The 229,829-nt window shown below is 47.3% G+C and carries 173 protein-coding genes and 3 tRNA genes (1 of these 176 only partly in view); 98 read left to right on the top strand and 78 right to left on the bottom strand.

Going from position 1 to position 229,829, the window contains the following annotated elements; genetic code table 11:
* Nucleotides 1-91: 91 nt before the first annotated feature.
* The 5 genes from IC230_RS25650 to ubiE all read right to left on the bottom strand — a co-directional run bounded on the left by IC230_RS25650 (nucleotide 92) and on the right by ubiE (nucleotide 2,924).
* The gene (locus tag IC230_RS25650; RefSeq protein ID WP_191041917.1) at nucleotides 92-748 is read right to left on the bottom strand and encodes a hypothetical protein; all 657 of its coding nucleotides are present in this window, start codon (nucleotides 746-748) and stop codon (nucleotides 92-94) included.
* Nucleotides 749-1,030: 282 nt separating this feature from the next.
* Nucleotides 1,031-1,103: transfer RNA gene (locus IC230_RS25645), tRNA-Lys, on the bottom strand.
* A 136-nt stretch (nucleotides 1,104-1,239) separates the two neighbouring features.
* Nucleotides 1,240-1,317: transfer RNA gene (locus IC230_RS25640), tRNA-Val, on the bottom strand.
* 126 nt (nucleotides 1,318-1,443) lie between these two features.
* Nucleotides 1,444-2,169 (bottom strand): type IX secretion/gliding motility protein PorT/SprT, encoded by a 726-nt coding sequence (porT, locus tag IC230_RS25635; RefSeq protein ID WP_223860840.1) that lies wholly within the window; start codon nucleotides 2,167-2,169, stop codon nucleotides 1,444-1,446.
* Entirely contained in the window at nucleotides 2,166-2,924 is a 759-nt protein-coding gene (ubiE, locus tag IC230_RS25630) for a bifunctional demethylmenaquinone methyltransferase/2-methoxy-6-polyprenyl-1,4-benzoquinol methylase UbiE (protein ID WP_191041915.1), read from the bottom strand. Before ubiE ends, porT begins: the two co-directional genes overlap by 4 nt.
* Before the next feature lie 193 nt (nucleotides 2,925-3,117).
* On the opposite strand from ubiE, the gene IC230_RS25625 reads away from it, so the two are divergent.
* The 5 genes from IC230_RS25625 to IC230_RS25605 all read left to right on the top strand — a co-directional run bounded on the left by IC230_RS25625 (nucleotide 3,118) and on the right by IC230_RS25605 (nucleotide 10,718).
* Nucleotides 3,118-4,326 (top strand): dipeptidase, encoded by a 1,209-nt coding sequence (locus IC230_RS25625; RefSeq protein ID WP_191041914.1) that lies wholly within the window; start codon nucleotides 3,118-3,120, stop codon nucleotides 4,324-4,326.
* Nucleotides 4,327-4,457: 131 nt separating this feature from the next.
* Complete coding sequence (locus IC230_RS25620; protein ID WP_191041913.1) at nucleotides 4,458-4,889, top strand: ABA4-like family protein; 432 nt, start codon at nucleotides 4,458-4,460, stop codon at nucleotides 4,887-4,889.
* A gap of 22 nt (nucleotides 4,890-4,911) precedes the next feature.
* Nucleotides 4,912-5,688: a hypothetical protein gene (locus IC230_RS25615; RefSeq protein ID WP_191041912.1), complete on the top strand. Its 777-nt coding sequence runs from the start codon at nucleotides 4,912-4,914 to the stop codon at nucleotides 5,686-5,688.
* An 89-nt stretch (nucleotides 5,689-5,777) separates the two neighbouring features.
* The gene (locus IC230_RS25610; protein ID WP_191041911.1) at nucleotides 5,778-7,085 is read left to right on the top strand and encodes a Gfo/Idh/MocA family protein; all 1,308 of its coding nucleotides are present in this window, start codon (nucleotides 5,778-5,780) and stop codon (nucleotides 7,083-7,085) included.
* Between the two features lie 591 nt (nucleotides 7,086-7,676).
* A complete protein-coding gene (locus IC230_RS25605; RefSeq protein WP_191041910.1) occupies nucleotides 7,677-10,718 on the top strand; it encodes a cadherin repeat domain-containing protein in 3,042 nt (1,013 codons plus the stop codon).
* Nucleotides 10,719-10,878: 160 nt separating this feature from the next.
* On the opposite strand, the gene IC230_RS25600 is transcribed toward IC230_RS25605, so the two are convergent.
* Nucleotides 10,879-10,952 (bottom strand) — tRNA-Ile (locus IC230_RS25600).
* Between the two features lie 129 nt (nucleotides 10,953-11,081).
* On the opposite strand from IC230_RS25600, the gene IC230_RS25595 reads away from it, so the two are divergent.
* The 7 genes from IC230_RS25595 to IC230_RS25565 all read left to right on the top strand — a co-directional run bounded on the left by IC230_RS25595 (nucleotide 11,082) and on the right by IC230_RS25565 (nucleotide 20,072).
* Nucleotides 11,082-12,341 carry an HD domain-containing protein gene (locus IC230_RS25595; RefSeq protein WP_191041909.1) on the top strand — a complete coding sequence of 420 codons (1,260 nt, stop codon included), beginning with the start codon at nucleotides 11,082-11,084 and terminating at the stop codon, nucleotides 12,339-12,341.
* A gap of 165 nt (nucleotides 12,342-12,506) precedes the next feature.
* Entirely contained in the window at nucleotides 12,507-13,541 is a 1,035-nt protein-coding gene (lpxD, locus tag IC230_RS25590) for a UDP-3-O-(3-hydroxymyristoyl)glucosamine N-acyltransferase (protein ID WP_191041908.1), read from the top strand.
* A 71-nt stretch (nucleotides 13,542-13,612) separates the two neighbouring features.
* Nucleotides 13,613-15,007, top strand: a complete 1,395-nt coding sequence (locus IC230_RS25585) for a bifunctional UDP-3-O-[3-hydroxymyristoyl] N-acetylglucosamine deacetylase/3-hydroxyacyl-ACP dehydratase (protein ID WP_191041907.1) — start codon at nucleotides 13,613-13,615, stop codon at nucleotides 15,005-15,007.
* A gap of 85 nt (nucleotides 15,008-15,092) precedes the next feature.
* Nucleotides 15,093-15,887 carry an acyl-ACP--UDP-N-acetylglucosamine O-acyltransferase gene (gene lpxA, locus IC230_RS25580; RefSeq protein WP_191041934.1) on the top strand — a complete coding sequence of 265 codons (795 nt, stop codon included), beginning with the start codon at nucleotides 15,093-15,095 and terminating at the stop codon, nucleotides 15,885-15,887.
* A 95-nt stretch (nucleotides 15,888-15,982) separates the two neighbouring features.
* Nucleotides 15,983-16,600 (top strand): ABC transporter ATP-binding protein, encoded by a 618-nt coding sequence (locus IC230_RS25575; RefSeq protein WP_191041906.1) that lies wholly within the window; start codon nucleotides 15,983-15,985, stop codon nucleotides 16,598-16,600.
* A 336-nt stretch (nucleotides 16,601-16,936) separates the two neighbouring features.
* Nucleotides 16,937-18,448 carry a T9SS type A sorting domain-containing protein gene (locus IC230_RS25570; RefSeq protein ID WP_191041905.1) on the top strand — a complete coding sequence of 504 codons (1,512 nt, stop codon included), beginning with the start codon at nucleotides 16,937-16,939 and terminating at the stop codon, nucleotides 18,446-18,448.
* Nucleotides 18,449-18,647: 199 nt separating this feature from the next.
* Nucleotides 18,648-20,072, top strand: a complete 1,425-nt coding sequence (locus tag IC230_RS25565; RefSeq protein ID WP_191041904.1) for a T9SS type A sorting domain-containing protein — start codon at nucleotides 18,648-18,650, stop codon at nucleotides 20,070-20,072.
* Between the two features lie 69 nt (nucleotides 20,073-20,141).
* Here the strand turns inward: IC230_RS25565 and IC230_RS25560 are convergent, their stop codons facing one another.
* From IC230_RS25560 to IC230_RS25535, 6 genes are all read right to left on the bottom strand, one after another.
* Complete coding sequence (locus IC230_RS25560) at nucleotides 20,142-20,474, bottom strand: hypothetical protein (RefSeq protein ID WP_191041903.1); 333 nt, start codon at nucleotides 20,472-20,474, stop codon at nucleotides 20,142-20,144.
* Nucleotides 20,475-20,568: 94 nt separating this feature from the next.
* Nucleotides 20,569-22,128, bottom strand: coding sequence for an aldehyde dehydrogenase (NADP(+)) (locus tag IC230_RS25555; protein WP_191041902.1), 1,560 nt, complete (start codon nucleotides 22,126-22,128; stop codon nucleotides 20,569-20,571).
* Between the two features lie 174 nt (nucleotides 22,129-22,302).
* A complete protein-coding gene (locus tag IC230_RS25550) occupies nucleotides 22,303-24,057 on the bottom strand; it encodes a DUF885 family protein (protein WP_191041901.1) in 1,755 nt (584 codons plus the stop codon).
* Nucleotides 24,058-24,229: 172 nt separating this feature from the next.
* Nucleotides 24,230-25,477, bottom strand: coding sequence for an NAD(P)/FAD-dependent oxidoreductase (locus IC230_RS25545; protein ID WP_191041900.1), 1,248 nt, complete (start codon nucleotides 25,475-25,477; stop codon nucleotides 24,230-24,232).
* 100 nt (nucleotides 25,478-25,577) lie between these two features.
* Nucleotides 25,578-26,582: a 4-hydroxyproline epimerase gene (locus tag IC230_RS25540; protein WP_191041899.1), complete on the bottom strand. Its 1,005-nt coding sequence runs from the start codon at nucleotides 26,580-26,582 to the stop codon at nucleotides 25,578-25,580.
* Between the two features lie 166 nt (nucleotides 26,583-26,748).
* A complete protein-coding gene (locus IC230_RS25535; RefSeq protein WP_191041898.1) occupies nucleotides 26,749-27,657 on the bottom strand; it encodes a dihydrodipicolinate synthase family protein in 909 nt (302 codons plus the stop codon).
* Between the two features lie 147 nt (nucleotides 27,658-27,804).
* Here IC230_RS25535 and IC230_RS25530 point away from each other — a divergent pair, with 147 nt between their 5' ends.
* From IC230_RS25530 to IC230_RS25520, 3 genes are all read left to right on the top strand, one after another.
* Complete coding sequence (locus IC230_RS25530) at nucleotides 27,805-28,671, top strand: helix-turn-helix domain-containing protein (RefSeq protein ID WP_191041897.1); 867 nt, start codon at nucleotides 27,805-27,807, stop codon at nucleotides 28,669-28,671.
* Between the two features lie 226 nt (nucleotides 28,672-28,897).
* Nucleotides 28,898-29,608, top strand: a complete 711-nt coding sequence (locus tag IC230_RS25525) for a MotA/TolQ/ExbB proton channel family protein (protein WP_191041896.1) — start codon at nucleotides 28,898-28,900, stop codon at nucleotides 29,606-29,608.
* Between the two features lie 90 nt (nucleotides 29,609-29,698).
* Nucleotides 29,699-30,091 (top strand): ExbD/TolR family protein, encoded by a 393-nt coding sequence (locus IC230_RS25520; protein ID WP_191041895.1) that lies wholly within the window; start codon nucleotides 29,699-29,701, stop codon nucleotides 30,089-30,091.
* Nucleotides 30,092-30,198: 107 nt separating this feature from the next.
* Here the strand turns inward: IC230_RS25520 and IC230_RS25515 are convergent, their stop codons facing one another.
* Nucleotides 30,199-32,766 carry a TonB-dependent receptor gene (locus IC230_RS25515; protein ID WP_191041894.1) on the bottom strand — a complete coding sequence of 856 codons (2,568 nt, stop codon included), beginning with the start codon at nucleotides 32,764-32,766 and terminating at the stop codon, nucleotides 30,199-30,201.
* Between the two features lie 287 nt (nucleotides 32,767-33,053).
* Between IC230_RS25515 and IC230_RS25510 the strand changes: the two genes are divergently transcribed.
* Together IC230_RS25510 and IC230_RS25505 are read left to right on the top strand one after the other, a co-directional pair.
* A complete protein-coding gene (locus tag IC230_RS25510) occupies nucleotides 33,054-34,634 on the top strand; it encodes an FAD-dependent oxidoreductase (protein WP_191041893.1) in 1,581 nt (526 codons plus the stop codon).
* 102 nt (nucleotides 34,635-34,736) lie between these two features.
* Nucleotides 34,737-35,567 carry a 3'-5' exonuclease gene (locus IC230_RS25505; protein ID WP_191041892.1) on the top strand — a complete coding sequence of 277 codons (831 nt, stop codon included), beginning with the start codon at nucleotides 34,737-34,739 and terminating at the stop codon, nucleotides 35,565-35,567.
* Between the two features lie 8 nt (nucleotides 35,568-35,575).
* Here IC230_RS25505 and IC230_RS25500 read toward each other — a convergent pair whose 3' ends face one another.
* Nucleotides 35,576-36,505, bottom strand: coding sequence for a Kelch repeat-containing protein (locus tag IC230_RS25500; protein ID WP_191041891.1), 930 nt, complete (start codon nucleotides 36,503-36,505; stop codon nucleotides 35,576-35,578).
* 274 nt (nucleotides 36,506-36,779) lie between these two features.
* Between IC230_RS25500 and nuoK the strand changes: the two genes are divergently transcribed.
* From nuoK to purB, 14 genes are all read left to right on the top strand, one after another.
* Nucleotides 36,780-37,124, top strand: coding sequence for an NADH-quinone oxidoreductase subunit NuoK (nuoK, locus tag IC230_RS25495; protein ID WP_191041890.1), 345 nt, complete (start codon nucleotides 36,780-36,782; stop codon nucleotides 37,122-37,124).
* 95 nt (nucleotides 37,125-37,219) lie between these two features.
* Nucleotides 37,220-39,139, top strand: a complete 1,920-nt coding sequence (gene nuoL / locus IC230_RS25490; protein ID WP_191041889.1) for an NADH-quinone oxidoreductase subunit L — start codon at nucleotides 37,220-37,222, stop codon at nucleotides 39,137-39,139.
* Nucleotides 39,140-39,187: 48 nt separating this feature from the next.
* Nucleotides 39,188-40,666: a complex I subunit 4 family protein gene (locus tag IC230_RS25485; protein WP_191041888.1), complete on the top strand. Its 1,479-nt coding sequence runs from the start codon at nucleotides 39,188-39,190 to the stop codon at nucleotides 40,664-40,666.
* Nucleotides 40,667-40,744: 78 nt separating this feature from the next.
* Nucleotides 40,745-42,151: an NADH-quinone oxidoreductase subunit N gene (locus IC230_RS25480; protein WP_191041887.1), complete on the top strand. Its 1,407-nt coding sequence runs from the start codon at nucleotides 40,745-40,747 to the stop codon at nucleotides 42,149-42,151.
* A 145-nt stretch (nucleotides 42,152-42,296) separates the two neighbouring features.
* Nucleotides 42,297-42,791: a GtrA family protein gene (locus tag IC230_RS25475; RefSeq protein WP_317171840.1), complete on the top strand. Its 495-nt coding sequence runs from the start codon at nucleotides 42,297-42,299 to the stop codon at nucleotides 42,789-42,791.
* A gap of 149 nt (nucleotides 42,792-42,940) precedes the next feature.
* Nucleotides 42,941-43,141, top strand: a complete 201-nt coding sequence (locus tag IC230_RS25470; RefSeq protein ID WP_191041886.1) for a hypothetical protein — start codon at nucleotides 42,941-42,943, stop codon at nucleotides 43,139-43,141.
* A gap of 66 nt (nucleotides 43,142-43,207) precedes the next feature.
* A complete protein-coding gene (locus IC230_RS25465) occupies nucleotides 43,208-43,834 on the top strand; it encodes a SprT-like domain-containing protein (RefSeq protein ID WP_223860839.1) in 627 nt (208 codons plus the stop codon).
* An 83-nt stretch (nucleotides 43,835-43,917) separates the two neighbouring features.
* The gene (gene porU / locus IC230_RS25460; RefSeq protein WP_317171839.1) at nucleotides 43,918-47,301 is read left to right on the top strand and encodes a type IX secretion system sortase PorU; all 3,384 of its coding nucleotides are present in this window, start codon (nucleotides 43,918-43,920) and stop codon (nucleotides 47,299-47,301) included.
* 117 nt (nucleotides 47,302-47,418) lie between these two features.
* Nucleotides 47,419-48,615: a type IX secretion system outer membrane channel protein PorV gene (porV, locus tag IC230_RS25455; protein ID WP_191041884.1), complete on the top strand. Its 1,197-nt coding sequence runs from the start codon at nucleotides 47,419-47,421 to the stop codon at nucleotides 48,613-48,615.
* A gap of 92 nt (nucleotides 48,616-48,707) precedes the next feature.
* Complete coding sequence (locus IC230_RS25450; protein ID WP_191041883.1) at nucleotides 48,708-49,988, top strand: M16 family metallopeptidase; 1,281 nt, start codon at nucleotides 48,708-48,710, stop codon at nucleotides 49,986-49,988.
* Between the two features lie 164 nt (nucleotides 49,989-50,152).
* Entirely contained in the window at nucleotides 50,153-50,803 is a 651-nt protein-coding gene (gene plsY / locus IC230_RS25445) for a glycerol-3-phosphate 1-O-acyltransferase PlsY (RefSeq protein ID WP_191041882.1), read from the top strand.
* Between the two features lie 156 nt (nucleotides 50,804-50,959).
* Nucleotides 50,960-52,321, top strand: a complete 1,362-nt coding sequence (locus IC230_RS25440) for a dipeptidase (RefSeq protein ID WP_191041881.1) — start codon at nucleotides 50,960-50,962, stop codon at nucleotides 52,319-52,321.
* 55 nt (nucleotides 52,322-52,376) lie between these two features.
* Nucleotides 52,377-53,771 carry a DUF1207 domain-containing protein gene (locus IC230_RS25435; RefSeq protein WP_191041880.1) on the top strand — a complete coding sequence of 465 codons (1,395 nt, stop codon included), beginning with the start codon at nucleotides 52,377-52,379 and terminating at the stop codon, nucleotides 53,769-53,771.
* 103 nt (nucleotides 53,772-53,874) lie between these two features.
* Nucleotides 53,875-55,215: an adenylosuccinate lyase gene (gene purB / locus IC230_RS25430; protein WP_191041879.1), complete on the top strand. Its 1,341-nt coding sequence runs from the start codon at nucleotides 53,875-53,877 to the stop codon at nucleotides 55,213-55,215.
* 180 nt (nucleotides 55,216-55,395) lie between these two features.
* Here the strand turns inward: purB and proC are convergent, their stop codons facing one another.
* From proC to IC230_RS25395, 7 genes are all read right to left on the bottom strand, one after another.
* Complete coding sequence (proC, locus tag IC230_RS25425; RefSeq protein ID WP_191041878.1) at nucleotides 55,396-56,199, bottom strand: pyrroline-5-carboxylate reductase; 804 nt, start codon at nucleotides 56,197-56,199, stop codon at nucleotides 55,396-55,398.
* A 90-nt stretch (nucleotides 56,200-56,289) separates the two neighbouring features.
* Nucleotides 56,290-57,417 carry a TlpA disulfide reductase family protein gene (locus tag IC230_RS25420; protein WP_191041877.1) on the bottom strand — a complete coding sequence of 376 codons (1,128 nt, stop codon included), beginning with the start codon at nucleotides 57,415-57,417 and terminating at the stop codon, nucleotides 56,290-56,292.
* A gap of 5 nt (nucleotides 57,418-57,422) precedes the next feature.
* Nucleotides 57,423-58,904, bottom strand: a complete 1,482-nt coding sequence (gene gatB / locus IC230_RS25415) for an Asp-tRNA(Asn)/Glu-tRNA(Gln) amidotransferase subunit GatB (RefSeq protein WP_191041876.1) — start codon at nucleotides 58,902-58,904, stop codon at nucleotides 57,423-57,425.
* Nucleotides 58,905-59,000: 96 nt separating this feature from the next.
* A complete protein-coding gene (locus IC230_RS25410; RefSeq protein WP_191041875.1) occupies nucleotides 59,001-59,837 on the bottom strand; it encodes a phytoene/squalene synthase family protein in 837 nt (278 codons plus the stop codon).
* 31 nt (nucleotides 59,838-59,868) lie between these two features.
* Nucleotides 59,869-61,341: a phytoene desaturase family protein gene (locus IC230_RS25405; protein ID WP_191041874.1), complete on the bottom strand. Its 1,473-nt coding sequence runs from the start codon at nucleotides 61,339-61,341 to the stop codon at nucleotides 59,869-59,871.
* Between the two features lie 376 nt (nucleotides 61,342-61,717).
* Nucleotides 61,718-62,233, bottom strand: coding sequence for an RNA polymerase sigma factor (locus tag IC230_RS25400; protein ID WP_111347040.1), 516 nt, complete (start codon nucleotides 62,231-62,233; stop codon nucleotides 61,718-61,720).
* Nucleotides 62,234-62,601: 368 nt separating this feature from the next.
* Nucleotides 62,602-63,570 (bottom strand): KpsF/GutQ family sugar-phosphate isomerase, encoded by a 969-nt coding sequence (locus IC230_RS25395; RefSeq protein ID WP_191041873.1) that lies wholly within the window; start codon nucleotides 63,568-63,570, stop codon nucleotides 62,602-62,604.
* A 106-nt stretch (nucleotides 63,571-63,676) separates the two neighbouring features.
* On the opposite strand from IC230_RS25395, the gene recQ reads away from it, so the two are divergent.
* The 3 genes from recQ (at nucleotide 63,677) to IC230_RS25380 (ending at nucleotide 68,568) form a co-directional block, all read left to right on the top strand.
* On the top strand, nucleotides 63,677-65,887 hold the full coding sequence (gene recQ / locus IC230_RS25390) for a DNA helicase RecQ (RefSeq protein WP_191041872.1): 2,211 nt from the start codon (nucleotides 63,677-63,679) through the stop codon (nucleotides 65,885-65,887).
* A gap of 82 nt (nucleotides 65,888-65,969) precedes the next feature.
* Nucleotides 65,970-67,256 (top strand): phosphoribosylamine--glycine ligase, encoded by a 1,287-nt coding sequence (gene purD / locus IC230_RS25385; protein WP_191041871.1) that lies wholly within the window; start codon nucleotides 65,970-65,972, stop codon nucleotides 67,254-67,256.
* Nucleotides 67,257-67,356: 100 nt separating this feature from the next.
* Nucleotides 67,357-68,568: a PSP1 domain-containing protein gene (locus tag IC230_RS25380; protein WP_223860837.1), complete on the top strand. Its 1,212-nt coding sequence runs from the start codon at nucleotides 67,357-67,359 to the stop codon at nucleotides 68,566-68,568.
* A gap of 67 nt (nucleotides 68,569-68,635) precedes the next feature.
* Here IC230_RS25380 and IC230_RS25375 read toward each other — a convergent pair whose 3' ends face one another.
* The 3 genes from IC230_RS25375 to IC230_RS25365 all read right to left on the bottom strand — a co-directional run bounded on the left by IC230_RS25375 (nucleotide 68,636) and on the right by IC230_RS25365 (nucleotide 71,910).
* Nucleotides 68,636-69,616: a hypothetical protein gene (locus IC230_RS25375; protein ID WP_191041870.1), complete on the bottom strand. Its 981-nt coding sequence runs from the start codon at nucleotides 69,614-69,616 to the stop codon at nucleotides 68,636-68,638.
* 4 nt (nucleotides 69,617-69,620) lie between these two features.
* Nucleotides 69,621-71,486, bottom strand: a complete 1,866-nt coding sequence (locus tag IC230_RS25370) for a M56 family metallopeptidase (RefSeq protein ID WP_191041869.1) — start codon at nucleotides 71,484-71,486, stop codon at nucleotides 69,621-69,623.
* Between the two features lie 64 nt (nucleotides 71,487-71,550).
* Entirely contained in the window at nucleotides 71,551-71,910 is a 360-nt protein-coding gene (locus IC230_RS25365) for a BlaI/MecI/CopY family transcriptional regulator (protein WP_191041868.1), read from the bottom strand.
* A 109-nt stretch (nucleotides 71,911-72,019) separates the two neighbouring features.
* Here IC230_RS25365 and IC230_RS25360 point away from each other — a divergent pair, with 109 nt between their 5' ends.
* The 4 genes from IC230_RS25360 to dnaG all read left to right on the top strand — a co-directional run bounded on the left by IC230_RS25360 (nucleotide 72,020) and on the right by dnaG (nucleotide 77,388).
* Nucleotides 72,020-72,502, top strand: a complete 483-nt coding sequence (locus tag IC230_RS25360) for a gliding motility lipoprotein GldH (RefSeq protein ID WP_191041867.1) — start codon at nucleotides 72,020-72,022, stop codon at nucleotides 72,500-72,502.
* Between the two features lie 33 nt (nucleotides 72,503-72,535).
* On the top strand, nucleotides 72,536-73,174 hold the full coding sequence (locus tag IC230_RS25355) for a phosphatase PAP2 family protein (protein WP_191041866.1): 639 nt from the start codon (nucleotides 72,536-72,538) through the stop codon (nucleotides 73,172-73,174).
* A gap of 115 nt (nucleotides 73,175-73,289) precedes the next feature.
* A complete protein-coding gene (locus IC230_RS25350) occupies nucleotides 73,290-75,182 on the top strand; it encodes an amidophosphoribosyltransferase (RefSeq protein ID WP_191041865.1) in 1,893 nt (630 codons plus the stop codon).
* A gap of 109 nt (nucleotides 75,183-75,291) precedes the next feature.
* Complete coding sequence (gene dnaG, locus IC230_RS25345; RefSeq protein WP_191041864.1) at nucleotides 75,292-77,388, top strand: DNA primase; 2,097 nt, start codon at nucleotides 75,292-75,294, stop codon at nucleotides 77,386-77,388.
* Nucleotides 77,389-77,452: 64 nt separating this feature from the next.
* Here the strand turns inward: dnaG and IC230_RS25340 are convergent, their stop codons facing one another.
* Nucleotides 77,453-77,878, bottom strand: a complete 426-nt coding sequence (locus IC230_RS25340; protein ID WP_223860836.1) for a hypothetical protein — start codon at nucleotides 77,876-77,878, stop codon at nucleotides 77,453-77,455.
* A 187-nt stretch (nucleotides 77,879-78,065) separates the two neighbouring features.
* Here IC230_RS25340 and IC230_RS25335 point away from each other — a divergent pair, with 187 nt between their 5' ends.
* Complete coding sequence (locus IC230_RS25335; protein ID WP_191041863.1) at nucleotides 78,066-78,761, top strand: LuxR C-terminal-related transcriptional regulator; 696 nt, start codon at nucleotides 78,066-78,068, stop codon at nucleotides 78,759-78,761.
* Between the two features lie 7 nt (nucleotides 78,762-78,768).
* Here IC230_RS25335 and IC230_RS25330 read toward each other — a convergent pair whose 3' ends face one another.
* On the bottom strand, nucleotides 78,769-79,782 hold the full coding sequence (locus IC230_RS25330) for a LytTR family DNA-binding domain-containing protein (RefSeq protein WP_191041862.1): 1,014 nt from the start codon (nucleotides 79,780-79,782) through the stop codon (nucleotides 78,769-78,771).
* Between the two features lie 173 nt (nucleotides 79,783-79,955).
* Between IC230_RS25330 and IC230_RS25325 the strand changes: the two genes are divergently transcribed.
* Both IC230_RS25325 and IC230_RS25320 read left to right on the top strand, forming a co-directional pair.
* Complete coding sequence (locus IC230_RS25325; protein WP_191041861.1) at nucleotides 79,956-80,126, top strand: hypothetical protein; 171 nt, start codon at nucleotides 79,956-79,958, stop codon at nucleotides 80,124-80,126.
* A 14-nt stretch (nucleotides 80,127-80,140) separates the two neighbouring features.
* On the top strand, nucleotides 80,141-81,253 hold the full coding sequence (locus tag IC230_RS25320) for a lysophospholipid acyltransferase family protein (RefSeq protein WP_191041860.1): 1,113 nt from the start codon (nucleotides 80,141-80,143) through the stop codon (nucleotides 81,251-81,253).
* Nucleotides 81,254-81,355: 102 nt separating this feature from the next.
* Here IC230_RS25320 and IC230_RS25315 read toward each other — a convergent pair whose 3' ends face one another.
* The 3 genes from IC230_RS25315 to IC230_RS25305 all read right to left on the bottom strand — a co-directional run bounded on the left by IC230_RS25315 (nucleotide 81,356) and on the right by IC230_RS25305 (nucleotide 84,529).
* Nucleotides 81,356-82,918, bottom strand: a complete 1,563-nt coding sequence (locus IC230_RS25315) for an Rne/Rng family ribonuclease (protein ID WP_191041859.1) — start codon at nucleotides 82,916-82,918, stop codon at nucleotides 81,356-81,358.
* A gap of 382 nt (nucleotides 82,919-83,300) precedes the next feature.
* Nucleotides 83,301-84,149 carry a tetratricopeptide repeat protein gene (locus IC230_RS25310; protein ID WP_191041858.1) on the bottom strand — a complete coding sequence of 283 codons (849 nt, stop codon included), beginning with the start codon at nucleotides 84,147-84,149 and terminating at the stop codon, nucleotides 83,301-83,303.
* 77 nt (nucleotides 84,150-84,226) lie between these two features.
* On the bottom strand, nucleotides 84,227-84,529 hold the full coding sequence (locus IC230_RS25305) for an HU family DNA-binding protein (RefSeq protein ID WP_046577075.1): 303 nt from the start codon (nucleotides 84,527-84,529) through the stop codon (nucleotides 84,227-84,229).
* 140 nt (nucleotides 84,530-84,669) lie between these two features.
* Between IC230_RS25305 and mutY the strand changes: the two genes are divergently transcribed.
* The 3 genes from mutY to gldE all read left to right on the top strand — a co-directional run bounded on the left by mutY (nucleotide 84,670) and on the right by gldE (nucleotide 87,754).
* The gene (mutY, locus tag IC230_RS25300) at nucleotides 84,670-85,758 is read left to right on the top strand and encodes an A/G-specific adenine glycosylase (protein ID WP_191041857.1); all 1,089 of its coding nucleotides are present in this window, start codon (nucleotides 84,670-84,672) and stop codon (nucleotides 85,756-85,758) included.
* 73 nt (nucleotides 85,759-85,831) lie between these two features.
* Entirely contained in the window at nucleotides 85,832-86,377 is a 546-nt protein-coding gene (locus IC230_RS25295; protein WP_191041856.1) for a single-stranded DNA-binding protein, read from the top strand.
* A 36-nt stretch (nucleotides 86,378-86,413) separates the two neighbouring features.
* The gene (gene gldE, locus IC230_RS25290) at nucleotides 86,414-87,754 is read left to right on the top strand and encodes a gliding motility-associated protein GldE (RefSeq protein ID WP_191041855.1); all 1,341 of its coding nucleotides are present in this window, start codon (nucleotides 86,414-86,416) and stop codon (nucleotides 87,752-87,754) included.
* 35 nt (nucleotides 87,755-87,789) lie between these two features.
* On the opposite strand, the gene IC230_RS25285 is transcribed toward gldE, so the two are convergent.
* Complete coding sequence (locus IC230_RS25285; protein WP_191041854.1) at nucleotides 87,790-89,715, bottom strand: T9SS type A sorting domain-containing protein; 1,926 nt, start codon at nucleotides 89,713-89,715, stop codon at nucleotides 87,790-87,792.
* Nucleotides 89,716-90,500: 785 nt separating this feature from the next.
* Between IC230_RS25285 and IC230_RS25280 the strand changes: the two genes are divergently transcribed.
* From IC230_RS25280 to IC230_RS25260, 5 genes are all read left to right on the top strand, one after another.
* On the top strand, nucleotides 90,501-90,923 hold the full coding sequence (locus tag IC230_RS25280; RefSeq protein WP_191041853.1) for a response regulator transcription factor: 423 nt from the start codon (nucleotides 90,501-90,503) through the stop codon (nucleotides 90,921-90,923).
* Between the two features lie 147 nt (nucleotides 90,924-91,070).
* Entirely contained in the window at nucleotides 91,071-92,246 is a 1,176-nt protein-coding gene (locus IC230_RS25275) for a sugar transferase (protein WP_191041852.1), read from the top strand.
* A 114-nt stretch (nucleotides 92,247-92,360) separates the two neighbouring features.
* On the top strand, nucleotides 92,361-93,926 hold the full coding sequence (locus IC230_RS25270; RefSeq protein ID WP_191041851.1) for a right-handed parallel beta-helix repeat-containing protein: 1,566 nt from the start codon (nucleotides 92,361-92,363) through the stop codon (nucleotides 93,924-93,926).
* Nucleotides 93,923-94,891 (top strand): glycosyltransferase family 2 protein, encoded by a 969-nt coding sequence (locus IC230_RS25265; RefSeq protein ID WP_317171838.1) that lies wholly within the window; start codon nucleotides 93,923-93,925, stop codon nucleotides 94,889-94,891. Before IC230_RS25270 ends, IC230_RS25265 begins: the two co-directional genes overlap by 4 nt.
* A gap of 59 nt (nucleotides 94,892-94,950) precedes the next feature.
* A complete protein-coding gene (locus IC230_RS25260; protein WP_191041850.1) occupies nucleotides 94,951-96,147 on the top strand; it encodes a glycosyltransferase in 1,197 nt (398 codons plus the stop codon).
* Nucleotides 96,148-96,421: 274 nt separating this feature from the next.
* On the opposite strand, the gene IC230_RS25255 is transcribed toward IC230_RS25260, so the two are convergent.
* Nucleotides 96,422-97,636, bottom strand: coding sequence for a glycosyltransferase family 2 protein (locus IC230_RS25255; protein WP_191041849.1), 1,215 nt, complete (start codon nucleotides 97,634-97,636; stop codon nucleotides 96,422-96,424).
* A 537-nt stretch (nucleotides 97,637-98,173) separates the two neighbouring features.
* On the opposite strand from IC230_RS25255, the gene IC230_RS25250 reads away from it, so the two are divergent.
* The gene (locus tag IC230_RS25250) at nucleotides 98,174-101,020 is read left to right on the top strand and encodes a right-handed parallel beta-helix repeat-containing protein (RefSeq protein WP_191041848.1); all 2,847 of its coding nucleotides are present in this window, start codon (nucleotides 98,174-98,176) and stop codon (nucleotides 101,018-101,020) included.
* A gap of 11 nt (nucleotides 101,021-101,031) precedes the next feature.
* Complete coding sequence (locus tag IC230_RS25245) at nucleotides 101,032-102,249, top strand: glycosyltransferase (RefSeq protein WP_191041847.1); 1,218 nt, start codon at nucleotides 101,032-101,034, stop codon at nucleotides 102,247-102,249.
* Here the strand turns inward: IC230_RS25245 and IC230_RS25240 are convergent.
* From IC230_RS25240 to IC230_RS25230, 3 genes are read right to left on the bottom strand one after another with little or no spacing between them, the layout of a single operon-like run.
* On the bottom strand, nucleotides 102,232-103,269 hold the full coding sequence (locus tag IC230_RS25240; protein WP_191041846.1) for an acyltransferase family protein: 1,038 nt from the start codon (nucleotides 103,267-103,269) through the stop codon (nucleotides 102,232-102,234). The genes IC230_RS25245 and IC230_RS25240 overlap by 18 nt on opposite strands.
* A gap of 18 nt (nucleotides 103,270-103,287) precedes the next feature.
* Nucleotides 103,288-103,902, bottom strand: a complete 615-nt coding sequence (locus IC230_RS25235) for an acyltransferase (protein ID WP_191041845.1) — start codon at nucleotides 103,900-103,902, stop codon at nucleotides 103,288-103,290.
* 14 nt (nucleotides 103,903-103,916) lie between these two features.
* The gene (locus IC230_RS25230) at nucleotides 103,917-105,122 is read right to left on the bottom strand and encodes a glycosyltransferase (protein WP_223860835.1); all 1,206 of its coding nucleotides are present in this window, start codon (nucleotides 105,120-105,122) and stop codon (nucleotides 103,917-103,919) included.
* A 327-nt stretch (nucleotides 105,123-105,449) separates the two neighbouring features.
* Between IC230_RS25230 and IC230_RS25225 the strand changes: the two genes are divergently transcribed.
* The 5 genes from IC230_RS25225 (at nucleotide 105,450) to IC230_RS25205 (ending at nucleotide 112,807) form a co-directional block, all read left to right on the top strand.
* On the top strand, nucleotides 105,450-106,316 hold the full coding sequence (locus tag IC230_RS25225; RefSeq protein WP_191041844.1) for a TolC family protein: 867 nt from the start codon (nucleotides 105,450-105,452) through the stop codon (nucleotides 106,314-106,316).
* A gap of 97 nt (nucleotides 106,317-106,413) precedes the next feature.
* A complete protein-coding gene (locus IC230_RS25220; protein ID WP_191041843.1) occupies nucleotides 106,414-108,597 on the top strand; it encodes a GumC family protein in 2,184 nt (727 codons plus the stop codon).
* Nucleotides 108,598-108,601: 4 nt separating this feature from the next.
* Nucleotides 108,602-109,939 carry a lipopolysaccharide biosynthesis protein gene (locus IC230_RS25215; protein ID WP_191041842.1) on the top strand — a complete coding sequence of 446 codons (1,338 nt, stop codon included), beginning with the start codon at nucleotides 108,602-108,604 and terminating at the stop codon, nucleotides 109,937-109,939.
* Nucleotides 109,936-111,375: an O-antigen ligase family protein gene (locus tag IC230_RS25210; RefSeq protein WP_191041841.1), complete on the top strand. Its 1,440-nt coding sequence runs from the start codon at nucleotides 109,936-109,938 to the stop codon at nucleotides 111,373-111,375. Before IC230_RS25215 ends, IC230_RS25210 begins: the two co-directional genes overlap by 4 nt.
* Before the next feature lie 160 nt (nucleotides 111,376-111,535).
* Nucleotides 111,536-112,807 (top strand): glycosyltransferase, encoded by a 1,272-nt coding sequence (locus tag IC230_RS25205; RefSeq protein ID WP_191041840.1) that lies wholly within the window; start codon nucleotides 111,536-111,538, stop codon nucleotides 112,805-112,807.
* Here the strand turns inward: IC230_RS25205 and IC230_RS25200 are convergent.
* From IC230_RS25200 to IC230_RS25180, 5 genes are all read right to left on the bottom strand, one after another.
* Nucleotides 112,798-113,934, bottom strand: coding sequence for a glycosyltransferase family 4 protein (locus tag IC230_RS25200; protein WP_191041839.1), 1,137 nt, complete (start codon nucleotides 113,932-113,934; stop codon nucleotides 112,798-112,800). The genes IC230_RS25205 and IC230_RS25200 overlap by 10 nt on opposite strands.
* Before the next feature lie 48 nt (nucleotides 113,935-113,982).
* The gene (locus IC230_RS25195; protein WP_191041838.1) at nucleotides 113,983-114,753 is read right to left on the bottom strand and encodes a class I SAM-dependent methyltransferase; all 771 of its coding nucleotides are present in this window, start codon (nucleotides 114,751-114,753) and stop codon (nucleotides 113,983-113,985) included.
* A 247-nt stretch (nucleotides 114,754-115,000) separates the two neighbouring features.
* Entirely contained in the window at nucleotides 115,001-115,798 is a 798-nt protein-coding gene (locus tag IC230_RS25190) for a PKD domain-containing protein (RefSeq protein ID WP_191041837.1), read from the bottom strand.
* A gap of 28 nt (nucleotides 115,799-115,826) precedes the next feature.
* Entirely contained in the window at nucleotides 115,827-118,211 is a 2,385-nt protein-coding gene (locus tag IC230_RS25185; RefSeq protein WP_191041836.1) for a gliding motility-associated C-terminal domain-containing protein, read from the bottom strand.
* Nucleotides 118,212-118,689: 478 nt separating this feature from the next.
* On the bottom strand, nucleotides 118,690-119,799 hold the full coding sequence (locus IC230_RS25180; protein WP_191041835.1) for an LBF_2804 family protein: 1,110 nt from the start codon (nucleotides 119,797-119,799) through the stop codon (nucleotides 118,690-118,692).
* Nucleotides 119,800-119,939: 140 nt separating this feature from the next.
* Here IC230_RS25180 and IC230_RS25175 point away from each other — a divergent pair, with 140 nt between their 5' ends.
* The 3 genes from IC230_RS25175 to IC230_RS25165 all read left to right on the top strand — a co-directional run bounded on the left by IC230_RS25175 (nucleotide 119,940) and on the right by IC230_RS25165 (nucleotide 123,856).
* Nucleotides 119,940-121,052: a DUF3500 domain-containing protein gene (locus tag IC230_RS25175; protein WP_191041834.1), complete on the top strand. Its 1,113-nt coding sequence runs from the start codon at nucleotides 119,940-119,942 to the stop codon at nucleotides 121,050-121,052.
* Nucleotides 121,053-121,136: 84 nt separating this feature from the next.
* Complete coding sequence (locus tag IC230_RS25170; protein WP_191041833.1) at nucleotides 121,137-122,741, top strand: S8 family peptidase; 1,605 nt, start codon at nucleotides 121,137-121,139, stop codon at nucleotides 122,739-122,741.
* A 215-nt stretch (nucleotides 122,742-122,956) separates the two neighbouring features.
* The gene (locus IC230_RS25165; protein ID WP_191041832.1) at nucleotides 122,957-123,856 is read left to right on the top strand and encodes a carboxypeptidase-like regulatory domain-containing protein; all 900 of its coding nucleotides are present in this window, start codon (nucleotides 122,957-122,959) and stop codon (nucleotides 123,854-123,856) included.
* A 555-nt stretch (nucleotides 123,857-124,411) separates the two neighbouring features.
* Here the strand turns inward: IC230_RS25165 and IC230_RS25160 are convergent.
* Complete coding sequence (locus tag IC230_RS25160) at nucleotides 124,412-128,461, bottom strand: S8 family serine peptidase (protein WP_191041831.1); 4,050 nt, start codon at nucleotides 128,459-128,461, stop codon at nucleotides 124,412-124,414.
* Between the two features lie 181 nt (nucleotides 128,462-128,642).
* On the opposite strand from IC230_RS25160, the gene IC230_RS25155 reads away from it, so the two are divergent.
* Nucleotides 128,643-130,106 carry a DUF1800 domain-containing protein gene (locus IC230_RS25155; RefSeq protein ID WP_191041830.1) on the top strand — a complete coding sequence of 488 codons (1,464 nt, stop codon included), beginning with the start codon at nucleotides 128,643-128,645 and terminating at the stop codon, nucleotides 130,104-130,106.
* Nucleotides 130,107-130,204: 98 nt separating this feature from the next.
* Nucleotides 130,205-131,416, top strand: coding sequence for a DUF1501 domain-containing protein (locus IC230_RS25150; RefSeq protein WP_191041829.1), 1,212 nt, complete (start codon nucleotides 130,205-130,207; stop codon nucleotides 131,414-131,416).
* Between the two features lie 3 nt (nucleotides 131,417-131,419).
* On the opposite strand, the gene IC230_RS25145 is transcribed toward IC230_RS25150, so the two are convergent.
* Nucleotides 131,420-132,346 carry an Rpn family recombination-promoting nuclease/putative transposase gene (locus tag IC230_RS25145; RefSeq protein ID WP_191041828.1) on the bottom strand — a complete coding sequence of 309 codons (927 nt, stop codon included), beginning with the start codon at nucleotides 132,344-132,346 and terminating at the stop codon, nucleotides 131,420-131,422.
* 148 nt (nucleotides 132,347-132,494) lie between these two features.
* On the opposite strand from IC230_RS25145, the gene purE reads away from it, so the two are divergent.
* Both purE and IC230_RS25135 read left to right on the top strand, forming a co-directional pair.
* Nucleotides 132,495-132,980 (top strand): 5-(carboxyamino)imidazole ribonucleotide mutase, encoded by a 486-nt coding sequence (gene purE / locus IC230_RS25140; RefSeq protein WP_191041827.1) that lies wholly within the window; start codon nucleotides 132,495-132,497, stop codon nucleotides 132,978-132,980.
* A gap of 76 nt (nucleotides 132,981-133,056) precedes the next feature.
* Complete coding sequence (locus IC230_RS25135; protein WP_191041826.1) at nucleotides 133,057-133,902, top strand: LysM peptidoglycan-binding domain-containing protein; 846 nt, start codon at nucleotides 133,057-133,059, stop codon at nucleotides 133,900-133,902.
* Nucleotides 133,903-134,001: 99 nt separating this feature from the next.
* Here IC230_RS25135 and IC230_RS25130 read toward each other — a convergent pair whose 3' ends face one another.
* Complete coding sequence (locus IC230_RS25130; protein WP_191041825.1) at nucleotides 134,002-134,865, bottom strand: DUF481 domain-containing protein; 864 nt, start codon at nucleotides 134,863-134,865, stop codon at nucleotides 134,002-134,004.
* 95 nt (nucleotides 134,866-134,960) lie between these two features.
* Between IC230_RS25130 and IC230_RS25125 the strand changes: the two genes are divergently transcribed.
* From IC230_RS25125 to IC230_RS25115, 3 genes are all read left to right on the top strand, one after another.
* Nucleotides 134,961-135,926, top strand: coding sequence for a Gfo/Idh/MocA family protein (locus IC230_RS25125; RefSeq protein WP_191041824.1), 966 nt, complete (start codon nucleotides 134,961-134,963; stop codon nucleotides 135,924-135,926).
* A gap of 113 nt (nucleotides 135,927-136,039) precedes the next feature.
* Nucleotides 136,040-137,209, top strand: a complete 1,170-nt coding sequence (locus IC230_RS25120) for an AIR synthase related protein (protein ID WP_191041823.1) — start codon at nucleotides 136,040-136,042, stop codon at nucleotides 137,207-137,209.
* A gap of 65 nt (nucleotides 137,210-137,274) precedes the next feature.
* Nucleotides 137,275-138,555 carry a T9SS type A sorting domain-containing protein gene (locus tag IC230_RS25115; RefSeq protein WP_223860833.1) on the top strand — a complete coding sequence of 427 codons (1,281 nt, stop codon included), beginning with the start codon at nucleotides 137,275-137,277 and terminating at the stop codon, nucleotides 138,553-138,555.
* 229 nt (nucleotides 138,556-138,784) lie between these two features.
* On the opposite strand, the gene IC230_RS25110 is transcribed toward IC230_RS25115, so the two are convergent.
* The 5 genes from IC230_RS25110 to IC230_RS25090 form a co-directional block, all read right to left on the bottom strand.
* Nucleotides 138,785-141,856, bottom strand: a complete 3,072-nt coding sequence (locus IC230_RS25110; RefSeq protein ID WP_191041822.1) for an efflux RND transporter permease subunit — start codon at nucleotides 141,854-141,856, stop codon at nucleotides 138,785-138,787.
* A gap of 63 nt (nucleotides 141,857-141,919) precedes the next feature.
* A complete protein-coding gene (locus IC230_RS25105; RefSeq protein WP_191041821.1) occupies nucleotides 141,920-142,975 on the bottom strand; it encodes an efflux RND transporter periplasmic adaptor subunit in 1,056 nt (351 codons plus the stop codon).
* Between the two features lie 2 nt (nucleotides 142,976-142,977).
* A complete protein-coding gene (locus tag IC230_RS25100) occupies nucleotides 142,978-143,406 on the bottom strand; it encodes a DUF3995 domain-containing protein (protein WP_191041820.1) in 429 nt (142 codons plus the stop codon).
* Between the two features lie 34 nt (nucleotides 143,407-143,440).
* Nucleotides 143,441-144,823 (bottom strand): TolC family protein, encoded by a 1,383-nt coding sequence (locus tag IC230_RS25095; protein WP_191041819.1) that lies wholly within the window; start codon nucleotides 144,821-144,823, stop codon nucleotides 143,441-143,443.
* 47 nt (nucleotides 144,824-144,870) lie between these two features.
* On the bottom strand, nucleotides 144,871-145,488 hold the full coding sequence (locus IC230_RS25090) for a TetR/AcrR family transcriptional regulator (RefSeq protein WP_191041818.1): 618 nt from the start codon (nucleotides 145,486-145,488) through the stop codon (nucleotides 144,871-144,873).
* A gap of 759 nt (nucleotides 145,489-146,247) precedes the next feature.
* Between IC230_RS25090 and IC230_RS25085 the strand changes: the two genes are divergently transcribed.
* The 3 genes from IC230_RS25085 (at nucleotide 146,248) to IC230_RS25075 (ending at nucleotide 148,109) form a co-directional block, all read left to right on the top strand.
* Nucleotides 146,248-146,688 carry a DUF4395 domain-containing protein gene (locus IC230_RS25085; RefSeq protein WP_191041817.1) on the top strand — a complete coding sequence of 147 codons (441 nt, stop codon included), beginning with the start codon at nucleotides 146,248-146,250 and terminating at the stop codon, nucleotides 146,686-146,688.
* A 73-nt stretch (nucleotides 146,689-146,761) separates the two neighbouring features.
* Nucleotides 146,762-147,313 carry a carboxymuconolactone decarboxylase family protein gene (locus IC230_RS25080; protein ID WP_191041816.1) on the top strand — a complete coding sequence of 184 codons (552 nt, stop codon included), beginning with the start codon at nucleotides 146,762-146,764 and terminating at the stop codon, nucleotides 147,311-147,313.
* Nucleotides 147,306-148,109 (top strand): mycofactocin-coupled SDR family oxidoreductase, encoded by an 804-nt coding sequence (locus IC230_RS25075; protein WP_191041815.1) that lies wholly within the window; start codon nucleotides 147,306-147,308, stop codon nucleotides 148,107-148,109. The genes IC230_RS25080 and IC230_RS25075 overlap by 8 nt, the downstream gene beginning before the upstream one ends.
* 5 nt (nucleotides 148,110-148,114) lie before the next feature.
* Here IC230_RS25075 and IC230_RS25070 read toward each other — a convergent pair whose 3' ends face one another.
* The 9 genes from IC230_RS25070 to IC230_RS25030 form a co-directional block, all read right to left on the bottom strand.
* Nucleotides 148,115-149,584: a phytoene desaturase family protein gene (locus tag IC230_RS25070; protein ID WP_191041814.1), complete on the bottom strand. Its 1,470-nt coding sequence runs from the start codon at nucleotides 149,582-149,584 to the stop codon at nucleotides 148,115-148,117.
* 3 nt (nucleotides 149,585-149,587) lie between these two features.
* On the bottom strand, nucleotides 149,588-150,862 hold the full coding sequence (gene soxC, locus IC230_RS25065; protein ID WP_191041813.1) for a sulfite dehydrogenase: 1,275 nt from the start codon (nucleotides 150,860-150,862) through the stop codon (nucleotides 149,588-149,590).
* A gap of 1 nt (nucleotide 150,863) precedes the next feature.
* The gene (locus tag IC230_RS25060) at nucleotides 150,864-151,454 is read right to left on the bottom strand and encodes a c-type cytochrome (RefSeq protein WP_191041812.1); all 591 of its coding nucleotides are present in this window, start codon (nucleotides 151,452-151,454) and stop codon (nucleotides 150,864-150,866) included.
* Nucleotides 151,455-151,470: 16 nt separating this feature from the next.
* A complete protein-coding gene (locus IC230_RS25055; RefSeq protein ID WP_191041811.1) occupies nucleotides 151,471-153,153 on the bottom strand; it encodes a hypothetical protein in 1,683 nt (560 codons plus the stop codon).
* 13 nt (nucleotides 153,154-153,166) lie between these two features.
* On the bottom strand, nucleotides 153,167-154,516 hold the full coding sequence (locus IC230_RS25050; protein WP_317171837.1) for a DoxX family protein: 1,350 nt from the start codon (nucleotides 154,514-154,516) through the stop codon (nucleotides 153,167-153,169).
* Between the two features lie 103 nt (nucleotides 154,517-154,619).
* Nucleotides 154,620-155,507 carry a cyanophycinase gene (locus IC230_RS25045; protein ID WP_191041810.1) on the bottom strand — a complete coding sequence of 296 codons (888 nt, stop codon included), beginning with the start codon at nucleotides 155,505-155,507 and terminating at the stop codon, nucleotides 154,620-154,622.
* 53 nt (nucleotides 155,508-155,560) lie between these two features.
* A complete protein-coding gene (locus IC230_RS25040; protein ID WP_191041809.1) occupies nucleotides 155,561-156,904 on the bottom strand; it encodes a RagB/SusD family nutrient uptake outer membrane protein in 1,344 nt (447 codons plus the stop codon).
* 52 nt (nucleotides 156,905-156,956) lie between these two features.
* Nucleotides 156,957-159,956, bottom strand: coding sequence for a SusC/RagA family TonB-linked outer membrane protein (locus IC230_RS25035; protein ID WP_191041808.1), 3,000 nt, complete (start codon nucleotides 159,954-159,956; stop codon nucleotides 156,957-156,959).
* A gap of 152 nt (nucleotides 159,957-160,108) precedes the next feature.
* On the bottom strand, nucleotides 160,109-160,405 hold the full coding sequence (locus IC230_RS25030) for a hypothetical protein (protein ID WP_191041807.1): 297 nt from the start codon (nucleotides 160,403-160,405) through the stop codon (nucleotides 160,109-160,111).
* Between the two features lie 757 nt (nucleotides 160,406-161,162).
* Between IC230_RS25030 and IC230_RS25025 the strand changes: the two genes are divergently transcribed.
* From IC230_RS25025 to IC230_RS24990, 8 genes are all read left to right on the top strand, one after another.
* Nucleotides 161,163-161,585, top strand: a complete 423-nt coding sequence (locus IC230_RS25025) for an RrF2 family transcriptional regulator (protein ID WP_191041806.1) — start codon at nucleotides 161,163-161,165, stop codon at nucleotides 161,583-161,585.
* A gap of 495 nt (nucleotides 161,586-162,080) precedes the next feature.
* Nucleotides 162,081-165,284 (top strand): SusC/RagA family TonB-linked outer membrane protein, encoded by a 3,204-nt coding sequence (locus IC230_RS25020; RefSeq protein WP_223860832.1) that lies wholly within the window; start codon nucleotides 162,081-162,083, stop codon nucleotides 165,282-165,284.
* A gap of 18 nt (nucleotides 165,285-165,302) precedes the next feature.
* Entirely contained in the window at nucleotides 165,303-166,781 is a 1,479-nt protein-coding gene (locus IC230_RS25015; RefSeq protein ID WP_191041805.1) for a RagB/SusD family nutrient uptake outer membrane protein, read from the top strand.
* Between the two features lie 58 nt (nucleotides 166,782-166,839).
* Complete coding sequence (locus tag IC230_RS25010) at nucleotides 166,840-168,270, top strand: sulfatase family protein (RefSeq protein WP_191041804.1); 1,431 nt, start codon at nucleotides 166,840-166,842, stop codon at nucleotides 168,268-168,270.
* Between the two features lie 21 nt (nucleotides 168,271-168,291).
* A complete protein-coding gene (locus IC230_RS25005) occupies nucleotides 168,292-169,761 on the top strand; it encodes a sulfatase family protein (RefSeq protein ID WP_191041803.1) in 1,470 nt (489 codons plus the stop codon).
* 519 nt (nucleotides 169,762-170,280) lie between these two features.
* Complete coding sequence (locus IC230_RS25000; RefSeq protein ID WP_191041802.1) at nucleotides 170,281-170,901, top strand: thioredoxin family protein; 621 nt, start codon at nucleotides 170,281-170,283, stop codon at nucleotides 170,899-170,901.
* Between the two features lie 113 nt (nucleotides 170,902-171,014).
* On the top strand, nucleotides 171,015-171,563 hold the full coding sequence (locus IC230_RS24995; RefSeq protein ID WP_191041801.1) for a sll1863 family stress response protein: 549 nt from the start codon (nucleotides 171,015-171,017) through the stop codon (nucleotides 171,561-171,563).
* Nucleotides 171,564-171,741: 178 nt separating this feature from the next.
* Nucleotides 171,742-173,856, top strand: coding sequence for a peptidylprolyl isomerase (locus IC230_RS24990; RefSeq protein WP_191041800.1), 2,115 nt, complete (start codon nucleotides 171,742-171,744; stop codon nucleotides 173,854-173,856).
* Nucleotides 173,857-174,019: 163 nt separating this feature from the next.
* Here the strand turns inward: IC230_RS24990 and rdgB are convergent, their stop codons facing one another.
* The 3 genes from rdgB to IC230_RS24975 form a co-directional block, all read right to left on the bottom strand.
* Nucleotides 174,020-174,601 carry an RdgB/HAM1 family non-canonical purine NTP pyrophosphatase gene (gene rdgB / locus IC230_RS24985; RefSeq protein ID WP_191041799.1) on the bottom strand — a complete coding sequence of 194 codons (582 nt, stop codon included), beginning with the start codon at nucleotides 174,599-174,601 and terminating at the stop codon, nucleotides 174,020-174,022.
* 73 nt (nucleotides 174,602-174,674) lie between these two features.
* Nucleotides 174,675-175,595 (bottom strand): FKBP-type peptidyl-prolyl cis-trans isomerase, encoded by a 921-nt coding sequence (locus IC230_RS24980; RefSeq protein ID WP_191041798.1) that lies wholly within the window; start codon nucleotides 175,593-175,595, stop codon nucleotides 174,675-174,677.
* 98 nt (nucleotides 175,596-175,693) lie between these two features.
* The gene (locus IC230_RS24975; protein ID WP_191041797.1) at nucleotides 175,694-176,710 is read right to left on the bottom strand and encodes a DHH family phosphoesterase; all 1,017 of its coding nucleotides are present in this window, start codon (nucleotides 176,708-176,710) and stop codon (nucleotides 175,694-175,696) included.
* A gap of 151 nt (nucleotides 176,711-176,861) precedes the next feature.
* On the opposite strand from IC230_RS24975, the gene IC230_RS24970 reads away from it, so the two are divergent.
* Nucleotides 176,862-177,281 (top strand): nucleoside-diphosphate kinase, encoded by a 420-nt coding sequence (locus tag IC230_RS24970; protein ID WP_191041796.1) that lies wholly within the window; start codon nucleotides 176,862-176,864, stop codon nucleotides 177,279-177,281.
* Nucleotides 177,282-177,323: 42 nt separating this feature from the next.
* On the opposite strand, the gene nth is transcribed toward IC230_RS24970, so the two are convergent.
* From nth to IC230_RS24955, 3 genes are all read right to left on the bottom strand, one after another.
* Nucleotides 177,324-178,007: an endonuclease III gene (gene nth, locus IC230_RS24965; protein ID WP_191041795.1), complete on the bottom strand. Its 684-nt coding sequence runs from the start codon at nucleotides 178,005-178,007 to the stop codon at nucleotides 177,324-177,326.
* Between the two features lie 128 nt (nucleotides 178,008-178,135).
* A complete protein-coding gene (locus IC230_RS24960) occupies nucleotides 178,136-178,387 on the bottom strand; it encodes a hypothetical protein (protein ID WP_191041794.1) in 252 nt (83 codons plus the stop codon).
* Nucleotides 178,362-178,961, bottom strand: coding sequence for an RNA polymerase sigma factor (locus IC230_RS24955; RefSeq protein WP_191041793.1), 600 nt, complete (start codon nucleotides 178,959-178,961; stop codon nucleotides 178,362-178,364). The genes IC230_RS24960 and IC230_RS24955 overlap by 26 nt, the downstream gene beginning before the upstream one ends.
* Before the next feature lie 511 nt (nucleotides 178,962-179,472).
* Here IC230_RS24955 and IC230_RS24950 point away from each other — a divergent pair.
* The gene (locus IC230_RS24950) at nucleotides 179,473-181,674 is read left to right on the top strand and encodes a tetratricopeptide repeat protein (RefSeq protein ID WP_191041792.1); all 2,202 of its coding nucleotides are present in this window, start codon (nucleotides 179,473-179,475) and stop codon (nucleotides 181,672-181,674) included.
* Nucleotides 181,675-181,696: 22 nt separating this feature from the next.
* Here IC230_RS24950 and IC230_RS24945 read toward each other — a convergent pair whose 3' ends face one another.
* On the bottom strand, nucleotides 181,697-182,266 hold the full coding sequence (locus IC230_RS24945; RefSeq protein ID WP_191041791.1) for a hypothetical protein: 570 nt from the start codon (nucleotides 182,264-182,266) through the stop codon (nucleotides 181,697-181,699).
* A 209-nt stretch (nucleotides 182,267-182,475) separates the two neighbouring features.
* Here IC230_RS24945 and lpdA point away from each other — a divergent pair, with 209 nt between their 5' ends.
* Nucleotides 182,476-183,876, top strand: a complete 1,401-nt coding sequence (gene lpdA, locus IC230_RS24940) for a dihydrolipoyl dehydrogenase (RefSeq protein ID WP_191041790.1) — start codon at nucleotides 182,476-182,478, stop codon at nucleotides 183,874-183,876.
* A 139-nt stretch (nucleotides 183,877-184,015) separates the two neighbouring features.
* On the opposite strand, the gene IC230_RS24935 is transcribed toward lpdA, so the two are convergent.
* From IC230_RS24935 to IC230_RS24900, 8 genes are all read right to left on the bottom strand, one after another.
* Complete coding sequence (locus IC230_RS24935; protein WP_191041789.1) at nucleotides 184,016-185,446, bottom strand: M56 family metallopeptidase; 1,431 nt, start codon at nucleotides 185,444-185,446, stop codon at nucleotides 184,016-184,018.
* Complete coding sequence (locus IC230_RS24930) at nucleotides 185,443-187,404, bottom strand: TonB family protein (RefSeq protein WP_191041788.1); 1,962 nt, start codon at nucleotides 187,402-187,404, stop codon at nucleotides 185,443-185,445. The genes IC230_RS24935 and IC230_RS24930 overlap by 4 nt, the downstream gene beginning before the upstream one ends.
* Nucleotides 187,401-187,772, bottom strand: coding sequence for a BlaI/MecI/CopY family transcriptional regulator (locus IC230_RS24925; protein WP_191041787.1), 372 nt, complete (start codon nucleotides 187,770-187,772; stop codon nucleotides 187,401-187,403). The genes IC230_RS24930 and IC230_RS24925 overlap by 4 nt, the downstream gene beginning before the upstream one ends.
* Before the next feature lie 359 nt (nucleotides 187,773-188,131).
* The gene (locus IC230_RS24920) at nucleotides 188,132-188,452 is read right to left on the bottom strand and encodes a hypothetical protein (protein ID WP_223860831.1); all 321 of its coding nucleotides are present in this window, start codon (nucleotides 188,450-188,452) and stop codon (nucleotides 188,132-188,134) included.
* 161 nt (nucleotides 188,453-188,613) lie between these two features.
* The gene (locus IC230_RS24915) at nucleotides 188,614-190,464 is read right to left on the bottom strand and encodes a glycoside hydrolase family 2 protein (protein WP_191041785.1); all 1,851 of its coding nucleotides are present in this window, start codon (nucleotides 190,462-190,464) and stop codon (nucleotides 188,614-188,616) included.
* 143 nt (nucleotides 190,465-190,607) lie between these two features.
* The gene (locus tag IC230_RS24910) at nucleotides 190,608-191,615 is read right to left on the bottom strand and encodes a family 43 glycosylhydrolase (RefSeq protein ID WP_223860830.1); all 1,008 of its coding nucleotides are present in this window, start codon (nucleotides 191,613-191,615) and stop codon (nucleotides 190,608-190,610) included.
* 100 nt (nucleotides 191,616-191,715) lie between these two features.
* Nucleotides 191,716-193,665, bottom strand: coding sequence for a glycoside hydrolase family 2 protein (locus IC230_RS24905; RefSeq protein ID WP_223860829.1), 1,950 nt, complete (start codon nucleotides 193,663-193,665; stop codon nucleotides 191,716-191,718).
* A 122-nt stretch (nucleotides 193,666-193,787) separates the two neighbouring features.
* Nucleotides 193,788-196,304: a glutaminase family protein gene (locus tag IC230_RS24900; RefSeq protein ID WP_191041784.1), complete on the bottom strand. Its 2,517-nt coding sequence runs from the start codon at nucleotides 196,302-196,304 to the stop codon at nucleotides 193,788-193,790.
* A gap of 215 nt (nucleotides 196,305-196,519) precedes the next feature.
* Here IC230_RS24900 and IC230_RS24895 point away from each other — a divergent pair, with 215 nt between their 5' ends.
* From IC230_RS24895 to IC230_RS24835, 13 genes are all read left to right on the top strand, one after another.
* Nucleotides 196,520-197,008 (top strand): helix-turn-helix domain-containing protein, encoded by a 489-nt coding sequence (locus tag IC230_RS24895; protein WP_191041783.1) that lies wholly within the window; start codon nucleotides 196,520-196,522, stop codon nucleotides 197,006-197,008.
* 471 nt (nucleotides 197,009-197,479) lie between these two features.
* Nucleotides 197,480-198,886 (top strand): ferritin-like domain-containing protein, encoded by a 1,407-nt coding sequence (locus tag IC230_RS24890; RefSeq protein ID WP_191041782.1) that lies wholly within the window; start codon nucleotides 197,480-197,482, stop codon nucleotides 198,884-198,886.
* Between the two features lie 39 nt (nucleotides 198,887-198,925).
* Nucleotides 198,926-199,528: a hypothetical protein gene (locus IC230_RS24885; protein WP_191041781.1), complete on the top strand. Its 603-nt coding sequence runs from the start codon at nucleotides 198,926-198,928 to the stop codon at nucleotides 199,526-199,528.
* 9 nt (nucleotides 199,529-199,537) lie between these two features.
* Entirely contained in the window at nucleotides 199,538-200,485 is a 948-nt protein-coding gene (gene bufB, locus IC230_RS24880) for an MNIO family bufferin maturase (RefSeq protein WP_191041780.1), read from the top strand.
* Between the two features lie 27 nt (nucleotides 200,486-200,512).
* Nucleotides 200,513-201,334, top strand: a complete 822-nt coding sequence (locus IC230_RS24875) for an HvfC/BufC N-terminal domain-containing protein (RefSeq protein ID WP_191041779.1) — start codon at nucleotides 200,513-200,515, stop codon at nucleotides 201,332-201,334.
* Nucleotides 201,335-201,661: 327 nt separating this feature from the next.
* Nucleotides 201,662-202,606 (top strand): RraA family protein, encoded by a 945-nt coding sequence (locus IC230_RS24870; protein WP_191041778.1) that lies wholly within the window; start codon nucleotides 201,662-201,664, stop codon nucleotides 202,604-202,606.
* Nucleotides 202,607-202,683: 77 nt separating this feature from the next.
* Nucleotides 202,684-203,961 carry a mandelate racemase/muconate lactonizing enzyme family protein gene (locus IC230_RS24865; RefSeq protein WP_191041777.1) on the top strand — a complete coding sequence of 426 codons (1,278 nt, stop codon included), beginning with the start codon at nucleotides 202,684-202,686 and terminating at the stop codon, nucleotides 203,959-203,961.
* Nucleotides 203,962-204,035: 74 nt separating this feature from the next.
* Nucleotides 204,036-205,373 carry an MFS transporter gene (locus IC230_RS24860; RefSeq protein WP_223860828.1) on the top strand — a complete coding sequence of 446 codons (1,338 nt, stop codon included), beginning with the start codon at nucleotides 204,036-204,038 and terminating at the stop codon, nucleotides 205,371-205,373.
* A 7-nt stretch (nucleotides 205,374-205,380) separates the two neighbouring features.
* Nucleotides 205,381-206,814, top strand: coding sequence for an alpha/beta hydrolase family protein (locus IC230_RS24855; RefSeq protein ID WP_191041776.1), 1,434 nt, complete (start codon nucleotides 205,381-205,383; stop codon nucleotides 206,812-206,814).
* Nucleotides 206,815-206,875: 61 nt separating this feature from the next.
* The gene (gene uxuA / locus IC230_RS24850; RefSeq protein WP_191041775.1) at nucleotides 206,876-208,102 is read left to right on the top strand and encodes a mannonate dehydratase; all 1,227 of its coding nucleotides are present in this window, start codon (nucleotides 206,876-206,878) and stop codon (nucleotides 208,100-208,102) included.
* 94 nt (nucleotides 208,103-208,196) lie between these two features.
* The gene (locus tag IC230_RS24845; RefSeq protein ID WP_191041774.1) at nucleotides 208,197-210,344 is read left to right on the top strand and encodes an alpha-glucuronidase family glycosyl hydrolase; all 2,148 of its coding nucleotides are present in this window, start codon (nucleotides 208,197-208,199) and stop codon (nucleotides 210,342-210,344) included.
* Nucleotides 210,344-211,108, top strand: coding sequence for an SDR family NAD(P)-dependent oxidoreductase (locus IC230_RS24840; protein ID WP_191041773.1), 765 nt, complete (start codon nucleotides 210,344-210,346; stop codon nucleotides 211,106-211,108). Before IC230_RS24845 ends, IC230_RS24840 begins: the two co-directional genes overlap by 1 nt.
* A 104-nt stretch (nucleotides 211,109-211,212) precedes the next feature.
* Complete coding sequence (locus IC230_RS24835; RefSeq protein WP_191041772.1) at nucleotides 211,213-212,457, top strand: alkaline phosphatase family protein; 1,245 nt, start codon at nucleotides 211,213-211,215, stop codon at nucleotides 212,455-212,457.
* A 181-nt stretch (nucleotides 212,458-212,638) separates the two neighbouring features.
* On the opposite strand, the gene IC230_RS24830 is transcribed toward IC230_RS24835, so the two are convergent.
* The 3 genes from IC230_RS24830 to IC230_RS24820 form a co-directional block, all read right to left on the bottom strand.
* Nucleotides 212,639-212,914, bottom strand: a complete 276-nt coding sequence (locus tag IC230_RS24830) for a hypothetical protein (RefSeq protein ID WP_191041771.1) — start codon at nucleotides 212,912-212,914, stop codon at nucleotides 212,639-212,641.
* Nucleotides 212,915-213,004: 90 nt separating this feature from the next.
* On the bottom strand, nucleotides 213,005-213,460 hold the full coding sequence (locus tag IC230_RS24825) for a DUF2147 domain-containing protein (RefSeq protein WP_223860827.1): 456 nt from the start codon (nucleotides 213,458-213,460) through the stop codon (nucleotides 213,005-213,007).
* 270 nt (nucleotides 213,461-213,730) lie between these two features.
* Nucleotides 213,731-214,183, bottom strand: coding sequence for a hypothetical protein (locus IC230_RS24820; protein ID WP_191041770.1), 453 nt, complete (start codon nucleotides 214,181-214,183; stop codon nucleotides 213,731-213,733).
* Nucleotides 214,184-214,317: 134 nt separating this feature from the next.
* Here IC230_RS24820 and IC230_RS24815 point away from each other — a divergent pair, with 134 nt between their 5' ends.
* On the top strand, nucleotides 214,318-214,614 hold the full coding sequence (locus IC230_RS24815) for an SCP2 sterol-binding domain-containing protein (protein ID WP_191041769.1): 297 nt from the start codon (nucleotides 214,318-214,320) through the stop codon (nucleotides 214,612-214,614).
* Between the two features lie 95 nt (nucleotides 214,615-214,709).
* Here IC230_RS24815 and IC230_RS24810 read toward each other — a convergent pair whose 3' ends face one another.
* The 3 genes from IC230_RS24810 to IC230_RS24800 all read right to left on the bottom strand — a co-directional run bounded on the left by IC230_RS24810 (nucleotide 214,710) and on the right by IC230_RS24800 (nucleotide 220,068).
* Nucleotides 214,710-216,122: a SusD/RagB family nutrient-binding outer membrane lipoprotein gene (locus tag IC230_RS24810; RefSeq protein ID WP_191041768.1), complete on the bottom strand. Its 1,413-nt coding sequence runs from the start codon at nucleotides 216,120-216,122 to the stop codon at nucleotides 214,710-214,712.
* A gap of 39 nt (nucleotides 216,123-216,161) precedes the next feature.
* The gene (locus IC230_RS24805; protein WP_191041767.1) at nucleotides 216,162-219,326 is read right to left on the bottom strand and encodes a SusC/RagA family TonB-linked outer membrane protein; all 3,165 of its coding nucleotides are present in this window, start codon (nucleotides 219,324-219,326) and stop codon (nucleotides 216,162-216,164) included.
* 139 nt (nucleotides 219,327-219,465) lie between these two features.
* Nucleotides 219,466-220,068 (bottom strand): peptidylprolyl isomerase, encoded by a 603-nt coding sequence (locus IC230_RS24800; RefSeq protein WP_191041766.1) that lies wholly within the window; start codon nucleotides 220,066-220,068, stop codon nucleotides 219,466-219,468.
* A gap of 386 nt (nucleotides 220,069-220,454) precedes the next feature.
* On the opposite strand from IC230_RS24800, the gene IC230_RS24795 reads away from it, so the two are divergent.
* The 4 genes from IC230_RS24795 to IC230_RS24780 all read left to right on the top strand — a co-directional run bounded on the left by IC230_RS24795 (nucleotide 220,455) and on the right by IC230_RS24780 (nucleotide 229,567).
* Nucleotides 220,455-221,906, top strand: a complete 1,452-nt coding sequence (locus tag IC230_RS24795) for a Gfo/Idh/MocA family protein (protein ID WP_191041765.1) — start codon at nucleotides 220,455-220,457, stop codon at nucleotides 221,904-221,906.
* A 133-nt stretch (nucleotides 221,907-222,039) separates the two neighbouring features.
* Nucleotides 222,040-224,013 (top strand): sensor histidine kinase, encoded by a 1,974-nt coding sequence (locus tag IC230_RS24790; protein ID WP_191041764.1) that lies wholly within the window; start codon nucleotides 222,040-222,042, stop codon nucleotides 224,011-224,013.
* A 327-nt stretch (nucleotides 224,014-224,340) separates the two neighbouring features.
* A complete protein-coding gene (locus IC230_RS34680; protein WP_191041763.1) occupies nucleotides 224,341-227,313 on the top strand; it encodes an alpha-amylase family protein in 2,973 nt (990 codons plus the stop codon).
* Nucleotides 227,314-227,557: 244 nt separating this feature from the next.
* Complete coding sequence (locus tag IC230_RS24780) at nucleotides 227,558-229,567, top strand: sensor histidine kinase (protein ID WP_191041762.1); 2,010 nt, start codon at nucleotides 227,558-227,560, stop codon at nucleotides 229,565-229,567.
* 40 nt (nucleotides 229,568-229,607) lie between these two features.
* Here IC230_RS24780 and IC230_RS24775 read toward each other — a convergent pair whose 3' ends face one another.
* Nucleotides 229,608-229,829 carry the 3' end of a response regulator gene (locus IC230_RS24775; protein ID WP_191041761.1) on the bottom strand. Its footprint extends 417 nt past the window's final position, so 222 of the gene's 639 nt are visible here — the last part of the coding sequence; the start codon falls outside the window, past its right edge; its stop codon occupies nucleotides 229,608-229,610.

Below are 229,829 nucleotides of genomic sequence, written 5' to 3'. Positions count from 1 at the left end.
AAGCAGCGCCCACTTAAATGAGCGCTGCTAAAAAGAAAAACAGTCAATAACCTGTCAACCTATTTTAGGACGAGTCAGGATGGTATCATCGTTAGCCCTGTATTAGCAATTGTGCTAGTGATTGGCCAGCTTGAACTAATTGCGAAGGGACGGATGAATTAGACCACCCTTGGTTAAGATTGTAGCTGACCGTTGAGTTGGTTATACCGTTTAAATCTAGAAATATTCCGTTCGCTGCTGCACGCTGGGTAACCGTACCTGGCTGGCTGGGAGTGGTGGAAAACAATAAGAGCACTTTGTTAACAGGCGCTAGTGATAGGCTAGAATTTGGGTAGGCCTGAGAAGCGCAAATTAGTGCATTAGGCGATTGCTGAATGGGCTGGCCTAACCCACAAGTCAATGGGGAAAACGTGGCATTTTGAATGGTTATCTGGCCTGGCTGGCCCATTGTTACAGTACCGTATCCATTGTTGTTTACCTGAAGCATTTGACCTAGATCCATGTTGTAAGTAGCGCTTGTCTGAACAACTGCGCCATTACTTAGCTGAGAATTAGACGTGAAAGCAGTAAGCCGATCCTGCCAGCTTATAGTGGTAGTAGGAGAATAATGATTATTAGATAGCCATACGAGTGGCTGGACTTGATCATACGCCTGTACTGCTTTGAAGGCATACAAAGTATATCCTTTTGATTGTAATTGATCAATTGTTTGGTTATCTAACGTAATGGTGATACTGTAAGTAGACATAGAAGAGGATGGTTACATGTGTTGTTAACGATTACCAAAGATGATAACCTAATGGGCTTACTGACCGATTAGTATATTTACAAATCATTCCTGGCTTATATCTCATCGTTATTGCTGCCACTTACCGACCGGTTCCACCAGTTTAATGCGGCCAAATCTTGGGTGGTAAGGTGGTAAACTCCTATATAAGGCCTTTACAATTACCAGACAGAAAAAAGGGGTTTTAGCGAGTGAGATCAAAAAGCCACTCACTGGATTGCAGCAAGTGGCTAGAGGGAAAAGTGACCCCGGACGGGCTCGAACCGTCGACCCATTGATTAAGAGTCAATTGCTCTACCAACTGAGCTACGGAGTCAATTTGTGTTTTTGTCCTTGAGGAAAAGAGAAGTAGTGTTGATTTATCTTGATCATTGAAACCGTTTTTGTACACCGAAATGTGCACCAACAAAAAAGAGTTACGATCATTTATGATGTAACTCTTTGATTTTCAATGGTGGGAGTTGACGGGTTCGAACCGCCGACCCTCTGCTTGTAAGGCAGATGCTCTGAACCAGCTGAGCTAAACTCCCTTTATTCCGTTTCGCTGTTGCGTTTGGGAGTGCAAATATAAAAGGCTGTAGAGGCTTTTTGCAAGCTTAAAGGCAAAAAAAAGTAAAGTTTTTTGCAAGTGTCTGATAGCCAGTGGTACGTAATGTCTACTCGAAATTTAGGTATAATGTTACAGAATGTGTTGTCAGCTTATTGATGCCAATGCCTGCCGCATTGTTCGTGGGCCGATAAAGATTGACTAGGCCGTGCGAAAAGCGTAGTTCGGGAGCGAATTTGAAAAACTCAAAAAACTGCTCAAAGCCAACACCATATTCCAGCGCGAAATCTACGTTACCAGTGCTGAGCCGACTCTGGCCCTGAGTTTCGTTTTTCCGCACATTCGTTTCAAAGCTAAAGGTTCCGCCCGCCAGTAAGTACATTCGACTGTTGTTACGTCGTTCGGATTTGTATTTCAGCAGCATTGGAAAGTCAAGCCAGGTTGATTCGCGGGTTTCCGTTTTCGATTCACTGTTTGGATAATCGTACTGTACCTGCCGACTCATAAGGGTGACTGAAGGCGTAAACCGAAAATCGAAGCGGTCGTTTAGAAAAGCGTTGATGACAAAGCCAACCCGAAAATTCCCTTTATTAGGAGAATAGATCCGGTAAGCCGAATCGGCGACTAAAAACGCCGGGCTATGTGTAACGCTAAATCGACTAATGGGAGCGGCGAAGAAAAAGCCGTAATGAATGGTCTTATCGTCATAGCGTTCAAGATGCTTCCGTACGTATTTGTAGGAGGTTTGTGCCTGGCTGTTGGCCTGAACCAGTACGAGCAGCATCAGAGTAGCAAAGCCTGAACGTAGTACGTAGCCAGAAACGCGATTTGTCATAAATGCTTGTGACCTATATAAATTGATGCAACGCCGAAGGTGAGCGGTATCCATTTGGTATTGATAAATCCGGCTGCTTCATAAATTCGCAGGAAGTCGGGACCGTCGGGAAAAGCCTGCACCGATTCGGGTAGATAGCTATAAGCCGATGTGTCCTTACTCACCATGCGTCCAATGAGTGGCAAAATAGTCCGGGAGTAAAAACCGTATAATTGTTTGAACGGAAACTGACGCGGATTCGAGAACTCCAGCACCACACACACACCGCCGGGGCGCGTTACGCGATGCATATCGGTTAGACCTTTGAGCAAATTCTCGAAGTTGCGTACACCAAACGAAACGATGACAGCATCGAATTCATTGTCTGCAAACGGTAATCCTTCTGAATCGCCCGCCCGCATTTCGATAATATGATCGACGCCCCGCTTCTTCATTTTCTCCCGACCGATTGCCAGCATTCCCTCTGAAATGTCGACACCAACGATTTTTTCGGGCTTTAGTGCCAAAGCTTCCAAGGCAAAATCGCCGGTTCCGGTGGCAATGTCTAGGATGGTTTTATGACTAAGCGCAGGGGATTTCGGTCCACCGATGCGGCTGGATCTGAGCTCGCGAATCGCCCGTTTGCGCCATAAAATGTCGATACCACCACTCAGCAAATGGTTTAACAAGTCATACTTAGGCGAAATGTTATCGAACATCTCGGCCACCTGCTCGCGCTTGGAGGTGTTTTTATCTTTGTAGGGAACAACAGCCATAGTAAATGAGAGACTGATAGACTGAGTGAATGGACCAATACTGCTATTCATTCACTCAGTCTATCAGTCTTTATTGTAATTGTAAAGGTAACGCCATAACGGCAGGGTTGAGTTGAAAGTTTGTCATTTCGGTGGGCAATGCGTAGTTTAGTTTCGACGCCGTGTCATTCGACTCTATACAACCTGAGAAACTATGCTACCTTATTTTTTTTCTGCTCTGCTTGGATTAAGTTCATTTTTGTCGCACCTGTCGGGCGGGGATGATCCGGTTGCTAAAAAAGCGCATAAAATTCATCAAAAGGTGTTAACGCTCGATACGCACGCTGATGCACCTATTATGATGCAAAAGCCCGGTTTTGATGTTGGTGCAGCCCATGATACCAAGCGGGATGGCTCTCAAATTGATTTCCCAAGGATGAAGCAAGGGAGTATGGATGCTATGTTTTTTGCCGTATATACGTCGCAGGGCCCACGCACTGATTCTGGCCATGCCGAAGCGAAGCGAAACGCCCTGAACCAATTTGATCTGATTCATAAAGCACTCAAAAAATACCCCAATCTGGCCGAGCTGGCTACGTCTCCCGAGGACGCTTATCGGATAAAGAAAGCAGGGAAGCGGGCCGTTTTTGTCGGTATGGAAAACGGCTACCCAATCGGTAGTGATATAGCGATGCTCAAGACGTATTATGATCTGGGCTGTCGGTACATTACCTTGACGCACTTCGCCAATAACCTGATCGGCGATTCATCAACGGACCCGGATGGGCCCATGTACGGTGGCTTGAGTGAGTTTGGCAAGAAGGTGGTGCCCGAAATGAATCGGCTTGGTATCATGATCGACGTATCGCACGTGGCCGACAGTACGTTCTATGATGCACTCGCTTTATCGAAAGCGCCCGTTATTGCGTCGCATTCCAATTGCCGGGCTCTGTGCGATTTTCCACGTAACATGACTGATGACATGATTCGGGCTATTGCCGCTAAAGGGGGCGTGGTGCAGGTGAATTTTGTGAGTGACTATCTCAAAAAACCATCTGATGCGCACCGAGCAGCCAAAACCAAAATCAGAATGTCGCGGGTGGGTAAAGTGCCTTCGCCTGACATGGAGGCCAAAATTGCGGCCATGAGCGATTCGGTGTCAAAGGTGTATGCGTCGGAGCGGGCCAGTTTGTCTGACATTGCCGATCACATCGATCATATTGTTAAACTAGTGGGTATCGACCATGTTGGCATTGGCTCTGATTTCGATGGGGGCGGGGGCGTCAATGGGCTGGAAGATGTCAGTCAGATTGAAAATTTAACCACCGAACTCGTTCGCCGGAAATACTCCGAAGCCGACATTGCCAAAATCTGGGGTGGTAATCTGCTACGTGTGTTAGGACAGGCGAAGGTTGTCAATTGATAGAAGTAGCGAACACAGAACCACAGGGATCACAGAATAGATAATTGATTGCTATTGACCTATTTACTGCTTTGTGTTCCTTACGGTTCTGTGTCTAAATTCTTCCCGGCTACTTAAACTATCCTTCCTCCATGACTCCTGAAGCTGTTTTTAACCTGGCGAATCTGTTCGTACTACCGCAGTGGTTGTTGATGATTTTTGCCCCGCGCTGGTCTGCTACCAAATGGTTGATAAACTCGTATCTGATTCCAGCGGGCCTCGGTGTGGTTTACAGCATTTATTTGTTTAGCGGAGGCCCTGTCGATTTCGCATCATTTGGTTCGCTGCCCGGCGTGAAGAATTTATTCGCGAACGGAGGTGATGGCGTTATGCTGGCCGGTTGGGTGCACTACCTCGCCTTCGATCTGGTGGCCGGTACGTTTGTTTTACGCGATTCGCAGGAAAAGGCCATTCCCCATTGGTTGATTGTGCTACCGCTGTTTTTTTGCTTTATGCTGGGGCCAGTCGGTTTGCTATTGTACTGGATGATTCGTGTGGTACGTACTCGAAACCTGTCCGCTTAGCTGATTTGAGAATCCTACGACTATGAATGCGTTCTTATCAACACTCAAAAGTCGCAATGCAGTTTTGTACGGATTCGGGCTCATCTCACTGATCGGTGGACTTGTTTGTGTGGTCCTGTCACTGTCAACGACGCAACAGGTGCTGGGCATTAACGCCTTTATTAAGCCCACCAAATTCTTTGTATCCATTTGGATTTTCTGCTGGACAATGGCCTGGTATACCGGTCTGCTCCCGCAACGCCGAAAAGTACGTATCTACAGTTGGGTGGTTGTCGTTGCGATGATCATTGAGTTAGTAATTATCACCGGGCAGGCGGCTCTGGGCAAATTATCACACTTTAATGTTATGTCTTTTGTCGACGCCCGGCTTTTCAACGTCATGGGACTGGCTATCGTCGTAATGACTGTCTGGACGGGCTACATTGGTTATTTATTTTTCAGGCATACGCCCAGCCCAGTTGATTTGACGTATCTGTGGGGCATTCGATTAGGAATTCTGGTGTTTGTCATCTTCGCGTTTGAAGGATTTGTGATGGCCATCCGGCTGAGCCATACGGTAGGAGAACCGGATGGTGGCCCTGGTTTACCCGTCGTTAACTGGAGTACGCGCTACGGCGATCTACGGGTAGCTCATTTCTTTGGTATGCATGCTCTTCAGTTAATTCCCTTATTTAGCTGCTACGTTGCCCGCCGACCACGTCTGGTGATTCTATTGGCTGCTTTTTATGTTCTCTACGTTACGTTCCTGCTGGTACAGGCCTTAGCCAGTAAACCCGTGCTGGCCTACTTGACTACCTGACGGTAAAAAAGAAACGGATTCATCTTTGCTAAAAGACAGGGCCCTGAAATGGCCTCTCAACGTCATAACTGCAAACCGTTCGTTACCCGATGAATCGTTCTGATTTTTTAAAGACATCTGCTCTGGCCGGAGCCACTCTTATCACTGACCCAGTTCAGGTACGGGCTTTTATTACGCGTCAACCGACGCAGAAATATCGCACCGCTTTAGTTGGATCAGGTTGGTGGGGAACCAATATTCTGCGGTGCGCTGTACAGGCCGGTGAATCAAAAATAGTAGCCCTGTGCGACGTTGACACCCGTCAGTTGCAAAAAACCAGCGATGAACTGACTAAACTGACCTCGGATAGGCCTAAACTCTACCGCGACTATCGCGAGATGCTGTCCACCGAAAAGCCGCAAATTGTTATCGTTGCTACGCCCGACCATTGGCACCCGCTCATTGCCATTGCAGCCATGCAGGCGGGAGCACATGTCTACGTGGAAAAACCCATCAGTCATACTATCAACGAAGGGAAGGCGATGGTAAAAACTGCCCGGCAAACCGGACGTATCTGTCAGGTTGGGACGCACCGACGCGTATCTCCCCACAACGTATCGGGGATGGACTTCTTGAAATCCGGGAAAGCGGGCAAAATTGGCATGGCGCGGGCGTTTGTGTATTATGGCGGTGGTGCTGGCCAGCCTACGCCTGATGGCGAAGCTCCCAAAGAAATGGACTGGAACATGTGGTGCGGACCGGCTCCGCTACGTGCCTATAACCCGGCTATGCACCCCCGAGGCTGGCGTAACTTCCTGGACTACGCCAACGGTACGCTCGGTGACTGGGGAATTCACTGGCTGGATCAGATTTTATGGTGGACGGACGAGAAACACCCGCGTAAGATTTACTCTACGGGTGGACGGCCGATACGGAAGGATAGTACGGATGCGCCAGATCATCAGGTTGCTACGTATGAGTTTGAAGGTTTTACGGCGATATGGGAACAACGTGCTTTTGCCGGTAACACCGCCGAGAAAACGCATCCGCAACAGGCCGTGGGCGTTTATTTTTACGGGACCGAAGGCACCTTTCATATGGGCTGGCTCGACGGCTGGACATTCTATCCATCCGATCCGAAAAAGCCTACGATTCATCAGGACGCGCAGCTTAACAAGCCTGACGACCAGAACATCGCCCAACTCTGGGCCAATTTCCTCGATAGTATCAAGACGAATAAACCACCTATTTCCGATATCGAAATTGGCCATCGATCAACGAATATGGCCTTGCTGGGCATGTTGTCTATGAAACTCGGACGTAGCGTTGATTGGGACGGCAGTCAGATTCTGAATGATCCAGAAGCGAATAAACTCCTGAGCCGCGCTTATCGGGGCGAGTGGCAATATCCGACGTAAGGTTGTCTGATGTACTACGTATTGACTTGAATGGGATGAATACCACCGGCTGGGCTGACGTCGATGCGCAGGAATTCCGCTGTGGTTTGCGTAAACAGGTACTGACAAGATGAAACAAAATCCTGTTCCGGTACGTGAAACGTGACAAAAATTCGGGATGAAGGGGTTGGTTTTTAAAAGTCTCAAACACGTTAATCTGTGTCCGATCAATCCTGATCTTCGTTGCAAAACTTGTTATAGGATGACATAGCTCAAGGGTCGGCTTCTTGCTGAATATAGATATGTAGCGAATTAGCAAACTAATTGAGAGCAAGTAACTTCCAATAACCTCGGCCAAAAAACCGAGGTTTTATTTTAGCTTATCAACCGAAACGCACCAGTTAGTATAAATAAAAACATTATAAACAAGAAACAGTAACAAAAATTTGTCACTGTTATACATATTAAACTACTTTATATACATATTTTTCTACTTGTTTATGATTTGTAGCTTCTCTGCAAGTACCTTTATAGAGCACTAGGTTATAGTAAAATAAAACCTGTTAGTGCTAATTATTCATTGATTTCTTACTTCCTCTTTTTATTAAGTTTATGAAACACAGATTTTTACTAGTCATCCTGCTATTAACATTCTTAAGATCCTGGGCTCAGACTACCACCCTGGTGCAGGAAACATTTGATACCGATGGTGAGGGGAGCCGCTACACCAGTAACACCTTCGATTTGCGCCCGCTAGGCTCTGCTGACCCGACTAATGGCAACGGCCTTATCCAGTACTTTGTGCGGGGCACAACCAATCCCTTTCAAAATCCCTATGCCAGTAATTCCTATTCCTTCGGTACCGCTACCAACCTGATCACCTTAGGCAATTTACAGGGAACCGGCTTCTGGGCCTCCGAAGCGGTCTGTGGTACGTCATCTGTTCCCTCAGGAGATAGACGCCCGCCAGGATACGTAACGCTTAAAACGGTCAATAGCACGAATTACAATACGTTAAAGGTTATAGTAGCACTGGCTTCCCCCCGCGGAGCCCCCTGGACAGGAGCGGGTACAAAAGGCGTTCGCAAGACGGATGTCATTCGGATCGATTACTCCTTTAATAACGCGGCCAGTTGGACGACCATCGGTCAGTTCATGGGAGATGAATTTTACGGCGTAGGTCAATCCGGTGACTGGCGTTTGGATGTCAACCTGGATGGTTCGGCCAGCGATGACCGGACTGCCAGTACGCCCTCACCCGCGCTCACTCAGACATTTCAGGATTTTACGTTTGCGATTCCGGTGACAGGTAACTCACTGCTGGTTCGGGTAGTAGTGGAGGCCCGGGGCGGTACGAGCATCGAATTAGCTTTTGACAACATCCGCGTAACGGGTATACTCAGTAATGTTCCCCCACCAACCCTGACGGGTATCGAATCAACAACACTTCGGTATGCAGAAGGGGCAGCCGCTACTCAAATCACCAACACCGTAACGGCCAGCAACCCCTCTGGATCTACGCTGTCGGGGGCGAAAGTAGCAATTAGTAGTGGCTTCGTCATCGGACAGGATGTACTGGCCTTCACCGCTGCCAATGGGATTACCGGCACTTACAATGCCAGCACGGGCCTATTATCCTTAACGGGAACGGCCTCTCCGGCAGCCTACACAAGCGCTCTGCGAAGCGTGACCTACCGCAACAGCAATGCCGCTGATGCTACGGCGGGTACCCGAGCCGTGGATTTTAGTGTGCTCGATGGAACCGCCAGTAGTTCAGCTCAAACACGTCTGATCGAAGTAATTTCATCTCTCAGTGGCCCGGCGAGTCTGCCCTTCACCGAGGATTTCACAACCGATGGGGAAGGGACTCGCTACGGTACGAATCATTTTTATCTCAACGATGGTATCGGTTATGAGCGCACTAATGCTAATCCCAGGGATGTGAATGCAGCCAATACTACGTTCAGTAACATCAGTAACGGGTATTACTTTTTCGGGGAGAATACGTTAAGTCCCTTTAATCCAAGTACGGTAAAAAGTGGCTTCCTCATAACCCAGCCCGTAGATGCCACCAACTATGGCAATATGCATTTTCAAATCCGGCTGGGAGCCAGTCCGGCCAGCGCAGGAGCTATCTGGCAAACCAAGCATTACTTTCGACTGTATTACCGGCTGGGTGGTAGTAGCGGGAGCTGGGTGCTGTTTGGTTCATTCCGGGGAAATACAACTGTTATTAATGGAAACGGCGACTTGCGCCAAGACACGGACTTGACCAATCTGAGCGGTATACCAACGGGTCCGGTCGTGACACCAACGCTGACCAACTTTGACTTTGCGCTACCTGCAGCTGTCAGCGGCAATGTGGTTGATTTCAAGCTGGAACTATCGAATGATGATAGTCGATCCGATTTTGCGTTTGATCTAATTCAGGTGACGGGTGCGGTTAACAATCCACCCACCAATATTACGTTGAGCAATAGCTCCATATCTGAAAATCAACCCACTGGTAGCGTCATCGGCAGCTTTAGTAGCACCGATGCAGATGCGGGGCAATCGTTTAGCTATTCGCTGGTCACGGGCACCGGATCAACGGATAATGCTTCCTTTCAGATCGTGGGTAGTCAATTGCGAACCAATGCGGTGTTAAATTTTGAAACCAAAAGCAGTTACTCCATCCGGGTTCGGACAACGGATAGTGGTAGCCCGGCTCAGAGTTTTGAGAAATTGTTCACCATCAACGTCACCAACATCAATGAGCTGACGGCCAGCATTACAGCCCAGTCTAATGTCAGTTGTAACGGGGGAGCCAATGGAACGGCCAACGTTACCGCATCAGGAGAATCAGCCCCTTTTAGCTATATCTGGCGTAATTTCACCACCAACACGACGCTGGCTCAGACCACATCCGCTGTCACTGGTCTAACAGCCGGAGCCTACAGTGTTACCGTGACGGCTAGCTCCTCAGGCTTCACCGCCACCACCAGCTTTACCATCAGCCAGCCATCAGCTTTTTCGTTGGTTACAGCTCGTACCAATGTAGGCCAGCTAGGGGCCAGTACAGGTACCGCTTCGGTCACCGTCAGTGGGGGCACACCCGCCTACACCTACGACTGGACACCGGGTACGCCCACGGGTGATGGCACCAGTTCGATCAGCAGTCTGAGTGCGGGCACCTATTCGATTAAGGTTACCGATGTTAATGGTTGTACGGCCACCAGCTCGACTACCGTGGGTACTGATCCTGATTTGACGGTGCTACTCTATGCCCGGCCTAATCTTCTGTACGGGAGTTCTCCGATGAGTGTAGTAGTAGATGTGGTGGAGAACAACGGAGTTAACAGCAGTGGACTCATTACGGTTAAAGTGACCAAAGATGCCAAGTTGACCCTCAGCCTGAACGGCAGCCTGACCACTGTGAATGGACGCAGTGTGCAGAATGGGAGCTGGAATTTAAGTAGCGATGCTAGTTATTACATTCTGACCACTAGTCAACCGGTTACAGGCGGCAATAAGCTAAGTTTTGGCCTAACGGGGCAGCTTAGTGCGAGTAATACAACGGGGATGATCAATTGCAGTGCGACGCTGGTGGGAGGCTCGGAGAGCCGCACCAACAACAATATCGACGCGGACAAGATCGAGTATTTTCAGCAATAATCAGCTTGCGTAGCGAACAGACTACTACGTGTCTGCCTGGAAGCCCTGCCCGTAACGGTGGGGTTTTTCCTTGTAGTAGCAAAGCCACCATGTTATACTGTAGTTTCGCTGTACAAAAAAAGCACTTACAAATTTCTTCGTAAGTGCTTGATTATTAATGTGGGCCAGCTAGGGCTCGAACCTAGGACTTACTGATTATGAGTCAGTTACTCTAACCAGCTGAGTTACAAGCCCATCGTTGATTGATTGCTCAGATTCAACGACGCAAAATTACAAATTTTTTGGACACATGCGCACGTAGGATTCGATTTTACAAACATAATCCCTGTTCATCACGTAGTATTGCCTGACTATCTTTGTTCAATGGCATCGTCCAACAAGAAAAAAATCCTAAACGACCCTGTTTACGGGTTTATTACGATCCCGACCGAATTGCTCTTCGATCTGGTCGAGCATCCGTATTTTCAGCGGCTACGACGTATCAAGCAATTAGGTTTGTCGGAGTATGTGTATCCAGGAGCCTTACATACGCGCTTTCATCATGCACTCGGGGCTATGCACCTGATGGGACAGGCCATGCAAACGCTCCAAAGCAAAGGCCACCGGATTAGCGACGCCGAATGCGAAGCCGCTCAGATTGCCATTCTCCTTCATGACATTGGACATGGTCCATTTTCGCACGTATTGGAATGCTGTTTGCTGGACAGTGTGCATCATGAGGTCATTTCGCTCATGCTGATGCACGAGCTGAACCAGCAGTTTAATGGTGGCTTAGCGTTGGCAATACGTATGTTTGAGGGAACGTATGAGCGCCCATTTTTTCACCAACTAATCTCGAGTCAGTTGGATATGGACCGTATGGACTACCTCAACCGAGACGGCTATTATACCGGTGTAGCTGAGGGTGCGATCGGGGCTGAACGAATCATCAAAATGCTCGATCTGGTCGATGATCAACTGGTAGTCGAAGCCAAAGGAATTCTGAGTGTCGAGAATTTCCTGAATGCTCGACGCCTAATGTACTGGCAGGTTTATTTGCACAAAACCTCGATTTGCTGCGAGTCGATGCTCGTTCAAATACTACGTCGGGCACGGTTTCTGATTCGGCAGGGCGACTTTGAGCCCGTTTATGCGCCGGAAACGTTCAAACTTTTTCTTCGCGAAAGTATTACGCTGACTGATTTTCGGACAAATCGAACGTATCTCGATGCGTTTACAAAACTAGATGATTTCGATGTATGGTCGTGTATTAAGCAATGGGCCATCCATCCTGATCCGGTGCTTTCAACGCTCTGTCAAATGCTGCTCGATCGGAAGTTATTTAAGATTATGCTATCCACAGAGCCGTTTGCGGGCGAGTTGCTGCAGGAACTCGAAAATCAATTGCGTCAGACTGGTCTGTCAGACGATGTTCTATCGTATTTCTTAGTCGAAGGGCAGGCAACCAACGCGGCCTATTTACCCTCCGGCGACCGGATCGCGATCAAGCTCAAATCAGGAGATGTGATTGATATTGCTGACGCGTCGGATCTGTCAAATATTCAGGTGCTGACCAATATTGTGCGTCGTTATTACGTCTGTTGGGCCAAGGGTATATCCCTTCGTCAGTTGGTCAGGCTGTAAGTCCTGTTCAATCGATGGCTAACGAATCGAGCCGGTCGAATGATCAATAGGCTGGTTCCGGAAACTATTTCAGGGTGTTTTATCCGAAAAGTGCAATTTGTTAATTACCTTAGCGGCCTGATCGCTCGATAATAGCGATTGTTTTGCGACGGCCGTCATACGTATATGAAGTTTACAGTCAAGCAGATAGCTACACTGCTGGAAGGCGAAGTCGCCGGAAATGATGCACTGGCAATCACCGGATTAGCCAAAATTGAAGAAGGAAAGCCAGGTGATATTTCGTTTCTGTCAAACCTTAAATACGAACCCCATCTGTACACGACGCAGGCATCTGCGGTGATCGTCGATCGGTCTTTTGAGCCCAAGAAGCCGGTCGTTTCTGCTTTAATTTTTGTAGAAAATTCCTACTTGGCTTTTACGCGCCTGCTGGAAGAATACCACAAGCAACTGATCTTTTCGCGGGTCGGTGTTGAACAACCTTCGTACATGGGCGACGGTACTGAGGTTGGCGAACAAAGCTACAGGGGAGCGTTTTCCTATATCGGAAAAAATTGCCAGGTTGGTAAGAATGTCAAGATATACCCACAAGCATACATAGGCAATAACGTTCGTATCGGCGACAATACTATTGTGCATCCCGGTGCCCGCATTCTCGATAATTGTATTATTGGGCAGTACTGTGTAATTCATCCTAATGCCGTGATTGGCAGCGAAGGATTTGGATTTGCTCCACAGTCCGACGGTACGTATAAAACGATTCCGCAACTCGGCAATGTTATCCTGGAAGATTTTGTTAACGTAGGGTCCAATACAACGATCGACTGCGCCACCATGGGGTCGACCATTATTCGGAAAGGAGCCAAGCTGGATAATCTTATTCAGATTGGTCACAACGTCGAAATTGGCAAAAACACGGTCATAGCGGGTCAGACGGGTATATCGGGATCAACCAAAATTGGGGACAATTGTGTCATTGCTGGTCAGGTTGGGTTCGCGGGGCATCTTACCATCGCCAACGGCACCAAAGTAGGGGCACAGTCGGGTGTTGGGAAGAATGTCGATCAGGAAGGTACAGCCATCAATAGTTCACCCGCTTTCGGTTTGAAAGAAAGTATGCGCTCTTTAGCCATTTTCCGGAAACTGCCAGATCTGGAGAATCGGGTAACGAAGTTGGAAAAGAAAAACGAAAAACAGTCGTAAAAAAAGTTGACAGTCAACACATTGGTCGATGTTAGTATGGAAATTGACTGATGGCTATCCACTGACGAATAATGAATACGAAACAACAGACGATTCAGAAGGCCGTTTCGGTATCGGGAGTGGGTTTGCACACAGGCGTATCGGCAACGATGACCTTTCTGCCTGCTCCGACCAATCATGGCTATAAATTCCAGCGCGTCGATCTGCCGGGTCAACCGATCGTAGATGCCGATGTGGATAACGTTGTGGATCTCTCACGAGGCACAACGATCGAGCAGAGTGGTGCACGAATTCACACCGTCGAACATACACTGGCCGCGCTAGTTGGTTTGCAGTTAGACAATATACTGATTCAGCTAGATGGTCCGGAGCCACCAATTATGGACGGTTCTTCCATTCAATTTATCGACGCCCTGCGCGATGCCGGTATTGAGGAGCAAAACGCTACTCGCAACTACTTTGAGGTTAGTGAATACGTTCATTATCGTAATGCTGAAAAAGACATCGAAATGGCGGCTCTGCCCCTGAACGATTACCGGCTTACCGTAATGGTCGATTATAACTCACGGGTGATCAGCAGCCAGCACGCTTCGCTAAACGACATCAGCCAGTTCCCAGACCAGATTGCCAGCAGTCGTACGTTCGTGTTTCTGCACGAACTAGAAACGCTCTATAAACAGAATCTCATCAAAGGGGGCGATCTGACCAATGCCATCGTTATTGTCGATCGCGACGTGAAAGATGGTGAACTAGACTACTTAGCTGATTTGCTTCACAAACCCAAAGTGAGTGTGAACAAAGAAGAAGGTATTCTGAACAACATCAAGCTACATCACTCGAATGAAATGGCGCGTCACAAACTACTCGACGTAGTGGGTGACCTGGCGCTGATTGGTCGGCCGATCAAAGCGCAGATTCTGGCGGCCCGGCCCGGTCATGCAGCTAACGTAGCGTTTGCCAAAAAAATCAAGAAACTTATTCAGAAAAACGCAGCGAATCAGGTTCCTCAATACGATTCGACGCAGCCACCCGTTCTGGATATTAACCGGATTTCGCAATTGTTACCTCACCGCTATCCATTTCAGATGATCGATAAGATCATTGCTTTGGACGAAAACAGCGTTGTCGGTATTAAGAACGTAACAATGAACGAGCCGTTCTTTCCCGGGCATTTTCCTGGAAATCCGGTGATGCCTGGTGTCATGCAACTGGAAGCGATGGCGCAAACGGGTGGTATTCTGGTGCTGAGTACAGTACCTGATCCTGAAAATTACTGGCCATTTCTGGTTGGTATCGAAAACTGTCGGTTTCGGCGCAACGTTTTGCCCGGAGACACCGTAATCTTCAGATGTGAGTTTACGTCGCCCATGAAGCGTGGTATTGTTAAAATGCAGGGCAGGGGCTACGTAAGTAACCAACTGGTGTGCGAAGCTGATATGATTGCCAGTCTGGTAAAGAAAAAATAATGATGAATGATAAAAGATGAATGATCGGCAGCCTCTGGCTCGATTATCATTCACCATTTGTCATTCATCATTTATCATGAAAGAAATGATTCAACCATTAGCTTATATTCACCCCGAAGCAAAAATTGCGCAAAACGTGGTGATTGAGCCGTTTGCCATTATCCATAAAGACGTTGATATTGCCGAAGGAACGTGGATTGGCTCGCATGCGGTTATAAATGAAGGGGCTCGTATCGGGCGTAACTGCAAGATTTATCCAGGAGCTGTTATTTCATCGACACCCCAGGATCTAAAGTTCAACAACGAGTATACCCGAACCTACATTGGAGACAATACAACCATTCGGGAATATGCGACCATTAGCCGGGGAACCGAAGAACATTGGAAAACGGAGATCGGTACAAATTGTCTGATCATGGCTTACGCGCACGTAGCGCACGATTGTCGCATTGGTAATCAGTGTATTATCACCAACAATGTTCAGATGGCGGGCCACGTTCATATGGGCGATTGGGCCATTATTGGCGGATCGAGTTCGGTGTTGCAATTCACACGTATCGGTGCTCATGCCATGATTTCAGGCGGGTCATTAGTGCGCAAAGACGTACCACCGTTTACGAAAGCTGCCCGCGAACCGCTGTCTTATACTGGTATCAATTCGATTGGCTTACGTCGGCGCGGTTTCGAAAATGATAAGATCAATCAGATTCAGGAAATTTATCGCTACATCTACATGCGTGGCTTGAACAATGCCGATGCATTAACGAATATAGAGTTAGAGCTTCCCCCATCAGACGAGCGTGATCAAATCGTGAATTTTATTCGTAGTTCAGAGCGAGGAATTATGCGGGGACCATCGTCTAGTGGTGAAAAAGAATAATACGTATTGTATCATAAAGGCGATCTTGCCTGAATAATGGATAATGGCTTGAAATAAAGATCATTATCCATTATTTATTTTATATGGAGTCATTTATGAAAATAGTTGCTGAACAGATAGGGAAAAAATATCGAAAAGAATGGATTTTTCGACGCGTTAATCTAATCCTTACTGCTGGTACGAGCTATACATTTATCGGTCCGAACGGAAGTGGCAAATCAACTCTTCTACAACTATTAGCTGGAAATTTACCGGCTACCGAAGGTCAACTTGCTTATTCCCGAAATGATACGGTAATAGAGCCAGACAACTGGTTTCAGCAAGTTAGTATTGCCGCTCCTTATCTGGAATTAGTGGAAGAATTGACGCTGGACGAACTCCTGACCTTTCACCAGACCTTCAAGCCGTTCAAAACGAACTTTACGCTGGAAATCATTACCGAGCGCTTGCTGTTAACCCATGCCCGGCACAAAGAGATCAAGTATTTTTCGTCAGGCATGAAGCAACGGGTTAAGCTGGGTCTGGCCTTCTTCTCCGAATCGCCAATCGTCATCCTCGACGAACCTACCTCTAACCTCGATCGCCAGGGCATGAACTGGTATCAGGAACAAGTTCGCCAGCTATCACCGGATCAATTGCTGCTGATCGGTTCTAACCAACCCGAAGAATACAATTTCTGTCCGAACGTGTTCGACGTAATGCAGTGGAAATAATTCACGTCAGCCAATGTGCAGATAGTAAATCATTACGTTGATCTGAAGAAAATTTAAAAACCACAAAGTAAACCGGATCGTGTCCAGTTAGCTTTGTGGTTTTGTCTTTCTATTCTACTGATTTTGCCTAATAAGATAACCCTGAGATAGCTTAGAAAGTTAGTAGAAAATACTGAAAATTGTGTTTTATAAAGTATAGCAATAAGCTTATAATCACATTAATTAGCCTCTTTTGTTTCTTTGTATGAGGTATAATTAATATGTTTATTTTGGGTCATTTAAATTGCTGTATCTTCACAAAAACATTTCATTTAAACCTCACCAACATCATCGCCCATGAAAACATTATTTACCTTTGACCAAGCTATCCTAATATATTGCCGTGTTCTGCTTATTACCCTGTTTGGGCTAGGCGCAACTTTTGCAACAAAGGCGCAATCTCAATGGCAACAAGCCACTTCAAACACAACCCAAACACTTAGTGATGTCGTATACGATAATGGACTATGGGTCGCTGTCGGTGCGAACGGCACTATTGTAACATCCCCCGATGGGGTTACCTGGACTCCTCGTACTTCTAATACTATTCAATCTTTAAGCGCTGCTGGTTTCGGGGCAGGTCAGTGGATTGCTGTTGGTGCTAATCGCACTATCTTAACCTCCTCTGATGGCATTACTTGGACACCCCAATCGTCTACTGTTGCTCAAAACTACTCTGATATTGTTTATGGAGCAGGGGTGTGGGTGGTGACTGGGGATGGGGGCGCAATGACTTCTCCCGACGGAGTTACCTGGACAGCACAAAATGCTAACCCGAGTCAACAAATTAGTCGAGCACTTTATGCTGTCAGTTATGGTGCCGGATTATTTGTTGCAGTTGGCGAAAATAAGAAAATTGTATCCTCTCCGGATGGCATCACTTGGACCGCCCAATTCGCTAATTTAGCCGGGTCAGGAATTTGCGGTTGTTTTTATCCAACGCTGTATGATATAACCTTCGGTGATGGAAAATTTGTGACGATTGGAGGATATGGAGGAGGTGGCGGTGTTGCTTCTTCAACCGATGGTATCAACTGGACAGTTGGAAGTGGAGTTCAGCAATCATCAAATATCGGCTATGGCGCTGGATCGTGGTTATCGTTTAGCTTATATGGAACTATAGAAACTTCAACGAATGGACTTAATTGGTCACTACGTTATCACCCGGATAGACGAGCGTATCTTTATCAAGCAAATTATGGATCAGGGTTGTGGGTAGCTGTTGGTGTACAGGGGCAAATTCAGTATACTACAAATGTGAATGCCCCTTTACCTGTCTCTCTGGTATCATTTACTGGACAATCCGAAGGCACCTCTGCCCACTTAAGTTGGGAGACAGCTTGGGAGAAAGGCGCCAGCCATTTTCTGATTGAACGTAGTCAGGATGCCAAAAGCTTCGAACCCGTTGGTCGGGTAAATGCTCAAGGCAATACAGATAAAAATCAGACGTATAAGTTCTTCGATCCAGTTTTAACCGCTGGTTTATGGTACTACCGGCTGCGGCAAGTGGATTTGGATGGTACGTATGTCTATTCTTCGATCGTCGCTGTACGTATCAGTACTGAACCCTTACCTATGCTGACCCTCTCGCCTAACCCTAGTGCGGGGCCTTTGTTACTGGAGTACAAGGCGGGGATTAGTTCAGTGAGTGTGTACTCGTTGACGGGTGTACTGATCCAAGAGCAACGGTTTGAACAGGCGGTTAATCAATGGAATTGGAACGGTCAGAGTCAGCCACCAGGGGCTTACCTGATTAAAGTGCAGACTCAGGACAGAAATCAGCAAACCTTGCGTTGGGTTAAGCAATAGAAATGTCAAAGTTAGGTAATACAGTGAGTAATTATAAAAATTGTATTTTATGTAAATATGATACTATATAAAATTATTATTATGACTGCCTAAACCAAATAGGTGTTTCCTATTACTTTTAAACATAATCTCTATGCTATCACCACTGTTTACTACTATATCTTCAGTTGCTGTTTGTACTCATTGGTGTAAAAATGGCTTGTTTATAGTTCTACTTTATATAAGTACGCATACGTCTCTTCACGCACAATGGCAAACTGCCATCTCCAACACCACAAACACGCTGATAGATGTCAGCTATGGCGGAGGGCAATGGGTTGCCGTTGGTGTGAATGGCATAATCGTGACTTCGGCAGATGGGATCGACTGGACACCTCGTATGTCAAATACAACAAAAGGACTTTCCAATGCTGCCTACAATGGTAGCCAGTGGATCGTGGTCGGTCAGGAGGGTACGATTCTTTCTTCCACTGATGGGATAACCTGGGCGGCCCAGCAGTCAAATACGACAACCGAACTGACTGGAATTACGTACGGAGATGGACAGTGGCTGGCCGTCGAGTTTGGAAGTGCAACGGTAACTTCTCCTGACGGTATTAACTGGACTCGACATCCTGTAGGGCATTTATTTTATGGTGTTAGTTATGGTCCGAACCAGTACGTAGGTGTTGGTGGTTCATCGATTAAGACTTCAACGAATGGTATTAATTGGCAAGAGGTAAAGAATATAGGATCTCGGGAAAGAGTATATGAAGTTAGTTACGGCAATGGTCAATGGGTTGCTGTGGGATCTCGAGGTATTATATTGAGTTCTTCAGATGGAGTTAACTGGACATATGCATATTTTCGGTACTCTCCTGAATTTTACGATGTAAATTATGGAGATGGGCTGTGGATTGCTATTGGGCCTAATGGTTTTTATGGATCAAGCAATGGAACAAATTGGGGATCAGTATCACAGCCCCAAAGCATAAACGATATTAATGGATATAGTCAGGCCACGGGTATCAGTTACGGTGCTGGCAAATGGGTGGCTATCGGACCTAATGGTAAAATTGCTTATAACTACAGTGTGGCAGCACCTTTACCTGTGTCCTTAGTGTCATTTACTGGACAAAGCGAAGGCACTACAGCTCACCTGAGCTGGGAGACCGCCTGGGAGAAAGGAGCTAGTCACTTTGTAATCGAGCGTAGCCAAAACGCCAAAAGCTTTGAAGCCATTGGGCGGATGGAGGCTAAGGATAATATTAATAAGAACCAGTCATATAATTTCTTTGACTCTGAATTGGCTGCGGGTTTATGGTACTACCGGCTGCGGCAAGTGGATTTGGATGGTACGTATGTCTATTCTTCGATCGTCGCTGTACGTATCAGTACTGAACCCTTACCTATGCTGACCCTCTCGCCTAACCCTAGTGCGGGGCCTTTGTTACTGGAGTACAAGGCGGGGATTAGTTCAGTGAGTGTGTACTCGTTGACGGGTGTACTGATCCAAGAGCAACGTTTTGAACAGGCGGTTAATCAATGGAGTTGGAATGGACAGGACCAGCCATCAGGGGCTTACCTGATTAAAGTGCAGACTCAGGACAGAAATCAGCAAACCTTACGTTGGGTTAAGCAATAGACATAATCAAGGCGGACGGGTGATACCCGTCCGCCTTGATTATGTCTATTGGCTTTTGGCTTTGCTGTTTTACAGAAGAGTGATCAGTATAACTGTGAGGTGAATAACGAAGCTAGTGGCAAAAGCCGGAAAAATATACTTTACAGACATGGCTGACAGAATCGGAATCAGCACTAGCAGAAAGCAAAGCATGCTGGTCAGAAACTGCCAGTCACCACCTTTGAAATAGGCCATTACCAGCAACAGGGTTGGCGACAGCAGACAGCCCTGAATGGCGAGTGCCGTAACGGCCCAGCCAAATCGGTTGAATTCAGCTCTGGCGACGAAATTTTTGTATGACGTCAACCAGTTAGCTGAAGGAGCATTGGTATAAGCGGTGGTTGAATGTGCGAGGGTTGCCATGATCGTTGTGCATTTAATTGATAGCACAAAGTACGTGCTGGCCCTGCACACCCTACCTGACGCAGATCAGTTCACAGCCTGATCTTTCCCCAACTTAGTTCGACCATTTTCCATCAACTAATCGCTGGATACGTAACGGATTCGCTGTTTTCAATTCATCCGGCAATAAGGCATCCGGAAAGTTCTGATAACATACAGGCCGGGCAAATCGCAAAATTGCGTTAGTACCTACGGAGGTTGAGCGTGAATCGGTAGTCGCTGGATATGGCCCTCCGTGTTGCATGGCGTGACTGACTTCCACGCCAGTCGGGAAGCCATTAATTAGCAGCCGTCCTACTTTCTGTTCCAGAATTTCCAATAGATCAGCGTACTCCAGTAATTCGTCCTCAGTGCCGTAAACAGTAGCCGTCAGATGCCCTTCCAGTTCCCGCGCTACAGCTAACAATTGCTCACGACTACCGGCTTCAACCACAACGCTGCTTGGTCCGAAGACTTCTTCCGCAATGTGCGGATTTCCCAGTAGCGCATCGGCTGTAGTCGTTAATAATGTCGGGATTCCGTGAGCAAAGCTTTCAACCGCTGTAGCTTGTGCCAGCACCTGAACCCCTTCTGCCTGACTTAATTTGCCAATACCTTCTGTAAACGCCCGATGAATACCCTGTGTCAGCATAGCAGCAGGTTGACTGGCTGTAACGGCTTTTCCCGCTTCCTGCAAGAATGTATCAGCCTCGGAGGATTGCTGCACGACCGCCAGGCCTGGGTTTGTACAAAACTGACCGACGCCCAACGTAACGGAATTCACATACGCTAGCGCCAGTGCTCCGCCCTTTTCCTGCAAGATTTTTGGTAAAAAGAAAACCGGATTCGTGCTACCCATTTCGGCATAGACGGGAATCGGCTCCGGACGGCGGGCGGCTGCATCAAACAGGGCTTTACCACCCCGTAATGATCCCGTAAATCCGACGGCTTTAATGGACGGATGTTCCACAATGGCCATGCCTACGGCTGTCGTGCGTCCATGTACCAGGGCGAACGTACCAGCGGGTAAACCGCAGGCCGTAACGGCGCGCTGAATAGCCTCACCGACTAACTGCGACGTACCAGGATGGGCCGGATGGGCTTTGACAACTACCGGACAGCCAGCAGCCAGCGCCGAAGCCGTATCGCCACCGGCTACAGAGAATGCCAATGGAAAGTTACTGGCTCCGAAGACGCCAACGGGGCCCAGCGGACGTAGCATTTGCCGTAAATCAGGGCGGGGGAGCGGCTGGCGGTCAGGCAGGGCTGTGTCAATACGGGCGTTAACCCAGGAACCTTCGCGCAGATATTCCGCAAATAAACGGAGTTGTCCGGTAGTACGTCCCCGTTCACCCGTCAGTCGGGCTAGTGGTAAACCTGATTCAGCCTGCGCGCGCGTCAGTAATTCATCGCCCAAGGCTTCAATTTCGGTGGCAATCTGTTCCAAAAATTGGGCTTTCTCTGCACCTGATTTTTTGCGATAGTCGATAAAAGCCTTCGCTGCCAGTTCGCAGGCCTGAGCCACTTCGGCGGTTGTTGCTTCCTCGAAAAAACCGGGTAACGATTCGCCCGTAGCGGGATTAATTCCCTGAAACGATTCGGCAGAAGACGTATTGGTTATGGGTGCGTTCGTCATAACGAATTGAAAATGCTAAAATGAATGGGCAAAAGTAGCTGGATTTTTCGACGTAACGTGGTATCATGGTGGGACGGACGTTTCCGCTTCAGCTTGTAAAGCCGTAAGCTAACCAGCATACCAACTCCATGACTTTACGGGCTGAAGCGGAAACGTCCGTCCGACCGTGATACCTTAACGACCTTTTGAATCGAGCGCGTAAAACCGCCAGTTGGTTTTGAAATCTTTCTCTAGTTTCTGATTGGTAAGAATGGCCCGAATCATTTCTACTGGCATGGCATTCATTTGCATGACCGCGTCGTGAAACTGCTTATGAGTCATTTTACCACTATCGACCAGTTCTTTTTTGAGCGCCAGAAATTGAAAGCCGCCGGTCATGTACGCTAATTGATAGAGCGGAGGATAGCCACCGATGAACGACCGTCGAACTTCACCTTCTGCGTTCGCGCGCTCGTGGCCAACCCGATCAACCAGAAAGTCGATACACTGCTGGGGCGACCATTTACCGAGGTGATAATTGAGCGAGAAAATAATTCGGGCGCAGCGGTGCATTCGCCAGAATAACATACCGACGCGGTCTTCGGGCGACTGCGGGAACCCCTGATCCCATAGCAGCATTTCCCAATAGAGTGCCCAGCCTTCAATCCAGAAGGGCGTATCGAAATGACGGTAAGGCTTGTACCGGTTATTCATAAACATCTGCAAATGATGCCCGGCAATGAGTTCGTGATGCACTGTAGCGCGCGAAAAGTGCGGATTGTTGCCGCGCATGCTCATCAACTTATCGGGATGGGCCATCCCATCGGTCGGGTACGAAATCTGGATCACTTCGCCCCCCAGGAAGAAAGGATTGACCAACTGACGCTCCGGCGACATCATGGTCATACGCCACGTTTCTTCAGCAACGGGCGGAATCGTGATCAGATCTTTCGCTTTCAGAAACGCAACGGATTCATTCAGCAGACGAAGAATCATCTCGGGCTGTTTCCCAACGGGTACGTAGGTATTTTTAACTTTTTCCTGCGCGGCTTTCCAGTTATCGCCAAAACCCATGTCCCGTGATGCTTTCAGCAGTTCGCGGTCGCACCAGGCAAATTCTTTGTTGGCAATCTCGACCAGTTCTTCCGGCGAATATGGAATCATTTCAATCTGCAATTGCCGGAGTAATTCAGTCCGGCCGACAGCTACCCCTGTAATGCCGCTACCATCGTCTTTCACTGGAGCCGCTTCACGCGCTTTTTTTCTGAAGAAAGCACTGTAAGCGGTTAACAGACTATCAGCTTTGGGGTATGGTTTTTCCAGCCACCACGTGAAATTGGGGTCATATGTATTGTAAAAATTGTAAACGCTTTTCAGCGCCTTCTGCAAACCTTGCGCGGTTTCGTCGGCCCGACGGAAGATAGCCGGATCAAGTTTTTCGGCTTTATCGACCTCCTTACGAGCAGCCGCTAGTTGTGGGCCTAAGGTGTTCAGCGTTCCGGCTAGCGCCTGCGCATTAAGTACGTGCCCCCGGCGTCGTAATTTCTCAACGGCATATAAAGAGTCGGCAAAGGGAAACCAGGCTTTAATCTGATCGCGCTCGGCAGCTTCCTGCGCTAGTTTTTGCAAAGTCTCCTGTAAATCCCGTCGAAACAGAATATAATCGACCCGACTGTCGGTATTCATTCGGTTGAAATCCAGCTTTTGTAGCTGTGCCAGATAGTCGTTGCTTAACTTCTGAAAACGTTCCCGGCGTTCCGGCGAGCCATTCACGATGTAAAACCGGCTCAGACTCCCATAATCTGCTTCATACTGTGTGATCAGATGATGGACGTCGCTGCTTTGGGGATTAACACCACTAAGCGGATTTGACTGAGCGAAAACTGCCGATACGTCACTAAGCCGCAAAATAACCCCGAAAATCAATGAGCAGAACGTAGATTTCTTCATAAGAGGCAGGTGTATAAATTGACAAATGTCTAATTATTAACGTATTGTCTTTATTTAGAATGACTGTGTTCTGTGCGACATAGGGTCAACTGTTTATAGAAAGACGCTAACAACTATAAACAGTTGACCCCATCGGAGTCGCATATAGACTACAACTGCCAGAAAGCGGCTATTACGCGAATCGATCAGGCCGGAAGGCGGAAATTTCCATGCTGTCGGCAGGGCCATCTACCAGTTCACTCACTAACTTACCTGTAGCTGGTCCAAGGCTTAAGCCCATCATCCCGTGGCCGGTAGCCAGTACTACGTTGTCATAGCGTTCGGTACGTCCAATATACGGCAGACCATCGGGAGAACAAGGCCGTAAACCCCGCCAAACCGTATCAACAACCGGCATGTCGACGGGAATATCCGGGTAATATTGATTAATTGACTGAACGATTCCCCGCACCCGATTCATGTTTACGGTCATATCGGTACCTGCAACTTCCAGCGTTCCGGCAAAGCGCAGATCGCTTCCCATCGGCGTGGCCGTAGCGCGGGCTTCAAGCATGATGGCCGGTACGCGTATATTATTCGCTACGTTCCGAAGCATAAAACTGTAGCCTTTGCCACCCTGCAACGACAAGCGCAGCTCTAATTGCTGCGCGATTACTGGCGACCAGGCTCCTCCAGCTATCACCACCGTATCGACTGGATAATCGCCCTGCGACGTCTGCACCGACGTAACGCGGGCGCTCGTTTTTCCGAAACCCGTTACGGTATGATTTTCCAAAATCGTGACGCCTTCCTTGCGAAGATACAACACCAGCGAACGGATCAATTCATTTGGATTCAGGTGAGCATCGCCGGGAAACAGGATGCCGCCCCGTACGTCGACGCGTGTATTAGGTTCCAGATCCTGAACCTGTTGCTCCGTTAGTATCTGTGCTTCGATACCGGCGCGGTTGGCTACGTCGGCTTCTTCGACCATTTCGTGTTCAGCCGAAGCGGTTTTGTAGAGCATCAGCAACCCCCGTTCCTGCCACTCGAAGTTCAGATCGCCATTGGCCGCTAAATCCTGATACAACCGTTTGCTTAATAAACTGAGGTCGCGCAGGACTGGAATGGAATACGCTACGTGTTCAGGGGTTGAATGCCGATAAAACAGCCAGCCCCAACGTAGCAAATCGGCGTTCAGGCGCGGTTTGACGTAGAACGGACTGGTCGATTTCAGCATCCAGCGCATCCCTTTGGCAATCATACCGGGTTGCGCCAGCGGAATAATGTGGCTGGGGACAATCATGCCTGCATTCCCGAACGAACAACCATCAGCAATGGGTGCCTGGTCGAACAACGTAACATGGTGGCCTGCTTTGTGTAGGTAATATGCTGAACAAAGCCCAATGATCCCCCCACCTACAATACCAATGTGTGACATCTAAACAATGATTGAAAGAGCGAAAGAGTGAATGAGTGGTGATGGAGCAGTATTTCGGCTAATGTATACGCTCTTTCACTCATTCAGTCTTTCGCTCATTTTATATGACCTGAAATCCGTGTACGTATGGATCGTCTTCGTCCAGAATGATGTGGTTGTAGCCATGAATTTTGGCCCAACCTTCAATACTTGGAATAATGGCAGGCTTTCCGGCCAGTTCAGTTTCGGCTTCGATACGTCCGTTGAAAATCGATCCGATAATGCTCTCGTGCACAAACGTATCGCCGGGCTTCATCCGTCCCTGTGCGTACCACTGCGCCATCCGTGCCGATGTGCCCGTACCGCATGGCGACCGGTCAATAGCCTTATCGCCGTAGAAAACCGCATTTCGAGCCGTAGAGGTTTCCTTAATTGGTTTACCCGTCCAGAGAATATGACTCAGCCCGTTGATCGTCGGATTCTCGGGATGCACGAAGGTATACTGCTCGTTCATATGCTGACGCATGACCCGTGCCCAGCCGATCAGTTGCTCGGCTTTGTAGTGTTCTATACCCGGAAAATTCGGCTGCGGATCAACGATGGCGTAGAAATTGCCCCCGTATGCTACGTCTACCGTTAATGTTCCCAGATCAGGACACTCGACCGTCAGTTGCTCGGCGGCCAGATACGACTTGATATTCGTGATCTTTACCGACGTTACTTTCTTGCCTTCCTGTACATACTCCGCCCGAACCAACCCCGCGGGCACTTCCAGATTCAGTACACCCGGTGTTTTGGGCATGATCAGGTTCTGCTCAATGGCAACTGTCACCGTACCAATGGTTCCGTGACCGCACATCGGCAAACAACCCGAGGTTTCAATGAACAATACGCCCGCATCATTGGCCGGATCAGTGGGTGGATACAGAATACTTCCCGACATCATATCGTGGCCGCGTGGTTCAAACATGAGCCCGGTTCTGATCCAGTCGTAGTCGCGCAGAAAATGCTGACGTTTTTCGCTCATGCTTTCGCCCTGCAAAAACGGAATGCTTCCACCCGTCACAACCCGCACCGGATTACCGCAGGTGTGTGCATCGATGCAGAAAAAATGGAATTCGGCCATTTATAAATTGGTGTTACTACTGTTGGGTTATGGAGCGATTCGAATTTAGTACTGCAGGTAGCGTGGACTTTAGTCCGCGTAGCCGTCAGGCTAAGTTGCAGCTATATTTTTAGCCTAACGGCTACGCGGAATAAAGTCCACGCTACCTATATATACCCTGAATTCATTATGCATTAATCATAGGACGTTTGGCCAGGGCCGTCTCAATTATGTTCAGAACCTGCTCGCGTTCAGCACCGATGAGCGGTAAGCGAGGAGCCCGTACGTATTCGGAACCAAGACCCGTTGCCTGAGCTGCCAGTTTAATATATTGTACTAATTTTGGATGAATATCCAGCTCGAGCAACGGCATGAACCAGCGATAGATTTCCAGTGCTTCAGCCACCTGACCTGCTTTAATTAACTCATAAATAGCAACCGTTTCCTGTGGAAATGCGTCGACCAGACCGCCAACCCAACCATCGCAACCCAGTAACAGCGCTTCCAGCGCTAGCGTATCAACACCACCCAGCAATTTGAATCGGTCGCCAAACGCATTCCGCATTCGCGTTACGTTAGTCAGATCGCGGGTCGATTCTTTAACGGCCTGAATGTTTGGTAGTTCGGCTAACTCCTCGAACATCGCTACGGTGGTCATGATTTTGTAATCATACGGATTATTGTAAATCATGACGGGCAGAGACGTTTCCTGCGCGACGGCTTTGAAGAACGTAACGGTCTCGCGAGCGTCAGCCGGGTAACGCATCGGCGGCAACAACATCAGTCCATCAGCGCCGTTGGTTTCGGCTTCGTGCGCCCGGGCAATGGCCTGTTTGGTCGCCTGCTCCGCAATGTTAACCAGTACGGGAACTTTGCTATCACAAACAGCTAACCCTGATTTCAGGAGGTCAATTTTTTCCTCATTCAACAACGTACTGGCTTCACCAAGCGAACCGCCGATGATAAAACCGTGTACACCAGCCTCAAGCTGAGCGTGTAAGTTTTTTTCGAACAAAGGCAGATCAAGTTGATCGTCGGCCGTAAATGGAGTCAGAAGCGCGGGATAAACGCCTTCCCATGAGACAGAAACGTTCATAGCAGGTATAAAAATTTATAGGAGTACAATCGAATACTCAAATTTCGGCATTGTGGGGCAGAACGGATAGCTGATAATTAGTCGCTTATAATACTATTTTCACTACATTAGCAGTGGGGGTAAATAAATCTCGTCAAATTCATACCAATGAAGCCGCTATTATTTAAAGTTCCGGTAGTTGACGACCGCTCGTTTCGGGTTGAGCAGGATAATCTTCCTCATTTTTATGGGAAATTACATTTTCATCCGGAAATTCAACTGACGCTTATTCAGCAGGGAGAAGGAACGTTGATTGTCGGTGATAAGATTGACCGGTTCCGACGCTACGATATTTTACTGCTGGGCGCAAATATGCCGCATGTACTACGTAGCGATCCCGACTATTTTCAGGCTGATTCGGTCCGTCGCTCGACTTCGGTTTCTATTTTATTTCGTCCCGAACAGTTAGACGCGAGTGTACTGGGTTTGCCCGAAACAAAACATTTAAAACTGCTTTTGCAGGAAGCCCGTCAGGGTGTACGGCTCCGATGTAACGAAGATGATCCATTGGCCAAACATCTGGAAACGCTGCCTGGCCTTCGTCCGTTTGAGCAATTTATGAGTCTGTTACGTGCCCTGGATACGTTAGCAACCAATCCCGATCGGGAAGTATTGTCGATAACGGCCTACGAACAGCCTCGTCGCCCGGACGATCATCGTCGTTTAGAACAGGTATTTTCGTATATATTTCAGCATTATGCCTCACCGGTTTCCTTAGACGATGTAGCCAGCGTAGCGAACCTGACGCCAGGCGCTTTTTGTCGCTTCTTCCGCCAGCATACGCGTAAAACGTTTTCGCATCTGCTCAACGAGGTGCGTATTGAACATGCTTGCCGACATTTGCGGGAGTCTAAACAAACCATCAGTCAGATTGCCTTTGGTTGTGGCTATACCAATCTGTCGAATTTTAATCGCCAGTTTAAGGAGATTACCGGCCTGACACCGGGTGAATACATCCGTAGTTATCATCTGTAGAAATATTGATAGATGAAAGAGAAAAGATGAAAGAGAAAAGACGCAAGAAGAAAACCTATAGGCCGGTCTTTTGTCTAAACTCTTTCTTCTCTTGTCCAATAGACTAATTTTATCTTTCGTTTTCAGGAGGCTTGCTTATCTTTGACAACAATATCCGATGAAACCAGCACGTTTGTTTCAATAACGATTACTGACTAATCCTCATCTATTTACCCGACTCGTTCGTATGCTCTTGCTTCAGGTACCGGCCGTTGATACTTCGGCTGCATCGCTGTCGGCCACGGCGGCTGCTCAACCCCAAAGTCTGCAACTGTTTGATTTAGTAGCGAAAGGCGGTTGGGTCATGATTCCCATCGCGTTTTTGTTCTTTTCTACACTCTATCTGATTTTTGAACGCTTCTTTGTCATCCGCTCTCAAACGAAAGCCGATGCCAACTTTATCGACAACATTCGCGATATGGTGGCGCAGGGAAACATCAAATCGGCGGAGTCATTTGCTAAAAATCAGCGCACCGCCATGGGACGTGTGTTTGAAAAAGCCATCGGCCGTATCGGTTCGCCCATTCGGGAAATCGAAGGTACTGTTGAAACCGTCGGCCAGATTGAATTGTCTCGCCTGGAACGTAACATGGGGTATTTGGGAATTATCGCTGGTATTGCTCCGATGATGGGCTTTATTGGAACGATCTCCGGAATTATCCGGATTTTCTACGACATCTCTCTCTCCGATAATATCAGCGTTGGTATCATTGCTGGGGGGCTATATGAAAAAATGATTACGTCGGGAGCCGGTCTGATTGTGGGCGTTATCGCTTACACAGGCTATCACCTGCTCAACATGATGATCGAGCGATTTACACTGGCGCTCGAAATGAACGCGTTCGAGTTTATCGAAGTCCTTCAAAAGCCAACGGCCGAACCCGCCCGGATGCGGTAAAATAAGTCGATACGGGGCCGCCCGTGCGGTCATTAGTCGTCAGAAATTAGCTACTGATCACTGTTGACTATCTACCAATGACTAACCTTTATGAAACTCAGAAGAAAAAGCAAGTTTGCTGCTGAAGTCGCGACCTCTTCGCTGAACGACATCATGTTTTTCCTGCTGTTGTTCTTCCTGATTATCTCGACCGTAGCAAATCCAAACGTCATCAAGTTGATGTTGCCCAAAGCCGCTTCGACGCAGCAGTTAAGCAAGAAGCAGGTAACACTATCGGTCGATGGCAACAAGCAGTATTTTATTGATAAAAAGCCGGTTGAGCCGGCCAATCTGGAAAACGAACTGAAAACGATCATGGCCGGTATCGCTGAACCAACCGTTGTGGTACGTTTCGACAAAACACTGACCGTACAAGATCTGGTAGACGTACTGCAAACCGGTGCCAAGTTGAATATCAAAATGGTCATGGCAACGTCGAAGTAAACGAACCGATTTTTTGGTACTGAATCGACAATAACGAATATCAAAAAAGCCAATGCATTTAATACATTGGCTTTTTTGATAAAATGGGAAGATTAGTTGAGTATCTATTAAAACCGGAAGTTTAGCTTACCAAACCAATACGCACCATTGATACCCATCTGAACGGGGTCCCAGGCACCACCCGACTCGGTACGATCAGCCCGGTGCATGTCTGGATAAACATTGAAGATGTTCGAACCGCCAATCGACAAGCCCATCTGCGGAGTGAATCGGTAAGAGATTGATAGATCAGTCGTGACTTTAGGCCGGTAGATGTCAATATCATTGGGTTCATACGTCCAGTTAGCCAATTTTACTTCGCCGAAACGAACGAAACGTAGCAGAAACGCCCACTTATTGATGCTGTAATCGAGCGTCAGATTCATTTTGGATGGTGGCGCGGAGGCTCTTACAAAATAATATTCCCGTAAATCGAAATAGCGGTCTTTATAAGGTCTGAGTTTATCGTTCGTATTGACGCTGATCGTATCCAGCGAGTTAAAATTCATGGCTAAAGACGTATTCAGCCGTCCGTTCCCTACCTGCGCCTGGTGCGCCAACACAATGTCGATACCGCGGGTACGCGTTGAAATCGCGTTCGTGAAGAATTGTACCTGGCTTACGTTTAGCTGGTTGAGTTCATTGGCTATTTCAGGCAGATCATTACCAAACTGTCCTGTGAGAACAACCCGATCCTTAATGCGGACGTAATACCCATCGACTGTCAGTGAAAACCCACTACCTAACTGACTGGTGAATCCTAAACTAGCATTCACGGACGTTTCCTGCTTAAGGGGAGGAACGCCCAACGCCTGCGTGACAGCGCCACCGTTTTGTGCGATTTGCACTTGTACGGCCTGACCGCCAACGAAGTTGGTAATCGTTGAGTTGAAATATACCTGCGCCAACGACGGAGCCCGGAAGCCAGTACTCAACGTACCCCGTAGCATAAATGATGGGCTGATTTTCAGGCGACTCGATAACTTACCGTTCAGCGTACTGCCGAAATCGCTGTAATTTTCATAGCGGGCCGCTGCGCCAATCATAAACGCTTTGGTCAGATCAGCTTCTGTATCGATGTATATGCCCAGATTGGTTCGGCTTTTGTCAAGCGCATTACTCGGCTGAAAACCCGGAAAACCTTGCGAACCAGCTTGTTTCGTGACATCATACGCTCTGTAGGACGCTTCTTCTCCCGCAAAAATTTTGTAGTTCTCGTACCGGAATTCCGATCCAAAGGCTACGTTCAATCCTTGCAGGGCATTCTTGTAAAAGCGCGTGAAATGCAGTCCAGTTACGTTCTGCTGCAACTGAAAACCACCGGCATTGAACTCACGGGGTGAAGAAGCCCCCATCGATACGTTAAGTGAATTCTTAACGCCATAATCGAAGCGGTTTGAACCGAAAATATTCCCAAAGTCTACATTCCAGCCGCGCAAAATGGTACGCACACCAGCCGCAAATGTTCCATCAAGGATATTACTGGTAATAATCGGGTCGAACCCATTCGGATAAATGGATGGAATGTTCCGTTCGCTATCAGCCGCGCGAGTCCAGGCGTAGGCATCGCCCTTACGAACGTTAATACCCCCGAATGCGTAAATGTGCGTATTATCTGTAATGGGAAGTTGGGCGTTAGCGTAGAGGGAAGAGTTCGTCACTTTCGGGTCACCGTATTGTCGTCGCTGGAGCGTCGAATCGATGCCGGGCGTGTTGGCCCGGTTGGTATGCTGGCGCTGGTTGTAATCGCCGGTGAGGTTCAGAAACCCATTTTTGCCAATACGCCAGCCATAGTTAGCATTCACATTAAGGTTACCCCCATCAACTTGCTGACTGTCGAACCGATATTTCGCCTGGTAGGCGCCGTAATTGACGTTGGCCGTTAATTGATTGGTATTTGATTTCAACACAATGTTGATCACTCCGGCAATGGCATCGGAGCCATACTGAGCGGCTGCTCCGTCGCGGAGAATTTCGATACGTTCGATCGCTGCCGCCGGAATCGTGTTCAGATCCGTACCCGTATTGCCCCGTCCGCGCGTACCAAACAACGTAACGAGTGAGGACTGGTGTTGCCGTTTGCCATTGATCAGCACCAGCGTCTGATCGGGACCAAGGCCGCGCAACGAGGCTGGGTCTACGTGATCGGCACCATCAGAACCGGTCTGCCGGTTTGAGTTGAACGAAGGAGCCACGAACTGCAGCAGTTGGTTTACGTCCAGCTGACCCGTTTTTGCCGTTACCTGCCGAATATCAATCACATCGATAGGCGCGGGCGAATCCGTAACAGAGCGATTTAGATTACGCGACCCAACCACAACTACCTCACTGAGGCTGGTCTGAGCAGGTTTCAGCGCAAGATTTATCGTCGTCGTTCCGGTAGATTCTACTGTCACTGGCCGATCAACGGACTCGAACCCCAGCGAACTGATACGTAGCGTGTAAGGGCCAGGAGCCAATTTTAGTAAGAAATCGCCTTCGCCGTTCGTCGTGGTACCGAGTTGCTGACCAACAACAACAATGGTGGCACCCGGTAAGGCGCTGTTGTTTGATTCGTCGGTAACACGACCGCGAAGATTCTGTGCAAAGGCAGTTGCCGATAGCAGACAACTGATAAATAAAACTTTTGTATTCATTCAGCAAAAACTAATAGAGATGAAAAATTACGCAACGTGTGGTGAGAAGTATAGGTCTTAGACGCAGAATTAAACGGGCGTTACGTCATCAGCAGCGAAAGCAATAAAGTAAACGGTGCTTTTCGGTTTAGGGAGGACAAAAGTAATGGTTGACAGAGTTACGACCGATAAACAGTCATTAAAAAAACGGAATGTGATGACCTGATCTGTGCTATCTTGACCAAAAGCAGCTGTATCATAAATCAATCTGTGTAGCTACGTAGTTTATAGAGCAAACTTAACCGCTCATGATAGCTGACTACACCGAAGCCCCCGTCTGCCACGTTGATGACCTGGCCGATGGCGAATTAAAAGAAGTCCGTGTCGGTGATACGGATGTATTATTAGCGCGTGCCGACGGACAATTCTATGCGCTCTATCATAAATGTACTCATTATCAGGCGCCGTTAGTAAAAGGCGTACTGAATGGCCATCGGCTTGTTTGTCCCTGGCATAATGCCTGTTTTGACATACGGAACGGCCATCGACTCGAAGCGCCCGCTTTAAACGGTTTGCCTACGTATGAGGTACGTATTGAAAACGATCAGGTCTTTGTGCGGCTGACGACCGATAAAGAAAGTCTGGAAAACCCAATGTCGGCACCAGACGAAGCTAATTCAGAAACCTACGTCATTATTGGAAGTGGAGGAGCCGGAGCGTTTGCCGCCGAAGGTATGCGCGAAGGTGGTTTTACTGGTAAAATACTGATGCTAACCGCTAGTGGCGAAGCGCCTTACGACCGGCCAAACTGTTCAAAAGATTACCTGCAAGGCAAAGCTCCGGATGAGTGGATGCCACTTCGCACCGAGGAATTCTATAAAGATTATGGAATTGAAATCCGCACGGGTCAATACGTAACGTCTCTTGACCCAGCTAACAAACGTATTAGCTTATCTTCTGGAGAAACTGTGCAGTACGATAAAGCAATCGTATGTTCGGGTGGTAAACCAAATCCATTATCAAGTCCGGGCGGAGATCTCAAAGGTGTGTATCCGTTGCGTAGTTTGCATGATAGCCAGACATTGCGCGAACTAGGCAAAAAAGGCAAGCGGGTCGTTATCGTTGGCAGTTCGTTTATTGGTCTGGAGGGGGCGATGAGCCTGCGTAAACTGGGCAGTGAGGTAGACGTAGTGGGTCTTGAGAAAGTGCCTTTCGAGAAAATTCTGGGTGAAAAGATAGGTCGGGTCATACAGAGCTGGCATGAGAAAGAAGGTATCCGGTTTCATCTTGGCCGCAAAGTTGATCGAATCGAAGGCACTGGTTCCGTTCGCGATGTTGTACTTGATAATGGCGAAAAACTGGTGGCCGATTTTGTGTTGCTGGGCTTGGGCGTAAAACCCCGTACTGGTTTTCTGAAAGATATTCCTATTGAGAAAGACGGGGGCGTTAAAACCGATGAACATCTACGTATTGTCGAGGGTCTCTATGCGGCTGGTGATATTGCCCACTATCCTGCAGCAGATGGACCGCAACGTATTGAACACTGGAAAGTAGCTGGTCAACAGGGGCACGTAGCAGGGCTGAATATGGCTGGTAAAGAAGAATCGTATCAGGCCGTGCCATTTTTCTGGAGCAATCAGCAGGGAAAGCGAATCAATTATATTGGGCACACTACCCAGATCGACGATATTATCTACGACGGTGATCCTGAAAAAGACGATAATTTTTTGGCGTACTACATTCAGGATGGGCAAGTTAAAGCTGCTGCCGGACTTAAACGGGATCAGGCTATTATTGCCATAAAAGAGTTGATGCAGGAAGGCCGGATGCTATCGGTTGAGGCTGTTCGGAACGGTATAGATTGGGTCAAAGAACTCAGAAAATCATAGCCCTCCTTTGTTTTAGTTCTGTCATAACCATGAACGATGGCAGAACTAAAGCCAAAACCTGTTTACCTTTGTGGTCGGACCGCGCTAAACTTCGGTTTGGTTATGACGCATCAACTTGTACTTAAGAAACCACTCGCCTTTTTCGATCTTGAAACAACGGGTGTTAATACCGCTAAAGATCGCATTATTGATATCTGTGTCGTTAAGGCTATGCCTAACGGTGAAATCGTTAGTAAAACCCAGCGTGTTCATCCCGGTATGCCCATTCCGCTGGAGTCGAGTATGATCCATGGTATCTATGATGATGATGTTAAAGATGCTCCTCCCTTTAAGTCTGTTGCCCGAACATTGGCACAGTTTATGGAAGGTTGCGATCTGGCGGGTTTTAACAGCAATCGGTTCGATATTCCTCTGTTGGTAGAAGAATTCCTTCGGGCAAACGTTGAGTTCGATATTAAAAATCGGCGTTTGGTCGATGCTCAGCGAATTTTTCACCTGATGGAGCCCCGGAACCTCTCGGCTGCATATAAATTTTACTGCAACAAAGAACTGGTCGGTGCGCACGGCGCTGAAGTTGATACGATTGCTACACTCGAAGTGCTTAACGCGCAGGTACAGCGCTATCGCGGTATGGTTGCTAAAGCGGATAATGGTCAGGATGTCGTGTTCGAGAACAATGTTGACATGCTCCACAGTCTGACCGCCAACACCAACGTCGACCTGGCTGGTCGTATAATCATCAACGATAAAGGAGAAGAGGTTTTTAACTTCGGTAAACACAAAGGATTACTTGTGCTGGACGTATTGAAAAAGGAGCCATCGTTTTACGATTGGATGCTCAAAGGCGAGTTTCCGCTGGATACCAAACGTAGGCTTACTGAAATTCGTCTGCGTATGTTCAGCAACGGATTGGCGGTCAATGGAAAGCGTTGATTGATAAGTTATTTCGTTGAAACACTAACTTCAAAAACGACGGGTATATTCGAAGAATTCTTCCCCGGTATATACAATTTCTGGCCATCTGAGAATAAATTGCCGTAACTGGGTGATCCATCAATTTTAACAGGGTCTTTTGCCCACTCATCTTTGGCAATGTCGTAAATATAGACGGAGCCGCTTTGGAGTAGATACAGATAGTCGCCCAACACCGCCGAAAACGTACTTTCGTAACTGCTGGATACGTCAAAAGGAATGTCTTTGACGGCCGTCCAGGTAGTATTGGCTGTTGAAAAATAAGCCATTTTCCGTACAGCGCCTGTCCCTCCCAGTACATATAACCGATCTTTGTAGGCCGAAATCTGGCTGCGGTTTGTGGCATACAAGTAGTTGGGAGCCGTAAACCATCTATCCTGACTAATGCTATAGTATTTGAAAAGTGTGCTGACTGTACGTCCGCCAACGAAATAAATATTGCCGTTGAAATACCCAACCCCAGCTTCGCCATTGTTATCCTGAGCCGTTGATGGGTAGCTAATAGTCGACCATGTATTGCTGGAAGCTGTGTATTTAGTGGCGTCGTTGGCAATGAAAAAAATGTTGGTTCCGTCAGATACTAGTTTACTACTATAGCCACATCCACAAATGTTAGCCGATTTTGCCAACGCTGACGAAAATGAATTGGAAGCTGTACTATACCGTACAAAAAACTGCGCTTTAGCCGTGTTGGAATAATTACCGAAATAAATAGTATTGCCAACCAGAACAGATTGAATGGGGTAGGCCCCTACATCGTACGTACTTATCGGCACACTCAACTGTTTTGGTGTCAGCACAATGTCGTTGACTGTTTTTTCGGGAGTGGCGGATGAGTCGTCGCTTTTCTTACAGGCAGTTACAACAAGCAGTAAGAAACAGAAATAATAGATTTTCATGAGTCGACTTGGTTGATTGTCAAAGTTTTGGCAGATCAAAAATCCTCATTGAATCTGATAATACGTAGCGTATAATTACTGGATTTTAAGCGGGTAAACCCCTTACGAACGATTCGCGGTACTTTGTCATTCGGAAAATTTACCTGAATTAGTGACCGAGAGGTATGTAGTTTTGCGACTAGGTATTGTATAATCTCTTATGTCATACCAAAACACCTTTCCACCAATACCGAATAATCTTTACCTTTGCGACACGTTTTATTAACCGGCAAGCATGCAACCTACGCAGAACGTCCTCATTCCGGAGGTTATTCAGCAAATACCGCTCACGTATTACCTGATTCTCAGCACCGCCTTATTCGTTATTGGTATTATCGGTGTGCTGACCCGGCGTAACGCCATCATCATTTTTATGTCGATTGAGCTAATGCTCAACGCCGTCAATCTGTTACTCATCGCTTTTTCGTCCTACCGCTCGGATTCTGCCGGGCAGGTGTTCGTCTTTTTCATTATGGCCGTTGCGGCTGCCGAAGTGTCGGTAGGACTGGCTATTATTGTGATGATTTACCGGAATACTCGCTCCATCGACGTAGGATTGCTCAATAAACTGAAATGGTAAAATGAGTCGATAGTTAATAGGTATTCGTCGTTAGTGGCTTTATTTAATCTCCAACGACTATTGACTATTGGCTGACGACTATTGACTATTAACTAATGAAAATAGAATTACTCTGTGCCTTAATTCCGCTCTTGCCGCTGATTGGTTTTCTGATCAATGGGATTGGGTTTCGCCAGGTGCCGAAAGGGCTAGCCGGTACCATCGCGACAGCAACTGTAGTAGCATCCTTTCTTATCTCTATCATTCTATTCAGGAGTTTTACCAGCGCCAGTGAACAGACTGGTCCGCTGGTTGCTACGTTGTTCGACTGGATTAGTGTCGGCGATCTGCACATCAATTTCTCGTTTCAGATTGACCAGTTGTCGCTACTGATGCTGCTGGTTGTAACGGGTGTTGGTTCACTGATTCATTTGTATAGTATTGGCTACATGAGCCATGATGAGGGTTTTGGGAAGTTTATGGCTTTTCTGAACCTGTTTATCTTTTTCATGCTGCTGCTCGTGATGGGTTCTAACTACGTCATTATGTTTATCGGTTGGGAAGGTGTGGGGCTGTGCTCATATCTGCTTATCGGTTTCTGGAACAAGAACGTCAGTTATAATAATGCCGCCCGCAAAGCTTTCGTCATGAACCGCATTGGCGATTTAGGCTTTCTGTTGGGCATATTCATGCTCATCAATACGTTCGGTACGGTCGAGTACATCGACATTTTTAAACAGGCGACGAGTCTGGAGATGGGCGACAAAACCATCTTAGCCATTACGTTATTGTTATTCGTCGGTGCCATGGGTAAATCGGCACAAATCCCACTGTATACCTGGCTTCCGGACGCGATGGCCGGTCCGACACCTGTATCGGCGCTGATTCACGCGGCAACAATGGTAACGGCAGGTATTTACATGGTCGTTCGCTCGAATGTACTATACACGCTGGCTCCTCTAACACTCGAAATTATTGGTGGTATTGCGATTGCTACGGCGCTGCTGGCTGCTTCGATTGGTCTGTTGCAGAACGACATTAAGAAAGTGCTGGCTTACTCAACCGTATCGCAATTGGGCTATATGTTCCTTGGGTTAAGCGCTACAGCGTACACGGCGGGGATGTTCCATGTTATTACCCACGCGTTCTTCAAAGCATTACTCTTTCTAGGCGCTGGTAGCGTTATCCACGCTATGTCTGATGAGCAGGACATTCGAAAAATGGGTGGTTTACGGAAAGCCCTGCCCATTACGTTCATTACGTTCCTGATCGGTACAATTGCTATTTCGGGGTTGCCACCTTTCGCTGGGTTCTTCTCAAAGGACGAAATTCTGGCGCATGTTTTTGAGCACAACAAATTGCTTTGGGCATTGGGCGTTATTGGTTCTGGCCTGACGTCTTTCTACATGTTCCGGTTATTATTCCTGACCTTCTTTGGTGAATTCCGCGGAACAGAAGAACAGCGTCACCATCTGCATGAATCACCGGCTACGATGACGATGCCGTTGGTTGTGTTGGCGATTCTATCGGCTATTGGTGGAGGACTTAACCTGCCGGGTTCGGGCTGGTTAGGTCATTTTATGGCACCTTTGTTTGAAGGGTCACGGCAAGTAAATCCAGAAGCCTTTGCGGAAGCGACCGTTGAGCACAGCACGGAATACATTCTGATGGCTGTTTCGGCAGGTGTTGCGCTACTGTCGCTGATTATTGCTTACGTAATGTATGTGAGCCGGCAGGCAGTTCCAGCGCCTAATGAAGCCGAACGTTCGCTACCAGAACAGGTTATCTATAACAAATACTACGTAGACGAACTCTACGAAACCATCATCGTTCGGCCTATTCGTGGACTAGGTGATGCTTTGTATAGTTTCGGTGAGGGGCTGGTCGATGGGGTAGTGAATGGTGTTGCCTGGCTGGTACGCCAGGGCTCAGCCCAGTTACGACTATTACAAAACGGTTCGATCAGCTTCTACGTTCTGGCAATGGTCGTCAGTATTGTTGTAATTTTTGCGCTACGGTTTTTCATCCGATTATAAGTTGAATACGACTGATTCACAATCCATCGTCGTTCAGAAATTCTATATATGCTTACACTATTCCTGATTCTTTATCCTGTTGTAGCGGCTACGCTGATTTTGCTATTTGGGGGCGAACGGATAAAACAGGCGGCTTTAGTCGCTGCACTGGTCGAATTAGTTTTGGCTGGCTACGCTTTCTTCGAGTTTCATCCAGATGCCAGTTCACAGTTCGGATTCGATTACGCCTGGATTGGTTCGCTGGGAATTCGTCTTAGTGCTGGAATTGACGGTATCAGTGTGTTGCTCGTTTTACTGACAGGGCTGTTGGTTCCGTTTATTGTGCTCTCAACGTTTAACCGGACATATGCACGACCTGCTACGTTCTATGCCTTAATGCTTTACATGCAGGCGGCTCTGATGGGCGTTTTCACGGCTCGCGATGGGTTTCTGTTCTACTTCTTTTTCGAGGCTGCATTGATTCCTATTTACTTTTTAGCAGCCATGTGGGGTGGCGAGAACCGGATTCCTGTTACGTTCAAATTCTTTGTTTATACCATTTTTGGAAGCTTATTTATGCTGGTGGCGCTGGTTTATCTGTATTATCAGACACCAGCCATCAATGGAGCCGCTCATTCATCCGCTATTGCTGACTTCTACAAATTAAAGCTGACACCCGAAGCGCAAAACTGGATTTTCTGGGCGTTTTTTATTGCTTTTGCCATTAAGATGCCCGTGTTTCCATTTCATACATGGCAACCCGATACATATGTTGAATCGCCTACACCAGCAACGATGCTGCTCGCTGGGATTATGCTGAAAATGGGTGTTTATGGGCTGATACGCTTTATTCTGCCTATCGTACCGCTCGGGGTTGAAACCTGGGGAAAAACGGCTATCATTCTTTCCGTTATTGGAATTATTTATGGGTCAATCATCGCCATTCGTCAGCGCGACATGAAGCGTCTGATTGCTTATTCGTCGTTCTCACACGTAGGCTTGATGGCGGCTGGTGTGTTCTCGCAAACCGAAACGGGTATGCAGGGGGCGCTGGTGCAAATGTTGGCTCACGGAATTAACGTAGTGGGTATGTTCTTCGTAGCCGACGTAATTTTCTCCCGAACGAAGACTCGCCAGCTTGACCAACTCGGTGGTATCACGCAGACAACACCCAAATTGACAGTCTATTTTATGATTATGCTGTTAGGCAGCGTAGCATTACCCCTTACAAACGGCTTCGTCGGTGAATTTTTGCTACTGCACGGCGTCTTTACGTACAATCACTATTTGGGATTAGCGGCTGGATTTACAATCATTTTCGGGGCTGTTTATATGCTTCGCATGTTTCAGAAGAGCATGTTCGGACCTACGACATCCCGTACCGAATCGTTTGCTGATCTGACAAGATCAGAGAGCTGGGTATTTATTCCGCTGGTTGTGATGGTGTTCTGGATCGGCATTTATCCTCACACATTCCTGAAAGTAACCGAACCTGCCGTAGCGAATCTGATGAAATACATCGGTACAACGGCTGTATCTATGAAATAAATAGTTGTCAGTCGATAGTGAAAAGTCAATGTCTGATTTTCACTAATGGCTAAGGACTGTTGACTAACCACTAAAGTTATGTTACCCATTGTTCTGTTATCGGTTTTTGGCATTGCACTGTTGTTTCTCGGTTTCCTGAAGTCGAAAACAGTTCTATTGCCTGCTACGTTGCTGTTTTTGGTAGTTACCCTGGCGGCCAACTTCTTAGACTGGAATAAAACGTATCTGTATTTCAACGACATGCTGCGGACTAATAACCTGTCGATGGTTTTCACCGCCATTGTGCTAGGGTCTGCGTTCCTAGTAGTTGCGTTATCAGGTAGTTTTGCGGAAAACGATGAGGCACAACCTGCTGAGTACTATGGCCTCATTCTATTCTCGTTGGTTGGAGCTATCATGATGATTAGCTTCGAGAATTTGATCATGCTTTTTGTGGGCGTCGAGATTTTGTCAGTAGCCATGTATATCCTGACAGGCAGTGATAAACGTAATCTGCGCTCTAACGAAGCTGCGTTGAAATATTTTCTAATGGGTGCTTTCGCAACAGGGATTATGTTGTTTGGAATGGCATTGCTGTACGGTGCAACGGGTTCATTTACCATTGCAGGTATTGGTTCTTATGCCGCTAATCCACAAATGGGACTGTCTCTGCTGCTATACGTTGGTTTGTTAATGCTGTTGATAGGCTTGTTATTTAAAGTCTCAGCGGCTCCGTTCCACTTCTGGACGCCTGATGTTTACGATGGAGCGCCGACTATTTTCACCGCGTTTATGTCGACGGTTGTTAAGACGGCAGGTTTTGCCGCTCTATTCCGATTACTGTCGGTGTCGTTTACGGGTGTTTTTTCATTCTGGTGGACGATTCTGGCGATCATTACGGCTATTACACTGGTTTTAGCCAACGTTACAGCCGTTTACCAAAATAGCTTCAAGCGGATGATGGCTTATTCCAGTATTTCTCATGCGGGCTATTTATTGATTGGTCTGGCCGCGCTGGGTGCCCAGACGAAGCAGGCCATCGTGTTTTATTCCCTGGCTTATTCAGTAGCGACTATTTCAGCTTTTGGCGTGTTGTTGCTGGTTGCTCAACAACGTAGTACACAAACGATTACCAGCGAAGGGGTTATAAATGAAAATTTTGATTCTTTTAACGGGTTGGCTCGACAGAACCCATTCTTGGGTTTTGCCATGACTGTATCAATGTTATCCTTAGCTGGAATACCACTAACTGCTGGTTTCTGGGGCAAGTTTTATATGTTTTCGACGGCGGTCGAGCGGGGGCAGATCTGGTTACTGATCGTAGCGGTGCTTATGTCAGCTGTGGGTATCTATTATTATTTCAGGGTTATTATCGCTATGTATTTTCGGGATGGTGCTACTGAACCAATTCGCGTTACTCCAGTTTATCAATATGTACTATTGGCGGCAACTATCTTAACACTAGGGCTAGGTATTGCACCTGGACTGCTACAAGGTCTATTTTAACGATATATTAACCTATTTTTTTACCGCAGGCTAATTAATAACTCCAGATTTTATACTCATTTGACTCTGAAGTAGTACTTTTGAGAATTCATTTGGTCGATAGTTATATATACACAACTCTTTTCTGCCTGCTAAAACAGTGAACGTGAGCGCCATCGAACAGCCGAAAACTAACAGCTATAAAAGTTTTTTTTCCTTTTTTCTAACGGCTCTGTTTGGTGCCTCAGTAAACTTCTTTAGCCAGATTTTTTTCCGGGAAACTCTTAAATTCGATTATTCTACCAGCGTTTTACTTGGCTATCTAACGGCTACGGTTGTTAGTTTTCTACCAACGAAGCTTTTCGCGTTTTCGGCAAAACAAACAGGTAATACGGGCCGAGAAATGGTCAAGTTTGTTATTATTGCCTTAATTGCTTGGGGCGTTCAGGTAGGGGTAGCTGTAGCTACGCTTGAATGGGTGGCAAATCCTCATTTCCCCGAAGTATCGATGTTCTGGCGCGAAAAAGGGTCGCACGTAGTGGGAATGGGTTTTAGTTTTTTAGCTAATTATTTCGGGCATAAACTACTAACATTCCGCAGTACGGGTGTATACGACCGCATTCTCTCGCGATCATCAAAAGAAGAAGAAAAACAACTTTAAGCAATCAAACAGGTTTTGATTAATACAATCAAGAATAGGACTTTTTTGTTATAATATGTCTTCTTAATAAAATCAGCGTGACGTTATTTTGCATTAAGAGGTGAAAGGTTATATTTGCACCCGAAAATCTAAAATAGCACCCACTAATAATGAAAAAAGTATTCGCTCTACTATTCGTTGGCAGCATGTTAACATTCGCTTCTTGCCAAAGCAAACCTAAAACGGAAGAAACGTCAACTGATTCAACCGCTGTAATCACCACCGATACTACTGTCATGGCTACTGATTCGTCGGCGACGATGATGACGGAAACGGATACCACGATGGTTCCTGATTCAGCAAAAAAATAAGTAAGTCTATTCTTACAAATTGAAAAAGAGCCTTATCTTGTAGAGGGCTCTTTTTTTGTTTTTACGTTGACTAACCTGTTATCAAACTACGTTCCTGAAGCTTCTGTCGTCTATTGCCAACAATTATGGCAGCAATATCAATTCACGTTTCAAGTTGCTAGACCTCGTCGTACTCGTTTAGGCGATTTCCGTGTTCTGCCATACAATCGAACCCAGATTACGGTAAACGCGAATCTGAATCCTTACGCTTTCCTGATTACGTATGTTCACGAAGTGGCGCATGCGGCTGTTCATAGTCAAAATAAATCACTTCGACGGAGTCATATTCGGCCACATGGACCTGTCTGGCAAACCGCTTTTCAACAGCTGATGCAGCCCATATTAAATGAAGATGTCTTCCCAAAGGCCATTCTTCAGCCGTTACGTCAATACCTGCTCAAGCCAGCCGCTACAACTTACGCAAATCCTGCGCTTGTAATGGCTTTGCGTCAAGTTGATCAACCACAGACGACTAATTTGTCTGCGAATCAGGTAATGCTACGTGACGTTTCGGAGGGGAGAGTATTTCAATTTGCTAAAAAGACATTCATTCGGGGTACGCTACGTCGCACTCGCGTCGTTTGTAAAGAAGTCTCATCAGGAAGATCGTACGCAATTCTGGCTCATGCGCTGGTGGAGATTATTATAGAATGAAGAATACAAAATCTAGAATGAAGAATAGGCAAAGGCCGCTCCAGGTAGGCTGGCTCAAATTGACTATACTCGTTATTCTACATTTGGCATTAATTATTCTTCACTATAGTACGCAGGCTCAATCTATACTAAAAAGTGGAGTGTGGCTAAAAATTGGTGTCACCGAATCGGGTGTCTACAGGCTCGATCAAGCGCAGCTGGCGCGAATGAACCCCGCTTTTGCGACGGCTGATCCCAGGAAATTGCGTTTATATGGAAATGGGGGAAGAATCTTGCCGCAGTCCAATGCAATTGCCCGCCCAACGGATCTAACGGAAAACGCCATTCAGGTACTTGGCGAAGCAGACGGTAAGTTTGACGCGGGTGATGCCATTCTTTTTTTCGGCCAAAGTCCACACGCCGTTCGTTATGATTCTACTGCCCGGCGTTTTAGCCATCAGATTAACTTTTATTCTGATACAACTTTTTATTTTCTGACAATTGGTACATCACCAGGATTACGTTTGGCAGAACGTTCAGCAGGTAAATTGCTGGCTTCGCCCACGGTCACTACGTTCGACGATTATCAGTTCCATGAGCAGGATTTGTCGAAGCTGTCGACGGTACGATCGGGTCGAGAGTGGTTTGGTGAGTCTTTTGTTGCTTACGATACCACGAAAATAATCTCATTTGATACGCCGGGTATTGTAGCGAACTCAGCGATTCGATTAACGGCTTCAGTGATGACCGCTGCAACTTCGCCGACACAGTTCCGGCTTCAGGTTAATGATCAACTAGTGGGCACAATGCCTATGTCGACGATTGTGGGTGGGCAAGCCGGAAAGTACGATTATCAGGGGATAAGCCGAACCGATACGTTTCAGACTAGTCTGTCAGCGAGCAGCAGTTCGCTACGATTGGCCTTAACGTTCCGAAAATACGGCCAGACCATAGCGCAGGGCTATCTAAATTATGTAGCCATACAATTCCGTCGTGAACTTCGGCAATATGATAAACCGATCTGGGTTCGTCGGTTACCGGCGGGCCAATATGGCGTTAAACAGGCCAATAGCAGCCTACGTATCTGGGACGTAACGAATCCACTCATTCCGGCTGCTCAGGCCTATGCCCTTTCGGCTTCGCAAGAGGCTGGCTGGCTTTCTTCCAGTTCTGGAGATTATTTCTTATTTACGGACGCAATTACCCTATCGCCTGCATCGCTGGTAACGATCACTAACCAAGATATTCATAGCCAGTCTGTCCCGAATTTAATCATTATAACACCAGCTACCTGGCGCGAGCAGGCGGATCGACTGGCTGCCTACCGGCGTGAACACGATCAGCTATCGGTTCTGGTTGTTACGACCCAGCAGGTATATACCGAATTTGGGTCAGGACAGGCCGATCCAACGGCTATTCGGGATATGGCACGGTATTTTTACCAGAAACAGTCAGATAAATTTCAATATTTACTGCTGTTCGGTGATGCTACGTTCGACTATCGGAACATACTGACGATGACCAGCGCGGCCCAATCAGCCAATATGGTACCCGTTTACGAAAGCCGCGAGTCATTGCATCCCGTTTTAAGTTATTCGTCCGATGATTATTTCGGATTCATGGGGGCCAACGAAGGGGAGTGGCCTGAGTCCATTGCGGGGGATTATAAAATGGCGATCGGAGTCGGACGCTTGCCAGTCAAATCGATTGACGAAGCCCGAACGGTTGTTGACAAACTCATTCGGTATGGATCGAATCAATCGTTAACCGGCGATTGGCAAACGCGGGTCATGCTCGTGGCCGATGATGGTGATCAAAATATTCACCAGAACGATGCGAATCAAATGGCCATGCAAATCGAAAAAGTGGCCCCGGCTTACAGACCCGAGCGAATATTTATGGACGAATATCCGCAGGAAAATACAAGTAACGGACAGAAGGCGCCAGTCGTCAATCAGCTCATCAATCAGGCCGTTGCCGATGGGCGACTGATTATTAATTATAGCGGACATGGTGGTGTTTTGGGCCTGGCCGAAGAGCAAATTGTTACGTTGCAGGATATTCTTTCCTGGAAAAATCAACGCCTTCCTTTATTCGTAACCGCTACCTGTGAGTTTGGTCGCTACGATGACCCAGCTGCTACGTCAGGGGCGGAACTAATTCTGCTAAGCCGAACCGGTGGAGCCGCTGGATTACTGACAACAACCCGTCCTGTATACGCGAATACGAATCTACTTCTGAACGAAGCGTTTTATAATGCCGTCTTCAAACCTATCGATGGAAAGCTGCCTCGCTTGGGAGATGTCATGCGTATCACGAAAAATAACAGTTTAGTTGGGGCCGTTAATCGAAATTTCGCGCTCCTGGGCGATCCATCAATGCAACTAGCCTATCCACAGGCACAGGCAACACTTACTCAGGTAAACGGGAAAGCCGTGACGAGAAATCGCGTTGATACGTTACGTGCGTTGCAGACAGTTGAGTTTAGCGGTGAAATTCGGCAGCCAAACCAGCGACTTGCCGATTTTTCGGGAATGATTAAGATAAGTCTGTACGATAAATCAGTAACCCATACGACCCTTGGCTCAGAAAACGATAGCCCTAAAATGACCTACTCGGCGTTTACGAATCCGATTTTTACTGGACAGGTGCCTGTCCAGCAAGGGCGATTTACGGCAAAGTTCACCATGCCAAAAGATATTAACTATACCGTCGGTCTGGGAAAATTGTATTTGTACGCTGTTCGGTCAGATAGCTCATTAACAGCCATTGGAAGCTCTGATAGCCTAAGAATTGGGGGAAGTATTGTGGTTGATAGTGTTGATAATCAGCCGCCTGTGGTGAAATTTGCTGTTGCAGATGGGACCGCCGATGGAGGAGTTTTACACGTAGCCGGACCAGATGTTACACTTCGTATCAGTTTGAGTGATAACCGAGGTATCAATGTTGCTCGTTCGGGCTTAGGGCATGAACTGACGGCTCAAGTTAATAATCAGGAGGTGATTGTTTTGAACGACTATTACGTTGCTAAGGATAGCGATGGACGACAGGGTGAGGTTCTGTATACGTTTCGCAATATGTTACCAGGAACGTATACCGTTCAGGTGAAAGCGTGGGATATTAACAATAATTCAACCGAGGGGGCGTTGACCTTAGTAGTTTCCGATAGGATAGGACTAGCGATAAAGTCGTTACGAGCCAGTCCAAATCCAGTTGTTACGCAGACCGTATTAACCGCCGAACTAAACCGCTCTGGAGAGCCACTCGACTGGACAGTAGGTATTTATGATCTTAACAGCCGGTTGTTAAATCAGCAGACGGGGCAGTGCACAGACTGTGATGCAACATTTAATATTGGCACTTGGAGTGGCTTAGCCAGCAATGGACAATCGTTACCAAATGGACTTTATATTGTTCGACTTGACATTCGTTCGGCAGCTGACGGCAGCGGGGCAACGGGAACCCAGCGATTAGTATTAATGAAATGATTGACTGATATATACGTTATCCTCTTTTTCTAATCCAACCTTTCATTGTAATTTTGACCGCACAGAACTGTTATTCCTTACTAACACCAGTTTCTGTCATTGACTAACATTCTTTGTATGAAGCTAAATTTTGCTTGCATCCTTCTCACCGTTTGTAGTTTATCTTCACTTTCCTTCGATGTATCTGCCCAATCGACAACAGCGGTAAACGGTCTCACTGGGCAATTAAATATCCCGACCTCATCGGTACCTTTCTTAAACTTCACGCCTGATGCCCGTTCTGGTGCGCTGGGTGAAGCGGGTGTAGCCTTAGGTGATCCTGATGCGAATGCGGTTTTCTGGAATCCATCGAAACTGGTATTTGCCAAACAAAGCTCAGGGGCTTCTGTTTCGTATACGCCCTGGCTGCGCAACCTGATCGGCGACATGTACTATACGTACCTGAGTGGCTATGGAAAAGTTGGCAAGAACTCGGTAGTCTCCGGTTCGTTGATGTATTTCGACTTAGGAACGGTCGATTTTACAACGAACACAGGTGTGGCAGCCGGTACGTTCAATTCACGCGAGTATGCGCTTACAGCTTCCTTTGCGCAGCGTCTTTCCCAAAATTTCTCGCTCGCCGTTGATCTGAAGTATTTGAACTCTAACCTAGCTGCGGGTAGTTCGAACCCTGGCCTCAAACCGGGCTCGACAGCTGCTGCCGACATTAGTTTCTATTATCGGAACGAAGCTCGCGATAATGCCACTGGTCAGGGCTTAGGCTGGGCATTTGGTGGAATGATTTCTAATCTGGGCGGTCGCCTTAACTACGGGGGTACTGAACGTTATTTCATTCCAACAAACCTGCGTTTAGGAACCGGTCTGACGTACTACGTCGATCAGTACAATAAATTCAATTTTGTGCTGGATTTCAACAAGCTAATGGTGCCGACGCCCAACGTTGTGAATGGCGTCAATTTAAACGCAAACAAAGATTATTTTAGCTCCGTGTTTGGTTCGTTTGCTGATGCACCGGGCGGTTTCAGCGAAGAGCTGAAAGAAATTACGATTTCAACAGGTATTGAATATTGGTATAACGATCAGTTTGCTGCCCGTGTTGGTTATTTCAACGAATCGAATCAAAAAGGAGGACGGAAATATTTTACGACAGGTATTGGACTACGTCTCCAGGATCGGTTCGGGGTTGATTTTTCTTATTTACTTCCTGTAAAACAAGGGAATCCATTGTCCGAAACGTTTCGGCTTTCACTCCTGCTTAACTTCAATAAATCCAACCGTATCGCCGACGACGACGTAACGGATGATTCAAACTAATTTAATGAGCGAAATAGCGAAAGAGTGAAAGAGTGAACTGGATAAGCTAGTTTTCTCTTTCACTCTTTCGCTATTTCGCTTTTTTTGCACTTATGTTTCTTGACAGAACTCAGTCTCCCGATTTTCAGGCTATTCAGGAAGTGCGGCTACCGGCCGTACAAACACATTACTTAGATAATGGTATACCGTTACACATGATTGCAGTCGCGCATCAGCCGGTTCTTCGGCTGGAATGCGTTTTCAATGCAGGAGTATGGTATGAACAAGTGCCTGTCACCTCGTTTTTTGCCATGAAGATGCTGGCTGAAGGAACGCGGTCACGCTCATCGACTGAAATCAGCGAATATATTGATCGATACGGTATCTTTCTGGAATTAAACAGTGGACCTGATCGCGCTAGTATAGTTTTCTATTGCCTGACAAAATTTCTGCCGAATGCGCTGCCGTTGCTACGTGAAATGCTGACGGAGCCGACCTTTCCACAGAAAGAACTGGAAGATCTGCGGAACATTACCCTCCAAAACCTGCGCATTAATTACGAGAAGAACGCCTACCTCGCAGGGGTTTTATTCCGCGAAAAACTGTTTGGAACGAATCACCCGTATGGGCGCGGTCAACGCCCTGAATACGTTGCGCAGTTTACCCAATCAGATGTCGTTGATTTCTATAAAAAAGCTATTCTGAATCAACCATTTCAATTAATTCTGGCTGGGCAGGCAACTGAAAATGAGGTGCTACTTATTAATCGTGAGCTGGGACAACTTTCGGTTCAGTCAGATGGCCTAACTCCATCTGTCAATACTACGATTGCTGATGACAACTTGCCCGTATTGGCCGAAAAGCCGGATAGTATACAGTCGTCCATTCGATTGGGTCGACGGTTATTCAATCGATCCCACCCTGATTTTTTTAAGATGCTCGTGACAAACGAAATCCTGGGAGGTTATTTTGGCTCGCGGCTTATGAAAAATATTCGGGAGGAGAAAGGTTTTACGTATGGCATTTCATCGAATATGCCTTCTTTCCGGCGTGACGGTTACTTTTTAATTGGAACCGACGTGAACAAAGAAAACACCCAGCAAACGCTGGACGAAATCCGTAAAGAGATCCAGATTTTACAAACACAGCCAGTGCCAGCAGATGAGTTAGAAACCGTGAAGAATTATATGGCTGGAGAGTTTGTCGGCTCACTGAATACGCCCTTTGAGATTGCTGATCGCTACAAAGTAATTCTCCTGGATGGAATGCCGGAAGATTTTTTGACAACGTACATCCAAAACATTCGGGCGGTTACTCCAACCGATATTATGGAAACAGCTACGTTGTACTTGGCTAATGAGCAATTACGTGAAGTAGTTGTAGGTGGAAAATAAATGAAACTATTTCGGGATTTAATCGAATAATCAAGTTGTTTTATAGAGTAAAAAGATTGGTCGGTTAGTAACAATCGCTTAATTTTGGGGTTACATTCCTTTCACAGGGCCGGTAGGTTTGCTTGGCGGCTTCTTTATCCAGTAACTATCTAGCTGAGTTTTTGATGAATATTTTTCTTATCAGTATCACCACAGTAGTAGCTTATCTGTTAGGATCGATTCCAACGGCTGTTTGGTATGGACAGGCGTTCTTTAACCTTGATATCCGCCAATACGGTAGCGGTAACGCCGGTGCTACCAATACATTTCGGGTGTTAGGCAAACGGGCTGGAACGGTTGTGATGCTGGTAGACGTGTTAAAAGGCTATACGGCGGCAATTTTATCGTCGATCCTTTGGTACATGAATGTCATTACAGAAAATGAAATTCTGACGTTCAAGATTATTTTCGGATTGGTAGCTGTTATGGGTCATTTGTATCCAGTTTTTGCTAATTTTAAAGGAGGAAAAGGAGTTGCTACGTTGCTGGGCATGATGCTGGCGACACATCCTGAAATGGCGGCTGTTTGTATTGGTATTTTTTTACTGGTTGTTATTGCTTCGCAGTACGTATCACTGGGGTCAATTCTGGCTGCGCTGGCTTTCCCCGTCCTGTTACTGTTGCAGATCTTTGGTCAGAAAGAAAATCCATTGCTGATTGGTTTCGGCTTTATTGTCTTCCTTTTAGTAGTATTAACACACCAGAAAAATATCGGTCGGTTACTACGTGGTAAGGAAAATCGAACGATCCTGATCCGATTCCGGAAAAAGCCTTAAACGAATAAACAGCATCTTATGCTAATCGACGCCCCGTCGTTGCGCGAAAAGTGCGTAACTTCGGGGCGAACTTTTTAGAGTCGACAGTTGATCGCCATTAGTCAATAGAATTTAATAGCATCGACTAATACCTGTCGACTATCGACTATTGATTCTATGACTACCTATCTTGAAGCAAACAAGCAACGATTTTTAGATGAGTTGTTTGATCTGTTACGTATCCCATCTGTTTCAGCCGATTCTAAATTTAAAGGCGACGTACGTCGGGCCGCCGAATTTGTCAGAGATAAACTAACGGCAGCTGGTCTGGATAAGGCTCAATTATATGATACGCCGGGCCATCCGGTTGTTTATGCTGAAAAAATTGTAGACCCTGCCAGGCCAACCGTGCTGGTCTACGGTCATTACGACGTACAACCTGCGGATCCATACGAACTCTGGAATACGCCACCCTTTGAGCCAACGATTCGTAACGAACGTATTTACGCTCGGGGCGCCTGTGATGACAAGGGTCAATTTTACATGCATATCAAAGCCATTGAAGCGATGCTGGCTACGGATGGTTTGCCCTGCAACGTTAAGGTAATGATCGAGGGTGAAGAAGAAGTTGGTTCTGATCATCTCGGTACGTTTGTGGTTGAGCACCGGGACATGCTGCAAGCTGATGTGATCTTAATTTCGGATACAAGCATCATCTCGAACGAAACGCCTTCGCTGGAAACAGGTCTGCGCGGCTTATCATACGTAGAGGTTCAGGTGACGGGCGCTAACCGGGACTTACATTCAGGCGTTTACGGAGGGGGTGTGGCCAATCCGATCAATGTGTTGTGCGAAATGATTGCTTCTCTACACGACGAACAAGGCCGTATTACAATTCCTGGCTTTTACGACAACGTAACCGAATTGAGTGATGAAGAACGGGCTGAACTAGCAAAAGCACCATTCGACCTGGAAGAGTATAAACGTGATCTGGCGATAAACGACGTAATGGGCGAAACGGGTTATTCGACCAATGAGCGTACGTCAATTCGGCCTACGCTGGATGTCAATGGAATCTGGGGCGGTTACATAGGCGAAGGCGCAAAAACGGTACTGCCCTCCGTCGCGTCGGCTAAAATCAGTATGCGGCTGGTGCCCGATCAGACTCCCGAAGAGATTACAGAGCGGTTTACCAAACACTTTGTGTCCATTGCACCTGCTGGCGTAACGGTTCAGGTAAAGCCACATCATGGCGGCATGCCCTACGTAACGCCCGTCGATTCGGTTGAGTTTGAAGCTGCCAGTAAAGCGTTTGAAGATGCCTGGGGAAAGAAACCTGTTCCTACACGCGGGGGTGGCAGTATTCCGATCACAGCCTTATTTGAGAAAGAACTCGGAGTCAAATCAATTCTAATGGGCTTTGGCCTGGATAGCGATGCATTGCATTCGCCCAACGAAAGTTACGGTCTATTCAATTTTTATAAGGGTATCGAAACGATTCCTTATTTCTACAAACACTACGCAGCACTTAAACAATAACCCTTTCGCCTTGAGTCAATTGGGCTCGTTTCGTGGGCAATTTTATTATCACTTTATGAGAAAAATGCTGTTCGTTCTTCTGCTAAGTTGTTTGGCAGGAACAGTGGCTTTAGCACAGCAAACGCCAGCTACACGTCCGTTAACACCCGCTGAACAGCGGCAAAAAGAAAAATTAGAACGTGAAATTCAGCGCGAACGTCAGATTCGGGCTGAGTGGGCACAAAAACAGCGGGAATACGAAGCGAAGCAGGCGGAAAAAGAACGTCAGCGACAAGCTAAAAAAGCAGGGAAAAGCCTGGACGTAGCAGAACCGCCTAAAGCTGCGCCTGCCGTTGTCGTTCCAACGCCTACGCCGACTGCTCCAGCGATTAGCCAGCCTACAGAGGCTCCTGCTGTGGTTGCGCCAGCGGAACCTACGCGAAAAGAGCGGAGAGAAAAGCGTAAGAAAGAAGCAAAAGAGACTGTGCCAGCTCCTACTCCGGTCGAAGTGGCTCATCCAGAATCGGATGAAGTAACTCCTGCTCCTAAAGTAGAAAAAGTACAACCTGCGCCTGTTGAAGCTCCTGCAAAAGTTGCAAAGCCTGAACGTCCTGTACGGCAAAAGAAGCCAAAAGTGCGAATGGTTGATTCCGTGCAGGTAATTACCAGCGAACCCGTTGCCATTCAGCCTCGACGCGAATTTTTGCCGAAAGGACACTTATTTGAGCCAATTGTACTGGACCCGCTGGAAGCCCAAACTTATGGAAGCGTTTTGCCAGGCTATTGGACAGAAGGAAAGAAATATGCAGGTAGTATTGTTCCGTTCGCGTTTGGGTTTGCCAAACCGTTTTATCGCCGGACTACCGAAGCGGGTCGTGCTGAAGAATGGGTTCTTGATCTGGCGTCGTTCACGCAGTTTGAGGCTTATTACGATAGCAAAGCTGGTAAGGCTCGTAGACAAATTGTGAATAACGATTATAAAATCAGTATCATCTATAACCTCCGCCGGGGTGACAACAATTATCGTTTCCGGGTCTATCATTTGTCTTCGCACTTAGGCGATGACTATATCTATCGGAATCAAATCACCGCCCCTTCGCCTAATTCGGTTAATTATGAGCTATTGGACGTTACGTATAGCCGAACGGTGAATAACTGGCGCTTGTATGGTGGCGCGGGCATTGTGCTACGTAAGACAGATGAGCGGAAACCGTTGAGTGCGCAGCTTGGAGCATTCTACAAACAACCATCGACCAAAGCCGCTCGATTAGTAGGGGGAGTTGATGTTAAATTCTGGCAACAAACCGATTTCCGGCCGGGTATTCACGGGGGCGTGGGCATTGAACTAGGTCGTACGCAAAATAACCTGACGTTCTTACTGGAAGGGTATTCCGGCTTCCGTCCATATAGCCAGTATGAAGACCAGCAAACATCCTGGATTGGCGTTGGTGTTTATCTGAATCCATTCTGATGCCAGCAATCCATAATTCCTGATAGCCATTAATTTTCGGTCAATTCTTACAACTGACTGAAAACTAATGGCTATTAGGGCCTAATAATGACTCTTAATAACGATGAATTTAACTGCATTAACGGCTATTTCACCTGTTGACGGTCGCTATCGTGCGCAGGTGGAGGTGTTGGCTCCTTATTTTTCTGAATTTGGCCTGATTCACTACCGGGTCCGTATTGAGATTGAGTATTTCATTGCGCTCTGTGAATGGCCAATTCCGCAGTTGGCTGGAGTCGATGCGTCGCAGTTTTCAGTACTACGTTCGCTGTACGAAAACTTTTCGGAAGCAGACGCGCTACGTATCAAGGAGATTGAGAAAACGACAAACCACGATGTTAAGGCAGTTGAATATTTCATCAAGGAAAAACTGAAAGGATCACCCGTTGATCCGTTTCTGGAATTTGTTCACTTCGGTCTGACATCTCAGGATATTAATAATACGGCTATTCCATTATCATTATCCGACGCACTTGATACTGAAGTTACTCCACTCTATCGACAGGTTTTTATGCGCTTGCAGGAGTTGGCTGAGCAATTGAAAGACGTACCGATGCTGGCTCGTACGCATGGGCAACCTGCTTCACCAACCCGCCTAGGGAAAGAATTATTGGTATTCGTCGAACGCATTGAAAAGCAGCTTCATTTACTGACCGACATTCCAACAGCAGCTAAATTTGGTGGGGCAACGGGTAATTTCAACGCTCATGCCGTCGCTTATCCACATGAAGACTGGAAGAAATTCGGTGATAAATTCGTAGAAAGCCTGGGAATGGTACGTAGCCAGTTCACCACTCAGATTGAGCACTACGATATGCTGGCAGCCACCCTCGACGCTTTCAAACGCCTGAATACGATCCTGATTGACCTCGACCGAGATGTTTGGACGTACGTATCGATGAACTACTTCAAACAGAAGCTGAAAGAAGGGGAGGTGGGTTCGTCGGCGATGCCACACAAAGTTAATCCGATTGATTTTGAGAATTCAGAAGGGAATCTGGGTATTGCCAACGCTCTTTTTGAGCACCTGTCTGGCAAATTACCTATTTCCCGTTTGCAAAGAGACCTGACCGATTCGACTGTGTTACGTAGCATAGGCGTTCCGTTCGCTCACTCGGTTATTGCGTTAAAATCGCTGTTGAAAGGCTTGAACAAGCTCGAACTGAATCCCGCGGCTATTCAGGCTGATCTGGAAGCCAATTGGGCCGTTGTGGCTGAAGGTATTCAAACGATTCTACGACGCGAAGGTTATCCACAACCCTACGAAGCGCTGAAAGCATTAACTCGTACCAATCAGAAAATTACAGCTGATACCATTAAGGAGTTCGTTGATGGGTTGAACGTATCAGATAATGTGAAAACAGAACTGCACGCGATTACGCCATTTAGCTATACAGGCCTTTAGAAATGTATCATCTAACTTCCGAGGCTGTTTAGGATTTACAAAAAAGTCAAGAAGTGGGTAGGATTTTGTCATTCCGACGCAGGAGGAATCTTCGGTAGCAGCACATAAAACAGACTCACCCGAAGATTCCTCCTGCGTCGGAATGACAAAATCCCATCAAAAGAAAAATCCTAAACAGGTTCACCCCTTCGATAACTCCGTTGCCCGTTTTTGTGCAGCTTTGATACCTGTAACCAACGTATCTGACAACCCCCCATTTTCGAATTCTCGCAAGGCCGCTTCGGTCGTTCCCCCTTTAGATGCTACGGCTTTAATAAGTTCATCTAACGATTTATCAGCAGTATTGATAAGGTGATACGCGCCGAGCATGGTTTGTTTGACCAATAAAGCGGCTACGGCATCGTCGAAACCCATTTGCTTCCCAGCATCGATCATGGCTTTCACTACGTAATAAAAATAAGCCGGGCCACTGCCGCTTAAGGCTGTTACGGCATCCAGCATGGATTCGTCTTCGAGGAAAATAGACCGGCCTGTAGCATTGATAAGATTTTCAACCCGACGCAGGTTCGTCAAGTCCACTTCTTTAGCGGCCGTAAATCCTGTTATTCCCATGCCCAGCATGGCGGGTGTGTTTGGCATGGCTCTAACCACGAGTGGATGCCCCAGTTTTTCCTGAATCTGGGCAATCGGAATACCCGCCATAATCGATAAAATAACCTGCTTCGGCTGGATGACAGCACGCAGTGATTCATGAACGCTGCTAAAATCCTGCGGTTTTACGGAGAGAATAATCAAATCAGACTCACCAACGTGCGGGCCAATTGTATCGACGACGACGCCTGCTTTTTCTTTTTTTAAGCCCTCTGAGCGATCGGCACTTTTTTCGATTAGGAGTAAGTCGTCTTTTTTTACAAGGTCATACTGCAAAAAAGATTTGGCGAAGGCCATACCCATATTGCCACAGCCTACAATAGCGATTTTCATAGAATGGTGAATTTATCTAACAGAGAGTCAAACCGATAAAAAAAGGTCAGGCTTCAAAGCCTGACCTTACAAAACTACGAAACGTATCTACTATTTCAGTACCTCTTCTAGTTTCTGCTCCAGTGCATCGCCCCGTAAATTTTTGGCGATGATCTTACCGTCTTTATCGAGCAGGAACGTAGCGGGAATAGCCTGAACTCCATATTGCTGAGCCGCTGCCGACTGCCAGAATTTTAAATCTGAAACATGCGTCCAAGTCAGATTATCGTTGCGAATGGCTTTGGTCCAGTTGGCTTTCGCCTGGTCGAGCGAAACGCTATATATAGCAAACCCCTTGTCTTTGAACTTGTTATACATCCGTACTACGTTTGGGTTTTCGGCCCGGCACGGTCCACACCACGATGCCCAGAAATCAAGTAATACGTATTTACCACGTAGTGACGATAAGGGAACCGGCTTACCTGTTGTGTCAGTCAGAGCAATTTCAGGCGCTTGTGCGCCAACAGACACCCCCTTGATACGGGCTACCCGCCCGATCAGCGATTTAGCGTGTGGGCTATTCGGGTTTTCCTTTTCAAAGCGTTGCGCCAACTGATCATATATCTCGAAATCGCTGTCGATGTTGATGAAATTCAAGGCAAACAGGGACGCTAATGAGGTTCCCATTTCGGGTAACATCGTTTTTACTTTATTAACAACATCGGCTTCAGCGGCTGTATATTCCTGCTCAATCTGAGCCATTTTCTTGTTGTCTTTTTTCTCGGTAGCAGCAGCCGCCTGCTTGTTCCAGTTGGCTACTTTAGCTTCCATATCGGTACGGAGCGTATTCAGCTTCTCATAGTACTCCATATTCTTGGAGCCCGTTACAGTTGCCTTTCCTACTTGCCCAGTTTTTTGATCCATGCGAAAACCGTCGGCTACTACGTTTAGTGTTTCGCCACCTTCAACCAGCAAGGCCATTTTCTGTCCGCCCCCTACGTTTAGTACGAGTACGTCACCACCGTCGGGTACTTTACCGGTGAGCTTAAACGTATTATCCGTCCCAATTTTTGTGGAGTCGATTTTGCGCGTTGGCTGGGAGTTCGCTTCTAGATAAACGTAACTACCGGGTGTGGCCTTTTTAACCGTGCCTGTAACCGTAAAAGGTTTAGTCGTTTGAGCGTCAGCCGAGAGGCATACCACTAATAGACCGATGATACTAAAAAATAAGTTTTTCATAGGAATTATAACATCTTCGCTAACAACGCATTCACCAATTTTGGATCGGCCGAGCCTTTCGATTTTTTCATGACTTCGCCGACAAATAGGCCCAGAAGATTCTTCTTCCCTTTTCGGTATTGCTCTACTTTATCGGGCCAGTCTGCCAGTACTTCTTCTACCAACGCTTGCAGCGCGTCCGTATTGCGATTCTGAACTAAACCATATGTCTGAGCCAACTCAGTGGGCGATACGTTGGGATGTTCAACCAGTAAGCTAAACACTTGCTGAGCAGCCGTTTGGCTCACCGTGCCGTTATCAATCAACGTAATGAGTGCCGCTAAACGCTCAGCAGATACCGGGAAATGACGCTCACGTAACGTTTTTTCGTTCAAGTGCCCCTTTATCGGGCCCATAATCCAGTTTGATACAGCCTTATAGTTGGTCGTATGGGAACACACCGATTCAAAATAATCGGCTAACTCTTTCGAATCGGTTAATAGAGCCGCATCATATTCAGGCAGACCGTAGTGATCAGTAAACTTCTGATAAAGAGCTGCCGGAAGCATAGGCATGTGAGCTTGGACATCGGCTAACCATTCGTCCGAAATAACTACGGGCGTTAAATCCGGATCAGGAAAATAGCGGTAATCGTTCATGGTCTCTTTCTCCCGCATAGCATAGCTGAGCCCAGTGTTGGCATCGAATGTACGCGTTTCCTGCGTAATGCGCCCCCCTGATTCCGTTACGTCGACCTGCCGCCGGAATTCACTATCCACCGCTCGCATTACGTTTCGAATTGAGTTCAGGTTTTTCACCTCAACTTTAGTCCCTAAGTGCGTAGCGCCTTTGGGACGAATCGATACGTTTACGTCGCAACGTAACGACCCCTCTTCCATATTACCGTCGCATATATCCAGGTAACGGACCAATCGCCGAACTTCAGTCAGATACTGGCCTGCTTCGTCGGCAGTGCGAATGCAGGGTTCGGTTACCATCTCGATAAGGGGTGTACCGGCCCGGTTGTAATCGAGTTGAGTAGCCCAATCATCCCCATCGTGAATGGATTTTCCGGCATCTTCTTCGAGATGGATATGATGAAGCTGAATCGTTGTCTGGTATGACTGATGCGTTTGCAGATCTTTTACCTTGACTAAAATGCCACCCCCTACGCAAATTGGTCCCTTATCCTGTGATAATTGATACCCTTTAGGGAGATCAGGGTAGAAATAATTTTTACGGGCAAAAACGTTATGGCGGGTAATTTCACTGCCACAGGCCAACCCCATTCGAATAGCGTATTCAACCGCTTTTCGATTCAGTTTAGGGAGCGTACCGGGATGACCTAACGTAATGACACTAATATTTGTATTTGGCTCAGCGCCGAACGCATTTGCATCGGCGGCAAATATTTTGCTATGTGTAAGCAACTGACAGTGGACTTCCAGCCCAATAACGGCTTCATAACGCGCTAACACGTCCGGCGAAAGGGTCGCTTCAGCTACCATATCCTGAATCAAGTGATTTGACCGCAAAGATAGCGAAAAGCCACGGAGGGCTAAGCGTTTGATAACTTACAACTTAAGCTGCTGTTGGAATCTCAGTTAAATATAATTCAACTGGTACTTCACATACGTCTGGGCTAGCAGAGCAATTTTCTGCGGATTAGGGACTCGAACACGCTCATTCTGAATACGAGAAGCTGGTAGGCGTTTAATTTTATTGAACAGCGTCTGATAATATATGTACGCCAGATAAACGCCCATTCGGGCTCCGCGCGGTAGCTTTATAATACCGAGATAAGCTTCATCAAAATCGCTCTGAATATCACTCTCAATATGTTGTTTCGCGTCTCGATTAAAATTATTGAGATCAACGCCAGGAAAATAAGTACGTCCCCGTTCGACGTAATCACTTTTCAGGTCACGCAGAAAGTTTACCTTCTGGAAGGCAGATCCTAGCTTTCGGGCTGGTTCGCGCAGGCGGTCAAATTCATCGCAATTGCCTTCACAGAATACTCGCAGACACATCAGCCCAACTACTTCAGCGGAACCGTATATATAGTCATTATAATTATTGGTATCGTATTCCTGATAGTACAAGTCCATCTCCATACTTTTCAGGAATGCATCAATCAGGTCGTGTTCAATCTTATACTGACGGACTACGATTTGAAAAGATTGTAATACGGGATTTAGACTGATCCCCTCTTCGATGGCCTGATACGTATCGTGCTTGAATCGTTCTAACAGCGTTTTTTTGTCAAATTCATGGAAGGTGTCCACAATTTCATCGGCGTACCGGACAAATCCGTAAATGGCATAAATAGGAAGATGGAATTTACGATCAAGCGTTTTGATGCCTAATGTAAACGACGTACTGTAACGCTCAGTAATTAACTTACTACATTCCAGTGCGGTTTTATCAAACAAAGCCATCATATCGGACAAAGAGGGTAGGTTAAACGGCAAATTAGAAAAATTCTTTCGCAACTTCGTCTGCGACCACCAGACCTGAAATAAGCGAAGGCGGAACTCCTGGTCCTGGAACGGTGAGCTGACCCGTGTAGAACAAGTTGTTTACCCTTTTGTTCTTCAACGACGGTTTCAGCAAGGCTGTCTGTCTAAGCGTGTTAGCTAATCCATAAGCGTTCCCCCGGAAGGCGTTATAATCACGTTTGAAGTCACTATGTGCGTAACTACGTTTGAAAATTATGTAGTTACGGATATCTTCGCCAACATACGCTTCGAGCCGATCCATAAGCAGCTCGAAATAATGGTTACGGGTCGCTTCATCATCAGTGAGGTCGGGCGCAACGGGAATCAGCAGAAATAGATTCTCACAGCCTTCAGGAGCCACGTTAGGATCGGTTTTGGAAGGAGCTGATGCGTAAAATAAGGGCCTGGTTGGCCAGCGAGGGGTTTCATAAATCTCCTGAGCATGCTGCTTAAAATCTTCATCAAAAAATAGGTTATGATGGCGAAGGCGCGGCACTCGCTTGGAAATACCAAGGTAAAACAGCAGCGATGAAGGCGCCATTACGCGTGTGTTCCAGTAATCGTCGCTATAATTACGATAAGAATCGTCTACAAGATTCGTTTCGACGTGGTTGTAATCAGCCCCAGCCACTACTACGTCCGTTTCGTAAATACCGTCGCTTGTTATAACTCGTTGTACTTTATCTTTTAGGATGTCAATTTTCTGGACAGTCTGATTCAATAAAATTTTAACGCCTTTTTCTTCTGCTAGGCTGACCATCGCTTTCACGATCTCATGCATCCCGCCCATTGGATACCAAGTGCCCAATGCCATTTCAGCATAATTCATCAGGCTATACATGGCAGGGGTATTTTCCGGTGTTGCTCCCAAAAAAAGTACAGGAAACTCAATGATTTCGAGCAGACGCGGATTTTTGAAAAATTTACGGGCATGTGTCGCAAATGACTGGAAAACATCTAAGCGCGTTACGTCGTAAAGCAATTTTAGACTAAGAAATTCTGTAATTGATCGGCTGGGTTTCCAGACAAACTTATTCATCCCAACCTCGTACTTATAGGAGGCTTGCTTTAGAAACTCCCGGAGCTTAACCCCGCTCCCAGGTTCAACTTTTTCGAAAAGAATTTCCAAGTTACTAACGCCGGCTGGCAGATCGACGGCTTCGTCTGGACCAAAAATGACACTGTAAGAAGGGTCGAGTCGGACAAGGTTATAATAATCAGACGTCTTTCTCCCAAATCGGGCAAAGTATGTGTCAAATACATCGGGCATCCAGTACCAGCTAGGGCCCATATCGAACGTAAACCCTTTTTCCTGAAAGACCCGTGCCCTGCCTCCGGCCATGTTATTTTTTTCGAGGATCGTTACGTCATATCCTTTGTTGGCAAGACTGGTTGCTGCAGCTAAGCCAGCAAAACCAGCCCCGATAACAACTACGCGTTGGGGCATTAGTAATACGATTAATTATGTAAATGGTAAGTACCTGATGAAGGAATTTGTTTCTCAAACGTACTTGATAAATTTGAGCTTGTTGCATTAGAAAAGCTCAGTGGAGTTAAATATGCCAGGTGAATAGACTTAATTTTCCGCACTATTGCTGACTATAGCTAACTATAGCTAACTATGTAAATAAGTTTAATCGATTCGGTTGAGTGACCTGGTCGGTAGTTAAATAACTGACTAATAGATATATAAAACAAAAAAAGTTGGGCAGAAATCTACCCAACTTTTCGAACCTTCCTCTTTTTTAACCAAAAACTACTCAATCAATATTTGTTAGACGGAAGGTTGATGATAAAGTCTCGTCCGAATCAGAAAAATTTTTTCAGGCGTTGAAATATGCGTAAACCTTTAGTTGGTCTTTCAATTCTTTCCGGGCAATATGGATGCGATTCTTAACCGTTCCTATAGGGATATTTAGTTTTGCAGCAATCTCGTGATACTTGAAACCACGGAAGTGCATCATGAATGGCGTCTTGTATGTATCATCCAGACCGTTGACTGCCCGGTTGATATCATCCTGAGCAAACGACGAATAAGCCAGATTATCCGTGCTGCTTTCTATGGAGTTAATATAATGAAGATTATCAGTCGTGTCGATGAATGTGTTCTTACGTACCATCCGCTGATAATTGGTGATGAACGTATTCTTCATGATCGTATATAACCAAGCTTTGAGGTTTGTTCCATCAGTGTACTTGTCACGATTGGTAAACGCCTTTAGCAACGTGTCCTGTAGGAGGTCATTCGCGTCTTCAACATCTTTCGTCAGACGAAGTGCGAAAGGGCGTAACGATTTGGACACTTTGCCGATATGGTTAGTAAATTCGAGAGCGGTCATGGCTGTTATACGTTTTGCTGTTAAACCTGATTCTGCATTGATTTGTACAAAAAGATGACCAGTCCGCTTAGAAATGTGGCAATAATGCGAATCATGCCTCTAAAATGGTTAATTACAGGCGTTTAGGGCATAGATAATTTGTTCGCTCGTATCTATACGTTGTGCCAGAGATATCGGGGTGTGGAATATTTCCCCCATTATGTGGAATACAAAGTGTGGATTTTGTTTAACGTTTCCCCAAAATGCTTGAACAGAAATAACGATATCCTGTAACGCGTTACGGGCGGATACTAACTTGATACAACCAGCTAGGTGGACAGGCCGTAAAGCTTCACTATGTAAGTTATATGTTATGCAAAAGGCCTGTATTATACCAAGCCTTCCCTTAGTAAGTCATGCAGATGAATAAAGCCTTGTACCCGATCGGCTTCGGCTACGATTAACTGCGTAATATTTCGCTCCTGCATCACTTGTAGCGCTGCCACGGCATACTCATCAGGAGTCACACAAACAGGGGTGGGCGTCATTACGTCTTCAGCACAGAGCTTCCAGAATGAATCATGCTCATAGGCCATGCGCCGGATATCGCCATCGGTTACGATACCCTTTAGCAAACCGGCCTCATCGACTACGGCAGTTGCTCCCAGTCGATTAGCCGAAATTGTGAAGATAACATCTCTTACTGGCGTATCAGGTAATACCTTGGGGCACTGATTATGTGGAAAAATATCCGCTACTTTCAGGTATAGTTTTTTGCCAAGTGTTCCGCCAGGATGATAGCGGGCAAAGTCTTGCCGGGTAAATCCACGAAGTTCTAGTAAACTAACTGCTAATGCATCTCCCAGCGCCAATGCTACAGTCGTGCTTGTTGTAGGAGCTAGGTTTAGCGGATCTGCTTCGTGTTCAGCGTAAGCATGAAGTACATAATCGGCATGTTGGGCCAAATAAGAGTCACGTGTACTAACGAGGGCTACTAATCGAACTCTAGTTCGCTTTAGCAGCGGCAGTAAGACCTTGATTTCAGCGGTATTGCCGCTTTTGGAAATGATTAGTACTACGTCATTTTCCTGAATCATCCCCAAATCCCCATGAATAGCGTCGGCAGCATGCATAAACAAAGCGGGCGTACCGGTCGAGTTCATGGTGGCTACAATTTTTTGCCCGATAAGCGCACTTTTGCCCACACCCGTCACTACTAAGCGACCCGAGGTAGTAAGCAACAATTCGACTGTGGCATCGAATTGTTCGTCTAGTAAATCAATCGCGTTACGGATTGCGTTGGCTTCGGCCAGTAGCACCGAGCGGCCAATGGTCTGAGGATTTTTTATTACTTTCAATGTCAGTTATGATAATCAGGAATGGTTTGCTGTGTATATTCGCTAACTTTATATACAAAGATAGGGCAAGCAAATAGAGTAAAGTAACTTTTGTACGATTTGTAGAATGATGCAGGTTGATCAGTCAGTCCATGCTACCCTCAAAGGGCGACTAAAAGAAATTTTTGGATACGGGCAATTCCGGGGCGAACAAGAAGCCATTATATATAGTATCCTGGCAGGGCGTAACACATTTGTTATCATGCCGACCGGTGCTGGTAAATCATTGTGTTATCAACTGCCTGCCATTGTCAGTGAAGGCACTGCTGTAGTCATTTCTCCGCTGATTGCCCTGATGAAAAATCAGGTTGATCAGCTAAATGCTTTTGGGATTAACGCTCAGTTTTTGAACTCGACGCTTTCCAAAGCTGAAATGACCAAGGTTAAAAAGGATACGTTAAATGGATCGCTTAAGCTTCTTTATATTGCTCCTGAGTCATTGACCAAGGAAGAAAATTTGGATTTTTTAAAGAAAGCCAATATTTCATTTGTTGCTATTGACGAAGCTCACTGTATCTCGGAATGGGGACATGACTTCCGACCGGAGTACCGAAAAATACGGGGTATTGTCGATAACATTGGTAACCTGCCGGTTATTGCTCTTACGGCTACCGCCACGCCCAAAGTACAGCAGGATATTCAGAAAAACCTGCAAATGGAGGATGCCAATCTGTATAAGACGTCGTTCAATCGCAAGAATCTATACTACGAGATAAAGCCTAAAGTAGATGCCAAGAAACAGCTGATCAAATACATAAAGCAGAATAAAGGCAAATCGGGAATTGTCTATTGTTTAAGCCGTAAGACTGTAGAAGAAATTGCCGAGTTACTTAGTGTTAATGACGTAAAAGCGCTGCCCTACCATGCCGGTTTAGATCCACAGACCCGGATGGCTAACCAGGATGCCTTCTTAAATGAAGATGCAGACGTTATATGCGCTACAATTGCCTTTGGTATGGGCATCGACAAGCCAGATGTTCGGTTTGTGATTCACTATGACGCGCCTAAATCACTTGAAGGATATTATCAGGAGACTGGTCGGGCTGGTCGTGATGGATTAGAGGGCAATTGCGTCATGTTCTACAGCTACGACGATATTGTTAAGCTTGAAAAGTTTAATAAAGATAAGCCCGTTACCGAGCGAGATAACGCTAAGCATCTGCTGTCCGAAATGGTATCGTACGCCAATTTGGGTGTTTGCCGCCGTCGGCAGTTGTTAGGTTATTTCGGCGAATTCCTGGATAAAGATTGTGGATTCTGCGATAACTGCATAAAATCGACGGAGAAATTCAAAGTGCAGCACGAAGTGGTCTTGGCGCTACAGACTGTGTTGCAAACGGACCAGCGTTTCGACGTAGCACACTTGGCCGACGTACTGACGGCAACGAATAATCAATACGTAACCAGCTATGAACACGACAGGCTGGCTGTCTATGGAAAAGGACGAGAATTCAATGAAGATTGCAATTATTGGTGTTCGTTAATAAAACAGATTACGCTCTACGGTTATCTTGAAAAAGACGTTGATAATTACGGTATTCTCAAGCTGACGCAGAGGGGCATGAATTATATCGAAGATCCATATCCTATCTCGCTCTCGAAAGATCATGATTACGAACAGCTGGCTACAGATACAAAAGAAGAAGATGACAAGGATTCAGTACCATCAGCAGGTGGAGTTGCCTATGATGAAGAATTGCTTGGGCTGCTGAAAGCCCTGAGAAAGAAGATTGCCAAAGAAAAGAACCTCCCCCCGTACGTTATCTTCCAGGAGACATCTATGGAAGAAATGGCCACGACTTACCCAACCACGCGGGAAGAAATGGCACAGATTAACGGCGTCGGAATGGGCAAGGTGCAAAAATTTGGACGGCCATTCATTGATCTTATTACCAAATACGTCGAAGATAACGAGATAGAAACGGCGAAGGATGTTGTTATTAAATCGACCGTTAATAAATCAAAAGTTAAAATCTTTATCATTCAGCAGATTGACCGTAAAGTCGATTTAGATGAGATTGCCGAATCGAAATCGTTGTCGATGGAAGATCTGATGGAAGAGATTGAACACATCTGTTATTCTGGTACGCGACTCAATCTCGATTACTACATCAATCAGGTAATGGACGAGGATCGCCAGGACGAAATATATGACTACTTCATGCGAGCCGAAAGCGATAATATTGCTGTAGCGATGCGCGAGTTTGGTGGCGATGACTTTACCGAACAAGATTTGCGATTGATGCGCATTAAGTTCTTATCAGAAGTAGCTAATTAAATGATGAGTGATGAACGATGAATGATGACTAGGGTAAACTAATTGTCATTCATCGTTCATCACTCATCATTCATCATTATTTATGAATATACTTATACTGGGGTCGGGTGGACGAGAACATGCATTTGCCTGGAAGTTGTCGCAAAGCCCATTATGTGATACGTTGTATGTAGCGCCGGGTAATGCCGGAACTGCGCTGGTAGCAACGAATCTTCCTATTGCTTATAATGATTTTTCGGCCATCGCTGCCGCCCTTCTGGATAAAAAGATTGACTTACTTATTGTTGGTCCAGAAGAACCCTTAGTGAAGGGAATTGTCGACTATCTACGTCAACAATCTGACTTATCAAACCTACGAATTGTTGGACCAGATGCAAAAGGTGCCCAGTTGGAAGGAAGTAAGGATTTCTCTAAACAATTCATGCTCCGCTACGGTATTCCAACGGCCTCATCAAAAACGTTTACGGCAGATACGCTTACGGAAGGACTCACCTATTTAGGCACACACCCATTGCCAATTGTATTAAAAGCTGACGGACTGGCAGCTGGCAAAGGTGTTATCATTGCTGAAACAGTGACTGACGCCCAAAATGCGCTACGCGAGATGCTCGATGGTCAGAAGTTTGGTGAAGCAGGCAGTAAGGTCGTTGTAGAGCAATTTCTGCGAGGTATCGAATTATCAGTGTTTGTGTTGACTGATGGGGTTAACTATAAAATTTTGCCCGAAGCAAAAGATTACAAACGTATCGGTGAAGCAGATACAGGCCCTAATACGGGAGGGATGGGAGCCGTCTCACCAGTAGTATTTGCCAATAAAGCGTTTTTACAAAAAGTCGAAGATAAAGTTGTGAAACCGACGCTGGCTGGATTGCAGCAGGAAGGCATTCGTTATCAGGGGTTTATCTTTGTTGGATTAATGAAAGTAAATGGGGAGCCTTACGTCATCGAGTATAATGCTCGGATGGGCGACCCCGAAACGGAAGTGGTACTGCCCCGGATCAAAACTGATTTTGCTGAGCTGATGATGGCTACGGCGGATGGCGAATTAGATAAAATGACTATTGAGGTTTCGCCACAAACTGCCGTTACAACCGTATTAGTGTCAGGAGGTTATCCTGGTGAATATGCAACCGGTAAAATCATTTCTGAGCTAGAGCGTTTAGAAGATGTAACCGCGTTCCATGCCGGAACGCTGGAGAAAAATGGTCACGTGTTGACCAATGGTGGGCGGGTACTGGCTATAACAGCTCAGGCCAACTCACTCGAAAATGCTGTCAGGAAATCGCAGGAAGCGGCCCGGACAGTGCAATTTGATGGTAAGCAGTACCGAAAAGACATCGGGGTTGACCTGATCCGGTACGCTGATTAACTGGAGTTATAACGTTAAGTAGTTATAAGGTTATGTAGTTCTCATAGGGTTACCAGCTTTATAATCATTCAACTGTACAACTCTGTAACTATATATATTTATGAGTTGTAAATCCTGTGCAACCGGTGGGTGTGGAACGCAGAGCGGAGCATCCGATGGGCCCGGCGGGGAACCGCAGAAAACGGCAACAAAAGGGTGTGGGAGCGGAGGATGTAGCACCGGCGGTTGCAATAAGTTAAATTCGTTCGACTGGTTGAGTGATATCGCCATGCCGGGCATGAAAAAATACGATGTTGTTGAGGTTAAATTTAAGGGTGGCCGAAAAGAATATTATCGGAATGTTCACCAGCTTGATCTGACTACAGGCGACTACGTAGTTGTTGAGATGCAATCGGGCTTCCATATTGGATCCGTCTCACTACAAGGCGAGTTAGTACGTTTGCAGGTGAAAAAACGGGCCGTTAAAATTACCGACGACACAAAGGTTATTCACCGAATTGCTACGCCAAAAGATCTCGAACGACACGACCAGGCTGTTCTGCGCGATTTGCCTGCACTCTATCGTTCTCGCGAGATTATCCGTGAGTTAAAACTCAACATGAAATTATCCGATGTTGAATTTCAGTCGGATAATACGAAGGCGACCTTTTATTATTCGTCCGAAGAACGCGTTGATTTTCGTGAGCTGATCAAAATGCTGGCCAGCGAGTTCAAAGCGCGGATTGAGATGCGACAGATTAGCCTTCGGCAGGAAGCGGGGCGGCTTGGTGGCATTGGTTCCTGTGGGCGTGAACTTTGCTGTTCTACGTGGCTTACGGATTTTAAAAATATTGCAACCTCAGCTGCCCGGTATCAAAACCTGTCGTTGAATCCAGCGAAATTGTCGGGCCAGTGTGGGCGACTTAAATGCTGTCTGAACTACGAGCTGGATACGTATATGGACGCGCTGCAGGACATTCCGACGATTGAAAAACCGCTGGAAACGCAAAAGGGTAGAGCTTTTCTGCAAAAAACGGACATCTTTCGTAAACTTATGTGGTTCGGTTACAGTGCCGAAAGTACCTGGCATCCTCTTCCGATTCCCCGAGTTTTGCAAATTGTTGAGTTGAACAAAAAAGGGATAATTCCCGAATCGTTTGACGTACTGACGCCCGTAGGTGAAAAAGAGCCTGTTACGGCCGCTGCATTAAATAGCGATCTACAGAAATTAGACGCTAAGTACACCTCGCGCCCAAACAAAAAGAAAAAGAAGAAACCTCGAGGACCGGAAGGTAACGTGTCAAAACCGGCGTCAAGCGGTAAAGCCTCCTAACAAAATAACCCCGATCTAACTGGTCGGGGTTATTTTGTTAGGTAAGAGCAATACTTCGGCAGATCAATTAAAAATCACCTGAATAGAATGGGCTGAAAACGTAGTAAGTGCTATCCCGTTTGGCGCGTTTAGGTTCTGTTTGGATAAACAAGGTAAAGCGGTGTTGTCTGCCCGGACCATCGGCCCACTCTTCAAACGAGCGTTCACGCGTGTAAAGCTTGTCGACTTCCCGGACGTGAACAGACTTAATAGTTTTAGGTTCGACCGGTAATCCATTTATATAGAGGTCAATGTCAGCCGCGTATTCGTCGTAGAGTTTCAGATGATTATCTTTTGTACGCTCCACAAAAGCGAGTTTGTTATGAAAGAAAGTCGCTTCGAGTAACTTGTTCATTGAAAATGTACTCGATTTGCCGAGGGGATAATCAGATACAGCGTTCGCCATCAGATACTGCCTCCACTTCATTCGTATTGGACTGGGTGTTGGTGTTTTATGCGTCGTGCTGATAAATAGGCGATACGTCTCCGGAAATTTATCGGCACCCGGTAGATCATCCCATTTTTGATAAACAAAAAGGTCATCTACCTGATCAAAAGTCAATGCCGATAACGCTTTCGCTGATGCTGTCTGCCCATTAATGAAGATCTTCACCTGTGATTCATATAAATTTTTAAGGGCTAAATGGTTATCCTGGAGCGATAGAATCTGTGGGTACGTACTGCCTGAAATAACAGACACTCGTCGGCCGTTCATCAGTACAGTTTTATCAAACATCAACAAACTTGCTTGTCGAAACCAGGGCATTCCTTCCTGCTCAAGTTCAGCTGCCAGTGAACGTGTTGCATTCGTTATCGGAAAATCGGGGAGTCTAGTAACGGTCCCTTCGTAGTCTGTACTCTTATGCCGACAAGCGAATGCCATTGCACCCATTACCAGCGCCCAAGCTACGTAACGCCACCAGGCAAATGAACCGGAATGCTGTTTATTGATCATCCCGATACGTTGGCGCAATGTCGGTCCACTGAAACGGTTCGTAAAGGAGTACATAATATTAACGGGCTTCAGTAATATAAATCAGCAATGCTGAAGTAAAAGACTCCTTACGAGCAGGATTATACTGCAATTTTTCGACAACTGAATACAGGCGATCCACTTTTATTTCGTTGAGCGCCGTCCGTTCGATGGATTCGTTGTTGACAAATAGTTTAATGTTCCCTAAATCTTCCTTTACCGACAATGTCCCGTCTGCGTTAACAATCAGCCCACTATTATTTTGGGTAGGGTTTTTCTGCATATAGCTCTTCGCATAACTGCGTGCTCCGTTCCCCAAATTTTTAAATTTTTGCTCACCCTCAAGCATTAAATAATCGATTTTATGCGCTGAGATAAACTGGTCGGTTGTCCGTTCTTCTTCGGCTGCAACGGTACGAAGTGCTTCAGGAAATTCCGTTCTGTAATAACGCAGCCCTCCCGTACTCGACGCATTGGCTTTAGGTCCAATACCCACGTATCCGGCAATGGCCGGAATTGGTTTGTTGTCGTTGTCAGTTTCTTCACAATTGGTCATGCCACCCCATTGTCTCTTCACGGTGAAACTAATCCGGTCGATGTAAGCGTATAGGGGATCGTACTTTACCTCGTTCAACTGCATGAGGTTACCATGTTTTTCGAACTCGCGCTTCATGATAGCAAAATCGTCGAACGTAGTTTTGGGCGTAACAATCCAGTACAGGTAATCGCCCTGATAAACCATGTAACGCGACGGACTCACGCGAACAGTATCTGGTTTCACAGAATTCTGTTGCTGATTGCTTTCCTGAATGGGCGTTTTTGATACGTTATCTTTATTATTTTCCTGCAGAGTGGACTCAAATGGGACTAGTTGTTCCGCTTCTTGATTAGTTAGCAAGGGTTCTCTGGTTGGTTCCGCCACTGCAGCAATCGTTTTTATAAGAGGCTGAGATACGTATCGACCCAGTTCATTTACATGTTTTGGGCGAGCAAATGCCGATGCTATTGTTAGAGCCGCAATAAAGAGCACAGGATATTTCAGCCAGGAGGCTTTCGACGACTTCTGTTGGTTAAGCATAGCAATTCGGTATTTAAGTTGCGGCCTACTAAAATGATTCGTGATTGACGACTGACCTGAGGATAAGCTTACTTTCAATAAGTTGTACTGATACGTTATTGGGTCAACTCCTTCGGCCAGTACAGCTCGGTCAGCGTTGAACTCAAGAACCTGGTGAACTAAATGTCGGAACAGATAAACTGCTGGATTAAACCAGAAAAGAATGCAGATCAATTCAGCACCGATCATGTCAAGGCTATGTCGCTCCCGAACATGAACGCGCTCATGCCGGAGAATTTGATCCAATTCATCAGGGGTGTGCTGATCGGGATTCACAACTACCCAACCGAAAAAAGAAAAGGGTGAGGTAACACGTCCGTTTTGTACCAGCGTAAAGTCATTGTACGCTTCATGCACTGACTGCCGGATAAGTTTTCGCAATGAAGCCAACTGGATCGTAAATCGGATCAGCAGTAAAAAAGCAATGACGACGTAAAGCGCGATCAAGCCAATTTGCCAGGACCATATAAATCCTTCCTGCTCGATATGAAAAGCTTTGTAGGTTTTTTTATTGGGAAAGGTAATGGTTACGTCGGCGGAAGGAAGTTGTGGTTTGGGCAATACTCTGGGTACAATGGCTTGTGCTGTCCGCTGCATGGCCCTGCGTACGGGTTGCGGTCGCCAATCTGGTAACTCAAGCAGAGGAAGAATGAACGCACAGGTCAGACCTGCCCATAAAGCCAGCCGATTGGCCCCAAAATAGGTTTCACGCCGGAGCAGGACGTAGTACGCAAGACTCACAACAGCCAACAATCCATTGACTAATACAACGTAGCGTAACGTTTCCATATATGTATCCCGGACTAAGTCCGATTTTATTGCAACCTAAACCGGACTTAGTCCGGGATACCGCTTATTTCTTCTCGATCATAGCCAGAATCTCGCGCAACTCGTCAGCTGAAATCTTCTCATTTTTAGCAAAATAGCTGACCAGATTTTTATAGGAATTATCAAAATAATCGTCAACCACTTTCTTTAGAACAAACCGATTCTGGTACGCTTCCTTGGTTATAATCGGGTAATACTCATGCGTATTGCCATAAGCTTTATGACCCACGTAACCTTTTTCTTCAAGGTTACGAACAATGGTCGAAACGGTATTGTAGTGTAGGGGAGGGTTCGTAAACTGGGGAACCATATCTTTTACATAACCTTGCTCCATCTTCCAGAGCACCTGCATCACTTCTTCTTCCTTGGCTGTTAGCTTTTCCATGAAACAAACTTAAAACTATTTTTATCGTTTGCAAACTATTTATCTCGTTTTTTGCCATTTGAAAAGCCAGGCCCACCGTCGTAGCTTTGTAAATTCTTCTGCGTATAGTATGAAACGATTGGGATGGGTCCTTTGCATGGCGTTACTGGCTTCTGGCTGCGACACAAACGCGGTCTACAAAGAATATACAGACATTGAGGAGGGGAAATGGTACATCAAGAATGCGCCATCGTTCACATTTGACATTACTGATGCCTCTGTACCCTACAACATCTACTACAATCTTCGGAATAGTCTGTCGTATGGTTATTACAACTTGTATCTAACGCGATACTTACGCGATGCCAGCGGTAAGGAACTCGAATCGCGTCTGGACGAATTGATACTGATGGACCCCAAAACCGGCAAACCCAACGGCGACGGGCTCGGTGATTTGTTTGATCACAAATTCCTGATGAAACGTAATTACCGTTTTCCTAAACCTGGCAAATACACCATGCAGATTCGACAGTATATGCGTCAGGATCCCTTGCTCAATATTCTGAGTGTTGGTATTACGGTTGAAAAAGCTGCGCCCTCCGCTGCCAAATGAGTTTTTATCGGAGAAGGTTAATTTCAGTGAATAATGCTGTTTGAGTTACTACGTAAGAACCGGTTCTTTTTTCTACCCTACGTATTGATGTTAGCGGTGGTTGGGGTACTGCAGGTACTTTATACCCAGGAACAGCTAATGCAGTGGATTAATTTTCGTAATGATCCCGTTGCCGACCTGCTTTTTCCTTACATTACGTACCTTGGTGACGGAATCGTTTACGTTCTTTTAGGATTAATTCTTCTGTTTTATAATCGACGAGTTGGCCTGATGGCATTGGCTAGTTTTGCGCTCTCCTCGTTAACATCAGAATTTTTAAAAAAGATAGTTTTCGCTAATTCGCCCCGGCCGCTGAAATTTTTTGAGCATTCGCCCTATAAATACCACATCATTGACGGATTAGACATTCATACTATTAATAGTTTTCCGTCAGGCCACACGACAACCGCCTTTGCCATGTTTAGTCTGCTGGCTTTTCTCAGCAATCGGAAAGAGCGAGGATGGGTTTTACTGGGGCTGGCCACGCTAACGGGCTACTCACGCGTGTACTTATTTCAGCACTTTGTCGAGGATGCTTACGTCGGATCATTAGTGGGAACTATATCAACTGTCATCGTTTATTTACTTATGTACCGATGGGTAAGAAAGAACGAAAATTTAACAGGAAATTAGAAGTGCTTTTGTCTACCTTTGTTTACCCCTCCGCCGAACCATTGCCGACGGGGAGCCGTTACTTCGATAATACTTCATTACTGACTACAACCAACGCGATTCGACCAACTCTCTCATGAGCGACGCCATCAAACATGAGTGCGGCATTGCCTTAATCCGGCTCCGCAAACCGTATCAATATTATATCGATAAATACGGTACGGCTCTCTACGGAGCTAATAAACTTTACCTGCTGATGGAAAAGCAGGTTAACCGCGGCCAGGACGGGGCCGGAATTGCCAACATCAAACTCGACGTACCAGCTGGACATCGTTATATTAGTCGCTACCGCTCGGTCGATCAGCGGCCTGTAACGGATATCTTCGAAAAGGTCAATAAGAAGTTCCGGAAGGCACTAAAGGGAAATAAAGATAAAGCTAAAGATGCCCTCTGGCTCCAGCAGAACGTAGCGTTTACGGGCGAAGTCTGGATGGGACACCTTCGCTACGGTACCCACGGCTCGAACGAAATTGAAAACTGCCATCCCATGCTTCGGCAAAGCAACTGGCGGAGCCGAAATCTGGTTGTAGCGGGAAATTTCAACATGACCAACGTTGAAGAACTGTTCGGTAAACTCGTATCGTTGGGACAGCATCCAAAAGATAAGGTCGATACCGTAACGGTAATGGAAAAAATCGGCCACTTTCTGGACGAAGAAAACCAGCGGGTCTTCGAGCGATTTAAGGGCATATACGAAAATCCCGATTTGTCAGATATTATCGAAGATAATCTCGACATGCAGCGGGTTCTTCATCGTTCCTGCCGTGATTTTGATGGCGGTTACGCCATGGTTGGGATGACCGGATACGGTGCTGCTTTCGTTGCGCGTGATCCGGCTGGAATCCGCCCAGCTTATTACTATGCCGACGACGAAGTGGTAGTGGTTGCTTCCGAAAAACCGGCGATCAAAACGGCCTTTAACGTCGATTACAGCGCTATTCAGGAAGTAAAACCTGGCCACGCGCTCATCATTGATAAATACGGCGAGTACGCAGAGCAACAATTCGTTAAGCCTATTGAGAAGAAATCCTGTAGTTTCGAGCGGATTTACTTTTCACGGGCTACGGATCCCGATATTTACAACGAACGGAAAATGCTCGGGAAGCTGCTGATTCCGCAGATTCTTAAAGAAATTGATTACGATCTTGAGAATACGGTTTTTTCCTATATTCCGAATACAGCTGAAACCGCCTTTTTTGGCATGGTCGAGGGGTTAGAAGACTATTTGGCCAAACAGCGCAAGAAGGCGATTATGGAAGGTATTCTGTTCGAAGAAGAGCTGGACCGAGTGCTTTCGTTCCGCCCACGAATCGAAAAGCTAGTATCCAAAGACGTAAAATTGCGCACGTTCATCACCGACGATACCCAGCGTGACGATATGGTCTCGCATGTGTATGATACTACGTTCGAGGTTATTAAGAAAGGAAAAGACAACGTAGTGGTAGTCGACGATTCCATTGTACGTGGCACTACGCTGGAAAAGAGCATTTTGCGAATGCTTGATCGATTAGGACCAAAAAAAATCATTATTGTTTCATCAGCTCCGCAAATCAGATTTCCTGATTGTTACGGCATCGATATGTCGAAGTTCAAGGAGTTTATTGGATTCCGGGCTGCACTGGAACTGCTTCGTGAACGCGGTCAGGAAGATTTGCTCGATGAAATTTACGCGTTGTGCGTGGCGGCTATTGAATCGGGCAATGCTTCTCAGGAGAACTACGTCAAAGCCCTATTTGACCCCTTTACGCACGAAGAATTATCCAAAAAAGTAGCTCAGATTGTTACGCCCGATGACTTAAACGCACAAGTAGCGGTCGTATATCAAACCGTCGAGAATTTACATAAAGCTTGCCCTAACCACACTGGCGACTGGTATTTTACCGGTAATTATCCGACTCCTGGTGGTAATAACGTTGTGAACAAAGCCTTCGTGAATTTTATGGAGGGAAAATTAGTAAGAGCCTATTAAAATAAGAATTTAAGTAAAAAGAAAAAAAGGAGAAAGGAAGTATTAAACTCCTTTCTCCTTTTTTTCTTTTTACTTAAATTGGTAACAACAAGGTTATAATAATTTAGCAATGCGTATTCCCGAAGAAACCGTTGAACGAATTCGTCAGTCCGTCGATATTCTGGAGGTGATCAACGATTTTGTATCGCTCAAGAAGCGAGGAAGCAACTATATTGCCTGCTGCCCCTTTCACAACGAAAAAACGCCCTCGTTTAACGTTAATCCCGTTCGTCAGATCTATAAGTGTTTTGGATGCGGGAAAGCAGGTGATGCCGTTCGGTTTGTGATGGATATTGAAAACATTGGTTATGGTGAAGCACTACGTTACTTAGCTAAAAAGTACGGCGTTGAGATTGAAGAGCAGGAACAAACGCCAGAAGATCTACTACGTCAGAATGAACGGGAGAGCCTGCTAATCGTTCTGAACTTCGCCAAAACATTTTTTCAGGAAACATTACTCACAACCGATGAAGGCAAAAGCATTGGACTGAGTTATTTTCGGGAACGTGGATTCACAAATCCAACTATCGAAGCATTTGAACTGGGCTATACACTTGATCAATGGGATGCGCTTCTACAAGAAGGATTGCGTCGGGGTTACAATCGCGATTTACTCGAAAAAGCCGGCCTGATCCTGATTAAAGAGGCAGAAGCCGGAGGTAAGCAAAAAGTATTCGACCGGTTCCGGGGGCGTGTCATGTTTCCCATCCATAACGTATCAGGGCGGGTGATCGCTTTTGGTGCACGGATACTGAAGCTTGATAAGAACCAGCCTAAATACCTAAACTCTCCCGAGACATCAGTTTATCATAAAAGTCAGGTCCTTTACGGGATATTCCAGGCAAAACAGGCTATTCGGCAGGAAGACGTTTGTTACCTGACCGAAGGGTACACGGATGTGATTTCCTTACATCAGGCTGGAATTAAGAACGTAGTGGCCTCATCGGGTACATCGCTGACGACTGAACAAATTCGCCTGATTGCTCGCTTTACACCTAACGTAACGATTCTTTACGATGGAGATGCCGCTGGTATCAAAGCCGCTCTGCGTGGTTTAGATATGGTGTTGGAGGAGGGTTTGAACCTAAGACTTCTTCTGCTGCCAAATGGTGAAGATCCGGACAGTTATGTTCATAAAGTTGGCGCTGATGCCTTTAAGGAATACATCCGTAAAAACTCGCAGGATTTTATTGACTTCAAGGCTAGTCAATGGTTGAATGAAGCTGGCGACAATCCACTCAAACGGGCTGAAGGCATTTCTGACGTATGTGCTAGTATCACAAGAATTCCTGACCTCCTTAAGCGACAAACGCTCTCACAACGCGTAGCGCAGGTTTTTCATGTCAGTGAGCAATCGGTTATATCGGAAATAAATCGCTTGCTTAGAAAGCAACAGGATCAGCATAAGAAAGATTCGGAGCGACAACAGCGGTCCACTGATCTGGGACAACGGCAGTCGGCACCAGTAACTATCACGCCAACGCCAGATGAGCCATCGCTAGAGGATATAAATGCTCTTCTAGAGGGCCTAAACATGAGTGCTGACGGATTTGAACCAAGTGTAAGTTCAACAACACCGCCAGCTGTTCAGGATACGTCTACAAAGCTTGTTAGAACCCCTATATCGTATCAGGAAGAAGAATGTGTTCGTCTACTCATGAACTATGGCGCAAGAGAACTGGAGCCAGGTATTACGCTTTGTCAGTACGTATTGAGCGAGTTGCACGAAATTGAGTTCCAGACACAACCCTATAATCTAATTCTGACCATCTTTCGAGAAGCGTATAGTCGTGGCGATATCCTAACCGCCAGTGATTTCCTGAATAGCAAGTCTGGTACTTCGGAACACGCCAATGATATTGATATTCAGAATCAAGCTATTCACTTAACTACCCCCCGTTATGAAATCAGTGGCGGCTGGTTAAAGCATGAAATCTTCGTGCCATCGGAAGAGGAGGTGAGTATTTTGGCTGATGCAGCTTATCGAAACATATTACGGATCAAAAAAATGATGGCTGAACAGCGGATGACAACGTTACAGCAATTACTGCGTGAATCAGCTAATAAATCTCCTGAAGAAGCCGATCAGCTATTGACGGAATTTATGCATTTCAAACGGATAGATATTGAAATTTCAAGCCTGCTGGGTACAGTCATTTCCGGTTGAGCGTTACAAAAAAACCCCAACCATATGGTTGGGGCCTACCTTTATCATTAGGGGAGGGTGAACACTACGCTTGAGCAACCGTTGTGATGCTAATCAGCTCAGCATCGATTTTCCGATTCAACTCATCCAATAGACAAGCATGGGAATGAAGTTGACCGGGTTTAGAAGGTTGTGCTGAACGTTCTGGCCGCTGACCAGACATATCCAGCAAAAGAGTCATGAGTACGTCGGTTGAATATTGACGCAACTCAAGGAGACGACGCAACTGAGTACGATTTGTTGTAGAGTGACGGCGGGCAGTTTTCTGTAAAGAAGTTATCGCTTTATCGAGTTTGGCATAGCGATAATGAAATGCTTCAGTCGCCTTTGCCCACTTCATAATCAGACTTTGTACTTCTTCGGTCGATACATCGTAACCGGATAGTGCTGTTGATTTTTCCTGATTCATCACCCTACGATCAAATACTTGTTTTTGCGATTGAATGATCAAAATAGGCTCAGCTTAAAATCGAAAACAAACCGTTTTGCGTGAAATCACCATTTTCCCGGACGAAATCACCCATAAAGTTTTACCTATTTGAGTGATTTCGTCCGGGAAAATGGTGATTTCATCCTTAAAGTATTACTTAAGCAGTATTGTCGATATTAATTTTAACTCTTAATACGCTTTATAGATCATGAACCAATCCCATAACAATGAGGAGCTCACCAAAAAATTTGCGATCCGACGTCGTGATTTTTCTATTCTCGTTGCTCAATCAGAACTTTTCAACTGTGAAGTATTAAGCCAGTTGTTAAAAGAGCAAGGTTACAATGTTGTAGGTCGTGCCGTGGAAATGGAGGATACGCTCCAGCAGATTAGAGTGAAACGCCCAAAGTGTGTGATTTTGGAATCTGAAATTTCAGGCCAGCGAAGTTTCGAAATTGTTCAGCAGATGCAGGAATCGAATCAGCAGACGAAGTTTATTCTGTATACCCGCAATCCTGACATGCGAATGGTGGTGAGTGCTATGCAGACTGGATTCTTTGGATTCCTTTATGCTACCGATGGACTTGACGAATTGTATCGTTGCTTCCAAACCGTTAGTAACGGAGGCTGTTACTACAGCGATGGTTTTATGAAACTGCTCAAAAATTTTGGTGTAGATGTCATTTCAGATACTACCCGGGATGAGCTGAGCCGATTAACTGATCGTGAACGGGAGGTTTTACGAATGATTGCCAATGGGCACACTGCCAGTGATATTGCTGACCAATTGAGTATCAGCTACCGAACAGCAGTAAACCATAAGGTTCACATAGCTAAAAAATTACGGTTAGAAAGCTGCCGACACCTACCTCGCTACGGCATTTCAGTAAAGAACTATATATGATAAATAGCTACAGGAGAGCAGTATTGGCATGTTCTGGCGTATCGATATAACGTCCTTGTAGCCATTCCCGGAACTCTTGCATTCGAGCTCGGGGAACCACAATGTTGTATTGATCGGGCGTATTAAGTCGAACTATGTATTTCCCGTTTTCCCAATAGGCGTAGTTTAAAACAGCCTGGCGGTTTACAATATAGTCGCGTTTAATACGGAAAAATTGAGTTGGGTCAAGTTCGGCCTCAAGCTCGTTTAATGTTTTGCTGACCAAGTAACGTCCTTTGACTAATTCGGCATAATAGAAGCGATCTTCTATTGTGAAATAATAAGCATCGTTAACAGGAAAGTCTAATTCGCCTAAAGCATTCTTACCTTTCAAATAGGTTAAGTAAGGGGAGGGTGTTGTAGGGGCAGGTTTCGGTGTAAACGTTGCGTATAGGGCCAATGCTTCCTGAGAAGCTCTCGCTGCTTCGGCTTCAGCGAGTTCCTGAGCCTCCCTACGTTGTTTTAAGTAATCTGAAAGAAGTGAAATGTTAAGTGCGATGTAACCAATTAGGAGAACTGGTAAAAAATAAATGAAGTACATCGACCAGGTAAGTGTACCAAAGATGTATTCCTTCTTGTAAACGTCTAACGAATAGTTAGGAAATTTTTCCAATAAGAAACGAATCGTCTGAGTAATAGGGTCGAAGAGCCAGAATGCAAAAACTAACACAGGTAAGAATCGCAATTCGTATCTGCCAATAGAGCGCCAATTATACGTAACAACTTCTATTTTAAACCATTCATGCCAACGATTAATAAGAAATATAATGATGAATAGAGTACAAAATTCTGGAATCAGCATCGCTCGGATTACGTAAGAGGCATAATTCAGCAACCCACCCTGTTGATTCAGATCAGTTAATTTAATTTGAAACCCAATTGACCAGGAAACGGCTTCAATAAATAGGTAAATGCTCAGCAGTATAATCAAGCTGTTCACTGGCCTCCGTAGAAACTCCCTGGTAAGACGAATTTCCTTCATACTCTACTCCTTAATCAAATTAGCAACTAAGATAGTGGTAATATTTAACTAATTCCAACAGGTAATCGTGACTTTTTAGCCATTGAGGCCCTTTAGCAGGGCTCGTAGCTTTGTATCTACTAAACGGCAGGTAAAACGCCATTAATTAAGCTACTAAAATCAATCTAAAAATCATGGAAAAGCAATTCGCTCTCAAACCCGCTACAGCATTAAAAAAAGTTAAAGCATTAGCTGCAAAACATGAGTTATCGACTAAACTAAATTTTTCGATACTTTTAATGTGCTGCGATAATGGACCTATTGTTGATCGTGATCCTCAGGCAACTGCTGTATTTTCACTCTGATTTTTACATGCGCTATGCTAACCACACGACAACTGTATAGACAGGAGTTGGCTCGCTGTCGCCAGCATTTTGATCGGGTAGATTTACAGAGAGAACGGGGTTATCTCATGAAATTTACTACTTTCTCTGCTAATATTGAGAATCTGATGCCTTCAATTCCCCGTCAGCAGCATGAATCGCTGTTTCAGGAGTTACTACTGCAACAGATTTTTACAAAATTTGATCAGCAGTGTCTGACAGCTGGTGATTTAGTTAAATTACGTGGGGAGTATAGTGCTTTAAAAGGCAATAAGCCAAATATATATTGTACATATCATCTGGGATCGTATCGCTTATTGACAAGCGTACTCTTCCGGCAAGGGGTGGATTGCGTACTGCTGGTTGGCAGTAACATGAACCAGGTTCAGGGAGATGGTATGATTGAACATATCGAAGGGTTACGTCAAAAACATGGCTTAACAAACGTATTCCGTGTAGTTGAAACGGGAAGCCCCTCCGCTGGCCTAACGATTCTCCGCGAATTAAAAGCGGGCCGGTCTCTAATTGTGTATGTAGACGGCAGCCCTGAAACAGCGCCTGAACCCGGTGAAGAGCAACAATTTTTGTCAGTACGTTTTGGTAAAAGACGTGTGTTAACACGAAAAGGCGTTGGTTATTTGTCGCATGCGGCTGGTATTCCAATTGTACCGGTGGTAAGCTACCGACAGCCTGATCTGACAAACGTATTGCATTTTTTTAAGCCAATTCGGCCAATTATCCAGAGTGATCGGGATATGTATTGCCGGGAGGTTATGCAGCAGCTTTATGATGCGTTCTGGCCATATTTGGTTAAGTATCCAGAACAGTGGGAGGGGTGGAACTACATTCATTCTTTTTTAGAGCCTGAACTATCAAGAAATGATTTCTTTTCTCATTCTCTCCGTCGGCCTATTTTTAATGAACAACGTTACACGCTATGTGACCTAGAGCAAGCACCTATTCTGTTCGACCGGAGACTTTATCAAACGTATGAAATAACAGAGGATTTGCGTGATCTTCTCTTGAATCTTAACTCGGTTGACTCAGTTGAAGATATTGTTGGAAAGGAAATATTCTCCGAATTGGTAGAAATGGAAGTACTCCATTAGCTAACAGCATCAGGTGGTTTATATATAAGCAGACAGTCCATATCAAGGCCTTGATATGGACTGTCTGCTTGCAAACGGATATAGTAAAATTTTACTATAAACCTATGAGTTATTACTAACTTCTATTTCTTCGCCGGAAAGATGGAAAAACTTAAAGTTAACCATTCCTAAAGAACTATCTTTAACAAGTTTAACCCAAGTTTTATATTTTACGTACCACTGCATCTGCTTCGAATAAATCCCCTTCGTATAGTAGGCATATAGGAATGGATTCATGGCTATTGAAATACCTCGCTCATTTTGCTTAGTCAATATGTAGTCGAGGTTGTTCTCAATTACATCTGTTACCAAAACGCTGGCCTGAATTGTTCCACTGCCCCCACAGGTTGGACATACTTCCCGGGTGACTATATTCATTTCAGGCCTTACTCGCTGGCGAGTAATCTGCATAAGACCAAATTTTGTCAACGGCAGTATCGTAAATTTTGAGCGTTCAGGCTTCATTTCATCGCGCATAATATCTTGCAGAAGTTTTTTGTTCTCTGCTTTTTTCATGTCAATGAAATCAACCACAATGATACCGCCCATATCACGCAGTCGAAGTTGGCGAGCAATTTCTTTGGCCGCTTCCCGATTTACGCTAATGGCTGTAGCTTCCTGATCCTCTTCAGAATTTGACTTATTGCCGCTGTTGACATCGATAACATGCAGCGCTTCAGTATGCTCAATGATCAAATAGCCTCCACCCGGTAAACTTACTGACCGGCCGAACAACGATTTGAGCTGTTTTTCTAAACCTAATGCCTCAAAAACCTTTATTTTACCCGAATAGAGCTTAACAATCTTTTCTTTTTCCGGTGCGATTGTATGAATGAAATCACGAATCTCCTCGAATGATTCCTTTGTATCGACTGTGATACTCTCGAATGACTCATTCAACATATCACGCAGAATCGACGAAGCCCGGTTCATCTCTCCCAATATACGATCACGAGGTTTGGCTTCTGAAAGATTTTTTATTGCCTGATCCCATTTAGCAAGTGAATTCTGCAAATCGCGATCAAGCTCTTCAACATCTTTATCTTGTGCTACAGTGCGCACGATAACACCGAAATTATGCGGTTTCAAAGACGACATCAACCGCATCAAGCGCGACCGTTCGGCACGGTCAGTAATTTTTTTAGAAAGGTTTACGCCATCCGAAAATGGCACGAGAACTAAATAGCGACCCGCAATAGAGATGTCGCAGGAAAGGCGTGGACCTTTGGTGGAGATGGGTTCTTTTACCACCTGAACCAAAATTGGAGCGTTTTTCGTCAGAACCTTATCGATCTTTCCAATTTTTTCGATAACAGGCTCCAATTGCATATCACTAAGTCGTCCGGTTGTGACGCGCTTGGCAATTACGTCTTTAACAAGCTTATTGAGCGAATTGATATTCGGTCCTAAGTCTTGATAGTGCAAAAAACCGTCTTTCTCGTGGCCTACATCTACAAAAGCAGCATTAAGACCTGATGAAAGCTTTTTGACTGTTCCTAAGTAAAGATCGCCAACTGTAAAGCTGCTGTCTAACTCTTCTTCGTGATACTCCAGCAATCTCTTGTTTTGCAAGAGCGCAATCCGATCACCTTTCTGAGTCGAACTGATAACTAATTCATTACTCACAAGATGAATATACGGTTAAGAATGGCTATATAAAAAGAAAAAAGCCACGTTCGGGCTTTACAGACCGGCACGGGGCTTACGAAACGAGTAGACAGTGAGCAGTTAACAGTTGGCAGTTATTAGCGCAAAGTGATAACTGCCAACTGCCCACTGCTTACTATTTCTTCTTGTGCCGGTTTTTTCTGAGCCGTTTCTTCCGTTTGTGCGTGGCAATTTTGTGCCGTTTCCGTTTTTTACCGCAGGGCATGTTGCAATACAGTTTAATAGTTAAAATATATGTCGGCTGACCAACCGGTCAAAGCCCTTAAATCAATGTATAATGAAAACGAATAATGACCTGTTCGGTAAAGACCGCTGTGATACACTATTCATTGTACATTCATCATTTTAATCGCTCTTCATACTCGCGAACAGCGGCCAGAATCTGCGGGTCTTTTTCCTGCTTTTTCACCTGGGCGAGCACTTGCTTCGCTTCAGCTTTTTGACCCGCTTCTGCCAGACTTACCCCCAAATAAAATTGTGCTTTTCGACTTGCTGGATTATTGACCAGAATTTGTCGAAATCGCTCAATAGCCCGCTCATACTGATTTGACCGCATGGATAGCAAGCCTAAATTGAACAAAGCCAACTCATTTGTTGGATCCTGGTGTAACACCTCCCGCAACATCATAATTCCCTGCATTGGCGTATCAGTATTGACATAAGTCATTGCCATGTTGGCTTTAGCCGAAAGCAAATTAGGGTTTTTAGCAAGAGCCTGTTGATAAAACTCGCGCGTTTTCTGACCGAGCGAAGCCGTTTTCTTATCATCGACGGCAAAGGTATAGGCTTCGAAATACTGATCACCTGCACGTAACAGATGCTGCTCTGTTGGTTGAGCTATTGCCAATACCTCTGCATAATGAGCCGCACTATCGTAGCGATTGATGGTACGGAAAAGCGTGATCAACTTCTGGCCAACAGCTTCTCGCTGAGACGAATTAGCGGAGGCTAGTTCAGTCTTTAGGAGTGCTACCTGTTTTTGCTGATCCACCGACAATGGTTTCTCATGCATAGCTGGCGTATCTGCTTCTGCTACGTTGCCATGAGGGGAGTCAGTAGGCCCAGGCGTTTGTGTAGTACGTCCTTCGAGTTGTTTGGTTTCATTCCGCACCACTCCTTTAGGAAGGGTATATAACCCTGCCGTTAGGGCCGCCGCCAGAATAATCACAAACAGCACAGATTTTTTCATAGAAAAGGATCGTCACAATACAAACGCCTGGGCCACGCTACTAAACCCATACATAGCCATTTTAGAGGCAATTACGTTTACTCAGCTGTTACTTTGGCTTTGTCGCTGGTTTTCACTTGTTCAACAAAAACCTTAGCGGGCTTGAAGCTTGGAATGAAGTGCTCGTCGATCACCATTGCCGTGTTTTTCGAGATATTCCGGGCTACTTTCTTGGCTCTTTTCTTATTAATAAAACTGCCGAACCCTCTCACATAAATGTTCTCTCCCTCGGCCAGCGAGTCCTTAACGACTGAAAAGAAAGTTTCCAGTGTGTTTGTTACTTCTGCCTTATCAATTCCGGTCTTATCGGAGATCTCGGCAATTACGTCTGCTTTTGTCACGACTTCTTAAACTTTAACGTTTCCTGTGTTGTTGAAAATTGGGGCCTCAAAAATGGGAGCACAAAGGTAGGGGTTTCCCATAATATATAAAACTCTGTGCTTCCGTTTTTACTGGTAACGACGTTTTTTTTTGTTTTATTTTGAGTTGGCAATCAGACATTAAGCGTACCGAAACTACGTTCGCTCCCGTCCTTGAGCGATGGTATGAGCATCATAAACGCGATTTGCCCTGGCGTCACACGCGCGATCCATATCGTATCTGGCTATCGGAAGTAATTCTTCAACAAACCCGTGTTGTACAGGGCAAACCCTATTATGAACGCTTTGTTGCTGCTTATCCGACCATAGCCGACATGGCTCGTACGGAAGAACGTGAATTACTTAGGCTCTGGCAAGGACTTGGTTATTATTCCCGAGCCCGAAACCTTCATCAGACTGCTCGTTATGTAACTGATCACCTCGAAGGTAAGTTCCCTGCTACGTATCATGACTTGCTGAAAATGAAGGGCATAGGCACATACACGGCGGCTGCCATTGCTGCTTTTGCTTTTGGCGAGCGTGTACCTGTGGTTGATGGGAACGTGTATCGAGTACTAGCACGCGTGTTTGGTATCGAGGAAGATATTACGACGACAACAGCCAAAAAAACGTTCGCAGCTTTGGCAATGCGCCTGATTCAGGCTGCAAATGACCCTGCTACCTACAATCAGGCTATTATGGAGTTTGGCGCTATTCATTGTACGCCCGTTGCTCCGGATTGTCTGTTATGTCCGCTTCAGCAAGAGTGTGTAGCCTATCAAACGGGACGACAGAATCGCTTGCCTGTTAAAGCCAAGAAAGCGCCTGTACGAGATCGTTACTTTTCCTATCTGGTTTTTCGGAATAATGGAAAAATAGCTTTGCGTGAACGAATGAATCGGGATATTTGGCAAAATCTTCACGATTTTTATCTAATCGAAACCGATGAGCCTAAAGTTGAACTGCGGGATTTGCCATTTTCAGATGCAGTCAATTCTGCTGTAGAGATGGGCGTTCTGGCAGAGCCTCAAATTAGCTTAATGCAGCTCTTATCACACCAACGGATTCGGGCCCAATTTTATCTGATAGACCTCCCGAATCAGGCTATTGGAAGTTTGCCCACTGACTTACAATGGTATGCTTTTGAGGAGATTAACCAGTTACCCAAGCCAGTTTTGATCACAAACTATTTGGCAAAAGCGTTTGGTTAAGCTGTTAAATTTTGGTATCTTTATTCTTCTTAAACACACTTACATTTTCATACGAAACCAATAGAACAAGAGTATGGCAAGTCTTAATAAGATGACAATAATCGGTAACTTGGGTGCCGATCCTGAAGTACGGTATCTGGATGGCGGGGCTGTAGTTGCTACGTTTAATGTCGCTACTACCGAAAAGTTTACCAACCGAAATGGTGAAAAAGTAGAGCAAACAGAGTGGTTTCGGGTTGAGTTGTGGAATGAGCAAGCCAAAGTAGCTGAAAAATATTTGAAGAAAGGAAATTCTGTTTATGTCGAAGGTCGACTTCGGACGGAATTATGGACTGATAAAGAAGGCAAAGAACGGACATCGTTACGTGTTCGTGCTAGTACTATGCAATTATTGGGCAGCCCGAATAGTGATCGGCCAGAGGAGGGATATTATGAAGCCCCGCGTCAGCAGGCTGCTCCTGTGCAACCCGCTTCGCAACCTGCGCCTGTGGAACGACCACGCCAGCAGGCAGCTACAGCCCCTGCGGCTCAGGCTGCCCCCGCGCCAGCTACGCGCCGTCGCGAACCGGAGCCCGTACCTTTTGAGAGCAACAGCGGTGATGACGATTTACCGTTTTAATTCGCATGCTCTATTGTTGAACGAGATTTGATGTACATGGACCCTGGTGATCCTCTTCCTCGACAGGTGCTCCCAGCCGTAGATGGCTGGGGCACCTATTTTGATTTATACGGGCCTTACACGGCTTTAATTCTGTTGCTGTTGACATTAGCCGGTTTGGTATCGGCGTCTGAGGCAGCTTTCTTCACTCTTTCGCCCGACGAACGTGCTTATTGCCGTGATAGTAGTCAAACTGGAGAGCAACGTATCGCTAAACTCCTGGAGCGGCCTAAACGATTGCTGGCCTCGCTGGTTATCTTTAACAACTTATTAAATATTGCCATTGTCGTTATTGTTACGTATCTGACCTGGCAATTATCTCAAACTTCATCTGGGCAAGGCTGGATACTGGCTGGCGTAACGTTAGTTGTAACCGTGGCTATTGTTCTCTTCGGCGAAATAATTCCGAAGGTCTATGCAAGTCAAAACAATTTGGCGGTGGCTCGTAAGACTGCCACACTGGCACAACTTGGGTTAGTTATATTTCGACCGCTGGCCGTTTTATTGGTTAATTTAAGTAATCAGGTAGACCGGCGAATTGAGCGACGGGGTTATAAATTGTCGGTCGAAGAGTTAAGCCAGGCCGTTGAACTGACCGGTTCGAGCGCGACGGTTGAGGAAAAGGAAATTCTAAAAGGTATCGTTAATTTTAGTAATCTAAATGTCCGACAAGTCATGCGAGCACGTCTGGATATATCTGCCGTGACTGATGATTTGCCTTTCAGTGAGCTAATAACTCAGATTAATGCTTCGGGATATTCGCGAGTACCTGTCTATAAGGAGTCACTTGACCAGGTAGAGGGTATTTTATATATCAAAGATTTGCTGCCCCATATTCATGAAGATGACTCATTTCGATGGCAGTCGCTTCTGCGTCCGGTATTTTTTGTCCCTGAGAATAAAAAAGTAGATGGTTTGCTCCAGGATTTTCAGAAACGACGCGTTCATATAGCTATTGTCGTTGATGAATATGGGGGAACGCGAGGTCTGGTAACTCTGGAGGATATTATTGAGGAAATTTTTGGGGAGATCAATGATGAATTCGACGACGAAGCGCCCACAGGTTATCGACGCGAAGATGACCAGACAGTGGTCATTGAAGGCAAGATGCTGCTGACAGACGTATGCCGGGTGCTGAATGTTGACGCTACAACCTTCGAGACGGTGCAGGGAGATAGTGAGTCACTTGGCGGCTTGTTACTCGAATTATTTAGCCGATTGCCTCAGGCTGGTGACCAGACGACCTATGCTGGTTTTATGTTCGAGGTGTTATCAGCTGATGACAAACGGATCAATGAAGTACGTATTAAAAAGGTTGAGCCTGCACCCCAGCTATAAATCACCTTCGGTTCTTTCTCAACTGACTCGTAAGCCTAACGTTGAATTAATACCTGTTTTGTGAAGTACTGATCAGCGTTTTGTAATTGTAATTGATAAGAGCCTGTAGCTAAATCGGAAGCTAGGGGAACTGTTGTGGCTTGATTCGATAAGGTCGTAATACGTTGCTGCCAAATAATCTGACCCTTTAGATTAATCAAGGTTAAATTCCATTGACCGCTGCGGGGTAAACTCAGGGTTACAGACGTACCATCGCTCGGATTTGGATAAATAATGGGCTGTGGTAAAGGCTCATTTGCTGATGCAAGCACGAGTTGACTACTAAACTGAACCCGACCGTCGGGCTGCTCTAACCGGATACGGTAACTCGTTTCAGGGCTATTTTTAATGGGATCTACGAAGGAGTATAAGTGACTAAGTTGATTGTCCGTTATAGCAGTCATCGTGCCAATTGATTGATACGTGCCTATACTGTCCCGACGTTCAATGGTAAATCGACTACCAACGGGTTCCTGTGCGGTTAGCCAGTGAATGAAAGTAGTTGTCTCGCTACGTTCAATCTGAACGTCTCTAAAAGGATTAAGCGGAAGGTTAGGGGATACGATTTTAAAAGGAAGGGATAGAGCTCCGGCCAATAGAGGGTTAGTCGCAATTACCCGTAATTGATAATTTCCCTGACTCAGCGTGTCGGATAAATAGACTCGCACAGAAGAGTTTCCTTTGTCGCGTCCAATTTCAGCCACAAATAGCCCTTTTTCAGTCAATAGCTGGACTGCTACGTCGGGTTTATTTGAGAAACCAACGATTTCGTACGGAACGCTGATTGGTGTTCCCGCTGGAATCTCGGACGGCACTAAGCCAGTCTGTATGAACTGTTGTGGTTGGTGCGGTTGCGAGCCTTTAAAGAACTGGTCATTCAAATTCTTTTTCCAGGCATTGGCAAATGCAGATATACCCTGAGCACCGTTAGGAATGTTTTCAAAGTGACCATGCGCCGGTCGGGGCGATTGAATTGAATCGGTATCAGGCCCTTCCCACACATTATTGTTTAGCGTTTTTGCTAACAAAAGCTGCGCCTGTATGATTTCGGGGCTGGGAGTAGGGCCAGCAGGAGTAATGGACGAACGGGCCACAACCCAAGTCATATTACGACCGAAATCGGTTCGGCTGTTATCAATAAGATACTGGATATCCTGTCGATATGTTTCCGTTGGTGTATGTAAGGGTACAGCATCCGATTCGCCATGATGCCATAAGATCGCTCGAATACCGAATTGGCTGTTATAATATTGTAAGGTATTCCGTAGGTTCGAATAGGGCTGTAAGAATGGCCAGATTGTACTGTTGAAAATATTTTTGGCGGGAATGCCTTTCGCGCTATTACTCCAGTTCTCAGCTACGGTAGCCGGAATCGCTACGTTAAAAAAAGCAACGGGTACGTTATAGCGGTCAGCAATATAGTCGCCTAACTCACCCCAGCACCAGGCTGTTTCACCTGTCGGATAAACCAGACTCGAAGCGGTTAATGTCGAAAATGTTGGCGCCGGAAATGGCTTGTCTGATGATTCGAGGGCGTCGTTTTTATTCCAAAAGCGATTCCAGGCATTGAAGACGACTACCCGTTCAGAAGCTCCTTTGGCTCCCAAATTTGGTAAGCCCATTGCATTCGACTGACCGGCTATAACAAACACTTCACCGATTCCTACTGGTACTGACGCGCTGCTTACCGTTTTATCGTCTCGTATGCCACGTACCTCCAGTCGGAACAAGCCCGAAGGAGCAATTATACTCCCTTTAAAAAGTCCATTTTTCGGCTGATCGTGCAAAATTAACCAGTCGGCATCTATCCGGCTTGTTGTAGATGTGGGCACAAGACGTGTTTCTATGCGATCAACAGGAATGGAAAACGTACCGGCAATATAAAGAGAAGCTGTATTGGCCTGGTTGCGTTGTACAACCATGCGTGGAATTGGATACGTTATTGTTAACTGGGCTAAAACAGACTGGCAAATAAAAAAACAGTAACAAAGAATAAGTAAAGTTTTCCTGGATAGAGGCATGCCTGGAATTAGTAATTAACCAATCCTACAAAAATACGTAATTAATTCAAACAGATGGTGTTATGGAACGTAGTATACTAAGTTTTTTTATAAGCCAGTGCCCGATTCTGTCTTAGATAAATAACATTTGGGAGTAATAAGTTACAACCACACATCAGATCTGCTGGAGGTGTTTCGGGTAGAGTTGCCAGTAGCGTTAGTAAACGTAATATGAACTTAAATCATCAGGTGAAATAGCTATGAGCAGCAAACTAGTATCTTATAAAATAGACATTAAACGGTTATTGGCTATCGCTCCATTAGGTCATAGTACATTAATATAAACAAATTGTCATTATTGAAATATATCGAATGAGGCAAAATGTAAAATTTATTTTTAAATAAATCTTTGGTCGTTACTTATTAAATACTATATATTTACAGTATTACTTTTGGGGTAACATAAAATTTACTAATAATGTAAATCAGTAGGTTTATTATTGGATAATATTAGGAATAATAAACTCGATTAAGAATCGATAAACCATTGGTAACTGACGTATGCACTCATAGAATCGTGCCTATACGCCTGCCGGTCCTGACAGACCATTCATCTGTTAGATAAGGTGAGTTTACTTCCATAATCAACGCTTACGAATATACTTAGACTTCTTAATAACATGGTTTAACCTTTTATCACTCCCTATATGAACTCAACTGGATACAACCTACTAATTGTTGATGAAGATCGTTTTGTTGCCAACATTCTTCGTCAAACTTTACAAAATGACTTCACCCTTACGTCTGTTACCAATGGCATTGAAGCTATAAGCTGGCTTGAGAATGGTAATAAAACAGATTTCATCATCACCGAATTGTCGATGGCTCACCTTGATGGTCGTGAGTTGATTCGCATTCTTCGAAGCAGCAATCTGTTCAACCATATTCCGATTATTGTACTTTCTGAGCTTGAGGATAGTAGTACGCGTATCGAATGTCTGGAATATGGTGCTGATGATTACGTAGCCAAGCCGTTTAATCCTATCGAAGTAAAAGCTAAAGCCAGAGCTATACTACGGCGTGTTCAACTACAAACTCAAGCTGCCTATCAGCCACGCTACGTAAGTTAAAAGGCCAGTAAATAACCCGTCCAATTTGTCAGGTATTGTCAGTAAGATCGCGCTGCTGATGCAGGCAGCTATTTGGCTGTTCCTGATAATACCCGACAAATTTTGACCAAAAACGTCTCAATTGTGCTGTAAACCGATTCTATCCTGATGAAAACGTTACCCCTGAACGAGCTCAGGTTACGGGTTATTTACTTAGAGCCTGACCCCGTCGCCAGAACTAATTTCATTTATGCCTTTGGTCAACAGGTATCCATTAGTTCGTTCAAAAACCTCAATGGCGTAGTAGATTGGTTGATGGCTGGCAATGAGGTCGATCTTGTAATTATGAGCGAGCGGCTGGACTGGCTATCGTTTCTGGAAACCGTTCAGGCTAATGCCCATAAGCTTGCCGTTCAGCTCATTCTTATCAGCCCATTGATCACTTCCGAACTATGTCGGCAAGCGTCACGGGTGGGTGTTGTCGATATATTCCCGACCGACTATATTGAAGAAGACATACGGATGCGATTTGATTATTTAATCCGTAAAAAAGCTTACTACAATTCGCATTCGGTCACGCCTGAAACAACGTGGCTCATTCAGACGCCTATCTGGAAGCGGGCTATTGATTTGGTTGCGTCAGTATCCGCACTCACCATTTTGTCGCCCGTAATGGTTGTTGCTACGGTACTGATTCGGCTGGATTCACCCGGCCCAATCCTGTACAAATCCCGACGTGTAGGAGCTGGGTATCGCATTTTTGAGATGTATAAGTTTCGCAGTATGCGTACCGATGCTGATAAGCTTTTATCGAGTCTGTCAGCCCAGAATATTTACAATACAAAGACAGAAGAAATTGATTATCAGTTTGTTTGCGAGGATTGTCAACGGGCTGGAACAGAATGTAAACAGCGTCTTTTTCTAATGGGGAAACCGCTGTGTGAAAAGCAATACATTCGCTCGAAAAAGAAGGCGGCTTTTACAAAATTTCGTGATGATCCGCGGGTGACGCGGCTAGGGCGTTTTCTACGTAACAGCAGCATCGACGAACTGCCGCAATTGATCAATATTCTGAAGGGTGATATGTCGCTGGTGGGTAATCGACCGCTGCCGCTGTATGAAGCCGAAAAGTTGACCAAAACAGGCTATATCCAGCGATTTGCCGCGCCAGCGGGCTTGACCGGACTTTGGCAGGTGATGAAGCGAGCTAAAGGTCAGCCAGTTATGTCGGATCATGAACGTATTCAGCTCGACATTCAATATGCACGAACGCTATCGCTTAAAACGGATTTAATGATCATGTTTAAAACCTTCGTAGCTATCTGGCAGAAAGAGAATGTATGAGCCGGTACCTGCTTCGCTACGTAAGCCACCATTGTCTTCTCTGGAAACACTGAGTAGTAGGCAATCAAAAATAGAGTATAACCCTAAATGATACCTGTAATCAGTTAACGACTTATGCAAGCCTGGCTATATCTTCTTTTTTGGATAAGCACCACGATTGTCTGCGCCCAGGTCAATACGGATTGCCATTGCGACCAGGTGATTACAGCGAGTGGTACGTATAAGTACGATGGGCGGGCAATGCCTAATCAGACGGTGTGCATAAAAGCAGGCAACTACACATACCTGCAGTTCTTTAATTATGTAGGCACTCCGGAAAAGCCGATTCGATTTATCAATTGCGGAGGAAAGGTTGTGCTGGCCAATAGCAAGTCGCCCAGCGGACTGGCTTTTTATGATTGTAAGTTCTTTAAAGCTTCGGGTTCCGGTTCTGATTATGGCATTCGTGTTGACCAGACTGCACCCGGTGGCTTGGGCGTGAGTGTAACGGGCCAAAGTTCTGATTGTGAACTGGAATACATTGAAGTGGCTGGTTCTGATTTTGCCGGTATCATGGTGAAAACCGATCCCACCTGCGACCCCGCTACATGGCAGAATAACCTGGTTATGAAGAATATTAACATTCATCATAACTATATCCACGACGTAGGTGGCGAAGGTTTGTACATTGGCAACTCTTTTTTTAGCACGGGTATAACAAGAACCTGCGATGGAGCGGCAAAGGCGTTGTTCCCACATTTTATTTACGGCTTACAAATTCATCACAACCTGACGGAACGAACCGGTGCTGAAGGAATTCAGTATGGTTGTGCGCCAGATGCGATCGTGCATCATAACGTAGTGCGTAAGACCGGTACGTCGCCCTTTGCCACGTACCAGAATAATGGCATCCAGATTGGCGGTGGGGCTGGTGGACGTTTGTATAGCAATATTGTGAGCGAGGTGCCTGGCACGGGCGTTATTATCATCGGGCATCTGGGCAACACGCTTGTCTATGATAATTTCCTGCTGAAATGTGGCGAAATGGGCCTGTTCTGTGACGACCGGACTGGGTCGCAGGCAGGGGCATCCGTTTCCATTCTGAACAATACGATTATCGATTGTGGGAAGGAAGGGATCAAACTGTATAATGAAATTAACCGGAATACGGTCGCCAATAACGTAATAACTAAGGTCGCCCCTAACCAGAACGGGCGAATTGATTATTTGCTTTTTGGCCAGGGGGCAAAAGCTACCGTCTCAAATAATCGTTTCTCTGCTTCACCCGATTCATTAGGCTTTAGTAATGGCAATTCTGCCGAAAAAGGTTTTATGCTCGCCAAAAACTCTCCGCTGATTGATGCTGGCATCGACGTTGCCGACTTTGATGTCTTATTCGACTTAGCAGGGAATGTCCGTAAGATGGGCCATGCGGTTGACATCGGCGCACACGAATTTATGCCCGAAAACACGCTGATTCTCTTTCCGAATCCCCTGAAAGACGTTTTAACCATTCAGGCGGGGGCAGTTATCAATCGGATCACGATTTACAATGAGCAGGGGGTAGCTTTAGAAGATAACGTCCCCGCAACAGCAGCAGATGTCAGTTCTTTATCGGTGCAGTCACTGAAAGCGGGTGTATATATCGTGAATGTCGAAACGAAAGCGGGCAGAAGCGCCGGGAGGTTTGTGAAATTATGATGAATCTGCGCTACCAACACGAAGAGTCTCCCCAGCAAAGCACGCTGAGCGAAGAGAACGTAATGACTGATAAACCGCTGGTTTCAATCATCACAATTAATTACAATCAAACTGACACTACGTGTGCCTTTCTGGAATCGGCTCGTCACCTGACGTATCCGAACTACGAGATTATTCTGGTAGATAATGCATCTGTTGAGAATCCCTCAAAGCGAATTGCTCAAGGGTATTATTCCAACGTACGACTGATCAGCAATTCAAAAAATCTGGGTTTCACCGGAGGTAACAACGTAGGTATCGCGGCTGCGAAGGGTGATTATCTACTCATTGTCAACAACGACACAGAACTTACTCCCAATCTGCTCGAAAAACTACTGGAACCCTTTCTGGCAGATGATCGGGTCGGCGTTACGTGTCCAAAAATTCGGTATTTTGATCAGCCGGACGTAATCCAGTATGCTGGGTATGGACCGCTAAACAAACTAACCGGCCAGACAGGTGCTGTGGGTACGCACGAAGTGGACCGAGGGCAATATAATCGATCGGGACCAACCTGTTTTGCGCATGGGTGCGCGATGATGGTCAAGCGGGAAGTTGTCGAACGGGTTGGCCGGTTTGCCGAGCGGTTTTTCCTGTATTATGAAGAATTGGATTGGTCGCAGCGCATACAAAAGGCGGGTTATCTGATTTATTATCAGGCTACAGCACTAATTTATCACAAAGAATCCGTGTCTGTCGGGAAAGCCAATCCGCTGAAAGTGTATTACCTGACCCGAAACCGAATTCTGTTCATGAGACGGAATACGAATCCGTTTCAACTGACGGTATTTTATGCCTTTTTCCTGTGCTTCGCTTTACCCAAACATTCCTTGATTTATTCCGTAAAAGGCCAGTTCGCTTACCTAAAAGCTATTTGGAAAGGAACCTGGTGGAACCTGGTTTCGTCCAGTGAATCGCCAGTATAATGACCCTGAAATTTTATGCTTGCTTAATCTTTACCCTACCCTATTGACGCTTTACCAAAATGGAACTAGTGAATTTTTTAGAGCAGATTTCTTACGCATTATTTAGCCTTACGGCGTTTTTCGCGGTCTATTCGCTGATTTTCTCGATAGCTGGTTTATGGACCCGAAAGTCGGTCATCGTTAATGCGCAGAACGTCCAGTTGCCGTTTAAACGCATGGCTGTACTGTTGCCAGCCTACAAAGAAGACGCTGTCATTGTAGATTCTGCCAAACGAGCGTTAATGCAGGCGTATCCACAGCAAGCCTATGAAGTGATTGTCATTGCCGACTCGCTTCAGCCAGATACGCTCCGGCAGCTTTATGAACTGCCAATTCGGGTAATCGAAGTCAGCTTCGACGTATCGACAAAGGCAAAAGCACTGAATGCAGCGTTGTCACAGCTTGAGGGATTTGACGTATCGGTTATTCTGGATGCAGATAACGTAATGAGTGCTAGGTTCTTACATCTGGTGAATATTGCTTTTAATGAAGGCTGGCGAGCCGTGCAGGGCCACCGAATGGCAAAGAACAAAAATACAAGTGTTGCCATTCTGGATGCACTTAGCGAGGAGATTCAGAACCATATTCTTCGCAAAGGCCACCGTTCTTTAGGGCTCTCTTCGGCTCTCATTGGGTCGGGCATGGCTTTCGAGTTTGACCTCTTCCGCGATCTGATGGAGCATATTCATACGACGGGTGGCTTTGATAAAGAACTTGAAATGCGTTTGCTGAAACAACGGATTCGGATCAATTATCTGGAAAAAGCGATTTGCTATGACGAAAAAGTGCAGAATCTGGCTGTGCTTGAACGGCAGCGTTCCCGTTGGATTGCGGCTCAGTTGAAGTATGTGCGGCCTTATCTAAAAACCGCGTTCGGTCAACTATTGAAAGGAAATATTGATTATTTCGACAAATTCATCCAGGTCATTACGCCACCTCGGATGCTGCTGATTGGTGCGATGGGCTTCGGTTTAGTGATTTCACTGCTACTTCAATCGACAGGGTTGTTTTTATTGCTTTCGGGGCAATTACTACTATTGGCAATCGCTTACTACATCGCAACACCTTTAGAATTGAAAAATCAATTAACTTGGCAGGAATTTAGTCAGTTACCTGCCGTTTTTGTGCGTTTTGTACGGTCCTTGAGATGGATGACTCAGGCTGGAAAGCAGTTTATTCATACACCTCACAATACAACTGGGCCGACACCAAACTGAACGTTTGTAATTGAGTAGTTTTGGTTAAAAAGAGGAAGGTTGAAAAGTTGGGTAGGCTTCTGCCCAACTTTTTTGTTTCCAGATTTAGTGTCGTGTCTATCCTGAATAGGCTGAGAATAAACCGTCCTATCAATCAATAGCTTACTTGTTTGCTAACAACGCTTAATGCAAAGCGAATCCAGCGTAACGTAGTGGTGTGATGTCAGGTTCGAAAACCTGACATCACACCACTACGTTACGCTGGATTCAATTCAGTACGAGATAGCTAGTAACGTTAGGCCGCTCGACGTGCTTTTTCCCAGATACCTGTACTGGTGCCTGTACGGAAGCGCAGGTAGCCCAGAATGGCGCACCAGTTCATAAACGTGAAGTAATAAGGGATAAAGAAAATTTTCACTTTGAGCTGTCGACTGGCCAGAATATGGCCCAGAAAAGCGAATAAATAGAAGCCAATCTGGGCGATTAATAGTCCCATATACAGCTTGAATGATAAGGAGTTAGTACTAAGCAGGAAGGCCAAAATACTATTTACCAGCAAAATCAGCGGTAGACAAAAAGGCGTAACGGCCCAACGTAAAACCCGGTGAGAAATGTACTGAAATGAGAGCCAGCCGTACCGAAAAATATTGAGCAATTCGCCAAGGCGGCTGATCGACTGAAAGCCACCGGCCGCAATGCGGACCTTTCGTTTTTTCTCGTCGTCAATAGAAAAGGAGGGTCGTTCGATGGCATATGCTTCGGGTTCGTAAATAACTCGGTAACCCCGCTCTGCGATACGTAGTGAAATCATGAAATCGTCGAGCAGCGTATCTTTTTCAACGGGCTGATATAATTCGGTTCGGATGGCGAACAATTCACCGGCTGCTCCGACTACGCTGTAAAGTTCGGTATCGAGTTTTTTTAGGAAAGACTCGTATTTCCAGTAAAAACCTTCGCCGGAGCCTGCCGCTGACTCATTTGCTAACGTAACAATTCGCTTCTCGCCCGATACAGCTCCAACCTTTGGGTCTGCAAAATGACGGACAATATTTCGGATGGCTTCCGGATTAAGTGCCGTATTGGCGTCAGTAAAAATGGTAACGGGCGTTTCGACGAGCGGCATAGCGAGATTCATAGCCTCAATTTTGCCTTTCCGATCCCTGCCACTCTTAACGTGTAGGCGTGGTTCCTGCTTCTGAGCGTTTTCCAAAAGTTCCGTTGTGCCGTCGGTAGAGCCTTCCGTTACGAAGAGGAAGCGAATATTGTCGATTGGGTAGTCCAGAGCAAGGGAGTTCAGAAGCTTATTCTCAATATACCCCCGTTCATTATAAGCAGGTATAATTAGTGTTACGTTTGGATTGAAGCTCGGATCATTTGGCATAAGTCGGCCTTTGCCCATGAATCTGCGAATCTTGACAAGCAGCCAGATAAATAGCCCATAACCAACGTAGGTATAGAAGACCAGCAGAATTAATACCCAGAAAAGAATTTTTAGCAGGAGAACAGGCATAGATTGGGAGGGTTAACCAGGAGTTTGCTTAGAGCGTAGTACTGTAAATCTGCAATAATATAGGCCGAAAAAACTCAATAACGGGAACATTACCAATCTAGACAGTGATAATGTTTCTAAATTTCTATTGAATAAACAATATATCTTATTTAAGTTAAATATATTTAGAATAAGTTAACATTCATTTTAATTTAATACTATTAGTTTTGTGTGAAGCAGTCGTTTACTCAAAAGTCTCCATATAGCACATTAAATTCCGCTTAAAATTTTGTGAACAGCTAATAATGAGGACTATGCAATATACTTGTCGACCATAAATCTGTTGACTATTTCTGTCGTTACAAACAAATAGTTTAATAATTGACAAGAATTATGAGAGTATGTAAGTAATTTTATAGTTAACTATATTTATTTTCGGTTACATGATTGGTGAGCCTTCTTCAGACCAGTTTTGGATAAATCGAAAACTCTTGAACAGCTGGCACAATCGGTCTTGTAGTAATAAGTCTTATAACGATTCACTCAATCCCCCTACCTATGAAAAACTTAGTCTTTGCTATTGTTCTTTTCATGTATGCGAATCATGGCTTCAGCCAATCTGCCTGTAACTGCGACGTTACCGTTTCTCAAAGCGGCTATTATAACGTAAGCACCATGAATGTTCAGCCTGGTCAAACGATTTGTATTCAGGCCGGTACGTATTCTTCGTTGACGTTTGCCAATCTGCGGGGCTCAGCTTCCCAACCGATCACAGTAAAAAACTGTGGTGGTCTTGTTGTACTGGATGGTTCGGGTAATCCCAGTGGGATCACCTTTTCTAATAGCCAGTATTTTAAGCTTACCGGTACTGGGAATTCACAATATCAATATGGTATTAAAGTCCAGCGGACGAGTTCGGCAGCAGCAGCTATCGGTGCAGCCAGCCTAAGCAGTGATTTCGAAATAGAATACGTCGAAATCGCTGGTGCAGACTATGCAGGCATTGTAGCCAAGACTGATCCCAGCTGCGATCAGGCTACCTGGAAGCAGAACTTTACCATGCGCAATGTGAGTATACACCACAATTATATACATGACATTAACGGGAAAGGAATGATCCTGGGCTACAATGCTGCTAGCTTAACCCGGAGTTGCAGTGGCCAGAACGTTGTTATTTATCCGCACGACATTGTCGGACTGAAAGTGTATCAGAACAAAATAGACAAGGTGGGTGGAGAAGGAATTATATATGCGAGTGCTTCCGACGCTGATATTTATGGTAACCTCATTAAAACGACTGGAACCAAGTCGTCGGCGCCTGGGATTCAGCTGGGAAGCAATGCGGGAGGCCGGGTTTATAATAATCAAATCATAGGACCAACGGGGAATGGCATTGCGGCTTTAGGCTATCTGGGTGGTAATCAGTTTTACAACAATATCGTTGCCAAGTCCAGGCTAAATGGTATTTATATTGCCGATAAGCCGGAAACTATACAAAATTCTACAGTTCTGCTGGCGAACAACACAGTCGTTGAGACTGGCGGGGCTTCGATCAGACTTGACAACACAAAAAGCATTAATACCGTAATCAATAATGCGCTCGTAAAACCCGCAACCAACGTACCACTCAGCCTTCTCCAGAATGTTCGGGTGACGGATCAGAATAACTATAAAGGAAGTAATGCAACTACAGTTCTGTTTGTCGATCCGAACGCCTATGACTATCATCTACTCGCAACCTCTACGCTGGTCAATGGTGGTCAATCGGTAAGTGGTTTGGGTATTCAGACTGATATAGAAGGCAATCCCCGGTCGGCAAATGGCACGCCGGATATAGGTGCTTACGAATATCAGCTTGCACCGGTGGCGGGTTGTAAGGTTACAATCTCACAAAATGGTAATTACAATGCCGCTCAGCTGGGGGTTAATCCGGGCGAGAAAATATGCATCCAGGCCGGTACGTACAATCGGATCGCCATTGCTAATATTACAGGCACGGCAGCCAATCCGGTCACGGTTGTTAACATAGATGGTTTGGTAACGTTTGATGGTACGTCCAATCCTACGGGTCTGGCGTTGAACAACTGCAAATATTTCAAATTGACAGGGAGTGGTGATCCGCAGTATCCGTATGGAATCAAAGTGCAGCAAACAGGCGCTGGCGTTTCGGGGATTACCATTGCCAGCCTAAGTGATTACGTTGAAGTAGAACGGGTAGAGATAGCCGGAGCTGACTTTGCAGGCATCATGATTAAAACGGACCCTACCTGCGATCCTGCTACGTGGCGTCAGAATTTCACCATGCACAATGTAAAGGTCCATCACAATTACATTCATGACGTGAAAGGAGAGGGCCTGTATATCGGCAACACGTTCTACAGCCAGGGCATAACCCGTACTTGCGATGGACAGAGCGTGACTTTATATCCCCACGATATTGTTGGTTTACAGGTTTATCAAAACAGAACCGAGCGGACTGGCGCAGAAGGTATTCAGTATGCGTGTTCTTCCGACGCCGAAGTGCATCATAATACGGTGATCGATACGGGCCTTTCGCCGTTTGCTCTGTATCAAAGTAATGGTATTCAGATTGGTGGTGGTGCTGGTGGCCGATTGTATAATAATATAATCAGAAATTCGAAAGCGGATGGGATTGTTGTTATTGGGCACTTAGGCAATAATAAAATCTTTAATAATTTGATTACCGACTCCGATGAGTACGGGATATTTTGCGACGATCGGACGGGCTCTATTCCAAATACACCGGTTATCATAGCGAATAACACCATTATCCGAACACGTTTGGATGGAATTGCGCTCTTCAACGAGATTAACTACACAACTGTAGTTAATAACGTAATCATGTTCCCCGGTTCTGGATTTTACATTTATGCAAATGAGGGCGTACCATACGCCGATCAGAACAACTTTAAGTCAACTGATTACAACAACAATACGTTTGCAAATATTGGTGCGGGCGATTACCATCCCCGTGCTGGATCGCCCCTGGTCGATGCAGGCAGAGATGTTGGTGGATATGGTGTTACGTTCGATTTAGACGATAATCGGCGACCCGCTAATAATAAGTATGACATTGGCGCTTATGAATATGGTTCGACAGCAAACGCCCGGATGGCCTATGAAGATTACGTGGAACCTACTGTTGCATTGACAGCGTATCCTTCGCCCTGTGTCAATAAATTAACAATTCAGTTAAAAAGTAAACAATTAATTAAAAAAATTGACGTATATGCGTTAAATTCCGAAGCCGTGATGCAGGTAACACCCGAAAAACCAGCATCTATAGTTGAGTTGTCAGTGAGTTCATTAACTGGAGGTATGTATTTGGTTCGCGTTACCGACTCTGATGATCAGCTTATCAGTACTAAGTTTGTTAAGCAGTAATACAGGCTTTTATGAAAGCAGAAAGTATCCTATGCATCGGCCAAACGCCCTGGAAAGGCGATTTTCAGCGGCCAGCGGTTCAGCTTCTTACCGAATTAGCGTTGCACTACAACGTACTCTACGTTGATTATCAATACACGGCCAAAGATGCTGCTATGCATTTTTTGGGTGGCAAGAAGGTGCCCATGCAGAAAATACTGCGGACGTCGGGGGATTTGGAGTCCCTTAGGTTAGCTAATGGCGAGGAGATTCATATCTGGACTCCTCCCGTTATGATGCCGGTTAACTCAATGCCCGAAGGCTTGCATGATACATTTTTGACTGTGAATATCCAGCGTCTGCTCAAGGGCTTGTTACCCGTTATGCAGCAGTTAGGTATTCAGAATCCTATTGTAATCAATGCCTTCCACCCCGTGTATGGCCTAGCACTCATTGGAAAACTCGGCGAAGGGGCAAACATTTATTACTGCTTTGATGAAATTACGGCCGAACCCTGGATGGCCCGGCATGGTACCCGATACGAACCCGAGTACCTTCGGCGGGTCGATGCGGTGGTCACTACGTCCGAAACGTTACGTATCGCTAAAAGTAGATTGCAGCCCAACAGCTATACGGTGAAGAACGGCGCTAATTTCGACCTGTTCCGACAGACGTACGAACTCCGCAAAAGCCGGGATGTAACCCATAAAACCGTAGGCTATCTCGGTACCGCCGATAATCGACTCGACCTGGATTTGATTGAGCATTGCGTTCAACGGATGCCCGAGGTTCGTTTTCAGTTTTTGGGCCCAGTGAATCACCCAAGTCTTGTACCGCGACTTGGGCAGTACCTAAACGTTGAATTCATTAGTCCGAAAGAACCTCACGAATTGCCCGACTATCTGGCGCGCATGCACGTAGGGATGATTCCGTTCGTGCGGAACGAGCATACGTACACGATTTATCCGCTGAAAATCAACGAATATCTGGCGGCTGGTATGCCGGTTGTTTCGACTGAGTTTTCAATGCTGGACGATTTCACGGGTGTTGTTCGGTTAGCCAATACGCCTGAGCAGTTTGCTGAAGGTTTGCAAGCTGCTTTGAACGAAAATGATCCAGATCTGACAAAACGCCGAATCGATATGGCAGAAGCCAATTCATGGGCGCACCGGGCGCAGGAGTTTGAGCAGGTTATAAAGAAAACGCTTAACCGGCGCGTAGGGCAGGAAGCTTTAGCTAGTCTTGAATAAACTCGTGTTCAGCAATCGCTTGATTCCTTGATTGAACAGGAGCGATAGCCCCAGAGCCGCAACAAAAATGAGCGCAATGATAGCTATAGTCAGCCGCTGCTGTGGATAAAATGTCAGATAGATGCTGAGGGGAACCATGTGCATGATATACAGCGAATAGGAAAAAGATTCTACCCAGAGCACGAACGTATTGATTCCAGTTACTACGTTGCCCATACGATACAGGACAACACAGGCGCATACGTAGCCGACAAACGCGAAGTAATCATTGAAGATCTGGCCGGTTTGCCCACCTTTCAGAACCAGACCGGCCGTAATGCTAATACCCAGCATCGCCAGGACCAGGTAGACGTACCACGGGCGTTTCAGCAACGCAGGTAACAACTGGTTTCGGGCTACGATGATCCCCAGGGTAAACTCCCACAGGTACTGCAAAAAAAAGCTGTTCCATACCCGTACACCTGCCTTTCCCAAGTACGTAATGAACAAGCTGTAAGCCAGTGATATAGCGATAGCGAACAGCATCGATCGGACCGAACCAAGCCGTTCAACAAGCCGAATAAGTACGGGGAAAAGCAAATAAAACTGGATGATGGTAGAAATAAACCAGAAATGGCCACCGAAACTGCGTGTGTAGGGTTCGATGAACATTTTGTAGAGTAGCAAATGGCTTAGTAACTCGTTGATTCCGTCAGGGTAAATGTGAAGCCATAGATTCAGGCCGAAGATGAGAACGATGCCTACGTAATAAGGCACCAGCACTTTCACAAACCGTCGTTTAAAAAACGAGCCCCAATCCCTGTAGCGAGATAAACTCAGGCCATAACCCGATAAAAACAGGAAGACGTGTACGCCCGTGCCGCCCAACTGTACGGCTTTAGAAACAAAAAAGGGGAGGGGAGCCAGCCTGAAGTAATGAAAGAGAACAATTGTCAGGATCGAAAAGCCACGGGCGAATTGAATAAATCGATCTCGTTGGATAGTAGGTGGTACGGTAGGCGTAGTGGTATAAGAAACCATAGGCTAGGGAGTAGATAACTATACAGATTTCCAGGTGGCAGATGCTACGTCATACTGTCGGATGACCCGGGCTGGATTGCCAACGACGACTGAATAAGGCGGTACGTCTTTTGTAACGACGCTGCCTCCCCCCACCACCGAATGCTTTCCGATGCGTACACCGGCTGTAATCACTACGTTCGCGCCAATCCAGCACTCGTCTTCGATGATAATCGGACGGGTCGACACCGGCTGGAGATTAATCGGTACATCAATGGCTTCGTAACTATGATTTAAGCCCGACATCACTACGTGTTGCGCAATGATCACATGATTACCGATCTCCACCGGGCCAATGACAACCGAACCGATGCCAACGCGTACGTCATGCCCGATCGTTACGGGGCCAACACCATTGTTGACAACCGCGTAGTCTTCGATGGTTGAGCGATCCCCCAGCGTAAACGGCCGGAACGGCAATACGTCCATCCGCGCAGACGAACAAATGACCGAACGACGATGGCGCTGATGGACCCAGGGATTCACGAAATAATGGACCCATAATCTCGGACGAGCCTGGCCGGCAGGCATAAGCAGCCAGAGTAGCCAGCGTTTGAGTGCCGGTTTATCCTTTAAATAGGTATCAATTGTCATGCGAGAGTCTGAAATTAGTCCTGGTACGTTATCGCCATAGTTTCCTGAATGGCGGAGAGCATGAGAGCGACAGAGTTTTCCCAGGAATGTCCTTTGGCAAACGCCACCCGTTCTGCCGACGTCGACAGATTATTTTTAAGAAGCGCCCGCCCAAGCTGATCGATAAACTCATCAGCTGTACTGGCCAGCAATACATGTTCTTTGAAAATTCCCATGGCGTCTGTTCGAACCGCTACGACTGGTTTGCCCATGGCTAAGTATTCGTCGATCTTACGAGGATAGTTTCCGATCGTTACGTCGTTGATCAACTGGGGATTGATCAGTACGTCCAGATGATGAAGATAAGCCGGGAGTTCGGCGGGACTTTTCAAGCCCAGAAAATAGACATTCGATAAATCGTGGAGCGGACTGGTCCTGAAGGCTTCATCTTCTGGTCCGATCAGGACGAGCTGCCAGTAGGGACAACTGCGAGCCACTTTTTCAAGCAGGGCAAGATCTAGCCGCAGGGATGTCAGCGCACCCGTATAACCAATCCGGGGGGAAGGAATAGCCGCCAGATCGTCCGGGAGCGGGTGAAGCACGTTGGCGTCGAACTGGCTTAACTCACAGCCCTGGCCTACGTAAACGGCATTTGTATTATAGGTCGATGCTAAACCGGTCAGGTACGTAGAATTACCGACTACCAGATCAGCCTTGTGCATCAATTCTGGTTCGAGCCGGAGCCCGTGCCGTTTCCAGAAGGGTACAGCCAGCAGATTGTCTCTGGTATAATAAACGTATATCGCTGGCTTCAGTAGTTCCTTTAGATAGAATCCCCGGAACATGTCGCTATCGTTAATAAAGGCAACCTGATTAAAGTCGAGCTGATCGATGCATTCCTGCACTTCACTGGCAAGAAGCCGGTTGTTCCGCCAATTGAAAAAATCGTAGATTTTTCCATCGGGCAGCCAGTTGATAGACGATAAGGTAGCTGAAGGATAATAGACCCAGAGCGTAGACTGAACCTGTACCAGTCCGGCTGTGCGTGCGGAATGGGTACGCTGTTTCCGCTGACGGAATTTTGTTGCCCAATCCAAGGGAGGACTAATGAATAAGACCCGATGAGTTTGCGCCAATGATAAAGCAATATCCCTGGCATTGGAGCCAATTGGTTTATCCCAGGCTTGCAGGGACATAATAACAAAGTCGTATTGGTCGGGCATATGGTCTTTATAATACATACCTTATGGCTAATCACGGTTTCACCGAAAATTGTACATTACCATGAATTAATGAGTAGAATTTATTAAATAACTTATTCCGGTAATTTGTTTCTAAGTACGTATTAAAAGTTTATTTTATTTGGATATTGTTAATAATAATGATACTTGATGTGATCAAATATAAATAGTTTTTCGTAATTATGCAGAGCAGTACCTATACATGATTACATTTTATACACGAACTCCCTATTGAATTATACTATGTTGTTACGGTGTATAATTATTCAGCGAACCCGTTTGTTGACTCATCTTTTCTCTGCTACGTTCTTATCTACAGCTTTATTAATGGCCCCTGGAATAATTTCTTCGGGGAATGGTCAGGGAGTCCTGCAATCAGGTGCAAAGGCGTCACTTCCCGCTACCAATTCAATTGTTGAGACGCCGTCCGATACGTTTCTGCTCGATTTCAATAAAGATATTGTCGACCAGATCCTGCCTTTCGATAGTCTTTACCAACTGGCCGTCAAGAATTCGCCAGTACTGAAGTTTGAACGGGCTAATGGAGAAGCCGAAAAGGCAAATTATAATTTTTCCAAGATTGTTGTTCTTAAGAATGTCTATCCGTTCCTTAACTATTCAAATGGCACGCAGAGTCTGGCGTCTAACGGTACGCTTGTCAGCGATCTCTCCCAGATCATAAACGGATACCGCTACGGCATAAACGTACAGATTCCTTTCGACGAACTTATTGGCCGAAAAAGCAAGATGCGGCAGGCAGCCGCTACGTATCGGGCCGTGGTCGCCAGACGCGAAATAGAAGAGTTGAATCTTAAGCGGGAGATGATCAAAGTCTATCAGGACATGCTGACGTCTCAGCGGATTCTCAGAGTTCGCTACCGAGATGAGCAAACGTCGGGGATGGCTTTTCAGGTCGCTGAAGTCGAACTCAAACAGGGAAAAATTGAGCCTCGGGAGTTAGCACAGATCAGTAACTTCTACGCCCAGGCCAAAAGCGCAACCGAGTACCAATCGGGCGAATTTCTCAAGCACTTTTATGATTTGCAGGCACTGATCGGCGTACCGATTCAATACCTGCAAATGTCGACTAAGGTAGTTCCTATTTTGCCCCAATCGGAACAGATGCCCGTAAACGTACTGCCGTCTTCATCTAAACCTGAATTGAAGAAGTCCGAATCCAAAAAGAAGCCGTAACGATCGTTATTCAGCTTTACGCTTTATCCAAATTAACCCCCGACGAGCTTATAAATGCCGTACGTGGGTATTGAACCAGCTTTAATCGACTACTTTGATGCTACTACTTCGTCTACTCAAACGTAATGTTCTGTGGCTGCTCTTATTGCCTGCCCTGACTGCCGCTACCGTTTATTATTTTACCCGGAACTTGCCAAAAGTTTATCGCTCGACAGCCACGATTTACACGGGATTAGCTTCTGGATACTCCATTCTATCCGACGAACAGAACAGCTGGGTTAGCCCAGAAGTGGTTAATAATGAGTTCGACAACCTGTTTACCACCATCAACTCGCAGGAAACGATGATGCGGGTAGGTACGCGTCTGCTTTCGCGTCATCTGCAACTGAAAAATTATGATTCACTCATCCTGGGCCGTCAAGGCTATCGGCAACTGGAGCAGATTAAAGCAAAAATAAGTAAGTACGTCGTGAACGGTGAAGACGAGACCGCTACGTATCTGCGACTGGATGGTCTGGCACATGCCAAAGGAATAAACCCTGTGAAAACGCTGCTCCTGCAAGGCGGAACGTACTATTCGGTCGGCAGAATCAAGAATGTAAAGACTGTTCGTAAAAGCGGTAGCGATATGCTGCTGATGGAATACGAGTCCGACGATCCAGCCATTACGCAGGCAACGCTGGCCTTGCTGATCGAAGTGTTTCGGGAGCGTTATGCCAATTTCAAATCGTCGGAGGCTAACTCGGTAGTCAAGTATTATACCGATCGGACACGTAATACGCAAAATTCACTGCAACAGGCTGAGACAAAATTGAAATCGTTTGGTGTCACCAATAAAATTGTTGATTACGGACAGCAGACGATTACAGCGGCCACCTCCAAAGCCGCACTGACGAACGACTATAATCAGGAAATGATGCAGTACCAGGCGGCTAAAGCAGCCATGGCTACGCTGGGAAAGCGAGTGTCGGACCGGTCATCGGCGATTGCTAACAATGAAGCCTTCATCAATAAACGGGAAGAAATTGTCAAAGTACAGACGCAACTGGCCAATGCCCGGTCGTATGGTCAGCCGAAAAGCGTTATTGCCGATCTGGAAACGAAACTGAATCGGTTAACGAGCGACATGAAATCTGTGGCCCTGCAACATTATGAGTTCGGCAACACCACCGAATCGGTTGCCCAGCGAACGCTGGTGGATGAATGGCTTAAAAAAGTGATGACGTATGAAGAGTCGGCAGCCAGACTAGGTGTCTACGAAAAGCAGATCAAGGAGTTGGACAATACAACCAATCAGCTCGCACCGTTAGGCTCGACGCTCAAGCAACTCAATCGCGACGTAGACGTAGCGGAAAAAGAGTATATGGAAAATTTAGCGGAACTGAATAAAGCCCGCGTTCGGCAGAAAAACGCAGAGATGGAAGGGCCTCTATCTGTGTTAGACGAGCCGGATTTTCCAATGGCACCCCTGGCATCAAAACGAAAAATGCTGGTTGGCGCTGGGTTAGCAACGGGTCTGGTGCTTGCCCTGCTGCTGATGCTGGTCCGATACATGCTGGATAACCGCGTTACATCTCCCCAGCATGCAGAAACGCAAACTGGTTTTTTAATGGTAGCGTCCTTTCCAGTGGTTGGTAAGCGTTCTGCCAAAGCGTTGCGGACAGCGCAGGCTATGCTTGAACAACTACGCTCAACCATCGCTATTGAGCTAAAAGCCCAAACGCTTAAACTTCCTTACACGGTTGTTACGTTGGTAAGTAATCGCCCGAAACAAGGAAAATCATGGATTAGTATGCGGCTTGCCGAGCAATACGCTCAGGCTGGTCATACGGTGGCGTATCTGTATCCGCAACTGGCTAAGGATCAACCGGCTGAAGTCCCTAACGTTACGTTCATCTCTTACGCGGTTGGTTCCGACTTTATCGACGTGCCTGATGTTGATACGTTAATGAAGCGAAATGCGAACGTTGATGCCGCTCCGTATGATCTTATCCTGCTGGAATTGCCGAGTTTAATTAATCACGCTATACCCACTCATCTTGTTGGTCAGACGAACGTATCGGTGTTTGTAGTTAACGCCAAAGCAGTCTGGACAAGAGAAGATGCGCAACTGACAGCGCTTTACAAAAGAGCTGCAACGCATTCGGTCATTGCTGTTTTAAATCAGGTCGATCTGAGTATGGTTGCTGTACCACCGGTGTTGGAGCGCGCATTTTCCCCGGCTAGTTCGGCCCCTCAACCGAAGGTAATGCCGTTGCCCGAACCTGTGAAAACTGCCTGACCCGATGAAACGAATCCGCGTTGAACGTATCGTCGGACTATTACGCAAAAACGCTGTCGTATCGCTCCTGGGTAACGGAACCGGCGCTTTTCTGGGGTTGATTACTCTGGCCTTACTGGCCCGCTGGCTTCCGAAAGAAGAATTTGGCAGGTGGACGGTCTTCCTGACTACGTATACACTATTCGAAACGGTGCGGATGGGGCTATTGCTAAATGCGCTCATTCGATACACGGCCGGCATGGTTTCTGAGGAGGAGTTCCGTCGGTGGGTAGGTGCTACGTGGCAGGTGGGTATTGTTTTCACCGCCCTAACGAGTCTGTTATTGATTGGACTCGTTTTCGGTTTCCCGGTTTTAGGTAGGCAAATCAGCGATCCCGAAACGGTGCTATGGTTCGTTGCGGTGGCCATCATTACGTTACCCGCTAATATGTCGACCTGGTTTCTGCACGCCAGATCCCGGTTTTTACCACTGCAGGTGATCCGTATTGCCGTGCCCCTGGTATTTCTCCTGTTATTTAGCTGGGATTGGTTCAACGGCTCATTTACCTACAATGGCTTATTTCGAAATTACTTCATTGCCAACGGAAGCGTTAGTGTGCTCGTACTCCTGGCGGGGTGGAGTCGCTGGGAGGAGATTCGGTTTGGCCTGAAAGAACACCGGCGGCAGTTGATTGCGTTTGGTAAATACAGTATCGGTACGTTGCTGATAGCCAATTTGTTACGTAGCGCTGATATCTTTCTGCTCAGCGCTTTCTTAGGACCAGCAGCCGTTGCGTTTTATGCCATTCCACAGCGATTTATCCAACTGCTGGATACGCCCGTTCGCAGTATTGTCGTGACTGATATTCCGCGGTTAGCGGAATTACACCAGCGGCATCAGCTTTCGTTATTCGTCGAGCATTTTCAGCGAAGCGCGGGTCGATTATGGATGCTGTTGTTACCCGTTTCATTGGCCGGATTCGTGCTGGCGGAACCACTGGTTACACTGCTCGGCGGTACACAATACCGGGATGGTGCCCTGATTCTGCGGCTGTTTATGATTCAGGGGGCTTTGATTCCGCTCGAACGTTATTCCGGCATTGGCCTGGATGCCGTTGGTCAACCCCAGGCTAATCTGGCGAAAGTGCTGATCATGTTGGTTGTAACCATTAGTGGCGATCTCCTGGCGCTTTATCTGTTTCAGTCGGTGGCGGCCGTTGCCTTTATTTCGATCCTAACCTTTTGTGCTGGTCTGTTTTCCGGGTTCTGGTTCATGGGCCGATACGTATCCGTTACGTTAATTGGAACCATCCAGTCGGGCTGGAAAGATTTGTCGGGCCGTTTAAACCGAATTACCTCATGACCGAAGCAATACAACAACTACGACTTTCTTTTGATGCGCGGCTATGGGTATACACCGTTGTCGGAACCGTGCTGGCGCTGATCGCTGGGTTCGTTATTGCCCAATTTGGGATAATGGGCATGGCTGGCCTGATACTAGCCCCAATTGCAGTCGCGTTTATCGTTGCCGCGTTGATGCAGCCACGTATCGGTTTGTTTATCTATCTCCAGATTTGCTTCATTGTCAATGGCTTATTTCGGATTTTGCCGATAACGCTACCCTATGGCATGTTAGCCGATGCGCTCTTGGTGTTAAGCTTGTTGGGGGTTATGATAAACGCCAGGAAAATGGATTGGAAGCAGTTGAAATCACCGATATTCTATCTGATCCTGGGTTGGTTTGTATACACATGCCTGCTTATTTTCAACCCGCTATCCCCGTACACACCCGCCTGGATATTCGCTGTCCGCGCTATTTCGCTCTATTGGGTCCAGGTAACGATGTTAAGCTTACTGCTCATCAAGAGTCGTCAAGACATTGAGCTATTGATTCGATTGTGGTTACTCTGGTCCGTATTAGCAGCTCTGTGGGCGTTTAAACAGCAATACATCGGCCTTACGCCGGGCGAAGTACAGTGGCTGAATTCGGGGGCAGCCAAGACACACATGCTGTTTGGGCATTTGCGGAGCTTCTCGTTCTATTCGGATGCTGGTCAGTTCGGAGCCGAGATGGCGTACGCTACGTTGCTGGCAACGATTCGGCTTCTGGAAGAAAAAGGTTTTTGGACCAAACTGATTTACGCCGTGTTAGCCGCTACGTTGTTCTGGGGGTATGCCGTTTCGGGAACTCGGGGGGCTCTTTCGGTGCTGCTGGTGGGGTTACCCTTGTATGCTGTTTTACGAGGGAATATCTGGCTGCTTGTTGCGGGGGTATTCCTGGCTGGATCGCTCTTCGGTATTCTTAAGTATACGAGTATCGGTGGAGGTAACTATCAGATTCACCGCATGCGAACGGCCCTGGACCCTGAAGACGAATCGTTTCAGGTGCGGTTGGAAAACCAGCGGAAATTAGATGAGTATATGAATGACAAACCCTTCGGCGTAGGGATCGGTACCTCCGGCGACTGGGGCCGTCGTTTTGCGCCGGGTTCATTTCTGGCGGAAACCCCACCCGACAGCTGGCTGGTGAAAATATGGATCGAGACAGGAATCGTTGGGCTAGCCTACTTTATCTTGATTATTCTAAGTGCCTTCGTTGTGGGTTATCGACAGATTTTGCAACTGAAAGATCGTCAGATGAAGATTGCAATGGCTTCGTTCCTGGCAGGATTTCTTGGTATTTGCGTGGCCAGCTACGGAAACCCGATTTTTGGCCAATTCCCAACGAATTCGATTATGTATATCAGTATAGCCGTATTTACAACATGCGTAAGATTTGAAAGAAATACTTCAATTTAGTTTACCGATAAGTAATTTTATTAATTAGGGGTTATTATTAATTAGGTATATTTCATTATTATTGTAGTAGTTAGTACTGATTTATTCAGCAAAGCTTGCTCCCGGTCTGCTGAGTAAATCAGTATTAAAATAACGCTTCATTGTCTGTATCGGGATAGCTATGATCCTAACTTCTATCTACTTTCTTGCTTTCCTGATTTGCAGTTACACGGCCATCAATACCCTATATCTGGCTTTGTTTGCCATTGCGGGTCGTATCGTTCCGTCGAAAGAACCTGCCGAACTTTTACCCGTTACTACGTTCCGACGCATGGCTGTGATGGTGCCAGCTTATCGGGAGGATAGCGTTATTGTGGAGTCTGTTCTGGCTAATCTGGTACAGACATATCCACGTAGTGCCTACGATCTGATTGTTATTGCTGACTCGTTTCAGCCTGCTACGTTGAAAGAGTTAGCTAAACTACCCATTCGGGTTATTGAAGTATCATTTGACGTATCCACTGTGGCGAAAGCTTTACGGGCAGGTATGCAGAAGCTGAGCGCTGATGGCTATGACGTGATCGTTGTGGCAGATGCTGATAATCATATGGCGCCCGATTTTCTGGATCGGGTCAACATGGCGTTCGACGAAGGTTGGCGGGCAGTGCAGGGGCATCGGGTTGCTAAAAATAAAAACACAACGGTAGCCGTTCTGGATGCCATCAGTGAAGAAATTAATAACCATATTTTCAGAAAAGGCCATCGGGCGTTAGGTATTTCTCCGTCCTTCATTGGATCGGGTATGGCGCTGGAATATGGCTTAATGGAGCAGTATATTACCCAAACCAACGATATCGGCGGCTACGACAAAGGCTTGGATATGTATGTCCGGGAGCATGATATAAAAATTGCTTATCTGGAGAATGCACTGATCTACGACGAAAAAGTGCAGACTGGCGTTGTCTTTGAGCATCAGCGCACCCGCTGGATTGAAGCGCATCTGTTTTATCTCGAAAAGTATTTTTTCAAAGGAATAGCTGCCTTTTTTACAGGTCGATTCGACTACGCTGATAAAGCCTTTCAACTTTTCATTCTGCCAAGAATTTTATTGCTGGGCATTTTGTCGATCGGAGTAGGCGTCAGCTTCCTTTTCGATATTTCCTGGCTTTTTCAGGCGATGGGGATTCAGTTAGCCGTTCTCTGTTTTGTGTTGATCCTTTCGATTCCTGGTTACCTCATTAAACTGATCAGCATAAAAGAACTTGTTACGCTCCCGATGCTCTTCCTGCGTTTTACCCGTTCGACATTGAATTTTCGCAAAGCCCGGAACCGATTTCTGCACACGCCCCACGGTATTCAAACAAAACCGCAGGACCTGTCTGATCCTGCGGCTCCTTCATCCATTCCCCCGATAACAGTCGATCCTAAGTTATCGCTTAACAATCATGAATAGCTGTATTCGCGCTTAAGTATGCTCAGGTAAGCATCTTCGATCTGCCGGGCCATTGATGCACCATCATAACGCTCTTTGATCGTTAAATACGCCTGATCCGCCAGCTTTTTCCGGAGTTTGCTATTTACGTGTAATCGTTCAATAGCTTCGGCTAACTGTTGCGGTTGTTGTGGATCGATCAACAACCCGTTAACGCCGTCTTTAACCAATTCTTTAGAACCATCTACGTGCGTAGCAATAACGGCTTTGCCAATAGCCATAGCCTCGATTAAGCCAATTGGCTGGCCTTCCCATAGTGAAGGTAAACAGTAAATATCGCTGGCGTTGAGCACATCAGGAACGTCGAGCCGAAAACCATCGCGTACTACCCGATCCTGTAGCCCATTCTGTTCAATGGCTGCCGCTACGTCCTGATCCAATTCACCCTGACCAATCAGGAGCAAGGTAATGTCCTTGTGACGATCGGCTATTACTTTAAAGGCCTGAATCATTGTAATGGGGTCTTTCTGCAACGTCATACGCGCTAGAAAAAGAACCAGTGTATGATCGGCAGGGATACCATAAGGCGTACGAACGTCGGTAAAATCCTGCTCCCGCTGGAAGCGTTGCGTGTCTATTCCATAAAAAATAATCTTCGATTGAAACCCTTTGATGAGTTGCTGTCCAGTCTTATGATTTGAGTTCGATACGGTAATCGTCAGATCGGCCCAGCGGGTCAGCATTCGTTCGGCTGTAATGCGGGCGTTACGTATCAGAAACGATTGATCGGGGTGAAATGACCAGCCATGCACGGTATAGACAATCGGAATTTTACACTGCTTGGCTGCCCAGACAATGTTCATGTTTGCCCGGGTACCGTGTACGTGAATCAGGTCGATTTGCTCTTCTTCCAGTAAGGATTTGACCTGCCGCCACATCTGAACATTTATCGGACTTTTTCCAGGAATGACGTGCGTCGTGATACCACTGGCCCGAAGTTTATCGACCATGGGACCGGGCGTAAACGAGAGAACAATAGGCTCAAATTGTTCCTTATCCAGAAAGTTCACCAGGTTCAAAACATGACTTTCTCCACCACCAATCTTCCCTTGACGAATGGCCTGAAGTACTCTGATTTTACCGCTCATGATTAGCGTAGATTACTGGTCAGATTACACGATTTTTGAAAAAATAAATTAAGCAGGCTTTTTCCAGGAGGTAAAAAAACCACTCGCCAATTGTTTCGGGATATAATCCGCTACGTGGCAATCTAATTTTTGCAGGATATAGCTTTTTCTTGTGAGAATTGAATATGGGAAAATACGACTAATGAAATTGGAGCTTCCCCAGCGTCGTTGAACAAAACCTGCATTTTCAATTAATTTTCGAAAACTATTTACTGAGAAAAATTGCGTATGCGTTAAGTCTTCATTCGAGCTTTGCAACGTAGTGTTTTTATAGCCCAGCAATCGTTTAAATGCTTCGACAGGTCTGCCTAAATTTTTAGAATGAAGCCACAACATTGGTCGTGTGACAAGTACCTCACGGGGACCCTGACCATTTGGGACAGTTGCTACCAGAATACCACCTGGTTTTAATATTCGATAAATCGATTTGACCAGTTCCCAGGGATGATCTAAATGCTCAAGCACTTCGCTACAAACGACAGCATCGAAATTATCATTGATCGAAAATGAATTGGCATCTGATACGTCAAAACGAACATTGTCAAACGTATTTAATTCTGTCGCATTTTTTATAGATACCGGATCAATATCAATTCCCAGTACCTTGTAACCTAAAGCGCCCAGGGCTAAAGAAATATTACCATTTCCGCACCCAATGTCCAGGATATATGCATCCTTTTTCTTTAAGTCCTTAATTGAGTTGACGATAAAATCAAGTCGCTTAAAATCTTCAGCATCCTGATACGTCGTGTAGTTGCTGTATTCTTTTTCGGAACTCATTGTGAAAGCGGTTAATTAGGTGATTATAGAAACAGGCTGTAGACTTATTTACAGCATAAAATTTGTAAGACAATACCAACGATTGTACCGTCAAATCAGTGATTACAGTCTGATCAAACTACAAATTGCTAGGTTGAGAAAAAGCTTAATTTAATCACGTTGATCTAGATGAATTTAAGGTTACGATTAGATTATTAGGATCTGATTGTCAAAAGATTAGTGCGAGTTAAATGAGTTATACTTACCGCTATTCACCCAGCATTTTTGTAGTACAGGTTCCATTTTTTACGGTAAAAGTGCCTGACCAACTCTGCGTTTTTGATTTAGCGTAATAGCTGTACGTTCCGGCTGGATAGGTTAGCGTTACGTATCCTTCTGCTCCGCACGCAGGCGCAGCCGATTGTGACCGGGTAATGATTCCCCGAAGACCGTTATCGACGTAAATTTCTATATCGGTAGCAACACTCGAATTTACCCAGAACAGGGCCGTACCTGTAGTGACAACATCTGTTATTTCTATACTTTTTGTGATGTCATCGATGCCAATAATATTTTTGGCATATAGCTGCACGGAATGAGTCCCATTGCTTTTAAATGTGATGACTGGACTTGGATCAGTGGAGGCTTGGCCATCGTTAAATATCCACTGATACCGATCCGCATTTGTTGATTTGTTGGTAAACTGAACACGTCCACCTGCGCCAATTGTATAGTCGAAATTGGCAACGGGTCTGGCCTGAACAGCCACGGTCGTTATTTCCACACTTCTGGTAATATCATCGGTACCTGCCCTCCCTTTAGCTATTAACTGTGCTGAATAAATTCCATTACTTTTAAACGTTATAAGTGGATTTGGATCGGTACTGGCTTGTCCATCCGTAAATATCCACTGGTAGCGATCTGCATCCTGAGATTTATTGGTGAACTGAACCCGCCCACCTGTGTCAACAGTAAAATCAAAATCAGCCGTTGGTTTAGGCGTTATTTTAGGCTGACAACCAAGGATTATTGAGCAGAAAAAGAGTAAATAAAACTGTTTTTTCATGAATTTCAGATTGAAAAATAAAACCTGCTTAACGTATCAATAAGACAACTCCGTTTATATTCTGTGCTTGTTTTGGTGTTGGTTTCAGCGTATAGGTGTAAGCGCCATCGGGTAATTTTTGACCGTTGAAAATGCCGTTAAAGGGCTGACTATATCCGCCATTTGTGTAAAAAATAATTTGACCCCACCGATTATAAATGGTTAATTCTGCTTCAGGATAAGCGTCAATTCCTTTTAGCTCCCAAACTTCGTTAACACCATCACCGTTGGGCGTAAACGCATCGGGTATTCCGATTCGCTGTCTCACTACTACGTGTACTGTTGCTTCTGCGCGACATCCTTCGGCATCTTCGATTTGTAGCGTATAGCTGATATCGTTATCCACGCCAGTCGCCTGCGTGATGGGTTGGGTAGGATCAGTGAGATAAGTCGTTGGTTGCCATTGACTGTGTACGGGCTGACTCGTTAGTACAGGACGCAGGTCAACGGTTCCGCCTTTCGATGTGCTGAGTTCAGGGGGTAACGTAACGCTCGGTACTGCGTTGACTGCTACGTATCGACTGGCACTACCGCTCTGACAGGCTGAAACACCTTTCACGGTATAAGTTATCAGGTGCTGTCCGACGCCTGCCTTTGACGGATCGAAGTGGGAATCTGCCGTACCGATACCAGCGAAGACGCCACCTGCTGGATAACCGTTCAGGGAAATCGGCGAACCATTTGTTCCGCAAATCGCCTTTAATGAATCAAGCGTAACATTGATTTTAGTGACCACAGATAAGCTGATAGGCTGGGACGTAGCTGAACATCCTGCTGAGTCACTTACACTGACACTGTACGTACCGGGCTGACGGGCGTAAAAAGTCGCTTTCAGGGCATTCGGAATCACCTGGTTGTTCAGATTCCAGACGTAGGTAATACCCCCGCCCCCTTGCAACGCTACTGAATCGCCCTGACAAAGCGCACTCGCTGATGATGTTATAGTTGCCTGTGGCGGTATACGGATTGATAACGTAACCGTGTCGGTATGCGAAACGCACCCGGCTGGATCTTTAACCAGGGCGGTGTAATGCCCAGGCTGACTCGTCGTAAAAAGGGCCGTTGTCTGGTTGGTTTGTTCCTGCTTGTCCAAATACCAGATGTAAGAATAAGACGTACCAGCGGGTGCTTTTAAGGTCACTTTATCCGTTGGACTGCACAACTTCCCCTCAACGGCAAGCTTGAGAACAGACGTATTACGCTTGATCGTAACTTTTGTCGATCGTTGTGATTGGCTGCATTGATTTTTTAACGACGTCTCGAGCGAGTACTCACCCGGCTCCGTAACGGTTATTGTTGGGCTTGTAGCTCCCGTAATGTTGCTACCGTTGATCTTCCATTGGTAGTGCCAGTCTTTGTTAACTGTTGCCTGTAATTCAGCTGATTTTCCTTCGCATAAGTTAGCCTCCGTTGCGCCAGTTGGCTGGTTCTGAATAGCGATGGAAGCCGTAGGTGGAATGGCTGTTGGACAGTCGGTCACTAAAAATTGATAATCACGCCGGATTTCGCCAATTTTTTCGCCGTTCCGAAACTCCTCAACTCGTATTGCAAAAACGAAAAGTCCGAGTTTCGTCGCTGTTACGGAAAGCTCACCCGTTTGAGGATTGATGGAAAGGGGGGGATTACCTGGGATTGTATTATCTGGACCGTAGCCAGCTATCCATTGCACTTCCGGGTAGGGCGCTGCACGTATGTATGGATTTCCGTTGGCATCCTGAAATCCATAAAGCGGAGTCGTTATTGAATAACGGAGCTGATCGCCGTCGGTGTCAGAAGCATTGAAATTAAAACGAAAGGGTTTGTTAATGCAGATGTATTCACCATCAAGCGTACCGAAAGCAGGGGATGAGTTAGTAACCGCTTTTCCATCTTTAATCAACGGCGGAAATTCCAGATAGTAAACATACCCAGCCCGGTTTGGTCGCTGAATGTTCGTAATGCCACCATTGCGGCAACAGGTTTGATAAGCCAGATAATAACCCGAAGGATCAGTGTATGTATTCGGATTTAGCTGTACATCGCCTTCGTAACGTACCAGACTTATTTTCATTTTTGCCTGAGTGGCACAAGCTTCATTCGCGAAAATGACAGGCGGACGACCATTGATAGTTTGATTATCAATACGTAGCGAATCAATAAGTTGATTATCCTGTTTTCGGTAAATAACAATGAGCGCATTGGCTGCCGCTGGCCAGGCCTGCAATTCATCAAAGCAATAGACCAGTGAAATCCTGAAATGACCTGGCTTATCGCCCAGAGCTTTCATTTCAAGATGCCCACCAACAATATGTGTGGCGCTGGCTAGCAGGGGCAAACACCCCAAAAAGACACACAGGTATAGCTGCCACCTCGCGAATTGGTTTGCGTACGGCATAACAAAGAGAAGCTATTAGGGGTGTGTTAGTTACTAAAACTATATAAAGATAAATATAAGGTTAATTTATCTAAAAAATTTAAACTATTTGTAAGTTAATTTTTCCTTTATATTAATTGTGTATAAAATGCAACTCAACAGTTAAGGATTACGTGTGTGCTTATAGGGCCACAGTTGAATTAGGTATATCGATCCCCCCGGCGCAGGATATCCATTCCAAGTCAGATTAAGGCTTCTTAGATACCAATAAAAGACTTTAGTCCTTTGAAGAAGCTGTTTAGCGTAGTGGAGGCAGGTTCTTAAACCTGCCTAATGCGGTTTCTCAAAACCGAATTGGATGAACCGTTCGGTTTTGAGAAACCGCATTAGGGTCAGATTTGAGAATCTGACCCCACCAAGACGTAGCCTAAATCTGGGAATTGCTAAGTCAAACAGCTTCTAAGAAAACTGGGAAGGAAATGAGAAGGAGTAACTTGTATTATACCCAAAGACCACGACCTTGATTATAATCGTTGCCTAACCGTTGAATTTCACTGGCCGAATACGTCAGAAAACCTTTATTACGTAATTCCCGAAGACGACGTTTTTCAAGCCAGGAAAGCTTGCCATCGACCAACACCCCAAACACAATCAGACGTTCCAGACTTCTACGCACAGCAGGTGGCGCCTGAAGCACATGTTCCGGAAAATTTCCCGTCAGTGGTGAATCAATTCGTAATCCGAAACGATCCATTAGCGTTTCGGTGAGCAGGAAATGGGCGTAATTATATTGGCGCTTCAGAATTGCTACGTATTGAAGTGCTTCGAGAATCAGTGGACGAAATTCGTCGTTTTTACCCCACTCATCGTGTAGTTCATGCACAAACTCGCGAATGGTGGTCGGCGCCATCACCCGAACCTGCGCTTCGTGAAGTACCTGCCACGATGCCCACGCATTCCAGACGGCAAAAATTGGCATACCGGCCAGATCAGTCATCTGACGTAGGGCATACCGGCCAATGAATCGCTTCAGGAAGAACTTTAGTACTAGGTTGCTGAAGACAGCTTTCCCAATATTAATCAGAAAGAATAAACTTAATCCCCAACGGGGCATATTTAGATACGGATCGATACCGAAGCGCAAAATACCCCGATTCGTTTTTTCGAGCGCTGCGTCGGCTAATGCCTGTAAATGTCGATCGTACTGAGCGTCATGAGCGCGCGGAAACTGGCATACCTGCATGATCGCTTTCACACCCCGTAGGTTTAGGGCGAGCAGTAAGTTCACTTCTGCGTAAACCAACAGAATTCCGTATAAAGTTGTAACGATCGGTAGTTCGTACGACTCGCCAAACAGGTCAATTGTGTTACTGGCAAACAAATCTGGCCACAGGTATTGGGGCCAATAAAGAAATAGGACGCCTGCTATACCCAGCAGAGACGCCATGAGTAAGGTTATGATTTTTGTCCGGCGAATTACCCGACTTTCAACAGGATTTAAAACGTATGGCTCGTCGGCAGGGTGAGTTGAATCGAGTGCCTGTCGCAGGTAACGTAATGCTAAGTGATCGAGCGGCCCCATACTATCGTTCGGTGGGCGAGTTGACATATCGTAGTACATTACAGTGCAGCTGTTTACTTAAACTGCCAAACGTCTGTGGTTGTTAGGATCAATTGTATATAATCTTGGATGGTAGGGTAAATTCAGAAGTCTGGGCACTTTCTTTCATGCGAATTAAAGCATTCATCATGAAGCAGTTTCTTTTCTTCTGGCTCCTGGCCGGGCAGGCCCTGGCTCAGGTTGTTTCACCACCTAAAGCACCAGCGGCTCAGCAACGTATCAAAGACGAAATGCTGAATGCCGTCACTGAATTTTTAGGAACCCTTACCCCTGAACAGCGTCAGAAAGCCACTTACCCATTTGAGGATACCGAACGGTTTAACTGGCATTTCGTGCCGAGGGAACGTAAAGGCTTACCGCTGAAACAGATGACGCCTGATCAGCGCCGGGCTGCGATGGCGATGCTCAAAACAGGACTGAGTGACCAGGGCTATGAGAAAGCGACGTCCATTATCGATATGGAAAACGTGCTGCGCGTGATTGATAATCGTCCACCAAACGATACGTATCGGGATCCCGAAAATTATTCGTTCACCGTATTTGGTAGTCCGGACGATAAAAAACCGTGGAGCTGGCGTATTGAGGGCCATCATTTATCCCTTCAGTTCTTATCATTGACGGGCCAGGTGCTGGCGCAGACGCCAACCTTTTTCGGCAGTAATCCGGGAATACTCGAATATGATACGAAGATGGCTGATAAACGCATGGGTGACGCACGGGTCAACGATCTTCCGCAGAAAGGTCGGCAAATCCTGAAACAGGAAACCGAGCGAGCTTTTGCATTGCTGAAAACGCTCGATGCGGATCAGCGGAAAAAGGCAATCATCGCTCCTGTAGCGTATCCCGAAATTCTTACCAGCAATAAACGTACTGCCTCTCTGGAGCGAATGGATGGACTAATGCTATCCGAGATGAAAGCCGATCAGCGAAAGTTGTTTCTGGATCTGCTGCAATCCTATCTAACAAACTACCGCATCACGTTGGCTAAACAGCAGATGGTGAAGTTAGAAAAGGCGGGATTGGATAGTTTGCGGTTTGCCTGGGCGGGCGATCTAACGCCAGAGCTTGGTGAAGGGAAAGGCTGGTATTATCGAATTCATGGCCCCACGATTCTGATTGAATACGATAATACGCAGACAAATGCCAATCATATTCACACCGTCGTGCGGGATTTAACCAATGACTGGGGCGAAGATTTATTGCGCGCACATTATCAGAATACTACGCATAACAAACCCTGAGCCATTCGTTTACCGTTTAACATTTTTTAAGCTGAAAATAAGACGAGTTTGCCGTAATTTGTGGGGATTTTTTGTTCTTAATTCATGAAGAAACTCCTCATAAGCGCATCGGTTTGTCTGTTTTCAGTGACCGCACAGGCGCAAACTACACAGTGGCATCTGCTCGATAAAACCGATAGCACCGCTGGAATCAGCGTGGAGCGCACCTATCGCGAACTCCTCAAAGATCGTAAACCTACCCCCGTTGTTGTGGCTGTCATTGACGGCGGCATCGATACGACGCACGAAGACCTTCGTCGGGTTCTTTGGGTCAATCCAAAAGAGATTGCCGGAAATGGAAAAGACGACGATAAGAATGGGTACGTGGACGATATTCACGGCTGGAATTTTATTGGTGGTAAAGACGGGCGTAACGTAACCCATGAATCCTCCGAAGCCACCCGTATCTACGTTGATTTAAAACCAAAATACGAAGGCAAAGACCGGAAAGCATTGAAACCTGAGCAGCAGAAAGAGTATGACCTGTATCAGAAAGTGAAGGCAGACGTACTGAAAAATCAGACTCAGTATAAAGCCCAGTATCAGGGAATCAGTCAGTTTTATACCCAGTTTTCTACGGCGGTCGATAACCTGAAAAAAACGCTGAACGTCACCAAGCTTGATACACTGACGCTTCGCAAAGCCGCCGATACGTTGTCGGATGCCAGCCTGAAGCGTCCGATAGCGGGAATCCTGCGGCTGTTACGTCAGCAAGGCGCTCCCGATACGGATGCTGTGATGAGCGAACTTGAAAAAGCGAATGAACAGCTCAAATCGCGGGCCGAGTACAGCTACAACCCCGAATTCGATAGCCGGTCTATTGTAGGTGATAATCCCAATGATGTGAATCAGCGCGATTATGGCAACGCCGACATCGCTGGCGAACGCCCGGATCATGGCACGCACGTATCCGGAATCATTGGCGCCGACCGGACGAATAACCTCGGGGTTATGGGCGTATCGGATGCCGTTCAGATTATGGGCGTGCGGGCTGTTCCCGATGGCGACGAACGCGATAAAGACGTTGCCAACGCAATCCGCTACGCTGTTGACAATGGTGCGCAGATCATCAACATGAGTTTTGGTAAGGGCTACTCGCCCCAGCGGAAAGCGGTTGAGGAAGCCGAACGCTACGCCCTGTCTAAAGGCGTTTTATTGGTACAGGCCGCTGGCAACGATGGCAGCGACATCGACACGGCCGCGAACTATCCATCGCCCCGGTATATAGATGGTGCGAGCATTCCGAACGTGATTACAGTAGGCGCTAGCGCTCGTCGAAACAATGCGGATCTGGTGGCTAGTTTCTCAAATTACGGTAAGAAAACGGTAGACGTATTTGCTCCAGGTCGGGATATTTATTCGACCGTACCGGGTAGTAAATATGAGAACAACAGCGGTACCAGCATGGCCTCGCCCGTCGTAACGGGAGTTGCTGCTGTTCTGAAGTCCTACTTCCCGAAGTTGACGTATGCCGATATTAAGCGGATTATTCTCCAGTCAGTAACACCCTATTCGGTGAAGGTACTACGTCCGGAATCAGACGTACAGGTAGATTTTGCGTCATTGTCAAAAACAGGTGGCGTTGTTAATCTCTACGAAGCTGTTAAGCTGGCGCTGGCGCAGGAAACCGCTTCTGGTAAAGCGAAATAAGCATAGAATACAAAAATAAAACTGGGGCAATCACGGCAATTTTGTTGTGGCTGCCCCAGTTTCTTATTGGGCTAGTAGCAGCTTGAAAAGACAAGTAACGTATGAATTTTGGCAGTAAACGAATTGGAGGCCTTTGCCGTTACCTTGGGTTGGTGTGCATAAATGTACTCGTCACATACACTATAAACGCGCAATCCATACGTACGGGAAAGGTAATGGATGCTAAATCAAAGCTTCCATTACCGTATGTCAATATTGGGATTATCGATCAGCCCGTCGGTACACTCTCGAACGCAGACGGTACGTTCTCTTTGTCAATCCCAGTTTCTTATCAGAGCGATTCGCTTCTTTTTACCAGTCTGGGTTATTCTCCTCAGAAGATTTCCATTCGATCGCTCACCGAAAACTCACTTATTTTTCTTCAGCAACGGGCCATCCAATTACAGGAAGTCAGGGTGGTTGCTGACAAAAACGTGAAGGTTTATGACTTAGGGAATAAGCTGTCCGACAACTCGTTTACATGTTCAGACTCGGCCAGTGCGGGAGCGGCCATGGCGCTGTTAATTGACAATAAATTCCCGCACTTTCATCGGAAGTTAACGACACCCTACTTGCTGCAAAAAGCGGCTATACTAATTGGTACCAATACGTTATCGGAATTTAAACTTCGCTTACGCCTGTTGGAGTATGATTCGCTGACCGGGCTCCCAGGGCAGGATTTGTTCGATAAAAATATAATCATTACGTCCCGACTTCAGCGGGAAGGCTGGATCGATATTGATTTGTCTAACTATGGCATTCGCATCGACCAGCCACGCTTCTTTCTGGCATTTGAGTGGATACTTGACGATAATGATCGGCGATGGGTCTTGAATCAGTATAAAGAGTTTGCCATAGCTAATCCTCAAAGGGTGAAAATTGATACGATTGTGGTTGAGGGCAAAAAGATACCTCACGTAAATTGGCGAGGTATCTCAGTCGGTACATCATTCCGGGTATCGACCTTACCCTATTCGCTCAAAAATTACCAGTGCTTCTACCGAACCAATAGCCAGGGGGCCTGGATACGTTCTTCGTTTATACTGACAGCTCGTTTGTTTGCCTCCAATGGTTAGTTTTTGTCGGGATTTTCTTGCCGATCATAGCTTCGAGAGTGTTTATCGAAAACAGCCTTATAGTACAGCAACCATAAAGAGGCAGACAAAAATGGCTGGATAATCAAGTATTGACTCATTGTATCGTAGTGATCGCATGTATTGGCCAAAGTGTGTCGCAGGCGCCACAATAATGGGAAAAATAACTACACTAGTCTACAGCAATAGATGATGTAAATTATAATTAACTGACTGAAAGTCAATTGTTATGTGCTTTTTGCGACAAATGGCATAAGTTTCGATAATCTCTTTTTAGGTGAGAGCCTCTAATATCAGTTGATCGCTACGTTAGGTAGCTTGTTATATAGATAGATTAATATACTCAACGTTCTAAGATTTTGGCCCGGCTCTTTGCCGGGCTTTTTTTTGGGATGGGCAGTTAACTACTAGAGGTGTTTGTTTTGACTTTGACATATAGCTGACTCTATCTGAATCAAAAAATAAATTCCATTGGCTGTTTTCCGAAGAGGAGTCAGCCAATGGAAAAAATAAATCGAGTTAAGCAAAGAGAGACCGTTATTGTTTTCGAAGCCTTTTGACGCCGATACGTTGCGCCTTACCATCTTCGATGACGACAAGGAAGGCCCCACCAGGTAAATCCGCTACGTCCAGAATGGCTGAATACGTTTGCCCATCACGCTGTAAGGTAGCCGTTCGTATTGTCAATCCGCGCAGGTCCAGTAGTCGAAGGGTAGGTGTTCCCTGTATGGACGATACGGCCGGTAAAGAAACGGTTACCTGTCGGGTCGCTGGGTTAGGATAAACATGTACTATACTGTCGCTCAAAATGGGTTCAGTAGCTAGAATCGTTACGTATACCTCATTCGAAATCGCTTCTCCACAACCATTTACGCTTCCTCTGACCGAATACCGGCCGGTTCTTGATGCACTATAGCTGGTTGACAACGCCCCCGAAATCGTGATACCGTCGAGCAGCCACTGAACGTTACCAGTAGCATTTGTTGACAGAATATAACTGTTAACGGTAATCGTTGGCGTTTGAGCAGTCTGTACACTTACCGTTACCGCCGATGAATTAACGGGTAAACAGCTATTGGCAACCTGCACAACATAACGACCCGCCGTAGCGGCCTGGAGTGTACTACTGGTGGCACCTGTTATCGCCTGATTATTAAGGTACCACTGATAAGAGAGTCCGGTTCCTGTATTGGCCTGAAGTGTAATGTTTGCACCCTGACAAATACTCGTTGCGCCACCGGGCGTGATGGTTGCCGTTGCACCCGTTCCGGTTTCGAGTGCGATGGTCGTACGCTGCGCATTCGGACAGTCTAGTGAGCGAACTTTTATATTGTAGAGATAATACCAGGCATCCGTAAGCGTATCGTTCACTGTTGACGTACGTGCATACAACGAACCTTTGATCTTTACGACCGGCGTACCAGTCTGTGTTCTCAATTGATACGGAAATCCGCTCACGCCAGTATTACTGCGAAAAATGGACGCGCCATTGGCGTACTCGATGGTAATTTTATAATCGCCGGCTGCCGGAATTCGTAGATTCAGCGGATAAATCGCGCCCTGATCATTCGGATCGTCGACCAACTGGCTATTGACGGTAGCGGTCAGGCTCTGATCGCGCGTAGGTGTAACGTCCAGCGTCACGCTCGAAATGGCCGTGTTGTCATATTTCCGTACAGTAAACGTTAACTGCCCCGCAGTACCAATGTACAGTCGTGCGCTTTCAATCGTCAGCGGTACAGCTGTTGAAATCAACGGAGCCGGGCCGAAATTACCACTGTATGTTCCACCACCGAAGGCTTTTTTATCGACGGGTCCAATGATAGCTGATAAATCATTCAGCGAAGCATAGAACTGGCCTGTAGCGGGTACTGATTTGATCGAAATCTGATTGCCAGTTGCCAATAGGTTGCCGCCTGTTGGCGCGTCATACCAAAACGCCGTTCCATCGCCTATGTTCCGCAACGAAATAAGTGTATCGCTGCCGCATCGCGTAGCCGTGTAACGCCCGACTGGCGCAACTGCCGTTGTCCGGGTTTCGGTAATCGTATTATTAGCGGTATTTTGATCAGTACTGAGGCTTGTCGTGATCACAAATTGGTACGTTTGCCCGGCGGCTAACGTAATGCCCGTTGCCGACTTCAGAGTCAGCAATGCATCGCTGAAAGGGGCTATAGTTGGAATACTGCCGGTTAAAGTCGTTACGTTGGCGTTAGTAACATCGGTAATGTTGACTGTAACGGGTACGTTCGTCTGCGCTACTGTGCCATAATTACGAACTCGCACCGCTACGTTGGCTTCGGTATTGGTTTGTCCACAGAAATTAGCTTCGGGTGAAACAAGGGCGACTACGCCAATGTCGTTACTGGTTTGCACGACGTTCAGGACATAATCCTGCGTTTCACCGTTGCCGTACGTACCACATGGATTAACAGCATTGGCATCCGTAGTTTCGGCAACCACCAGTCGCATCCGAATTAATTGATTGACAGTTACGCTTGCCGGAATCGTTACGTTAGATGTGAACTGACCGGTATTGGATAGAGATCCTGACGTAGCAATGGTTTCGCCTGCATCCGTAAACGTACCGTTGGCATTCCAGTCGGCAAACGCTTTTACGATCACGTTTTTCTGGGCACCACACGTACCCAGTGATACGGTCAACGGAATCAGTTGACCAGCCTGAACAGTCGTCGTTGTTTTTGTGAAATCTGTATAGGCTGTACAACCATCTGCCCCCGCCTGATTAATGCTACCAAACTGAACCCGGCTGATTTTTGTATCGGCCGTTGACGTTGGCGACGATGTACAATAAGCTGCACCACCTATGCCACTAACAATCAAAGCGTAATCTTGCCTGCTGCCACTTAGCGTTCCTTTGTGTGTTACGGCAATGGTGTAGGTCTGGCCCGGCACGGCATTCTCAATCCGGATCTGCTCGATATTGTCGCGAATGTTGTCGCCTGACGCAGCGGGATTTGCCGGATTATTCGGATCGAGCGTCCAGGGGAGGCTTGTCGTCTGGCCGGCACTTACACGAACGTCCAAGTCATTGACCAATCGGGGAGTTCGGTCATTGACGGCAGTGGTAGCCGTTCCGGCCGGGTCGTTCCAGGCAATGCTCACGACTAACGCACCGCGTCCTGAGGCAACTATTTGAAGCGTATCCCGCTGGCCCTGTGCAAGGGTTCGCTCACTAAGCAGGTGGCTTTTATCCACATTGCCAATCACACGGGCGGCCCGCTCGGTATTGAGCATTCCCCAACCAAATCGATAATCCGGGCCGGGCGTGGAGCCCGCTTCATTGGCTGTATGAATAACCAAACCCCGCAGTGTGGAAGAGCGCATGTATTTGCCCGTGTTGAGCTGCTCGTAATATTCCTGAAGAAGCAATACCGATCCGGATACATTCGGCGTAGCCATGGATGTACCACTCAAGCTCTCGTACGCGTTATCGCTGGATGAAGTACCCGACAGCACACTGACGCCAATACCAACAATATCAGGTTTGATACGTCCATCATCAGTCGGCCCCCAACTGCCGAAGTCTGCCAGTTTTACATCGCCGGGATAATTGTAGCCATTGGCTGGATTACTAATAGCCCCGACGATCAGAACGTTTTTAGCCGTACTCGACGTACTGATTTGGTCGTAACCCGACTGGTTGTCACGAGCAACCGTACTAACTCGGTTCCCATGATTGACCAGTATGTACGGTTGTCCGTCACCCGGATAGCTGCCATGATCGTTACCAGCGGCTTTGACCATCAGGTAATAAGGCGCATTGTTCGCAATCAGGTCCCAGCTTCGCGCCTGGCTGTTGTATAGACCAAATTTGTAATCGTACGTTCGGCTAATGGTTGTATCACCGTACCATTCCCATTGCGTAGTACCCGTCCGGTCAGGATTGTATTGAAACCCGGCATTTGTACCGTACGAGTGGTTGGAAACAAGTAGATTTGGCGCGGCTGATGTCATTTCCGATACATCGCTGTTGAAATCCCAGGCCTGTAGTTTTGCGCCATACGCCATGCCTCGTGCCTGTGCATTAACCCCCGCGCCAATCATGGTCGTTGCTACGTGGGTTGGGTGTTCTTCATCGACAACGGTTGTTGAAGCTCTATCCACCTGCGTAATGCGCCCGGTCAACTCGACGTGAGTAGCTCGTACGGCTCCTCCATCCCAGATTCCCAGTTTATTCTGTACGGAGGCACTGCTTCCTGATAAATTTAGCCCCAGACTGCCTCCGGTATATAACGAGGCTGTTCCGGTTGAAACAGCTATTTGGGCATTGCCGACATACGTTGTGTAATAAAGCAGATTACCGATTTCATCAACGCCTGCCAGTTCAACAACCTTCCCGTCTGAGCGAACTTCCCGGAGTGGTCTACCCAGTATTTTGGCCAGTGAAAGTGCCCGACTATAATCTGCTTCGTATGTTTTCTGGATGGTTTGCCGGAGTTGCTCAAGTTGCTGGCGTTGCAGGGCAGAGTAGGGGAGCGGTTGTGCCTTTACCATCGGGATACCAACCAGTAAAAAAAGCCCACAGAACAACCAGTATTTAAAAGACCATAAACGTTGTAGCATAATCAATAAAACCAGACCGTAACAGGCCCATAAATGAAAGTATATAGTCAATACGAAAAAGCGGTGGTCACTGTTGCGTTGCCAATCGACGTTAAATAAGTTTAATCTGTTTTTTAACAGTGAGTTATTAAACCTTCTGTTTCAGAAATAATCCCACTAGTCTATAGATTCTCTTTCACGTATGGATAGTTTCCTGAAGCAAGCGGCTGATATTGACCGCTTACGATATCTGTATAGTCGAGCTGCTTTCGGTGCTACACCAGCCGAACTGGAAGAAATGGCTCGCAAACCCTTGCGAAAAGTGGTGCGTCAACTCGTCAGGGAAAGTGATACAATGGTTGATCTGAACGTAGTTGAACCCGACGAAAATAAGTCGAAAAAGCAATTAAAAGGTCTCGTGCGTGACGGGCAGCTCGATCGGGAGATGCTCAAGGAGCGTATTCGTGAAAATGCCGAACGAGTGCGCGACCTCAATCTGCAATGGCTCGATCGAATGGCTACGGGTAAGGCGGCTCTGCGCGAAAAAATGGCGTTGTTCTGGCACGGTCATTTTGCTTGTCGAACTCAGGGCCGTAATCCTTTATTTACCCAGCAATACGCGAATACGCTCCGGCAGAACGCCCTGGGACGCTTCGGTGATCTGCTGATGGCGGTATCGAAAGAACCAGCAATGCTTCAATTTCTGAACAATCAGCAGAACCGGAAAAATGCGCCGAACGAAAATTTTGCCCGCGAGGTGATGGAGTTGTTCACGTTGGGGCGCGGCAACTACTCTGAACACGATATTAAGGAAGCAGCCCGGGCTTTTACGGGATGGCAATTCACCCCCGAAGGTCAGTTTATCTTCCGGGAGCGGGTTCACGATGAGGTCGAGAAAACTATTTTCGGTAAAACGGGGGCTTTCAAAGGTGAGGACGTCATCGCCATGCTTCTCGAAAAGAAACAGACGGCCCACTTTATTACGTCAAAAATCTACCGCTTCTTCGTCGCGGACGGCCCAGTCAATGAAACAGAGGACAAAAAACGGGTTGATGATCTAGCCGAGCAGTTTTATAAAAGCAGTTACGATATCACTGATTTGATGGAGACTATCTTTACGGCTGATTGGTTCTACGATCCAAAAAACAGGGGAGCGCATATCAAATCCCCCGTAGAATTGCTGGCGAATCTACGCCATACGCTCGGTGTTCAGTTCGACCAGCCACAGCCACAAATTTTCGTGCAGCGAACGTTAGGGCAACTGCTTTTCTACCCACCAAACGTAGCGGGCTGGCCAGGCGGCAAAAACTGGATCGACTCGTCGAGTCTGTTGTTTCGGATGCAATTACCTAACTACGTATTAAAAGCTGCCGACGTGACCGTAAGGCCCAAAGATGAGGGCGACGTGAACACACAACTTCTGGCCAGAAAGGGAAACAATAAATTCCGAACGACCGTCGATTGGACCAGTTTTGAAGCAGCGTTCACGAAAACATCCGACGCTGAATTAACCGACGCGATTGCCGTTACGTTGCTGCCTTTTCCGCTACGTGCGGATCAACGAACCTTGCTTAAAAAACAAACTAAGCCAGGACAGACTCGTTCCGAACGCATCCAGACTTTAACGGCAGCTATGATGAGTCTGCCCGAGTATCAATTAACCTAAGAAGGAAAAGGAGAAGGGAAGAAAGGGAGCATGAATATACTAACTGGATTACCACTCCTTTTCCTCCTCTTGCCTTGTCTTCCTTTCCCATTTTTATTATGAACCGTAGAGACTTCCTCAAACAATCGGCTTTGACAACGGCGGGAACGATGCTGATTCCGCATTTTCTGAAAGCCTATGAACGGCAAACGTTGGGACAGGGAGTAGCCCCAACTGGCAAAATTCTGGTCATTGTACAGCTATCGGGCGGGAACGACGGCCTGAATACGGTTATCCCATATCGGAACGATATCTACTACCGCGAGCGGCCAACTATTGCCATCCGTCCCGAAAAAGTCCTGTCGTTAACTGACGAAATTGGGTTGCACCCATCGATGCAGCCCTTAAAAGCGCTGTATGACGACGGGCTGGTTACGGTTATCAATAACGTAGGTTACCCCAATCCTGACCGCTCGCACTTCCGTTCCATGGACATTTGGCAAACTGCCAGCGATTCGGACAACTACCTCAATACGGGTTGGGTAGGGCGCTATCTGGATGCTGCCTGTTCGGGTAAGTCTCAACAACCGTTTCGTACGATTGAAGTGGACGATACGTTGAGCCTGGCTATGAAAGGGAATAATCTGAATGGACTAGCTGTACTGGATCCCAGGAAATTGTATAATCAAACACGCAGTGGTTTGGTAACGGGTTTAAGCAGAGAACACAGCACGGATCATCATGAGCCGGAGTCTGTAGCGTATCTGTACAAAACATTGGCGGAAACCGTATCGTCGGCGGAATACGTATTCGATAAAGCGAAAGTAGCCAGTACATCTACGACCTATCCGGGTCATGAACTGGGAAATCGGCTGAAAATCGTCTCGCAACTGATTCAGTCAGGGGTTGGCACCAGTGTTTACTACGTATCCATTAGTGGTTTCGATACGCATATCAATCAACCAGGCCAGCAGGAACGATTATTGGGGCAATATGCCGAAGCCGTTGGCGCGTTCATGACTGATTTGAAAGCCGCTGGGCGTCAGAATGACGTACTGCTCATGACATTCTCAGAATTTGGTCGGCGCGTAAAGCAGAATGCCAGTAACGGTACCGACCACGGCACAGCTAACAACGTGTTCCTGATTGGGGGAGGATTACCATCCAAACGAGTGCTGAACGAGGCTCCAAACCTGACTAACTTAACGGATGGAGATCTTACATACTCCGTAGATTTTCGACAAATCTACGCGACACTCCTGCACGATTACCTGGGTGCTGATGACGTAGCGATTCTAGGCCGGAAATTCGACGGCGTGAAGATTGTGTGATGGCTAAACGAGACCTGATTTAATCTTTTGAATCAGATCATTTACGTTGGTCAACGGAATATCCAGGGCTGCTGCAATAGTTTTAGCGTCCATGTTCAGTTTTAACATGCTTTTTATCGCTCTAACTGTTGCTAGTTCAACACCCTGTTCAATTCCCTTTTCTAGCCCCTCGTTGATTAAACGTTCTGCGGTTGTCATGGCTACGGCACCAGTTTGGATTGAAATTTTACGAAAAATAGTCACTACCTGATCCTTTGTCAAGTTTGTCGTCCAGTAAACGTAGATAAAGGTGGTTTCGATAAAAGCTCGTCCAACGGAGTCCTGAGTGAGGTGATCGAAGACCTGGTTAAATCGCTTAAAAATCCGTAAAAGGCGTTGCTGATGGCGGCTATTTTGAAGGAGTAGAGCTGTCAGGCGAGCATAATCGGTTTTGAAAGCCGATAATCGTTGATCATTTATGGTGTTGAGATCGATGAGAACGTAATCGAAGGATGGAACAAATGCAGCCAATGTATTGTCCAACTTGCCGAAATAATTGATGACGGGTTGTTTCTTCCAACGGCGCTCTCCATGATAAACTATAATTGGGATAACCGGTATTAGTGGATGCTTCGCTTTGATCTGAGTAGTCCAGTAGTTTAGCAGATACTGATTGAGTTGAAAATGCGGGAAGTCCTCGATATAACTTTTGTGTTCCAGCAGCAGGGCAATCTGAATCTGTTGGGAACCGTAGTTGATCGAGAATAATAAATCAACGAAGTATTCGCTCAGTTGTGAATCAAGATACGAATCTGACTCACGGACTAGTGAATCAAAATGAAATTTCTGAACGATTTCTGATGGCAGAAATACCTGAATAAAGTCGGTCAAAACATCAAAACGAGAAAACGTTTCTTTGAAAAATTTGTCGTGAGGCTTCTCCAGTGGCATAGATCGATGAATACGCCTGATTAAGACTACGCAATCTGATTTTGGTATCAACAGGCTTGTTATGCACGAATAAAATTTCGCCACAACGGTGCGTGATTGTCCCTGATTCTCCGTTATTTCGCAGAGAAGTCAATTTATATTCCGCCGAATGGTAGGTATTATTATGGGTAGCCTCTCCGACCGAAAGGTGATGCAGGAGGCCGCCGACATTCTGACCGAACTAGGGGTAGCGTGGGAGATGGATATTGTGTCAGCTCACCGTACCCCCGAAAAGATGGTCGACTATGCAAAAACGGCCCGCAATCGTGGGTTGCGAGTCATTATCGCCGGTGCTGGTGGAGCCGCTCATCTGCCAGGTATGGTAGCCTCACTAACAACGCTGCCCGTCATCGGTGTCCCGGTTAAATCCAGTAATTCAATGGACGGCTGGGATTCTGTCTTATCGATTCTGCAAATGCCTGCTGGCGTACCGGTGGCGACCATGGCGCTCGATGGAGCACGTAACGCCGGAATTTTAGCCGCGCAGATCGTTGGTACGTCTGACGCCGAAGTTGCTCGTCAACTGGCGCAGTTTAAAGAAAATTTAAAGGAGAAAGTAGCCGATATGAGCCGCCAGTTGATGGATAATGAGTAATTGGACCGCTACGTAGTAAAATACCCTTGTTACCCTGCCTGTCCTTTAGCATCCACCAGTTATTGATCATTAAAAAATGGAAACAGATAACCAACCCACCAATTCCCGACAGACCGGAAATTCCAGTTTGCCAGCCATTACGCTGGTTGCGTTGGTAGGTCTGATTGTCGCTTTGCTTTACATTGGCTACAGCTATGTTACCGATGATACCGACGGCTCGGATGAACTGACGAACGTATCCCTTGACACAACTTCACAACAACCGATTGTGCAGAATGAGCCCGAGATGCTGATGGCTCCGCAGGAGGCCGATACGTCGTCGCAGCCTGCTCCCGTCGACCTTTCTCAGGCGACACCGCCCGCTGATGCCCCTGAAGCGAATGCGCAAGCCGAAGAAGTGGCTGAAGATAACCGCGAAACAACCGACGGTAAACCTGCCCCGACTGAAAAGCCAGCTGTTGTGAAACCGAAAGCCGAGGAAAAGCCAAAGGTCGAGGAAAAGAAAGTAGAAAAACCAAAGGAAGAAAAGAAGGTAGAGAAACCGAAAGAGGAAAAGCCGAAGACGGAGGTAGCGGCTGTAAAGCCAGACATGACCCGGCCAAAGATTAAGCCTGGGGGCGTTGGCAGTACGTATACGGTCGGAACCGGAGAAACCTTCTACAGCGTAGCGAATCGGTATAATATGAAACTAAGTACGTTGAAAGCCCTCAACCCAGACGTAGCCGAAAGTAACGTAAAGGCAGGATCACAACTCAAGGTGAAAGCGATGGCTGTGCATACGGTTGGGCCAGGTGACGTATTACGGGTGGTGGCTCAGAAATATGGCGTGAGTAAAGAAGCGATCATGCGCGCCAACAAAAAAAGCAAAGACATCGCTAATCGAGGGGAAAAACTGATCATTCCTTATCCCAATAGACAATAGGAAGAGGAGAGGGAGTAAAGGGACGAAAGGGAGAAAGGAATGAGGCTTAAATTACCCTTAGTCCTTTTCTCCCTTTCGTCCTTCTACTCCCTCTCCTCCTTATTTCTTCTCATACACCAATCCGATTGTAAACCGGAAATCATTGTTTTGGCGACCGGGCACTACCAGACTCTCGTACGCGTTGGCAACGGTTGAGCGTAAACTCGTAGCCGATGTTAATTTTACCTGAAGGCTCACACTAGCATTCCACCGAACATTATACTGGCCTAGAGCCGGTTGGTAAAATGCCGTGTGCGTGACCGTAAACCGATCTTTACCGAACGTATATTCACCGTAGAGTCGGGCGGAGTTTCGGAAAATATTGATGTCGTTCGTTAGCTCAAGGAAATCCGTATATTCCTGCATCAATACGTCGGTAATCGAAATATAAGCTCGTTTTTGATTCAGGAGTTTGTAGCCCGCACCGGCAGCAGCCGTCCAGCGGTGGTTGATCTGGCGTAGGTTGCTACGTTCGTATGAGCCAAAAGCCAGATAGTACAAACGCTTCTCATACCGATACGTCGTTCGGAGATCGCCAAACCACTCGCGTTCGGCCAGAATACCACTTTGGCGACCGTACACAAACGATGGATTGCTCGATAGTTTAAAATAGTTACTCAGTTGATAATCGACGGCACTTGTCAATTGCAGAAGCGAGCGGTTCACGTTGCCCGCTGTAAACGTACCATCGGCCGTGAAGCGATAGCGAACGATGCGGGTTACAGACTTTACTTGTTTGATGGTATCGATTTTAGGCTGAACAGCCGCCGTTTTTGTTGAGTCGGTTTTGCTGGTTTTTACGGAATCTGGTAAAGAAGGACGTAATGGGTCTGTCTGCTCAACAATCTGAGCTACAGCGGTATGGGCGATAAGAATACAGATGAAGAGAAGACATAACTGAGCGTATTTCACAGAAAGAGGCATTGATGAAGGCGCAACTTAGAAAAAAAAGATACATTTGACGACTGACCAAACGGTCAATTTATCGAATAGCCTCTCAATCACATTAATCCTTCACCATGACTCGCTGGGGAATTCTAGGACCGGGCCGTATTGCCCACAAATTTGTACAGGACCTGCTCACACTACCGGATGCGCAGCTCTATGCTGTGGCTTCGTCCAGCCAGGAGCGCGCTGATGAATTCGCCCGGGAATACAATATTCCTCATGCTTTCGGAGCCTACGAAGACCTGCTAATCCTACCCGATCTGGACGTCGTGTATGTGGCTACACCCCATGTAAAACACCATGAAAACGTACTGATGCTGCTCAACGGTGGAATAGGCGTTCTAGGAGAAAAACCGTTTGCGATGAATGGGGAGCAGGTTCGTGAGATGGTAGAAACGGCACGAGCAAAGCAGGTCTTTCTGATGGAAGCCTTATGGAGCCGATTCATGCCGGGGATTAAGCATGCATTGGAGTTGACACAATCGGGTGCTATCGGCAAGGTCGTATCCGTAAAAGCGGACTTTGGTTTTAGAGCCCCTTTTTTGCCCGATAAACGGTTATTCAACAAAGACTTAGGCGGTGGATCATTGCTCGATATCGGTATTTATCCCCTGTTTTTATCGTATCTGATTCTGGGTAAACCCACGTCAATTAAAGCATCAGCTACTTTCGGGGAAACGGGTGTCGACGAGCAGTGTGGTATGGTGCTAACGTATGCCGATGGCCAGCTCGCGTTTCTGGATAGTACGTTACTGGCGAAGACCGATTGCATTGGCATCATTCAGGGCGAAACCGGACAAATTCGAATTCACAGTCGCTTTCACGAAACGACGGCAGTAACGCTCCAGCCAGAGGACCAGGAGGCCACTACGTTTACATTTGACCGGCAGACGCATGGCTATGATTATGAAGCGCAGCATGTCATGCAATGCTTAGCCGAAGGACGTAACGAAAGCCCTCTCTGGTCGCTTGACGACAGTTTGAATTTGATGGCGTTGCTGGATGGCGTTCGCGCCGAAGCGGGAATTGAGTATTGAAGGAGGAAGGGGAAGAAAGGGAGGATAGGAGAAAACGGATGGTAGAATACGTTTTTCTTTTCCCCTTTCTTCCCTCTCTTCCCCTTCCTCCCTTTTCTCCTTACCTTTGCCGTATGACTGACCGTTATGCCCAGCGCGGAGTTTCCGCCAGTAAAGAGGACGTTCACAACGCCATTGCCCAGCTCGATAAGGGCCTTTTTCCTAAAGCATTCTGTAAAATTGTTCCCGATACGTTAGCCGGTGATCCAGATTTCTGTACCATCATGCATGCCGATGGAGCCGGGACAAAATCATCGTTAGCCTATTTGTATTGGCGCGAAACGGGCGATCTGAGTGTCTGGCGGGGAATTGCCCAGGATGCTGTTGTGATGAATACTGACGATCTAATTTGCGTCGGCGCTACTGGCCCGATGCTGCTGTCATCTACCATTGGACGTAATAAAAATCTGATTCCGGGCGAGGTGATTGCAGAAATCATCAATGGGACAGAAGAGGTGTTGCAGATGCTACGCGATCATGGCATCGAGATTTACAGCACAGGTGGCGAAACTGCCGACGTGGGCGATTTAGTACGTACTGTTATTGTTGATAGTACAGTTATTGCCCGAATGCGACGCGATCAGGTAATCAGTAACGATCGCATTCAGTCGGGAGATGTAATTGTCGGGTTAGCTTCGTTTGGACAGTCAACTTACGAAACAACCTACAACGGAGGAATGGGCAGTAACGGCTTAACTTCGGCTCGCCATGACGTATTAGCCCATTATTTAGCTGACAAATATCCAGAGAGCTTCGATCCCGCTATTGATAAGTCGCTTATTTATAGCGGTGGAAAACAATTGACGGATACCATACCATCGATCCCTGATAATACTACGGTCGGTCAGCTGATTCTTTCACCAACGCGAACCTATGCGCCTGTCGCAAAGGTATTGTTAGATGAACTGCACGCACAAATTCACGGGATGGTACACTGCTCCGGTGGCGCACAAACGAAAGTGCTTCATTTTGTTGATAACCTGCACATTGTCAAAGATCATCTGTTCCCCATTCCGCCATTGTTCCGGTTGATCCAACAGGAGAGTGGTACGAGCTGGCAGGAGATGTATAAAGTCTTCAACATGGGGCATCGGCTGGAAATTTATTTATCAGCAAGCCATGCCCAACGCGTAATCGACATCGCGAATTCGTTCGGTATCGACGCCCAGATTATTGGACACGTTGAAGCGTACGAAGGCAAACGAGTGACTATTCAGAGTGAAGTGGGTACTTTTATTTATTGAGCGACTGAATGACTTTCTGAAAAGAATGATGTCGAAAAGGATATTCATCCTAACGATACCTTCTTATGGAGAAAGTTTACAAGATTTGCACCCTGTTGCTTTTAAGTGCAGTGGGCAAGGTCAACGGACAAACAACTTATTTTGAACAGAATTTTTCGGCAGGTGGAACGCCTTCTTCTTACGTTAGTTCTACGCCCAATAACAATCAAGTCAATGGCTTAGCCGGATTAAGCGCTACGATTACCAATAATGCTGTTCAATTCACAAGACCAACCGATAGCGGCACAGGATATATATCCCGTTCCTCAAATTTTTCCGGTACTCCTACGTCGCTGCATGTACAGTTCAGCTTTGAAGCTATATCGAACGACCCAGCCGTAACTGCAACAAGTGCCGTCATGTTTTACGTAGGCAGTGGATTTAGTTCTGGTCCGACAAATCCCAATAATGGTGATACGTATGCCCGACTTGGTATCGCCTTATCACCCGCCGGTTCGGGTCAATTTCAAGTTCGTACGGTCCCAAGTGGTGGGGGAGGTACTACGAGTGCTTCCTTTTCTGGTCGTCAGACTATTACATTTGCCATGAACAATTCGGGTGCCACACTCAATTATGTGTCACCTACTGGCTCAATGGAAACCTTACCGGATGATACCTATGATATATGGATTGGTACAATAAAGTTTGCTAATGACCAATCCGTCCTAACACCTGGCCAGACGATCAACAACTTCAAATTCAGGATCAACGATGGTGTGGGTGTGATGCAGATAGGTGATATACGTATCAGGGACATTAACGGGGTTCTACCGGTTACGCTTCTTTCATTCACCGCGAAACCCGAAGGCGACCGCGTTCAACTGGCCTGGTCAACAACTATGGAACGAAATGCCGATCGTTTCGTCATCGAACGTAGTGCTGATTTAAGCGAGTATGTAGAAGTAGGTGAAGTTATCGCCAAAGGCACCACCGATGAGCGGCAAAATTATGGCCTGACGGATCTAAATCCTCAGCCGGGAGTCAACTATTATCGCCTGAAACAAATTGATCTCGATGGAACCGTTCACGAGTACAAACCTATCTCGGCTATACTAAAGGCTGATGAACCCGTTGTAACCCTATTCCCGAATCCAGCTAATCCTGACCGAATTCATTTGCGGCTCTGGAATGCCGATAGCGCCGTAATTCAACTGTTCGATGCAATGGGACAGCCGGTCAATCTGCGTCTGGAACGGCAGCCGGGTTCGGCCGATCTACTATTTAACCACCCCCTGACTCCGGGAATATATTGGATCAACGTACAAATGAATGGTCAGAAACAGACGATTAAAGTGCTGATTCGATGAGAATAAAACAGTCAGCAATTGTTGATCAATGATTGTATGCTGCTTTATTCTTACAAAAGAGTTTGAGCTAGGTCATTCAGTCCGTTTCGTGGAGTCAGATTCTTCAATCTGACTCGGTGAGGTTTCATAAAACCGAACCATCAAGAACCATTCGGTTTTATGAATCGCAACGGCAAACCGTCCTCACAGGGCAGGTTTGAGAACCTGCCCTCACGAAATCAAACAACTTCTAGGCAAGTTCCGGCTCTCTTGTTGGAACAGCCTTTATCTCTACGCGAGGTGGGAGTAATTTGTAAAGTACGGGTGTAACGACACGAGATAACAACGTACTGGAAATCAGCCCACCGATAAGTACCCAGGCTAGTGGTGAGTAGAGTGGGTTGCCTTCAATGGCTAGCGGAATCAGCCCGCCAATGGCCGTTAGTGAGGTGAGTACAATCGGCACAAATCGAATTTCGCCCGCTTCCTGAATGGCGTCGATCAGCGACATTCCCTCTTCACGTAAATGATTGGTAAAATCCACCAGCAGAATCGAGTTTTTGACTTCAATACCAATCAGGGCAATCAACCCAATCACCGCTACGAAAGAGAATGGATTTCCGGTGAAATACAGCGCCAGTACAGCCCCGATAACACCTAACGGAATGACGGATAGCACGATCAGCGTACTTTTGAACGTACCGAATTCCAGAACCAGCACAGCTATGAATCCAAAAATGGTAACGAGAATAATCGTAGTCAACCCACCGAATGATTTCTCCCGGCTTTCCAATTCGCCTGCAGCTTTGTAGCTGAATCCATTCGGAAATTTCATCCTGCCTAACTTCGATAGTACGTCGTTGAACACATTATCGACCAGATACCCCGTTTTCACAAAACCAGTGATCATGACGTACCGGTCTTTGTCGTAGTGGCGAATCTGATTCATGTTGCTTTCAAATTCCAGATCTGCAATCTGTCGTAAGGGTACAGCTGAACCAGTTAACGTATTGACGTAGAGGTCGCTAAGGACACGCTGGTCAGCTGTTTTTCCTTTTGGCAAGGTTACGTTAATGGTGTAATCATCGCCGTTCGGTTCTTTAAACGTTCCTACGTTCAGACCCGCAATGGCCAGTCGGATCGTTCGGTTTACGTCGGCGACTGAAATGCCTAAGAGCCCAGCTTTTTCCTTGTTGATACGGACCCGCAGATCCGTTTTCTGATTCGCGAGTGGATTGTTTACGTAAATCAGGCCGGGTGTTTGTTTAAAAGCGGTTTCTACCCGAGCTGCCATCACTTTTAACGTATCAAGGTTTTCGCCGAATACCCGAACCGCTACGGGCGCATCCTGGTCGGGGCCTTGCTCAAAGTCTTTTACTTCAATTTTAGCGTTCGGGTAATACTTAAATCGCTCGCGCAGTTTGTCAATCAGCACTCGTTTATCCGCCGGTTCTATGTCAACCAACTGTACATAAAACTGGGCATAATTCGGCGATTCATTACGTTGGATGATGTTGTAGTAAATCCGAGGCTGTCCACGACCTACGTTCGTGGTGATGTATTTGACGTCAGGTTCCCGTTTTAGTGCACCTTCAACGTAGCGAGCGACACGGTCGGTTTCGGACAGACTGGTTCCATCGGGCGTTTCGATGTTAATTAGAAACTGAGGTTTTTCAGACGATGGAAACAAGGCAAAACCAACGATCTTAAACATGTATAATGCTCCTGTAAACAATACACCTGCGAAAAGCAACGTGACGACCGGATGACGGAGTCCCCAGTGCAGCAGGCGACTGTAAGAGCCACTGATAATTCGCTTCAGTGCGCGCATGAAAATATTGCCTTCGGGATTGTGCTCTTCCCGCAGAATCCGGCTTGAGAGAAAGGGCACAATCGTCAGCGAGACGAGTAACGACGCCAGAATCGTCGTCACAACGGCCATCGGTAGTGAGCGGATAAAATCGCCGGAGGCTTCTGGTAGGAAAAGAAGGGGTAAAAAGGCCAAAATCAACGTAGTGGTACAGCCAATAACGGCCAGAGTAATCTGACTGGTTGCTTTGATCGCAGCCTCGCGCTTTGAGTAACCTTCGCGGAGATAGCGCTCGATGTTTTCGACAACCACAATGGAGTCATCTACCAGAATCCCCAGGGCAACAATCAGGCCGACAATACTTAACTGATTGATACTGAAGCCCAGAAAATCGAGCCCGGCCAGACCAATTGCCAGGGATAAGGGAATCGAGATCATAACGACTACCGCAGCCCGGAAACCAAGCGGGAGTAGCGTGAGTGAAACGAGCAAAATGGCCAGCGCAAAATCCTGTAGAAAATGATCGAGCCGTTTATTGACGCTAACCGTCTGGTCAAAGTTTTTAACCAGCGAGATATGGGGCGGTAATGTTTTGGCAAACCGATCAATGATCGGATTCAGCTGCTCGCCCACCTTAGCAATGTTTTCGCCGATTTTCTGTCCAGCGGTTACGAGCACCGCCCTATGCCCGTTCAGGCGGGTGATGTGGGATTCATCTTCATAGTTAAAACCAACATCCGCTACGTCGCGCAGGTAAATGATCTTCTGCCCGTTGGTCGATACAATGGTGTTACGTATCTCGTCCAGGGACTGGTAATCACCCGCCGTTTTAACGTTAAACTTCCGTGTTCCAGCCTGAATACTTCCGCCGGGGATATTCAGATTCTCAGCCTGTAATGCGCCAATTAGTCGATTAACAGCTACCCCATTCTGAGCCATCCGCTCAATGTTGAGTGAGATTCGCACCGTCGACGCCGGATAACCCCAATTTTCAGCGTTTTTCAGGCTTTTTATTTTCTCAAATTCCTTCTTTAGTTTATCTGCATACGCACCCAATTCTTTGGACGAAGCGACTTCGGAAAGTAGGGCAACCTGGACAATATTTACGTCAGTCGGCGAAAATTTCTTGATGGAGATTCGATAAATATCGGTTGGGAGTTCGGCTTTCAGCGCGTTTACTTCCCGAATGACTTCCTGGTATTTTTCATCAGGATCGACGCCGTAATCGTAATCGAGCCGGAACACCGCCAGACCATCGTCAACGTTTGTAATGACGTGGCCCATGTTTTCAAGGGCATTGAAGCGCGCTTCGCCCGGATCGACAACCAGCTTCTCCATGTCGAGCGCATCGGTGCCCGGATAAATGACAGCTACGGCAAAGCTGGGTGCCGTAAATTCAGGATCTTCGCTCCGAGGCATGTTCAGGAGCGAGTTGATGCCAAGGGCCGCTACGCCCAGAAACAGCACCAGCATAAACTGCCAGTTTTTGACGGAAAATTCGGATAAATTCATAGGCTTTCTATTCACAGAGATGACAAAGAGGTTGAGCCTTCTGCGTTCTCCGTGTTTAAAGGGTTATTTCACAACTACACGCGCTTCTTCCGTGAGGAAAGCTGACCCCGCCGTCACTACGTCTTTTACACCCGATAATCCATTGGCCAGCAAAACCTTGTCGCCATCCAGGAAGCCAATCTGAACGGGCAGTTTGCGGACGTGCTTCCGATCTTCGGCCAGTACGTAGACAAAGCCTTCTTTGCCATTTCCCTCAACAATGGATTCTACCGGTACAAGGGTGTAACTTCGGCTCTGCGTCGGAACGAGCGTTACTTTGGCGAATAAGCCAGGCGCAAACCTGGCTGAGCCTGGATTGATACGGACCTCTACTTCGTATAGCTTGTTAACAGGATCAGCAGCCTGGGCCAGTTCGCTGATAGTGCCATTAAACGTTTGGCCAGGGTAGGCTTCAAGCATAATGCTGGCGCGGTTACCCAGACGCAGCCGCGCCCAGTCTTTGTCGGATACGCCTACCCGCACGACCCAGTCGCTCCGCCGATTCGACGAAATCTGGTAAACTGAAGCGCCCGGCGATATGTATTCTCCCGCGTTGGCAACTTTACGGGTTACGGTACCGTCGACGGTCGAGTGGATTTGGGCGTAACTGCGGTTGAACTGTGCGATGGTCAGATTTTGCTTGGCTACGTTCGTGCCGGTAGTTGCATTCTGGAGCTGCTCAAGTGTTGCCGCTGTATCGGCGTAGAGACTTTTTACGCGGCCCAGATCGCGGTCCGCCTTCTCGTTAGCCAGTTGCGCCTGACTTACCTGTGCATTGATTTCGGTTAGGTCGAGCGTAGCCAATAACTGGCCTTTACGAACTGACTGGCCTTCTTCGACAAACATGCGATCGACAATGCCACCAACTTTGAAGGACAGCCTTGCTTCCTGCGCTGAAGAAACCAGCCCAGAGGCTACGACGGGTTCTGCCCGTACGACCGTACTAATGGGCGACAGTTTAACAGGTACGATCGTTTCATCGGCCGATTCAATTGTCGCTGTTGTTTTTTCGGCTTTGCTGCCGCACGCCCATACGGTAATGAGCAGTGAAAATGATAATAGAATAGAAAATGCTTTCATGGCTATGACAGGAAAGAAATGAGCAGGAGGGTGTTGAAACTAAGTAGCAGACACAACGGGGAATAAAATTTCGTATCTAATTCGGCAAACCGACTGGTGCGTATTCGCTTAAAAAAACCGACGTAGTAAAAGTCGCCGACAGCACGTAAGAGGAAAATGCCGGTTAACAGCCAAAGACCGTAGTGATTTAACCAGTCAGGCATCCATGAATCGGCTATTGGAAAACGACCAATACGAGCTAAATAAAATAGAGCCATACCCGCAAAAATGATTGCCACATTAAACGTAGCAAATCGTCCTGGCTGAAACGCTTTTGTACCATTGCGCTCGGGTAAAGCAGCCTGGAGCCCCCAATGACCACCTAATCCCCAGTAAAAATGGATACCGCTGATTGACAGCAAGATGATTGAGTTAATAAAGGCCGGTATCATTAGCTCAGTGGGATAATTTATCATAGGACATACTTCATTGACTGACTGCCACGGCGCGATCCAGCGCAGCTCGTTTTACGAGTATATCCATACGGGCGAGCGAGTGCTGGATTTGGGCTGTTAACCGGTCGTTCTGGTAGCGTAAAAACTCGATCAGCAAGGATTGACCATTACGATATTTACTATCGATGACGCGGAACGTTTGGTCTGCATTTAAGACCCCACTTTGCGTCGCAGCCAAGCTTTCAGTCGCTGCGTCGAGATCATAATACGCTTGCAAGACCTGTAGCTGAATCTGCCGCTGCACTTCGGTAAGCCTTGTTTGCAGCACATCTGTCTGAATTTTAGCCTGCTGGATCTTTGAGCGCTTTTCGTAGCCCCGGAACAAATCCCACTGCAAACCAAACTGCCCTACTACGTATGCCTGGTTTTGAAAAGTATAACCGAACCCCTGAAAGCCTGTGTTGGCGCCGACATAAACGTTAGGGATTTTGGCATTGGCTTCGTTCAGCTTCACGGCCGTTCGGGCAGCGTCCAGCGAGCCATTCAACTGAGCCAACTCCTGCCGACCACGTAACGCGGTCTGTTGCAGATCGGCGAGGCTTTCTTTCGATTCCGGCAGGATTTTTGTAAGCAGTGAATCGACTTCGACAGGCGCGGTTAATTCGCGATTGAGGAGAAAATTGAAATAAGCGCGGGCCGTTTCCCGATTTTTTTCTGCAACGGCAAGCTGCTGATCTACTTTGCTGACTTCGTATCGGGCAGACGTTACGACCTCTTTCGTCGCTGTATTGTTAGCGACTAGTTTTTCGTTTAAGCGGGTCAACTGATTCAGTACGTTACGTGAATTCTCGAAGATCCGAATCGCGTCGAGCGTTTGCAGATATTGGTAATAGGCCGTTGAAATGGTATACCGAAGTTCGTTCTGGACAACACGCCTACGCGCTTCCTGGGCCGAGAGTAATTGTTTCTGAATAAGGTAATTGTACTGAATATCTGTGTTGAATAAAGCGTATTGAACCGTGAATTTTGTGTCGTGAAAGTTGTTTGGAGCCAGTAGCTCATTCACGTTAGGGATATTGGTTGGAAACCGTTCCGCACCGATGATCTGATTAAGGGTTCTATACGCCGGATTGAGTAAATCGCCCACCGGAAATTCCAGCCGACGCCCGCCTGCTGCCAGCGAATAAGTCGGGTTGAAAGCAATACGTGGATAAAACAGCGACTTCGCCTGATTGACCGATTCACTTACCCGACTAATTTCCAGTGATTCCTGTCGTAGGGCAAGATTACTGGCTAACCCTTCGCGAATGTAATTCTCCAGAATAAGTGATGGACCTGATGGCGATGGTTGTGCCCATGCGGATAAGGGCAATCCCACTAGTAGTAAAAGAAAATATCTGGCTATAGGTATCATAACCGTGTATTAGTTAATGAACACTGTTTAGTATACGGATAAAAAAATTACAAGCCCTTTTTTATCGTATTTAGAAATAAGTTAAATGTCTCATCCACAAGTGTTTTAACATGTTCTTCGCCAAACATGCTGAGTCGTCTACGCAGATGCAAAGCAGCTAAGCCATGAACTGAACTCCATATCATTAGGGCGGCCTGCTCGGCGTCAGGGTGTTTGATCGTGCCTGTATCAATGCATGCCTGTACAATCTGTTGGAGTATGCTGAAAGCGCGGTCGCCATCATCCCAAATGTCTTCACGGCACTCAAGCGCATCAATTGGGGCAGTCATAATAAACATCAGGTCGTATAGCTCAGGGTTCTCAAAAGCGAAACGTAGGTAAAGCCGTCCCATCTCAATGAGTTTATCCATAGGCTGCTCAATTTGTTCGATGGGAGCGAACTCCTCAATCATCTTCGTGAACGCCGTTTGGTGTAGAGCAAAAAAGAGCTCGTTTTTGTCCTTGTAATACAGATAGATTGTGGCCGGGCTGTATTCTATTTCATCGGCAATATTGCGGATGCTAACCTTGTCGAATCCATTCTCTAAAAACAACTTTCGGGCAGCGTCAAGAATTAACTTCCGCATTTCTTCCCGCTCCCGCTCTTTCCGCTCTACGATTCCCATCACCTATTTGTTATCGATGCAAACTTAATGAACAGTGTTTAGTAAACAATAGTTGTTCATTATTTTTTCAGAAGATTTACTGGTAACTGCGGTGAATGCTCAGATCATCTGTTAGATGATTTACGTCTTCGCCACCAGAAAGAGTGCGAGAAAGAGAGGTTTGGTTGAGTAGGGACGCACTCTGTAATCATGGAATTTTATGGGAGCTGAAGCAATTGATCAGTAGCATAGTCCAATGTCCCGATAGGAGAGTAGGTATACGATTGATAGTCATTTTCTGACATTTTCCTTGGAGAACTAAAATTTGCTAATAATCTTTGTAATTCTATAGCACTTGTAGGGAATAAGGTCGTCAAGTAAAGTCAGCTAGCTGGCTTATTTCTTTACTAAATAAATCTATTTAGTAGATAGATTATAAATAGTTATATGGCTGATTTCATTTCCTTTTATTGGTGCACATGATTTATCTGGCTCATGTCAATTACAAACAGTTTAGCTTGCCAACTACTTACTAAGCGCTTTTACGCCATTTTCTAGTTGAACTTTCTGAACAACTGTACAATGATAGTAGAGATGGTAAATGAAGTAGGGGAATTTCGGAGAGTAATTATTAAAGACCACCAACCTGTTGGGCTCTACAGCCCTTTGTAACTGGCGAGCTGGCTCCTTTTTTCGCCTGACTTTTCGGAGATTACTCAGTTAGATGAACTTCTTAACGGCTTGCCAGAGCAAGTACATACTTAATCAAACGAAAAAACGATGGATTCGAATCTCATATGTCCCGTTGATGGGGTACAGATTAATGAAGTAAAAGTGCGCCTGATTGCCGGATTTGTCTTGCTTACGACCCTGCTGTTTCTGCTGACAGGCTGGCTCCTGCTGCCTATACTGCTACTGGTTGATTTTAGCTTACGGAGTTTCAATCTGGGGAAGTACAGTCCGTTTGGGAACGGAGCAGACTGGCTCGTAAAAACAGTTCGATTGCCCTATAAAGCGACCGATCAGGCACCGAAACGATTTGCCGCCCGCATAGGTTTGTGCTTCAGTCTGCTGATTTTAGGCCTTCATCTGGCTCACGTATCGACTCTGTTTCCGGCTGCTATTCTAGCCGGTTTCGCGGCCCTCGAATCTCTGGTGGGGATTTGCGCGGGCTGCTATGTCTACACTCTCTATGTGCGCCTGTTTTCCAGAGCGGCTTAACTTGAGAGTTGTCCGGCTCGGTGTAAATGCCCTGTTCCCAAACGTATTATTCATTGACTGATCAATCAACACAATGCCACGGATAGCTCCACTTATTGAGGCCAAGGATTCTGCCGACCTGAAAGCGGCCTGGGCTCATCATATCGATACGTACCCTGGTTCGCGCATTACCAACATGAAAGCAACGCTGAGTCACTCGCCCTTAGCGTTCAACGTGTATATGCAATGGTATCCGCTGTATGAGGAGGTAAAAAAAATAGTTGGTGAACGGACAGCGTATCTGTTTGCGCATGCCATTTCTCAGGCGAGTGATTGCCCACTCTGCACGACCTTTTTTCGAAAAATTATAATCGAGCACGGGGAACGACCGGAGGACTTACATCTGACAAAGGCTGAGCAAGAGCTGCTCGCGTTTGGAGCGGCTATAGTCAGCAATCGGGGAGAGGTGTCCGATGCTCTGTACGAGCCCATTCATCAGGTGTATTCGGACGATGAGATTGTGCTGCTGGTTGCGTTTGCCGGACAGATGATTGCGACCAATCTGTTTAATAACGTACTGGACGTAACGATTGATGATTACCTGACTCCTTACAAACCGTTAACCCAATCAGCAACTCATGCCTAAACTAGTCGGAAAAGTCGCATTCATTACGGGCGCTGCCCACGGGCAAGGCCGGGCGGTGGCACTTGCTCTGGCAAAAGAGGGGGCCAGCATTGTTGCCTTTGACGTAGCGAAACCACTGAGCTATCCGGGGTATACACTCGGTTCTGAATCTGAGCTTACGTCGTTACAGCAGGAGATTGAATCCCTCGACGCCTGGTGTCTAACCATAACCGGAGACGTACGAAATGACCAGGATATCAGCTACGCTGTCGAACGAGCAATCAGCAACTTTGGCCGTATCGATATTCTATTCAACAACGCGGGTATTTGTGCCTATGGACTGGCACATGAACTTGCCGAAGAAGCGTGGGATGCGATGATCGACATCAACCTGAAAGGTCCCTGGTTGATAGCCCGACGTATTATCCCAGTGATGATCCGGCAACATGGGGGCGTTATTATTAACAATTCTTCAATTGCGGGGCTTCGGGGAATGAACCGACTGAGCCATTATGCGGCCTCCAAATGGGGTTTGGTGGGCTTGACCAAGTCCTGGGCAATCGAGCTGGCTCCGCATAACATTCGGGTGAACTCGATTCACCCCACCGGGGTCAACACGCCGATGAACGACGGGCTGGCCGAACTGGAAGGTGCAACCACGCAGGAAATCGCCGAGCGGTCGGCAGGCAATCTGCTTCCAGTTCCCTGGGTAGAGCCGGAGGACGTATCAGCAATGGTGCTTTATTTGGTTTCAGACGAGGCTCGCTACATCACCGGATCGCAGTTTGTTCTGGATGCTGGCTTGCTGACCAGGTAGTTATGTCATTTAGTTTGGCTAAGGTGTGCAGCAGGCCGATCCGGAATTGCTATACCGAATCCCTGGCGAAGAGCCACGCGAGCCGCATGGTAACCACACATGCCGTGAACCCCACCGCCTGGTGGTGTAGAGGAAGAGCAAATAAAAATTCCGGGTGCTGAGGTTTCGTACGGCGACAGGGTTATGACCGGGCGAGTGTAAAGTTGGGTAATGTCGAGGATACCGCCATTGATATCACCGCCAACGTAGTTGGGATTATAGTGTTCCAATTGAACCGTATTCAACGTGTGTCGGGCCAGAATACGGTCGCGGAAGCCCGGTGCAAATCGTTCAACCTGCTGCTCAATCGCATCGGTACGGTCCAGCGTTGACCCATTCGGTACGTGGCAGTACGCCCAGGCCGTATGTTTTCCTTCGGGGGCACGGGTAGTGTCGAATAAGCTCTGCTGCGCCAGTAGAACGAAGGGCCGGTCGGGGTGTTTTCCGGATGAGGACATTTGCTCCGTCTGAACCATCTCTTCGAACGTACCACCAAGATGCACGGTACCCGCCTGTCGACATTCAGGGGCGGTAAACGGAATGGGGCCATCCAGTGCCCAATCGATTTTAAAGACGCCCATCCCATATCGATACCGTTCCAGCTGCGTGCGATAAATCGTTGAAAAGCGGTCTCCAGCGATACGTAGCAATTGTTTCGGTGTAAGATCGAACAGCACAACGCGCGACGAAGGAATGTCTTTAAGTAATTGAACCGGTCGGTTCGTCTCGACAATTCCCTCCAGCGAGCGGAAATAGGAAGTCAACGCCTGCGCAATCGCCTGAGAGCCGCCCTTTGGGATTGGCCAGCCGTACCGATGACCGGCCGTCATGAGCACCAGCGCAATAGCTGACGTTGTGAGATTGGTTAATGGCTGAATAGCGTGGGCAGCCATGCCTCCCAGTAAGCCGCGGGCTTCGGTAGTCTGGAAGCGTTTAACCAGTTGCGTAATGGGCAAAAGTGCATCCAACCCAAAGCGAGCCAGATCGATCGGATGTTTAGGAAAACGCAGAGGTCCCAATATGTCAGGTGCCAGGTTCGGCCAGCGCTGCACTAACCCTTCAAAAAGGTTCAGATACGCCTGGTTGTCCAGCCCGAGTGACGCTGCCGTTTCGGCTAGGGAGGATGTTAACGCAGCAGCCTTCCCCGTATCGAATGGATGAGCGCACAAGATCGGCGGGTTAATGTATTCCAGACCATGTTCGGCTAGAGGCAGTGTCTGAAAAAAAGGCGAACCGAGAGCCATCGGATGGATAGCCGAGCAAACATCGTGCGTAAAACCCGGTAGCGTCAACTCCGCTGACCGTAAACCTCCACCAATGGTTTCTTTAGCCTCCAGTACGAGTACGGATAATCCGGCTTGTTGAAGCGTAATGGCGGCACTCAAGCCGTTCGGGCCTGAGCCAACTACTACTGCATCAAATTCTGTTTTCGCCATGTCTCAGGGTTCGGGTTTAAATAACACCGAACCATCTGACTTAATTCGCCAGGCCGTGATCGGATTGAAATGATAGCTGATGGTGTCGCCACGGGCCGCAAATAGTTGATTCAGGGTAGGCTGAAGATAACCCGTCTCGTCGGTCACGCGGCTCAGAATCTCCGTTTCAACTCCGTTCCAATTCCATACGTAGCGGAAGGCCGTGTGGGCTTTATCCAGAATCGGTTCCTGAAGCGTAGCCAATTGCCAGGATTTCCCCGCATCCGTGCTGACCTCTACCCGCGCTACTTTACCGCGACCGCTCCAGGCAATCCCCCGAATTTCGATCCAGCCTTTTTCAACCGTTTTCGGATAAGCCGGGAACGTAATGATCGACCGGGCATCGATATCGAAACTGAATTGTCGGTACTTGCCCGGGCCGTCGCTCCGGCGCACCGGTTCGGCGCCTTTGATTGGTTCGGTATATTTTGAGGTTTCTTCGCGGGTCATAAACGGCTGATCCGACAGCTCGATTCGACGTAGCCATTTCACAGACGTATTGCCCTCCCAGCCGGGCAGAAACAAGCGTACCGGATAGCCTTGCTCAGGACGTAGCGCTTCACCATTCTGGGCGTAGGCTACAATCGCATCGTCCCAGCCTTTTTTTACCGGAATGCTACGGGTCATAACAGCCGCATCGGACCCTTCGGCCAGAAACCACGTAGCGTTTGATTTAACGCCTGCTTCCCGGAAAAGCGTCGAGAGCTTGACCCCCGTCCACTCGCTTTGGCTGGTTAATCCACAAATGTCCTGGGGACTCATGGTTTCTTTGCCACTACGAAAATTACCCGAGCACTCCAGAAAAGCAATTCGCGAAACCGATGGAAAACGTTTTAGGTCCTCTACGGTAAACACCAGAGGCTTATCGACCAGCCCGTGGATCAATAATTCGTGTTTGGCGGGATCAATGGCCGGTACGCCCGCGTGGTGGCGTTCAAAATGCAGATCGGATGGCGTAATGATCCCGTAAAAATCCTGCAACGGCGACCGTGACGAAATATCGGACGGTTTTTTGACCACTTTTTCGAACGCAGAGCGGGTTCCAACTTCACCGGCCAACGTACCGATTTGTTTCGTTGGATCATCGGGGAGTAGTTCGCTGATCGATACGCCTTGCTGAATCGTTTTGCCCGATGCCGTCTGAACAAGCGCGACAACTGCTGTGGCCGCGCCCCCAAGCATCGCCCGGCGGGACAAGCGACCTGTAATCTGCTCCAGTTGAATGCGTTTTTTCGTCATTTTACTTGATTTCGGAGCCGCCTTTGCGATCGTCCGGAACGAACAGTTTCTGCGCAGGCATCACCACACGGGGAAGCGTCTGCGCATTGATGACGGTTTTTTCGTCGATGATGCCATTCGCCTGTAACAAGTACGCCGTCAGGTGATAGACTTCGTCATTGGTGAGTGAACCCGGCTGGCTAAACGGCATCGCCCGGCGAATATAATCGAACACGGTGGTGGCATACGGCCAGTAATTACCAATGGTTTTTTCGGGCCGTTTTCTACCCGGATTAGTCGTAGTCACCAGTGAACCGTTCGGGCCATCTACGCCCCCGGTACCGTGACAGGCCGCACATTTGGCCGCAAAAATCTGCTTGCCAGTGAGAACCTGTCCCTCACCAGCGGGTAAGCCTTTTCCATCCGGTCGTACGTCAATATCGAGCCGGGCGATTTCGGCTGCTGTAGCCGGTCTCCCGAATCCAAAATGAGTCGGCAACGTATCAACTTTGGCTATAGGCGAAGTCCGTCTATCTTCACCTATTGTCTGAAAACGGCTAGTCAACATCACCAACAAGAAGGCACCCGGAAGCCAGAGACTGTATAAGTTCATGCTGTAAAATCAAAGACTAATACGTACCGGCATTCAGTGTACTTTTCGACAGGGCGTAGGGCCGATCGACCCGATCCAATACGACGTAAATTGAATCCTTGTTTTCGTTAATACCCGTCAGAATAACGTGCGATCCGTCGGTGGTCTGGTAATTTAGAATCATCCGCTTGCGTTTGCCATTTTCCATACGGGCTTCGGAGTTGATGCCTTTCGTCCGTCGGGTGGTGCGGGCAATGGCGTCAATTTTCGAATCTTCTGGTCCGATACTAGCCAGCGCAGTCGCCGGAATCCAGTTATCGGTTGATTTCTCAGATCTGGCTTTACGATTCGATTTGCCCTTTTTGTTATCTGATCCGGAAGGTGAATCGCCTTCACCCCGGCGTCCGTCGAACGGGCGGTATTTATCCTGCAGATACAAAACGTGACTGATCGGGTCAGCATCGTAATAAAAAACCCGCTGACCACCCGCTACGCCCGTCAACTCGAAGGTTCGGTTGAGGTCCCGCATGGGTGAGCCACCGCCGTTTGACAAATCCAGCGGCACGGCACGATTCACTTTATACGTTAGGGTCGACCAGTTTTCAAACGTAGCTTCCTGCCAGCGTACCGAATCCACTGGCGAATAAGGAATTGACTGATTATTAAGTCGAAACTCGGTTATAGCGTAGTTACCCCGAAGCTCCCGAATGCCTTTCTGAGCGGGCTGCTTGTACGGATCGTACCGGAAATTGAGGTATTGAATCCAGCCTAACAAAACCAGGAAAATGCCAATGGTGGCTGTTTTCAAACTAATGCGGACTCCCTGCTGCCACCGGTTTAAGCGGGGATAGAAATGCACGGGAATTGTGAACTGCTCCCGAATCAGGAGATTATACAGGTCCCGAACGTAGTATATCAGCAGGAAACCGGCCAGCAGCACGAAATAAGAACTGTAACCATGAACACCTCCATCATAAGCGAGATTAACGTAAACAATGTCCGCCAGCGCACCGAAGAGCAGCACAGAACCCCAGAACGTAGTGGCCCGGAAGAACAGCAGAGCACCCGCCAGCACTTCCACAACGCCGGTGAAGACCTCATACCAGGGTGCAATACCGATGGATAGCCAGTAAATTTTCTGCGCCGTTAGATCGCCGAAGTTGGTGTTGAGCAAGCCCAATGACGGATAGGGTAGTTGGGTTGGCATTAGTTTGGTAAAACCGAAGCCGATGATTCCGATGCCCGCGCGGTAGCGAACGACGACCCGAAGCCAGTAATAGAGCAAATTGTAATTACGTGGTTCCGCTTTTCGAAGGCGAACGATGGCCGTCCAGACCAGCCCGAGGACCGTAGTGACAAGCAGGATAAATACCCATTCCCCGTAGCCCATCCAGGCAGGCCACCAGTTTACGCGACCCAGCATGTTCGGCTGAAAGCGCGCAACGTCGTACAGGTCACGATAATGCAGGTGCAGCCAGTCGAGCGAGGTGACGTTTTTGTACCAATTCACGCCGGTTGGGATCGACATGACGATAAAGAAAATAAAAGCTATGCGGAACAGTATTTTCTGCCCGCTTGTCCAGTCGTAAAAGCGTTTGGGTGATCCAGCCGAAGAACCAGCTGTAGTAGCTTGTTGGGTAGGTTCGTAAATAGCGACCAGTTCTTCAGACGAGACCAGCCCTAAGTCTGACCGTTCAGGATTGATATTCGGAAGTGCCATTGGTACGTAATGGTTAGAGTTTGAGTATACCCCGCCGACCTGCTTTAGCTGCCTCGTGGAGCAAGTATTTTTTATCCAGTTTGTGAAGTACGGCGTAGACCGAATCCCGGTTTTCGTTCAGTCCCGACAGGATGAAGTCATTGTTACCGGCCTGGTTATAGCGTAGCGTCAGGGTTTCGTTCGGATAATTTGGATTGCGGTTTTTCAGCGTCAGTACGTGCTGAACCGAATCAACCTGATAGGTATAATAGTGCCGTCCTGCCGCCCCGGCTTCTTCGTATGTCCGGTCCGTGTCTGCCGAGTGAATCTGTTCGGTTTCCACCCGGTCGAGCAGAACGGGCCGATTTGATTTGATGCTGATCGTATTCCAGGTTTCAAAGACAACGTCCTGCCAGCGCACCGAATCCGTTTTCGAATAGGGGAGGGCCTGACCAGCTAGTTTAAATTTGGCCACGTCATAAACACCGGTAGCGCCCGATAAACCGGGCGTTTGGGGAAACTGGTACGGACCCGTCCGATAAGCCGCGTAGGTTTTGTAGCCGTACACGACGACGGCAAAAACGATAAACGCACTTTTTAACGCGAGACGACCGTAACGTTGCCAGGCTTCTGTTAGTACGGGTTTAAACCGGTTAGGTGCCGCCGGTTGCTCCAGCGAAACCAGTCGAAACAGCCGAACGGCGTCGAAAGCAAACAAAAACAGGGCATACGTAATGAGCAGAAAACTGTAGATATGCTCACCGCCTTCATAAGCCAGGTTCGACATGAAGATATTTCCCAGAAACGGAATGATGATCAACATAGCGATCGACGTCGTTTTCCGGTTCAGCAGGAGTAAGCCGCCCAGAATTTCGATCAGCCCCAGAAACGACTCGTAGGAAGGCACAATTCCCAGACTCATCGAAAATAATTTCCAGGCCGTAAAATCGCCGTAGGCGGTGTTGAGGTTGCTGAGGGAAGGCAGGGGTGCCTGCATCGGAAACAGTTTCAGGAACCCGTACGCCAAAACACCAATAGCCAGTCGATAGCGAAGAATGACCCGTAACCAATAATAGAGTTCGGTGTAATGCTGACGTTGTGGATCGCGGAATGACCAGACTATGGTGCCCACTAACGCAATGAGTGCGACAATGGCCCAGTTGGCAAATGTATCAGTAGGACCGAAAAAATGCGGAGCATAACGCGATAGGTTAAACAGGTCACGGTAGTAAAATCTTCCCCAATCAATCGTAAACAGATCATAATAGAACCGCCAATCGAGTGGAACCGCCTGAAGGATGAAATAAAGAAAAGCGAAGCGAAAAACGATCCGTTCGGCACTCGTCCAGGTTGAGAAAGTAGCAGATTTAGCTTCGGACATCATTATAATTTATTAAACTCAAGGTCTATAGATTTACTATTTTTATAGATATGGGTAGGCGTTCTTGCTGTGGTGTCGGGTTTGAACACCCGACACCACGATGGCATTACTTAGCTGGTTCGTTCGGGCGTGATGGCGGCTGGTTGATCACTTTACGTGCTTTCAGATCAAACTTCTGCCCTTTACCAAGAAAATAGAACGGCCCACCCGTGCTGTTTTGGCCCGATGGATATTTGGCACTGTTGGCAATCTGATTCGCTTCATAAATACCGACGTATGAGTTGCCAATCACATCGAATGAATTCTGTTGCACCACAATCGCTGTGCTTTCGTCGATGGCAATACCAAGTAATTCGGGGCGAGTTTTAATTACGTCAATCAGGTCGAACTGGCGGTTCCGGCGCAAAAAGTGCTGATCAATTGTCACATTGTGAATAAAATCCAGTCCCTGCGTATGATCGCCGATCATGATCGAGTTGCCTTTGGTATCGCCCCGAACCATAAACGAGCCCAGAATTGTTGCGCCCGCCGACGTACCACCAATAACCCCGCCCCGTTCCAGCACCGCCTTGAATTCTTTGTGAGCCAGCGTATTCAAGTATGAATCGGCCAGGCGCCAGTGACGACCGCCTACAAACCAGATACCCGTTGCGTTACGGACCGGCGCGACAAACGATTCCTGATTCGCCACTTTGGGATCGCGGGTGTGCAAAACGGTAATGTTTTTAACACCCAGACTAAGTAGCTTTTCCTTTTCGCGGGGAGCGCTCATTGCCGACGAATCTTCGCCCGCCGTTGGAATAATCACGATGTTGGCAGCGGCTGGACCACCAGCCAGTTCCAAGAATCGGTTCCAGATCTCGGGTCCCATGGTACCCCCGCCGACAATTACCAGCGATCCTTTTTCTGGACCTACCGTTTGGGGAGTCTGGGCATGAACGTAGCCAGCGAATAGTCCTAAAAAAAGGAACGTAGAAAAGACTTGTTTTTTCATCTCAATGTTTTGGTTATCAGTCAGTAGTTTTATCAATACTCGACTGTATAAAGTTAATATCCTTTATTCTGGGTAAGAGCTTTATCGGCTAATATTTCGCTGTTCGGAATGGGTAATACGTATTTGTTGGCATCCGTGATACCCAGCACAGCCGCCACCCGGCCCGTTCGTACCAGATTGAACCAGCGGTCGGTCTCGAAGGGAAATTCAACCTGCCGTTCGGCTTCGATGGCCAGCAGGAGAGCGTCTTTGGTAGAAGCCTGAGCGAGTGGTACGCCCGCCCGATCACGAACCGCATTCAGATCAGCGAGAGCAGTCGTTGTTTTGCCCAGCTGCGCGCGTGCTTCGGCACGTATCAGATACAGTTCGGCGATACGTATCACATACGCCGGATCGGTGCCAAGCGGTGTTCGGTAATAGAGTTTGCCGTACCATAGATTGCCGGGAGGAGCGGTTTGGGCAATCAACTCCTTGCGGTTGCCACCTACGTTCGGATTGTTCAGCAACGTAACCAGATTTGCGTTTGGTGCCCATTCGCGTCGACCGCTCAGGGCCGGCGGTAACCACCAGTTGTAATGACCATTCTTAAACGAATTCGTGTAGGCAATCTCGAAAATCGATTCGGACGTAGCGGCAGCGTTGTTGGCGAAGAAAGCATTGTAGGGTTTCGCCAGTTTGTAATTGGTGGCATCGTCGATGAGTTTACTGGCATAGGTTTCGGCCTGCTCCCATTCCTGCCGATATAGGTGATAACGCGAACGTAACGCCCAGACGGTTTTCCGGGTTACTTTGTTGCGATTGGTGGTCGTCCCCAGCAACGGTTCGGCCGCGGTCAGATCCTTTAGCACCTGTGCATACGTATCATCGACGCTACTACGGGTTATACCGGTATTGTCGGAGGGTGTGTACGTCGGTTTTAGGATCAATTGAACCCCGCCCCAGCCACGAACCAGATCGAAATACGACAACGCCCGTAGCGCGTAGGCTTCGCCCTGAATCTGAGCCTTTCGATCCGCAGTTAACTGTGGATCGGTTAGTGCCGGAACTGTTTCGAGCAGATAATTTGCCTGCAGGATCGTCCGGTAAATAGCCTGCCAGGCTGAACCTACGTAGCCGTTATCCGCCGTTAATTTCCGGGACGTAATCTCCTGCGGAGCCGATTGGGAACCCGTCCATTGAATATCTCCACCGGATAGATAGGACAGAGACGGATAGTTGGAGCCGTAATACCCATCGCTGCCTAACCGGTTGTAAAGACCATTGACGGCAGCTTCGGCGGTACTGGCGTTGGTGATTGCCTGCGACTCATCGACCTGCAATTCGGGCTGCACATCTAAAAACTTCTGGCAACCCGTAAACAAAAGAAGAAAAGGAATCAGTTTAAATGTATTTCTCATGGGAGTTGATCGTGTCGGCCTGGCTATATACTAGCCGACACGAGTCTAAATGTTAGAGAGTCAGATTAAGACCGAACTGAGCAGTCCGGGGTTGAGGGGGCGTACCTAAGTCGTAGCCCTGAGTGGTCGGATTCCCTGTAACGTTTACTTCAGGATCAGGTCCCTGATACTTACTGACAAGCCACAGATTGGAGCCATTGTAATAGACACGCGCCGAAGAAATACCAACTTTGCTTAGGATCGCTTTGGGGATCGTGTAGCCAAATACCACTGAATTAAGCCGGATAAACGAACCGTCTTCCACAAAGCGACTGGTGGGACTTAGGTTGTAATTGTTACCGATGGTCATTACACGCGGAACATCCGTAATGTCGCCTTCTTTCTGCCAGCGATTCAACTGGTTTTTGTTAATGGCCCGCCGGTCGTCTCGAGTACCGCCCGATTCATGAAAAAACCGGTTGTTGTTGAAGACTTTATTGCCGGAACTGAAATTGAAGAAAACCGACAGATCGAACCCTTTGTAGGAGAACGTATTGTTCAGACCGCCGAAAAGTTTCGGTAAAGCGCTGCCGTAGAATTGCTTATCCGCTACGGTAATCTGACCATCTTTGTTTACGTCTTCATATACGGCATCGCCCGTTTTCGGATCGACATACAGTTGCTTGTAGACGAAAAAGGCGTGAAACGGTTGGCCTTCCGCCATACGCTCGGTCGCGTAGCTGGCATCCACTGGAATCGAGAGTCGCTCGATTCGGTTTACGTTGCTGGCGATGTTAAAACTGGTATTCCACTGGAAACCGCTTTTGTTGAAGTTCAGAGAGTTGATCGCAAACTCAAGACCGCGGTTGCTGATTTCGCCATCGTTGCGGTAGATGCTGGCAAAACCCGAACTCTGCGCCAGCGGTACCTGAAGCAATAAATCGTAGGTATACTTCGAGTAGGCATTGATTTCCAGCCCAATCCGGTTGTTGAACAAGCCGACGTTCAACCCCACGTTCGTTTGTCGGGTGGTTTCCCATTTTAATTCCGGATTCGCCAGTTGAACGGGTACCGTACCGGGATTATCCTGGTAGTTATTGCCCCCGCCCCAGAGCCCGCGGGATGCGTAGTTGTCGATGCCATTCTGATTGCCGGTCCAACCGACGCTGGCCCGGATTTTTAGATCACTCAGGAACGTAGCATCCCGCAGAAAATTCTCCTGTTTCAATTGCCAGGCTACACCAGCGGAAGGAAAATAGCCCCAGCGATGACCTTGAGCGAATTTTGATGAAGCATCGGCCCGCAGACTGGCTTCAAAAAAGTATTTCCGGGCGAAGTTGTAATCGATCCGTCCAAAGAAAGAGGCCAGGTTGTACTGGTTCCGGTTCGACGATGACGTAGTGACTGACGCCGACGCGATCTGTTTAAAAGCGTCCGACGGGAAATTCGTTCCCTGTGCCAGCGTCTGGGTCGATACGTTACCCTGGAACGTGTTACCTGCCAGCACACCAACAGTATGCAGTGAACCAAACGTTTGCCGATAGGACAGCGTCTGTTCGTTGATCCAGATCGTATTTTTACTAACGCTTGATGTGGCTAACCCTTTACTGGCACTGCCTCGGTTGGTAAGCGTGTTCCAGTATTCGTATTCATTGTAGTCGTTGTAATCAATACTCCAGCTACTACGGAATTTTAAGTTGCTCAGAATATCATACTCACCGTAGATATTGCCGATGTAGCGCGTACTGGTCGAGTGCATATCCGTGTTGTTGATCAGCACGTCGAGGTTATCGAACCCGGCCCACTTGGCATACGTACCATCCGTATTGAACTTGGGCAGATAGGTTGGTGTATGAAGTGCCGCCTGGAGAATACCGCCCTGTGGTCCGTCACCGACACGGGCGTTAGTCCGATTCGATTGCGAAAAGATGTTACTCGTACCGATCCGGATCTTATCCGTAATGTCCTGGTCCAGGTTTAGTTTGAAGCTGGCTCGTGAGAAGTCGTTCGTCCGTAGCGTAGCCTGCTGACTTGTATAACCACCGCCCAGGTAAAAGCGCGTTTGCTTCGTTCCGCCCGACACCGCTACGTCATAATTCTGCAAAGCGCCTGTCCGGAAAATATCGCTTAACCGATCATAGGTGGGTTGTTCTTCGGGTAGTCCACGGCCACCCTCCGAAACCGGTCGGAATGGACGCGTTGCCGCTGGCTTACCATCATTAACCCAGGCTTCATTGATGATCGTCGCATGCTCAGGGCCGGTTACCAAATCCCAGAGTTTGGGCGCCCAGGCTTGTCCGACTGAGGCATTCAGCGTCACTTTCGTCTTGCTGTTATAGCTACCTCGTTTGGTGGTAATCAGCACAACGCCGTTGGCCGCCCGGGCTCCATAAATAGCCGTTGCTTCCGCATCTTTCAGAATCGAGATGGATTCAATATCGGCGGGGTTGATATCCGCCAGTGGATTGTTGGACTGTCCCTGGGTCGTTATTTTTTGTAATGACAGGTTATTAACAAATACACCATCCACTACGTAAAGTGGGTCATTGCTGGCATTGATCGAGGTTGTTCCCCGAATGCGAAAGAAGATACCGTCACCCGGTACGCCCGTATTAGCCGCCACCTGAACACCAGCGGCCCGCCCCTGCAATTGCTGATCGAAACTGGCTACCGGACGATTTTTGATTTCCTCGGCATTGACCTGACTAACCGAGCCAACCAGGTTTTTACGGTCCTGGGTACCGTAACCAACCACCACCACTTCGCTGAGTTGGGAAGCTGATTCCTGTAAGGTAACGGTCAGCGTAGAGGTCGAGCCAATTTTTACGGGAGTCGTCTGGTAACCAATCGCTGAAATAACCACCTCATCCCCGGCGCGCGCTTCCAGCGTAAAATGACCTTCTGCATCGGTCGTCGCTCCTTTCGTTTGGTTTTTCAGCACTACGTTTGCACCTGGCAACGGTTCGCCAGTATTGGTTCGGATCGTGCCTGACACGTGAGATGCAGTTGATTGGGCCAGCAGTCCTCCATAGGAAAGCAGCCAGATAACGCCTGCAAATAAAAGTTTTTGCATTATTTTGTTTTGGTTATGTGAAAAAAGAGACCGGTCCGACGCTTTGGTTGCCAGAGCCTTATTGTTAGCCAGCCGGAACGGCCGGTCCGACGCTTTGGTGCCGCCGTTTCGGTTTTTTTATATATGCAAAGCCCAGGGTCTATGCATAGACGTTACGTTAGTTGTTCATGAGATTCTTGCAGACTCACAATGCCACGGACCGAACGGAGTCGCTGCGTTAAGTTGTACACAGGCATCATACTGTGCCGGATTTGAATCGTTAATACACCATTTGCTCGTATACCATCAGCCTCAAAGGAGAGGGTACGAATGGCGAAGGATTCGTCTTGAGGAACGGTATTGGCGATGTCACTGACAAAATTCACCCGATCGAAACCGGCGATATAGTAGGTCACTCGCACCGTCTGCTCATAATTCGCTCGATGTGAACCTGGATTTACTGAAGACATGATTAAACCGAATGGGGAAATAATGATGAAGCAATGTCTTATGAATTCTATCGATTATGTAGGTTAAAATTACTTACTTGCTTATTGATTACTTGTTCATTTTAAAGATCAGGGAGGTTGGCTAATACCAGCAATAGTTGGCTAAATACCCTTTATCAATCAGTGATTACGAACCATATTATCGACAAGTCTCTTTAATGAATAGACAAAGGTGAATAGTCAAATTTGTATTTACAAGTAAAAGGTAGTAAAATGATAATCAATTAGTTAGCTAATAGTCTATCGAGAATTAGGAGTATATCGAACGATAATAAGTCAAAATACTCAGCTTTGGATGTAAGAAATGAAAGCTAAAATTTAGAGCGTGAGCCAGTTGAGAGTTTAGGAAGGTGGCTACAGAGAGTAGAAGACCTACTCATTGAAAAGAAAGGAAAAATTATGGTTGGTGGCTTAATCCATCTAGTGCTCGGCTCAAAGCTCACCATGATACATGGAGAATGAGTAGCTTACAAACAGACAGATGCAGAGGTAAAGAGCGAGGTGGTAGGAGGGAGAATAGATCTTTATCCTCAATGGCACTTAAATTACTATAGGCAATTCAATTTAGCCTGACACGTCGGGTTAGCAACACTTTCCAGTCTATTTTAAGTAGAAAATACATTGTCTATAGAATTAGAAGAATTTAGAATAAACCATTTTATATTTGGAGCGAAACTCTCATTACGACCATTTGCCGTATTTATAACACATCGAGCTAATGATTTCGAAGAAAGCAAAGTATGCCATTAAAGCCCTTAAAGTGCTTACCGAGGAATACCGAAAAGGACCCGTTCTGATTGCCACGATTTCTGCCAGAGAAAACATTCCCAAAAAATTCTTGGAAGCAATTTTACTGGAACTACGTAATCACGGTATTCTACAAAGTCAAAAAGGAAAGGGAGGAGGTTACCTCTTGCGGGTTGGACCGGAGCGGGTCAATCTGGCACAGGTTGTGCGCATCATTGATGGACCTATTGCCCCTACGCCCTGTGTTTCCTTAAATTTTTATGTACGCTGCGACGACTGTAAGGATGAGGAAACCTGCGCCATTCGACCCATCATGCAACAAGTTCGCGATGCGAATCTGTCAGTTTATGAAACAACAACTCTACAAATGCTGGTAGATTCAGTTAGAACGTAGACATTGCTATAAATGTGTACTACTAATTGAGTCGCGGTAGTGGATCAGTGGACAGATATTAATATTATCGCTACATAGCCTCGTTATTTTACATTTCCTTACGGCTAATTGACAGAGGCCACTTACCGTGTTGTTCTGAGCTAACTACTTCAGTGTCCTAAAAGCGCATTAAGCTCGTTTAGAGGATATAATCCATCCGGAAAACTTTACCGAAAAATTTGGAAGCGAGTACCATCCACTTCTTTCTTTGTAAATTATACTAAATCAATAGATTATAAGTACTAATACTCTATCTAATATCAGGACTATTTCGATTAATGAGCGTAAACAAAAAAAAGCGTTCCGAATAGGTAAACCAGAACTGATTATGACTCTGGAATTTGTCAACGGGTGGGGCGCAACTCTCTAGTCGTTAAAGACCGCCAATCCCTTGTCCGACAGATCATAAGCGTGATTTCTAAGAAAAAGAATAACCAAAATCTTCCTAACCGCTCAATGAAAAAAAATCTATCTCCTCTACGAACAAATCTTCTGTTGTGCCTGCTTGCCTGCGGGTATTCTGGATGGTCACAGCTTATTTCCACGGGCAACGTATTGACGGCCAGAGCTACCCCTATCAGCCCCCTGCAAAACAGGATATCCACCATTATCCCTGCTACCGAAGTGGTTACCGGAAAGGTGACCGACGAACGGGGTGAAGGCCTGCCGGGCGTCAACGTATTGATTAAAGGCACAAATCAGGGCACCACAACCGATGCATCGGGGGCATTTAAGCTGACGGTTCCCGACGGGGCCACTACGTTGGTATTTTCGTTTGTCGGCTACCTGTCGAAGGAAGAGGTGGTCGGTAACCGAACTGCATTACAGGTGGTGCTTACCACGGATACTAAAGCCTTGAAAGAGGTTTTGGTGGTTGGCTACGGTACGCAACGGGCGCGTGACGTAACAGGCTCCGTTGCTTCCATTAACCAAACCGCCATTAAAGACCTGCCGGTTTCGACTCTCGACCAGAAAATGATTGGCCAGGTGGCAGGGGTGCAGATTCAACAACCGTCTGGGTCGCCGGGCGCTGGTACGTCGGTTCGGATTCGGGGAAGTGGTTCGCTTGGCGCGGGAAATGAGCCCCTCTACGTAGTAGATGGAATGCCCTATTCGTCGGGTCTGAACCAAAGTCTAAACCCACTGCTGCTTATCAATCCGAATGATATTGAGTCTATTACTATTCTGAAAGATGCCTCATCGACAGCCATCTATGGGTCGCGCGGCTCGAACGGGGTTGTCATGATTACGACCAAACAGGGCCAGTATAACAGAACGCAGGTGACGGCCAGTGTGATGCGAGGTGTGCAGCAGGTCCCGATGAAAGGACGCCCCAAACTGATGAACCAGCAGGAATACATTGATTTTCAGCGTAACCGCATCGACATCGCCGTTCGCCGGACCGAAAACCGCGAACCGACCATCAATGATTATCCAGTCGAGTACCGCAACCCTGAACAACTGGTCGGCAAAGGCACCGACTGGTATGATCTCTTACTGCAGGCTGCGCCCATTCAGGATTACAACGTGAACATCAACAAAGGATCGGAGGATTCGCGGTTGAGTATCGGGCTGGGCTATTTTAAACAGGATGGCGTATTGAAGTATACGGGCGTGGAGCGCTACAGCGCCCGCCTGGGCCTCGAATCGAATTTAGGTAAGGCGATTAAAGTAGGGGCTTCGCTCCAGCCGACGTTCATTATCCAGAACCGTACCAATACTAACACTAGCCGCGAAGATGTGATTGGGGTAGCCAACTGGGCCAACCCGGTTCTGTCGCCCTACGATGCCACGGGTAATCTGGTTCCTTACCTCACGTCGCCACAGAGCAAGTATCATTCGGCCTGGAGCTTTGCGAACCCGTTGTTCGTACTTCGGGAAACTACTCAATCGCAACGCCAGTTTCAAAACCTGGGAAACGCGTTTGTCGAGTGGAACATTATTCCGAATCTGACGGCTCGCACCTCGCTCAACACTATCTGGTCGACGTCTAAGTTTTCTCAGTACATACCAAGCATAGTAGGAGGGCCCAACCGCCCGCCCGCGGCCGGAACGGGTAGCTCGATCAATTGGAACAGTGAGACCTTCAACTGGCTTATCGAAAACACGCTGACTTATAAAAAGACGGTCGGGAACCACCGGATCGATGCCCTGGCCGGGTACACTACCCAGAAAAGCTCAACTAACCGAATAGATCTGACGGCCGGCCCCTATCCCAATGATTTGGTACAGACCATTAATGCGGCCCCGACCATCAATGCGTGGGGACAGGCCGTTAACGAATGGAGCATCATATCGTATCTGGGACGTATTAACTACGGTTTCAAAGACAAATACCTGCTGACAGCCACGCTACGTTCCGATGGCTCCTCGCGGTTTGGTTCGCAGAGCCGGTACGCTACGTTCCCCTCGCTGGCTGGTGCGTGGCGTATTTCGGAAGAAGATTTTCTCAGGAATAACCGCTACGTTAACAGCCTCAAGCTGCGGGTGAGTTACGGACGTAGCGGCAACAACAACATCGGTGATTATTCGCACCTGGCGTCCATCAACCCCGGTTCGTATGTGTTTGGCAATACGCAGGTTACGGCTTCATACGTGGGGCTGTCCAACCCGTATCTGACCTGGGAAGAATCGGAACAGGTCGATGCTGGGCTCGATGTGGAACTACTGAATAGCCGCGTATCGCTGACCCTCGATTATTACAACCGTACCAGCAAAAACATGCTGCTGAACGACGTCATTCCGGCCATTACGGGCTTCAATACGCAGGTGGTCAACAAGGGGAATGTGCGGAATCAGGGGGTTGAATTATCGCTGGGTGTGCGTCCGCTAGTGGGGGAATTGAAATGGGACGTTAACGCGAACATTGCTTTCAATCGGAACAAAGTCCTCGCCCTGAACGACAACGGCGACCGAATTTTATCGGGCAATAACGACAGCAACCCGACGCACATTACGGTAGTGGGTCAACCCATTGGTCAGTTCTTTGGCTTTGTGCTCGAAGGCGTCTATTCCGATGCCGACATCGCCGATCCGAATCTGATCAAAACGCAGCAGGTATACGCGGGAAATCCGAAATACAAGGACGTCAACGGTGACGGCATGATTAACGACTTTCTGGACTATACCATCATCGGCAATCCACATCCCAAATTTACCTACGGCCTGACGAATAATTTGACCTATAAACGGTTCAACCTCGGCTTCATTATCAATGGGCAATACGGCGGACAAGTGATGAACGGCTTGCGGCAGACGGTCGATAACTTACAGGGCTTTTTCAACGTCCGGCAGGAATGGGTAAATCGCTGGCGGAGTTCGTCAAATCCGGGAACCGGTATGCTGTATGGCGTACCGAAACTGACGCCAAGCTGGGGGCACCGGGTTAATACGTTATGGGTCGAGGATGCGTCGTTCCTGCGTATCGCCAACGTATCACTGGGCTACTCCTTACCGGATAATCTGGTCAAAAAAACGGGCTTCATCAGTGGTTGCCGATTCTATCTGACGATTCAGAATCTGGCCATGTTTACCCGCTACGAAGGTGCGAATCCCGAAGGTCAGTCGCAGAGTATCAATAACACGCTGGCGCCGGGTTTCGATATGTCTTCCTATCCATTGGCCCGCACCACCTCAGTTGGACTTAATCTGCAATTCTAACGCTATACTGGACTTGTCATGAAATACATAATTGCTACGTTTATCATACTAATGCTCTCGGGTTGTAACAAGAGTTTCCTGGAACTATACCCGAAAGCCACCCTGAACGAAGGGAATTTTTACCAGAGCGAAGTTGAATACATTCTGCTGGCTAACGGTTGCTACGTTCCGATGCGGGATTACGAAAAAGCATACCATTGGGTTTTGGCCGAGCTAATTTCCGACAACGCCAGTTTTCAGAACAATACCCGCATTGGCGAAGCGGCTCGTGGGGTCATTGATCAGTTCATTCTGGTATCGGATAACGCTACGTATTCCAACTTCTGGAACCTGTCGTACAATGGCGTCACCCGATGCAATAAACTACTGGCCGAACTGGATCGTCCGAACGTAAACTGGTCGAAACTATCGTACAAAGACCGGTGTGCGGGCGAAGCACTGTTTCTGCGGGCGTTGTATTATTTCAACCTCGTCCGTCAGTTTGGTGGCGTACCGTTGGTGCTGACGCCGATTGCTTCGCTGGATGCCGTTGGCGTGAAACGGTCTTCGGAGCAGCAGGTTTACGACGCCATCATCAGCGATCTCAAAGAGGCTGCCAGCCATTTTGCCAAAGCGAACGACGTAGCGGAAGTCGGGCGCGCCAATGAAACGGCAGCTCTTTCCCTGCTCGGCAAAGTGTACCTGACCAGAGGCAATTATGCCGAAGCCGAACCCGTCCTGAAATCAGTGATTACAGCAGGAAAATACAGTTTACAACCTAACTACGCCGACCTGTTCAATCCTGCCAGTAAGGATACCAAAGAAACTATCTTCGCCATTCAGTATTCTGAAAACAGCGCGGAACTGGCCAATCGGTTTATTTTTCTGTTCGCTCCGCATACGTCGGCTGGAGCAGTCACGAAGCGCCCAAATATTAATATCATTTCGGCGGGTTGGAATCAGCCGACCCAGGATTTAATTAACGCGTTTGACGCGGGTGACAAGCGGAAAGACGTATCGATTGCCTATTGGACAGGTGCCGACTGGGACTCGCAGGTGCGTCCAATTCCCTACTGCAATAAATACAAAGCCCCGGTCAGTGCACCCGATGATCGTTCTGGTGATAACCTGCCCATACTACGATACTCCGACGTCTTGCTGATGTATGCCGAAGTACTGAACGAGCAGGGTCGTACGGGCGAAGCGATTCCGTACGTGCAACAGGTACGTACCCGCGCTGGGCTGACAAATCCGTTGACCGGGCTGGACAAAACGGCCTTACAGACTCTGATTGCCAAAGAACGTCAGGTTGAGTTTTGCTTCGAAAATCAGCGCTGGTATGATTTGAAACGTACTGGAAAAGCCCTGGAGGTCATGACGGCCCACGGTAAACGGGAAAAAGCCAGCAAGAATTTTCTCTATCCAGAATCGTTTACGCTGAACGCGAACAAACTGCTGGCACCCATCCCGGTCATTGAAGTGTCCGTGAATAAATTAGACCAGAATCCGGGATATTAATCAAAAGCCAGGCCGCACAGCGGACCGTTCCGGCCTGGCCCAAACAAACTGATACGTTGTGAAGCGATCTATTACGTTACTTTTAGTCGTTGTGGCAGCCACAGCGCTACGGCCGCTGCCCGTTCAGCAGACAGTCCCAGCGACGCCCCCGAATATTATTTTTCTGCTTGCCGACGACCAGCGCTGGGATGCGTTAGGCGTAGCCGGAAATTCGGTGATTCAGACACCGAATCTGGACAAACTGGCTCGTGAAGGATTTTACTTTCAACGGTCTTACGTCACTACGCCCATCTGTGCTGTGAGCCGGGCCAGTATTCTGAGCGGCCAGTATGCTCGCCGACACGGAATCGTCGATTTTGCCAAACCGTTCTCCGATTCGGCGCTGGCGCAAACGTACCCGCTTGTGCTCCGTAAGCAGGGCTACCGGACGGGCTTCATTGGTAAGTACGGCGTGGGCGATGATATGCCTGCCAACCAGTATGACTACTGGAAAGGCTTCAAAGGGCAGGGGCAATACGCGGCTAAAGATGCGCAGGGAAAACTCATTCACCTGACCGATCTGATGGGTCAGCAAATGGACGAATTTCTGACGACCAATCCGAAAGGAAGGCCGTTCTGTTTGTCGGTGAGTTTCAAAGCTCCCCACGCGCAGGATGGTGCTAAAATCGAATTTCCTTACGCTGACCGGTTCGATGATCTGTATAAAGATCAGACGCTGAAACGCCCGGCGGCTTCGGCTGACAAGTACTATCAGCAATTTCCTGACTGGTTTCGGCATAACGACCAGAACGAGTCGCGTATTCGCTGGAGTCGTCGGTTTGCGAATGATTCGCTATTTCAGCAGATTACAAAATCGTATTTCCGACTCATTACGGGTATTGACGACGTCGTGGGAAATCTGCGCCGGTCGCTTCAGGAACGTGGTTTGGCGGAGAACACCATCATCGTCTATACCAGCGACAACGGCTTTTATTTTGGCGAATACGGCTTTGCCGATAAATGGTACGGCCACGAGCTTTCGATCCGCGTACCTCTCATCATTTACGACCCACGTCGCCCGAACTGGCATGGACGTACCACGAATCAATATACGCTCAACATCGACCTGGCTCCTACATTGCTAACGCTGGCCGGTGCGCCGATTCCAAAACGAATGCAGGGCCGTAGTCTGACGGAGTTAATGGACAACCGCGACAGTGGTGATGCGGCACACCGATCGCCCAAAATTCCGTGGCGGACGGAGTTCTTTTTCGAACATCTGGTGAATCTGCCGACGGTATTTATTCCGCAAACGGAAGGCGTATTGAGTCAGGATAGAAAATACGTGCATTACTTCAACTTGCGCGAGCCGACCGATTCCTACGAGGAAGTCTATAACCTGAAAACTGATCCGCAGGAACTAACCAACCTGGCCACCCTGCCACAGGGCAAATCACTGAAAAACACACTATTGCCAACCTTTAACCGACTCAAAGCTGCTGCTCAATAACGCCCATAATTAACTACGTTTATGAATCACTTCACCATAGGCGCGGCAAGTGCCTTTTTAACCGGCTGGATGCTCTGGCTTTCTCCCGCACCCATAAAGCCCACTACGTCGGTTCCGGCGGAAAATCGTAAACCCAATATTGTGATCGTTATGGCCGATCAGTGGCGGGCCGAGGCATTTGGGTATGCCGGGAATCGCGATGTGATCACCCCCAATCTGGACAAACTCGCTGGCGAGTCAACCAATGCCCGTTATTGCGTAGCATCGGTTCCTGTTTGCTCGCCAAGCCGGGCCAGTCTGCTGACGGGGCAACATGCGCATACCCACGGTGTATTTTACAATGACCGACCCCTCCGGAGTGAAGCCGTTACGTTAGCCGAAGTTTGCCAGCAAAACGGCTATCAGACGGGATTTATCGGAAAATGGCACATTAACGGAAGCCTGTCGAAAGATTACGCGCCGGGGCGAGTAGCGCCCATTCCAGCCAACCGTCGGCAGGGATTCGACTATTGGCGGGCATTAGAATGTACCCATAATTACAACGACTCCCCTTATTACAACGAAGTCAATACGCGGTTTGTCTGGCAGCAGTACGATGCCATCAGCCAGACGGATTCGGCCATTGCCTTTATGACCCGCAAACGTAACTCCCCTTTTCTGCTGGTGTTGGCCTGGGGACCACCGCATGACCCCTACCAAACGGCACCAAAAGAATACCGGCAGAAGTACGCTGGTAAATCCATTGCGCTACGTCCCAACGTACCTGCCAGCGATACGACCGATGCCCGGCGGGCGTTACGTGGGTACTACGCTCACATCAACGCGCTGGATGATTGCATTGGTCGATTGCAAAGTGCTCTAACAGGTGCCAATCTGGACGATAACACTATTTTTATTTTCACCTCCGATCACGGCGATATGCTGTATTCGCAGGGGGAGATTGCGAAACAGAAGCCGTGGGACGAATCCATCCGGATTCCGTTTCTGGTCAAATATCCTGCCGGACTCGGTCGCAAAGGCCGAACGCTGGACGTACCGATGACGCTGACCGACGTAATGCCAACGGTGTTGTCGATGAGTCAGCAGTCAATTCCGACGAGTGTTCAGGGGCGCGATTATGCTGCACTGATTCGGCAACCTCGCGCTCCGCGTCCCGACGATGCGGCCTTAATTGCCTGTATTGTTCCTTTTCACCAGTGGGGCTACGGCAAGGGAGGTCGCGAGTACCGGGGCGTTCGTACGTCACGCTATACGTACGTGCGCGACCTGAAAGGGCCCTGGCTTTTGTATGATAATGCACAGGACCCGCATCAGTTAACTAACGTAGTGAATCAGGCTAACATGGCTCAGACCCAGCGCCAACTGGAGGCCGTACTAACCAGGAAATTACAGGACGCCAACGACAGTTTTCTACCCGGTAACGTATACATGGAAAAATGGCACTATCCCTGGGCGACCGTCGATTCGGTAGGAAATCCCTATTATAGGTAAGAGATAGAAAAGCAGAATCTGGATTAATCGACTAGGGGCTAGTGCTTTTCAAAATAGTGCTTATAGGATAGGAGCCTGACTACATGCTATGGTCAGCAATCGCCAATGATAGTATGGTAATGATTGTTTCTATATAAATAAAGATGCTCAAATGCCGCATCAGATGAGCCTGGACGCGGCATTTGAGTATAAAGATTGCATTGAACAACTGGGTTGATAGAGAATAAACTTTTGGTTTTATTCTCTATTCATAGATTAGCCAATACTGATCTCTATCAACAGGCAATCGCTGAAGCCTACTCTGCCTTTGCCGATGGGTCTGTATGGCTACCTTTTTCCAGCTTGTTTCTAATCATAAGTCGTGTTTTTTAAGCGCTTATCTCATTACTCTTCTCAAGCCAAGTCATAATAGATACTCATCGGTGGCCAGACTAAAGCTATACTCTTAAATAGTGAGGCTGGTAGAATTAATCTTTCCTTCGAATTTGTTATCTAAAAACTAAACGGTAAAAAAATCAAATGAAACAAATTAAGAGTTGGTTGTTAACTGGGTTACTGGTTTCGTTACTGGCTCAATCGATTACGCTGGCACAAGTCACCCAGGGCTATAATTTGGGTGATGCTATCGCTGATTTCCACTTAAAAAATGTGGATGGTCGTACCGTATCACTGGCCGACTACCGAACACAGAAAGGGTTAATTGTTGTTTTTACCAGTAATCACTGCCCGTTTTCAAAAAACTACGAGGATCGGCTTATGGCATTGGATCGAAAATTTGCTCCGCAGGGCTATCCTATTCTGGCGATCATGCCCAACGACCCGGCTGCTTACGAAGATGATTCCTTTGATAATATGAAAGCCCGTGCACGCGATAGGAGTTATCCATATGCATACGTTATTGACGAAACTCAGTCGACAGCAAGAGCTTTTGGCGCTACACGTACACCGCAAGTTTACGTACTGAAACAAACGAACGGGCAATTTATTCTTGAATATGTTGGTACGGTAGATGACAGCCCGCAGGATAGTGCAAGTGCGCAACGCCGATACGTTGATGAAGCGGTCAGCAGTCTGCTCTCTGGCCGACCTGTGCAGTCTCCCATTACCAAACCCATCGGTTGTGCGATAAAATGGAAGTAAGAGAAAGTAAGAAATGATAAGCAGGGCAGGAAGAGCATTTGTTTTCCGTTCCTGCTTTTTTGGCACACCATTTGCCGAAGCAATCTGAAACAATTAAACTACACAAAACCGTTATGAAAAAGTCACAACTGATTATGACTCAAATCAAGCATGTTGCAGGAACCGTGATGTTGGTAGCCTCATTAGCACTATTACAAGCCTGCGGATCAGATAATAAGAATGAATCGCGTACAGAAGATGCGCTGGAAAAAACAGGCGATGCGATTGAAGCTGACACGAAGGACGCCACGGCTGAAGCCAAAGAGGATCTGAATGAAGCTGGTGATAAAGCAGACGCTAAAGGGGACGAAATGGCTGCTGATTTTCGACGTGAACGGGATGAAGCCGTTGCTAAAATGAACGTTCAAAAAGATAAGCTGGACGCAAAAATCGATGAACTGAAAACAAAAGCAGATCGTCAATCGGATAAAGCCAAAGCTGAAACCGAACGTCAAAAGGCAAAACTGGAGGTAGAACGCAGAGAGTTAGGCGAAGATATTGACAAAGCTAAGAACGCAACTGCCGATGCCTGGAAAGATATTAAAAGCGGCTTCAAACAGGCTGGCCGTGAAATTGGTGATGCCTTCGATAAAGCCGGCGACAAATTAGATCGGAACAATTAAGTATCGTATTGAACTATACGTACTGAGAAAAGCACCAGCGCATAATTGTGTTGGTGCTTTTTGTTGTATGAGCGTAGAGTATTTTCCTCACTTTTGTTGATAGGTCTACAAGGTTACTGCTTGTATTCCAGCGAGGAAAATTGTTATTTTGCGGGCTAAATTGTCTGTTAAAAGCGAAATGTCTGTCATTAATAAGATCAGAGAACGTTCAGGACTAGCTGTTGGCGTTATTGCTGTTAGCTTGATTCTGTTCATTGTGGGTGGTGATTTGCTCGGTGGCCGTAGTCTTCTGTTCGGCGGCAATCAGCAGGAGGTTGGCGAGATTGCTGGCCAATCCATTGACTACCAAGAATTTAATGCTAAAGTGGATGAACTTCGGGCGCAGTATGAACAACAAACCGGCCGCGCGCCTGGCGATCAGGAGCTAACTCAAATTCGTGAGCAAGCCTGGAATCAATTGCTTTTTGAAATCGCCTACCAGAAAGAGTTCGATAAACTTGGTCTGACGGTTTCTCCCGAAGAACTTGTTGATATGGTTCAGGGAAATAATATTAGCCCTACTGTTCGGCAAGCTTTTACGAATCCACAGACGGGTGTGTTTGATAAAAGCTCGATTATCAATTACCTGAAAGGATTAAAAAACCTTCCTATACAGCAACAGCAGGCCTGGGCAAGTTTTGAGAAAAATCTGAGCTCGGATCGTCTGCGTTCCAAATACGAAGGTTTAATGCGTTTAGGTACGTTTGTTACTGCCGCTGAAGCGCAAAAAGAGTATCAGTCACAAAATACCAAAGCCAATGTGAAATTCCTGTTTGTGCCGTTTTACACCATTAACGACACGACCGTTAAGGTGACGGATTCACAACTGCAGGATTATCTAACAAAGCATAAGGACGAGTATCCAGGCACGGATAGCCGGTCAATTCAGTACGTTACGTTCTCGGTAGCGCCTTCTAAGGAAGATAGTGCAACACTATACAACGATATTAAAACGCTGGCTCGTGGCTTGGGCGCTGCCACAAACGATTCAGTTTTTGCTCAGCAAAATAGCGACGTTCGTGTACCACTTTATATGACCGCAGGCGAAATGCCGGAACAATTGCGATCGTCAATTCCAACGTTCTCGCCCGGTGGTATTTACGGTCCTTTCCGCGAAGGCAATACGTATTTCATTTATAAATACGGTGGTACGAAAAAAGATACGAGCTTTACGGCCCGTGCCAGTCATATTCTGATCCAAACGAAAGGATTAGCTGATTCGGCCAAAGTCGCAGCTCGTGAGCGGGCTGAAAGTATTTTGAAACAGATTCAGGGCGGAGCTAGCTTTGAGGCACTGGCGCAAACCAACAGCCAGGACGGATCTGCGCAGGTCGGTGGTGATCTGGGGTATTTCAAAAATAACGGTCAGATGGTAAAACCATTTGAATCAGCGGTGTTTGCCGCTACGTCGGCCGGTTTGATTCCGCGTTTGATTGAAACCGAATTTGGTTACCACATTATTAAAGTAACGCAGCCTAAAACGAACGTACTGTATCGGATTGCGGCCATCGGTAAAACGATTGCTCCCAGTCAGACCACCCGTGACGAGGCCCTGCGTAAAGCCGATCAGTTTGCATCTACAGTCAATACAAAAGAAGAATTTGAAGCCAGAGTGAAGGAAGATAAGTCGTTGGTTGTTGCCACGGCTGAGCGGATTCCTGAAGGTTCTAACCAAATCAATGCCTTAACCGATGCGCGTCCAGTAGTACGCTGGGCGTTCGATGACAAAACGGAGCTTAATTCGGTATCAGAACCATTTGAAGTGGGCGATCAGTACGTAATTGCTGTACTGACCGGTAAAACAGAAAAAGACAAAGTCGAAGTAAGCGACTTCCGTAATGAGTTGACGACCAAGGTGCGTAACGAGTTGAAGGGACAACAGATTCTGACTAAACTCGGTAACGCTAGTGGTTCGCTTGAAAGCATTGCCCAGAAATACGGTGCAGGAGCTTTAGTTGAAACCGCTGACGACGTTAACCTGGCAACGGGCTTCCTGAAAAGTGCTGGTGTCGATCCAGTTGCGCTAGGGAAAGCATTCGGTCTGAAGCCTGGTAAACGTACCAAACCTTTCGTTGGCGAAGCTGGCGTCTTAGTGATGGAAACGACTTCATTAACGCCTGCACCAGCCGTTGCGGATTATGCACTTTACAAGAACCAGATCCAGCAGAATAATTCTTCGCGACTCGGCTTCTATATTAATGAAGCTATTAAAGAAGCGGCTAAGGTTGAAGATCGCCGGGCGAAGTTTTATTAATCATTCGAACCGGTTTCACATAAAAATGCCCTCACTTGTTCGCCAAGTGAGGGCATTTTTATGTGAAATCAATAGCGCGACTGGAATGTCGTATGGCCAAACGCTAAAAATTTAATGATGGCTCAATAGATTTTTACCTACGCGGCTTTCCAATTACGATACATTACGTAATAACTTGCTTTTCCAGATACGCTATCATTTTAGCCAGGGCCCGCGACCGATGGCTAATAGTCGTTTTCTCGTCGATACTCATCTCGGCGAATGTACGGTCATAACCGTCCGGCAGAAAAACGGGATCATATCCAAAGCCACCCGTGCCCCGAGGCTCTGTAAGAATCTGACCTTGTATCGTACCTTCGAACTGGTGTTCAACGCCGTGTAGTACCAGCGTAAAAACTGTAATAAACTGAGCTTTCCGGTTCGGTTTGCTGGCAAGATTGGCTAAAAGTTTTTGAATATTCTTTCCAAAATCACGGCTCCCTGAGTAAAAAGCAGAGTCAACACCAGGCTCGCCGTCTAGGGCTTCTACCTCCAGACCCGAATCGTCTGCGAAACAGGAAATGCCGAAGTGTGTCCAGACATAATCCGCTTTCTGCCGCGAATTACCGGCAATAGTACCAGAGGTTTCGGGCAATTCTTCCGTACAGCCGACATTGCTCAGCGTTTTAAGCATGAACGTATCGCCAAGTTGAGCGGAGACTTCCTCTAATTTATGTTGGTTGTTGGTTGCAAAGCAGAGTTCCATAGAAGACAAAAAAAGCCGTTCACAGGCATAACTGCAAACGGCTTAATAAAGAAATAAAAAATAACGGAACGGATTATCGACCTGGTTGAGGTTGAGGCATTCCCGGCTGTGTTGGTTGACCTTTCTGAATGTCGATCAGATCGATATCAAACAGAAGCACCGAATTAGGCGGAATGGCACCCTGACTGCCTCGTGAGCCATAAGCAAGGGTCGACGGAATGATCAGCGTAGCTTTCTCACCTTTGTGCATTTGCATGATACCCTCTTCCCAGCCTGGAATGACCATACCGACGCCAATCTGAAACTGAGCTGGTTTACCACCTGCCTGTGGGTTTTTTCGTGAATTGTCGAATTCTTTACCATTCAACAATTTGCCCGCGTAATGTACCTGAACAACATCTCCACGCTGAGGCATTGCCCCTGCGCCAGGTTGGGTCACTACGTAGTATACGCCCGAAGCCGTCTTCTTTGCTTTACCGGCCAGACCGTTTTTAGCCACATAATCGGCAATGACTTTCTCGTCGATACCTTTCTGTTTATCAGCATCAGCAGCCTGCTGTTTTTTGTATTCGTCCTCTGTCTGGACATTCAGAATTTTCACCGCAATACCAATGTCGGTACCTTTCTGAACACCCGGAGGAAAGGGTTGCATTGCCTTGGTAAAGAGCGAGTCAGCGCTAACATAGAACGTAGCACTATCACCTTTACCCAGCATGGTTAAACCCTCTTCATAACTTCCCTTAAAGGGTGGCACCTGCAACAACATCTGAAATGGTGCGCCTTCTTTGTGCGTGTCGCGTAGAATAGAATCTTTGCTATTCATCAGCGTAAGATGTAGCGTTAGAATATCGCCAACCTTGCCCTTACGAGTTCCTTCCGACTGTTCGTGAATTTGGTACTTCAGGCCGTTGTCCGTCACCTGTTGGCGGTTTTTACCGCAAGCCGCTACTACAGCGACAATTAGGGCGGCTTTGCCTAAATTTTTAAGAGACATGAGAATAATAGACTGTTTATCTAAAAATGAGTTCGTAGTTGGTTATTTTAAGGTTTGTGGTTGTTGGCAACTACGAACAACGAACCCCAAACTAATTATCAAACTGTTTCCAATAACTGCTGTTGGTATTCAGGGATAATAGCCAAAAGTTTTTGTTCCGTTTCTGCCAGCGAGAGTTTACTACGCCCACCAGCTGCACTTCGGTGCCCTCCTCCGTCAAAATGCTTGCTGGCTAAATCACGTACGGAGAAATCGCCGACGGAGCGGAAGGATAACCGAATTTCATCGACCCGATCAATCAGGATTGCGGCCATGACAACACCTTCTACCGCTAATGCGTAATTGACCATGCCTTCCGTATCGCCGGTTTTTGAACGATAGCGTTTTAATTCGGCATCTGTCAGGGTGATATAAGCAAACTTATACTGCGGTAACACTTTTAATTTTTCATTCAATACGTAACCCAGCAACCGAAACTTATCGAGCGTTACGTTATCGAAAATGCGTCGATGGATACTACTGACATCAATCTTAAGATCAACTAATTCAGCTGCCATTCGATGAACGTTCCCCGTCGTATTTGAATGGCGGAATGAACCTGTATCCGTCATCAATCCTGAATACAGACATTCAGCGATAGGAATATCAATCAGATCTTTATCGCCTAACTCGATGATAAGCCGAAACACTAATTCAGCCGTAGCAGCCGCTATAGGGTCCCATAGAGCTAAATCGGCAAACGACTCCGGTTCCAGATGATGATCAATTAATATCTTGCGAGCGCGTGATTGCCTGACCATTGGTGCAAGCTCGCGGATGCGATCAAGGCTCGAAAAATCAAGACAAAAAATTACGTCGGTTTCGTTTATTAATTGATTGACCGAAACCCGCACTTTTTCATCAAAGGCAATTACGTCGTCGTTACCCGAAAGCCAGTGTAAATTTTGCGAATAATCAGTTGGCGTCACAACCGTGACCCGGTGGCCTTTTTTGCGAAGATAGCCCGCCAGTCCCAATGATGACCCCATCGCATCAGCATCGGGATTTTGGTGAGTCGTAATCAGAACGGTCTGGGGTTGACTAATAACCGCGCCAATCGCTTCAATGTCTTGCATACACAAACGGCCGTAGCCACAATCGAAACCCAAAAGTACGAATAATTTGCTTACCCGTTGGCTTGTTGATCGACGTGGCATTTTAGATGAAAGTACTTACCTTTGCGCCCGCCTTAAGAAAGGCAACCAAAATTCGATACAACGACTTAGGATGGCAACGAATCGCACGTTTACAATGATTAAGCCCGATGCTGTAGAATCGGGATATACAGGAGCAATTATCAAACAAATTGAAGAAGCGGGTTTCCGTATTGTAGCAATCAAAAAAACGCAGCTGACAACTGAACGGGCTGGTCAATTTTATGCCGTTCACCGCGAACGGCCTTTCTACAACGATTTACGGACATATATGTCTTCAGGGGCGATTGTACCGATGATCCTCGAAAAAGAAAACGCCGTAGCCGATTTTCGTAAACTGATTGGTGCAACTAATCCAGCTCAGGCAGAAGAAGGTACGATCCGTAAACTATATGCCAAGTCGCTCGAAGCGAATGCCATTCATGGCTCCGATTCAGACGAAAATGCTGAAATCGAAGGTAGCTTCTTCTTTTCCGGGACGGAGCAATATTAGTTAGAACCAAGCTTTAACGGATTCAGGGATAAAACAGATTAATCACTTTCGTTGAATCATAATCTGCTTTATCCCTGAATCCGTTAAAGCTTGGTTCTCATAGTATTTACAGAAATCCCGTAACTGGCATTCCGCACATTTAGGTGTACGAGCCAGACAAATGTAACGACCGTGCAGAATAAGCCAATGGTGCGCTTTGGGGACGTATTGTTTCGGAATATGTGCCATTAAAGCTTTTTCGACTGCCAAGGGCGTAGTGGCCGTTAACGGAGCCAGACCAAGTCGATGTGAGACTCGAAATACGTGCGTGTCAACGGCCATCGTTGGTTCATTATAGACCACCGACAAAATTACGTGAGCTGTCTTACGCCCAACGCCGGGCAATGTCTGTAATTCGTCGAGCGTTGCCGGAATTTCCCCTCCAAACTGTTCCATTAGCGTTTTGGCCATTCCGACCAGGTGTTTCGCCTTGTTATTGGGGTAAGAAACACTACGGATATAGCTAAAGACTTCATCTACCGAAGCCGCTGCCAATGATTCGGGTTCGGGGAATCGGGCAAAAAGAGCAGGCGATATTTGATTTATTCGTTTATCCGTACACTGGGCTGAGAGAATAACGGCGACAAGTAATTCGTAGGAATTGTTGAAATGAAGTTCGGTTTTTGGTTCGGGGTAATGTTGTGTGAAATAATCAAGAAATCTACGGAACCGTTCTTTTTTTTGCATAGTAAATACGTAACACAGCCCGAAAGACGTGTAGCCGAAGGCTAAATTGAAGTGCAAATTAAACACTACAATTTAATCTTCGGCTAAGTAGCTTGATAGCTACGCCACGGAACAAACCCATCTGCCCGCTACGATTTTTGTAATCGGGCGGATGGGTTTGCGGGATGATTTTGGGAATAATTCAGAATGGCCTCGACCGTACTTGTCCGGGGCTGGCGTTCGATCTTATTCATCAACGCTCTTAATTCAAGAGCTTCGAGGAAGAACGTCATCAGATCCGGTTCAGCCATCAGGGCGTCTTCAATGAGTAAGCTCTCTTCTGGGGAGGTCTCCTCATATACATACCGGACTACATCATCTTGGGTAAATGTTTTTATCATAACTCGGCGAACGTTTGCTCAGTTGTTTGCGCAGATTGATCAGCGCGTAACGCATACGTCCCAAAGCCGTGTTGATGCTGACACCGGTTGCATCGGCAATCTCCTGGAAACTCATTTCCTCGTAGTGCCGCATAATGAGCACCTGACGCTGTTGTTCCGGCAACCGCTGAATCAATTCGCGCAAATGCTCGTGTGTTTCCTGTCGAATCTGGAGCGATTCTACTGAATCTTCCGCAAACTCAAGCGTGTTAAACACACTGCTTCCGTCTTCAAACACCACACTGGGGTAGCGTTTATCTTTTCGGAAATAGTCAATCGCCAAGTTGTGAGCAATTCGGATGATCCAGGGTAAGAATTTTCCCTCCTCGTTGTATTTACCCGACTTGAGCGTGTCCACGGCTTTGATGAACGTGTCCTGCATCAAGTCTTCTGCTATGTACTGATCTTTAACGATCAGATAGATAGTCGTGTAAATCTTCGATTTGTGCCGTTGCACTAGTTTTGCAAAGGCTTTTTCATTACCACGGATATACAGGGAAATCAACTCACTGTCGTTTACCTGGGCTTTTTCCATTTTCAGTAAGACAATTAGGTAACGTAGAGCAGTGTTCCGATAGTGTATAGCGTGGTTATGTTTTTGTAAAAAATTATTGAATCCAGCATTAAAAATACGAAAAAAAACTCGTTAAATGCAAATAAACAGGGTGAAAAATCTGCTTAACGGTCATTCTTTCTTCGAAAAATTCATTTTGTGTAAAAGAAAATTGCAACTTTCCCTTTTTTTGCCAAACCTAGCTTATTCGTAGAAATAATTGTACTTACGTCTGTTGCTGTAGTATAGATTCCTGATTAGACGCATTCGTTTAATTTTAGTCTCAAATTTTTCTTCTTAGCTAAGATAGAATTAAAAAGCCATAAAAATAGGGGCGACTTATTTTTTATTGTAAAAGATTTGGGAACGGTCGCCAAAGATACAGTTACCTACGGGATATACGCCAAGGTAATTTCATGCAACCAATTGATTTACTGATAGAAATCGTTACTTTAGGGCTTCATATCAGCTATTCCTCAGGCTGTATGTGACTATGAGATCATTTTGGATTGGAATTATAGCATTCGGCTGGTGTTTCACTTGCCTGGGGCAGGGAATTCTCACACTACCGGAACTGAATTTTGACCGGCGGGGTGATGAGGCCTATATGGATAGTTTGCTGAGCCTTGGCCGAGTCCATCAGCAGCTATCTAAACGACTGCCGCGTACTCTGCGTAATGATACGTTACGACTGGAGGGATTGCGTTTCATGTCGCTTGTTTTTAAGCAAATGCGTGGAACGCAACGCGACAGTAGCTTCCTTTACGCTAAAGTTCTGGAAGAACGGGCGTTAACCTATCACAATATTCTTTATGCTGTACGGGGTATGATGCTACAGGAGCATTACGTACGAACGGTAAAGGGTGATTATCCAAAAGCACTGCAGATCAATCAGCGAGCCTCAGAACTATGCGCAAAATTACCTCCTGAGAGTTCTCCACGCTGGCAGGTACAGATGAATATGGGCGATATTTATTTGCTCTTGAAGGAGTATAATAATGCCCTGACTAATTATCAACTCTCGCTGAAACTGCTAGGTAATAATACGTCCTTAACGGCCAAAAATCGGAAGCTTCTGACTAGCCAAGCGATCACGCAGATGGGTGAGGTTTATGAAATTCAGGAGCAGTATGAACTAGCACGTAAGCAATACGAAACGAGTCGGCAAATGGCGGTAGAGGCTCATTCGCAGATAAACATTGGCTATGCAAATGAACGCCTGGGTGATTTTTCTGTTAGCCGTCGTGAACCGCAGCAGGCGATCACGTACTTTGAAAACGCATTAGCCGTCTGGACGCAACTTCATGACAAATTGGGTCAGGCATCCGTCTGGGCGCGATTGGCTGAATGTTATACGTTAACCAATCAGCCCACTCTAGCCATAGATTTTGGCGAAAAGGCGTTGGTAGTGGCTCGGGAAGCGGGATACCGACGTATCCGTCAAATGGCTACCCTGGCTCTTTACCGAGCCTATAGACTGGCTAATCAGCCTGTTCAGGCGCTGGCTATGTACGAAGATTATAGTACGCTCCGTGATAGCATCAATACGCTTAAGCGCCTGGAGGAGCTATCGGCGGTGCAGAAGAAATACGACATTAATCAGGTTCGGACAAAGGCTGATAAAGACCGATTAATTCAGCAACAGCAGTTGATCAATGTACGGCGGCAAGCTGAAGTTGATCGGTTAAAAGCAGAAGCTGAACACGAACAACTAGCGGGGGAAGCACGGATGAGCCAGCTTCAGCAACGTATTGAAACAGAACGGTTGCGGGCCGATTCGCAACGTAGCCAGCTAGAGCACCAGGTCAATATTGATAAACTTAATCACGACATTGAGCAGGAACATCTGATGCGGGTTATCCTGGTGGGAGGTCTGGCGATGCTGCTGGTTTTTCTGGCTGTTTATTACCGTAAAAACCGCTTGATTGACCGGCAAAAGCGTGAAATTGAAGTACTTAATCAGGGCCTGGAAGACAAAGTCTTGGCCCGGACGATTGAATTAAAGCTGGCTAACGACCAGTTGCGGGCTAAAAACCGGGAGATTGAAGAGGCTTTGCTACGCGGACAAACGCTTGAACGTAAGCGGATGGCGGCCGATTTACACGATAGTCTTGGTGGCCTGTTATCGGCTATTAAGATGAGTTTGTCGGCGTTGAATCCTACGCACATGGCCGATCGGGAGCAGCAGATTTATCACAATCTGCTCAACATGACCAAAGAAGCTTTCGCCGAGATTCGTTACTTATCCCACAATCTGCAACCTGATGAACTGGAAAAACAAGGGTTATCAGAAGCTTTAACCCGACTGGTTACCAAGCTTAATTTGTCGCAAAAGACGACCTTTCATTTAGACATTGCCGCCCTGCCGCGATTGGGGAAAACGGCCGAATTTAATCTCTATTCGATTTGTATTGAGCTTTGTAGCAATATTATCCGTCACTCGGAAGCCACCGAGGCCGATATTCTGTTCCGTCGGTTCAATAATGAACTGAATATGATCGTGAAAGATAACGGTTGTGGTATGAATCCAGCCGACGCTACGGGTATGGGCCTACGGAATATTCAGGCGCGAATGGACCTGATCAAAGGACGGTATGAGGTTCACTCCGGCGCGGGCGAAGGCACTACGTTTATTTTTATCCTGCCAGTGTCATCCAATCTGGCTACGGGCGATGGCATGTTGCACAATTCGTAATAACACTACGTTGGCGTTCTATTTATTGAACTCGTCCTTCGACAAGAAATTCATTCTTATCGAAATACGGCAGCTTTTGAAATCCAGATAATTTATAATGCCTCACCTGCCACTCTCGACCCGCTGCGGGACCACTTTCGAGCAGTAGCTGGCGTTCAGACGAATACAGTGGATTACTGGTTTGTAAAACAGCCTCTATCTGGCGGGGCTGGTGAGTCGATGCATCCAGCCGAACAGTTAACGATCGAACCGTCAGCTTCTCTTCCGATTTCTTTAGGGTGTATTGATACGTTAACGAATCAGGACGGATGATCTGATAACTGCTCCGAAGCGCTGGCTTATTAATATCGGCCTGAGTAAATAATTCCAGCTCGTGGTTCCAGTCGATAGTGCGGGTAGTTTGCCGATTCCGATCCTTATTAACGGCGACGGCTTTATTCACAAGAGGTTTCTGAGCAGTTAAATCAGCAATCTGGTGTTTCACAAATCCCAGTACGTCATAATAAACGTTAGGCTGATCTTGCTGAGCCGGGTTCGTACAACTACTGATTAACAGGCTGGATAGTAAAAAAAAAGAAGAATGGAAGCGCATAAACCTATACAAAACTACCCTGGACAGGAAGGGCTTTGTAAAATCATCAACACGAATTTTTGCAAATCGGTTTGGGTAATCAAAATCTGAACCAAATTTGCATTTAGTTTAGAGAATATATGTTAGCCATTAAGAAGAAAGATAAAATCGCTTTACTTACTTTCTTCTAAAGTCGTTTGTCTTTCTTAGTCGTCTTTTTATTAAATTCTATGGAATACGATGTTATTATGATTGGTTCGGGGCCGGGAGGCTACACCGGTGCCATTCGTTGTGCTCAACTCGGTCTGAAAACCGCGATTATCGAGAAATACGCAACGCTGGGTGGAACTTGCCTCAATGTGGGCTGCATTCCGTCGAAAGCGTTGCTGGATTCGACAGAGCATTATTATAATGCGGCTCACACCTTCGCCGAGCATGGGATCAAGTTAGCCGATTTACAGGTCGATCTGGCGCAAATGATTGCCCGGAAGGCAAGTGTTGTTGACCAGACAACGAAGGGCATTACGTTCCTGATGAAGAAAAATAAAATCGACGAAATCCACGGCGTCGGTTCGTTTGTTGACCCACATACGATCAAAATCACAAAAGAGGACGGTTCCGAACAGACCATTAAAGGGAAAAATATCATTATTGCGACGGGCTCAAAACCAATGTCGTTCCCGTCGATGCCGATCGATAAAAAACGGGTCATTACGTCGACTGAAGCGCTCACACTTAAGGAAATACCAAAACACCTGATCGTTATTGGGGCGGGGGTTATTGGGGCTGAACTTGGCTCCGTTTATGCCCGGATTGGCGCGAAAGTGTCGTTCGTGGAGTTTGCCGATTCGATGATCCCGACAATGGACAAGACGATGGGCAAGGAGCTTCAGAAGGTTGTTAAAAAGCTCGGTGCCGACTTCTACTTCAGCCACAAAGTCACGAAAGTAGAGAACACGGGCGATGAGGTTGTGGTAAGCGTCGATACGCCAAAAGGTGATCAAATTACCCTCAAAGGCGATTATTGCTTGGTTTCAGTTGGCCGCCGAGCCTATACGGATGGACTAAATCTGGAAGCGGCTGGGGTGAAAGCGGATAACCGCGGGCGTATTGAAGTCGATAATAACTTACGCACCAACGTACCGCATATTTATGCCTTAGGGGACGTAATACGTGGCGCTATGCTGGCGCACAAAGCTGAAGAGGAAGGCACGTTCATTGCTGAAACCATCGTAGGCCAAAAACCCCACATTCATTACCGCCTGATTCCGGGTGTGGTTTATACATGGCCAGAAGTGGCCGCTGTTGGCTACACGGAAGAAGAAGTGAAGCAGGAAGGCATTCCTTATAAAGTCGGTTCATTTCCATTTAAGGCACTTGGCCGCGCTCGGGCGAGTATGGATGTCGATGGACTTGTAAAAGTATTGGCTCATAAAGAAACCGACGAGATACTGGGCGTTCACATGATTGGCGCTCGTGCGGCCGATATGATTGCCGAAGCTGTTACGGCGATGGAATTCCGAGCTTCGGCTGAGGACGTATCGCGGATGTCGCATGCTCACCCGACTTATACCGAAGCGTTCAAAGAAGCCTGTCTGGCTGCTACGGATAACCGTGCGATCAATATGTAAAAAAAGACTGTTAGTCTATCTAAGATAAGCCATCCCTAAAAAACTGTAGCCCGTAAGCGAACTTGTTATCAGTCGCTTACGGGCTACAGTTTTTGCTACGTATCACTGCCTATATTGGACGGCAGGACAAGAAAGAGTATTAATGGGTTTGGATTCGGATTAGTCTGTCGCTGGAACTAGCCTCGACTATATCGGCTTTGTCGTATTTTTGAAATTCGTTAAAAGCGACTTCGCTGCCATTGACGACGAAGTGTTTGTAGAGTTTTTGACTACTGGCATCATCGGTCGGGAACGAGAAAAAGGCTGATTGGTTGGCCGATGACGGAATTGCGGATTCTTTTTTATCTTCCAACTGGAAGTTGATCGGTAAATGATACTGCACATTGACTGCTTCACCGTTTTGCATGGCAGGTTCCCAGCGCGGCATCTGCGATACGACTCGCTTAGCCTCTTCTTCCGTTCCATAGCCGATACCCTTCAGGATCTCAACATTGGTAATATCACCTTCCTTCGTCACAATAAATCGGACAAATACTCGGCCTTCGGCTTTCGCTTTCTGCGCAACTTCAGGATAGCGTAGATTTTCGCCCAGGTACTGTCCCAGTTTTGCCATGCCTCCCGGGAATTTCGGTTGCTCTTCCACGGCCGTGTAAACTTTACCTTCAATCTTCACCGCGCGGTTCGGCGTGGCCAGATGCGCTCGTTCAGCCTCACCTTGGGGCTGATCACGCTCTGATTGAGTACACATAACTAAACAAGCCGCCAGTGGCAGAATGGATACGTAGCTAAGCAATGCCCAGCGATGAGAAGCGGGTTTTTGTAACATAACGATACGTTGTTTTAGGGTTGATTGGGAAACAAAAGGGGTAATGAGCGCAGCAGGCGATACGTTGAGGGCGTAGGCAACCAACTGACGAGGGTAATCAGGCTGGGGAGTTTTCAGCACGGCTCGATCGGCCAGAAATTCGTGAAGTTCCTGCAAAGCGCGTTTGTAGAACCACATCACCGGATTGAACCAGAAAACGAGCTGAACAACTTCAAGAACCAGTACGTCAACGCTATGATATTGACGGATGTGCGCTTCCTCGTGACGTAGCAACGCATCGGGTTCTGTCTGTGCATCGGTTCGGTTTAGAACCAAATAGTGCCCGAACGAAAAGGATGGACTGTTGTCGTCGGGAAGCCGAACGAGTGTGTAAATTGATTTTTTCTCCTTGGTTCCTCGTCTGATAAGCTGAAAAACGGCCCGTACATGTAAACCAAGCCGAACGATCATGATGATTACCCCGATGCCATACACCGCCCAGACCCATTGCATGGCGGACCACTCATTACGTTCTGTAGCGCTCCCAACCACAAATTCGGGTAACGTGATGCTGCCAATGGGTAACTGGCCAACTGTTTCGCTCGATAATCTGACGAGTGGGAACAGTAACGAAAGCGCAACCGAAACCAGTAAATACGCCCGGTTTAGTCCGAAGAATGTATTCCGGCGCAGGAGTACTACGTAGCAGCTGTAGAACAGCAGTAGATACAGACTGGCTGTGAGGAGGTAGGGGAGGGTAATCATCTCTTCTTTGTCGTTAAGATAACAGCACCATCACGTGCTTTTTCGCCATATGTAGCCATTGCTGAGGAACCTTTCAATACGTTGATCGACTCGACGGTACGTAGGTTTAGCGCTTTGACAGAATCTCCTGAAATCTGGTTTCCGTCAAGGATATAGAGCGGTTCACCGGCTAATTGACCAAGTGGACCCTCACCACGAATTGTTACCGTAGCTGGTTTTTGCCTTATACTTGGTTGAGGAACCGTATCTGTATGGAAGGCAGTAGCCGGTATTTTAACTGTGGTAAGACGGGGCTGATTCGGATAGTTTACGTCTCGCACAGTCGGAAATTCACCAGTTGGATTCTCGGTTGGTTTGAAAACTGGTGGGTCAAGCTGCCCCGTTCGTTTATCTTCCTTCTTTTCGATGACAAACTGAATGGGGAGATTATATTGCGCAGCAACGGCCCGGCCTAACTGCTTCCCAGGAATCCATTTAGGCATTTGGCTTACTACACGTACGGCCTCCTCGTTACAGCCAAAACCAATACCTCTCAAGACGCGTAACTGATGAATAGCCCCTGTTTCATTCACAACGAACTGCACAAATACGTAGCCTTCTACGTGAGCCTTTTGCGCGTCAGCGGGGTAGCGAAGATTTTGGGCTAGATACCGCTCTAAGGCAATCATACCGCCCGGAAATTCAGGCTGCTGCTCGATAACTGTAAAAACCTCACTATTTCGATTGATTTGACTACCGGGGTTGGCTGTCGTTGACTGTGATGGCGAATTAGAATTATGAGTTGCTTCATAAGCCGTGACAATCACCTTATTTAAGTTGCTGGTTTGCAGGGCCATGCTCACATTATGAGTCGTTTGGCCACTGACAGTCACTTCCTGAGTTGAAAAACCGACAAAGCTGAAAGCTAACACTGCGTCTTTAGGAACATTAATCAGCTTATATCTCCCTTCAGCATCGGTAGATGTTCCTTTTGTGGTCGCTTTAATGACAACCATCGCACCTGACAACGGCTTTCCATCAACCGCACTCGTTACTCGTCCCGATACTGTAATTGGCTCATCTGCCACCAGATCAACAACCGCTGTAATTTCGTCCCGTGCCGTGGTCATGGCCAGTAAGCTAAATGCTAATGGAAGCACCAGGGCATATTTGCTTAAAGCCCAGCGATTGGTCGCTTTACGATGTAGCATCACAATACGTTGTTTCAGGAGAGAAGGACTAAAGAAGCTATTTGTTAGCGTATCAAGCCCGCTTAAGCTATTCTGATGACTGAAGGAATAGTCGACCAGAAAATGAGCATATTCTGTTGGTTGATGGACTGGCTTATCAGCCAGAAACTCGTGTACCTGACGTAATAGCCGATCCATTAACCAAAGTGTCGGACACGCCCAGAAAACAGCCTGTATGATTTCCATGATCACTATGTCAACGCTGTGATATTGCCGGACATGGACCAACTCATGTTGAAGGATGAGGTCATTTCTGGTATCGGCTGGATTGAGGATAACGTACCGAAAAAATGAGAACGTTGGTAGCGTCGGGTCATTTGGCTGCACCAGTATATAGTTTTCGAACGTTCGCTGGGTCGATTGGTGAATTAAGCGTAGCAAACCCCCAACTCGTCTTAAGAACCGAACGCCGAAAAAAAGAGCGACCAATCCATAAAACATCAGACCGAGTTGCATCCAGTCGGGTTGAGTTGCAGCAACAATCGTTTCGACTGGCGCAATCGCTGTTACGGGTGCTGGCAACGTAATGAGTCCCACGGGTATCGGCAACGTCTCGACCGTCTGTGTAGGTAAGCTTGCCAGCGGAAGAATTAGCGATAGAGCAGCTGATACCAGTAGATAAGCACGATTCAGTCTAAAAAACGTGTGCCGACGTAGCATCAGCCAATACGTCCCTACGAAAAGAAGTCCGTAGAGATTCGCTTTCAACAAATAGTCGAGCGTATTCATTGGTCTTTTTGTTGGTTTAGCAACTTGATGATTTCGTCGGCCTCCTTCAAGCTGATATTCTTGTCTTTTACGAAAAATGATACGAGTTTTTTAAGCGAATTATCGAAGTAGTTCGCCATCAGTTGCTCGGTCTGGAAACGCCGATATTCTTCTTCCGTAATGAGTGGATAATACTCGTGCGTTTTTCCGTACGCTCTGTAGCCGACCAACTCCTTCTTTTCCAGGATACGGATGATCGTCGAGACAGTGTTGTAGGCTGGTTTAGGCTCAGGTAGTTCGGTCAGTACGTCTTTGACAAAGCCTTTCTGGAGCTGCCAGAGCACGCGCATAATCTCTTCTTCGGCCTTAGTAAGTTCACGTATTGGCATGATATCAAGTAGGTGTTGAATGATGTTCGAAAGGTATGACTAATGATTTAGTTTTACAACTAATCTATTAGTTATTATGTTCAAAAAAATTTGGCTTAGTCCGCAACGTAAGGACTTGACCTAATGAAATAGGGTCAGGCAAGCTCAAAAAGTAGATTTATGAAGGCGAGTTTTGTTAATCGCAGTGTTCTTTTCTATGGATTGGGCTGAAAATTTCTGTAAATAGTTTGTCTGTTGGCCAGCACCTAGATAGAGAAATTCAGTTCAGCGAACAGATAGATAACCGCAAAAGAAAATTTGGCAGCCCGAAACGTTACATAGACGGGGCCGAAGAGAATCATATAACCAATCGTACGAATCTAACTGGCGAGTGTAAACGTAATGGTCATAACATTTCCGTCGATGGATCGCTCCTGAACAATAAGCCCTGACTCTTCACTGAATAAACGATCACCAACCTGGGGCAGCACTCCAAAAACTTTATAATAATTCTGGATACTGTTAAAACAAATAAAAAGTTTATTAGTCCAGGTATCGGCTATAACTGGATCTTCGTACCAATTACTGACTCTCGATATTTTCTTGATTTCGTGAAGTAATCGTTCAGAGAGTAAAAACTTGATTTGCCAACCCTGAATTTTCCAATCGGGATGGTCAAGTGCATCAACTATAGATTTCATCTCCATAGGCGCCTGGTTAGCCTAGTTATGAGTGTTAAGTAACTGTCTCGGTATGGATGATGCCAATATTTGCCAATAATAGATATAGTTACCTTAATTTGGTAACTATATCTATTATAATATATTTTATTTTATCATTTGCCTCAATAAGCTACTGTTCACTAGAGCCCTTCTTTTGCCGTTTGGTTGGTATTTCTTGAATTTAACAAACCAGCCGGAACGGTTAAGTCGCCGGTTTGAGGATCAATCAGACCATTACGTTCATCTTCAATATTGGTTGCCTGGGTGTAAATGTCGCCCGCGATGTCGTTCTGGCGGAGCTCGTGTTTGAAAAGCTGAATCCGTTCGGCCCGTTCATCCGACTCGTTCGGTCCGCCATAATTCGCAAAGCCAAATCCACCCCATTCACTAACTATTAAAGGTACCTGCCGCCGATAGAAGAACGGATCGCCCACTACAAGTGGAAACGCAGCAACGCCCGAAAGTTCGCCTGCTACCAGTCGTTCGAGTAAAGTGCGCCAATGGTTCAAATCGGGTGTATATAAGTGAGCTGTCAGAAGATCCGATTTCAGGCGACCCTCGAATGAAACATGCTGCCATCCATCGTTATCAACGACCAAAAACTGTGGATATGCCAGTTGCATGTAATGGTACATATCCATAATGTATTTACGAGTGTCTGGATTGGTTGCAATGTCTTGAGCGCCCCAGTCTTCGTTGTACAAACTCCAGATGACTACGGATGGATGCGTACCGATCAAAGCGACCATACGTAGCAGTTCGGCCCGGTGGTTCTCGCGGCTGAGCGCGGTCGATGCGTGTGGGCTAGGCACCTCTACCCAGAGTAGTAGCCCCAATTCATCAGCCAGGTTATAGATGCGTGGGTCAACGCCTGCAATGTGTACACGAACCAGGTTACAGCCCAGCTCTTTCATAGCCTGAAAATGACGCTGCATTTCCTCGTAAGTGGCCGTACCGGGCTGATACAGAATTCCATCGAGGTAAATACGTTCGTTGTTCAAATATACGTAACGCCCCCGCGCTTCGATTTTTCGTAAGCCAAAATGTGTTTCGATCGTTGCGGGGTAGCCCTCACTGTCAATCAATTGGGCAACAAGTTTGTAACGTGTAGGTGTCTCGGGCGACCATAACTGAGCTCCCTCAACATCCAGTACAACCCGCTGTTGCTTTTGACCAGCCTCCAGACGTAACGGAAAATCAGATGAGGCCATAGGCTCCGTACCCTTCGGGGCGAATACCTGAAGTCGTAGTATGTAATCGCCTGGATCATGAATGCGCGTTGTTACGCTAAATCGTACAAGCCGATCTTCAACCGTACTCACGACATCAACGCGCGTACGAAGCCGGTTTCGCTCAACGGTTTCCAGCCAGATACTGCGGACAGCTCCTGTGTACGTCTGGTACCAGATGCCACCTCGTTTATAAACGTGCGACTCCTGTTTACCGCGTGGAATCTCGGCATCCATCGTATCGGCAATACGTACTGTAAGCCGGTTCTGTGGACGTAAATAATCTTCGGGAAGTTCGTATGAGAACGAAGTGTACTCTCCGTAATGTATCTCTTCATCTTCGACCGTACGGAGTGGATGGCCATTCAGCCAGACGCAGGTTTCGTAACCACAGGCACCGAAGGTGAGCTGAATCAATGAGCGGGGAAACGAATCACTACGTTCGGGCAGCGTAAAGTCACGTTCGTACCAGGCTACTACCTTATCCTGCCAGCCCATTGGGGTTACCTGCCCTTTGGCCTGAGCCAGATGAGCTTCCACCGAACCGGGCCAGTGCGCTATATCATCAAACGATTGCCCAACGTACCATCGCTCGTGTAATCCCTTATCATCAGGATCAAGCTTAAAGCGCCATTCGCCGTCGAGCAATAGGTATGTGTTGGGCCGAAGAACAGATCTGGGAAGCATATTGGCCGGTTCGGCCGTTAAAGCCGTTTCCGGACGGCTGGCTGAAAAACTGGTATTCGGTTGCTGAGGCTTCATGCAATTTTACGTGAGCTATAAATAATAACTCAATCGAACGAGGACTATATACGTAGTACAGCCGACAACCGATTGGGCACTGTGGAAATAACGATTTTATTCTATAAATGATAATCGAAAAGGCAGAAATTATCGACTTATCTTTAGTATTGCTCCAATACTGGACCGGTGCTGGTCCAGCCAACAGACTTTTTGGAGAGAAACCAGCTTTTACCCCGATCGTTGTTGCCCTGATAAAACAAGTAGGTTTTTCCGCTGGTATCGGTGAAGATGTGTGGATGACCCGATTCACTGGAGTTCCAGGTACCAGGAGCGCCATTTTTTAGAAACGGTTCGTTCGCAAGCCGTTGCCAGGTTACCCCATCCTGACTGCGGGCCACACCGATTTGCTGAGGCCAGTTGTTGTAAGCATCCGCGTAGAACATATACAGCACACCCTTGCGCTCAATGACCGATGCGGCTTCAATGCATTCACCTTCCCACGGAAGTTCTGGCTTTAGAATCGGCCCGGCTGTGGCTTTTTGCTGCCAGTCTTCGCGGTTGAAATTTGTGGTTGCCGGAGCCACCGCCACGCCCAGTTGCTGAATTTTAAAGGACGTATCGCGCGTAGCGAAATACAGAAAATACTGATTCTTGAACTTGATGACTTCAGCGTCGATTGCCCGCCCACACGACCAGTTGCTGATAGCCGGATGAAAAATTGGATTGGTCGGATTCCGCTCGAAATGGATACCGTCTGATGAAACAGCATGGCAAATCGCATCACTACGTCCATTCCCGTAGGTCTGGTAAAATAAATGCACTTTTCCGTCGCGAAGCAAAGCGCCCGGCGCGCAGATTCCCTTTTTCTCGTACGTAGCACTGGGCGTAAGTTCACCCACTTTTTGCCAGTCGGTCAGGTCCTTACTTTCGGCAATGCCAATCCCCCAATGGTCAGCTCCGGTCGAGTCTTTGTAGATCGGTACCGAATAATACATCAGATAGCGATTACCAAACCGAACCACATGGGGATCCTTGGCATACCCTGATTTTCGATGGGTTGTATCACCAAAAAACATCGTTGGTCGGGACGGTTGTGCGCTTACACGAATGGAATTCAAGCAGGCGGCAAACACAATAAACAATACTAAGCCCCTGACATAGCGATTCATGGCTGATAATGTTGTTTCGGTCGATGAATGAGTGATTTATTGATGAGATCGTAGCCGGGCCGCTGGTACGCCAGCCCGGCCCGGCTACAACAGGGGCTGACTACTTAAACAATGGCGCATGAATCTGCTTCAACGTTTCGACCGGAATCTTAATCACTTCCCGATCATACGTTAACAGGCCGTTCACTTCGCCTTCTACGTCCGTTGTTTGGGTGTAGACCGCTGCCGAAAGAGCTTGCTTCTGATAATACTCCACAATTTTGGCGTATTTCGTCTGGTAAGCTTTTAGCACAGCGTCGGCCGACTGATACGTTTGATATCCCCAGTTACGCATTTCAGGATTCCAGAGATGACCCTGAACTGGCCAGCCAATGCCGCCGAACTCGCCAATAACAACCACCCGATCGGTTTTAGGCTCGGGCGCTTTGGGTTCTTCATGATACGTATGGATGTCGTAGAAATCGCCCGCGCCGAGGTCGTTCCAGCCACTGACAGCGTTTACCGTGCGACTTGGATCAAGTGCTTTTACCCAGTCAGACAGGCGTTTGTTATCGTACTGGCCCCAGCCTTCGTTATGCACGACCCACGTAACGATACTGGGGTGGTTGTGCAGACGGTTCATCATCCGGCGGAGTTCGAGTTCAAACTGCTCTTTTCCCTTCGACCGACGTATCGGCTCTGACTGATCGCCGGGGGATTCGTTCTGACCCTCCAGAAAACCCGACGGCATATCCTGCCAGACCAGCATGCCTAATTTGTCGCACAGGTAATAGTAGCGGTCGGGTTCTACTTTAATGTGCTTGCGAAGCATATTGAAGCCTGATTTTTTTAGAAAATCAATTTCAAACGTCATCGCTTCTTCAGATGGGGGCGTCAGCAAACCGCCAGGCCACCAGCCCTGATCGAGAGGGCCGTTCTGAAACACAAACTTGTTGTTCAGTAACAAAACCGGCTGATTAGCCACGGGGCCGGGTCCGACTGAAATTTTACGCATGGCAAAATAGCCCGTTACCACATCGAGCGGATTGCCCATAACGGTTGCATTGGCGAAAGCAGTACGTAGCGCTTCATCCTGACGCGGGCGTCGGTTGCGGGGCGTATCGCCAAACGGATCGGTTACGGTAACCAGCTCGGTTCGGATATTATACAGAAACGGACTGTCAGGCGACCATAGTTTTGGACTTTTTATGGGTAGGTAGGCGGTTCTGCCTGCCCGAACGAGCGTCGTTGCTACGGTCTGATTCCCATCGAGCGCTGTCACTCGAATGGCGGTTGTGTAATTGTCGGCGGGTTTGTCGAGTAAGACGTCCACGCGAACACGTCCAGAATCGACCTCTGGTGTCAGTTTGACTTCTTCGATGTAGGTTTGCTTCGGTACCGGCTCCATCCAGACCGTTTGCCAGATGCCCGAAACGGGCGTATACCAGATGCCATGTTGCTCCGTCAACTGTTTACCGCGGGGTTGTTCGCCGGTTGACGTTGGGTCCGTTACGCCCAGCAGCAGTTGGTTCTGACCATCTTTCAGGTACTCCGTTACGTCGAAACTGAACGCATCGGAGCCACCTGTATGCGAGCCGACCAGACCGCCGTTTACCCATAAACTGCACTCATAATCGACAGCGCCGAAGTGTAGCAGCACCCGTTGACCAGCCCAGTCCTTTGGTACAATGACCGTCCGGCGGTACCACAACCGCTGATCGGCGGTAAGCGGTTTATTGACTTTCGATACAGTCGATTCGACGCAGAAAGGCACCAGAATTTTTCCGGAAAACGTAGTTGGCTGTGGGGCCGTTTTCGACGTAATGGCATAGTCCCACAAGCCATTCAGGTTCTGCCACTGTTGACGTACCATTTGCGGGCGGGGGTATTCGCGCCAGGCGTTTTCGGGCGTTAGCTGCTTTTCCCACCGGCTCAGAATAGGGGCTTTTCTCACCTGAACCGGTGCCGCTGGAGTCGTTGTCTGGGCCGAAACAAAACGGGTAGTGAACAGCGTAGCCTGAATGAAGAGGCTAGAGTAAAGTAAGGATCTGGTTAAAGCGGGTTTAGTCATTCGAGTTTAATCGTAAAACGTTGTTAAATCTGTCTGGAAAGACGAACCACAAAGGCACAAAGAACATATTATCTTAGTTTGCTCTCCGTGTTCTTTGTGCCTTTGTGGTTAAAAAGTCACTCCTATTTTTGCTTTGTCAGTTTGCCTTCGAGCATTTTGATAAAATAGCCGCCCACGACAGATCGGGCCTGAAAACCAACCTGTTTGCCATTGGTCGTCTCATGCCAGTCAGTGAGAGGCACCCTCGACGGAGTTTCGTTGACAAACCGCCAGACGGGCTTCACGAAAGCCTGAAAATCAGTTGGCGAGTTGGTGAGCGTGGCCGTCCAGATGATCCAGTCTGACTTCGTATAGGTTTTGCGGCTATCCAGCGGCAGACCGTATGGTTTTTGCTTCGTCAGATAATAGGCGATTTCTTTCTGCGCTACGTCTTTGGGGAAGATATTCATAGCCAGTAGCTTATCCCACACTAAGTTGTATTTCTGGCTCCACGTATCCGCTGAATTCTCAAAGGTGAGATCATAGTGGACCTTAGCGGAAGGGGTTTTGTCGAGGGCGAGTTGCTGCCATTGCGCGGCCATGTCCCGGGCCGTTTTTAAGTAGCTGTCAGCCGTGGCTTTATCGCCTAGTTGGGCTGCTAACTGACCATAAGCGGCAATCCCCAGAATAGCTTTCACCGACAAGTTAGCGTTGCGGGCGATATGACCGGCGAAGTCATCCGTGCACAACTGATTGGCTGGATCGAAGCCATCTTTTTTCAGGTATTCAACCCAGGTTGTCAGGGTTTTCCAGTGCTGTTTGGCATAGTTGGCATTCCCTTCGGCTCCGGCGATGGCACCCGTGAGTATCAGCATGTTTCCGCTTTCCTCTACCGGCATGTCCTCACCATACGTTTGTCCATTCGCCTGCGGATACGTACCCACATCATGAGCCGCAAAAGGCTTGGTCCATTTACCACTTTCAGAGTATTGGAAAATCGGTTCCATCATGCCTTTTAGCAGAGTGGGATTGTACAGCAAGAACAGTGGCGCCGATGGATACGTAATGTCGACCGTACCGATGGAACCGTTAGAGAAATTTTCTTTCGAGAAGAAAAGTACTTCCCCTTTTGGGCCTTCCACAATCTTATGCGCAGCAATGGCCTGCCGGTAAGCTAATGCACATAAATCAGCATACTGCCTGCCCCCGGCTTTTTGCGCGTCGGCGCGGAGTTTGGCATCGAAAGCAGCGCATTTCTGTTCGAGCCGAGTGTAATCCTTTTCTGCCGTTTGCAGCAGTGCAGGCATGGTTGCCTTTTCATCCCGGCGCCACCACGGACGCAGATTCTTCTGGAAATACTGTACCGAATACAGATCATCGTAGGCCAGCAGCAGATATTTGGACGTTGGTTTCGTTACGTTGCTGAAGTCGAGCGTACTGGCAATGGCCATATCTATAGCAGCACGGGGAGTATTTTGCGTTGTTGTGGCCGGTAGTTGGCCGGTCGTCAGGAACGCCTTTTTCAGCGCATCGGCCATACCGGCTGTAGTCTGGTTTCCGGGTTGTTGCGGTGCAGCTAAATAAGCGTAGCCCCAGTCAATTCGGACGTTATCCCCTTTGCGATACAGAATCGACTGCGTTTCGGTGCCAATTGACTGATACGTCAAGCCCGCCGTTTGTCCGGCTTTTGTAACAACTTCCTGGCCGATGGTATTGGTCGCCAACGTGCCCGACTCGCTGAAAAATACCTGCACTGAATGCGGTTTCCCATCCTGCGAACGAGCTTCGAACGTTACGTAGGTGATAGGACGAGCGGCTACGTCCAGATCATCGAGCAGTAGGGGCGACCGAAAATTGACCCCTAAATTGACCGGACCAGCCGTAAACGTATAATTGGTTTGGGTCGCCGATACGGTCACGCCTGTTTGGGTGGCGGTTGTCACGGACGAAGCCCGAACGGGATTAACGACACCAACGTCAATAAACGAGCCGCCCCGCGGGCTTACGCAATGGACGGCTAGTACGTTCTTGCCTTTTTGCAGCGCCTTCTGCCCCTCGGCTGACAGGGGAAGATACTTGTATTCGTTAACGTAATCGGGTTTGTCTAAAATCTTTGTGCCGTTTAGGTAAATCACTACGTCGTCGTCGTGGTTAAGAACCAGCATCAGGTTAGCCGGGTCAGCTTTACCGTCGTACGTAAACTCACGTCGGACGTAAATACCATTTGGCATGGCGTCGGCATTTTTCCACTTCGTTCGGGCCTCGGGTGTATCGCCAAAAGGCCCCTCTCCGGATAACCATCGGTCTGCGTTAAAATCTGGTTTCTCCCAGCCAGTCTCGGCTCGTGTCAGTGTATACTTAGCCGGATAAGGTTTCAGCTCGCCCGTTGGCAAGATGGGTTCGTAAGTAGTTGGCACGGCGCCCAGAAACTGATAAGCTTTACCATCAACCCGAACAATGCCCTCCAGCGATTGTGCTTTGCCGGTCCAGTGGCGAGTGGGGGAGTCGGTTAGTTTATCGGTTGTGCTCCAAACACTAAAATAAGGGTCGTGGGTAACAAGAGGGTAGGCGGGTGGGCGAAGAGTTTGCGCCTGGCTTTCACTTAGGAACAGGCTGGCAAACGAAATACATAAAAAACGAAAAAAGCCAATTTTTTGCATCGAGAACGTTGGTTTTGGACGGTAAAGTAAAACAGGCCCGTCCTAAAAACCTGATACGAGCTAACCTTTACTTATCAAAAAGCAAAGCGATCAAGTGCAAGACAACAACTTTTACAGGATCTGTCTCATTTGTTATAGATACTACTTTTAAGGTAACTTACCTTTAGGTCACAATAAGTAAGTTTGTTTTCCGAATCTCCTTCCTCCCTACTATCATGAACAAAGTACTTAATCAATCAACCCGTATTTTCGATATTGTCCACCTTGCCTTTAGTGACAGTGCGCCAACGTGTGTTCAGCCCATACGATTCAGTAGTATAGCCGATGCGACATCCAGTAGATTTGCAACAGAAATTGATGAAACGGAATACAAAGTTTTTGTCCCTGATACCTTTTTACATCAACTGGTAACGGTGCTGGATCAGCGGCTCTCCCAAATCGACTTCACTGTAGAAAAATTGGCCAGCGATCTGGCGGTCTGCCCGCGTACACTGCATCGAAAAACAACCTCTCTGACAACCTTACCCCCTACCAAGCTGATACGTTTATACCGGCTCAACAAAGCGGTCGACTTACTCCAAAAAGGCTATTCCGTATCTGATACAGCAAACGCGGTAGGTTTCGAAAATCTATCCTATTTTACTAAATGTTTTACGAAAGAGTTTAAAAAGTGCCCTTCTGATTATACAGTTAAGAAGTTATAAGTTGCACAGTCTGAGGAATAGATATACATAGTTACAATAATTTATTGAATGGTTATAAATTGTCCGATATGTGTTAATGCGTTGGCAGCTGCTCGACTTACATTTGCTTATGTTCAATAGCTTGAGCAAGCCTACAGACATGAGCAAAGATTTTTACTAAACGCCAACTGTAAAAAGCTATAAGACACTGCAAACGTTTGTGGTACCATCATATAAGAGATCTGATTTTGTCTGGCCGAATAATGTGTTTGTCTGGCCAGACAAACACAGATCGATGTCTGTTTCTGTAATGAGTATTATTTCGAAAACGTATAGAGTATAGCGTTAGTGATGTAGGCAGCGCCGGGCTAGTTTTTTACTTCTGAACCATCTACTGAATTACACTCATAAACTCTGGTGCCATTGATCGAAAACGATAACCTAACCTAAAAGTGCAATACCCTAACCCTACACCCTAACCCTATAAACTTTATGAAACAACAGTTGGATCTGAAAGCCGAAGTGACTCCACAAAATCTGGGAGAAGCGATTCAACAGGCGATTGAAATTGAAATTGCTACGATTCCGGTTTACCTCTACACCTATTATTCACTTAACCGTGAGCCAGACCAATCGGCTATCAGTAACGCACTTTCTCAGGCCCTGGTAAAAAAGGGTTTACCGCAACAGGAAGCTGATACGATTGCTCTTGATAAATCGGCAGAGATCATGGTTTACGCCAATAAGGTTGGCGCGCTTATTATGAGCGTTGCTATCGAAGAAATGCTTCACTTGTCTTTGTCTTCCAATCTGAAACAGGCGCTGGCAGGGCAACCTCAATTGGTCAATAAATCACCGGACATATGGCCAGCGTATCTACCCGGTCATATACCTCCTTTTCCGATTAACCGGGCTGCCTTTTCGCTGGATCAGTTGAAAACATTCCTGAAAATTGAAAGTCCCAAACCACTTCAGGAGGAACAGACGAATGTACGTACGCTGCCTTACGCTACGATCGGGTTATTTTATGACAAAATCAAGCAATGTATTGCCCACTGCGATCTTCAGTACAATACCGAAGCGGCCCAATTAGTGCCTGGTCGAGGTTATTACGCACAGAATAACATTGACACGGTTTACTATGATAAACAACACAAGCCTAAATTTGTCAACGCAGATGATGGGGCTGATTTAATTCATGTCGTTGATCGGGCATCAGCGATCAGGGCCATCGATGCGATTGTTGAACAGGGCGAAGGTAACCAAGGCTCGACGTCGTTGAATCCCGATGGATCGGTAGATTGCTGTGCGATTACACCTGCTGATTATGATGATCCTGACCACGAAGAGCTATCTCATTTCGAGAAATTTGCCCAGATTTATTGCCAGTACGTCGACTTATCAAACAAGTTTAATGAGCTGGGTATTGGTGACATTGATATCAGTCAATATTTCGTTCTTAGACTGCCAACCAATCCTAAAACGGCCGATTATCCCGCCAGCGTGCAGGGCGTCTCAACTCTGCTCAATGCCGTTTATTCGTATCTGTATGTGATGGTGGAAGGTTGCTACAGGCAGAAAGACAATACGCAGTATGAGCTGTTTATGTTCGGCGTTCATAAGACCATGATTTTTATTCTGAATAGCCTGTGTGGAGACATCACTATGTTGAAATATACGGGTCCGGATGGGCGGGAATACACGGTTGCGCCGACCTTCGAAAATTATGAATTTCGGGTCGATTCCAGCCCCAAGTCGCAATTGATTGAGTTGTATAACCAGGCCATCGGCTCAACGAATGTTATTTCTACACGTATTGGTCAACGTATTCACGATCTGCCCGACGTACCGCTGGAGCCGTATTTGAGTACGTCTGCTGGAAAGTTAATTTTCGCTTAAGCCAAAACCACCGTCATTCCTAACCAAGTCGACCAGTCTATGGCATCTATCCAGTATTCGTTAGATAACAACGGGTGTAGTGGCCCTTCTCCTTCTGCCAGCACACCAACGCTTTCTACTACGTCCCCTTTAGAATTACACGCCTGCATGGGTCTTAACGCCTGCAAAGGCCACGACCGATTTGGGACGAATTCATGTGCCGGTGCCGGGTATTGTGCTACGGCTGAAGCTCATACGTGCCATACGCTAAACAACTGCCGGGGCCAGGGCGGTTGTGGCCTTTACGGGTCCGGCGAAGAGCAGACCAAACCCGGTGCGAACGATTGCGCCTGGCAAGGCAGTTGCGCTGTTCCTATACAGGCGGAGCGTTATAGCACACAGGGCCCCAACAAAGGCAAAGGTACCTGGATGCTGGCCCGTAAACTGTTCGAAGAACGAATGAAGACGGCCAACAGGAACGTATCGCCCGCCCCTTATTCCTGTGGACCACCGGAAAAATGGCTGGAAACGATTATGGGTAGCTATGATTCCTGCGGCAACAGTGGCGATAAATACTGTTCATTCGGATTCAATGACCCGAACCGGAACGCGGAAGAACTCTGTGAAAAAAGTAAGCGGGACGATACCCCGGAAAACGTGTAACGGATTGTTATGACCCCTTCAGCCTATCAGCAGCAGATACGTGAACTTCCAAACCCAGGCCTGGGCCTGGGTTTGAGAAGTAAACATTTTAATCACATTCTGGAACAGAGTCCGGCCGTAGACTGGTTCGAGGTTATTTCTGAGAACTTTATGGATTCGGGTGGGCGTCCCAGATATGTATTACGCCAAATTGCTGAGCGTTACCCCGTTGTCATGCACGGTGTCTCGCTTTCAATTGGCAGTACAGACCCTATCAATTACGATTATCTACGGAAATTAAAGCAGTTGGCGGCTGAGGTCAATCCGTTGTGGGTTAGTGATCATCTGTGCTGGACCGGCATCAATGGTCTCAATACGCATGACCTTCTCCCCGTTCTGCTGACAGAAGAATCACTGATGCATATCTGTAAACGTATTGATCAGGTGCAGGATTTCCTGGGACGGCCCGTTGTTTTCGAGAATCCTAGTACGTATCTCACTTTCTGTCAATCGACCATACCCGAGTGGGATTTTTTACGGTACATGGCCGAAGAAACCGGTTGCGGCTTACTGCTGGATGTCAATAACGTGTATGTGTCGAGCTTCAACAATGACTTCGATCCGATTCACTACGTTCGCCAATTGCCGCATGAGCGTATCGTTCAAATGCATATTGCCGGTCATCAGCACTGCGGAAAATACATCATTGATACCCACGACCGGAAAGTGGTTGACGACGTATGGGAGTTATTCGCCCTGGCCTGGCAATTAACGGGTGGCGTGGCAACGTTATTGGAATGGGACGCCAACATTCCGGATTTCGACGCGTATCATGCTGAATTGCTCAAAGCCCGGGATTTTATGCAGGAATTCGCCCAAGGTCAGAAATTGAAGAATCAACAGGGAAACTCTTTGTCAACGATATCAAATCCTGTTAGCTTTTTAACGACCAATCTATCCTATGAAATTAACGGATAGGCGCATGGCCTAAACCGGCGAAGTAAAATGCCAGAAGAGAACGTACACTCGCTGAATCAGGTCCAGAACTGGATGCAGGCCATGCTTGTGACAGCCGGGGAGCACAGAACGCCGGGGGGAACAGGAGATCGGCTAAAACCGGAAGACGTCATCAAGGCTTCCTCAAACTTGCCGGCATATCAGCATCTGGCGATCTATCAGCAAAGTTATGTTGCCCGATTGCGGGAGTGTATGCGAAACCAGTTCAGTGTGCTGGCTTATGCGCTGGGCAACGACCTGTTTCAGCTATTTGCTGACGATTATCTGGAAGCTTATCCTTCCAACAGCTATACCCTAAATTCGCTGGGCAGTCAATTTCCCCATTTTCTGGAACAGACGCGCCCCGAGTCTGATTCGGAACAGGAAGATTGGCCTTCTTTTATGATCGAACTCGCTCAATTCGAGTACGATTTATCCGTAATCTTCGACGAGTATGCGGACGAGAAAGAGTCCATTCAATCGGCAGCTATTTCAGACGACATGTTGATGTCGACGCCTGTATTCCACCTGTTTCATCACCGCTACCCCGTTTGCCAGTACTATCTTGACTTTACCCAGCAGAGAAAACCTGAATTGCCTTTTCCGAAAGAGAATTATTGGGCAGTAGCCCGCCTGAATTACCGCCTGAAACTGTTTGAGCTGGAGCCAATGCAATACGTATTCCTTAAAAGTCTGAAAGCAGGCCGATCCATCCAGGAAACGAAGCAATACTTTTTGGATAATCACCGGATCGATCCGTCACAGCTGGAGAATGCCTGGGGCAGGTGGCGAAAAGATTTCATCGCCAAAGGCATTTTTACCCGTGTATAAAGCATCCTCTTCGCTACAAACTTTAGAAACCGTTTGAGTTCGCTTGCTTCGTGGCCTCGGATACTCACGCCTGACGTTGAGAGATTTCTCAAAGCTGATTTTACTATACACATCGCTAGATTTTCCTAGCTGACTGCGCAAAAAAGCATTGTACTTTCACGCTCATCCTGCATAGCAACAACACTACGCATTCATTTGTCGAAATAAACAGCTACTGGCTTGACGTTGGTTGTCGATTCGACTAATCCATCTTACGGAAGGGTAGAATGAACGGTTGGTCGTCTTATTCGCCATACCTATCTGAACCTCTTGTTCCCGTATTTTAGGATGAAACGAGTCTTTACACTACTAGCTATACTGGCGCTGATCAGTCAAACGACAGCATCGGTTGCGCAGCAGATTTCGAAAGAAGAACTGATTTTTCTAACGCCTGACTGGAAAGGAGAACGCTTCCCGGATGGACGCCCCAAAGTACCGGACGCCATTCTGAAGCGAATGAAACTGGTTACGCACGAGGAAGCCTGGGCGGTGATGAAAGGCGAAAAGTACCGCTATCAGTATGCAGGTGACTGGCAGACGATCAACCCCGATAGTGTACTGGTTGGCCGTGCTTTGACCGCTACGTTCATGCCGGGGCGGCCCGACGTACACCGCGTAACGGATGATAAAGGACATACCAAAGATGGTCGGGTAAAATCACAGAATGCCTGGCCGATTGACATGCTCGTCAAAGGGGATGTATACGTAGTGGATCAGTTTGGTATGCACGAAGACGGCCCGACCATTGGCGATAACCTTGGCAATTCGATCTACGCTAAAACCGGCAATGGCATTGTCTACGAGGGCGCCCTTCGCGACGTAGCTGGCTTGAAAGAGATTGGCGGGTTTACATCGTACTTCCGAAGCTATCATCCGTCGCACCACAACCCCGAAGGTGATCTGAACACGACTCTGGTAGGAATCAACCGTCCGACACGTATTGGCAAAGTGATGGTGATGCCCGGCGACATCGTGCTGGGTCGCGATGGTGGCGTAGCGTTTATTCCGCCCCACCTGGCTGAGAAAGTGGTCAAAACCTCGGAAATCATTCGCCTGCGCGACATGTTTGGCCACCTGCGTCTGCGTGAGCAGAAATATACGCCCGGCCAGATCGACTCGCGCTGGTCGGACGACATCGAAAAAGACTTTTCTCAATGGCTAAATGCCCACGTCAATGAATTACCCGTTCCGAAAGAACAAATTCAGGACTACTTGAAAACCCGAACCTGGTAAATAGTAACCACTTCTCCGTGTCTCCGCTTCGGCGGTCTGATGTGGTTAATTCCAGTAACCTTTTTACTGCAAAAATTATGAGAACCTCCCGGCGTTCCTTTCTGACCAAAGGCGCTTTAGCTAGTGTATTTAGTGCCAGTGCTCTGTCCAGTTTTGGCGAAGGACTTGAAACCGCCGTTCACAATGCGCCCTTGTCATCGGCTCCCTCGGATCTGAAAATCACCGACATAAAGTGTGGCTACACGCGTGGTGGACACAGCCTGTTCGTGAAGATTCATACCAACCAAGGCATCTGGGGCTGTGGCGAAGCGGTCGATGCCTCGGTCGGTACGTATCATCTGGTGAAACTGATGGGGGAGCGGATTAAAGGCAAAAGCCCGCTCAACGTCAATCGGTTGTTTGAAGACGTTCGGAAATCCGGGTTTTTCGAAGGGGCTCAGTCCGGAATGTACATTTCTGTACTGTCTGCGATTGAAACGGCACTCTGGGACCTAACCGGTAAAGCACTGGGCATGCCCGTTTACCAGTTGCTGGGGGGTAAGTTTCGGGACAAGATCCGGGTCTATTGTGACACGGGAGCGTATCGCGAAACCGATACCAGTCCCGATGCCTTCGGGAAAAGCGCCAAAAAAGCGGTCGACATGGGCTTCACGGCCGTGAAATACGACATCGACGAACGTAATGATCCTAACAAATACGACGCCTACAACTGGACGGCCAGCCAGGGCGAGCTGGAGCGGATGTATAACCAGATTGCTGGTGTTCGCAAAGCCGTTGGCCCGAAAATCGACATCTGCGTCGATATGCATGGCCGCTACGACGTAACGACCGGGCGACGGGTAGCCAAGATGATGGAGCCGCTGAACTTACTGTTTTTGGAAGAACCCATTCCGGCCGAAAACCCCGAAGCATACCGGCAAATCCGGGAAGCGTCGAACACGCCCATCTGCGCGGGCGAAAACCATTATCTGGCACACGGCTTCCGGAAACTGCTCGAAATCGGGGCTGTCGATATCATCATGCCTGATTTACAGAAAGCCGGTGGACTGGGTGAAGCGCAACGTATTGCCAACCTGGCCAATCTGTATTACGTACCGTTTGCTCCGCATATGGTAGCATCGTATCTGGGAGCGATGGCGTCGAGTCATGTGTGTGCATCGGTACCAAATTTCCTGATTCTGGAATGGCAAATTTACTTTCATGAAGAGCCGATGTTCAAAGATATCGTTACGTTCGATGGCCCGATGGTGGAAAAAGGGTTTATCCCGCTTTCTAATAAACCGGGTATTGGGGTCGAAATCAATGAAGAAGGTATGAAAAAATACGCGCCCAAAGACGTACCGTTTTTTGTGTGAAAATAGTTGCCCGAATTCGTCATCCCGACCCGTTGGAATGACAAAAAATAAGTGATTGTAAACTTCCGACCTTTATGGAAAACGTTCTGTTGAAGCCTTCCGCAATGACGAAACCGACTAATTATCGCTGGGTCATTGTTGCCTTGCTCTTTTTCGCTACGACCATTAACTACCTCGACCGGCAGGTAATCAGTCTCCTAAAACCGATTCTGGAAAAGGAATTTAGCTGGACTGAATCCGATTATGGTGATATCGTCACCGTTTTTACGTTTTTCTATGGTGCCAGTACGCTGCTCGCTGGTTATATCATCGACAAGATTGGTACAAAAATCGGGTACATCGGGGCGATTCTGGTCTGGAGTTTTGCTGCTATGGGCCACGCGCTGGCCGGTGGTACGTTCGGATTCATGATTGCCCGGGGTTTGCTGGGTATTGGCGAGGCTGGTAACTTTCCAGCCTCGATCAAGACTGTAGCCGAGTGGTTTCCGCAGAAAGAACGGGCGCTGGCGGTCGGTATTTTTAACTCGGGAGCGAATATTGGCGCGGTTGTAGCGCCCGCCATTGTGCCGCCAATGGCGCTGATGTTTGGTTGGCAGATGACCTTTATTGCAACGGGCGCTCTGGGCTTTCTCTGGATTATTGCCTGGTGGTTTTTCTACGAGGTTCCAACCCGGCATAAAGGTATTAATGCCGCCGAACTGGCCCACATTAACGAAGAGCCGCCTGTTCAACCATCGGTGTCGGGTGATGCCGCAGCAACTGATCTTTTAGCCGCTGATGTAAACGCGCGCTACCCGATCTTCGCCAATAGAGCCATCTGGGGCTTTATGAGCGGTAAACTCCTGACCGATCCTATCTGGTGGTTTTTTCTGTTCTGGCTCCCATCTTACCTGTCGAATATTTACCACCTCGATCTGAAGAAGCTGGGCGCTCCACTGATCGTCATTTATCTGGCGGCAACCATCGGCAGTGTGGGTGGTGGCTGGCTTTCGTCAAGATTGATTCGTCAGGGATGGCACCCGACCCGGGCACGGCAATGGGCGATGGGATTATTTGCCATTTGTATAACGCCAGTTATGGCCATCAGTCAGATGAGTAGTATGTGGCCGGTTATTGCGATTTTATCGTTGGCGGTGGCAGCTCACCAGGCGTGGTCGGCCAATATTTTCACTGTAGCGGCCGATCAGTTTCCGAAGCGTGTTTTAAGCCGCGTCGTGGGATTAGGGACGATGGCCGGTACGCTCGGTGGAGCCGTTTTTCCATTGCTAGTCGGTCGTATTCTGGACCATTACAAAGCATTGGGAAGCCTTTCAGAAGGGTACTATATTATTTTCTACATCGCCGGTTTGGCATATTTAGTGGCCTGGAGCATGCTCTATATCTTCGTTTTCCGCCGGGCTGCTAAACCGTAATACGTTCATGAGAGTCAATAGGGGTCCGGCTTCGCTTGTAAGAGCATTTGGTACGTTCGGTTTTTGGATTAGTCTAACGGTCTGTACCGTAAACGCTCAGGCGCCCAATGTTCAGAAAATGACGCCGGAAGAGCGAACGGCCTACATGACAAAAATGCGTGAGGCCAGTCTGGCCGATTGGCAGAAGATGATGGATAAACTCAATCTGAAGCTCCCAACGCTGCCCCCGCCCGCCGACGATCCGAAACGCCCGCAGCACCTTAAACCCAAAGAGGGGTCGAGTAACTGGTATGACGAGGCTGGCGATACACATGTGCGTTCGGGTTGGGGAAACTGGACGAATTATGATGAAGCTAAAGCCAATACTTACACGTTACCAGACCCGTTAAAGCTAAAAAATGGCAAACCCGTAAAAGATGCCAGTACCTGGTGGAAACAGCGTCGCCCGGAGATTCTAAACGACTATCTGACCGAGATTTATGGTAAAACGCCCACTAATACGCCAAACGTAACCTTTGCGGCTACTGGTATCGACAGTACCGTACTGAACGGAAAAGCTACCCGGAAAATGCTCCTTGGTACTATCGATAACAGCCGGTATCCATCGGTCAGCCCGAGCATTCCCGTTACGTATTACAGACCGGTGAATGCGTCAGGTGCGGTGCCGTTGATGATTATTGTCTGGGGTTCATTTCCGCAACCGATGGCAAGTATCGAAAAGCTTATTGAGGCGGGCTGGGCGGTGGCGACTGTCAATACCGGCGCGATTCAATTGGATAGTGGAGCGGGTTTGCACGAGGGTATCATCGGCCTAATGAATGGCGGAAAAGATCGTCAACCTGATGAATGGGGTGTTCTGTCTGCCTGGAGTTGGGGCCTAAGCCGAGTGCTGGATTATTTTGAAAAGGATAAAACGATCAATTCAAAACAAATCGGAATTCAGGGTCATTCACGTTGGGGCAAAACGGCTTTGCTGGCGGGGGCGCTCGACCCACGCTGGGCCATTGTGTTCGCCAGTTGTTCAGGATCGATGGGCGCTTCGCTGGAAAAACGAAACTGGGGCGAAGTGATTGATAACGTAGCGGGTTCTGGGTTATATCATTGGATGGCCGGTAATTTTCTGAAATACGCTGGTAACTGGTCTGCGATGCCTGTTGATGCCCATGAATTGATGGCGCTTATTGCCCCGCGTCCGCTTTTCATTACCGGCGGCACGAAAGACCTCTGGGCCGATCCGAAAGGCGAATTTCTGGCTTGCGTTGGTGCCAGCCCAGTATACGAGTTGCTGGGTAAAAAAGGCGTTGGAACAACCGAAATGCCCGCTCCTGATGTTTCGTTAATCAATGGAGAACTGGCTTTCCGCAATCACGAAGGTGGCCATGTCGACATACTCGACTGGCCCGTTTTTCTGGAATTCGCACAAAAGCAATTTAAAAAATAGTAGCGCGCGTTTCTACCCGCGAGTGTACATGAAAACTGCGGGTTTCCATCCGCGATACAAAATGAGTATGTTACAAACCATGCGCTGGTTCGGGCCGAACGACCCAGTTTCATTAATGGATATTCGGCAAGCGGGTTGCACGGGTGTCGTGACAGCGCTGCACCAGATTCCGGTGGGTGACCTATGGACAACCGAAGCGATTGAAGAGCGGAAACAGTTGGTTGAAGCTGGCAATCGGACTTATTCTCCTCTGCATTGGGCGGTGGTCGAAAGTCTACCTGTCCACGAAGACATCAAAAAAGGCCGACCAACCCGTGCTACGTATATTGAAAACTACAAACAGTCAATCCGGAATCTGGCCGCTTGCGGTATCCGAACCGTTTGCTACAACTTCATGCCCGTACTGGATTGGTCGCGCACGAACCTGACGTATGAAATGCCCGATGGCTCGCGAGCACTCCGGTTTGTCTGGGAAGATTTCGCCGTATTCGATCTGTGCATTCTGAAACGACCGGGAGCTGAGGCTGATTACGACCCGGAAATCAGGACATCGGCCCGGCAGAAATTCAGCCAGATGACACCGGAAGCGATTCAGACGTTATCGAATATCGTGCTGCTTGGCCTGCCTGGTTCGGAAGAGGCTTTTACACTCGATACATTTCAGGGATTGTTGAACGAATACACAACCATTGGCGATGCGGAACTGAGACAAAATCTCTATGAATTTATTCAGCAGGTTGCACCCGTTGCTCAGGAAGTGGGCGTTAATCTATGCATTCACCCCGACGATCCGCCGTACCCGTTACTGGGCTTACCCCGCGTTGTGAGCACCGAAGCCGATTTAGCGCAGTTGATGGCCGCCAGTGACGTAACGGCCAACGGCATTACGTTCTGTACGGGTTCATTGGGGATTCGCTCCGATAACGATTTGCCGGGTATGATTCAGCGGTTTGGCGAACGGATTCACTTCATTCATTTACGGACAACCAAACGGGAAGTTGCCGAAGTACCCGGACGCCCCGGTATTTTCCACGAAGCTGATCACCTGGCGGGCGACGTCGATATGTATGCGGTTGTGAAGGCGATTGTGCTGGAGCAGAAACGTCGTGAAAAAGTTGGTGTCGGCGAAACGTCGATCCCCATGCGACCCGATCACGGCCATCAAATGCTTGACGATCTGCACAAGAAAACCTATCCAGGTTATTCAGCCATCGGTCGGTTACGGGGGCTTGCTGAGTTGCGAGGCCTGGAAATGGGTATCGAGCGGTCGCTGGAAGAGAACAAATGAATGGAAGGTACCACGGGCTTCAGCCCGTTTTTAATTGAATCCTTGAAAACGGGCTGAAGCCCGTGGTACCTGTTTAGAACAAAAGTCAGTAAAAATGAATGCAGGAAAACGTAGCGGATTGCTCGCACTTATCTACCTCTTAACGATCAGTGCGTATGCTGACGACGGCTACCGATTGTGGCTGAAATACGACCTGATTAAAGACGTAGCCAAACGCGAAGCGTATGCCCGTTCAGCCCAGTTTATTGTGGTAAGCGGCAATAGCCTCGTTCTGAAGACCGCTGCCGACGAATTACAGACCGGTTTGCAGGGTTTGTTAGGTAAAACCATACCGATTATTGCTAGTGCTGGAAATCGAACCGGGGGCATCGTCCTAGCTTTCAATAAAACGCCAGGTACGAACAATCAGTTGGTAAATGATGAAGGGTATCAAATCACCAGCAAATCCAATATTATCGTTTCCAGCAAAACAGATGCGGGCGTGTTGTATGGCGTATTTGCCTTGCTCCGTCAACTGCAAACGACTCAACCGATTGACAGACTCTCGCTAACCAGCAATCCTAAAATCCGGTATCGATTACTCAATCACTGGGATAACACGAACGGTACGATCGAACGCGGTTATGCTGGTGGATCGCTCTGGAAATGGTTTGAGCTGCCCGCCACCGTCGACCCGCGCTACCGCGTTTATGCCCGCGCCAATGCGTCTTTGGGAATCAATGGTACCGTTGTCAATAACGTGAACGCTAGCGCCCGCTTTCTGACGGGTGAGTACATTGAGAAAGTTGCGGCCTTAGCCAACGTATTCCGACCTTACGGTATCCGAATTTATTTGTCGGTCTATTTCCCGGCGCCAAAGGTGATTGGTGGATTGAAAACGGCTGATCCGCTTGATCCGGAGGTTAGAAAGTGGTGGGCCGACAAAGCTAAAGAGATTTATACGGTCATTCCCGATTTTGGTGGTTTCCTGGTTAAAGCCAATTCGGAAGGTGAACCCGGTCCGCAGGATTACGGGCGTAACCATGCCGATGGCGCGAACATGCTGGCCGAAGCCTTAGCGCCTTACGATGGCGTGGTGATGTGGCGAGCCTTTGTTTACAAAGCAGCCGGAACGCCGGACCGTCCAAAAGCCGACCGGTTCAAGGCCGCTTACGAAGAATTCAAGCATCTGGACGGTAAATTCAATAAGAAGGTGATTGTGCAGGTGAAGAACGGGCCAATCGATTTTCAGCCGCGTGAGCCGTTTTCGCCCTTGTTTGGCAATATGCCCCAAACGCCGTTATCGATCGAGTTCCAGATCACGCAGGAATATCTGGGCCATGCGACTCATTGGGTCTACGAAGCGCCACTTTTCAAAGAATGTCTCGACTCGGATACCTACGTAACGGGTAAAGGCTCACCATCCGGTGCGGCAACGGTCGCTAAAGTGGTTGATGGCAGTCTGCATGGCTACGGACTGACGGCCATTGCGGGTGTCGCCAACACAGGCGCTAATCGAAACTGGACAGGAAACCCGATGGCACAGGCCAACTGGTACGCCTTTGGACGACTGGCCTGGGACCATACACTAACGTCGGAAACCATTGCCCGCGAGTGGGTAAACATGACGCTTACAAAAGAGATCCAGACGGTTAAAACAATTACAGACCTGATGCTGAAATCGCGCGAGATTTTCGTGAATTATAACACGCCCCTCGGTTTGTCGACGCCCTGGACTGGCGAACATTTTGCGCCCGAACCCTGGCAAAACCAAAGCTCTCGCCCGGACTGGACCGCTATTTATTACCACCGGGCCGATTCCGTCGGGTTAGGTTTTGATCGAACTACGACCGGCAGTAATGCGTTGGAGCAGTACCGGCCAGAAGTACAGCAACGCTGGAGCAATCCTGAAACCTGTCCGCTGCCGTATTTGCTTTGGTTTCATCACGTTCCGTGGACGAAAAAACTAAGCACAGGTCGAACGCTTTGGAACGAACTCTGCACGCGCTTCTATACCGGCGCAGATTCGGTTGGCTGGATGCAGCAGCAATGGGCACAGGTTAAACCAGCTATTGACCCGGAAATTTTTGCTGACGTAACGGGCCGATTGGAAACGCAGCACAAGGAAGCAATCTGGTGGCGCGATGCCTGGTTATTATACCTTCAACAGTATTCTCGTCAACCGATTCCGGCGCCATTTAAAAAACCTGAGCGTACTTTAGACGACGTAAAACGCTCAGTCGATATTTACCACTTACGATAATGGATCAAACAAATGTATTCTCGCTCGACGGGAAATTAGCCCTGATTACGGGCGGGGGCAGTGGAATCGGCTTTGATATTGCCAAGTGCATCGTTCTGGCTGGCGGGAGCGTCGTCATAACAGGTCGGCGGGAGCAGCCCCTTCGTGAAGCCACCGAAACGTTAGGTGAACGGGCGCACTACCAGGTGAACGACGTAACAGAACGCGCCTTGTTGGATAACTTAGTCGAAACCATCGAAACAACGTACGGACCGATTGATATCCTGGTCAATAACGCCGGTATCAACATGAAAAAACCGGCGCTGGACGTAACGGATGAAGATTTTGATCGAATTGTTCACACGAATCTGAACGCTGTTTTTAGCCTTACACGCGCTTGCGCTCAGCGCATGATAGCTCGTAAGCGAGGCTCCATTATCATGATCTCCTCGATGGCCGCCTACTACGGCATCGATCGGGTGGCTGCTTATGCGGCTTCTAAATCGGGTGTAGAAGGGATGGTAAAAGTGCTGGCTTCGGAATTTTCGCCCCACGGCGTTCGGGTTAACTCTATTGCACCTGGCTTCATCGAAACCGCTATGAGTAAAACCGCCATGAGTGGTGATCCCGACCGTTTTACCCGAGCCATGCGACGAACGCCGATGGGCGCTTTTGGTAAGCCCGATGATATTGGCTGGGCTGCCGTTTTTCTGGCCTCTGAGGCAGCTCGCTACGTTACCGGCGTATCGCTTCCGGTGGATGGCGGTAATTCAATCGGCTTTTAAACAATCATGAATTTTTAAGTTAGCGTTTCGTTCGTGACGGGTATTACACTTATTTTGAGCGCCGTTACGTAACGTGCATCCCTGTGGTACGCTAACTTAATACCATGAAACTAAGGTCTAAACTACAACTGCTGATTGGCTGCTGGCTACTGGGCTGTCACTCCATTCTGGGCCAGACTAAGCCCAAAAAAGCGCTGTTCGTTATTGTCGATGGGATTCCATCGGATGTAATCGAAAAACTGCCTATGCCCAATCTGAAGGCTATTACTAAGGAAGGTGGTTACGTTCGGGCTTACGTCGGTGGACAAAAGAATACGTATTCCCAAACCCCAACCATCTCCGCTGTAGGCTATAACAGTCTGCTTACAGGAACCTGGGTAAACAAGCATAACGTGTGGGACAACAGCATTAAAGCCCCTAATTATCAGTACTGGACAATCTTTCGCTTTTTTGAAACGCAGTATCCTGGCAAGAAAAGCGCCGTTTTTTCGACCTGGCTCGATAACCGCACAAAGCTGATTGGCGAAGATATTGCCGAAACGAACCGACTACGTATTGATTATTCGTTTGATGGGCTAGAGCGCGATACGTTGCTTTTTCCACACGACAAGGATGCCGGATACATCCACCAGATTGATGAAAAAGTAGTTGACGAAGCTAGTCGGTATATCCACGATGAAAGTCCTGATTTGTCGTGGGTCTATCTGGAATACACCGACGACATGGGGCATAAGTACGGTGATAGCGACCGGTTTTACAAAGCTGTTGGCATGATGGATGATCAGATGGGCCGTTTGTGGAAAGCCATTCAATACCGTCAGAAAACCTTTGGCGAAGACTGGCAAATCTTTATTACAACCGACCACGGTCGAAGCGCTGATACGGGCAAAGATCACGGAAAACAATCCGATCGGGAACGTAGTACGTGGATCGTTACCAACGCCAAAGATCTGAATAGCCAATTCCGGAAGAACACGCCGGGTATTGTCGATATCATGCCAACGCTGGCGCGCCACCTGAACTTAACCATTCCAAAAGAGCAGAATTTTGAACTAGACGGTATTCCGCTGACTGGCAAGCTGTCGATCGTCGAGCCGACTGTGAAAAAGGAAGGTACCAAAATTGCCGTAACCTGGAAAGCGATAGAGCAGGAGGGAAGCGTAAAAATCTGGCTCTCCCCAACCAATCATTTTGAGGAAGGTAAACGAGATAATTATCTCTTAGTAGCTGAAGCACCCACCAAAGCCGAAGCGGCTACGATCGACGTATCAAAATTGCCGTCGGGGTTCTTTAAGATCGTTCTGGAAGCCCGCTACAATAATCTGACCCGCTGGATTGTGGAGAAATGAACTAGCGAAATCCATTAAGAGAATGTGTACCAGATAACCAGGCAATACTTTAACGAGCAAAATGGTAAAGAATGATTTATAGAGTAAGAGTCTACCCCAAATAAAATTCCTCAAGCAGGCCCTGATGTGCTCTACTTGAGGAATGTCAGCTATCTATGCAGAAGAAGACTATTGTAAGTTCTTAAGCTGTCAATGACAGACTATTGCCTTTATACAAACCACCGCCTATAAGCTCATTATCTGAATGGCTTCCTCCGTAAAGGCTGGTACTTTTTGTTAATCCGTTACCAACAAAACCGCCAAACAGATTACTGAGATGACTACTGCTATCGTCTGAGCTATTACTGATGGTCTTACCACTTTTCTTGCTAAAGTATTTGTATATGCCAAAACCAGCTCCGGCAAGTAGGGAAGCTCCCAAGGCGATTCCCAGCGATGTGGTCAGTTTCTTATCCATGACTGTTTATGAGGTTGTTTTACGAAAATAACCTACGACGGACCAAATAGTTTTTGTCAGACAGATTAGTCGACTAGTATCACCTGACTTTTATTTCACCCGTGTCCAGGTTTTAGTTTTTCCTAGAAAACTGATGCCCATCATGTAGCCGCGTAGGTCAATTGAGTTTGGGTCTTTGAGCGATACTTCGCAGTTGTAGGTTTTGCCATCTTCGGGGTTATAAATCTCCCCGTCGCTCCAAACATTATTGCCTTTGTATGTCAGATTGGTTAATAAGACCAGGCCCATCAGCGGACGACTGCGTAATTTTTCGTCGGGGTTTTCCTTGTCCATTTTGGGCTTATTGGTCGCCGGTTCATTCGGTTCCAGCATCCAGACCAGTTTGCCGTAATACTTATTGCCCTGTCTATAAATCTGAACCTGATTTCTTTTTTTAGAACTGAGCCATTTTCCCATCAGAGCGTCGGGATCATCGGCTTTGGGAGCCATCGAAGTCATTGTAATAAATACGACGAGGGATAGGATAGTAAAACGAAACGCGTTCATAGGTAAGCGGTCCATTAAATAGTTAAAGCTGTGGTTTGACGATATAAACAAATTACAGAGACAATTGGCGAGTCATACCTGAAAAATCGTCCTAACAGACTTAGTACGATCAATAGTTGCCCTTATTGTAACCTTATAGCATTGACCGATTATTCCGGAATAAGTTTAATGAACGCTTACTAAAATCGCATGAGGCATGAATTTACACCCTGACGCAGACGGTCGAAAGCAGATCGATTGAGCCGGGCCTTAATCTGGTGTTGAGCGGCTTTAATGCATTTCCTTCAACGTGAGCCAATACAAACCCGCAAACAGCATGCTGAAAAATACGCCAAACGAGATATTTAAAGCACTAAACCCTGCCAGAATTATCGGCAGAATCAGGCCAACAACAACGCCTGCTACGTATACCCAGAAACCCACCCGACGCAGCCGAAACATCAGAATAGCGCCTGCAAGTGTCAGCAATGAATAGGCTGCTGATGCAATAGCTAAACTTTTGATTTGCGTGGGGTCATCGTCCATGGGTGCGTTACCCGACGAGCGGTCTTCATAGTATTGTTTGGGTACGTCCTTTTGTTGTTCGGGTGTGTACTTCCGTTTAACAACCTGCGTTTCCGAAATCGCATCGGTTTGTAATAAGGATACAAAAGCGTCGGATAAGCCCCAGGCGCAACTAAGAAAGGTAAGGATACAGAGTAAGGTCAAAAATTGAGAACGCATGAAGCAGTGCGGTCGAAGCCCGCATTTTTATGAGAATAAAGCGGCCTCTTTACCGCAAAAGCAGATTACCCGCCTACTACACAAAACCTTATTTTTGCGGCAGAGTTTCCTTACAACAACGAAATCCAAATCAAATGACGCTGCAAGAGCTAACCGAGCAAATCCAGAACAAAGTTACACACGCTGATAACATCGACGCTACCGTTAAGCTCGTGACGGATAAGGGTGTAATCTACATAGACGCAACCCAATCACCCGCTGTGGTTTCCAACGACGATAAACCCGCTGACTGCGACCTGCATGTGAGCATCGATAACCTCGTAAAAATGGGTACCGGCGATCTGAACCCAATGATGGCCGTCATGAGTGGCAAGCTTAAAATAAAAGGCGATATGGGTATTGCCATGAAAATGGGTAAAGTGATGGGCTAACTCTATCACAGGTGTAATTTTGCCTATTGCCAGGACATAAAAAACGCGGTTCCAGAGCTAAGAACCGCGTTTTTTTGTGTTTTGGCAGTAACCAGTTATTTATCAAACCACAACGGTGCATCGACGGCTAAACCGCTGGGCGTATTGGGGTTGGAATTTACCTCTTCACTACGGTATAGCAGGCGTCGAACCAACCCCGCAACCGGCGCACCAGCAGGCGTAGTCATGGCCGGGACTTCCTGCCCAATTACACCCGACCGGCGATGTTGCGTCCAGCCTTCAACGGGTCGCATAAACAAATCCAGGTATTGTTGCTGGGCTAACACGGTCCGGTAGTTAGCGGCTGTCAGGGCGGGTAGTTGGTTTACATACGTAGTCGCCTGAGCTGTTGGTACACCAAATGACAGCAGCGACTCGCGTACGCCCGCCCGCATCCGTTGCGTAGCCAGATCGAAACCCCCCGTTGCAAACCCGCGTGCGATGGCTTCGGCTTCCAGAAGCAGTTGCTCCGAGTACGAAAACGAAACCTCGGGCAGGTCGGGCTTGAGCAGGTTCATGTTCACCAGAGCCGAGCGGGTTGTGTAGTTTTCGATACTATTCAACGCTACGTATTCGTTGGCACCGGCAGCTGGTCCCGGCTGGTAAAAATAGGGGATACGCGGGTCGTTGAGTGAGACCAGCAGATCATAAACGGGCTTTGAGCAGTACCAGTCCGACTGAACGCCACCCCGGAAAATGGCCGTAAACGAATACCGTGGGTTCTGCCGACCGGGTTGGTTGTAATACTGAAACTGCATAGTATCGGTAGTGGCGGCAATCATGTTACCACTCGCCAGTAACTGCCCAATAGCGCTTCCCTTCGTTGGGTCAGCGTCGACCATTGAAAACAGAATACGTAGTTTGAGCGAGTTGGCAAACTTGCGCCACTTCGTCATATCGCCCCCATAATACAGGTCGTTGGGTGCAATGATGCCCTTGCTGGCAGGATCAATCTGTCCGATGGCTTCATCGAGCAGCGCTATGCAACCATTCAATACGTCGGCCTGCTTATCAAAGGCTGGTAAATCGACATCGCCTGTTGCGGCCTGCGAAAACGGAATATCGCCCCAGAGGAGTGAGGTTTGTGAAAAGGCAAACGCCTTCATGATTTTACACTGCGCTAAAGCGTTTTTGTTGACGGGTTGCGTGCTTTCCGCCACTTTGATCGCTACGTTGAGGTTTTTCAGTACGTCGGTATAGGTACGTCCCCAGGCCGAGCGTACCCGTGTCTGATCATATTTTGCCTGCTCGAGTCCCCAGCGGCCACCCGACGCCCACATCTGGCTCATCAGCGCGACGGGCCAGGTGAGTTCGCCTACGCGCAGAAGTGAGAACTGGGTGCTGGCACCCGAGAACAGCAGAGATGGATCGACTGTTGTGGAACGATTTGGATCAATATTGAGGGTACTATTTTTGAAACAGCCGGTAGCGGTCAGGGCCAATAAACCGACGTAAAGTATCTTTTTCATAGTTGTAGAAGTCGTTTCTGATACGTGTCCGTGGAGAAATCAAAAGGTAAAGCGCAGATTGGCGCCAATGCTCCGGCTACTGGGAATGCTGCCCCGTTCCAACCCCTCACCAATTAAACCCGTGCCGAGCACGTTGGCTTCGGGGTCGATGTGCGGTACATTCGAGTGGATAATCCAGAGATTACGGCCTTCCAGTCCAAGGGCGATGCTGCCAAAAGGAGTTCGGTTCACCAGTGTACGCGGCAGATTGTAGGCGATTCTGACCTCGCGTAGCTTGGTATACGAGCCGTCGAACGTATTCGTTTCGGGACTAACCGAGTTGTCTAGCTGACTCCAATATTGCTGCACACTGGCAACCGGTACATCGTTGGGACGGTACGTTCCGTCGGCGTTTCGAATCACGCCAGGGTCGATAAACGGCGTTCGATTATTCACCGCCGTTTCAGCGGCCTGGCCACCGCTCCGCACAATGCCAACCGTCTGCGAATTGATGACGCCCCCTTTGCGCATGTCGATCAGGAAATTGAAATCAATGCCTTTGAACGAAAAACTATTATTAATCCCCAGTGTCCAGTCGGGATAAATGTTGCCGAGAAGTCGGCGCGGTCCTGGTGTGCGCAGGCCGGTAGTCGGGTTGATGACGATGTTTCCTTGTGGATCACGTAGCCAGCCTACGCCCTGAATATTGAACGTTTCGCCAGGACGGGCTACTACAAAAATGCCGAACCCATCGCCGGACGTTGTCACGAACTCGGTCAGGCCGTCGGCCAGCGATTCTACGCGGTTACGGTTACGATTAAAGTTGAAAGCCGCATCCCAGCGAAACCCCGACCGGGTTTTCAGGGGCGTTACGGTCAGCATGGCTTCGATGCCCGTGTTCGAAATTTCGCCCACGTTGAGCCGCCGGGCCGAGTAGCCAGTTGACTGTGGTACGGCAATGGAAATGATCTGATCGTAGTTCAGGTTCCGGTAATACGTCAGGTCCAGACCAAGGCGTCCTCCGAAAAAATTTAGTTCCGTACCGAACTCATACGACGTTTGCTGCTGCGGTCGCAGGTTCGTGGGCGGTAATACGTTCGTGGCTCCGAATGCTGACGCTCCGCCAATCGGATACAGGATATTGAACGTGTAGATGTCGCTGGCCTGCGAGAGTGGGTTATACGTAAAGGCAAGTTGATACGGGTCTTCGTCCGAGCCGACATTGGCATAATTGGCCCGCAGTTTGGCGTAGCTTAGAATATCGCGCTTCACGATGCCCATGTTCGGGAAGGCTTCCGTCAGAATGAACGATGCACTAACCGATGGGTAGAAGTAGGAGTTGTTACTGACCGGTAACGTACTGGACCAGTCATTTCGGCCCGTTACGTTCAGAAACAGGAAGTTGCGGTAGTCAAAACTGAAGTCGCCATATACCCCGAAGATTTCCCGGCGGCTGTAGAAGTTCGACGCTACGTTCGACTGCGCATTGGCAAACGTATACAACTGGTCGATGTTCAGCCCATCCGACAGTACCCGCGACCGTCGAATGGTACGTTGATTAAACTGATGACCCACAATGCCCTTGAACGTCCAGTCATCCGAGATTCGGCGGGTAACGGTGCCGATCAGGTCGGTCTGGAGTTCGCGCTCGTAGATTTCGTTGGTTTCGAACTGTCCGTTCAGTCGTCCGCGCGTGCCCCGGCGTGTAGTCGACCGGCGGTTTTCAGTGAAGAAATCGGTCCCGGCACGCCCCGTTACGTTGAACCAGGGTGCTACGTCGTAACTCAGGCTGGTGCCGCCGTAGAGACGGTCGACGGAGTTGGAGAACTTGTTAAACGCCGTTACGAAATAAGGATTATTCTGAATACCGTCGAGGTCGATGGCCCGCGCCAGATCGCCCGTCCAGCCCGCCGGGACGGTCTGCGTTGACGGAGCAAACAGGTTGTTTTTGAGGTCATTGATATCGATGGTCGTATTGACTCCGGCAAGAATTGTTGAGAGGATATTGGTCGTGTTGGAACCTTGTTGCGGACGACCATCGCTGGTCGTGCGAACGTAGTTGAGCCAGGCTCGCGACGTAAGCTTGTCGGTAATTTTGCGTCCCGCATTGATTGCAAACGTATTACGTCCCAGTTCCGAACCCGGCACGGTGCCCGTCTGCTTCAGGTTGGTAAACCCGATCCGGTAGTCGCCCTGATCGCTGGCTCCGTCAATCGACACACTGTTGATGACCGTATGGCCCGTTACGAAGAAGTTTTTCCAGTTGTCGGGATGAGCAGTCAGCCCTTGAACGGTAGCGCCCGTGTAGTCAAGAACCGGCCCTGTAATGCTCGATATGGCCGGACCCCAGCCATTCCCTAACCGGGGGTTATATACGCCGAGGTTACCCTGCGCATATTGGTTCTGAATATCAGGAAAGCGTAGTACGTTATCAGTCCGGTACGATGAATTCACGGCGATGTTCATCTTTTTAGCCCCCACTTTCCCGCGCTTGGTGGTGATGACGATAACGCCGTTGCGCGCACGGGACCCGTAAAGAGCCGAAGCAGCCGCGCCTTTCAATACGTTCATCGACTCAATATCATCGGGGTTGAGGTCGCCAGCGCGGTTTCCAACATCAACACCCCCCGTAACGATGTCGGTTTCGGAGCCGTTGTAGGAGGAATTGGAAATCGGTACGCCATCGACAACGAACAGGGGTTCGCTGGAACTCGACAGCGAGTTTGCCCCGCGAATCATAACCTTCGTGGAGCCACCCACCGATCCAGACTGTTGCGAGATACGTACCCCGGCTACCCGCCCGGCCAGTGAGTTCAGTACATTCGGATCACGGGCTTTGACCAACTCGGTTCCGCCCACTGTCGATACAGCATAGCCAAGCTCTTTTTTCTCCCGAACAATAGCGTTGGCCGTTACGACAACTTCATCCAGATTGGTGAGGTCGGCTACTAATTTCACGTCCACGGTGCTACGTCCCTCGAGTGCTACGTCAATGGTTTTGTAGCCAATGAAGGAGTAGACGAGTGTTTTGGCATTGGTCGGTACCGAAATCTGGTACGTTCCATCGGCGTTGGTGACGGTGCCTGTTGTTGCCCCCTTAAGCAGGACGTTTACGCCGGGGAGCCCTTCGTTTTCGGGTGACGTGACCTTACCCGACACGATTCGGGACTGGGCCTGGACCATCCATCCATAGAGCAATAGGAAAGCAAGAAGCGTTTTTTTCATGTAAGAGTTGGTTAAAATAGATTGAACGAAAAAAGAGTCACATTACACCGGGTTGAAACCTGGCGCAATACACCAGTTTTGATCACTTGCACCGGACGGACGCTGCCGTTTTAACTCGGTGTGACGTAACATTATTAATTTACTTGACGCGCTTCGCGGTACGTATCAGAACAGGAGCTTTGAGTAGCTGTGTGGGATTTGAGTAAGCGTTGGTAGGGCCGGGCTGTCCGGTTTCGCCCTGCTGAATTTTGCGCACTACGTCCATGCCTTCGATAACGCGCCCGAAAGCAGCAAAGCCCTGACCGTCGGGGTTGCGTTTGCCGCCAAAGTCCAGCTCGGGCTGGGGGTTGATGCAGATAAAGAACTCGGAAGCTCCACTGGCAGGCGTTCCCCGCGCCATCGACAACGTACCGTCGAGGTGTTTCAGGCCCGTTTTCTGGGTAGTTTCCTGAGCAATGGGTGGAAACATGCGAGTCGTGTCGGTACGTAGTCCACCCTGAATCACCTCAATCTTTACAGGGCTGTTCGCCTGATTATCCAGGCGAACAACGCGGTAGAACGTAGCGCCGTCGTAGCGTTTGTCGTCGACGTATCGCAGGAAGTTAGCGACCGTACCGGGGGCTTTGTCGGCGTAAAGTTCGAGCACAATTCGGCCCGTTTCCGTTTCGAGAAGAACGCGTTGGGCGCTGGCTGTTGAAAAAAATAAACATAAACTCAGGAGACTAAGTAGTACATGCTTCATACTGTAGAATTTTTTGTGTCTGTTTAGAATTTGATTTTTAGGTTTATTTAATTGATTTATTGAATTCTTCTTATAGAATTATAGATAGTTTACCTAAGTAGTGTGTGTAAAGCAATGTAACGTATAAATACTTATAGGACAAGGAGATAAGACGTGTTTCTTATTAGATGGGTAAGGCGAGAAAAGAAGCATCCTGATCCCAATGGCGGCCCAGATTACGGCTACATCGAAAGCAGATCTCTTTTCTGTATAGTAGAATCTACCAGCGGGGTGAGCCGTATTGCGAGCTATCGACTTCCGAACCCCGTTCAGTAGTATGGAGACCAATTAGTCTTATTGAGATACATTCATTGTGCCGGATCGCGGTGCGTAATTCACTCAGCAAAATGACTAAACCCTCCCGTCGTAAATTCCTGAAAAGCGGTGTCCTGTCTGCTGCCGCACTGTCTATTGGCGATTTTTTTATTGTACCACGTCACGTTTTGGGAGGGAAATCTCCTAATGGATCGCGAATCATTGCGCCATCGGATAAACTTAATATCGCGGCCGTCGGCTGTGGTGGGAAGGCTGACGTGAACATTCGTCTGGCTTACAATAAGGGCTCCGATAACATAGTCGCTCTCTGTGATGTCGACGACCGGCAAGCCAAAAAATACCGTGCTCAGTTTGCCAATGCGCCCTATTTTCAGGATTATCGGGAGATGTTCGACAAAGTGGGTAAAACCTTCGATGCGGTTATTGTCAGCACGCCTGATCATATGCACGCGCCCATTGCGATGGCGGCCATGCAGCTCGGCAAACATGTATACGTCGAAAAACCACTGACCCACGACATCTACGAAGCCCGGATGCTGACGCAGGCCGCTCAGAAATATAAAGTCGTAACGCAGATGGGCAACCAGGGCAGTTCGGGTGATGCGACGCGGATTATCGAGACGGCCATTCAGAAGAATCTCATCGGTCACGTGCATACCGTTTATTGCTGGACAAACCGCCCCGTCTGGCCGCAGGGGGTTCGGTCGCCGAAGGATAAAGGTGAATCGCAACCAATTCCGCCTGAGGTAAACTGGTCACTCTGGCTCGGTACAGCTCCTGCCCGTGACTACCACGAAGCCTACATGCCGACCCGCTGGCGTGGCTATTGGGATTTTGGTACGGGTGCGCTCGGCGATATGGGCTGTCATTTCATGGACGTACCATTCCGGGCGCTGAACCTCAAATATCCAACCTCGGTGGAATGCAGCGTTGGGTCAGTATATTCTGATTTTTTCCAGGAAGCGTTTTACGACGATGTTTGTCCACCCTCGTCAGCCATTCACCTGACCTTCCCATCCGACGACCGGAAGGTGAAGGAGATCAAATTTTCGTGGTTTGATGGTGGTATTCGGCCGCAACTGCCGGAAGGAGTGGAGTATAGCGACGTATTCCGGGAAATTGACGGTGGTATACTATTTATCGGCACGAAAGGAATGCTGACGGGTGGGCTTTTCGGAAACGACCCTAAGTTATTACCTGCCGATAAGTTTGCCAATAAAGCGTTGCCTGCGCCCGAAAAGCCCTTAGTTGACGGCAAAACCGAAGGGCACCAGCAACAGTGGGTGAAAGCCTGTAAGCAGGGATTTGGCGCTTATACGTCCTCTTCCTTCGACCAGTCGGGTCCACTTACCGAAACGGTTTTAATGGGCAATCTGGCCACGCGTTCCTATCTGGCCCGCGAAGACGGCAAGTTCACGGGTCGCAAAAAACTCTTCTGGGATGGCGACAATATGAAGATTACAAACTACGATTACGCCAACCAGTTTGTGAAGCGGCAGTATAACGGCGGCTACACATTGTAGTGAGGGGCATAGGGCAGAGGGCATGGGTGCTGACGCGGCTAGATTGCTTTCGCGTCAGCGCCCATGCCCTCTGCCCTATGCCCCTTGCTTATTAATCGGGGCCCCTGTACATTAGGGTCTTTCTCGTTCGTTAATGAAGCGTTTCAGTCAAGCGTTCTGGTTATTGCTGAGTAGCTGTCTGTTAGCGTCGCGGCTGATCGCTCAACCGCTGATTCAACAGCCGGTTACTAGTCTGCCTGGTGTTGGTGATCAACTGTCTTTACAGGGGCGTCTGGCTTCTTTTCGGGATTCATCACAGAAGAGGACCATTACGGATATCGTCAGCCTTGGCAGCGAATCCGCTTTTCAGCCGGTTACAGAACCCGTCCCTAACTTCGGAGTCATCACCGGAACACAAACGGCTAAACCCATCTGGTTACGGTTTCGACTACGTAATGCAACTGCCCGACCGCAGTCATGGCTTGCTGAGGTTGATTTCCGGTGCTTCGACGAATTACAACTGTTTATGGTCGATGCATCGAATCGGGTCGTATCGACATCGCCGGTAATTGGGTGGAAAACCCCCGCTACACAACGTATCCGACACCATCGGAACTTCTGGTTTCCCTTCACAGTGCCCGCTCAACAGAACGTAACCGCTTATCTGCGGGTCATGAAATCGCGGGGAACGCAGATTGTTCCCATTGAGCTTGTTCGGGAGTCGGCCTATGAAACGACCGTACAGAAGAGTTATTTGTTCTGGGGAGGAATCCTGTTCACGCTGGTATTTGTAGCGGTGATGAGTCTGATTTTCTTTCTGAATACGTTCAATCCTGTGTATTCGACATACATTTTCTGCCTGCTGGGGCTGGTCGGCTTCTTTGTGATTAACAATGGATTCCTGAACCAGTTTGCCTTTGAAACGCAGTTCTGGTTACCCCGGCAAAACGTTTACTTTCTGTTTCCGCTCATTCTTTTCTACTCACAGCTCATTTTCGTTCGGGCGTTTCTGCCAGTACGTCATACGTCGTCACACCGCCTACATTCGATCGGAACGGTCGTATTATGGTGCGGGTTAATTTGTCTGCTCGCCCTGACGGCTGAGTGGTTTGTGCCCTTAACGCCGATTACGGAGCTGATTCTGGTGCGAATCTTTACCCTATTCTATTGGCTCCCGATGCCCATCATCGTGGCGTATATTGTGGTCAATATTATCCATCGGCATTATGTTCAGGAAGCCTGGCTGTACTTACTGGCGATCTTACCCTTTTATACCCTGAATCTCTGGCTTGTTTTCGCCAATTTTGGTGTACTCCCCACGTATACCGTAGTGGCTGATTTCGCTTATTCCGCGCCAGCTGCATTGATTGAAGTATTGGTGCTTACCATTAGTCTGGCTTACCGGTACAAAATAGATCGTGATCAGACTGAGCGACTTATCAAAGAACAAACCGTTCAGCAGCGACGAACCTATGAAGCTGAAGTACAGGCGCTGGCTATGAAAAACAATTTGCTGGTTGAGAAGGAACGGATTGCCCGTGATTTACACGACAATGTGGGCGCACATCTGGCCTTTGTTGTAACGAACCTCACCCATATCAGCAACCAAACCGAAAAGCAACCTGTACAAAACGGACATCAGTTGTCGGATCAACTGCGTACGGTTGTTGATTATACCCGCGAGGCCATCAAGCTCCTGCGGGAAACCATCTGGGCGATTCATCAGGAAAGCTTTACGGTTGAGGAGTTTGCCGAACGACTCAATCAGTATATCAATCGCTACGTTCATGAAATCGGGGGAGTGCATGTCGATACGCAGGTGACGGGTTCACACACACAACGACTCAGTTCTACGCAAGTACTGAATTTGTTCCGGATTGTGCAGGAAGCGCTCAATAATGTCATCAAACATGCCCAGGCTACGAAGGCCAGCGTCCAGCTACATGTATATACAGATGGGCATATCGAACTCCGCATTCAGGACAATGGCCGGGGGTTCAACTGGCCCGACGAAACGCTCTCGGAGCCCCACTATGGTCTACAAAATATGCAGACCCGTGCCAGAGAACTAGGCGGTACGTTCCGGGTGATTGCCAGCGAAGGCACTACGGTAGAGGTTCAGGTCTAGTTGAATAACCGATTCACAGGACGTCTTCTTGGGAGTAGATTCATCTAAAAAATTTGTATCAATAAATTTTATTTGTGTTAACTAAACGGATTCATATTCTCTTATTGATTATACAAAATTGAATTATTTCAATAATATATTTTTATATAAAGTGCTATAGTCCTTATTTTATCTCATCGTTTATTCGCAGGTCCTGAGTCTATTGAGAGGGATTTTATAAAAGCAGGCTTTTGTTTGGACAGCCAAACTTGAGCGTGTTGTCTCTACTTTCTCTTTAAACGGGCTGGATTAGCGACTAGACTATTCACCAATAAACCAAAGGATATAGTGAGATTAGTACGGAAAACGATTACACTGATTGCGATTTTAGCCGGTCTGACCGCACCGGCATTTGCCCAGCAAGTATTGATGCAGGGATTTTACTACGATATTCCAAAAGCGCAGTGCGGAGCCAGCTGGGCCGACACCCTGGCTGCTAAAGCCGCTCAATTGGCTACGTCGGGCTTTACCCACATCTGGACGCCCCCATTTCAGGGGAATGGTCCCAACAGTGGAGGATACGATCCCAAAGATTTATACATCGGAACCAATAGTACCGTTACGTCGCTCGGCACCAAGCAACAGATTCTGGATATGGTCGCTACGTTTAACGGGACCGGTATGCAGGTGGTTGGCGACATGATCTACAACCACCGCGACGGTGGTTTGCCCGAAAACAATGATCCCGTTCTGGACTACATCATGAACCATGCGGGCAATACGAGTAGCCAGAGTTGCTATCAGTATTCGATGCCATCGGATCGCTACCGGATGATTCTGCCCGTTGGTGGTTCAACGGGTAATGGAACGGGGAATTACTACGTCAACATCAGTTCGCGGACGGGTACGTATGCTGGTAGTAAATACATGCTCTACGTAACGACGAATAAAATTGGTGGTTCGCGCTGGGCGCCTGTCAATCCGACGACGGTGGTTGTGCCCGAGCAAGGCCCTGCTTATGGTGTTCAATTGGGCACAAATTACGAAGTGACGATTGATAATAACGGCGATTCGGATGAATTTCAGGTGTCGCTCAACGCGGCTGATTTCAATGCGACTGATACGTTGTTTGTCCAGATGATCAACATTAATCCGGGCGATGTTACGTCCTACTCCAATCACCGAATCTGGAAAATCTGGTACGATCCGCTGGGTTCGCCTGGAAACGGTTCCGGGCGCGATCTGGCCGATTATGCGAATATGTTTGCTGGTGGTGGCGGTTTCAATCCGAACTACAGGATTCGCGCGCAGACGTTTACTAATTTCTGCAACCTGCCCGGTGGAGGGCCCTGCATGAACGGAAGCAATTTCCGCCCAAACTGGTCGGGTGATCCCGCGTCGGACGTCAGTGCTACGTGTCTGGGGCCAGCTTACAGCCAGCAGAGCATGGATTATTTCTACGACTATGATCACCAGAACCCCGATACAAAACAGAAACTAATTGACTGGACACTCTGGAGCTGGGACCAGGTTGGTATTCGTGGTCTGCGAATGGATGCCATCAAGCATTTTCCCGCTTCGTTTGTGGGCGATTTGTTATGCGCCATGCACGCAGCGGGCAAAGATCCAAGTCTGATCGTAGGTGAATGGTATGGGCAGGACCCCGGTCCACAGGGGAGCTGGCTCAGTCAGGTGTATGCTAAACTCAATGCCTGCGGGGCGGGTGCGCTCAGCCCGAAAGTATTTGATTTCAACCTGCGCGACCAGCTCAAAAAAGCGAGTGATGGTGGCAATGGTGCCAGCACGTCCGCTGATTGCAATGACGCATCGGTCTGGGATGTTCGGACTATTTTCGACGGTAGTTTACACGATGGCAGCAGTTTCAGCGGTAATAATGTCGTGACGATGCTCAATAACCACGACTTCCGCAGTTCAGATCCAACCTACGGCGATGCGTTGATCCACGATCGGGCTGATGCGCTCAACAGCTATGCCTATATGCTTACCAACAATCAACTGGGCGTACCGACGGTTTTCTGGCCTGATTATTACGGGTATCCAGCGAGTGTATCTACCTGGAACGGCACGGCCTGTGTTCCGCAAGCATTCAGTTATTTTCCAACCTGGTCGCAGGGCGGATTGAAGACCGAAATTGATCAGTTGATCAGCGTATTGAAAAACTATATTCAGGGATCTACCGGGATCGACTACCTCAATAAATTTGGTGGACCCGCCATTACGTATTACAGTGGCTGTTACAAACGGTCGCTGATTTACCAAAACAACGCGAATGGCAGCATCGGCGGCAAAGAGGTGTTGAACGTGATCAATTATGGCGATCAGCCGGTAGATGCTGAGATACCGATCATCCTCCGGAATGGCCTTGCTGCCGGGCAGTTATTCACAAAAGTAGCCGGTACGACCTCAACCTCAGCGGTGATTGTTTCTGGCTCGGGAACCCTGCGTGTTACGGTACCCGCCCACAGCTTTGCTACGTGGGTACAGGAGATTGCGCCGGTTGCGGGGAGTGGCAGCATCAAGATAAACAATTCAGGTGGGACTAAACCGGTTACAGTGCCAGCCACTACGTTCACAAACATAGCGCCCAGTAGTGATGCCAGTCCAGGTATGGTAAAGGCTATCCGGATCATTAGTTTCCCGACGAATACGACGAGCCTAACCATTAATACAACAATTTATACGGCTTCTTCGGCTGCGTTTAGCGGTGTCACGCCAGCGGGAATAACGCTGCAAACCGATGGCAACGGCAATCCAACGGCGACCATTCTGCTCGATCCGACGATTGATATAAATCCGGTAATCATCTCCTTTGTGGCCGTAGATAACGTTGGTAACGAATCGACCAATACGGGCACGGCGGTGCTTATTCCTGCCCCCGATCTGGTTCCGACTCTGTACGCGCGCCCATCGTCACAATACGGTACATCGGCCTGTTCGGTAGTAGTCGACGTGGTGGAGTTAAATTCAATAAACGCGGGCGGACCGGTCATCGTCCGGGTGACAAAAGATGCTAAGGTTCAACTTAGCTTCACGAGTGGAGCCACATTGATCGGCGGAAGATTGGTGCAGAACAGTGGCTGGACGTTTGATAACCTATCGAATACAAACTACTACATACTGACCAGTACGGAGGCTGTTCCAGCAGGCGATAAGCTTTCTTTTGGTCTGGATGGCTTACTGACGCCTGGCGCCACGGTAGGTGCTTTAACGATTAGCGCGGTGATTGTTGGTAGTAACGGAGAGGAGGTCAATGCTGGCAATAACATTGACGCCGATAAAATTGAATACTTCCAGCAGTAGGGGCTGATCAGCCACCCACGGCTTGTTAGGGTTTTACTTCTAAGGATGTAGATGTAGGTTATCTGTCTGGGTGATCAGCTAAGCTGGTTGCCCAGACATTTTTGCTTTAGGATGGTTGGTTTTGAGCTCAGACCCGAAAGAGCTTAGAGTAGAAAACTAATGATTTATATATTTATCATATGTTAAGCTTATACATTTGGTATTGTAATTGATCTTCCTGTTTGTATATACTCTATCTACGATTATGTATCCTCGTTTATGTTTATGTCTGTTAGTCTACTGTTTTCAAGCAAACGCTCAATTCTCGGACAGCCTATACAACGCCCTACCCGATACGTTACGGCCAAAGGACAAACAGGTTGTGATGGATAAAGAAAAATTCAACATCATACTCAATAGCTCGCAGGCTTTTGTGCAGAAACATTATGCTGAGATAGAGCAATGGACGCAACAACTGGAAAAGAAAATTGAAAACGTGAAGTCAGCCGAAGAAAAAATACCTTATGCACAAGCTATTGCCGGCTTTTATCTACAAACAGGCAATATTAGTGCTGCTTATGGCTGGAATAAGAAACTAGTTGCCTGGGGAGCAGGTGGTCATACATATAGACCTGCTATAACCAATGCCTATTTGAACTTATCGATGTATCATTCTACCAAATTGAGGCAGGATTCGGCAGTTGATATGCTACACAAGGCACAAAGTATTGCCATTGCTGACCATGATTCTACGTCTATACGGGACATCTATTACCTGTATATGTCGATTTATGCCAATCTATTCCTTTATCATCAGGCGCTTGACAACCTCAACAACTATTTAAATGCTTTGCCCCCGACGGAGAAATGGAGGGATACGTATACGAGTACCATGCTGACAAAAGCAGCCATATATGGGAGGCTTTATAACATTGAAAAAAAAATGGCGTATACCGACAGCGTAAAAAAGATCATAAACGTCGTAATGAATGCAAAAAAGGCGGAAGCATCCATATGGTATCATACGTGTTACAGTACACTTGGGTATTTGTCTTATTATCAGAAAGATTACAGGCAGGCCGTTACTTACTTTGATTTATCGCTCCAGCCAAAATTCAATGAAGTAGGCGCTTCAGTATCAGAGCTGAATTATAGAGCCATGTTGTATCGGAATATATGTCTGATCTTGCTCGGTCATGGTGAAGTCATCCAAAAGTCTCTGGCTCTTTCGATACCGCCAAAAGATTTTACTACGAGAAGGGCATTGAATGAGGCTATATATCAATACTATGTCAAGCGTAACGAGTATAAAAATGCCCTACATTTTTATAGCCAGTCTAAGGCCTATGCTGATTCTTTAGATGTAATCGGTCAGCGGGGCAAAGTTTTTGAAGCCGAGCAAAAATATTCGGTGGCTCAGAAGGAAGCGGCCATTGCGGTGCTGGAAACTAAAAACCTGCAGACCCAGACAAGCCGTGATCGAATGCTGGTTACGGGTATTATCCTACTGCTACTGTTGGCCTTGCTGGTCGCTTTGTTCTACCTGCGTAGCAAACGCCAGCAGACTCAGCGGCTAATTGAACGTCAAAAACTGACGGACGAATTGCAGGTGATGGAACACGAAATGGAACTGGAACGACTTAGCCAGCAGGCCGAAAAAGAAGCCGCCATTACAGGTGAACGAAAAGCCATTTCTGAAAACATGCACGATGAGGTTAGTAGTAGCCTGGCCGCGCTACGTTACCTCATCGCCGATATACGACAACAGGCCCAAAGTGATGAAACAAAACAGGCATTAACGGACGTAGAAGATGAAGCTAAATCGGTTTATTTACAGTCTCGGGAGTTCATGCATCGACTCCACAATGACCGGATTGGTCAAACGTACAACGTAGTGGATTTACTGGACAATCTTTCGCTTCGATTTGGTGAGGGTAGTGGTTTGCAAGTAACTGTGACTGCCGATACCAATACGATCCAACAATATTTTACGGCTCAACAACATGCCGAACTGTATCGGGTCATTAAGGAAGCTGTGGCTAATAGTATGAAGCACTCGGGAGCAAGCCATATCAAAATACGGGTTTATTCTAGGGGGGGGCAGTTTTATTTTGATATCGAAGACGATGGGAGTGGGCTACGCCAACCGGATGATTCGGGTTTAGGATTAGCTACGATGCAGCAACGAATAGCCGCTTTGAAAGGACAATTGCGAATCGATTCCGGTATTCAGGGACTGCACCTTAGCGGGAGCTTTCCAATGGGAGCCAGCTAATTATACTCGACGCCAGCACTCGTCTGTTGCCGAGCAAACGCTAGGAGAGGGCGGGATTATACAAGCCTTTTTGGATAGCAAACACGACCAGTTCTGTCGTGCGTTTTATGTTGAATTTGCGCATCATATTTTTGATGTACTGCTGCACCGTATGCAGGCTTAGCTTCATATCGTAGGCAATTTCTTTAGGCGTTTTACCTGCGCAGATCTTTTGCAATACTTCTTTCTCACGGGTTGACAGGTGAAATTCCGTAGCTTGATC

Origin of the sequence: Spirosoma validum (assembly GCF_014699035.1) — a bacterium.
GTDB classification, from domain to species: domain Bacteria; phylum Bacteroidota; class Bacteroidia; order Cytophagales; family Spirosomataceae; genus Spirosoma; species Spirosoma validum.
The sequence above is the reverse complement of the archived record's forward strand: the minus strand, read 5'-3'. Positions and strand labels throughout refer to the sequence as shown.

Bases quoted from the DNA above. Each gene is read 5' to 3' on its own strand.
- IC230_RS25650 (WP_191041917.1), bottom strand. From the start codon at position 748: ATGTCTACTTACAGTATCACCATTACGTTAGATAACCAAACAATTGAT.
- porT (WP_223860840.1), bottom strand. From the start codon at position 2,169: ATGACAAATCGCGTTTCTGGCTACGTACTACGTTCAGGCTTTGCTACT.
- ubiE (WP_191041915.1), bottom strand. From the start codon at position 2,924: ATGGCTGTTGTTCCCTACAAAGATAAAAACACCTCCAAGCGCGAGCAG.
- IC230_RS25625 (WP_191041914.1), top strand. From the start codon at position 3,118: ATGCTACCTTATTTTTTTTCTGCTCTGCTTGGATTAAGTTCATTTTTG.
- IC230_RS25620 (WP_191041913.1), top strand. From the start codon at position 4,458: ATGACTCCTGAAGCTGTTTTTAACCTGGCGAATCTGTTCGTACTACCG.
- IC230_RS25615 (WP_191041912.1), top strand. From the start codon at position 4,912: ATGAATGCGTTCTTATCAACACTCAAAAGTCGCAATGCAGTTTTGTAC.
- IC230_RS25610 (WP_191041911.1), top strand. From the start codon at position 5,778: ATGAATCGTTCTGATTTTTTAAAGACATCTGCTCTGGCCGGAGCCACT.
- IC230_RS25605 (WP_191041910.1), top strand. From the start codon at position 7,677: ATGAAACACAGATTTTTACTAGTCATCCTGCTATTAACATTCTTAAGA.
- IC230_RS25595 (WP_191041909.1), top strand. From the start codon at position 11,082: ATGGCATCGTCCAACAAGAAAAAAATCCTAAACGACCCTGTTTACGGG.
- lpxD (WP_191041908.1), top strand. From the start codon at position 12,507: ATGAAGTTTACAGTCAAGCAGATAGCTACACTGCTGGAAGGCGAAGTC.
- IC230_RS25585 (WP_191041907.1), top strand. From the start codon at position 13,613: ATGAATACGAAACAACAGACGATTCAGAAGGCCGTTTCGGTATCGGGA.
- lpxA (WP_191041934.1), top strand. From the start codon at position 15,093: ATGATTCAACCATTAGCTTATATTCACCCCGAAGCAAAAATTGCGCAA.
- IC230_RS25575 (WP_191041906.1), top strand. From the start codon at position 15,983: ATGAAAATAGTTGCTGAACAGATAGGGAAAAAATATCGAAAAGAATGG.
- IC230_RS25570 (WP_191041905.1), top strand. From the start codon at position 16,937: ATGAAAACATTATTTACCTTTGACCAAGCTATCCTAATATATTGCCGT.
- IC230_RS25560 (WP_191041903.1), bottom strand. From the start codon at position 20,474: ATGGCAACCCTCGCACATTCAACCACCGCTTATACCAATGCTCCTTCA.
- IC230_RS25555 (WP_191041902.1), bottom strand. From the start codon at position 22,128: ATGACGAACGCACCCATAACCAATACGTCTTCTGCCGAATCGTTTCAG.
- IC230_RS25550 (WP_191041901.1), bottom strand. From the start codon at position 24,057: ATGAAGAAATCTACGTTCTGCTCATTGATTTTCGGGGTTATTTTGCGG.
- IC230_RS25545 (WP_191041900.1), bottom strand. From the start codon at position 25,477: ATGTCACACATTGGTATTGTAGGTGGGGGGATCATTGGGCTTTGTTCA.
- IC230_RS25540 (WP_191041899.1), bottom strand. From the start codon at position 26,582: ATGGCCGAATTCCATTTTTTCTGCATCGATGCACACACCTGCGGTAAT.
- IC230_RS25535 (WP_191041898.1), bottom strand. From the start codon at position 27,657: ATGAACGTTTCTGTCTCATGGGAAGGCGTTTATCCCGCGCTTCTGACT.
- IC230_RS25530 (WP_191041897.1), top strand. From the start codon at position 27,805: ATGAAGCCGCTATTATTTAAAGTTCCGGTAGTTGACGACCGCTCGTTT.
- IC230_RS25525 (WP_191041896.1), top strand. From the start codon at position 28,898: ATGCTCTTGCTTCAGGTACCGGCCGTTGATACTTCGGCTGCATCGCTG.
- IC230_RS25520 (WP_191041895.1), top strand. From the start codon at position 29,699: ATGAAACTCAGAAGAAAAAGCAAGTTTGCTGCTGAAGTCGCGACCTCT.
- IC230_RS25515 (WP_191041894.1), bottom strand. From the start codon at position 32,766: ATGAATACAAAAGTTTTATTTATCAGTTGTCTGCTATCGGCAACTGCC.
- IC230_RS25510 (WP_191041893.1), top strand. From the start codon at position 33,054: ATGATAGCTGACTACACCGAAGCCCCCGTCTGCCACGTTGATGACCTG.
- IC230_RS25505 (WP_191041892.1), top strand. From the start codon at position 34,737: ATGACGCATCAACTTGTACTTAAGAAACCACTCGCCTTTTTCGATCTT.
- IC230_RS25500 (WP_191041891.1), bottom strand. From the start codon at position 36,505: ATGAAAATCTATTATTTCTGTTTCTTACTGCTTGTTGTAACTGCCTGT.
- nuoK (WP_191041890.1), top strand. From the start codon at position 36,780: ATGCAACCTACGCAGAACGTCCTCATTCCGGAGGTTATTCAGCAAATA.
- nuoL (WP_191041889.1), top strand. From the start codon at position 37,220: ATGAAAATAGAATTACTCTGTGCCTTAATTCCGCTCTTGCCGCTGATT.
- IC230_RS25485 (WP_191041888.1), top strand. From the start codon at position 39,188: ATGCTTACACTATTCCTGATTCTTTATCCTGTTGTAGCGGCTACGCTG.
- IC230_RS25480 (WP_191041887.1), top strand. From the start codon at position 40,745: ATGTTACCCATTGTTCTGTTATCGGTTTTTGGCATTGCACTGTTGTTT.
- IC230_RS25470 (WP_191041886.1), top strand. From the start codon at position 42,941: ATGAAAAAAGTATTCGCTCTACTATTCGTTGGCAGCATGTTAACATTC.
- porV (WP_191041884.1), top strand. From the start codon at position 47,419: ATGAAGCTAAATTTTGCTTGCATCCTTCTCACCGTTTGTAGTTTATCT.
- IC230_RS25450 (WP_191041883.1), top strand. From the start codon at position 48,708: ATGTTTCTTGACAGAACTCAGTCTCCCGATTTTCAGGCTATTCAGGAA.
- plsY (WP_191041882.1), top strand. From the start codon at position 50,153: ATGAATATTTTTCTTATCAGTATCACCACAGTAGTAGCTTATCTGTTA.
- IC230_RS25440 (WP_191041881.1), top strand. From the start codon at position 50,960: ATGACTACCTATCTTGAAGCAAACAAGCAACGATTTTTAGATGAGTTG.
- IC230_RS25435 (WP_191041880.1), top strand. From the start codon at position 52,377: ATGAGAAAAATGCTGTTCGTTCTTCTGCTAAGTTGTTTGGCAGGAACA.
- purB (WP_191041879.1), top strand. From the start codon at position 53,875: ATGAATTTAACTGCATTAACGGCTATTTCACCTGTTGACGGTCGCTAT.
- proC (WP_191041878.1), bottom strand. From the start codon at position 56,199: ATGAAAATCGCTATTGTAGGCTGTGGCAATATGGGTATGGCCTTCGCC.
- IC230_RS25420 (WP_191041877.1), bottom strand. From the start codon at position 57,417: ATGAAAAACTTATTTTTTAGTATCATCGGTCTATTAGTGGTATGCCTC.
- gatB (WP_191041876.1), bottom strand. From the start codon at position 58,904: ATGGTAGCTGAAGCGACCCTTTCGCCGGACGTGTTAGCGCGTTATGAA.
- IC230_RS25410 (WP_191041875.1), bottom strand. From the start codon at position 59,837: ATGATGGCTTTGTTTGATAAAACCGCACTGGAATGTAGTAAGTTAATT.
- IC230_RS25405 (WP_191041874.1), bottom strand. From the start codon at position 61,341: ATGCCCCAACGCGTAGTTGTTATCGGGGCTGGTTTTGCTGGCTTAGCT.
- IC230_RS25400 (WP_111347040.1), bottom strand. From the start codon at position 62,233: ATGACCGCTCTCGAATTTACTAACCATATCGGCAAAGTGTCCAAATCG.
- recQ (WP_191041872.1), top strand. From the start codon at position 63,677: ATGATGCAGGTTGATCAGTCAGTCCATGCTACCCTCAAAGGGCGACTA.
- purD (WP_191041871.1), top strand. From the start codon at position 65,970: ATGAATATACTTATACTGGGGTCGGGTGGACGAGAACATGCATTTGCC.
- IC230_RS25380 (WP_223860837.1), top strand. From the start codon at position 67,357: ATGAGTTGTAAATCCTGTGCAACCGGTGGGTGTGGAACGCAGAGCGGA.
- IC230_RS25375 (WP_191041870.1), bottom strand. From the start codon at position 69,616: ATGTACTCCTTTACGAACCGTTTCAGTGGACCGACATTGCGCCAACGT.
- IC230_RS25370 (WP_191041869.1), bottom strand. From the start codon at position 71,486: ATGGAAACGTTACGCTACGTTGTATTAGTCAATGGATTGTTGGCTGTT.
- IC230_RS25365 (WP_191041868.1), bottom strand. From the start codon at position 71,910: ATGGAAAAGCTAACAGCCAAGGAAGAAGAAGTGATGCAGGTGCTCTGG.
- IC230_RS25360 (WP_191041867.1), top strand. From the start codon at position 72,020: ATGAAACGATTGGGATGGGTCCTTTGCATGGCGTTACTGGCTTCTGGC.
- IC230_RS25355 (WP_191041866.1), top strand. From the start codon at position 72,536: ATGCTGTTTGAGTTACTACGTAAGAACCGGTTCTTTTTTCTACCCTAC.
- IC230_RS25350 (WP_191041865.1), top strand. From the start codon at position 73,290: ATGAGCGACGCCATCAAACATGAGTGCGGCATTGCCTTAATCCGGCTC.
- dnaG (WP_191041864.1), top strand. From the start codon at position 75,292: ATGCGTATTCCCGAAGAAACCGTTGAACGAATTCGTCAGTCCGTCGAT.
- IC230_RS25335 (WP_191041863.1), top strand. From the start codon at position 78,066: ATGAACCAATCCCATAACAATGAGGAGCTCACCAAAAAATTTGCGATC.
- IC230_RS25330 (WP_191041862.1), bottom strand. From the start codon at position 79,782: ATGAAGGAAATTCGTCTTACCAGGGAGTTTCTACGGAGGCCAGTGAAC.
- IC230_RS25325 (WP_191041861.1), top strand. From the start codon at position 79,956: ATGGAAAAGCAATTCGCTCTCAAACCCGCTACAGCATTAAAAAAAGTT.
- IC230_RS25320 (WP_191041860.1), top strand. From the start codon at position 80,141: ATGCTAACCACACGACAACTGTATAGACAGGAGTTGGCTCGCTGTCGC.
- IC230_RS25310 (WP_191041858.1), bottom strand. From the start codon at position 84,149: ATGAAAAAATCTGTGCTGTTTGTGATTATTCTGGCGGCGGCCCTAACG.
- IC230_RS25295 (WP_191041856.1), top strand. From the start codon at position 85,832: ATGGCAAGTCTTAATAAGATGACAATAATCGGTAACTTGGGTGCCGAT.
- gldE (WP_191041855.1), top strand. From the start codon at position 86,414: ATGGACCCTGGTGATCCTCTTCCTCGACAGGTGCTCCCAGCCGTAGAT.
- IC230_RS25285 (WP_191041854.1), bottom strand. From the start codon at position 89,715: ATGGTTGTACAACGCAACCAGGCCAATACAGCTTCTCTTTATATTGCC.
- IC230_RS25280 (WP_191041853.1), top strand. From the start codon at position 90,501: ATGAACTCAACTGGATACAACCTACTAATTGTTGATGAAGATCGTTTT.
- IC230_RS25275 (WP_191041852.1), top strand. From the start codon at position 91,071: ATGAAAACGTTACCCCTGAACGAGCTCAGGTTACGGGTTATTTACTTA.
- IC230_RS25270 (WP_191041851.1), top strand. From the start codon at position 92,361: ATGCAAGCCTGGCTATATCTTCTTTTTTGGATAAGCACCACGATTGTC.
- IC230_RS25265 (WP_317171838.1), top strand. From the start codon at position 93,923: ATGATGAATCTGCGCTACCAACACGAAGAGTCTCCCCAGCAAAGCACG.
- IC230_RS25260 (WP_191041850.1), top strand. From the start codon at position 94,951: ATGGAACTAGTGAATTTTTTAGAGCAGATTTCTTACGCATTATTTAGC.
- IC230_RS25255 (WP_191041849.1), bottom strand. From the start codon at position 97,636: ATGCCTGTTCTCCTGCTAAAAATTCTTTTCTGGGTATTAATTCTGCTG.
- IC230_RS25250 (WP_191041848.1), top strand. From the start codon at position 98,174: ATGAAAAACTTAGTCTTTGCTATTGTTCTTTTCATGTATGCGAATCAT.
- IC230_RS25245 (WP_191041847.1), top strand. From the start codon at position 101,032: ATGAAAGCAGAAAGTATCCTATGCATCGGCCAAACGCCCTGGAAAGGC.
- IC230_RS25240 (WP_191041846.1), bottom strand. From the start codon at position 103,269: ATGGTTTCTTATACCACTACGCCTACCGTACCACCTACTATCCAACGA.
- IC230_RS25235 (WP_191041845.1), bottom strand. From the start codon at position 103,902: ATGACAATTGATACCTATTTAAAGGATAAACCGGCACTCAAACGCTGG.
- IC230_RS25230 (WP_223860835.1), bottom strand. From the start codon at position 105,122: ATGTATTATAAAGACCATATGCCCGACCAATACGACTTTGTTATTATG.
- IC230_RS25225 (WP_191041844.1), top strand. From the start codon at position 105,450: ATGGCCCCTGGAATAATTTCTTCGGGGAATGGTCAGGGAGTCCTGCAA.
- IC230_RS25220 (WP_191041843.1), top strand. From the start codon at position 106,414: ATGCTACTACTTCGTCTACTCAAACGTAATGTTCTGTGGCTGCTCTTA.
- IC230_RS25215 (WP_191041842.1), top strand. From the start codon at position 108,602: ATGAAACGAATCCGCGTTGAACGTATCGTCGGACTATTACGCAAAAAC.
- IC230_RS25210 (WP_191041841.1), top strand. From the start codon at position 109,936: ATGACCGAAGCAATACAACAACTACGACTTTCTTTTGATGCGCGGCTA.
- IC230_RS25205 (WP_191041840.1), top strand. From the start codon at position 111,536: ATGATCCTAACTTCTATCTACTTTCTTGCTTTCCTGATTTGCAGTTAC.
- IC230_RS25200 (WP_191041839.1), bottom strand. From the start codon at position 113,934: ATGAGCGGTAAAATCAGAGTACTTCAGGCCATTCGTCAAGGGAAGATT.
- IC230_RS25195 (WP_191041838.1), bottom strand. From the start codon at position 114,753: ATGAGTTCCGAAAAAGAATACAGCAACTACACGACGTATCAGGATGCT.
- IC230_RS25190 (WP_191041837.1), bottom strand. From the start codon at position 115,798: ATGAAAAAACAGTTTTATTTACTCTTTTTCTGCTCAATAATCCTTGGT.
- IC230_RS25185 (WP_191041836.1), bottom strand. From the start codon at position 118,211: ATGCCGTACGCAAACCAATTCGCGAGGTGGCAGCTATACCTGTGTGTC.
- IC230_RS25180 (WP_191041835.1), bottom strand. From the start codon at position 119,799: ATGTCAACTCGCCCACCGAACGATAGTATGGGGCCGCTCGATCACTTA.
- IC230_RS25175 (WP_191041834.1), top strand. From the start codon at position 119,940: ATGAAGCAGTTTCTTTTCTTCTGGCTCCTGGCCGGGCAGGCCCTGGCT.
- IC230_RS25170 (WP_191041833.1), top strand. From the start codon at position 121,137: ATGAAGAAACTCCTCATAAGCGCATCGGTTTGTCTGTTTTCAGTGACC.
- IC230_RS25165 (WP_191041832.1), top strand. From the start codon at position 122,957: ATGGATGCTAAATCAAAGCTTCCATTACCGTATGTCAATATTGGGATT.
- IC230_RS25160 (WP_191041831.1), bottom strand. From the start codon at position 128,461: ATGCTACAACGTTTATGGTCTTTTAAATACTGGTTGTTCTGTGGGCTT.
- IC230_RS25155 (WP_191041830.1), top strand. From the start codon at position 128,643: ATGGATAGTTTCCTGAAGCAAGCGGCTGATATTGACCGCTTACGATAT.
- IC230_RS25150 (WP_191041829.1), top strand. From the start codon at position 130,205: ATGAACCGTAGAGACTTCCTCAAACAATCGGCTTTGACAACGGCGGGA.
- IC230_RS25145 (WP_191041828.1), bottom strand. From the start codon at position 132,346: ATGCCACTGGAGAAGCCTCACGACAAATTTTTCAAAGAAACGTTTTCT.
- purE (WP_191041827.1), top strand. From the start codon at position 132,495: ATGGTAGGTATTATTATGGGTAGCCTCTCCGACCGAAAGGTGATGCAG.
- IC230_RS25135 (WP_191041826.1), top strand. From the start codon at position 133,057: ATGGAAACAGATAACCAACCCACCAATTCCCGACAGACCGGAAATTCC.
- IC230_RS25130 (WP_191041825.1), bottom strand. From the start codon at position 134,865: ATGCCTCTTTCTGTGAAATACGCTCAGTTATGTCTTCTCTTCATCTGT.
- IC230_RS25125 (WP_191041824.1), top strand. From the start codon at position 134,961: ATGACTCGCTGGGGAATTCTAGGACCGGGCCGTATTGCCCACAAATTT.
- IC230_RS25120 (WP_191041823.1), top strand. From the start codon at position 136,040: ATGACTGACCGTTATGCCCAGCGCGGAGTTTCCGCCAGTAAAGAGGAC.
- IC230_RS25115 (WP_223860833.1), top strand. From the start codon at position 137,275: ATGGAGAAAGTTTACAAGATTTGCACCCTGTTGCTTTTAAGTGCAGTG.
- IC230_RS25110 (WP_191041822.1), bottom strand. From the start codon at position 141,856: ATGAATTTATCCGAATTTTCCGTCAAAAACTGGCAGTTTATGCTGGTG.
- IC230_RS25105 (WP_191041821.1), bottom strand. From the start codon at position 142,975: ATGAAAGCATTTTCTATTCTATTATCATTTTCACTGCTCATTACCGTA.
- IC230_RS25100 (WP_191041820.1), bottom strand. From the start codon at position 143,406: ATGATACCGGCCTTTATTAACTCAATCATCTTGCTGTCAATCAGCGGT.
- IC230_RS25095 (WP_191041819.1), bottom strand. From the start codon at position 144,823: ATGATACCTATAGCCAGATATTTTCTTTTACTACTAGTGGGATTGCCC.
- IC230_RS25090 (WP_191041818.1), bottom strand. From the start codon at position 145,488: ATGGGAATCGTAGAGCGGAAAGAGCGGGAGCGGGAAGAAATGCGGAAG.
- IC230_RS25085 (WP_191041817.1), top strand. From the start codon at position 146,248: ATGGATTCGAATCTCATATGTCCCGTTGATGGGGTACAGATTAATGAA.
- IC230_RS25080 (WP_191041816.1), top strand. From the start codon at position 146,762: ATGCCACGGATAGCTCCACTTATTGAGGCCAAGGATTCTGCCGACCTG.
- IC230_RS25075 (WP_191041815.1), top strand. From the start codon at position 147,306: ATGCCTAAACTAGTCGGAAAAGTCGCATTCATTACGGGCGCTGCCCAC.
- IC230_RS25070 (WP_191041814.1), bottom strand. From the start codon at position 149,584: ATGGCGAAAACAGAATTTGATGCAGTAGTAGTTGGCTCAGGCCCGAAC.
- soxC (WP_191041813.1), bottom strand. From the start codon at position 150,862: ATGACGAAAAAACGCATTCAACTGGAGCAGATTACAGGTCGCTTGTCC.
- IC230_RS25060 (WP_191041812.1), bottom strand. From the start codon at position 151,454: ATGAACTTATACAGTCTCTGGCTTCCGGGTGCCTTCTTGTTGGTGATG.
- IC230_RS25055 (WP_191041811.1), bottom strand. From the start codon at position 153,153: ATGGCACTTCCGAATATCAATCCTGAACGGTCAGACTTAGGGCTGGTC.
- IC230_RS25050 (WP_317171837.1), bottom strand. From the start codon at position 154,516: ATGATGTCCGAAGCTAAATCTGCTACTTTCTCAACCTGGACGAGTGCC.
- IC230_RS25045 (WP_191041810.1), bottom strand. From the start codon at position 155,507: ATGAAAAAACAAGTCTTTTCTACGTTCCTTTTTTTAGGACTATTCGCT.
- IC230_RS25040 (WP_191041809.1), bottom strand. From the start codon at position 156,904: ATGAGAAATACATTTAAACTGATTCCTTTTCTTCTTTTGTTTACGGGT.
- IC230_RS25035 (WP_191041808.1), bottom strand. From the start codon at position 159,956: ATGCAAAAACTTTTATTTGCAGGCGTTATCTGGCTGCTTTCCTATGGA.
- IC230_RS25030 (WP_191041807.1), bottom strand. From the start codon at position 160,405: ATGTCTTCAGTAAATCCAGGTTCACATCGAGCGAATTATGAGCAGACG.
- IC230_RS25025 (WP_191041806.1), top strand. From the start codon at position 161,163: ATGATTTCGAAGAAAGCAAAGTATGCCATTAAAGCCCTTAAAGTGCTT.
- IC230_RS25020 (WP_223860832.1), top strand. From the start codon at position 162,081: ATGAAAAAAAATCTATCTCCTCTACGAACAAATCTTCTGTTGTGCCTG.
- IC230_RS25015 (WP_191041805.1), top strand. From the start codon at position 165,303: ATGAAATACATAATTGCTACGTTTATCATACTAATGCTCTCGGGTTGT.
- IC230_RS25005 (WP_191041803.1), top strand. From the start codon at position 168,292: ATGAATCACTTCACCATAGGCGCGGCAAGTGCCTTTTTAACCGGCTGG.
- IC230_RS25000 (WP_191041802.1), top strand. From the start codon at position 170,281: ATGAAACAAATTAAGAGTTGGTTGTTAACTGGGTTACTGGTTTCGTTA.
- IC230_RS24995 (WP_191041801.1), top strand. From the start codon at position 171,015: ATGAAAAAGTCACAACTGATTATGACTCAAATCAAGCATGTTGCAGGA.
- IC230_RS24990 (WP_191041800.1), top strand. From the start codon at position 171,742: ATGTCTGTCATTAATAAGATCAGAGAACGTTCAGGACTAGCTGTTGGC.
- rdgB (WP_191041799.1), bottom strand. From the start codon at position 174,601: ATGGAACTCTGCTTTGCAACCAACAACCAACATAAATTAGAGGAAGTC.
- IC230_RS24980 (WP_191041798.1), bottom strand. From the start codon at position 175,595: ATGTCTCTTAAAAATTTAGGCAAAGCCGCCCTAATTGTCGCTGTAGTA.
- IC230_RS24975 (WP_191041797.1), bottom strand. From the start codon at position 176,710: ATGCAAGACATTGAAGCGATTGGCGCGGTTATTAGTCAACCCCAGACC.
- IC230_RS24970 (WP_191041796.1), top strand. From the start codon at position 176,862: ATGGCAACGAATCGCACGTTTACAATGATTAAGCCCGATGCTGTAGAA.
- nth (WP_191041795.1), bottom strand. From the start codon at position 178,007: ATGCAAAAAAAAGAACGGTTCCGTAGATTTCTTGATTATTTCACACAA.
- IC230_RS24960 (WP_191041794.1), bottom strand. From the start codon at position 178,387: ATGATAAAAACATTTACCCAAGATGATGTAGTCCGGTATGTATATGAG.
- IC230_RS24955 (WP_191041793.1), bottom strand. From the start codon at position 178,961: ATGGAAAAAGCCCAGGTAAACGACAGTGAGTTGATTTCCCTGTATATC.
- IC230_RS24950 (WP_191041792.1), top strand. From the start codon at position 179,473: ATGAGATCATTTTGGATTGGAATTATAGCATTCGGCTGGTGTTTCACT.
- IC230_RS24945 (WP_191041791.1), bottom strand. From the start codon at position 182,266: ATGCGCTTCCATTCTTCTTTTTTTTTACTATCCAGCCTGTTAATCAGT.
- lpdA (WP_191041790.1), top strand. From the start codon at position 182,476: ATGGAATACGATGTTATTATGATTGGTTCGGGGCCGGGAGGCTACACC.
- IC230_RS24935 (WP_191041789.1), bottom strand. From the start codon at position 185,446: ATGATTACCCTCCCCTACCTCCTCACAGCCAGTCTGTATCTACTGCTG.
- IC230_RS24930 (WP_191041788.1), bottom strand. From the start codon at position 187,404: ATGAATACGCTCGACTATTTGTTGAAAGCGAATCTCTACGGACTTCTT.
- IC230_RS24925 (WP_191041787.1), bottom strand. From the start codon at position 187,772: ATGCCAATACGTGAACTTACTAAGGCCGAAGAAGAGATTATGCGCGTG.
- IC230_RS24920 (WP_223860831.1), bottom strand. From the start codon at position 188,452: ATGAAATCTATAGTTGATGCACTTGACCATCCCGATTGGAAAATTCAG.
- IC230_RS24915 (WP_191041785.1), bottom strand. From the start codon at position 190,464: ATGAAGCCTCAGCAACCGAATACCAGTTTTTCAGCCAGCCGTCCGGAA.
- IC230_RS24910 (WP_223860830.1), bottom strand. From the start codon at position 191,615: ATGAATCGCTATGTCAGGGGCTTAGTATTGTTTATTGTGTTTGCCGCC.
- IC230_RS24905 (WP_223860829.1), bottom strand. From the start codon at position 193,665: ATGACTAAACCCGCTTTAACCAGATCCTTACTTTACTCTAGCCTCTTC.
- IC230_RS24900 (WP_191041784.1), bottom strand. From the start codon at position 196,304: ATGCAAAAAATTGGCTTTTTTCGTTTTTTATGTATTTCGTTTGCCAGC.
- IC230_RS24895 (WP_191041783.1), top strand. From the start codon at position 196,520: ATGAACAAAGTACTTAATCAATCAACCCGTATTTTCGATATTGTCCAC.
- IC230_RS24890 (WP_191041782.1), top strand. From the start codon at position 197,480: ATGAAACAACAGTTGGATCTGAAAGCCGAAGTGACTCCACAAAATCTG.
- IC230_RS24885 (WP_191041781.1), top strand. From the start codon at position 198,926: ATGGCATCTATCCAGTATTCGTTAGATAACAACGGGTGTAGTGGCCCT.
- bufB (WP_191041780.1), top strand. From the start codon at position 199,538: ATGACCCCTTCAGCCTATCAGCAGCAGATACGTGAACTTCCAAACCCA.
- IC230_RS24875 (WP_191041779.1), top strand. From the start codon at position 200,513: ATGCCAGAAGAGAACGTACACTCGCTGAATCAGGTCCAGAACTGGATG.
- IC230_RS24870 (WP_191041778.1), top strand. From the start codon at position 201,662: ATGAAACGAGTCTTTACACTACTAGCTATACTGGCGCTGATCAGTCAA.
- IC230_RS24865 (WP_191041777.1), top strand. From the start codon at position 202,684: ATGAGAACCTCCCGGCGTTCCTTTCTGACCAAAGGCGCTTTAGCTAGT.
- IC230_RS24860 (WP_223860828.1), top strand. From the start codon at position 204,036: ATGGAAAACGTTCTGTTGAAGCCTTCCGCAATGACGAAACCGACTAAT.
- IC230_RS24855 (WP_191041776.1), top strand. From the start codon at position 205,381: ATGAGAGTCAATAGGGGTCCGGCTTCGCTTGTAAGAGCATTTGGTACG.
- uxuA (WP_191041775.1), top strand. From the start codon at position 206,876: ATGAGTATGTTACAAACCATGCGCTGGTTCGGGCCGAACGACCCAGTT.
- IC230_RS24845 (WP_191041774.1), top strand. From the start codon at position 208,197: ATGAATGCAGGAAAACGTAGCGGATTGCTCGCACTTATCTACCTCTTA.
- IC230_RS24840 (WP_191041773.1), top strand. From the start codon at position 210,344: ATGGATCAAACAAATGTATTCTCGCTCGACGGGAAATTAGCCCTGATT.
- IC230_RS24835 (WP_191041772.1), top strand. From the start codon at position 211,213: ATGAAACTAAGGTCTAAACTACAACTGCTGATTGGCTGCTGGCTACTG.
- IC230_RS24830 (WP_191041771.1), bottom strand. From the start codon at position 212,914: ATGGATAAGAAACTGACCACATCGCTGGGAATCGCCTTGGGAGCTTCC.
- IC230_RS24825 (WP_223860827.1), bottom strand. From the start codon at position 213,460: ATGAACGCGTTTCGTTTTACTATCCTATCCCTCGTCGTATTTATTACA.
- IC230_RS24820 (WP_191041770.1), bottom strand. From the start codon at position 214,183: ATGCGTTCTCAATTTTTGACCTTACTCTGTATCCTTACCTTTCTTAGT.
- IC230_RS24815 (WP_191041769.1), top strand. From the start codon at position 214,318: ATGACGCTGCAAGAGCTAACCGAGCAAATCCAGAACAAAGTTACACAC.
- IC230_RS24810 (WP_191041768.1), bottom strand. From the start codon at position 216,122: ATGAAAAAGATACTTTACGTCGGTTTATTGGCCCTGACCGCTACCGGC.
- IC230_RS24805 (WP_191041767.1), bottom strand. From the start codon at position 219,326: ATGAAAAAAACGCTTCTTGCTTTCCTATTGCTCTATGGATGGATGGTC.
- IC230_RS24800 (WP_191041766.1), bottom strand. From the start codon at position 220,068: ATGAAGCATGTACTACTTAGTCTCCTGAGTTTATGTTTATTTTTTTCA.
- IC230_RS24795 (WP_191041765.1), top strand. From the start codon at position 220,455: ATGACTAAACCCTCCCGTCGTAAATTCCTGAAAAGCGGTGTCCTGTCT.
- IC230_RS24790 (WP_191041764.1), top strand. From the start codon at position 222,040: ATGAAGCGTTTCAGTCAAGCGTTCTGGTTATTGCTGAGTAGCTGTCTG.
- IC230_RS24780 (WP_191041762.1), top strand. From the start codon at position 227,558: ATGTATCCTCGTTTATGTTTATGTCTGTTAGTCTACTGTTTTCAAGCA.